Genomic DNA, 230,686 nt, shown 5'->3' with positions numbered 1-230,686 from the left:
ATGTTTCGACAATAGTTGCCACATCACTTTCGCCATCAAACAATACATAACTGAATGAACCACGGTGAGGAAGTTCTTTTAATAATTCAACTGCTTCTGAAATGTTGGCGCAGAGTTCTAGAACAAGTCTACCTACCATGTGACAGACAAATCCATCTCCAGGACGCTTTCGGTTAATAAACGTATATCCTAAAACAAGTCCTTTTTCATTCATGCCATCACTTCTTCCAGTTACACGTTGACTGACACCAATCGATGCATAACCGTGATCTACCGGTTGGTATACAACAAAACGGCCGTCATAGGTTTTAGGATGATAATCATAGTTGCGAATCATATAATCCTTACCGACAAAAATCGAACAACCTGACCGCTGTACGTTCAATCGGTAGCCACCGAATTCAAGCAATACGCGTTCCATCGGCCATTCCAAAGCATCCTGTAATCCTTCTAATTCCTCCCAAATGAACGAGCCCAATTGCTGAAATATTGATTTGGTTTCTTTCACATTAATAATAAAACGAGGTATTCGGACTTTCCACTGTCTATCTCGGTTTAGTACTAGAAAGGAGTTTTTTAATTGTTGTCCTTGCATATAACCGAATTGATAATGTGGACCTCGGAATTGGATCACTTCTGTATATATCTGCTTCATAATACACCCCAACGCTTTGAATTTTAATCGATAATGTTCATTATAATCTATATGGAATTATTGAAAAAGGAGATTATTTATATAATAATGGAAAAAAGGTTATATTAACAAATATATCCATCAAGATCTACTTCAGCTTGGGAGTGATTTTTTGCGAATTACATTTAACCCCGATATAAAATGGAAAAAATATATGATTAACTGGTCACTATATGTACTCGGTATTGTTATCGTAGGGATGATTATGTCTTTCAACTTAAGTAATACTAGATTAATTATTGCGATTATCCTATATGGATTATTAATTTTATTTGCTATCAGTCGGATGTTTTTTTATTTTAAATTACCAAGTAAAGTGTATTTAAGAGTGGAAAAGGACTACATATCCTTGTATCGTCCAAATTTAATTTCACATAAGAAAATTGAATATCGAGATGTCAACCGTATCGTTGAAAGAAAAGATCAGATCTTATTAATCATGGACAACGGAAAAGAAGAGCAAATACAAAAAGAATGGTTAACAGAAGGAGATTTGAAAAAACTGATAGCAGAATTGCAAGCTATATTTGGAGAAAAAGCATTTTTGAGTTAAGAAAAATAAATGATCAATAAATTAAAGTAAAGAAGGATTTTATGATGGAAGAAGAGTAGGTTATTTGTTCAATAAAACAAACAGTCAAGATAACAAGTGCTATCTTGACTGGTGCTGGGAAAACTACCAAATTATGAAACTATTAAAGGCGTGGAGGTAAAATATGATTTACCTATTAATGTTCCCGACTGTGATCTAGTTATGAAGGCATTATTAACTCTGGAAAGGGGCTTAATTCAATGAAAATCGATGGAATCAATCATTTTTGCATCTCTGTTTCTGATCTCGAGAGATCGATAAAGTTTTATCAAGAAGTTTTTGATGCGAAATTATTAGTAAAAGGTATCAACACTGCCTACCTAGATCTAGTAGGGCACTGGTTTGCTCTTAATCTTGAAAAAGATATTCCACGGAATGAAATTCACCGATCCTATACGCATATGGCTTTCTCTATCGAAGAGCACGAATTTGAACTTGCAGTAGAGAAATTAACGCAATTAAATGTGAATATTTTAAAAGGAAGAGAAAGAGATCTTAAAGATAAAAAATCGATTTATTTTACCGATCCCGATGGCCATAAATTTGAGTTTCATACAGGTACGTTAAAAGATCGCCTCGATTACTACAAACAAGATAAACAACACATGACCTTTTACGATTAATGCCATGCCTGCAAGATGGACGATAGTATGTCCTATTCTTCAAGGGAGTAATTTTCACCCGATAAAAAGCCTTTGTTACCTCTCGGATACAAAGTGTTAAAATGATTAAGAAGCTATTTATAACTATACATAAGAAAGGGGACTAATAATGAATTATTTCTTCTATTCTCTATACGGAGTGATTCTTGCGATCGTTTCCATTATTACTGGTGAAATCATTACTTTTATCATGTTAGGTTTTATTTTAATAGCACTTCAAAATATTCATCGTTCATTAAAAGAGTTACTTAAAGTTCAGCAAGAAAAGAGTCAATAATATTTAGAAGCGTTCATTGTAACTCATGGAGATTGTTACTTCTTTATTGATTTTTTCTTGGTATGGTGAAGGAACAGCTTTCGTAGTAGGCTGGATATGAAAACAGCTAAAACCTGTTCCTTCCCTTTTTGGATTGATTTCACCGTAGTGTATAGAAATTATTTTTTCCATAATGATTTTGCTAATAACCATGTTTTTTTGATACCATTTGGTGAGCTGTTTTCTTCATTTTTTTCTGTAGCCTCATCGGTTTCAACAGCTTTGTCTGGTTGTGGAGTAACAGTAAGTGTTTGTTTTTCTTGTGCAACTGTTGAAGGCGGTACGGTATTTGTTGATTCTTGGGAAATAGATAATTCCGGAGTCGTAGAGGTAGCCTCTCGTTTGACATCATGCTCTTGCTGTTGGTTAGGTTGTACACGATCTGGAAGTTGGGTATTCTTTTCCATTTCTTTGTTAGTTGTTACTGTATTATCTTTTTTCTCGACTTTTATTTCTCCATCTTTCCTACTAGCATCTTTCCCTTTTGCTCCATCTGTCACACTTTCAGGAGCAACTTTTGCTGTTCTCTTTTTTATAATAATATTCTTATTTAATTCGTATTTTGAATTGTGGAAAATTTTCCTGCCGTTTTCTACCCTAATCATTTTAGTACCTTCAGATTGCTGATGCGTTTTTGGATTGGTCATCATCCTATTATTAGGCGGGGGAGATAGATGACTTTTAGCCTTTGGTGCATTCAACATATTTTGAAGTTGTCGATATTCACTTCTTCGGCTTTTTATTTGTTGATTGCTGGGAGAAGCTTGTAGCTTGTTGGTGACTTGCTGGAACTCTTTTTTCTGTTCCTGTATTTTCTTTTTTACTTCCTGTAATTCTGTGTCTGTATTTCCAATTATTTGATCTATTTTTTCCAGTAATTCATTAATACGTATTTCTTTCACATCATCTTTTATACTGTGAACATCTTTTTTTAATTGTTGAATGGAGTGGTTAATTGCATGGATCTGAGCAGCCATTTTCTGTTCCTTCTGTTCATAGTGCTCTGTTTGCTTTTGATAGGTTTCTTCCATAGCCTTCATTTCTCCTTTATAGTTAGCTAATTCTTCTTTCATTGCTTCTACATCTTCCTGAGTTTCCATATATAAGATAAAATCATCTTCATTCCAAGTTTCTATGGCTTTTTTATAAACGTCGAGATCTCGCTTTAATTTTTCAACTTCTTCATAATTATAGAGCCTATATTGATACATGACGATTCACCCTTTTCACTGCACATTAATATAATATTGATGAAACACCAATTCGTGACAAATGTGCTGTTTTATTCAGATTTATAAGCTGGTACTGAAGAAACTCATGGTTGTCTTTCGATTGCGGAATCTTTTTTATCATATGATATTCACCTAACTTCCCAAATATCATGATATTTCCGCAAATTCACTAAAACATTTTTTGGTGTATTGTCATAGGCTATATGGACAGTAATCTTATTTGGAGGTGTTTGCTCGATGCAAATGGATAATCTAACAGGAGGGCAGGAGCTTCTGTGTATTAATACAGAGAAGGTATACGACTGGATCTTAAATGAAGCTACATTTGATCTAAACTTACCAGACTTAGAATTACCAATTAACCCGGTAACTGGTGACCAGCTGGAATGTGATGATATTGATTTAGATACAGTGTCATGTGTAGTTGCTCCTGCGGAAACGGATCCAATTGTTATATTGGACCGTGAAGACCAAGTATTTATCGTAGACGATGAAGAAGTAACATTACAAATTGTTAACATTCGCAAAAATTTTGACGTAACAGTTTTTGTAAACTTAGTGCCAGCACTTGGCGGAACACAGGTAGAAGTCGGTACAGCAGAATTTACACGTTGTGAACAAGTAATTCTTTGTGCGCCAGATGGAACAGACATAAATGTAACGTATACAGATTTAGATTGCTTTGTATGTACTGCTGTATGTGATGAAGGTACGACAACTGAGGCAGATGAATTAGATGTTACCTTAACTGTTCGTCTATGCCAAAGCATTCAATCTACTTTTGGTGTAACATTAGAGCTTGTAGCGGAATTCTGTCAACCACGTGATATTCTACCATTCCCACCATGCCCGGCACCTACGATTCCAGCACAATGCCCAGTGGTTTTCCCTAGTAACGCGAATAACGGCTAAATCATCAACATAGGGATAAAGAGAGGGAAAATCCTCTCTTTCTTTTTTTGTTTAAGCAGGTGAGATAACCATAACCCGATTACTCTCAAAAAGAGAGAGAAGGTTGTTGTGTTTCTTTTTTTCAACTCAAAGTGATCATGATAAATGGAAGAGGTGTGATGATGTCTAATCAACAAGAAATAGAACAAAAATTAATCGATTGGCAAGAGGAGCAATCATCTTATTTAGAACAAATAAAAGGTTTGATTCAAGATTTAAACGTATCAGAACAATTGAAAGTTATATGTTATTTTACGTTTTCCTTTCAACTGGCTCATCAAGAAGAGAAGGAGAATTATCTTATCGGTTCCTTTCATATTCAAAATGTAGGAGATAAAGCCTTAACCAACCCACATATTGGGCTGAAGATTACTTCTAACATTGACTTTCAATTTTCCGGGAAATATCTCTATCAAAACTCCAAGCAAGCACGAGTATTGGCGAATGCTTGGGAGCGAATTAATGAACCATCTGACAATAAAGAAATTTGGCTCAGACCTATACAAAAACAGACGATACAACCAGGCGAGACATTAACTTTTTCCAATTTCCAAATCAAATGGATTCCCAACACTACATACTCGGGAATGATCCAAGGTTTTACTTATGGAAATGAGCTACCTGATGGTATGAATGCATTGAATCAAATTAATGTAAAAGGTTCAGTAGCAGATCGACAACTGGAGGGCGATCTAGATGAAAAAAAATAAAAGAGACCAGCATTCATTGGATATAAATGATATGATTAGCCAATATATGAAAGATTTTATCCACCGTATCGGTGATGACGAATATAAAAATAATAATAGTTTTATCTATTTGGAAAATGAAACCTTGCACTTATTATTCATGTATTTGTTTATGACTGATAACAGTAATAGTGTAGATAGGAGTAATCTGAATTTATCAAAATTAGCAGAGACACTGGATCGGTATATAGAGAGTAATCGTCAAGGGTATGAAGAGATCATTCAGTTATTAAAAGGTCGAACCCGGAGTAGTGAAAATGACTGATAGATGGTTGTATTTACCAATAGAAGTGAAGGTGCGTGAACTGGATGCAAAACTACTCCTTTCATATTACGCGATTCACCAAGGATATCAAGTAATTATTGGTGATCTTCCAACTGTTGCAGAGACTGCAGCAAACTATCCATCCGGTATTTACTTCGCAAAAGGTGGTCCAAAGGGCTTTCGGAAGCGAATGGTCACAAATGCAGTAGAAAATGGTCAAACTGTTGTAGAGCTGGATGAAGAGGGATTATTAATCGATCCCAAACAATATATACGTGACAGAATGAGAAAAGATATTTTACAACTTGTAGAACATGAGTATTGTTGGGGAGAGTACCAAAAGCAAGTTATTAGCAACGCTTATCCTGATATGGCTTATAAGTGTCACATAGTTGGTAACCCACGCTTTGATTTATTAAAGCCTAAATTTCATTACTTATATCAGCAAGAAGTAAAAAATCTCCAAAGAGAATATGGTGAATTTATTTTAGTCAACACAAGGTTCTCTTTATATAATTCAGTTAAAGGGAAGAAGGACACGGTCTTTGTCCAACATATTAAGGAACTATATGAATCTTTTTTAGAAATGATTAAACAAACTTCAAAACATTTTCCACATGTAAATATTGTTATTCGGCCCCATCCAGCTGAGAATATTCTTTCATATCGTAAGGTGTTCCAAAACAATCCAAACGTCCATGTAGTCCATGAGGGGGGGATTATTAAGTGGTTATTGGCAGCGAAAATCATCATTCATAATGGTTGTACCTCGGGTATCGAAGCATTTCTTTTGGATAAGCCTGTGATTGTTTATCTACCTTTTGAAACAAAAGAAATAGAGCTGCCGAATCTATTAGGTTTCAGGGCAAGAACCATTGCAACAATATTTGATAAAATAGAACAGCTCCTATACCATCCAACGATTACGCCTGGTGATGATAGGTTGTATCATTATTGTAAATGGGAAAAAGAAAATTATTCTGTGGACCATATTTTAAATTTATGTAATGCTATTTCGTTACCATCACCACCTCATAGCATTTCGAACGCAATAAGCAAACAGAAAAAAAGTAGACGAAAGCAAAAGCGAAAATTTTCTTTAACTGAAGAAGAAATTACTTCTTTTTACAGAAAATTGGATGATATAGAGCAACAATCCTTTAACAAAACGATTCAACAGATTTCCCCTCATGTTTTCCATATAAGCATGATTTAAATTACTTCATACAGCAACCGCCTTTGCTTTTCTTTAAAGCAGTTTTCTTAACTTTAGAAGTGATAACAATAGGTTTATTGGAAGTTTTAAAGTGCTTGCCTGCTTTACTGGTAATTTGTTTAGCTTTCAAATGAAACAACTCCTTTATTTGCTTTTAATGATAGTATATTGTTGGTTGTTAAAAAGGTATGGACGAATGGAGTGTTTATCGAAAAACTAGGTATTTACCATTTTCATAGTTTTAAACGTCTGTAAGCCTTCTACTTCAAGCATCAAGAAACACAAAGGATAACATACGCTAACACCCTCGATAAGATTCGCTAATGATCAGTGAAGGTCCAAACCCTCCTGATCATAGTCTTACTTTATCAATACCAGTAATCTATTTTCTATTATGGGACTGAACCGAAGAATTATCACTAACGTGAATCGATCTGAGCATCTTTTGCAATTTACTGTATTCAGATTGCTTATAGTGTGTTTTTTTAGTCTTTATTGGTCCCTTTACCTGTGCTATATCTTGTTGTAATTGATGTACATCCTGTTTCAAATGATTTAATTCATTCCTCCATAGTTCTAGTTTATCGATTAATTTCGCTAATCGTAATTTCTCCACATCTCCTTTGACAGATTGCATCTCATTTTGCAATTCTGTAAGAACTTCACTTAAATTATCTATATCTAACTGATCATTATCTGTGTTCATTTTGTATCTCCTTTCGTGATAATTGCCTACCTTTTAATGTATGTGACATTCGATAATCCGTGAAATAACATTAACGTTTTGTCTATTGGCCTCATAGTCTATAGGGAGATGACGATAATGGAGGTGTATAGGGGAAATGTCAATCAACCACAAACAAAATGGGCGGGAATTACTTTGTATTAATACAGAAAAAGTGTATGACTGGGTGCTAAATGAGGCAACTTTTGACTTAAATATCGCTGGTTTAGAGTTACCGATTAATACAGTTACAGGTGCCCAATTAGAATGCGATGATATTGACTTAGATACTGTTACATGTGCTGTCACTCCATCTGCTGAAGAACCGTTTGTTATCTTAAATCGTGAAGATCAGCTATTTGCATTAGATGATGAAGAAGTCACATTGCAAATTGTCAATATTCGTAAGAATTTTGATGTCACTATATTTGCACAATTGATACCAGAGCTTGGTGGGAGTGTAATTGAAATTGGTACCGCAACCTTTTCTCGTTGTGAACAAGTGATACTTTGTGCACCAGAAGGAACTGCTATTAATCTATCATATACTGATTTGGATTGTTTTATATGTTCCGTAAGTTGTGATACAGGTACAACTACTGAAATTGATGAACTAGATGTAACATTAACGGTACGATTATGTCAAAGCATTCAATCGACATATGAGGTTACAATTGAGTTGGAAGCAGATTTTTGCCAGCCTCGTGATATATTACCAATTCCGCCTTGTCCTGCACCAACGATTCCAGTACAATGCCCGGTAGTTTTTCCTGCGATAGATCCTATCAGGAAAAAAAGTAAAAAGAAAAAATGTGTATCAAGCGCAAAGACACCTAGTGTAAAGATACCTAGTGCAAAGACACCTTTAGGAATAACAACATCCACAGAGCAACAAGTGGAAGAAGATGCAAACAATGTACAGCTGTCTAACGATATAACTAATGTAGAAGAAGTAAATGAACCAACTAATCAGGAGTCAGAACTATATGAACCAACTAATTCAGTCGAGTTACCAAATGAACCAACTAATTCAACTGATTCAGTTGATTTACCGAATGAACCAACTGAATCAACTGAACCAGTCGATATACCAGAGGAACCAACTAATCCAGTTGATGTACCAAATGAGCCAGAGGTCGAAGGAGAGGAATAATCCTCTCTTTTTTTATTCTTCATAAAGAGTTAAGGTAACGTCAGCTTCAGGCTTTGAGTAGTGTTCTTCTTAAGAAATTTATAGGCCTTGTAAATAGTATGGAGAAGCGACTGCTTTAAATGATTGGATGTGGAATGCAATTGGGTTACTTCGTATAGGCTGTGGTCGTTACAATTTCCTTACGATAACGATATATATATACAGAACTATTTTAAAAGCCTTATGAAAAAGGAAAGAGGGACAGCAGTGTTTTTTAAAGATAAAGTCATTCTAATTATTGGAGGTACCGGCACAATCGGAAAAAGTATCGTTACTGAACTTCTACATGAACAACCTAAAAAAATTATTATATTTAGTCGGGATGAATACAAACAAAGTGTAGTAAAAGAGCAATTTAACCATAATAATACACTTCAATTTGTCATTGGTGACGTCCGAGATCAAGATCGTGTAGAGGAAGTAATGAAACATGTTGATTATGTGTTCCAATTAGCAGCAATGAAAAGAGTTGATGCTTGTGAACAAAATCCTATTGAAGCCGTTCATACTAATATTATCGGGACTTACCAAGTAATGAAAGCTGCAATTGCAAATAATGTTAAAAAGGTAGTTTTTACAAGTACGGATAAGGCAATCTCCCCCACTAATGCATATGGTGCAACCAAGCTCATTGCAGAGCGGCTCATAACAGCATCAGGAGGAAACAACACTGTATTTGCGAGTGTCCGTTTTGGTAATGTAATGGGGTCAAGAGGATCGGTCATACCACTTTTTCAAGAGCAAATACGGACGCAGCAGAAAATAACGATAACTGATCCAAAGATGACGAGATTTATGATGACTGTATCACAAGCAACGAAATTGACGATTAAAGCGTTAAAAGAAGCAAAAGGTGGAGAAGTTTTTGTGTTGAAAATGCCTGTTATACGACTAGGAGATTTAGCTAATGTATTAATTAACGAAGCAACGCAACAAGTGACTACGGAATATATAGGTTTAAAAGCCGGTGAGAAAATGTATGAAGAATTAATGACTTATGAAGAATCGATCCATGCATGGGAGTTCGCCGATATGTTTGTGATTCCAACCGATACAGATATCGTTTATCCAAATGCTATAAAGGCAGAAAAAGGTACCTATAGTTCTGCAGATCAGAAAGTGCTTAGTAAGGAACATCTGTATCAGTTATTAAAAGAAGCAAATCTAATTTAAAAGGAGGGAATCATGGACACATTTCTAAAAAATTATTGGTCAATGTATCTCGATTTTCTTCACGATTTTGAAACTTTAACTTATAGAAATTTTGAGATTGTTTATTTTTGTCATTTGCCAAGTTATGTACTACCAAATACTGATTTAATGAATGAATTACACAAGGATAGTTTTTTACACCATTTCACACGGGTTGTTTCATCTTCAGAGGATATCCAAAACAAATTTTCATCATTTACAGCAAAACATACAAAAAATCATACTAAAACAACAGGTAAAATTGCTATTCATATTGATAAGTTACTTCGTTTTCCACAGCATAGTTTACAGCAATACTTTTCTCCCAGTAATACAGTACTGCTAACAAATGGTATCAAGCAAAAAAATAAACGAGGTTTAGTAAAAAAGAAAAATCGAGCAAGGCCGATTAATCAGACCGTCGCAGTTGTTAAACGAAAGAAAAGAAGTAAACTAACTAAAATTCAAAATATTCCCATTCAATATTTTGAAGATTTTAAAGTGAATATAGATACACAAATAAAACAAGTCCAACAACAAGCTAGAGAGTTGTTCATACAATATCAAGACCATTGGCTTTATAGTAGAGCTTCTTTTCAAAAATGGTTATTGCAAAATATTTCATCTGTCCTGACGTACATGGAAATCACAGAACAGTTACTAAAAAACATTGCTATATCTTGTTTTGTTATTTCGACAAGCCATAGTTATATTAGTCGAATCCTAGTGGTCATTGGTTCAAGTAAAGGAATTCCGTCTATTTGTATGCAACATGGTATTATTTCAAGTGAGCTAGGTTACATTCCAAAAATTGCCACAGTCGATGCGCTTTATGGTCAATTTGAGAAAGATTGGTATACCAGACTTGGAATAAAGGAAGAAGCTTTAGAAATTATCGGTCATCCTAGATTCGACCAAATAGATAGTCCACCTAGTGTTGATGGTGCGTCTTTCTATCAGTCCTTAGGTTTAATTAAAGGAAGAAAAACAATTATGATTGCTGTTCGGTCAAATGAAGACATTAACCAATGGCGGACCTTCATTCAAACTCTAAATAATAAGAAAAAGTTTAATATTTTAATAAAAAATTACCCAAGTAAACAACCTCATCCGCTAACTAAAGAATTCTCGAATGTATTTCCTACACGAAACTATCAGATTTATGATCTATTCCCACATGTAGATGCAGTAGTTGCTTATTCCTCTACAGTAGGTTTAGAGGCAATGCTGAGCAATAAGCCAGTTTTTATTCTTACTAAAGATTTTCCAGGAGCAACTGGCTATTATCGTGGAATAGGAGAACTTATGCAATATGACCCGCAGCAGTTAGCCGAAAAGATGGTCGCCTATTTTACACAATCTGATTATCAGCAATATGCCCATAAAAAGTGGAAACAATTTCTTCGTTATGCTTATCCAAGTAACCAAAAATCCATGGATCGTTTGCATGTACTCATCCATCGGATCGTAAGAGAAGGTTATAGAGATGGATAGGTACAGAAGTAATTATTGGTCATTATTTCTTGATTTTGTCGAGGATTTTAAAGAAATTGTTTACCGAGGTTACCCTTTATCTTACCTCGTTCATTTTCCTAGCCTTATCCGCCATCACGCCAATATTTGGAGTGAAATGTCAGAAAAAAAACTTCAAGATCAATTACATCATCATGTAACAGATCGAATACAAGTACAGAAGAGGTTCTCTGATTATTTAGCATCTTTAAATACATCATACAACAGAAAAAAAGGATATACAGCTATTTTAGAAGATTCTCTTATTCGTATTCCGTCAGAAACGTACGAAAAGTATATCGAGTTAAATAAAACGATCTTTATTAAAGCTAGTAAAAATCCACATGATCTAGATCAACACAATTGTTATTATTTGCAGGATTATCTTATCAAAAGCACGGAACCATCCAAAGCTAAAATGAAAAAGCAAATTCAAACGCTATTGAAGCAATTTCCAGCTCATCATCTTTATCAAGATTCTGCATTCCGATATATGCTAGTAAAGAAAGTTAATTTTGTCATTGATCATATTGAAATGATGCATCAATTGTTGAGCAAAACCGCAATCAGTTCCGTCATTATATCTAGTCCAAATCATTTTGGCAGAGTGATGGCATTTGTTGCGAGAAAGCATGGGGTCCCTACCATTTGTTTACAACATGGAATTATCGCGAATGAATTTGGGTATCTTCCGAAAGTGGCAACAGTTGATGCTGTATATGGTCAATTTGAGATAGATTGGTATATGCAAGCTGGCGTTTTAGAAGATGAAATCAAAATAATCGGTCATCCAAGGTTTGATCAACGTTACAAGAAATCATCTTTTACACAAGAGCAATTTAGAAAACACTTAAAGCTCGATAAACGAAAAAAAACCTTACTGCTAATTGTACGAGGAAATCGCCATCTAGAAAAGTGGAAAACCTTAATAGCGCAATTAGAAAAAGTATTAAATCTCCACATTATTTTGCGAGATTTTCCAGATGATGAACATCATCCACTACTTCTTCAGCATCAAACCATAACATCAACAGGAAAAATTCCATTATATGATGTTCTCCCACACGTAGATGCGGTTGTTTCCTATACATCAACAGTTGCCTTAGAAGCCATGCTTGTTGGGAAACCTGTATTTATATTGCATACAAAACTTCCAAGCTATACAGAATACTACAGTGAGTTAAAGTCGTTTGTCCAGAATGATCCGTTGAAATTAGCTGATGTAATCAATTTGTATTTCAAGTATCCAAGATGGCAAAAAGCAGCAGAACGTATTCGAAGGGAATTTCTTGCTTACGCATACCCGGATCAAAGCTCTTCTGGCCAACGATTACGAAATTTAATTGATGAATTATCGAAAGGAGCTATAAAGTGAAAAAAACATTAAAGGAGATTCACGAATACTGGAAAAATAACAGTTATCCTGAAAGGTATCAAATACAGCTGAAGCGAAGTATTTTTTTATTACAATATATGGAGAAATATATCCAAGCAGATCAGCGTATATTAGAAATTGGATGTAATGTTGGAAGGAACTTAAATCATTTATATGAAAATGGTTATAGAGAGTTAACAGGTATTGAAATTAGTCAGGAAGCTGTTGAAGAGCTTCATAAAGTGTATCCCACACTAGCAGAAAATGCAGATATCATTCATGCTCCTGCTGAATCTGTTTTAAAGCATATTGCAAATGATCATTTTGATTTTGTGTTTACAATGGCGGTGTTGGAGCATATTCATCCAGACAGTGAGTGGCTATTTGCTCATATTGCAAGGATAACAAAATCCTATTTAGTAACATTTGAAGCCGAAAAGGATGAACACTGGCGTATTTTTCCACGTAATTATCAGGAAATATTTGAGAACTTAGGATTTGAGCAAGTAGAAGAGACAACAGGCAAACAAGTGAAACTACCAAATTATACATTAAGAATCTTTAAGAAGAAATAGTGTGATAGATTTAATTTGGTGGGAATGAAGCAATAGAAAGGGTGGTATTGTTGAACATTCTCGTTACAGGTGGAGCAGGTTTTATCGGAAGATGGGTTGTAGCGAAATTATTAGAGGATAATCATAATGTGTGGGTGCTCGATGATTTATCAAATGGCAGAAAAGAAAATCTGATGGAGTTTGAACAACATCCACTTTTTCAAGGACTAATAAAAGGTGATATAAAAGATAAGCAGCTCTTACAGATGTTGTTTAAAAAGCAATTGGATATATGCTATCACTTAGGTGCTAGCATAAATGTACAGGACAGTATAGATTATCCAGAGACGACGTTTGCGAATGATGTCATCGGCACTTTCCATGTATTAGAAGAGTGCAGAAAGCACAGAGTGAAAATGGTTTTTATGAGTACTTGTATGGTTTATAGAGAGGCAAGTGATGACAATGGTATAAGCGAAACAAATCCGGTAAAACCAGCCTCACCTTACGCCGGCTCCAAATTAGCTGCAGAAAATATGGTGTTATCTTATTACTACGCCTATAATTTACCAGTAACGGTTATTCGTCCGTTTAACACGTATGGTCCTTATCAAAAAACAGGTGGAGAAGGAGGCGTTGTGGCAATCTTTATAAAAAATAAATTAACGGGAAAGCCATTATTAATTTATGGAGATGGAACCCAAACAAGAGATTTATTGTATGTTGAAGATTGCGCACGCTTTGTAGTGGAATCAGGGTATGCATCTGAAACAGATGGAGAAATAATTAATGCTGGTCTAGGAAGAGATGTCAGCATAAATGAATTGGCATTGATAATTACCAATGATCAACAACGTATTCAACATGTGCCACATATCCATCCTCAAAGTGAAATTTCGAGATTGCTATGTAACTTTGAAAAAGCGAAAAATTTATTAGGCTGGCAGCCGCAGTACAGTTTGGAAGAAGGAATTAAAAAAACAGAAAAATGGATTCAATCTACTAATCTTATTTAAAAGGAAGGATAGTTATGTCCGATCATACGTTAGCAATTGATGGCGGTAAACCTGTGAGAGAAAGTTATTTACCATATGGCAAGCAATGGTTGGATCAGGCTGATACAGAGGCAGTTTTTCAAATATTAACGGGTGATTTTCTAACAACTGGGCCAATGATCGAGCAATTTGAAACCAAAATTGCAAATTACGTAGGTGCAAAATATGCCGTCGCCTTTTCAAGCGGGACGGCAGCACTTCACGGGGCATGCTTTGCAGCAGGGATTCAGCAAAATGATGAGGTGATCACCACACCTCTCACTTTTGCTGCTACTGCTAATACCGTTCTATATCAAGGTGGCAATGTCATTTTTGCTGACATTTCACCTGATACCTATAACATTTCACCAAAGGAAGTCGAGGCAAAGGTGACAGATAGAACAAAAGCGATTATAACCGTAGATTTTACCGGGCAGCCAGTAGAATACGAAAAAATACAAAAGATCGCAATTAAATATTCTATACCATTTATTTCAGATGCAGCACATGCTCTTGGTGCAAGTTATCAAAAACGTAAAGTAGGAACTCTAGCAGATATGACGATGTTCAGCTTTCATCCGGTGAAGCATATCACAGCGGGTGAAGGAGGCGTGATAACAACAGATAATCCAATTTATTATCAAAAACTACGAGACTTCCGAAATCATGGTATTACGAGGGATACAAAACGATTAACTGTTTCAGATCAACCTTGGTACTATGAAATGCAGTCACTCGGATTTAATTACCGAATGACAGACTTGCAGGCTGCACTTGGATGGAGCCAGTCAGATAAGATTGATAGCTTTTTAGCAAAACGAAGAGCTATTGCGGCCAAATATAATGAAGCTTTTCGTGAGTTAGACCAGATTACATTACCTTATCAATTACCTGAGGCGAAATCTAGTTGGCATTTATATATCATCCGACTGCAATTGGATCAATTAACAACCGATAGAACAGAGATATTCCAGGCATTACAAAAGGAAAATATCGGTGTCAATGTTCACTATATACCTGTGTATTACCACCCCTATTATCAACAGTTAGGCTATGAAAAAGGCTTGTGTCCGCAAGCGGAAACTTTGTACCAGGAAATCATCACCTTACCACTTTTTCCAAAAATGACAGATGCAGATGTAGATGATGTCATTACAGCAGTTAAAAAAGTAATTTTATATTACAAGGTGTCATCATGAAGATTGTCGCGATCATACAGGCAAGAATGGGCTCGACACGATTACCAGGCAAGGTTTTACGGAAAGTACTTGAAAAACCACTGCTACAATATCAAATGGACCGAATTCGACATTCTTCTTATTTGGATGAAATCGTAGTTGCGACAACAAATGAGCGGAAAGATGATGCTATTGTTGATTTTTGCCAACAGGAGAAAATCCATTATGTCCGTGGATCTGAAAAAGATGTCTTAGGCCGTTATGTGAAAGCAGCTAAAGAGGCTCAAGCTGATGTGATTGTTCGCTTAACTGGAGATTGTCCGTTAATTGATGTTCAGACAATTGATCAAGTAATAGGAGAATTTGTTAGTAATCAGAATGCAGATTATGTCTCAAATGTGATGGAAAGAAGCTATCCAAGAGGCTATGATATCGAGGTATTTTCGAGACAAACATTAGAGCACCTAGACAGAATAGCAAGCCGTAATAGTGACCGTGAACATGTGACGACTTATATCAGAGACTATCCTCATCAATTTCATATTGTCAACGTCCGTCATCACACCAATTATAGTACCTACCGTTTAACTGTCGACACAATAGAAGATTTTCAACTTATTGAACAAATCATTCGATCCCTTGCACCGAAAAATCCTTACTTTACCTTGGACGATGTGATCAGGTTATTAGAAGAGCATCCGGACTGGGTAAATATGAATGCAAACATTGAACAAAAGGGATGGTGATGCTTCATGCGAGTAGGTTTTCGTGTAGATGCCTCCTACCAAATTGGCTCTGGTCATGTCATGCGTTGTTTGGTATTAGCTAATCAATTACAAAGAAAAGGCGCGTATATCGAGTTTTTTTGTCAAGATTCTCCAGGAAATTTACTAGATTATATTGAGGAGAAAGGATACTCCACCCGAACTTTATCCCATGCTAAAATGCTCAACCATTTACAGAAAAATTGGCAAAAGGATGCGGAGGAGACAACTGAATATCTTCATAAATGTCGTCGTTTTGATTACTTCGTTGTAGATCATTATGGATTAGATGAACGATGGGAGAGAACTATAAAGCCTTTAGTTGATAGCATGATGGTTATTGATGACCTAGCAAATCGCAACCATTACTGTGATAGTTTGCTGGATCAAAATCTGCTGCCAAATTTGGAGGGGCGTTATCAACAATTGGTTTCATCCGATACTGTTTTACTCTTGGGACCAAAATACCTTTTATTAAGAGACGAATTTGTGATAACAAAGGTGAAGGAGAAGAAGCCAAACATTGTCAAACGTATCCTTGTATCTTTTGGTGGAAGTGATCCAACTAATGAAACGTTAAAAACGTTAGAGGCAATTATACCAAATTTGAGTCCAAATTGGAGGGTTGATGTAGTTACAGGTACCTTCAATCCCTCTATTAAAGAACTTCAAAAATATGATAAGCGATTTGACAATATTCATGTATACACACAGACCAATCGCATAGCCGAACTAATGGCAGAAGCGGATATTGCGATCGGTGCAGGAGGCACGACAACTTGGGAAAGGTGTTATATGCAATTGCCAGCTATAACGATTGAGGTAGCAAGCAATCAATCCAAAATATTAGAATATCTACATGCCAAAGGTTTCGTGTATCATTTGGGCAAAAGCCAAAATGTACGACATGACGACATAAAAGAGGCATTAAGCCGATTAATAGAGACACCGCTAAAGCTGCTACAAATGAAAGAGAGGTTAGCTGCCTATAGATCCAGTGTTGTTCCTCAATCCGTCGCGCGTTTTATGTCGAAGGAGGGTGCTTGTGGTTGATTGTATCTTGAGAAAAATTGAGGAAGCAGACCTAAGCCAAATCTTATCATGGCGAAATAGTCATCATATCAAACAATACATGTATACTGATAAAGATATTACTTGGCAGGAACATGTAAATTGGTATAAGAAAGTGTCAACTGATTCAACTCATGAGGTGTTTATTTATATTCAAGCTGATAAACCGTTGGGTCTTGTACAATTTTATGATATCCAAAAACAGCATCAGCGGTGTTTTTGGGGTTTCTACATTGGAGAACAAAATGCTCCCAAGGGATCTGGGACAAAGATGGCTACTCTAGCATTAACCAATATTTTTGATCAGGGAATCCGAAAGATTTGCGCAGAAGTAATAGAAAATAACGAAGCTAGTCTCTATTTTCATCAAAAGTTGGGTTTTAAAGTAGAAGGTGCTTTTCGTCAGCACATCATAAAACAGGAAAACTATTATGATGTCTGGGCACTTGCTTTGTTTAAAGAAGACTGGAAGGGAAGGATCTAATGAAAACAGTGACAATCCAAAATCGCGAAATCAGTATAAGGCATCAACCATTTGTTATTGCGGAAATGTCAGGAAATCACAATCAATCATTAGAGCAAGCACTAAAAATAGTTGAAGCAGCGGCAAAAGCAGGGGCAGATGCACTTAAAATCCAAACATATACAGCGGATACCATGACATTACAAGTTGATAAGGAGGATTTTGTTATATCGGATCCTAATAGTCCTTGGGCAAACAAATCCTTATATCATCTATATCAGGAAGCTTATACACCTTGGGAATGGCACAAGCCTATATTCGATCGTTGTGAAGAGTTGGGTATGATCGCATTTAGTTCTCCATTTGATGAAACAGCCGTTGACTTTTTAGAAAGTTTAGATGTACCTTGCTACAAAATTGCTTCTTTTGAATGTACAGATATACCACTAATTCGAAAAGTTGCCCAAACAAAAAAACCGATGATTATTTCGACAGGTATGTGTACGGCAGCAGAAATTGAAGAAACAGTCACAACAGCGAAAGAAGCGGGTTGTACAGAAATCATCTTACTAAAATGCACGAGTACGTATCCAGCATCCCCTGAAAATAGTCACCTCAATACTATCCCGCATATGCAAGCTTTATTTCAATGTCCAATTGGCTTATCAGATCACACCTTAGGGTGCGGTGTTGCAATTGCCAGTGTAGCAATGGGCGCAACGGTAATTGAAAAGCATTTTACTCTTTCTCGCGAGGACGGGGGAGTTGATTCCCACTTTTCGCTAGAGCCGGAAGAATTTCAATTATTGGTTCAAGAGACGAAAAAAGCTTGGCAGGCAATGGGGCAAGTACATTATGGTCCAACGAAAGCTGAAAATCAATCCCAACGATATCGACGCTCTATTTATGTCACGGAAAATATCCAAAAAGGAGAAACCTTAACCCGAAACAATCTACGTGTCATTCGTCCAGGATTTGGTTTGTCACCGAAATATTATGAGGTATGTTTAGGTAAAAAAGCTAATCAGGATATTGAAAAGGGGACACCATTATCTTGGGATTTGCTATAGCATCTCTTTTATAAGGCTGTCGGTAGAAAAGAAGTAATTGGGAAGATTCTTTTCTGTTGAGACAGCCTTAAAAAGATTATTTTATACTAACATAGGAGAGAAAGTAATTGACTAGATGAAGAGGGATTATAGGAATTGTTTTCGTTTTGACCATTCATAAATGATGGCATTACATTCATGAAAATATTTGGTTGGTACTTGATGTTTAGAGCGATGAATATAGGCAACCTCTACATCTTTTAACTTTTGGCGAAAGATGTTTTGATAGGGATGTACATAATGGTCATTTGCGCCGTAGATAATTAAGAGAGGTACATGGATATGATGTAGTTGTTGCTCATTATCATAATCCAAGCCTAATTGATATTGTTGAGCTAGCATTTCTGCGTTTGTTTTGTTGACTTCTAGCTCTATTTCTCTTGCTGCTTTTTTATCGGAAAAATGATTGAACGCAAGTGCTCTCGCTAATAGTGGAATCCAGTGCTTCTTGGCAATCGAAATCCCAATTTTATATTCGGTTCGAAGAAAAAGACTTTTTGGTGCATGGTAGCCACCAATCAAAATGAGCGCTAACGTATATTCAGGGTAAGAAATAGCAAATTGTTGTGCAATAAGCCCACCATTCGAATAGCCACAAATAATTGCTTTGGAGATATTGTTCTCATCTAGAATTCTTTTGACGTCATCAACAAACTGTGAAAAGGTTGTTGTATTAGCATATTCACTACGACAATCTCCTCTGTTATCAAATGTAATAACAGTGAAGCTATGCTTGAGAAAACGTTGATAACGAAAAGTTAAATGACCCATTGCTGGCGGAGCAATGAAAATGATCGCTGTTCCGCTGCCAGCTTTTTGATAATAAATAGCAGGATTGTCTTTCGTGTAAGGCATCATACCAACTCCAGGTAAAAGTATAGGAGGGAATTCACATACGTTTCTTTCTCTTCAATTGGAGTTTTAGCAATTTTCGTTTTTTTATGCTTTTGATATTCAATTATAAAAAAACACTACTCAACAGTGAGAAACTTGAATGATTAACCAGCCATTGATTGATGGGCATCGTTATATTTGGTCTGTGTAACGCTTCTATTTTGTTCTGCTATATAATACTATTCGCTTTTAGGGTAGGGAAAGACGGTTTATTTCTGTTAACTATAGAAGATTCAGCATAACAATTTAATGAGAAAAAATGTTATAGTTAACATATGTATTTTAATGTGTGAAGGAGCGTTTAGAGTTGGCAAATGCGAAAGAAAAGGAACAAATTGCAGATATTGAAAAAGAATTAAGATATATTTCAGGTATTATTAAACAAAAAGGTCGGGAAATTTTACATAATTATCCGATCACCACCCCACAATTCATTGCCTTACAATATTTACTAGAGGATGGCGATTTAACATTAGGTGAATTATCTCGAAAAATTAATCTTGCGTTTAGTACGACTACCGATTTAGTCGATCGTATGGAAAAGAACGATATAGTAGAACGAGTGAAAGATACCAAAGATCGACGTGTTGTTCGTATTCATCTGTTAGAAAAAGGCAGAAAAATTATCCATGAAGTAATTGAAAAACGACAGAAATATTTAGGCGAAGTTTTAACGAATGTTAAAGAGAAGGATATGGAACAGTTATCAAGGCTATTACATCTCCTTCACCAAGAAATGAGACAACAAACAGAAAATGCAAAATTGTAAAGAGGCGATGATAGTGAAACAACCAATTGGAGTTATTGATTCAGGCGTTGGTGGACTTACGGTTGCAAGTGAATTAATCCGTCAGCTACCTAAAGAATCGATTATTTACTTGGGCGATACAAAAAGATGTCCATATGGCCCACGTCCAAAAGAAGAAGTGATTCAGTACACTTTGGAAATGGTCCATTTTTTATTAGAAAGAGATATTAAAATGTTAGTTATTGCATGTAACACTGCTACTGCATTTACGTTGGAACTGTTAAGAGAGGAATTGAAGATTCCCGTGGTTGGTGTGATTCAACCTGGTGCAAGGGCTGCTATCACCCATTCACGTACAGCAGGTATCGGTGTGATTGGAACGGAAGGAACAATTAGTAGTAGAGCATATGTGGATGCTTTAAAACAAATAAATTCAGATATTGAAGTTTATGATTTAGCATGTCCAAGATTCGTACCATTAGTTGAAAAAGGAATAGTCCAAGGCGAGGAAGCATATCAGGTAGTAAGAGAAACTTTACAACCTTTAAAACAGTTTTCTAATATGGATACGTTGATCTTGGGTTGTACCCATTACCCAATGATTAAAGATTTGATTCAAGAGGTAATAGGTACGACAGTGACAGTAATTTCTTCAGGAGAAGAAACGGCTAGGGAAGTTAGTACGATTTTAGAGTATCAACATAAACTATATCAAGGAGAACAGGTAGCACAACATTATTTCTATACAACAGGAGATGTTGCAGTATTTCAGCAAATTGCATCACGATGGTTAAATAATACGATTGAGGCAGTGAGTAAAATTGAATTAAATACTGTAAAAAGCTTAGGAAGAGTATAAAATACTTGTCTCATCAAGCTAATCAAACGAAGGCTTTCGCCAATTATTGGGGAAGCCTTCGTTTTAGCTTAAATTTCGCTTTTAAAAAAATTTCCCTAAACATCTTTTAGATTATTTTGATTGGTCTATTTTGATAATAAGCTCGTATACATAGTAGTACAAACCATCGTAGGAGGTATCGGTTATGAAAATCGATTTAGCCAAAAAATATGCAGGCATTGTATTGTTATGTTTACTTTTGTTAGTGGGTTGTGGTGTTTTTCAAGGAGAACAGACATTAGATCAAATAGATGCCCCACCTGAAGATGCAGAGCTAGCAGATGATCTGCAAAACATTCCTGAAGATTCAGATGACTTGGAAGGTATGCCAGATGAGGGTTCAGATGAAGAAGAGGGCACTGAGGATGAGGGGGAAACAGTTGAGGGTGAAGAAGCAGATGCTACATCCGAATCTGTCACAAGAACTTTATATCTATTAGATCAAAATGGTTTAGTAGTACCACATGAATTACAAATACCATCTCCTCAATCAAAGGAAGTAGCAAAGCAGGTGTTAGAATACTTAGTTCAGGATGGACCAGTAACATCTCTCTTACCAAGTGGTTTTCAAGCTGTATTACCTGCTGGAACCGAGATTATTGACTTGAATCTAGAAGCTGACGGAACTTTAGTAGTGAATGTTTCAGAAGAGTTCGAGTCTTATCAAGCTGAGAACGAACAGAAGATTTTAGAATCGATGACACATACATTAACACAATTTGAAAATGTTGACCGCGTCAAGCTATGGATTAATGGAGAAGAACAAGATGTTATGCCAGTAAACGGTACACCAATATCAGAGGGTTATTCTCGAGCAAATGGAATTAACATTCATCAAGCTGAAGGTATTGATTTAATGGAAAGTAAAGCTGCGACGCTTTACTTTCCAATGCAAGGTGATGAGATGGTCTACTTCGTTCCTATAACACAACATGTCCCAACGAATGAAGAGAATCCTCATCAAGCAGTTGTACAAGCTTTAATGGAGGGTCCTTCGTTTGATTTGCCATTGGAGCACTTTATTAACACAGGTTCGCAACTGGCGTCCGAGCCAGTCTTTGAGGATGGAGTTCTGTCATTAAACTTTAATGAAAATATATTATCAAACAGTGCGAAAAGTATGATCGCTGATGAGGTAATGCAATCGATCGTGCTGACGTTAACAGAACAGGAAGGCGTAGATGCGGTCCAGGTATCAGTTGAAAATCATGAAGAAGTGATTAGTGAAAGTGGACAACCATATACAGAGCCTGTATCAAGAGATATGGTTGCACCTACTGAAAGTATTTAGCTAATATGAAGTAGTAGCAACATGCTATCTAGAATGTTCGAAGTAGATAGATATTTTTTACACCCGTTTCATTCCTTTGAAACGGGTGTATATCTTTTCAGCAATTTTATTATGTATGAAAAACCCATCTACTGAGAAAATATGTTAAGATAGAACAGTATGTAAGGAGGAAATAGAATGCGTGAAACAGGGAGAGAAGTAGATCAACTCAGACCAATTGATATTAAAACTAATTTTACTAAACATGCCGAGGGATCTGTCCTTATTACGGTCGGTGACACGAAGGTTATATGTAATGCGAGTGTTGAGGACCGTGTGCCACCATTTATGCGAGGTTCTGGTAAAGGCTGGATTACTGCTGAATATGCGATGTTACCTCGCGCAACAGAGACAAGAAATATTCGTGAATCCTCAAAAGGTAAAGTGTCAGGAAGAACAATGGAAATTCAACGGTTAATCGGTCGCTCACTGCGAGCTGTTGTCGATTTAGATGCTATTGGCGAACGGACAATTTGGGTAGATTGTGATGTGATTCAGGCTGATGGCGGTACAAGAACTGCCTCGATAACAGGAGCCTTCGTTGCAGTCGTACTTGCATTAGGTAAATTATTAGAGGATGATAAAATAAAAACATTTCCAATAACAGATTACCTGGCCGCTATTTCCGTTGGTGTATTACCTGATGGTACAGAAATTTTGGATTTAGAGTACTCGGAAGATGCTCAAGCACATGTGGATATGAATGTAGTAATGACTGGTAATGGTGAGTTCGTTGAGCTACAAGGTACAGGTGAAGAAGCAACATTTACAAGCACACAATTAACCAAGATGCTCGCTCTAGCTGAAAAGGGTTTGAAAGAGATATTTACAATCCAAGGAGAAGCAATCAAACCATATACCGATAAAATAGAACAATTTTAGGAGATCTTTTTCGAAATGAAAAAAATTATCATTGCAACAAAAAATAAGGGGAAAATGAAAGACTTTAAAAGTTTATTTGAACCTTTAGGAATAGAAGTAATTTCTTTATTAGACTTGACGGAACCCATTGATAACATCCCGGAAACTGGTGTAACCTTTGAAGAAAATGCGGCAATAAAAGCCGAGGCTATTGCTGATAAGTACAAGATACCAGTGATTGCAGATGACTCAGGAATAGAGATTGATACACTAAATGGGGCTCCTGGCGTTTATTCAGCCAGATATGCAGGCGAGGATAAAGATGATAAAGCCAATTTAGAAAAAGTATTATTGGAAATGCGAGGTATTTCTGAACCTGAACGTTCAGGTCGCTTTGTATGTGTATTGGCACTTGCTCAACCAGGAAAACAAACGATTTTTACTCGTGGTGAATGTGAAGGAACAATTGGTGAGCAAGCAATTGGTAAGAATGGCTTTGGTTATGATCCGATCTTTTATCCAATAGGAAGCACCAAAACAATGGCAGAAATGACTCCAGAAGAAAAAAATCTAATTAGTCATCGCAGAAAAGCGTTAGACAAAATGAAGAAATGGGTAAAGCAGATGTAAAAGTTAAAAGGGGTGGAGGGCATGCCAAAAATCTTAATACTTAGTGATAGTCATGGTTGGACAAGCGAAGTATCTGAAATAAAAGCTAGACACCAGCGAGAAGTAGATGCGATGATCCACTGTGGTGATTCGGAACTTGAGGTGGATAGTCAAGCACTTTCAGGTTTTAGAGTAGTACAAGGTAATATGGATACAGATTTTCGTTTGCCGGAAGAAGTGGATTTCAAAGTAGGAAAATTGCATTTTTTCGTTACGCATGGGCACTTATATCAGATTAAATCAACATTGATGCCTGTTTCCTATCGTGCTGAGGAATTAGGAGCAAATGTTATTTGTTTTGGTCATTCGCACGTTGCCGGTGTCAAAAAAGTAAAGGATCAGTTATTTATTAATCCAGGAAGTATCCGCCAGCCTAGAAGTGCTCACCCAGGTTCTTATGCTATTTTGAATGCTGATGAACAATTGGAAAATATCGAAATTCGCTTCTACACAAAGGATAATCAAGAAATACCAAGTCTTTATTATCAGAGCTCATTAGCAAAATGAAGTAGAGCGGATATAACAACAAACAAAAAAGTTCTGGTCAAAAAATGATCAGAACTTTTTGATTGTAAAAATATAATAATCGAACAAGCTCTCGAGTATAAATCTTTGAAGAAGATTTGAAGAAGATACATTATTTTATAGTGTCGGAAATGATCGAATATTTATCTATTACAATAGTTCGATATATCCTTCAGTTCCATTCACCCTGATTCTTTGTCCATCCTTGATCTTCCTCGTAGCATTTTCCACTCCGACAACTGCTGGTAAACCATATTCGCGTGCAATAACGGAGCCATGGGTCATCAATCCACCAACTTCCGTGACGAGACCTTGGATGATTATAAACAATGGTGTCCAGCTAGGGTCAGTATAAGAGGTGACTAATATATCACCTTCTTCTAAATCAGCATCTTCTATGTTTAGCACGATACGAGCGCGCCCCTCTATTTTTCCAGAAGAAACTGGTAGACCAACAATGGCTTGAACTGGAATATTTTCTCGTTTGTATTCACCCACAATAATTTCGCCATCAGATGTGATAACGCGTGGGGGAGTTAGCTTTTGATATAATTTGTATTCGCTTTTTCTTTGGTTAATGACCTGGTAATCCAATTGATTTGTGGTTACAACTTCATGAAACTCTTCCAAAGTGAGATAGTAAATATCCTCTTTTTTATGAATAACGCCTGTTTGTACGAGTTGTTTGGCTACATTCAACAATGCCTGCTTATAAACGAAGTAGCGATTAATCATGACATATTTTGAAAATTCCCTAAACCCGCTGAAATTCCGGATTAAGTCTATCCTTCGTTTTGTTTCCTTTGCTTTTTGTTCACCGTCTGGCAATTGCTTCAATCGATCTAATATTTCTTTTTCTTTATTTAAAGCTTCCTTCTGACCTTGCTCAAATTTTTGCTTGCTAGCATTAGGTTCAAAGTTTTTGATATTATTTAAAATCATAGGGATCAGTGTAGTTGGTTTTTCACTCCAACGAGCTTTCGTAATATCGATTTCTCCGCTACAACGCATACCGTATTTACTGAGAAAAGCTGTTATTGCGTCTTTTGTTTGACGTCCACCATCTAACTCCATCAATATATCCAAAAAGTCATCATCTTCCACATGATGAAGATGATTAATTACTTCCGGATAAGGACGAATTACATCTGCGACATCTAACAGTGCCAATCCCATTTCTGAAGTAATATTGTTTGGGACAGATTGACAAAGCGTGTCTGCGACGTTTTTTTCACCGAGCCACTTGTTCAAGTTTTCATTGATCCATGTAGAGGCATCCATTGCAGCCGTAATCACACTCATACTTTGTGGATTAAATAATATCTCCTTTAGTTGCTGGATATCTTCCAGAATGAAATCAAACAAATCTGAACCTGATTTAGTCCGAATGTTTAGTTTTAACTCTTCAATCGATGCTTGACTACGCTTGATCAAAGTAGAAACGATTGTCGGGTTATTTTCGATTTTTTCTTGAGCCCCTGTTAACGACTTAACTTCATTGCTTTTACTTAGACTCTGTTCTTTATTATCATTAGGAGCAGGTTCTATAAAATCTCCTCGCTCGATTATGGCCATAAGTGCGTCTTTTATGAGCGGATCGGATCCACCTAGGTTATCTAATATCATTTTTCTGCTGATAGGTGAAGCTAGATTATTCGTAACATCAACAAACAATCTTCCGCCAGCTATTCGCATTGGTGCTGGAGTTGTTATTAGATAGAAAGACAGTCCCAGAGGTTTCATGGGATCGGTCATCATTTGTTGATGACCAACAGAAACAAATACGCGATTATTTTCGGTTTCATCTGCTGCAGGGATGGGATATAGAGTAGTGATTGGTCGACTTTGGACAATATAAAACGTATTATCAACTAGGCACCATTCAATATCTTGCGGGTAGTTAAAATACGCTTCAAGCTTTCTGCCGATCTTTTCAAGCTCAAAAACTTGCTCATCTGAGAGTGTGGATAGATTCTGCTGACTTAGTTTCATTTCCTTTGTCTCTGTTCCACCTTCTTGTTGTGCATACACAGCCAACTTTTTGGTGGAAATTGTTCGCTCTACAATACTGCCTTCCCGCACTTTATAATTGTCCGCAGACACTATGCCAGAAACAAGCGCTTCACCTAATCCAAAACTAGCATCGATGGAAAGTACCTTTCTGTTTGAAGTAACGGGATCAGCTGAAAATAGTATTCCGGATGCTTGAGGAAAAACCATTCGTTGAATAATGACAGACATATAAGCATTTCGATGATCTATTCCGTTTTCGATACGGTATATCACTGCACGGTCAGTAAATAGTGAGGCCCAGCACTTACTAATATGTTTTAAAATTGTATCTTTACCTTTGATGTTTAAATAGGTGTCCTGTTGACCGGCAAAGGAGGCTTTTGGTAAATCTTCCGTTGTTGCACTGGAACGAACTGCATAAGCGTGTTGATCGCCATACTTGGAGAGATAGTTAGTAACTGTCTTTACAACATCGGGAGGAATTTCTGCTTTTATAATGACTTGTCGGATCTTCCTGCTGATTTCGTTCATTTGATCTTGATCTTCTACTTCAAGCATTGCTAGGTGATGCAACAATGCTTGCAACGGTTTATTTTGTTCAATCATTCTTTGATAACTGACAGTTGTGACACAAAACCCTTCTGGTACATGTAATCCTTGAATTTTTGCTAATTCCCCTACATTCACCCCTTTTCCACCTACGAGCAAAAGCTGTGTTTTTCTAATTTCCCGAAAATCGAAAACCAACGAATCCATTCCACATCTCTCCTAACCATTAATGTATAATGATTTTACCAGCAGTAAATCGGAATAAATAGCCTGTTTTTACAATTTTTCATATGCTATAATTAAGGTAGGAAGAGTCCTAATCATTAATCGTTTATTCTCTCATAAAGCTTATCTAGAAATAAAACACCACAAACATTGAGTTTCAATGTTTGTGGTGTTTTTTGAAGACTTAAGTACGTCCCAGGAGAGATTCGAACTCCCGACCCACAGCTTAGAAGGCTGTTGCTCTATCCAGCTGAGCTACTGGGACATGGAGCGGGTGAAGGGAATCGAACCCTCGACATCAGCTTGGAAGGCTGAGGTTTTACCACTAAACTACACCCGCAAATTAGTAAAATATGTAATTATTAACTTTCTTATACAAGGCATGTTCCTGTATCTACTAGCATATTCCATGATGGAAATGCTTCAGAACAACTCGAAGTATATTCGGTGGATGTAACTGCTCGTGGCTGTGGTTTAACCACTAAACTACACCCGGATTTCTATGTATTTATTATGTATCTCGTTAACGGACAAGTACCATTATATAAACTTGGCAAGGGATTGTCAATAATAAATTTTAAATTATTTATTTAATAGTAAGAACGGATAACAGTAAACCTGAATCAATCCTTATTTGTCTTAGACCCAGAGATAATATCTTTTACTATTAAAATGATCGTAATAGTGACCATTAACACCATTAATATTAGTGTGAGATGATGGTCGAATGCTTGATAAATTCCTATCGAGAAACCAGTTAATAAAATAAATAAATAGGTTAGTTGCTGTAATTTCATCTTATAAATGGTGCTACACTAACACCAAATTCACCTCGTTTTCTTATTAATAGTATTGCTTTTTATTTGTTATAATGGAGTAAATGGCGGTGGGCTTTATTAAAGCAGTTGTTTTCGATTTAGATGGTACTTTATTGGATCGAGAGACATCTATAAATATTTTCATCGAAAAGCAATATAATAAATATTATAAATCTTTAAAGCATATAGATAAAGATCTTTATATAGCACGATTTATCGAACTGGATAACAAAGGGAAGGTCTGGAAGGATAAAGTATACCAACAGTTAAAAGAAGAGTTTCAATTAATCGATGTATCCTCGAAAGAACTGTTACATGATTATATCACCTATTTTCGATATAGTTGCATACCCTTTCCAAATCTTCATTCAATGTTAGAGAGCTTAAAAAACATGAATAGGAAGCTTGGCATGATAACGAACGGAAAGGGAGCGTTTCAACAAACTAAGATAATTGCTTTAAAAATTGAGAGTTTTTTCTCAACTATTTTAATTTCAGTTATAGAGGGAATAAGAAAGCCAAACCGAGAAATCTTTGAACGTGCAATGCAGCGATTGCAAGTTGAGCCTCATGAATGTGTATTTGTAGGTGATCACCCTCAAAATGACATTATCGCAGCTAGGAATGCAGGGATGCTGTCAATTTGGAAAAATACACTGGGCCTTACGTGTGAATGTGCAAATTTTACCATTGATGATCTAAACGAAATTCCAATTATTATAAGGAATCTTACAGCTTCTAAATGAGCTATTGCTATTAGGCATATCATTGGCAAACATACGGTCATCACGATAATCAATAATTAATCAATGATTGCTTGAGTAATATTAGAATAAACTTTATAATAGTATCTACTATCGTAAGAAAGGTAGGTGGAAAAATGGAAGAAGAGCGGGAAAATCTCATTATTTTTCCGAAATGGAAAGATAATTTGGAAGATAAAGCAAAAACAGCCATGCAAGAGAATCAATTTAGTGAAGCATATAATTATCTCCATCAATTAACAGAAAATGGTGTGCGGTCGCATGAAGTAATGACAGGGAAATTATTATGCATGATGGAACTGAATATGCTAGAGGAAGCGGAAGAATTATGTGAGGAATTAATTGCTAAGAAAGATAATGATTACGCTTCTTACGTACATATTTATGCGACATTGTTATTTCAGTCAAGTAAGTATAAGGATGTTATGTTTCTAATTGATGAGGCGTTAACCAACCGTCAAATACCTTCTCATATGGAAGAACAGTTACGACATATGTATCAATTAAGTAAAGAACTGCAGGAACAAGAAGATAAACAATCATACATAGAAGTGCAAAAGCAATTAGAGAAAGCAATAGAAGAGAAAAATGACCGGCAGCAATGGTATATGGTGAAGCGCTTACTTCAATTAGGTATACACCATGATAACCCTTTTTTTAGAGAAATGTTAAAAAATCCGGAAATTCATCCAGTCGTGAAGACAGCTTTATTGGAATATTATCAAAAAGTAAAACCTGATGAATCGGTACATATTGAAAAATTTCAATTAACTGACATAATACATATGAACGAATTGGACGATATTTTACCTGTTTCATTTATAACAGGCGTTACAAGCTATTTAGAAATGATTCAACAACAGGACCCAACAAAGTTTCAAATGATGCAATTTATTCTTGAACGTTTTGCCTATGTTTACACTCCATTTTTACCACAAAGGGAAAACTATGAACTCTTAGCTGAATCATTGTCTTACTATGTAAACAGAAGCTTTCAATACACAGATCATGAAGATCTCCATCACTCTTCTGTTATAAAAGAGCATTACGTGAAAATGATAGATGTTTCTGAGACACTTTACGGAACAATTCTAGATGTTTAAAGCCTTTGTTTGAAAATTGATTGCAAAAAAATTAATACATACGTTATTATTATTGAAAGCAAATGCAATTATGTTATAATAAGATGGTTGCAATTTGCGTTCGGTCTAGTATAGGATGGAATATCGATGAACGTCAAATATACAGATTTTTTTATGTTGGAGGGAATTTAGAATGACAGCAAAATGGGAAAAGCAAGAAGGTAATGTCGGTGTCTTAACGATAGAAGTTGATGCAGACAAATTCGATAGTGCTTTAGACCAAGCCTTTAAAAAGGTTGTAAAACAAGTACAAGTGCCTGGTTTCCGTAAAGGAAAAGTACCAAGAGGATTATTTGAAAAGCGTTTTGGTGTAGAATCATTATACCAGGATGCAGTAGATATTATTCTTCCAGGTGAATACACAAATGCAGTGGAAGAGACTGGTATCGAGCCAGTGGACCAGCCAGAAGTAGATATCGAGCAGATCGAGAAAGGAAAAAATCTTATTTTTACTGCCAAAGTTACAGTGAAGCCGGAAGTAAAACTTGGTGAATACAAAGGACTTGAAGTAGAAGAAGTAAGTACTGAAGTTACTGACGAAGATGTAGAAGAAGAAATCAAGAAGCAACAGGAACAACAAGCAGAACTTGTTGTAAAAGAAGAAGGCGAAATCGAAAACGGTGATACTGCTGTTATCGACTTTGAAGGTTTTGTAGACGGAGAAGCTTTCGAAGGTGGTCAGGCAGATAATCACTCATTAGAAATCGGCTCTGGATCTTTTATTCCTGGTTTCGAAGAACAATTAGTTGGTAAAAAAGCAGGAGAAGAAGTAGAGGTAGAAGTTACTTTCCCTGAAGAATACCATGCTGAGAATTTAGCTGGGAAAGAAGCTACTTTCAAAGTGAAAATCCATGAAGTTAAAGCAAAGGAACTTCCTGAATTAGATGATGAATTTGCTAAGGACGTGGACGAAGAAGTAGAAACTCTAGATGAATTAAAGGAAAAAACCAAGAAACGCCTTCAAGAACAAAAAGAAAACGAAGCTGACAGTGCAAAACGTGAAGAACTAATCCAACAAGCATCTGATAATGCTGAAGTAGATATTCCGGAAGTAATGGTACAATCTGAATTAGATCGTATGCTTCAGGAATTTGAGCAAAGATTACAAATGCAAGGTATGACGTTGGAAATGTACTTCCAATTCTCAGGTCAAGATGAAGATGCGTTAAAAGAGCAAATGAAAGAAGATGCAGGTAAACGCGTTAAAACAAACTTGACTCTAGAAGCAATTGCTGCTGCTGAGAATGTAGAAGTAACAGATGAAGATGTTGAAAAAGAATTAGAGTCTATGGCTTCTATGTATAATATGGAAGTAGAACAAATCAAACAGGCACTTGGTGGAAACACGGCAGCACTTCAGGAAGACTTAAAATTCAAAAAAGCAATTGATGTACTTGTAGATAATAGCAAATCAAAATAAAGTGTTGTGTGAAAGCAAGGTGCGAAAGTCCGTACCTTGTTTTCTATAACATCCAAGCCTATTCCTGCCAAATTATACTACCCCATTTTTTTTCATAAACATAAGATCAATGAAATAGAAGGATATACATTTGGAAAGACTAACATATACATAAAGAAAACTCTTCTCCAGAAAAACGCAAACTATTTGTAATCGAGATAAAAGACTGATACGCTTTTAAAACGTGCCAAAGTGTATTACTTTTTTATTTGGAAACAATTTGATATGATTGGCTAAAGACGAATAAAGTGTTAATCGTTTTTAGGAATCATAAGAGATACTTTTTGAACAAGGGGTGAATGTCATGTATAAATTTAATGAAGAAAAAGGTCAATTGAAATGTTCATTCTGTGGAAAAAGCCAAGACCAGGTTCGTAAGTTAGTTGCCGGACCAGGTGTTTATATATGTGATGAATGTATTGAACTTTGTACAGAAATTGTGGAAGAGGAGTTAGGTACAGAAGAGGAAGTAGAATATAAAGATATTCCAAAACCTCAAGAAATATGTGAAATTCTTGATGATTACGTTATAGGTCAGCAAAAGGCTAAGAAAAACCTATCTGTAGCAGTTTATAATCATTACAAGCGTATTAATTCTCCAAAGTCTAAGGATGAAGTGGAATTAGCGAAAAGTAACATTGCCATGATTGGCCCCACAGGTAGTGGTAAAACATTATTAGCCCAAACGCTCGCACGTATTTTAAATGTGCCATTTGCTATAGCGGATGCAACATCTTTAACAGAAGCAGGTTATGTAGGGGAAGATGTCGAAAATATTTTGTTAAAGCTTATCCAAGCGGCTGATTATGACGTTGAAAAAGCTGAAAAAGGTATTATCTATATTGATGAAATTGATAAAGTTGCACGTAAGTCTGAGAATCCATCCATTACACGGGATGTATCAGGAGAAGGTGTCCAGCAGGCACTACTAAAAATTCTTGAGGGCACTACAGCGAGTGTACCACCACAAGGGGGAAGAAAACATCCTCATCAAGAATTTATACAAATAGACACTACCAATATTTTATTTATTTGTGGTGGAGCATTTGATGGTATTGAACAAATTGTTAAGCGCCGTCTCGGTAAGAAAGTGATCGGTTTTGGTGCTGATGCTGACAATCAAGAGTTGGATAAGGCTACTTTGCTTTCTAAGGTACTCCCTGAAGATTTATTACGCTTTGGTTTAATTCCTGAATTTATCGGCCGTTTGCCAATTATCGGAAGTTTAGAACCGCTTGATGAAAAAGCGCTGGTTGAAATTTTGACAAAACCGAAAAACGCTTTAGTCAAGCAGTATAGTAAGCTTTTTGAAATAGATGATGTAGAGCTGGAATTTGAAGAAGGAGCATTAGAAGCGGTTGCTAAAAAAGCGATTGAGCGAAAAACAGGTGCTCGTGGCTTAAGATCGATATTAGAAGGCATTATGTTAGACGTTATGTTTGAATTACCTTCACGTGATGATATTAATAAATGTATTATCACGGAAGAAACAGTTTCAAAAGAGAATGGCCGGCCAAAGCTTGTCCATCAGGATGGAACTGTTATCGAGCTAGAATCGCCAAAAGAAAGTGCGTAATAACGAAAAATCCCTTGTTTTGTAACAAGGGATTTTGTATTGTTTCATAACCTTTGGTAAAACTAACAGCGATAAACAAATACTTTTAATTTTACAAAAAAACGAAACTTCTTTAAACTTATAACAATAGAAGAATCAAACAATGGTACTAGGTATATATAAATTATACTATAAGTATAAAAACTAGGTAGTATAAGTGAACGCAGACTTTCGCCAAAAATATGGTGATCATTCTGTATGTAACAAAAGATAGAACTAGTAGCTTTAACGGAGGTGCCATATGTCAGAAACCAAATTCATACATATTCCGCTTTTACCATTACGTGGCCTAATTGTTTTTCCAGGGATGGTCATTCACTTAGATGTTGGACGAGAAAAATCGATTCAAGCTCTAGAGAAAGCTATGATGAATGATCAAAAGATATTTCTTGCTGCTCAAAAAGAAAGCGCAGTAGATGATCCGGAAGCAAAAGATATTTATACAATTGGTACAGTTGCAAAAGTGAATCAAATGCTAAAATTACCGAATGGGACGATGAGAGTTCTAGTAGAAGGTTTGTACCGCGCTGAAATTCAGGAATTTATCAATGAAGAAAAACAATTCTTTGTTGAAATTGAAAAAGTAGAAGATGTACATAATAAATTAGCTGAAGAAGATGCGTTAATGCGGGCACTTTTAGAGCAATTTGAGCATTATACGAAAATTTCAAAGAAGATTAGTAAAGAAACATTGGCGAGCGTGACAGATATCGAAGATCCTAGCCGTTTTGCAGATCTTGTCGCTTCTCATGTTACATTAAAGATGTCAGACAAGCAGGAAGTGCTTGAAACTTTAGAGGTAACGAAAAGACTCCAAACATTACTAGAAATCATTTCCAATGAGAAAGAAGTGTTAGAGTTAGAAAGAAAAATTGGACAACGTGTTAAAAAGTCCATGGAAGAAACGCAAAAAGAGTACTATTTAAGAGAACAGATGAAGGCTATCCAAAATGAACTAGGAGATAAGGATGGCAAGACAGGTGAGCTAGCAGCATTAAGAAAGAAACTTGAGGATAAAGAGTTACCAGAACGTATAGTAGACCTGGTAGAAAAAGAATTAAACCGATTTGAAAGAGTGCCACAAAGTTCAGCCGAAAGCTCTGTTATACGAAATTACATTGATTGGGTATTATCGTTACCATGGACAGAAGAAACAGAAGATAATCTCGATATAAACCATGCGGAAAAAGTATTGGACCAGGATCACTACGGGTTGGAAAAGGTAAAAGAGCGTGTTCTTGAATATTTAGCAGTTCAACAGCTAACAAATTCATTGAAAGGCCCTATCCTATGTTTAGTTGGCCCTCCTGGTGTTGGTAAAACATCTCTAGCAAGATCAATAGCAAGATCAATTGATAGGAAATTCGTTCGGATTTCACTGGGAGGTGTACGGGATGAAGCGGAAATTCGTGGTCACCGTCGCACCTATGTCGGAGCAATGCCTGGTAGAGTAATACAAGGAATGAAAAAAGCAGAAACCATTAATCCTGTCTTTTTATTAGATGAAATAGATAAGATGTCCAATGATTTTCGAGGAGATCCTTCAGCAGCCATGTTGGAAGTATTAGATCCTGAGCAAAACAATACGTTCAGTGACCACTATTTAGAAGAAACGTATGATTTATCTAAAGTGATGTTTATTGCTACAGCTAATAATTTGGCAACAGTTCCAAGACCATTACTGGATCGGATGGAAGTAATTTCTATCGCAGGCTATACCGAGTTAGAAAAATTACACATTGCTAAAAATCACTTATTACCGAAACAGTTGAAAGAGAATGGTCTTAAAAAAGGGCACTTGCAGCTACGTGATGAAGCTTTATTGAAGCTAATACGTGTGTATACTAGAGAAGCAGGAGTGCGTGGCTTGGAACGTCAACTTGCTTCCATCTGTAGAAAGGCTGCTAAAATTATTGTTTCAGGTGAAAAGCAACGTGTTATTGTAACGGAAAAGCAATTAGAGTCGATTTTAGGTAAACCTAAATTCCGTTATGGCATGATGGAGGCAGAACATCAAATTGGTGCCGCCACTGGTTTAGCTTATACATCTGCGGGTGGTGACATACTTTCTATCGAAGTAAGTATTGCAAAAGGTAAAGGTAAGTTAACCTTAACAGGAAAATTAGGAGATGTTATGAAGGAATCAGCACAAGCAGCATTCAGTTATATTCGTTCCAGAGCAGATCAGTTAAAATTAGATCCTAATTTTCATGAAAAGTATGATATCCATATTCATGTTCCTGAAGGTGCCACACCAAAAGATGGGCCATCAGCAGGGATCACGATGGCGACTGCCCTTGTATCAGCTCTAACTGGAAGAGCTGTACGAAAAGAAGTAGGAATGACAGGAGAAATTACGTTAAGAGGTCGCGTACTACCAATTGGTGGATTAAAGGAAAAAACACTAAGTGCACATCGAGCAGGTATAACGACAATAATTATACCTGCTGATAATAAAAAAGATTTAGATGATATACCTGAAAGTGTCAGGGAAGGCTTGACATTTGTTCCTGTAGATCATTTAGATACGGTACTGGAATATGCATTAGTGGAGGAGAACGATGAAAGTTAATAAAGCAGAGATAGTTATTAGTGCGGTATCGGAAAAGCAATATCCAGGGGACAGATGGCCGGAAATTGCTTTAGCTGGCCGTTCTAATGTCGGTAAATCTTCTTTTATCAATAAATTGATAAATCGAAAGAACTTAGCTAGAACATCTTCAAAGCCAGGAAAGACACAGACATTAAACTTTTACAATATTAATGACAGATTTTATTTTGTTGATGTCCCTGGTTACGGTTATGCGAAGGTATCAAAGAAAGAGCGTGAAAAATGGGGAAAGATGATGGAAGAATATTTCTCCCTTCGTGACACATTAAGGTTAACCGTATTGATTGTTGATATTCGTCATAAACCTACAGAAGATGATGTCATGATGTATGATTTCCTGAAATATTACGAAATCCCTGTATTAGTTATTGCAACTAAACTAGATAAAATCCCTAAAAACAAAAAAGTTATTCACATAAAAAGAGTAATTGACACTCTGAATCTCGATCAAGAAGATAGTGTTATTCCGTTCTCTGCTGAGACTAGTGAAGGTAAAGAGGACGTGTGGAGTTATTTATCCAACTATATAAAATAACGTGCAAATCGGCCATTGGCATTTTACGGACGATTTGCACTTAACTATCTACTGAATAAATAGCAAACAAAAAAAACTAAAAAAAATCCTTCATCGTTAGGATGAAGGACCAAAAGCATGGAAGATCGAAAATCGTACACTTATTATTATTTGGCCGGGCATTCCTGCTCGGTTTTTGACATTGTCGTAACTTTTCGTTGCTTATGGTAGACCGTAAGAAAGGCTGCGCTGATTACCAGGATGATGCCAAACACTTGTAAAAAGTTTAAGTGATCATCAAAAATAATGACGCCTATTAATACAGCAACAATTGGCTCCATTGCTCCTAGAATGGCGGCTTTACTGGATTCGATTGTAGTCAGCCCAAAAGTATAAAGTGTATAAGCTCCTATCGTGGAAATAATCGCAATACCACCGATATTCCCCCACACATTTAGAGACTGAAAAGCATCTAACTTATTCCATAAGCCACTAGTTGGAATAATAAAAATACTTCCCACACATAACGCATATACTGTAGTAGTAAGAAAATTATAATGCCTGCTGACCTGCTTACCAATAATACTGTATAATCCACAGAAAAAAGCAGACAATAAACCTAATACAATACTAATGCTAGGGATTGGCGTATTGCCAAAAGGTATCAGTTGTATTGCTAGTGCACATCCTATTATTGTCAAAAATAAAGAAGTGATTTTCCTGCTCGTAATTACTTCATTGAAGAAATACTTAGACAACAAAGTAACAAATACTGGAGCAGTGTATAGCAACACTACAGCTATCGACAAGGATGTTTGTTTCATTACCGTAAAATAACACCAATTGAAAAAAACAATGCTACATACCCCTAATCCAATAAAGTGAGGGATATGTCTCCATTGAATCCGCAATTTCCGTGGAGCAAGAATGGCGATTAGTGACATTAATATAACTGTCGAAACAGTTAAACGGATTGCGACGATCTCCCATGCAGTAAAACCTTCATTATACAATCCATCAACAAATAAACCTGTCAGTCCCCAAAAGCTTGCTCCAATTAATGTGACGAAATAAGCAAAATAGTTCTTCATACTTTCACCTTCTTTTCTATCTTTATTTTCAAAGGCTTCTGTATTCAGAAAGCATAGCCATCATAGCACATATTATTTTTTTTTCAAGAGTAAGTAAACACCAATCCCGATTAACACAACTGGCCAGAAGCGTTCAATCCATGTCATAAGCTGATGTATCCAGCTGAACCAACCTGGTTGATTATTAGCAAATATAGCAAAAATAGAAATCACTAATAGTATGAGTCCAGGGATAAATCCTTTTTTTGTTTTCAGTGCACGAGCTAAAAAAGCAATAGCGATAATAAGTGTATACATCCCCCAATGATCAATCCAAAAGTCATAATGGTTTAAAGCATGGAAGTGAATTCCTAGACCGAGTAAAAGGGTGCCTGGAAATACATTTTTGAATTCTTTTGCTGAAAAAGCATGAATGAGAAAAGCTGCTCCAACTAAAATTAATAAGGTAGGCCATGAATAGAAATCTGTAAAAATTGGTAGTCTTAGCTCTCTAAGTAAAAAAAAGATGCCAATTCCAATTAATAAATATGCGACAAGACCATTCTTTTTCAAATAAAACACTCCTAGATTAAAATTATTATTAAGTTAGATTCATTTTCTTGATAAAATATATTGAATATGATAAAGTACTAAATGAATTCAAAACATATAACAAACAAGTTTCATTTTATCACGGTGCTAATCGTCCGTAAAATCCCTACCTCATGATTAAGTAAAGTAAAAAGCGAAATGAGGGGGAAACAGACGCTAACACCATAAAGAGTTTCGCTAATCCTTAGTGGGGAAAACACTTACCGAGGGTAGCAACACTTTATCATAAATGATTCGTAAACTGTTCAAAAAATCATCACGTTTTTGAAATAAAACCATGTTATAATGAAAGCACATTTGCGTTAGGCTTTTGCTTTTTTTGGGGGTAGATACAGTGCATATTTTAGCAGCTAGTATAAATTATAAAACAGCTCCTGTCGAAGTAAGAGAAATGCTCGCATTCCGTGAAGATACAATTATGAATGCTATGACAGAATTGAACAATAGAAAAAGCATCCTTGAAAATGTGATTATTTCCACATGTAATCGCACGGAAATCTATGCAGTAGTTGATCAACTTCATACAGGAAGATATTATATCAAACAGTTTCTGTCTGACTGGTTTCATATAGAAAAGGACCAATTTGCACCACATTTAATAATGTATGAAAAGGAAGCAGCAGTGGAACATTTATTTCGTTTAAGCTGTGGTTTAGAATCTATGGTAATGGGAGAAACACAAATATTAGGACAAGTAAAGCAAACCTTTTTAGAAGCACAAAGAAGAAAATTGACAGGAACCATTTTTAATGAACTTTTCAAACATGCAATAACGATCGGGAAAAAAAGTCAACGAGAAACAGCTATTAATGATAATGCTGTGTCTGTAAGCTATGCAGCAGTAGAGTTAGCAAAAAAAATCTTTACGGAGTTAAAAGACAAACACATTGTTATAATCGGTGCAGGAAAAATGGGTGAATTGGCTGCCAAAAACATCTATGGTTCCGGAGCAGAGCAAGTTACGGTTGTTAACCGTACCGTTGAAAAAGCGGAGCAATTAGCAAACCAATTTAATGGTATTGCTAAATCAACTGGAGAATTAGAAGAGACCTTAGTGAAAGCAGATATTGTCATTAGTTCTACTGGAGCAAATGATTACATGATTACGAAAGAACTATATCAAGATGTAGAAAAACAGCGTAAAGGTCGTCCGTTATTCCTTGTTGATATCGCCGTTCCTAGAGATTTAGATCCTGCACTTGATTCACTGGATAATGTTTTCTTATATGATATCGATGACTTGCAAAATGTAGTGGATGCTAACCTAGAGGCTAGAAAAGAAGCTGCAGAAACGATAGAATTGTGGATTGAAGAAGAAATTGTTGCCTTCAATGAATGGTTGCAAACTCTTGGAGTTGTACCAGTGATAACTGCTTTACGCGAACATGCTTTGTCCATTCAGCAAGAAACAATGAAAAGTATAGAACGCAAAATGCCAAACTTAACTGAGCGAGAACGCAAAGTATTAAATAAACATACAAAAAGCATAGTAAATCAATTGTTAAAACAACCTATCCTGCAGGCAAAAGAATTTGCTGGTCAGAAAAATGCTGATCAAGCATTAGCATTATTTATGCAAATTTTTGATATTGAAGATCGCGTAAAAGAAGAAGTGAAAAAGGCAGAAAATGATAAAGTAATTACTTTTGAAAAAAATACGGAGAATGTCATACAGAAACTAAAAAATGTGTCGACACATTAATCGGGTGGTTTTCCCTATATGTTCGAAGAAAGATTCTTACATGAGTTTATGTTGTTACTCTATGGTTTAACCGTTATTATTTATTTTATAGATTTTCTGTACCACAGCCGGAAAGCGAACAAAATCGCTTTCTGGTTGCTGGCAATGGTTTGGATTATGCAAACCATTTTTTTATTAACAGAGATTTTTCAGACACCAGGTATACCGATACAAACCTTTAATGACGGATTATATACGTACACTTGGATTATTATTACCTTTTCCCTGATCGTACACCAATTGTTCCGTCTGGAATTCTTTATGTTCTTTATTAGTGTATTCGGTTTTTTTATTTTAATTATCCATACATTGAGATCGGTGCAAATCACAGATTCTACCCAGATTCCGATGGTTTTAGATGAAATGCTTTTTGCCCATATAGTACTTGCGCTCATGTCCTATGGGTTGTTTACCATATCTTTTATCTTGGCATGTCTTTATTTTATGCAATATAAATATCTTAAAAAGAAAAAAGAGTATAAATGGTTGCGGAGGTTCCAAGACTTAGAAGGACTTGAAAAAAGAGCATTTCAATTAATTGTCCTTGGTGAACCTTTACTATTGTTGTCGATCATCTTAGGAGTAGTTTGGGCATATATGACAGGAGCGGAGTTTTACTGGGGTGACAGTAAAACGCTTGGTTCTATCATTGTGTTTATAATATACGCTAGTTATTTATACATGCGAATTCAAAAAGGTTATCAAGGTAAAGCTATTTTAAACTGGAATATTATTGCATTCATGATCTTGTTGATTAATTTTTTCCTGTTTAACAGTTTATCGAACTTTCATATGTAACATACAACAAAGGAGGTAGTGAGCGTGCGCAAAATTGTCGTAGGTTCAAGAAGAAGTAATCTAGCATTAACGCAATCTGAATGGGTTATCGAGCAGCTAAAGAAACATACAGGTGATAAATATCAATTTGAAATTAAAAAAATAGTAACCAAAGGGGATCAAATTCTCAATGTCACTCTTTCCAAAGTTGGTGGTAAAGGTCTTTTTGTGAAAGAAATTGAAAAAGCGATGTATGACAAAGAGATTGATTTTGCCGTACATAGTATGAAAGATATGCCTGCCGTAATGCCAGAGGGTTTAGTGATAGGATCTATCCCTGTTCGGGAAGATCATCGGGATGCCTTTATTTCCAAGGATCATGTTAAATTAGCTGATTTACCAGCTGGTGCAGTAGTCGGGACAAGTAGTTTGCGCCGGGGTTCACAAATTCTGGCAGTACGACCGGATTTGAAGATCCAGTGGATTCGCGGAAACATTGAAACAAGAATGAGAAAGTTAAAGGAAGAGAACTTCGATGCCATTATTCTGGCAGCTGCCGGCTTGAAAAGAATGAACTGGAACAAAGATATTGTGACTGAATTTTTAGAGCCAGAGGTTTGTGTCCCAGCTGTTGGCCAAGGTGCTTTAGCTATAGAATGTAGGGAAGATGACCGTGAATTACTGGATTTATTAACAAAAATTAATGATGAATACACAGAAAAAACAGTAAAAGCGGAACGAACTTTCTTGCACTTATTAAATGGAGGCTGTCAGGTACCTATTGGTGGCTATGCCTACCTTGATGCTGATAAAGTGGTGTTAACTGCATTAGTGGCAAGTGGCGACGGGAAGACAATTTTAAAAGAAACGGTAACAGGAAGAGACCCTTATCAAGTTGGGAAGGAAGCAGCAGAAAAACTTCAATTGCAAGGCGCGCAGGAATTGGTGGACAAAGCAATTCAGGAGAACCAAGAATGAACAAACCTTTAGCAGGTAGGAAAGTGATGGTTACGAGGGAAGTGACACAGGCGCTTCCCTTAATCCGTTTACTTGAAGGGCATGGTGCGATTTGTGAGAGTGTACCTCTTATTACATTTGAACCACTTTATAATGATAAGAATCAAAATCAATTCATGCGCCTTGCTTCCTTTGATTGGTTATTCTTTACAAGTGTTAATACGGTCCGTTATTTTCATGAATATAAAAGGACACTGAATGTTCACATAAAAAATAAAATTGCAGCAGTAGGGGAAAAAACAGCACAATTATTAAAGGAATATGGCTACACCGTTGAATTTACACCTTCCAATTATGATGGTAAAACAATGGTGACAGAGTTTTTACACAAATATGGGAATGAACAACGGATTGCACTTGTTTGCGGACAAAATGCCAGAAAGGAAATACCTTCTTTATTGAAGGAAGCAGCGGTATCTTTTGAAAAAATCGTTATTTATCGTACAATAAAAAATGAGCATTCAAAATCATTATTAAATGAAACAGTATCTGATGTTGATTCTGTTTTTTTTACCAGTCCATCAACAGTTGCTGCGTTTGAACAATTTTTGGAACCTTCCCTTATTGAACATGCTAAAAATAGATTAGTCAGTGTTGCAATAGGTAATACAACAGCTGATACATTGCGTGAACGGTCATTCCGGCACATTCTTTATCCGGATATATTTACTATTGAGAAAATGGTAGAGATTTATATAGATTACATCAGAAAAGGTGAGATATAATGGCAAAAACTCAATTTGATCGTCATCGTCGATTAAGAAATTCTAGTGTTATGCGACAATTTGTTCGAGAAACAGATTTGAAGGTGGATGATTTAGTATATCCGTTATTTGTGGTAGAAGGGAATGACATTAAGAATGAAGTCAGTTCGATGCCAGGCGTTTTCCAAGTGTCACTAGATCATCTTGATGAAGAAATTGATGAGTTATTAGAACTCGGTATCCCATCAATCCTGTTATTTGGTATCCCTAAACAGAAGGACGAGGTAGGATCAGGTGCATATGATCCAAACGGTATTGTCCAATTAGCAATTCGTCAAATTAAACAAAAAACAGACCAATTGCTTGTAATTGCTGATACTTGTTTATGTGAATATACATCCCATGGTCATTGTGGTGTCATTGAACATAATGATGTGGATAATGATAAATCACTACCACTACATGTTAAAACAGCAGTTACACAAGCAGAAGCGGGTGCTGACATCATAGCTCCATCAAACATGATGGATGGTTTTGTAGCGGAAATTCGTAACGGATTAGATGAAGCAGGCTTTACACACATTCCGATTATGTCTTATGCTGTCAAGTATGCTTCAGCATTTTATGGTCCGTTTCGGGATGCGGCAGAAAGTACACCACAATTCGGCGATCGTAAAACATACCAAATGGATCCAGCAAATCGGTTAGAGGCAATTCGGGAAGCTGCGTCTGATATGGAAGAAGGGGCTGACTTTTTAATTGTCAAACCAGCTTTATCCTATATGGATATTATTCGTGAGGTGAAAAATCAGCATCCTGTACCAGTAGTAGCTTACAATGTAAGTGGCGAATATTCTATGGTAAAAGCAGCAAGCCTCAAAGGGTGGATAGATGAACAAGCAATTGTAATCGAAAAACTGACAGCAATGAAACGAGCTGGAGCAGATATTATTATTACCTATTTTGCAAAAGATGTGGCCAAATGGCTACAAAATCATTAAGGGGGCAGGTATCATGCTAGAAAATCAAAAATCAGTAGATGCATATAAAGAATCGGTAAATTTAATGCCAGGCGGGGTGAATTCTCCGGTTAGAGCATTTAAATCGGTTGGAATGAATCCTATTTATATGGAATATGGTAAAGGATCGAAGATTTATGATATTGATGGTAATGAATACATTGACTATGTACTCAGTTGGGGTCCATTAATTTTAGGACATGCCGATGACCGTGTAGTGTCAAAGTTAAAGGAAATAACCGAAAAAGGAACAAGCTTTGGTGCTCCGACACTTCTGGAAAATGAGTTAGCTCAATTAGTGATTGATCGTGTGCCTTCGATTGAAATGGTACGCATGGTTAATTCAGGTACAGAGGCAACAATGAGTGCTTTACGCTTAGCGCGTGGTTATACCGGTAAAAATAAAATTCTGAAGTTTGAGGGGAATTATCACGGTCATGGTGACTCGTTGCTTATTAAAGCAGGTTCAGGTGTTGCTACATTAGGCTTGCCTGATAGTCCTGGAGTCCCAAAAAGTGTTGCCCAACACACGATTACTGTTCCTTATAATGACCTAGAAAGTGTTCGCTATGCTTTTGAGCAATTTGGTGATGATATAGCAGCTGTTATTGTAGAACCTGTATCCGGAAACATGGGTGTTGTTCCACCAATGCAAGACTTTTTGGCAGCGCTGCGTGATATTACCCAACAACATGACTCATTGCTTATTTTTGATGAAGTAATGACTGGTTTCCGCGTTGGCTATCATTGTGCACAAGGTCATTTTGAGGTTACACCGGATTTAACCTGTTTAGGCAAAGTAATCGGAGGTGGATTACCGGTTGGTGCTTATGGTGGTAAACGAGAAATTATGGAACGTATTGCCCCGGTAGGTGATATTTATCAAGCAGGAACACTATCTGGTAATCCACTAGCAATGACTGCTGGACTAGAAACTTTAAAGGCAATGAATCGAACTGCTTACGATGAGATTAATAAGAAAGTAGATCGTCTAGTTGAAGGCTATAGGTTAGCTGCAGATAAACATGGTATACCATTACAAATTAACCGTGCCGGATCCATGGTTGGAGTGTTTTTTGCGAATGAACCGGTTATTAATTATGAAACTGCGTCAAAATCTGATACAGAAGCATTTGCAACTTATTATCGAACAATGGCAGAAGAAGGGATTTTCCTTCCGCCTTCCCAATTTGAAGGACTATTTATGTCAACTGCTCATTCAGACGTAGATATCGAAAAAACGATTGCAGCAGCAGAGAAAGCATTTAAAAAACTATCTTAATCAAAAGCTTGCATGCCACAAAGGCATGCAAGCTTTTTTAGTATGAGTTAATAGTAGAAAACTCGCAAAGGTATTTTTCTTCTATTCAGCTCTATGTGGTGTATAGTCACACGCTCTGATAAGATAATTCGTGTCGAAAGCCAACAGTATAGAATGGATATAGATCGAAGAAAATAACCAAGCTGAATGATATCGATCAAGCATATTTCCTTGTTTAGCTTCATATAGTTTATTGAGATGCTAGTACGCCTTAGCTAAGCAAAGGAAAGGGGGAAGTGCTTTGCAAGAAGCCTTTACTTTTAATATTCAAGAAGCAATTGCTTTTGATAGGGATCAGCAAATCCAAGAAATGCTGGGAATTGGATTAGAACCAGTTATTTCAATGGAGGAAATAGGTGACACACTTTCGATTAGAGGAGTAATGGAGTTGAAAGGAGAGTATATTAAAAATGATACTCCTGATGAAAGTGTGGAACGGCACACTGAAGCAGCATATGTGGAGCGAGTAGAACCTTTGTCTGAAGAAGTAAATGAATTTTTTCATAAATTCTTAATCGATGTCTCGATACCAATGGAGAGAATTTCCTCACTAGATGATGTTTCCGTCGAAGTAAACCATTTCGATTATTCATTAGAATCTGCCAATGAAATGAAGATAGAAGCTACCCTAGCCATTCAAGGGATAGAGGAACCGGAAGTTTATACAGAAAACCAAGAAGAAAACACACTTCCATCCTTTGAAGAAAATCGTTTAGAAGAACAACAACATGAATCAGAGGATACATTTCATATTGAAGTTGAAGACGAAGAAGCCTTAACCGATTTACCAGAAGAAGATAAAGTCGTTGCTATCAACAATATTCGGAATGAACCGGAGAATGAACCGGAGGTGGAAGCAATTGACGAGGAAAGGTTAGAAGAACAAGAAGAGGTGTTGGCAAGAGAAGTAGAGGATGAAGAGGATCTCGATGATCAAGAAGATGTGATAGATGCTTTTGAAGATGTAGGAGAAGAGGAAAATCCAGAAGTAGAACAGGAAGAAAAGCTACATGTTCAGGCTAGAGATGAAGGAACAAATGATACATCATCCTATTTATTGAATATTTTTGCGGAAGAAGAGAGTGCTAGTTATACTAGGTTGAAATTATATATTGTGCAGCCTGATGATCAGATGCAAATGATTGCTGAGCGCTACCAGGTATCTCCAAGACAAATAATGAGAACAAATCGTCTCGAAGATGAAGATCTATCTGCAGGTCAATTAATATATATTCCAATAGTTTCTGAAGATTAATGTTTAATCCCTTGGTGCTAGTCAAGGGATTTTTTGATTCGATATTTAGAAAGGGGGAAACATACATGGATTGGTCAAGAATAATAGAAGCTTATCAATTACAACCTGAGGAAATTGAACAGGTGACAGAAAGAGTATTTAAAATAAAAGCAAACTCTCAACTGTATGCTTTGAAAAAATCAAGATTATACGCTGATGATTTAGGCAGATGGCAAGCGATTCAACAGTATTTACAACATAAACAGATATTTGGTTTTGTCCCAGTATATTATACTAAAAATAATCAGCCATTTGTACAAGATCAAGATCACATTTATTATTTAATGCCTTGGGTGAAACAAGATTACCTAGATCAGCCAGTTGATCAATATGCAATGGCTATTCATGCAATTGGTCGTCTCCATGCAGCAACAATGGATTATCATGAGATCGGGCCAATTAAACAAAATAAACCAACTCTCATACAACAATTTCAACAAGAATTATCAGCTTATCGTGAGCAAATGTTACAATATGTTCGTTATTTTGAGGCTAAGCGTTTTATGTCTCCTTTTGAATTACAAGTTTGCATGTATTATCGTGATCTAGAACAAACATTTAACCAACTGGAAAGGTGGCAGGAAGTATATCTGGATGTAATGGAAGAAACCGAGAAAATGAAATATACATTATGCCACGGCAATATAAGACCTTCTCATTATGTTATTACTCAAACTAACACGTATTTTTTGAATTGGGAAGATGCATTTATGACTTCTCCAACTTATGATTTAGCAAATTACTATCGATATTTATTTCAATATCATGATTGTGATATGGGAAAAATAACAGATTCATTTATGATTTATTGCCGCTACATTGATTTATCAGACTATGAAAAATCCTTGCTCGCTTTACAGTTGCTCTCACCAGCTAACTGGTTTCAAGAAATATCAAGGAGTACTCAACCATTAAGAAATAGGAATAATGTAAATAGTTCTATCAGCATTGAAAGGGAGTATCGCAAATTATTATTTAGTCTTCAACTACAAGAATTTATCTATAAAACGTTAAAGTCAGAGCAATTTGAAGAAACGTACTAAATCCATTCCAATTGAAAGGCAATAAGTATACCAATAAGAATTGCTAATAATAACACATCGAAGGTTGTTGGTATAAGAACTGTTCGTATAGCTTGAAAAATTACTATTGGAAGTGTACACCTTTCACAAATTACTATCCATTCTCGAGCCCAAGGCGGTAAACGGTAACGATAATAACGAGCCAAAAAATCACCTCATTCACGATAAGATAAATAGACGTATACTGTAGTTTATGCACTAATAATTGGAATTGTACCCCAATTTTATTCACTTTCCTCGAAAGCTAAAAAAAGGTCAACTATTTGGTTAGAGATATTATCCATTGGAGGAAAAAACTAGTACAATTTTCTTAAAAATAACTATTTTGCAGGAATATAAAGGAGAAATATCGAATATATACAAGATAATAGGTATTTTGGAATTAGCTAAAAAGTGATAGTGTTTTTGATAAGGTTGCTGCGAACATATGTTGATTTGGAAGGGAGTGAACGATTATATTTAATGCTTAATTCAAAAGAAAATCATATAGTCTCGTGTAATTGGGCCTATTTACCTTTAGTAGCAAAAATTAAGGATAATAAAGTGCGTCTGTTATCACTAGGCGTATCCCTTTTTTACTTGAAGTTTATAAGTGAGGGACGTACAGACGTTTAGTACAGTGATAATGCATGTAGTTATTAAAAAAATAAAAAATAGTTTAATAATCAACTGTAAATCTCTTGTGATCTTGCAGTAGATACGTGGAGTGACAACATAAATAATAAAATGAAATATGAGCAAAAAATAAACTATCACAAAACATGCTTATCCAGTTGTAGCTTGGACAACTTGATCAGAAAAAGGCAAACCTATTGAGAAATAGGGACGCAAAGTTCCAGGTCCGTATAATACAAATATTATCGGATGGCTGTGCTGCCTGAAATACAGTAGTGTATTTTAGGAGGGGAATACGTTTATGGCTATAAAAGTAAAAGTGGATTATGAATGGCTTTACTTAATAGCAAAAGCAAAGGAAAAAGGTTACACTTTAGTAGAAGTAAGAGAATTTCTTAATAAGAGTAAAAGCAAGTCCAACGTGCAACAAAACTGATGATAAAACCCTACTACATAGGGTTTTTTATTTTAGAGGCGTAAGTAGCAAAAACGAGAAGATGTATTTGAATGACTCTTACCTTTACGTGGGAATACTTTTTATTCAATTTACTATGAAGGTTTGATGGGGGATGATAGACGAAAAAAGGCAATTTTGATATACTGTCAGCAATTATACCGATACATACAAATCGAAAAAAAGGTGAAAACTATCGTAATTATAAATAGATATATAACTGGAAAGGAAGGATTTGATGACAGGAAATAAACCTAAGATTGTTGTACTTGGCGCAGGTTATGCAGGTATGATGACTACCAAGCGTTTAACACAACAATTTGAGCCAGAAGAAGTGGATATTACATTAGTCAATAAACACAATTATCATTATCAAACAACATGGTTACATGAAGTAGCTGCGGGTACCATTGATGTAAATCGTTCTCGGATTATGATTTCAGACGTCATTAACACCCGTCGAGTACATTTTATTCACGATACGGTTGTCAAAATTAACAAAGAGCAAAAGACTGTACAATTAGAGAACGGGGAAATAGATTATGATTATTTAGTCATTGGTTTGGGGTTTGAAAAAGCCACATTTGGTATTCCGGGTATGGACGAGCATGCTTTTTCGATTCAAAGTGTTGATACTAGCCGTATGATTCGAGATCATATTGAGTATCAGTATGCTCGTTATCGTAATGAGAAAAATCCTGACCCAAGCATGCTAACTATCGTTGTAGGTGGGGCAGGCTTTACCGGTATCGAATTTTTAGGAGAATTAGCAGAACGTGTTCCAGTATTATGTAAAAAATATGATATTCCACGTCAAGATGTAAGGATTATCGATATTGAAGCAATGCCAACCATTTTACCCAATTTTGACGAGGAATTACTGAATTATGCTAAGGAATCACTGGAACATCGTGGTATTGAATTTCAACTTAATACGATGATTAAAGAAGTAAAAGAAGATGCAGTAATTGTTGGAGATGAAGAAGAAGAAATTAAAGCTGGTACGATTGTTTGGACTGGTGGAGTACAAGCAAATCGAATTGTCGGGGAATCAGGCTTTGAATTAACAAAAGGAAAAGTGAATGTGGACGCAACATTGCGTGCTCCAGGTCATGATGAGGTGTTTATTTTAGGTGATTGTGCGTGGGTAATGAATAATGAAACTGGTAAACCTTATCCACCAACTGCACAGATTGCTATTCAAGAAGCAGATGTTTGTGCACATAATATTAAAACAATGATTTATGGTGGAACGTTGCAGGAATTCCGTTTTGAGGATAAAGGTACGGTTGCATCATTAGGTGGAAGTGATGCAATGGGAACCGTATTTGATGGTAACAAACTGTATGGGATTCAAGCGAAAGTAATGAAAAATGTGATTGACGATCGCTACCTGTTCCTATTGGGTGGACCAATGCTCGTATTAAGAAAAGGGAAATTCCGTCCATTCTAATACAGTTGTAAAGGAGGAGGATATCATATGAAAAATACATTATTATATACTTTGTTTACAGTAGTTGCGGCCATTGCTTATGTATTTGTTTCTAGAAAAATGGAAGATAAACGAGATTTTCGTTAAAGAACGAGAGCAGATACTTTTGGTTATCTGCTCTTTTTCGTCTATTTTAAAGAAAGGTGTGTAATAGCTTTCGGTTCATGGCTCAAGTAAACAAACAACCTAAGTGGGTGGATCAGGTGAAATAACCTACTAAAAGTTATCATTAACTCTTAGAAGAGGATAAAAAACCTTCACTAGGGGAAGTCTCACATTATATACGTAATTATCCACAATGAACGTAGGAGGGGGACACTATGTTTTCGATCCATCAATTAGTTTATAAAGATATCATAAATGTACCGGAATTAGTAATTGATTCAGGGAAAATTTACTGCTTGTTTGGTGAAAGTGGTAGTGGAAAAACGACATTATTAAAAATGTTTAATAATATGCTTACTCCTGATCAAGGGGAAATCAAGTATAAAGAAGATTTAATCACAAAACTGGACCCTGTTCAATTGAGAAAAGAAGTAGTAATGCTTGGTCAGGATCCTGTAGTGTTCGATGGAACGGTGAGGGATAACCTGTTAGCGGGATTGAGATTTGCAGGAAAAGAAGAAGTTGAAAATCAAGTGCTAACCAATTTATTAAAAGAGTTACATTTAGCGAAAAATTTAGATGAGAAAGTAGACAAATTATCAGGCGGTGAACAGCAAAGGCTTGCATTGGGCCGTGTTCTACTGATGAATGCCGAAGTCTATTTGATGGACGAGCCTACCTCTGCTCTTGATCATGATACAGAAACAGTGGTAATGGACTTATTTACTTATAGAGTCCGAGAAACGGGTAAAACGGTTATTATGGTCACTCATTCGAAGGAAGTTGCTGAAAAATACAGTGATGAAATGATCTATATGAAAGACATTCTGAAGAGAGAAGGTGCTCTTTCATGAATGAAATGCTAGATCTAACGATATGGCAACTCCTTTCGGCGTATATTTTTATTGTTATCTTATTAGCGATTGTCCGTTGGCGAAAAATCCCGCGGGAGAAAGAGATTGTTATTGCAACGTTAAGAATGACGATTCAACTTGTGTTAGTCGGTTATGTGCTAATGTATATTTTTGAAAATGAAAAAATGATTTATTCGATCATTGTCATTGTGATCATGGAAATATTTGCTGTCTATAATATTTATAAGCGCACAAAGCAATCATTAAGTAATGATTTAAAGAAAATTATTGCTATTTCCATGATTTCAGGGACGTTATTTTCCTTTCTCTATTTTGATTTTATTGTTGTTCAATTTTCTCCTTGGTATGATCCGCGTTACTTTATACCGATTGCCGGGATGTTAATTGGGAATTCTATGACAGGTATTACGCTAGGAGTTAGTGCATTAGTAGAAGGATTTAGCTCTCGCAAAAAAGAGGTCGAAGCAGCCCTGATGTTAGGAGCGACACCGAATAAAGCTTCACAAGGAATTGTTAATCATGCCTTTGATTCTGCTATTTTACCAACAATTAATAGTATGGTTGGCATGGGAATAGTATTTTTACCCGGAATGATGACAGGTGTTATATTATCTGGAGCAAGTCCTATGGATGCGATCAAATATCAAATTGCCATCATGCTCGGGATTACAGGAAGTGTTTCGTTATCCGTTATATTATTTTTATATTTTGGCTATAAAACTTTTTTTACTAAACGCGCGCAGTTAAAATTAGAATGAAGCTTGACTTTTTCGTTTCTTTTTCGATAAAATAGCATATAATGAATCATTAACGATGAGATGCGATGATGAGGAGGAGTACTTCACACTGTTCGTAAGAGAGGAGAACCCATGGGCTGAAAGGTTTTCTCGAAAAAAGATGAAGGAAGGTAGCCTCTGATGCAGCTTTACTGAAGATCACAAGTAGGTAAAAGCCGGTGAAACCCGTTATCTTCACCTAAGCGTATAAGTATATTACTTATAAACAAAGGTGGTACCGCGGAAACCCAATCCTTTTCGTCCTTTACAAAGGCCGAAAAGGATTTTTTTATTCAATAAATTAAACCGTAAATGGTGAGGTTGATTCAGAGATATGATTTCTACCAGTTTTGTATGTAGTATAGTATCAATACTTGCTTTCTGCAAGATACTCCGCTTTCCAGGGGCACGACCTTAGCCTCCTCAGAAAACAAAAGTCGTTTGCGGGGTCTTCGGATACGTGCTGTTCCCGTAGGATTCTCCGTATCTTGCCTACGCTAATTCAAGTGTCCTAATTATCAATAGAGGATAACCTAGGAATACATTTCCGAAAGTCTAATCTTTTAATAAGTGTAATTAATTAGAATTTATTGAGTTGCTTTAAAAAGTTGATAGTTGGTTGTACAGTTTGAGAATAGTTAATGTGTTTATATAAGGAGGAATTAAAATGTCAGAACTAAATGAAGTGAATTTACCACCAAAGTATGATCCTACTGCAGTGGAAAAAGGTCGTTACGACAAATGGGTAGAAGGAAAATACTTTGAAGCAGAACGAAATAAAGACAAGGAACCATTTACAATCGTGATCCCGCCACCAAACGTAACTGGGAAACTACACATCGGGCATGCATGGGATACAACATTGCAGGATATCATTACCAGAATTAAACGAATGCAAGGCTATGATGTTCTTTATTTACCAGGAATGGATCATGCAGGGATTGCAACGCAAGCAAAAGTAGAAGCAAAATTACGAGAAGAAGGTAAATCTCGATATGATCTAGGCAGGGAGAAGTTTCTTGAAAAAGCTTGGGATTGGAAAGAAGAATATGCCAACTTTATTCGGGAACAATGGGCAAAATTAGGGCTTGGCCTTGATTATTCTCGTGAAAGATTTACATTAGACGCCGGCTTATCAGATGCTGTAAAAGAAGTTTTTGTCACATTATATGATAAAGGGCTTATTTATCGCGGTGAATATATTATTAACTGGGATCCAGCAACAAAGACAGCACTTTCAGATATTGAAGTAATTTATAAGGATGTACAAGGTCACTTCTATCATATGAAATATCCATTAACAGATGGATCTGGTCATATTGAGATTGCAACTACTAGACCTGAAACAATGCTTGGAGATACTGCTGTAGCCGTACATCCGGAAGATGAAAGGTATAAAGACTTAATAGGTAAAAAAGTAACACTTCCGATTGTCGGCAGGGAAATTGAAATTGTAGCAGATGAATATGTTGATATGGAATTTGGTTCAGGGGCAGTGAAAATAACGCCTGCCCATGATCCAAATGATTTTGAAATTGGTAACCGCCATAACTTGGAGCGTATACTTGTAATGAACGAAGATGGTACGATGAACGAGAATGCAGGTAAATACCAAGGGATGGATCGATTTGAATGCCGGAAACAAATTGTGAAAGATCTTCAAGATCAAGGTGTGCTTTTCAAAATCGAAGATCACATGCACTCGGTAGGTCATTCTGAACGAAGTGATGCAGTTGTCGAGCCTTATTTGTCCACACAATGGTTTGTAGATATGAAGCCGTTGGCTGAAGCAGCAATTGAACTTCAACAGTCTTCTGATGATCAAAAGGTTCATTTTGTACCAGATCGTTTTGAAAAAACATATCTTAGATGGATGGAAAATATCCGTGATTGGTGTATTTCACGACAATTGTGGTGGGGACACCGTATACCTGCTTGGTATCATAAGGAAACAGGTGAAATGTATGTAGGTAAAGAGGCACCAGAAGATATCGAAAATTGGGAGCAAGACCAAGATGTATTGGATACATGGTTTTCTTCAGCATTATGGCCATTTTCTACGCTCAACTGGCCAAATAAAGAAGATGAAGATTTTAAGCATTTCTTCCCGACTAATGTTTTGGTAACTGGTTATGATATTATCTTTTTCTGGGTATCACGTATGATTTTCCAATCAATCGAATTTAATGATCAGCGTCCATTTAAAGATGTCTTGATTCATGGATTGGTTCGCGATGCAGATGGCCGAAAAATGAGTAAGTCACTAGGTAATGGTGTTGATCCAATGGAAGTAATCGAAAAGTACGGTGCAGACTCATTACGATATTTCCTTGCAACTGGATCAAGTCCTGGGCAGGATTTGCGCTTCCAATGGGAGAAAGTAGAATCCACTTGGAATTTTGTGAATAAAATATGGAACGCATCCCGTTTTGCCTTACTGAACATGGATGGAATGAAATATGAAGAAATTGATGTAACGGGTCAAAAATCTGTCGCAGATCAGTGGATTTTGACAAGATTAAATGAAACAATTGAACAAATAACCCGACATGTTGATAAATATGATTTTGGTGAGGCTGGCCGTTATTTATATAACTTTATCTGGGATGATTTCTGTGACTGGTATATTGAAATGGCAAAATTACCATTATACGGTGAAGATGAACAAGCAAAAATAACAACCCGTTCTGTATTAGCTTATGTGTTAGACAACACGATGCGTATGCTTCACCCTTTTATGCCTTTTGTAACGGAAGAAATCTGGCAGCAGCTTCCACATCAGGGCGAATCAATTGTACGTGCAGAATGGCCTACTGTAGATGAAAGTTTGTCAAATCAAGATGCTTCAGCAGTAATGAAACAACTTGTAGCAATTATTCGATCTGTACGTAATATCCGTGCAGAAGTTGATACACCGATGTCAAAAGAAATTCCTATCATCATTCAAACAAGCGATGAGGCAGTGAAGGAACAATTGGAAGTAAATAGAATTTATCTAGATCGTTTCTGTAATCCAAGTGAATTGACGATTGATACAAGTGTTACAGTACCAGATAAGGCAATGACTGCAGTTGTAACAGGCGCAGAGCTCTTCTTACCATTAGAAGGACTAATTGATGTAGATAAAGAGCTTGCACGTCTTCAAGGAGAATTGGAGAAATTAAATAAAGAAGTAGAGCGTGTTGAGAAGAAATTAGCGAATGAAGGCTTCGTTAGTAAAGCACCTGCACATGTTGTAGAAGCGGAAAAAGAAAAGCAAAAAGATTACCTCGAAAAGCGCGAAAAAGTACAAGCGAGGATTCAAGAATTACAAAAATAATGGAGAGAGGTTGTCATGGACAGCCTCTTTTTCACAACTACTTGTTCTAGGACAATGAAGTACTATTGGGCGGATTTTCTCTTTTTTACTGATATTTATAAAGTGTTATCATGCACAGCCGTAGAATACGATGCTTTTCCAAAGTAATGATGGAGCAATTATCTTTACATCAATATCTACTTCGAACAAATAAAAAGGATGTGATACGATGCTTGAATCTGTAGGAGATTTAGAACATTTTTTGGCATCAAGACGAGCGTTAGGAATAAAGCCTGGATTGGAGAGGTTAGATTATTTATTAGAAAAAGTGGATCATCCACAAAAGTCAATTCCAACGATTCATATTGCTGGTACAAACGGTAAAGGCTCTACATTGACCTTTTTAAAAGAAGTATTAATGGAATGTGGGTATACTGTAGGGACTTTTCAATCACCAGGTCTCCCTACAATATTTGACCATATCGCGATTAATGATCGATCTATTACCAGTAAGGAATTTATCAGTATCATGAATGACCTTTTACCAATTATTGAAGAGATGGATCAACGTGATTTAGCTCCTTCCGAATATGAAGTTTTAATGGTTGTTACACTTCTATTTTTAAAAAATAATATCGATATTGCTGTCATTGAAACTTGTATGGGCGGTAGGGAGGATGTAACGAATAGAGTAGAGCCGCTCGTCACCATTATTACTACTGTTGCATATGATCATACGTCATTTTTAGGCAATACTCTAGAGGCTATCGCATCACACAAAGCAGGGATTATAAAAGATAGAATTCCGATTATAGTAGGTGATTTAGGCAATCATGCATTACAGGTAGTAAAAGAAGAAGCACTGAAAAAAGAAGCGCCATTGTATCAATACGGTAAAGAATTTTGGACAGAGGAAGTAAATAGGAACACTTTTACTTGGAATAATGGATTAAAGACCTTTTCTATTGATTTGACGATGAAAGGTCGCCATCAAATGATAAACGCAGCATTAGCCGTTCAAGCATTGCAGCTGTTGAATGCTAATGGATGGAGAATAAACAAATCAGCAATGATAATGGGATTATTCCAAGCGAGGTTAGCTAACCGAATGGAAGTTGTGAAGGAAAAGCCAAAAATTATTGCAGATGGTGCACATAATCTCCAAAGTATCATGAAGTTAGTAGAAACAGTACAGGGAGAAAGGGTCTGCGGTAAAATTAAAGTATTATTCAGTGCATTTCGCGATAAGGATATAGCTAACATGATCAGAGAGTTATCGAAGCTTACGAAGGAGATAATTGTCACTACATTTGATCATCAGAGGGCATTAAATGATGAAATAATACCTAGAGAGCTCGAATATATGGAAAATACGCAACAAGCAATAGATAAATTATTAATCAACAGTAATGAAAATGACCTTATTCTGATTACAGGATCACTTCATTTTGTCGATTATGCAAAACGTTTGATTAAAAAAGAATTGAATAATGGACTTGATTAAAAATTATGTTTGTCCTATATAAACGAAACAAGTATAATAATGGTAAGAAACGGTTTGTTAATGGAAAAGCAAGGAGATTTCTAAAATGTAAAAATGTAGTAAGTTAGGAACCTCCTATTATCTCCATTTTGTTTATCATGTTCCCGCAGAACCTCACTGGTTTAGTCTTATTTTATCCCTTCGTCTGTATCCATCAAAACCCTTCTATTTACTATTAAGGTAGTTAATGATATTTTCCCTACAGGTTTTTGAGTAACCGTTAAAAACTAGGTCCCTTAGGCACTAATAAACATTTAAAAATAAATGACAGTTAGTAATCACCACCATTATTAATAAAGGAGTTACTGATAATGGATATAATCTATAGCGGAATATTCTTTATTCTCGGCTTAATATCAGGTTCATTTTACAATGTAGTCGGTCTTCGTGTTCCTCAGAAATCTTTTTTATCCTCCAATCGATCTGCATGTCCTGCCTGTAACCAAACATTAAAATGGTATGAATTAATTCCGGTTCTTTCTTTTTTTATACAGAAAGGGAAATGTCGTCATTGTCAACAATCGATATCCTATATCTATCCCACAGTTGAAATGATTACAGCAATTGGTTTCTTGCTAAGTTATTTACATCTAGGCATATCTTTAGATCTGTTGATAACGTGTAGTTTAATTAGTTTATTCTCGATCATATTCGTAACAGACCTTCGTTACTTGCTCATCCCCAATAACATTCTACTATTTTTTTTACCTATCTTTATTCTATTTCGAGCATTTCAACCTCTTGATCCGTGGTGGTCCAGTATTACTGGCGCTATAGCAGGGTATGGTATGATCGCCATTATCATCATTGTCAGCAAAGGGGGAATGGGGGCAGGAGATATGAAATTATTAGCGTTATTAGGAGTGTTGTTAGGTCTTCCTAACATACTGCTTACTTTATTTATGGCTACATTAATTGGATTATTGTCAAGTATCTTATTAGTTTTAATGAGAGGATTTAAAAGAAAACAAGAAGTTCCATTCGGCCCAGCGATTGTGTTAGGGGCAATTTTAACTTTTCTAGCCGGTGATAATCTTGTCAACATTTATATGAATATGATTTGGTTATAGTAATCATTGCATTAGTCGGCAGAAGGAATAGATTCAGTATGTGAGACTTTTCAGCAATTTGTTACATGGAAGCAAGTCAGATCATTAATCAGATTAGGCAGAAAATAATGTGGTTGATGGAGTTTAGATTTTGTTTAGACACTCGATTTGAATTTATTAACTTCCTATTTTTTCTCAGTTTTTCATGTTACCTGTCACAATTTGATGAAAGCTTTTTTAATAGAACTGACAAAAGTCGTCTTACATCTCATCATAGATATGATAGGGTGATAGAAAAGGATTGGAAACGAGGGATTACGGTGGATAATAAAAAGCAAATCTCAGTCCGGATTAATCAAAATAAATCTAATTCGCCTGAACGAAAGTCTAGTAATCAATCTACTTTGGAAGATTATATTCGAGAAAATCATCATCCCGTCATCGACGATCAGCATGTTTTTCAACGCAAGTACACACCAGATACCAACTCGCATAATAGATCGAACAAGTCATCGTTTTGGTCAAAGTATAAATCATTTCTTATTTCTGGTGCTACAGCAGTTTTAATAGGATCCTTCCTGGGGGTTATCATGCTCCATATATTTGTGGATCTAGATCCGGAAGAAGTGGCGTTCAATTCAAATTCATCCAACAACCAAGCAGTAACCGCGTCCAGTGAGCTACCAGAAGCAGAGGATGATAATAATGAAAATGTACAAGACAGCTATCAAAGTGAGACTTTTCATTTTTTTGTTACGCAGGCAGGCGTTTTTTCCAGTGAAGAAGCAGCTAACCAATTAGTTCAAGAGTTACAGGGAGAGCAAATTGAGGGAATGATATGGCCTCGTGATGAGAGTTACCATGTTTTTGTAAGCGTAAAACCTACAAATGAAGCGTCAAAGGAATTTACTGCCAGTACTTTTCCAAGTAGTTACGAAATGTATGGTGGTAAGGAATGGAACACAAACTCTGTTGAAATTGCTCTTTCTGCCGAAGAAAAGGAATGGATAGAAGTGTTGGAAACCATATTGGACCAAATGATAGAAGGTCAAATTGATGAAGCAGCTATTGATCAATGGCTAAATGAAATACCTGCCAATACATCTGAAGATTTACAAGCTATCAGCTCGGAGGTAGAATCGATCAAAACACTAGAGGATGAACAATCCATTCAAGTGACATTATTGCAAATATTAAAACAGTTTGAAAATTTAGGAGAAGAGTAAATTCTTTTTTCTATACATTGGTGGTAACAAGGTTTGTTATTTTAATTAAAAGAAAATAGAAAAACTTGTTATTTAGACCGCTGAAAAATACTAAAAAGGCTATTTGCTGATGGTGTTCCTTCTCGTTAAAATAATAGATATTTTAATAAAGGAGGAACATTACATTGGAGAGTCCAACGATCAAGATGAAAGAGGTGCCAAAAGAAGACCGACCTAGGGAACGATTATTGGAGCATGGCCCAGGACATTTATCTAACCAGGAGTTATTGGCCATTTTATTAGGTTCTGGAACTCAGAAGGAAAATGTCCATCAATTAGCCGAAAAAGTATTGCGCCATTTCGAAGGGTTAAGAATGTTGAAAGATGTTACCATTGAGGAACTAACTGAAATAAAAGGTGTAGGACAGGTCAAGGGAGTTAACATCCTTGCAGCGGTAGAATTTGGCAAAAGAATTCATCAGTTTAAGGATAAAGAAAAATATGTGATAAGAAGTCCGGAAGATGGGGCAAATTATGTGATGGAAGAAATGTGCAGCTTAAAGCAAGAACATTTTGTAGCTCTTTTTCTCAACACAAAAAATCAAGTGATTCATCGGCAAACCATCTTCGTCGGAAGTTTAAATGCCTCCATTGTTCATCCACGTGAAGTTTACCGTGAAGCGATTAAAAGATCTGCTGCTTCGATTATTTGTGCCCATAATCATCCTTCTGGCGACCCCTCCCCTTCTCAAGAGGACATCCATGTAACGAAACGATTATCAGAGAGTGGAAAGGTGATAGGTATCGAACTTTTGGATCATTTAATTATTGGTGATCACAAATTTATATCTTTAAAAGAAAAAGGGTACTTATAACACTATCTATTTTTGCGAAAGTTAAGTATAATAGAGTAAACAAGCTTTTATAGCGCCTTATACAAGATTGCTTGTATAGTGGCGCTTATTATTATGATGAAGAGAACATAATTTCTTGATTGAAAGCCGATAAAAGCATAAAATATTGAAGTGAATGTTTTGTATAATAAGGTTGAGAGGGAGAACAAGATTGGGAATATTTAAATTATCACAAGATTTAGGGATTGATTTAGGTACAGCAAACACATTAGTATTCATCAAAGGTAAAGGCATTGTTGTGCGTGAACCTTCCGTTGTAGCAATAAATAAAACAACAGGTGATATTGAAGCGGTTGGCAATGATGCTAAGAATATGATTGGTCGGACTCCAGGAAATATCCAAGTCATTCGACCAATGAAAGATGGTGTTATTGCAGATTATGATACAACTGCTGCGATGATGAAATATTATATCAAATTAGCTCAGAAAAATAGATCCAGCTTTGCGAAGAAACCTAACGTAATGGTTTGTGTGCCTTCCGGTATTACTATGGTGGAGGAGCGAGCAGTAATTGATGCCACAAAACATGCAGGTGCCAAAGAGGCGTTTCCAATAGCTGAACCGTTTGCTGCTGCTATTGGTGCAGGTTTACCTGTTTGGGAGCCTACTGGAAGTATGATAGTAGATATCGGAGGTGGCACAACAGAAGTTGCCGTCATTTCACTTGGTGGAATTGTGACAAGCAGATCCATTCGCACAGCTGGTGATGACATGGATGAAGCTATTATTCAATATGTGAAAAAAACCTATAATCTTATGATTGGTGAGCGAACTGCAGAATCATTAAAGATCGATATAGGGTCAGCTATAACTTCTTCAGATAATCAACAAATGGATATTCGTGGCCGTGATTTATTAACAGGTCTACCAAAAACCATCAGTGTAACGGAAGCAGAAATTGCTTCAGCATTAAAAGATACGGTGGATTCCATTGTTGAAGCAGTGAAAAATACGTTAGAAAGTACCCCTCCTGAACTTGCTGCAGATATTATGGACAGAGGTATTGTCCTATCCGGTGGTGGAGCACTATTGAAAGATTTAGACGAAGTGATTAGTAATGAAACAAAGATGCCTGTATTTGTTGCAGATGAACCATTAGATAGTGTAGCAATTGGAACAGGTAAATCTCTTGAATATATTGATCATTTCCAGTCACAGCCGAATGTAGGGGTGCAGCGCTTATCAGATTAAGAAGGTGTTATGATGTTTTATAAAAAAAGAAGACTGTTTATTTTAATGATTTCGTTAATCATCATTGTTGGTTTGATTGGTTTTTCGCTAAGAGACCGAACAGACCTGACAATAATGGAGGATTTTGTTCATGATAGTGTTGGGTGGGCGCAAGAAGTAATTAATATGCCGATTGCGTTCACCACCGGCGTTGCAAATAATATAAAAGAAATCCGAAATGTATATAGAGAGAATCAACAATTAAAAGCAAGCTTAGATGAGATTAGACAGTTAGAATATGAAAATCAAGAACTTACGAAAGAAATTGATGAACTAAAAGAGCTACTTGATAAATCAGAGTCTGATTTCCTTCAAAATTTCGAAGCAATTCAGGCATCTGTTATTGCTAGAAGCAAGGATCAATGGTTTAAGCAAATTACAATTAATAAAGGCACACAGCATGGTGTAGAGCCTAATATGTCAGTCATAACTGGAAAAGGAATGATCGGTAAAGTACAAACTGCCTCTCCTTTTACATCAACTGTGTTATTACTGAATGGTTTCGATCGTACTAATAGAATCTCAGTTAATGTATATGATCAAGATTCTGAAACGGATAATTCAGGATTCATTGTCGGCTATGATGAAGAAACAGAGTTATTATTGTTAGAAATGAACGAAAATAACCGAGACTTAGAAGAAGGTCAATATGTGTTTTCTTCAGGACTTGGTGGTATTTTCCCTAAAGGTCTAGAGATTGGCGAAGTGGTAGATGTAGAAGCTGATCGTTATGAACTAACAAGTATAGCACACGTACGTCCATCAGCTGACTTAGATACGCTAAACCATGTCATCGTCATTGATCGTTCAATGGCAACTGTAGAGCAAAATGAGGAGGATGAGTCATGAAACGGATGATCCCTTTTCTTATTGCTCTCATCTGCTTTATATTGGTAATACTGGAAGGAACATTAGCAAATCTTAGCCTTCCATTTGTAAAAGATGAATGGATCATTGTGTCCCATTTGCTTTTTTTGTTTTTAGTATATGTCACCCTTTTTTTTGAAAAAGATACTACATACTATGCCATTGCACTGTCAATCATATTTAGTTTTATTATTGATATTGTCTATACAGATGTAATTGGTGTGTACGTTTTTGCTTATACCGCAGTGTTATATGCAGTTAGAGTATTAATGAAACTTTTACAATCGAATTTTTTAATTGCTTCAATACTAACAATTCTAGGGGTTGTTGCTACAGACATTTTCATCTTTTTCCTTTATAATATTATTCAAGTACATGATTACAGTTGGGAACTATATTGGCGTTACCGGTTAATCCCAACAACTATATGGAATGTGATATTTGGTTTGCTCTTTTATCTTATCTTTGCAAAGAAATTAATAAAATGGTCGTACATCAAATTTGAACGACCGGATTGATAGTGGTTAGTGAATGTTTTAAGGGGTTGAATAGAAGTGGCATCAAATAAATGGATTACAATTAAGGGAACAAGAGATGGTCTAACCCTTTTTATGAATGATCAGTGTGCATGGAAAGAACTGCTAGATGAATTAGAAGAAATTCTTTCCACTAAACATATGGCAACAGATGAACCATTAATTACGGTGAATATTGAATTAGAGAACCGCTATATTACAACAGAGCAGGAACAAATTTTGAGACAAGCCATTCGTAAGCATAATAAGTTAGTGGTCGATAAAATTGCTTCAAACGTAATTTTAAAAGAAGATGCGTTAAAATGGAAAGAAGAAACAGATGTTAATTTGCATAATAAGATCATTCGTTCTGGACAAGTTCTAGAGATTAATGGCGACTTATTACTAGTAGGCGACGTGAATCCTGGGGGTAAAATTGTAGCTACTGGTAATATTTTTGTTCTAGGTAATTTAAGAGGTATTGCACATGCAGGTGTTAAAGGTAATAGAGATGCTATCATAGCAGCTGCTAATATGGCCCCTAGCCAATTACGGATAGCGGAAGTAATTAGCAGGTCACCAGATGCAGAATCGGAAGGTGTTCCTATGGAATGTGGCTTTATTGATGCAAAGGGTGAACAAATCGTCATGGATCGTATAAGTTCCATCGCAAGAACACGGCCTGACTTAAATGCTTTTGAAAGGAGAGTTTTGAATGGGTGAAGCGATTGTTATTACTTCTGGTAAAGGTGGTGTCGGTAAAACGACAACTACAGCTAATCTTGGAACTTCCTTAGCATTACTGGATAAGAAAGTATGTTTAATAGATACTGATATAGGCCTTAGAAATTTAGATGTTATTATGGGTTTGGAAAATCGTATTATTTATGATATCGTCGATGTGTTGGAAAAAAGATGTAAAATCTCTCAGGCATTGATTAAAGACAAAAGATTTGACTGTTTATATCTACTTCCCGCAGCACAAACTAGTGATAAGTCCGCACTGACTCCTGAAGGCATGGTTGAAATTATAGAAGAATTGAAGCCGGATTACGATTACATACTTATTGATTGCCCAGCAGGCATTGAGCAAGGTTATCGTAATGCTGTGGCAGGTGCAGATAAATCGATTGTGGTGACAACTCCTGAGAAATCAAGTGTAAGGGATGCGGATCGTATTATTGGTTTATTAGAACAAGAAGATATAGAGCCTCCTCATTTAGTCATTAATCGTATTCGGAATCATATGGTGAAAAATGGAGACATGCTGGATGTAGATGAGATAGTGCAAGTATTGTCAATCGATTTATTAGGTATTGTAGCTGATGATGATGATGTGATTAAAGCATCTAATCATGGTGAGCCTGTTGCCTTTCAACCAAATACTAGGGCATCTATCGCTTATCGCAATATTGCAAGAAGAATATTAGGTGAATCGGTACCATTATTATCGTTGGAAGAGAAAGTAACATTCTTAGACAAAGTAAAAAAAGCTTTTGGCATAAAAAAATAATTAATCAAAAATGAAGCTGTGACAACAGAAATTTATAATCAAACAAATCCAAACGATTTTCAAATAGACCTTGAAATCGTTTGGATTTTTCCTATTTAGTAGGAATATACTATGCACTAACTTATGTTGCTTTGTAGTAATTTTTGAGAGGCTATAGTTGCGTGACAATCGCTCCGGCTGTCCACTTTCCTTTCCACGGTTTTTCTCCTCAGCTAATTTTGATAAGTAAAAAAACTTACCACAGTGGATCTTCGGTTACAAACGTCCCGTAGGAGTGAAAGCGGCCCCCCTACGCTATGAAAGGTGTTCCTCACTATTTACTACAGCATAGTTAAGAAACTTAAAGAGAAGAATTTTTCGTTCCTTTTTTCATAATCTGATGGTTGTCCACATATATTGTACAAACGTTGGAAAAAGGAATGGATGCTGATGAAAAAAGATAATCTATCACAAATACGTCAAAATATTACGAAAAGAAAGAAGTCTCAAAAGAAAATTAACTTATCTCGTACACCAAAAGTGAAACATCACAGTTATTTAAATCAAGCTTATTTGGAAGATGAAGAACGCCATGGATATTCGCCAACTGCAGGAGGCTATCCTCATAAAAGCGATCAACCATATCTACAACCATTTCTCGTTAAAGGTATGGTTGCTGCCATTATTTTTTTTGTTACAGTATTCTCCATGGCTTCTAATCAGAAATGGCTTGAGCAACCAAGAAATTGGGTCAGCTATGCAATGACCGAAGAATTTCCTTTTGCAAGTGTAAATGCATGGTACCAAGCTAGGTTTGGTGCCCCCTTTGCAATAGAAGCCGACCTTAGTAGTCAAGAGGAGATAGAGCCGACTGCATTACCTGTCTCGGGTCAAATCAACCAGACTTTTCAAGAAAATGGTGAAGGTATATTAATCTCCTCTGCTGAAGAAACAGAGGTAATTGCTGTTGACGCAGGTACTGTTTTATTTGCCGGTAATGATCGTGGAACTGGTAAAACCGTGATTGTTCAGCACGCAGATCGCAGCAAGTCAATTTACGGTAATTTAACAAATATTGACGTTCATTCCTATCAATCAATTAGGGAAAATCAAAAAATTGGAAGTTATGAACCATCTGAAACAAATACAGCAATGTATTTTGCAATTGAAAAAAACCGTGAATATTTAGATCCAATTCGGGTGATACATGTTGATGAACAACTTTAAATTACCGCCTATTCATATTCACCCAATACTATATTTCTTTTTACTCGTTGCTATTGTTACTGGTATGTTGCTTGAATTTTTTATCATTTTTTTCATCGTTTCTATTCATGAATTGGGACATTATATTAGCGCGCGCGTTTTCAGGTGGCGAATTCGGCGCATTTTTTTGTGGGTTTTTGGTGGGGTAATGGAAACAGATGAGTATGGGACAAGGCCGATACGTGAAGAATTTCTAGTAACGATTGCTGGTCCGTTCCAACACATAGTTATCTATATGGTTATTTACCTGCTTGAAATTAGTGCCTTGTTGCCTGAATCAACCTTGCTGCTTGCCTATCAATATAACACATTTATACTGCTGGGAAATTTATTACCGATATGGCCACTTGATGGTGGAAAGCTTATCCAGTTATGTTTAGAATCGTTTTTTTCTTTTCAAACTTCTCATAAATGGACGATTATCATATCAGTAGTAACAGTTGTTTCTCTGAGTATCTATGTTTATAGTCAAGCATTGTTTTCTTTGAGTTTTGTACTACTTATGATTTTTTTAATTTGGGAAAATAGATTAGAATGGAAACGAAGGTATTTTAAATGGTGGCGGTTTTTATGGACTCGATATAGTAAGAGTGTTAATTATAGGAAACAAATAGAGATTGAAGTCCCTGCTTCCATTAGTTTATTGGAGCTGTTTCGTTTATTTAAAAGAGATACGTATCATCGTATCAAAGTATATGATCAATATGGAAGAACATATTGGTTATCAGAACGTGACTGTTTAAGAAGCTATTTTGATCAGAAAAAAATCCACTCGAGTGTGGGCCATTTACTTACTGGATAAGGATAGAAAGAGGATTAAGATGAAGAAGTTACATTTTTACACTAGATACTCGGAAAAAATTGGACTGTTATTTGATGATAAGGAATGTATGGATATATTTGTAGATCGACCATCCAAAGATGCCCATCTAGGATCGATCTATAAAGGGAAAGTACGAAATGTTGACGAAAGTATTGAAGCAGCATTTATTGATATTGGGGAACAGAAGGTAGGTTTTCTACCCAAAAATGAAGTCCCATTTATTAGTAAAAATGAAAAGCTAGCGTCTTATTTGACTGATGGGGCAAGTATTATCGTCCAAGTCATTAAAGAGTCCTATCAGGATAAAGGGCCACGACTAACTGCAAATATAACGATTAGCGGGCAACGAATCATTTATTTGCCAAATGGTGATTATATAGCAAGTTCTAAAAAACTATCTGAGACAGTAACAGAGAAATGGAAGAGGTTCCTTTCCGATCAATTAATGGATAATGAAGGAGTTATATTGCGAACAGAGATAGCAAACGCTGGAGTAGAAGAGGTACGAAGTGAACTAGATGCTAGTCGAAGACAATGGCAACAATTGCAACGAGAAGCGTCACAAAATAAATCGCCCTATTTCCTTTTTAAATATCCAATGGTTCCTGATCAAATGTTAAATCAATATCAAAAAGAATTGTTCGATGATATTACGTTTGATGAGCCTCAAGCCTTTCAAAAAATGAAGGTAACTTTTCCACATTTAGCAGATAAGATGAGAGTGAGGAAAGATGCTAATCAGATGGAAGGTAAAGATGTGAACAGATGGTTAACAGAAGCTATTCAGCCGGTGGTTCGTAAGCAGGACGGCATTACGCTTACGGTAGAACAAACAGAAACTTTAACAGTGATCGATATTGACAGTAGTCGGTTTAAAAGTCGACAGGCCAAACAGGAAACAATGTTTCGTATTAATCAAAGGTCAATAAAATATTGCGTGGAAGAACTTCGCAAACGGAATATTTCAGGGATTATACTCATTGATTTTTTGAAGATGGCTAAAAAAGAAGAAGCAGTCATTATAAAAGAAATGAAGAAGGCATTACAAAAAGATCCAATTCGAACAGAGGTTTTAGGTTTTACTCAGCTGGGGTTATTAGAAATGACGAGGAAAAGAGAAAGAACTGGACTATTAGAACATTTAACCGATAGAAGAGCAAGTAGAGAAGCAGTATTATCAGTAGAGACGATTGGATATCAACTGGAACGTGAATTGCTGGAATGGAGCCGGAATACGGAATGTTTATTGCTTGCACTTCATCCAGACCTGTATTCCTTTATTAAAGAAACGCTTCATGATAATTGGCTATCAACCGTCCATATCGAGTTGTATTATTATACAGATAAATCGGTTCCTTATTACCGGGTAATCCGTTCCGGCAGTAGGGAATTAATTGAACAGTATATGGGAGATAAGAAGGAAATAGTCATTGACAAGATGCTGTAAAATGTGATAAGATCGTTTTGTTGTTTATGTAGCACCCGTTGCTACAACCGCACAGAACAGGTTTTAAAAGCTTATGTAAGCTTACCTGTATGGCGAGTCTGAGTCATATGAGGAGGTGCAGAGAATGTACGCTATTATTGAAACTGGTGGAAAACAAGTAAAAGTCGAAGAAGGTCAATCAATTTTTATAGAAAAACTAGCAGCTGAGGCTGGTGAATCTGTAACATTTGATAAAGTACTTGCAGTAGGTGGAGACGAAGCTAAATTTGGTACTCCATATGTTGACGGAGCTTCTGTAACTGCGAAAGTAGAAAAGCAAGGACGTCAAAAGAAAATCACTGTATTTAAGTACAAGCCAAAGAAAAACTATTCACGTAAACAAGGTCACCGTCAGCCATACACAAAAGTTACTATTGAAAAAATCAATGCGTAAGGTTTGTTTGTATGATTAACGTGACAATTGAACGTGAAGAATCGTATATTAAATCATTTACACTGACTGGACATGCGGGAAGTGGTCCACATGGGCATGATTTAGTTTGTGCCGCTGTATCTGCGATCTCTTTCGGTTCTGTCAATGCAGTGTTTACGTTATGTGAGATTGATTTGGACATTGACCAGGCCGGTGATGAGGGCGGTTATCTGAAAGTCACTATTCCTCATTCATTAGATGATCAACTGTTAGATAAAGTATCATTACTATTGGAAGGTATGGTGGTCTCTCTACGAACCGTTGAGCGGGATTATGGTCAGTATATATCCATCTCTGAAAAATAAGGAGGTGCAATAACATGCTACGTCTAGATTTACAGTTTTTCGCAACGAAAAAAGGTGTAGGTAGTACGAAAAACGGTCGTGACTCTGAGTCTAAACGTTTAGGTGCTAAACGTGCAGACGGTCAATTCGTTTCAGGTGGTTCCATCCTTTATCGTCAACGCGGTACAAAAGTTTACCCAGGTGTAAACGTAGGCCGTGGTGGTGATGACACACTATATGCTAAAGCAGACGGTGTCGTTAAATTCGAACGCCTAGGACGCGATCGTAAAAAAGTTAGTGTATATCCTGCATAAGGAAATAAAAAGGCTCTAATCTTTTAAGGTTAGAGCCTTTTCTTTTGAAGTTATAACGGCAAAAATAGATAAACTTCGAACTGATTTTGGAGATTTGCTTAATTCCATTAAGACGGAGTGGAGTATACATCTGGTGCTACGGACACCTGAGGCCATGCATGTGTTAAGCGAGGTATCTTATCATAGCGGTATGCGGGATTACCCAAAATAAGATTGGAAGAGAGTCATATCCTGAACAGTTGTTGTTAGTTCGCAGTAGTTGTCTATTTGTAATGGCTTTAATAGATATAAACGACATATGGATGAATCTTCTGTATTTCTATGCTATAATTTGCTTATTGTGTGAGGGGTGAACGTGTTGAAAGAACAAGATGTAGTCGAAATGTTGAGACATTATCGTCACGATTGGCTCAATGATCTGCAATTAATTTTGGGCTATGCTCAAATGGGGAAATTAGATAAAATACAAAGTAAAATAAACGAAGTCATAGAAAGATCCAATCAGGAAAGGGGTTTGGATCGATTAAATATACCGAAAACAATGGTTTGGTTATATCAGTTGAATTGGCGTTCTGAAACATTTCAGCTTCATTTTCAGTCATTTGTTGACAACCAACCAGTGATTATTGATGATGAAGCATTACTTGCAAAAATACAAAAAATATTTCAAATATTACCTTCTTATCAGAAGGAATATGAAGAATATATAGGTACGCTTATTTTTAAAAAAGTGAATCATACTATACATATTCACTTAACATTTGATTTAAATTGGATGGAGATTGATACACTTAAAGAAAACTTAGAAGCTTTATCCTTTATTGAAAGTGTAGCAACGGAAGATCTATTACGAATAGAGTGGTATGAATAACGAAAGAAGGTGAGACAACATGTTTGTCGATCAGGTCAAAGTATATGTGAAAGCCGGTGACGGAGGTAACGGTATTGTTGCGTTCAGACGTGAGATATATGTCCCAATGGGAGGCCCTGCAGGTGGTGATGGGGGAAATGGTGGAGATGTTATCTTTGAAGTAGACGAAGGTTTAAACACGCTAATGGATTTTCGCTATAATAAGCACTTTAAAGCAAAACGCGGTGAAAATGGTATGGGGAAAGGGATGCATGGAAAAAATGCAGAACCATTAGTATTAGCAGTTCCACCAGGTACCACAGTAAGAGATGTCAATACAGGTGAAGTACTTGCCGATTTGATAGAACATAAACAACGAGCGGTCATAGCGAAAGGTGGCCGTGGTGGCAGGGGGAATATCCGATTTGCATCAGCAAGAAATCCTGCACCAGAAATTGCAGAAAACGGCGAGCCAGGTGTAGAACGTGACATCCAAATTGAATTAAAATTAATTGCAGATGTCGGTTTAGTAGGATTCCCAAGCGTTGGAAAGTCTACACTGTTATCTACTGTTAGTGCTGCAAGGCCGAAAATAGCTGATTATCATTTTACGACCTTACAACCTAATTTAGGTGTTGTCGATACAGCAGATCAACGCAGTTTTGTCTTGGCAGATTTACCAGGTTTAATCGAAGGTGCACATCAAGGTGTTGGGCTTGGTCATCAATTTTTGCGACATGTAGAACGTACACGTGTTATTTTACATGTATTGGATATGGCAGCAACAGAAGGAAGAGATCCTTACGAAGATTTTATTACCATTAATAAAGAATTGGAGCAATATGATCCAACATTACTAGAGCGACCGATGATGATCGTTGCGAACAAAATGGATGTACCTGAAGCAGAAGAACAGTTAGCCTTCTTTAAAGAACAATTAGAAGAGGACTATCCAATCTACCCGATTTCAACAGTTACCAAAGAAGGAATTCGAGATTTATTATTTGCCGTAGCGAATAAACTTGATGAAATTCCGAAAAATTATAAACCACTTGAAGATAGTGAGGACCGGGTTATTTACCGATTTACAAAGGAGGAGAAAGCCTTCTCAATCACCCGAGATCCTGATGGCGCCTTTGTTCTATATGGTCAAAAAATCGAGAAGTTATTTAAAATGACTGACTTCAATCGTGACGAATCAGTGCAACGCTTTTCAAGACAGTTGCGTGCAATGGGGGTAGATGATGCACTAAGAGAACGTGGGGCAAAAGATGGAGATACAGTCCGACTGCTTGATTATGAATTCGAGTTTATGGAATAATTGTTAATATGCGTAGTAGCAAGACCATCCGGTGACTAGAAAGATTTAAACTTATCGCCAAGTGCCTTTGGGAAAGGATTCATACTATAATCCATATAATTTTATTTTTTCCTATCGTATAAAAAGGGGAATGTGGATGTCTGCGAAAAATGAAAAATTCTATCTGGTAAGTGAAGCTTTTTTACCGGATGGGATGAAAAAAACCTTAGAAGCAAAAAAATTATTAGAAACCCATAAAGTTGATTCTATTCATGAGGCAACACGTCAGGTCGGCCTGTCTCGAAGTGTCTTTTACAAATATCGTGATGCTGTGTTTCCGTTTCAACATATGGTAAAAGAGCAGATGATCACACTGTTTTTTCATTTGGAGGATCAAACAGGTGTATTGTCCCAGTTATTATCAGTTGTCGCACAGGCCGGATGTAATATATTAACCATTCATCAGACAATACCAATTCAAGGAAAAGCCAACGTAACCTTATCTTTAAATACGAATGGAATGATAATCGAGATTGATCAGCTTTTACATCAATTAAAACAGATTGAATTTGTTAATCAGGTAGAAATATTAAGTTCAGGTGTTTCATAACATAGGGGGAGCAAGCTATATGAAGGAAACAATCGGTTATTTAGGACCAAAGGGAACTTTCACTAAAATTGCTGTAGATACCATGTTTAATGGAGAAGTTAAAAAAGCATATAACACAATCCCAGAATGTATTGATGCGGTAGTTCATAATGAAGTAACATATGCTGTTTTACCTTTGGAAAATGCAATTGAAGGTACTGTTAACATAACATTAGACTATTTAATTCAAGCGGAGGATGTCAACATTGTAAGTGAAGTGATTGTACCTATTCGTCAGCATTTGATGGTGCATCCTGATAATGTTGATAAAAGAACAGCAATAGAAGGTGTTTATTCTCATTCCCATGCTATTGCACAATGTCATAGCTTTTTACGTAAGGAATTAGCAAACGTACCTACACATTCTGTGACTTCAACTGGTGCAGCAGCAGCATTTGTCAGTGAACACCCAGAGCAAAATATTGCAGCAATTGCTAATCATCTAGCTGCAAAAGAATATGGTTTATCAATTGTAAAAAAAGATATCCATGATTTTCATAATAATCATACGCGTTTTGTAGTGTTGCATAAAAAACAAACAGAATTAACTTCTAATAAACTGGAGGAAAAAGGCTATAAAACCACAATAACAGTCACTCTACCATCTGATCAGCCTGGAGCGTTGCATCAAGTACTTTCTGCATTTGCATGGCGTAATTTGAACTTATCAAAAATTGAGTCACGTCCAATGAAAACGGGGCTCGGAAATTACTATTTCTTGATTGACATTGAGCAAAAAATGGATGACGTTCTCATTCCAAATGCTATGACTGAAATAGAATCTCTAGGTTGTAAAGTATCATTACTAGGAAGTTATCCGTATTACGTACACAGTGGAAATGGCGTAACGCTTGCGGTATAATCGCAAGCGTTTTGCTTTTATCTTAGTACTTTTTAATACTATTGTTCGACTATAAACCCTTTAACCTTTAACGCTTCATAAGCTTGATCCAGTTTCCATTCATCAGTAGCAGCAATCGTGTGATTATGGATGCCTCCTGTTAGTTCCAGTAAATATGGCGCGTTCTTCTCTTGAATTTTGTGAACAAACTGGTCAGCATCAGCTCGACTGCTTACCATCAAGGATGCTTTCAAATCACCATAAATAGGGTGCTCAATGATAACATCCTCTACTGTTACCCCGTGATCTACTATCGTGTATAATTCTTCCTTTGTTTCTTTGCCATGATGTTTACAAGCTATTACACGTCGGAATTCTGTTTTTGTATTATCTGCTCTCATATATAAATAGCCATTACTTGTAGCGATAATTGGGTGGTTGTGCGCCTTTAGCAAGGATATATCCTGAACTATTACTTGCCGACTTACATTCGCTTTCTCAGCCAGCTCCGTTCCTGTTAAAGGTGTATTACTTTCTTGTAGCCAGGTTAGGAGACTATCACGCCTGGCTTTACCAGTTAATTTTTTCTTCATAGCTTTGTCTCTCCCTTTTCAATTGGTTAAATATGATGTTCGATGCTTCCACTATTTTATTAATATCTTTTTCCGTAGTGTGATGACTAAAAGAAAACCGCACAAATCGTTTACTTTCTTCAAATTCACGAATAAACGGTTGAATGGATCTTGGAAATTCTGTGGCCCCAATACTACAAGCACTTCCAGTTGAAATAGCTATGCCATGTCGATTATATTCTAGCATGACATAGTCACCTTGTACAAAATCACTAATACAACCGATAATACTTGGACATTGGTTATCAGTGACAATTGGCTGTAAGGGAATGTCATGAGCACTTAATTTGTGAATAAAAAGGTTTCGTATGTACTGTAAGTGTTCTTGGTTGGTTGTAATATGTTTTACACATTCTGAAGCTGCTGCAGCAAATGCAGCTATCCCAGGAACATTCACTGTCCCAGGTCTTAATCCATACTCGTGATTAGTGGAAACAGGATGTGGTGTTAATGTTAAACTTTTCGAAAAATAAATTGCGCCAACTCCTTTAGGGCCAAAAACTTTATGACTCGAAATTGTGATACAGTCAATAAATGGTAGCAGATGCTGTATATCTATTTTACCAAAAGCTTGAACCATATCACTATGAAAAGGTATATGGTGCTCCTGTAATAACTCCCCAATTTCTTTTACCGGCTGGATCACGCCGGTTTCATTATTAACATGCTGAATAGATACAAGGCAAGTGTTAGGCTGGATTGACTTTTCGAGATCTGAAAGGTCGATTTGTCCATTGGAATTGACTGATAAAAAAGTTACCTCGAAATCAGCTTGATTTGCTAACTCTTTAAGATAGTAATAGAGTGAACTGTGTTCTACTTCCGTTGTAATGATATGCTTGTTTCCTTTTATGTTACTAGCTCTTAATAGGGTATCAATAGCTAACAGGTTACTTTCCGTTCCTCCACTAGTAAATACAATTTGGCTTGCTTCCGTATGTAGAAATGTTGCCATCATTTCTCTTGCACTTTCTAATATATCTTTTGCTTTCCCGCCTATATCGTGCAAGCTACTAGTATTTCCAAAATAATCGCTCGCCACATTTCGATATACGTCCAACGCTAAATTTGACATGGGAGTGGTCGCAGCATAATCACAATAAACCATCGAATCAACCTTTCTTATAAAAAGTACTTGTCATATCACTTATTATATGTAAAGATATCTGTAAAGACAAATGTAAAGTGTGGTGTTGTATTTGCAACGACAAAAAATTGTCATTATTGGATCAGGCCTTTCCGCTTATGTGTTAGCGAGTAAATTATGGCGATATGCTGAGGTCACCATTCTTACCAAGAACTCAACACAAGATAGTAACTCTATCCGTGCCCAAGGAGGAATAGCAGCTGTTATTTCTCCAAAGGATCAATGGCAATTTCATGTAGATGATACATTAAAAGCGGGCGCCTTCCATAATCACCGAATTGCCGTCGAAATATTGGTAAAGGAAGGGCAAAAAGTAGTAAGAGGTCTTCTGGGCCAAGGTTTTCCAGCTGATCGTGATCAACATGGTGCACTTATGTTAGGACGTGAAGGGGCCCATAGTGAGCGAAGAATTGTTCATGCAGGTGGTGATCAAACTGGTAAATACTTGATTAACTTTTATCAAAACTATCTAAAAGGGAAAATCACTATTAAAGAAGGGCATCTTGCCGTAGGTTGTATAGTCGAAGGAGGAGAATGTAAAGGGATCACTACTATTGATCAACAAGATCAATACCACCATTTCTCTGCAGATCATACAGTTTTGGCAACAGGAGGATTTGGTAGTCTTTATGAAAATACTTCCAACGATCCAAGTACTACTGGTGACGGGATAGCAATAGCTTATCGTGCTGGTGCTCATGTATCTGACCTTGAATTTGTTCAATTTCACCCGACAATGCTGGCAACACAGACTAGTTACAACGATTTGATTTCAGAGGCAGTTCGGGGAGAAGGCGCGATTCTCGTGGATCAGAACTACAGGGAGATTATGAAAGGTGTTCATCCATTGGAAAATCTTGCTCCTCGGGACATTATAGCTCGGGTCATGATGACCGAGTTAACAAAAGGGAATCAAATATATTTAGATATTAGTAATATCAAAAACTTTCAGACTACATTTCCTTTTATTACGTCTATATGTGAAAGGGATAACATAGATCTGAAGCAAGGAATGATTCCAGTAAAGCCAGGTGCGCACTTTTCGATGGGTGGTGTAGAAACAGACTTATTGGGAAGGACAAATATTCCTAGACTATATGCGATTGGTGAAGTAGCTTGTACACATGTACATGGAGCAAATCGACTAGCGAGTAACTCATTATTAGAGGGAATGGTTTTTGCCACAAGGTTAGCAGAATATTTAAAAGAACAATCATGCCTTACCTTTTACAAAATTCCAGAGCGACAACCATTTCCAATAGCAATACGACAGCCGGATTTAAAGCAATTACGTAAAAAAATGACAGATAATGTAGGGATTAATAGAGATGAAAAAGGATTAAAAACAATGCTGGATTGGTTAGGGGAATTTACGATTCTTTCGGAAGAGGATTTAAGTACTTATCGTTTATCACATAATCAAGTTCAGCTACAGCACCATCTACTAGTAGCCCTGCTCGTCACTAAAGCAGCGAGCAAACGAACAGAAAGTAGAGGAGCTCATTATCGAATCGACTATCCAAATGAAAGCTCCTATTGGAAAAATAAATCTATTACCTTTCAATTAACAAAACAAGGAGTAAGTGTATGAACAAACTATATGTAAAGGAACAGTTAAAGCATTTTTTTCAGGAAGATATCAGAAGCGGAGATATAACAAGTAATTATATTTTCGATCAGACATGCCCTGATGGAATAGGAGAATTTATTGCAAAACAAGAAGGTGTTTTTGCAGGTGAAGTAATCTTAGAACAAGCTTATCAGCTATTTGATAAAAAAATAAAATTGGACCTCAACATAAAAGATGGTCAACAAGTAAAGCGAGGAGATGTCATTGCAAAAGTAACGGGCCCATATGCTATTTTATTAACTTCAGAGCGGGTTATTTTAAATCTTCTTCAACGATTAAGTGGTATTGCGACTATAACTGCTCAAACAATCCGTCAATTAGATAATGATCAGATACAAGTAACCGATACACGTAAAACGACACCAGGATTACGTATGTTGGAAAAATATGCTGTTCGTTGTGGTGGTGGAGTGAATCACCGTTTTGGACTTGATGATGCGGTGATGTTAAAGGACAACCACATAGCAGCAGTAGGATCGATCACCGAAGCCGTCCATAAAATCAGAACAATGACAGGGCATATGGTAAAAATCGAAGTAGAAATCGAAAACAAACAGCAGTTACAAGAAGCGATTACTGCAGGTGTCGATGTTATTATGTTCGATAATATGTCACCGCTAGAAATAAAAGAGGTAATCGATCTAGTGCCGGATTACATCATGACAGAAGCTTCGGGGAATATCACAGTTGATAACATTCACCATTTTAAGAATACCAGTGTAAATGCGATTTCACTCGGGTTTATTACCCATTCAGCGCAAGCGTTAGATATTAGCTTTAACATTATGGGGGGAGCAAAATGAACCTAGCAACATTATTTACGGCACATCAACAATTGCCAGAAAAGTATCAGCATATGAGTAATGAAGAGATGTTGGAAAGAATAAAAAAGATTAAACAACAAATGGGCGAAGACTTATTTATTCCAGGTCATCACTATCAAAAGGATGAAGTAATCCAATTCGCTGATGCAAGTGGAGATTCATTGCAATTGGCCCAAGTTTCAGCTAAGCAAAAGGCGAAATATATTGTTTTTTGTGGTGTTCATTTTATGGCAGAAACAGCTGATATATTAACAGCTGACTATCAAAAAGTAATCTTGCCAGATATGCGTGCAGGTTGTTCAATGGCAGATATGGCAGATGATAAACAGACAGAGGAGGCATGGAGGGAATTAACGGTCCTGTTTGGGGATACTATTCTCCCTTTAACGTATGTTAATTCAACCGCAGCAATTAAAGCCTTTGTTGGACAACGTGGTGGAGCGACAGTTACCTCATCAAATGCGAAACAAATGGTACGATGGGCATTCGAACAAAAACAGCGTATACTATTTTTACCTGATCAGCATCTAGGACGAAACACTGCCGTAGAATTAGGCATCCCGTTAGAACAAATGGCAGTTTGGGACCCAGTTGCCAGAAAACTAGAATATGAGGGTGATTCAGAAGAACATCTACGTGTCATTTTATGGAAAGGACATTGTTCCGTACATGAAAATTTTACTACCAAAAATATCGAGCAAGTACGCAAAAATTATCCCAATATGCATATAATTGTTCATCCAGAATGCAAGTATGAGGTCGTGCAACAGGCAGATCTTGCCGGTTCAACGAAATATATTATCGAAACAATTGAAAAAGCACCAACAGGTAGCAAGTGGGCAATCGGTACCGAAATGAACTTAGTTAATCGCTTAATCCACAATCATCCAGATAAACAGATTATTTCACTCAATCCGTTTATGTGTCCGTGCTTAACGATGAATCGTATTGATTTACCCCATTTAACGTGGGCATTGGAAGAAGTAAGTGAAGGTAAAAATACTAATCAGATTAGTGTGTCCAACGAGATTGCCCGAGACGCAAAAAAAGCACTTAATCGAATGTTGCAAAAACGATAACTTAACAGCTGATCGGTCAGAAAAGTTAGTATTTATAATTTAGTTGATGGGTGAGCAAGCTGACTCGGGATAAATGGTTAGAACAAAACGAAATAGAGAGAATGAGGATCCGAAACAAGCTAAATCAGGCAAAATACGAAGGTTGCTGTGACCAACGCCGACACTTGATCATCCTGATCTTCGAAACTCACACGACCTGAAGATTGACTTTACCAAATGGGTTTGCAAAGTTAGCTAAAGCTGTACCTGGGGGAAGTGTAGTATATTGTTGAAACGGTGATTTTCAATGTTGATTTTCCCTTCTTCATAACTCTTTTGTCTCAACCTCTTCATTTTTAATCAACATTTTAGGCATTTTGCATATGTTGTTAAAGAAGATGGATTAGACCGAGACAAATGCCCTTCCATACTTATTATGTAGAAAGGAGAAATTGCTTTGAAAATTCATATTGTGCAAAAAGATGAAACACTTTGGAAGATTGCGCAAAAATATGGGGTTAGCCTTGATGATGTTATTGCAGCAAATCCTCAGATTTCAAATCCTGAAATGATTATGCCAGGAATGAAGATAAAAGTGCCAACAACATCCGAACAAAAACAACAGCCTGCTCCAAGCAACAAAAAACAACAAGTCCAACCCGCACCAACCGATAAAAAAGACAAACAGGAGATGATACCACCGAAACAAACGCCAAGTCAAATTTTACCTGCAATTGAAGAGGATGAAGACAAAAAATGGGAGCCTTTAAAAAAGGAAATGCCTTCCTTGCCAATTCATTTTAATAAACAACCACCAGAACCAGTACAGCCGGCACCACCTATGCCAGCTCAACCATCACAAGATATGAAATGGACGCATTTAACTAATAATTTTGAAACGCATATACACCCAACAAAAATGCCAAAAGATGACGATCATGTAGCTGGAGTGGAGGATCATAAGAAACCCGAACACAAACCGATGAAACCACATTACCATCAGCCGCAGCCATTACCAATGCCAATACAGGCACCATGTTATTCACAGGATGGTATTCCTTATGGTGGTGGCCATATGGGACATATGCCACATTCGCACCACATGCATCATTACCCGTTTTCAGAAGGTTCTCAATCACACGTGATGGGTGTGCAATCAAAGCCGACACAAAGCGACGGTCATTCTTCTCAACCACATTCAGGCTGGTATCAAGCACAAATGCCATCTATGAATGAAAATCAAGGTCAACCAATGCCGTGGGGACCAGCGCACATGCCACAGAATCAAGTGATGCCATATCATCACCAACACATGCAACAACATATGCCGATGCACCACCAACCAAATATGGCAGTTCCGATGCATGGTGAACCAATGATTCCACAACCAGGTGCACCAAATTATCCATTAATGCCGTCATATGATGTGCAAGGCATGCAACAAATGCCATATCAGCCATATGGTCAACAAGAAATGTCTTATAGTCAACCGAAAAAAAATGACTGTGGTTGCGGTGGCAGCCGATAATAAAAAGAAAGGACGATTCAATAATGGATTGGATCGTCTTTTTTATTTAAAATGAAGGAGGCACAACATAATCAGAAAATAGTATTGCATGGATGTCTGTTCTGGACTTATGATTCACTATATTTTCAATTTTTGCAAGTTATGATAAAGTAATTATGGATACGAAGACAGATTATGAGAGGGTGATAAAGCATGGCAGGACATTCTAAATGGAAAAATATCCAAAGAAGAAAAAATGCACAGGATGCTAAACGTGGTAAAATTTTTATGAAGCATGCCAAAGATATTTATCTTGCTGCGAAACAAGGTGGCGGAGATCCCGATATGAATGCGAGTTTACGTCTAGCAGTAGAAAAAGCAAAGTCTGATAACATGCCGAATGAAAACATAGATCGAGCTATTAAAAAAGCAACAGGTGACTTGGACGGAGCTAATTACGAAGAATTAACATACGAAGGATACGGACCTGGCGGGACCGCTGTAATGGTGGAAGTGTTAACCGATAATAAAAATAGGACAGCCTCTGAATTAAGACATGCATTTAGTAAAAATGGAGGTAATCTTGGTGAGAACGGCTGTGTAGCTTTCATGTTTGATCGCAAAGGATTTCTTGTAATTGATCAAAGTAAGACAGATGCAGATGAAGATACAGTAATGCTAGAGGCGATTGAAGCTGGTGCAGAAGAAATGGAAACAGTGGAAGATGCCTATGAAATTTACACGGATCCTGAGAATTTTCAAGATGTCAAAACAAACCTTGAGCAAAGTGGATTTACTTTTGAAACAGCAGAAATAACCATGATACCTCAAACACTTTCAGAAGTGGATGAAAGTGCTGGTAACAAAATGGTTAAGCTAGTTCAAATGCTTGAAGATATGGAAGATGTCCAAGAAGTGTACCATAATATGGAAGCAAGCGAAGAGATTATGGAACAAATATAATAGACAAAGACGCTGGGAAAGAAGCATTCGGTTTATGATCAAAACACGAACATCAATCTTAATGTTCGTGTTTTTGTTCTAATGAAAGAAAGTATAAAAGTAAGGTGTTTGTCTAGCTCCGAGCGATCAGAAACTAGGCAACTTCACAAATCGTCCTACGGTAAAGAAGACTTGCTGACAGGTGAAAACCAGAGGCTAAGTTGTATTTATACCTTTAGGTGACAGTCGTTTTCAAATGGATTTAATCATTAACCATGCCAACCAATCAGTTGAGAAATTATCAAGAATATTAGGGCTACGCCTATCCAAATAAAAAATAATGGTAGATAAAACTTGACCCATTTTTGCCAAGCTACTCCAGCTAGTGCTAATGTGGCCATGAAATATCCAGATGTAGGGTATAAAATATTCCCGATCCCATCACCAAGTTGATAGGATAAGACGGCAGTTTGTCTTGTAACCTCCATTAAATCTGATAAGGGTGCCAATATCGGCATGGTTACTAGCGCTTGACCACTACCTGAAGGAATAAGGAAATTAAATAATAATTGAATAACAAACATCCCAGTCGCACCTAACACGGTTGGTAAGTTTTCCACTGCTTGTCCTAAACCATAAATGACGGTATCCATTACTTGACCTTCTTCCATGATAACTGCTACTGCTCGTGCTAAACCAACTATTATAGCTCCCATCAAAACATCGTGAAACCCGTCATTGAACGCCTTTGCAATCTGGCTAGTGTTTAACCCTGCAATTAACCCTACCACTATCCCCATAATAATAAATAAACCAGCCATTTCGATCATAAACCAACCATGCCTGAGTACACCATAAACTAATAATCCGACAAATAATATAGCTACAAATCCAGCATACTTTTGCTTTCGATTCACTTTGATTTTTTTCATGTTTTTGATAGAGTTGTATTTTTTTCTTTTCTCTTGATCTTCTTTAAAAGTTAAGCTGACAACTGGATTTCTTTCAACTTTTTTTGCGTAACGCATTACCCATATGCAACCAATACTAACTAATGTGAAAAACAAAAGCAATCTTAATCCTATTCCAGAATATAAAGATATGTCTGCGATTTGTTGAGCTAGTCCTGTATTGATAGGGTTTAACACACCAGCTGTAAACCCTGCAGTGGTAGAGATCAGTGCTATTCCTACCGCAGTTATGGAATCATATCCAAGCGCAATGAGTAATGGGAGAATAACCGGCACATATACTAATGTAAGCTCTTGGGTACCAATCATACTGCAAATTAATGCAAATACAAACATCAATGTTGGAATGACTATAATCTTGTTATTCTTGAACCTTCTTGTTAATCTATCGACGGCAATATCAATGATGCCAGTTCTACGGAGGACCATAAACATACCACCGATGATAAATGTAAAGAAAACTACTTCTCCAGCATCGATAAGTCCTAAAGGAATGGCGCTGATAAAACCTACGAAGTCAATTGGATTACTTTCAAGTGTTTGGTAGGAATTCGGATCAATTGTTGTTCTTCCTTCGGGTCCATCCACTCTATCATAAATTCCTGCAGGGATAATGTAGGTTGCCAAGGCGGCGAGTGTTGCTAATATAAAAAGAATTGAGTAAATATGTGGCATTTTAAATTTGCGTTGCTTCTTAGGTTTCAGATTATACGCTGCTTGTTGTTCCATGATTCCCACCCTTTATAAAGAAATTCTATTAAGTTAGTATGTAATTTAATCAAACAATGAGTGTTAAGTTAATTAACATCATAACTGGAAAGGGAGGAGAGTGTCATTATTGCTTTTAGCTAAAAATAGTAAGTGGAATTATTGATTTTATATAACGTAATATGCTAGAGAATTAATAATGGTGGAAAAGAGTAACGGAATAGCCGTGAAAAATTAATACATGTAAAAATGATAATTAGTCGTTAAAATGCAAAAATGAAGGAGTATAACTTTCTGACCTTTTCTTATATTGTGGTTATATTTTCTAAAATTGGACACCCTAATAATAACAAAGCTCGATTGGAGGGTCATTATGGGCAAACTATGGTTATTATTAAATGGTGTCGTTGTTTTAATAGTTGGGTTCATTAGTTTTCAATCATTTTTTGAACAAGAGGGATCAGAAGAAAAAGAGCAAGAAGTAATGGTCATGTCACAAGACCCGCTAACAATTGAACTAACTTTAGAAAAACAATATATAGATGGTAATATTGAAACAGACTATGTAAAGGAAACGATAGCTTCAATGGAAGATTTTTGGTCAGAATATCAAGAATGGCAAGTAGTGGAGCAGAAAGAAGGTTTTATCCGATTCCGTAAAGAAGTCGATGATATTTCTCCATATCTGAAAGCAAACGGATATTTTGGCATCAAGAATGGTCAACTAACTATTTTTGAAGGTGTTCCCGTTCAGGAGTCTGCTGTGCAATCTTTTTATCAAATTGATACAGAAGAACTTGAAACACATTTATATGAACAATTAAAAGAGGGAATAAAAATTAATACGAAACAAGATTATTTAGAGGTATTGGAAACATTTCGGTCTTATCAAGATGTGGAAGCAGTTAATAGTTGAACGATGAGTATTCATCGTTCGACTTTTTAATTGGAATAAAAGTATGGTTCATTTCCATTCTGCTCAGCATAATATTTCTACATGGGGAATCTGTTGTACTATCTTATTATCTATTAATGGTTGGAAAGTGTGACTCACTTACTTTCATTTATTCTGCCATCTCTTACCTTGATAAACGATCTAAGATAAGCTAAGATTAAATACGAACGTATGATTGTAAATAAATATAGAAATTGGATCAAAGAGGAGTTCGTGATATGATTGCGTATATAAATGGGGAAGTAGCAGAAATAACTGAGCAAGCGATTATTTTGGAAACAAATGGGGTTGGATATGAGGTGATTTGTCCAAATCCTTATCGTTTCCAAGCACGAGAGGGAGAAAGGCAAAAGGTCTATACTTACCATTATGTAAGAGAAGATGCCCAAATTTTATACGGATTTCGAAATCAAGAAGAAAAATCATTGTTTGCTCAAATTCTAAACGTATCGGGCATTGGTCCAAAAGGAGCACTAGCTGTTCTAGCTACTACTTCTGTACGAGACTTTGTGGTGGCAATTGAACAAGAAGATGAAAAATTTTTAACAAGCTTTCCAGGTGTCGGAAAAAAAACAGCGAGACAGATGATTCTTGATCTAAAAGGAAAGCTACCTTTTGACTACCAAACAGAACATATGTCGCAAGGACACGAAAGTGTTCCTGAAAGTAATGAAGCATTACAAGAAGCTATTGAAGCATTAAAGGCACTTGGTTATTCAGAAAAAGAAATTAATCAGATAAAACCAGTACTAACAAAAGAGCACAGTGATACAGCTGATACATATATACGTAAAGGTTTAGCACTATTATCAAAATAAACACTTATCTATATTTATCGCTTAGTAGAAAAAATAAATTTTCAATGATAGCTATGATAAGTTAAGTTTTTCAATGAAGTAAGGTGAAAGGAGACCTATAATGGAAGAGCGGATCATTTCAAGTGAAATACAAGAAGAAGATGTAGTAGAAGAGCTCAGTCTCCGCCCGAAAGTCTTAAAGCAATATATCGGCCAACATAAAGCAAAAGAAAACCTCTCGATATTTATTGAGGCGGCTAAAATGCGTAATGAAGCCTTAGACCATGTCTTATTATATGGTCCACCAGGACTGGGTAAAACAACGATGGCCCAGATTATTGCGAATGAAATGGGTGTGCAATTTAAACAGACGTCTGGACCTGCTATTGAACGATCTGGGGATTTAGCAGCGATATTATCTTCATTGGAAGTAGGAGATGTCCTTTTTATTGATGAAATACATCGCTTGCCACGTGCAGTGGAGGAAATATTATATCCGGCGATGGAGGACTTTTGTTTAGATATTGTCATAGGTCAAGGACCAAGTGCTCGTTCCGTCCAATTAGACTTACCACCATTCACTTTAGTGGGGGCAACAACACGTGCAGGGCTGTTATCTGCGCCGTTACGAGACCGATTTGGAGTATTGGCTCGTTTGGAATTTTATGAGGTAGTGGACCTTTGTGCCATTGTTGAACGAACCGCTGATATATTTCAGGTAGAAATAGATAAAGTAGCTGCACTAGAAGTCGCCAGAAGGTCTCGAGGGACACCACGTATTGCCAATCGTTTATTAAAAAGAGTTCGCGATATTTCTCAGGTTAAAGGGGAAGCTAGTATATCTCTAGAGACCACACAAAAAGCACTACAAATGTTACAGGTTGACCAAGAAGGACTAGACCATATTGATCATAAATTATTGTTAGCGATGATAGATGGTTTCAAAGGTGGCCCAGTCGGATTAGATACGATCGCAGCTTCTATTGGTGAGGAATCACAAACGATTGAAGATGTGTATGAACCATATTTATTACAACAAGGCTTTATCCAGCGGACGCCAAGAGGGAGATTAGTGACACCTAAAGCATATGCACATTTGAAGCGGGAGGTGCCTGAAGCTTGACGGAGTTCGGCAAAATCTTTATTGTAATAGGGATTGTGTTTATTATCGTTGGCCTGTTATGGGGATTTATTGGGAAGTTGCCAGGAGACATTAGCTTTAAAAAAGGGAACTTTTCCTTTCATTTTCCGATTGTGACTTCGATTGTAATCAGTATTATATTAACATTAATCTTTGCTATTATTGGACGTTTCAAATAAAGTGAAATTTCCATCATGGTGGTATTTTTGGCCCTATTGATGGTTAGCGCTGTGGTAAAAAGGAGCAGAAAGATGGAAATAGAAGATTTTGATTTTGATCTACCAGAAGAATTAATTGCGCAGACTCCATTAGAGGAGCGGGCAAATTCTCGTTTGATGGTGTTAAATCGAGAGAATCGTTCGATTACCCATCATCATTTTTATGATATTTTGGGTTTTTTACAACCAGGTGATTGTTTAGTCTTGAATAATACGAAAGTGTTACCAGCTAGGCTATATGGGGTTAAGGAAGATACAGGTGCAAAAGTTGAAGTGTTATTGTTGACCCAGCTGGAAGCTGATAATTGGGAAGTGCTCGTCAAGCCCGCCAAAAAAGTAAAAGAGGGTACCCGAATAAGTTTCGGTGAAGGCAAGCTTACCGCTACATGTATAGATACGAAAGAACATGGGGGACGTGTGCTCCAATTTCAATATGATGGAATTTTTTATGAAGTATTGGATGAATTAGGAGAAATGCCACTCCCGCCATATATTAAAGAACAATTAGATGAGCGGGATCGTTACCAAACGGTATATGCAGAGGAAAAAGGTTCTGCAGCTGCACCGACTGCAGGCTTGCATTTCACAGAAGAGTTATTAGAGCAAATAAAGCAAAAAGGAGTGGAAATTGCTTTTATTACGCTCCATGTAGGCTTGGGAACATTCCGTCCGGTCAACGTCGATAAAATTGAAGAACATGAAATGCATGCCGAATTCTATCAGATGACACAGGAGACTGCGGATCAATTAAATGCAGTAAAAGCTCGTGGGGATCGGATTATCTCGGTAGGAACTACTTCCACTAGAACATTAGAAACGATAGCAAGAGATACAGGTGGGACATTTGAAGAACGCAATGGATGGACAGACATTTTTATTTATCCGCCATATGAATTTCAAGCGATCGACGGGTTAATCACCAACTTCCATTTACCCAAATCAACGTTGATTATGCTAGTTAGTGCATTAGCTGACAGGGAGTTTATTTTAGAAGCTTACAACAAAGCAGTTGCTGAACGTTACCGGTTTTTTAGCTTTGGTGACGCCATGCTAATTTTGTAAGGAAAGGAAACCAAAACCAATATGACTGCAATAAGATATGAACATATTAAAACATGTAAACAAACAGGTGCAAGACTTGGAAAAGTTCATACACCACACGGATCATTCGATACACCAACCTTTATGCCTGTTGGTACATTGGCTACTGTTAAAACAATGAGTCCTGAGGATCTAAAAGAGATGGGCGCAAATATCATTCTTTCTAACACCTATCATTTATGGTTACGACCTGGAGAAGATATTGTCAAAGAAGCAGGTGGCTTGCATCAATTTATGAATTGGGATGGTGCGATTCTTACCGATTCAGGAGGTTTTCAAGTATTCAGTTTAAGTGATTTGCGCAAAATTGAAGAGGAAGGCGTTCATTTTAGAAATCATTTAAGTGGTGAAAAACTATTTTTATCTCCTGAAAAAGCGATGCAGATTCAAAATGCACTAGGCTCAGATATAATGATGGCTTTTGATGAATGCCCTCCATATCCGGCGGAATATGACTATATGAAAAAGTCAGTAGAACGTACAAGCCGCTGGGCGGAGCGATGTCTAGAAGCGCATGAAAGAAAGGATGTCCAAGGATTGTTTGGCATTGTGCAAGGTGGTGAATATGAGGACTTACGTCGGTTAAGCGCACAAGACTTAACCTCGTTAGATTTTCCGGGTTATGCGATCGGCGGATTATCGGTAGGGGAGCCGAAAGATGTGATGAATCGTGTACTAGAATTCACGACACCACTTCTTCCTGCAGACAAGCCTCGATATCTAATGGGTGTAGGTTCACCAGATTCGTTAATTGATGGTGCCATTCGTGGTGTAGATATGTTTGATTGTGTGTTGCCGACTAGGATTGCACGTAATGGTACATGTATGACTTCTGAGGGTAGGCTGGTAGCTCGAAATGCTAAATATGCTCGTGATTTTTCACCACTAGATCCGAACTGTGACTGTCATGTATGTAAAAATTACACAAGAGCTTATATCCGACACCTTGTCAAAGCAAATGAAACTTTCGGTTTTAGACTTACTACTTATCATAATCTATATTTTCTGTTAAAATTAATGGAGCAAGTTCGTGAAGCGATTATGCAAGACCGACTTGGTGATTTTAAAGAGGAATTCTTTGAACAATATGGTTTTAACAAACCAAATGCAAAGAACTTCTAGAAAGGGGGCGAAGTGAATGGAAATGTTAGCAACTTTTGCGCCGCTTATATTGATGATTGTGATTTTCTACTTTCTATTAATTAGACCACAACAGAAAAAACAAAAGCAGGTTCGTCAAATGCAAGCGGAGTTGAAAAAAGGAGATAAAATTGTTACTATTGGTGGATTCCATGCAACAGTACATGCTTTGGATGAAGACCAAATCGTACTTCAAGCAGGAGATGGAACGAAACTTACATATGACCGTTCCGCTGTAAGAGAAGTAGTAGAACAAAGCTAGTAAACAAAAAACCATGGCATTTTTAGATGTCATGGTTTTTTTCAATAGAATAGAAACATATATTGCATCCAATTTGCTGAGAAAGAGCAATTTTTTTTATTCTTCTTCATTAGAAAAATTGACACCAATAATTGCTCCAATCATAGCAAGCAATAGATATGCTGCGTGGTTAACCAGTTCCACTATTGAAAAACTAAGATGTAGCCCAAGGAAACGATAACAAAATACCATAAAGGTAAATAATAAACTCGTAATCGCTCCGACCAGAATTCCTTTCTGCTTAGCTTTTAATCCAGCAATCAAACCCCCTGTAAACAACGCAATAAAGCTGATTAATAATGTAGCCATTTCTAGCGTTGATTCCCCTAATGAAGTGAAGCGTAATAATATAGTAAGAATAACACTGGCAAGCAGCATGACCACTAAAATCCCGATCCAACCATACAGCACACTAACAACGTTTTTCATCGATAACACCCCCATGTTTATTAAAAGTCCTCTCTAATTATGTATGCATGTCCGCAAAAAATAGAAGCTTCGGTTTTTTTGAATAGTTCTACAAGTTAAGAATATAGATGGTATTATAACTTGTCTTACTATGGTGATTAGAGAGGAGCTATTTCATGACTGTAACGATCGCAGTTGCCGTTTTTATTATTAGTTATATATTTATAATGTCTGAAAAAATAAATCGTGCGTTAGTTGCGTTAGCTGGTGGTATATTATTATTATTAACAGGAGTGTACAGTTGGGAGGATGCCATTACAGCCTACATTGACTGGCACACCGTTGCTTTGTTATTTTCCATGATGGTATTAGTCGCGATAACGAAAAAAACAGGCGTATTCAGTTACACCGCAATCTGGTTAGCGAAAATAGTGAAAGGTCAGCCTATTCCCTTATTAGTTGGAATTGGTTTTTTAACGGCTTTAGGCTCTGCATTACTTGATAATGTAACAACCGTATTATTGTTTGTACCAGTTATCCTCACATTGACAAATTTATTACATTTGCCATCCTTACCATATTTAATCACTATTATTATCACGGCAAATATCGGTGGGACAGCAACATTAATTGGTGATCCGCCAAACATTATGATTGGTCAGGCAGTCCCTCATTTGTCTTTTCTTTCTTTTTTACAGCATACCGCACCGCTTGCGTTATTATTATTCCTATTAGTTGTCATTATTTTAAGCTTTGTATTCCGGAAACAATTAAATAAAATAGATGACAAACGAATACAAGATTTAATGAAAATGAAAGAAGAGAGTTATTTAGTCAAATCCCCATTACTATATCAGTCGTTATCGATATTAACACTGACAATTATAGGTTTTTTGCTACACCCTGTTTTACATATTGATTTAACGATTATTGCCTTATGTGGAGCGATTCTATTGTTAATTATTAGTGAAAAAGAGGTGGAAGTAGAAATAGTATTTCAACAAGTAGAGTGGGTCACTTTATTTTTCTTCATTGGTCTATTTATGCTTGTTGGTGGTTTAAAAGAAGTCGGAATTATAGAAGAATTAGCTAGATCGATCATGTGGTTGACACAAGGTGATATCGGTCATACCGCGTTGTTATTATTATGGGTTTCAGGAATTTTTTCTGGAATAGTCGATAATATACCGTTTGTAGCAGCGATGATTCCGGTAATTCAAGAGTTTGAAACTTATGGAATGACAAATTTAGATCCATTATGGTGGTCGCTTGCCTTAGGCGCCTGTTTAGGTGGAAATGGGACATTAATAGGAGCTTCTGCCAATGTTGTAGTAGCAGGACTTGCTGAAGCACAGGGTAAACCAATTGCTTTTTTAAAGTATATGTTATACGGGATTCCAGTAGTCTTATTATCTTTAATCATTGCCACGATCTATATTTACTTTAGATATTTGCTGCCTATTCAATAATCGTTGTAAGTATATTGCAGGTAGTATGGGGTAAACTAGCCATATCGTTTGTAAGGGGTGTGGCTAGTTTGTCTTTAGAAGAAGTATATACGCTAATATTTCGCACATTACTATATTATTGCAGTATCATTCTTGTTTTCCGTTTAATGGGAAAGCGAGAAGTAGGTGAATTGAGTCTTTTAGATATTGTTGTTTTTATCATGATTGCCGAAATCGCTGTTCTATCGATTGAGGATCTGGAATTGTTTTTTGGATATGGCTTAATTCCGATAGCTCTTTTACTAGTTATCCAACGTTTTACAGCATGGATATCTTTAAAAAGTCCATTATTTCGAAAATGGTTTGAAGGTAAACCAGCTATTATTATTTCACAAGGGAAAATCGATGAATATGCCATGAAGAAAAATCGTTTTAATTTTGATGACTTGCTGCAACAGCTTCGGGAGAATGGTACCGAAAGTATAAAAGATGTATCCTATGCGATACTGGAACCGTCTGGTAAGCTCTCGATTATTGAAAACAATCATTTTGCAGATATTAGAAATAAGATAAATGGGCTCGTGTTACCTTTAATTGTTGATGGTAGAATACAAGAAAAAGCATTACAACAATTAGGTCAAAATAAGGAATGGTTATGTGAACAATTGGCAAACAGGGGGTATGATGACTTTACACAAATATCTTTCTGTTCGATTGACGTCAATGATGAATGGTATATTGATAAAAAGAATGAAAAATAACACGTCCCATTAAGGGATGTGTTATTTTTTTCGTAATTGCTGTAATTCGTCTTTACTTATAAATTGTAAGCTGAATAAAAAGATTAGGTAGCTGATAAATAATAACACTATGATTATAACAAAGCTGTAAATATTGGATTGCTGAAAGGAAAAAATTTGTATTAGTAATTCTCCCATCCAGAACGTTAATCCGATTAAAATGACCATTTTTAAGATCATTTTAACAGGTATATAAAATCGGATAGTTCGAAATAATGTGAGTAAATGAAATAATGTGCCTATCATCACACCAACACACATGGCTATGGCAGCACCGTAGATACCAAATTGTGGATTGGTTGCAAGGCATATTAAAATAATAAATTTTATGATGGTTGATGCAATATTATTCCACATTGCTTGCTTAGCTAAATCTAAAGCTTGTAGAGAAGCGTTCAACGGAAACTGAATATACATAAACAAATAACATGGAGCCATTATCTTCAGAAACAGGCTGGCGCTTGTTGTGCCATACATATACTGTAGGATGGCATCAGCGAAAAGAGTTAATAAAACGGTGGCAATAGCTCCCGATGCAAATGAGAGCCGAATTGCTTGATGTATTCTATAATGAATTAATTTCTTATGTTGCTTTGCTTCTGCCTCGCTTATGTTTGGAACTAGTGCAACAGCAAGAGAGTGTGTAATAAAAGTAGGCAGAAATAAAAGAGGAAGAGCATAACCTGTAAGGGCACCGTATTGCTTTGTTGCTACCGTTGCATGAAAGCCAGCTAAAGCTAGACTTTGTGCGACCAATATTGGTTCCAGAAAATTAGCTATCGAATTGACCATTCTGCTAGCTGTTGATGGTATTGCTATGGAGAACAATTGTTGTAACGTTTCTTTTCCAGTTTTAATGTATTGGTACATGTTTTTTCTTAATTTAATTCTCTTTTTTAACTGAAACATTCTCAACATAAAGAATAAAGAAGCGGCTTCACCGATAATAACAGCAATCATAGCACCTGATGCAGCGAATTCAACTCCGTATGGTACAAGCCAGCTCACAAGCACTAACACAAGAGCAATTCGGACAATTTGTTCGAGTACTTGTGCATAACTTTGAGGTTTCATGTTTTGCCGTCCTTGAAAATAACCACGTATAACAGCACCAACCGCACTAATTGGAATGATTGGGATGATCGCCATCATTGGATAGAAAACACGTTCATCTGTTAACAGATATTTAGATATATAAGGTATCAAGGAGAACATCAAAACAGATGATAGGATGCTTAGTGAGATGGTTATTGTTAATGAGATAATGAGTATTTGTTTTATTTTTGCCTGATCATTTTTGGCATCAGCTTCGGCAACTCGTTTCGCGATAGCTATAGGTAGTCCGACTTGCGATATCGTGTACATGAGAAATAGGGTGGGTAAGGCCATATTATATAATCCGATACCTTCTTCGCCCATTAATCGTGCGACAACAATTCTATTAAGAAAACCCAAAAATCTTGTAATCATTCCAGCTATGATTAAAATAATGGTCCCTTGTAGAAAATTTTGTTTGGTCACTTTGCTCGACCTACCTTCTCAAATGGAAAATTTTCGTATACAATGAAGTATATGCATGATGTGAGGACAAGCATGACTATTTTGACTAGTTTTTTGTGCAATGGAATGTATGGGGTTATAATGGACTAAAGTATCAGAAAAACGATGCCTCGCTATATGAATTTAGTGAAAGAGTTTTTCGCATAATGGATGGAGGATCAATTCATGGCAGTAAAAAAACATGTCTCGGTATGGAAGCATGAATTACACGATGTGCTTGAAAGTAAGGTCAATGAATTTCAATTACTCGATTACTCAAAAGCAACATCAGAGGATATTTGGAACTGCTTATTAGAAAAGGTGTGGAAAGGTGATCCGAAAAAATCTTTACATGAAGTGGTACAGGATATTTTTCATTTGCACCCAAACTTATTTATGACATATTTAACACAGCAATCATTTAAAGATAATAATTTTCAGGAATCACTTGATGCATTATTAGGGAACCATAAATCAGATGAGTAATCAGTTGGTTTGTGTCATCAACCGTTTTTATTGTAATATGGTAGTGTTGTGAAAACATAGGGAGGCCTTACAGATGGTGAAAAGAGGGAGACTCGTTGCATTTTTCCTAATTGTTTTAGTGTTAGGAGTAACGATTGGAACAACATATTCTGATGTAGCAAATAAAATTAAACTAGGGCTTGACTTACAGGGTGGTTTTGAGGTCTTATATGAAGTTGAGCCGTTAGATGAAGAACAAGAAGTAAATCGAAGTGTGTTAGAAGCTACTGTTGCTACGCTGGAAAGACGGGTAAACGCGATCGGTATCAGTGAACCGAGCTTTAATATAGAAGAACCAAACCGTATTCGTGTCCAGTTAGCAGGGGTGGAAGATCAGGATGAGGCCAGAGAAATGCTGGCAACTACTGCACAACTATCTTTTAGAGATGTAAATGATAACCTGTATTTAGATGGATCTGATATACAAGAAGGAAGCGCAAGACAAGATTTCCATCCTGATACAAATCAACCAATAGTTAGTGTGAAATTTAAAGATCCAGACCGATTTGGTGACACAACGAAAGAGATTATGGAAGATCCCGAGCTTTCCAATCAAGTCGTTATCTGGATGGACTATGAAGAGGGAGATACATACGAAGAAGAAATTTTAAAAGAAGATTCTAAAGTAATATCTGCACCTAGTTTTAGCTCTGTTTTACGAACAACTGATATTATGATCGAAGGTGGCAACTTTACAATAGATTCTGCACAGCAACTTGCAGATTTATTAAATGCAGGTTCTTTACCTGTCGATTTACAAGAAGAGTATTCCACATCAGTTGGGGCACAATTTGGTCAGCAAGCACTTGAAAAAACCGTATTTGCCAGTATTCTAGGGATTCTCTTAATTTTTATCTATATGATTTACTACTACCGGTTCCCTGGTGTCATAGCTGCAATTACTTTGAGTATCTATGTATATTTAGTATTGCTTGTCTTCCAATTGATGAATGGTGTGCTAACCTTGCCAGGTATAGCAGCACTTGTTCTGGGTGTGGGAATGGCAGTTGACGCTAATATTATTACCTATGAACGGATTAAAGAAGAAATTAAAGAAGGAAAATCCATTAAAGCAGCCTTTAAATCAGGTAATCAACATTCACTATCAACTATATTTGATGCCAATATTACAACGATGATTGCTGCAGCAGTATTATTTATCTTCGGTACAAGCTCTGTCAAAGGGTTTGCGACATTGTTGATGGTCAGTATTGTATTAAGCTTTATAACAGCGGTGTTTGGTTCTAGATTATTTCTCGGTTTTTGGGTACAAAGTAATATATTAAACAAACGTCCTGGCTGGTTTGGTGTAAAACAAGATCAAATTCTCGATATCAATAGTAATGAGGAAGTAACACCGACTTTCTTTGGTAAACAATTTGATTTTGTTAAACACCGTAAGAAATTCTTTAGGATTTCAATTGGTTTAGTGATAATTGGCATTGCGTGTTTGGCGTTATTCCGTTTGAATCTTGGTATTGATTTCACAGCTGGTTCACGTGTAGAAGTTCTTGCTGATCAGTCGTTAACAGCAGAAGAAATAGAAGAAGGATTTGAAGCACTTGACTTGGAAGTAAGTGCACCAATTGTGTTATCCGGAGAGGATCAAAATATTGCGGTAGCCCGTTTCTCGGAGGATCTATCTCAACAAAAAGTAGCAGAAGTGAGAAGTTACTTTGCTGATCAGTATGGAAGTGAGCCAACCGTTAATACAGTGTCGCCAGTTGTAGGTGAAGAGCTTGCCAAAAACGCGGTACTTGCGGTATTGTATGCTTCGATTGGGATCATCATCTACGTAACGATCCGATTCGAGTTTTATTCTGCTTTAACAGCAATTCTGGCGTTATTACACGATGCATTTTTTATTATCGCATTGTTTAGTATTACGAGGTTGGAATTCGATATAACCATCATTGCCGCTATTCTAACGATTGTTGGGTATTCCATCAATGATACGATTGTAACCTTTGATAGGATTCGAGAGAATTTAAAGAAAAAGAAGAAAGTCAAATCATTTGTCGAGCTTGCGAAAATTATTAATCATAGTTTAATGCAGACTCTCGCAAGAAGTATTAACACAGTATTAACGGTTATCTTTGCTGCCATGATGTTATTGATTTTCGGTGCTAGTGCTATTACCAACTTCTCTTTTGCGCTTGTTGTTGGTTTAATCGCAGGTACTTATTCATCGTTATTTATTGCAGCACAGGTTTGGTTAGTCTGGCGAGGCAAATCAATTAAGGATAAACCGATCATCTATAAAGAGAAGAAGTATAACGACGGTCCGCAAGTGTAAAGATAAAGGGACTGGGACATAATAAAAGGCAATATTTGAAAATCCGAACAATCTGACGTAGAGGTGATAGCTCAGACAGGAATGTTCGGATTTTCCTTTTCCCTTATTCTTTTAACATGGTACTAAACGGTGGAAAGACCCTTACTTTAAGTCTTTAATAACACAGGGATAAGTTTAGGCATAACAGCCGCTAACACCCTGATAAGTTTCATTGATGATCAGGAGAAGCAAAACTCCACTGATCATAGTCTTACTTTATAGTTTCTTATTTCGTAATCTTTGCAATAATATTGAGGTTCATAAACAGCGAAGTAACTCTTTTAACTTCCATTTCTAGATATTATGTATCGAGATACAACAAAGTTCGACGTTTCCTGAAAATTCCTTTATACTTAAGTTATGGTAATACATGAACGAGGAGGTAGCGATATGAAAGGACAAACGTACATTATTTTTGCTGTTGTTTTTGCCGTTATTATAGCTGTTTTTGCTGTCATCAATGTGGACGCTGTTGAAGTAAACTATCTATTTGGTACTGGTCATGCGCCCCTTATACTAGTTATATTATTTTCTGTTTTAATGGGAGCTATTATTACTGCTGCGGTCGGAGTTCTCCGTCTTATACGTCTACAAAAAGAATTAAAAGCTGCCAGAAAAGAAATAAATGCTTTAAAAGCTGGTGAAAACCTTGTCTTAGAAACTGCAGAACAAACAACTCCAACAGAAAAAACAGAAAAGAACGAAACCGTAGAATAATTCTGTTTGCTACCCTTGATACACTTTTGTATAATAAGTGAGTCAGGGGTGAATTTATGTTAGATAGTCAATCAAACTGGATTTTTACATATAACGATAAAGAGGGAATAAATACCGATAGTTTAGCAGAACTAAATATTTCTCCCGTTATGAAACAATTATTGTTGCAAAGAGGAATCGATACAGTTGAGAAAGCAAGACACTTTCTAAACCCGAGCCTTGATCAGCTTCACAGTACAAAGGACTTCTCGCAAATAGACAAGGCAGTTAATCGAGTGAAACAAGCGATTGAAGCTGGTGAAAGTATTCTTGTATATGGTGACTATGATGCTGATGGTGTGACTTCAACTACTGTAATGGTCGAAGCTCTACGCGAAAGTGGAGCAATGTGTGATTATTATATACCCAATCGCTTTACAGAAGGATACGGGCCAAATGAAGAAGCATTCCGGGAAGCGCATAGGCAAGGATTTGAGCTTATTATTACAGTAGATAATGGAATTGCTGGAATTGATGAAGTAGCGGTTGCGAATGAATTAGGCATGGACATAATTATTACAGACCACCACGAAGTACAGGAATCTTTACCGGAAGCTTACGCAATTATTCACCCGAAATGTTCTGAAAACTATCCTTTTAAGGAGTTAGCTGGAGTTGGGGTTGCATTTAAATTTGCCGAGTATTTACTCGGTTATTTTCCTGAACAATTTCTTGATTTAGTTGCAATTGGGACAATAGCTGATTTGGTTCCATTAACAGATGAAAATCGGATATTTGTACATTATGGTTTGCAAGCATTAAGCCGTTCCGAGCGAAAAGGGATCAAAGCTTTGAAACAACAATGTCAAATAGAAGGGAACGTAACGGAAGAAGACATTGGATTTAGAATAGCCCCTCGCTTGAATGCAGTTGGACGTTTGCAGGATGCAAATGTGGCTGTGGACCTTTTGTTAACAGATGATCATGAGGAAGCGGAGGAATTGGCTAGTTACGTCCAGGAATTAAATTCTGAAAGGCAAAAAATAGTTGCAGATATAACGAAAGAGGCGATAGACCTAGTCGAGGCATCCGATACGGAAAAGCGAGTGATCGTAGTAGCCAAGGAAGGATGGAATCAAGGAGTGCTAGGAATTGTAGCATCCAAACTAGTGCAAAGCTATTATCGACCAGCCATTGTCCTTACCGTTGATCCAGAAAATAACCAAGCAAAAGGGTCTGCACGTAGTATCGAAGGATTTGATATGTTTCAGCATTGTATGCAACATCGAGACTTATTTACACATTTTGGTGGGCACGCACAAGCTGCCGGAATGACACTACCAGTAGAGAATGTTGTAGAGTTAGAGGAAAAGTTAGATCGACTAGCACAAGAACAACTGACTGAAAAAGATTACAAACCGCAACTTAGTATAAGTGGCCAATTATCGGTAAGCGATATTGATATGACATTGGTAGAGACGTTAGATCAATTAGCACCATTCGGAATGGCCAATCCAAAGCCGCTTTTTCATATTGAGGCAACTCCGACGGAAATTAAACAAATTGGGGCGACCAAAAATCACCTTAAAATGAAATTTGCTGACGCTGGTATACAAATAGACAGTATCGGCTTTGGAATGGGTGAGAAGGTGCCAATGCTTGCAAAACAGACACCAATCGAAGTAGTGGGTGAATTGCAGGTAAATGAATGGAATGGTATTCGTAAGCCGCAATTGATGATCAAGGATATTGCCGTTACTAAGTGGCAGCTCTTTGATTATAGAGGCATGAAGAATTGGTATCAGCAATTGGATGGCAATCAGGAGAATCATTATTTTGTCAGTTTTCAAGGTGTTCATTACGAGCAAGTTCCAGTCTGTGAGAAAGAAGAAGTATTAAACCTTAGTCAGACTATTGATGCGTTATATTTGCTTGATTTGCCGGAAACGTTGGATGATATTCGAGAACTTGTACAAAAAGTAGATTTTAAGCGATTGATTGTTTGTTTCCAAACAATTGAAGGTGATTACTTTCGAGCTTTGCCGACCAGAGAAGAGTTTAAATGGTTGTATCAATTAATGTTAAAGCGAAAATACTTTGAATACAAAGTAGATGCTCCAAAACTAGCTAAATATAAAGGTTGGAAACTTGACAAAATAAAGTTCATGTTCCAGGTTTTTCACGAACTTCATTTTGTCACTCGCAGGGAAGGCATGATTGTGCCAGCTGAAAATCCTTCAAAAAAAGATTTAGCAGAAGCCAACGTTTACCAGACGAGAAAAAAACGAATTGAATTAGAAGAAATATTGATTTATTCATCCTATACACAACTAAAAACATGGTTATCTAAGCAAATGAATGCTGAGGTATCAGAGGAGGAAATGGTTTATGGATTATAAAAAGTATATTACAGTAGTTGAAGATTGGCCGAAAGAAGGGGTTCGCTTTAAAGATATAACCACCTTGATGGACAATGGTCCTGCTTATAAATCAGCAGTTAATGAGATTGTTGAATATGCTAAAAGTAAACAGGTAGATATTATTGTAGGTCCTGAAGCAAGAGGATTTATTGTAGGTTGTCCTGTTTCATATGCATTAGAAATCGGCTTCGCACCTGTTAGAAAAGAAGGAAAGCTACCGCGTGAAGTAATTAAAGTGGACTATGGGTTAGAATATGGAAAGAATGTATTAACGATTCATAAAGATGCGATCAAGCCGGGACAACGTGTGTTGATTACCGATGATTTATTAGCAACAGGTGGAACTATCGAGGCGACAATCAATTTGGTAGAACAATTGGGTGGAATTGTCGTAGGTTGTGCATTTTTAATTGAGTTAACCTATCTTAGTGGCCGTGACAAATTAGAGGGTTACGATGTCTTAGCGTTAATGGAATATTAAGATAGCAAAAGAGTGCTCTGAAGAGTACTCTTTTTCATAATACAAATCACTAAAAAGCGCTCCTTGTTGCAATTTAATCGAATGGACAAACAGCGAGGCAGGTAAGTTTTTTCTGTTTAATAAAAAAAGATGGTTACCAAAGTTAGTTATGTTTATTATAATAAGTAGTATATCATAATAATTATTAAGTAAATTGTCGAGAAATGAAAAGAATAAGAGGAAAATTTGCTTGATTTTTGTTATGATAGATAAAACACGTTTTATAACGTCGTTAGTCTAATAGTAAAGGTGATTAATTATATGGCAAAGGATAAAATCTTGGCGCCTGAAGATATATTTGAAGATGCTAAAAGTTATTTAAATGATGAAGATATTCGCTTTATTAAGCGTGCATATGACTATGCGGAAAAAGCACATGAAGGTCAATTCCGTAAATCAGGAGAGCCATATATCATTCATCCTGTGCAGGTAGCTGGAATCTTACTGAATTTAAAATTAGATCCCGAGACAATAGCTGGTGGCTTTTTGCACGATGTCGTCGAAGACACTTCTGCAACCGTTGAAGACTTAGAAACAGAATTTAATGAAGAAGTTGCAATGTTGGTTGACGGTGTAACGAAGCTCGGGAAAATTAAATATATGTCTAAAGAAGCTCAACAGGCTGAAAACCATCGTAAAATGTTTATTGCGATGGCAAAGGATATCCGTGTGATTTTAATTAAACTCGCAGACCGTTTACACAATATGCGAACATTAAAACATTTACCTGCTGAAAAACAACGTCGTATTTCTAATGAAACCTTAGAAATATTTGCTCCATTAGCACATCGATTAGGTATTTCCGCTATTAAATGGGAGTTGGAGGACACAGCATTACGATACCTAAATCCCCAGCAATACTATCGTATCGTCCACTTAATGAAGCAAAAGCGTGAAGAACGTGAACATTATATTGAAGAAGTAATGGATGAAGTAAAAAAACAATTGGATGATGTCAACATTGAAGCGGATTTTTCCGGTAGACCGAAACACTTATACAGTATTTATCGCAAAATGATGCTACAGAAAAAGCAATTTAATGAAATCTATGACCTGTTAGCAGTGAGAATTATCGTCTCCAGTATTAAAGACTGTTATGCTGTTCTAGGGATCATCCATACCTGCTGGAAACCAATGCCTGGTCGTTTTAAAGATTATATTGCCATGCCAAAACCTAATTTATATCAATCCTTGCATACAACAGTGATTGGACCAAAAGGTGCTCCTTTAGAAGTGCAAATCAGGACAAAGGAAATGCATGAAATAGCGGAGTACGGGATCGCTGCTCACTGGGCGTATAAAGAAGGGAAGAAAATAGACCCTTCTCAACAGTCTAATGAGGATCGTCTTGCCTGGTTCCGCGAAATATTAGAATGGCAAAACGATACAAATGATGCCGAAGAATTTATGGAATCCTTGAAGGTAGACCTATTTTCCGATATGGTCTATGTTTTTACACCTAAAGGCGATGTGATTGAATTACCAAGAGGATCTGTGCCACTTGATTTTGCTTATAAAATTCATACGGAGGTAGGTAATCATACAATTGGAGCCAAAATCAACGGAAAGATGGAGCCACTCGATTATCAATTAAAAAATGGTGATATCGTTGAAGTAATGACTTCCAAGCATTCGTATGGACCTTCTCAGGACTGGCTGAAAATGACCCAAACATCCCAAGCCAAAAATAAAATAAAACAATTTTTTAAAAAGCAACGGCGTGATGAGAATGTCAGCAATGGTCGTGAGATGGTAGAGGAAGAATTAAAGCAAGTTGGATACGAACCGAAAGATATATTAACAGAGGAAAATATTCAACTTGCTTTAGAAAAATTCAGTTTTGGAACAGAGGAAGATATGTTTGCCGCAGTAGGTTATCATGGTATTACCGCCGCTCAGATAGTCACTAGACTGACAGAAAAAATACGTGAACAACAAGAAAAAGATAAAGGTATTGAAGAAACGATTGAAGAAGTTAATGCAAGCGGGCAATCGATCAGGAAAAAATCAAAGCGCGATTCCGGTGTTAGAGTAGAAGGCGTCGATAACATGTTAATCCGTTTGTCAAAATGTTGTAATCCGGTACCTGGCGATGAAATAGTCGGTTATATTACAAAAGGTCGGGGTGTTTCTGTTCATCGTAAGGATTGTCCTAATGTGCAAAACAGTGAAGCGGAAGACCGTTTAATCTTTGTTGAATGGGAAAACACTGAATCAGAATCCAAAGCATATCATGTTGACTTGGAGATTTCGGGATATGACCGCCGTGGGTTATTAAATAATGTCTTACAGGTAATTAACGAATCAAAAACGAATATTATAGCTGTTAATGGTCGTACTGACCGTAATAAAATTGCGATTATTAATGTCACCATTTTAATTCATAATATTAATCATTTACGTCGAATTGTAGATCGGCTAAAACAAATTCAAGACGTATATACGGTGAAAAGAACGATTCAGTAAAGGTAGGAGTATGGAGGATGAAATTATTATTGCAACGGGCAAAGAAAGCTTCTGTTACAGTAAATGATGAAGTAGTTGGACGAATAGAAAATGGGTATGTAGCTTTGGTTGGTGTTTCTCATGAGGATAAAGAAGCAGACGTTGATTACCTCGTCAACAAAACGATACATTTACGTGTATTTGAAGATGAAAATAAAAAAATGAACTTGTCGCTGAAAGATATTGAGGGAAGTGTCCTTTCTATCTCGCAATTCACACTCTATGGAGATGCACGAAAAGGGAGAAGGCCAAATTTCATGCAGGCAGCTAAGCCGGAACATGCCGAAAAACTCTATGAGCTTTACAATCAAAAACTTAGAGAAGAGGGCATTCATGTGGAAACTGGCCAATTTGGTGCCGAGATGAATGTTTCCTTGACAAATAACGGGCCGGTTACGATGATTATCGAAAGTGAAAGAAAAACGAACGGAGAATAAGGCAAATAAATCGTGTTGACTGAAGTCAACACGATTTTCTTCATTTTTCGAAGATCCCTAAGCTACGGTTTGATTTAATGTGAAGTTAGCCCTGCAATTTCCACTTTCTTCAGAACTTGAATGGGAGGAACTTGTTTCCTAAAATGAACGGTCTTAGTACTAAAAAGAAACTATACTTATCTGAAGTATAGTTCTAATCCTTTTACAATTCCTCTACCCACTGCTTCAAGATGTGCTCTCGATTGTATATTTTTTTCCTCTGCTTGATTGGAAATAAAACCTAGTTCCAATAATAATGATGGACGATGGTTAATCCGTAATACTTGTAAATCCCGTTGTAGAACTCCACGATCATTCATACCTGTTTCATTAATTATTTCATTATGTACATATTCGGCTAGTTTTTCATCTCGTTCAGATAAGTAATAAGTGTCAATCCCTCGAACTTCTGGTAACTCAGGGGTACTATTATAATGAATACTGAGATACACATCTGCTTGAATAAGGTTAGCGTATGACGTTCTGCTGGTTAGTGGTACATATCGATTGTCGCTTCTGGTCAAAAAAACTACCGCTTCATGCTCTTCCAGTTTTTCACGGATTACATTTGCTGTTTGTAAGGTGTAGTGACTTTCATAACCACCAGATGCACCAATAGCACCTACATCTCTTCCTCCATGTCCCGGATCTAATATAATTTTCTTACCAGCAAGACTATTGTTAGTACGCTTGTTAACTGCTTCATTTTTTGAAGGAGGATCAATATTCTCGGCATCATTTTGAGGTGTCTCTTCCGGCTTATTAACTTCAGAAATTGCAGCTTCACTGGTGTTTTCTTGATTTCTAGCAGGTGCTGATTCTTCTATAATGGCGAAGTAGTCCTGATGGATCCACCCTTGATTCTCGCCTAAATCTATTTTAGTCCACTCACCTGATTCCTCGAGAATGGGATATCTTTCTGTTGCGTTAACTTGTGTAATAACATCATAATCAGTTCCAGGCCCACTTCTTACGTTTAAATTATCTCCTTCAATTTGGGCATCTTTTGCATAAATTAACAAAGAAACTGAAAAAATACATATAAAGCTAATGATGGTTAGGAGTAATATTTTTCTTTTCACATTGGTACAGCTCCTTTGATAGATGATCACTATTATATTACCGAAATTACATGAAAAAGTAAAAGGAGGATGGATTAAGATGCACACACATTACAAGCTCAATAGGAAAACAGCTACTAATCACCAGTTTACGAAAAATATCCACCAATTTAATGAATTGCAATCACGGAATTACCAGACAGAAATTGCAGCTCAATTTGACATTCCTCTGCATTCTACTCAAAAAATAGCGAAAAACCGTAAACAAACTTGACAAAAACAATGAGGAACGATTATGATATAAGAAATTCAAAAGATCTGAATAGATATAGCCGGTGAAGGAAAGAGTAACAGAGAAACAGTAGGAAAGAGAGAGAATTCCCGTGGCTGAAAGAATTCTTACTAATTGACTCTTGTGAAAGACATTCCGGAGGCTTTGTGCCGAAACTAGAGTAGGTATGAACGTATGCAGGCGTTAACTGTTTGAGTGGGAGTAGAAATACTTCAACTAGGGTGGCAACACGGGTAATCTCTCGTCCCTTTTTTGGGATGGGAGTTTTTTAATGCTTAAAAACAAGAATATGTAAGGGGGAGATCTAATGAAAGCACCAAGAGGTACACAGGATCTATTACCTGGTGTGACTAAAAAATGGCAATATGTTGAAGAGAAATTGAAGGAATTAAGCAAAAATTACCACTATGAAGAAATTCGCACACCAATTTTTGAACATACAGAATTATTTCAACGTGGAGTCGGTGATACAACAGATATTGTTCAAAGAGAAATGTATACATTCTTAGATAAAGGTGATCGTAGCATTACCTTAAGACCGGAAGGGACAGCATCAGTAGTTCGTTCATATGTGGAACATAAATTGTTTGGTTCACCAAATCAGCCGACAAAACTATTTTATATCGGACCAATGTTCCGCTACGAAAGACCCCAACAAGGTAGAATGCGGCAATTTGTCCAATATGGTGTAGAAGCATTAGGCAGTGCTGATCCGGCGATAGATGCTGAAGTGATTTCACTTGCAATGAATGCTTATCGGTCTTTAGGGTTACACTCATTAAAGCTTGTCATTAACAGCCTTGGAGACCAAGAAAGCAGGGAAAAACATCGCCAAGCACTGATTGATCACTTTACACCTGTAAAAGAAGAGCTGTGCAGTGACTGTCAGACTCGTTTGATACAAAACCCTTTACGTGTTTTAGATTGTAAGAAGGATCGCAATCATCCAAAAATGCAAGATGCACCATCGATTTTAGATTACTTAAATGATGAATCAAAAGCTTACTTTGAAAAGGTAAAGGCATACTTAGATGCAATGAATATAGCATATGAGGTAGACCCCAATTTAGTACGTGGTTTGGATTACTATAATCATACTGCCTTTGAAATAATGAGTGATGCAGAAGGATTCGGAGCAATTACGACATTGTCTGGTGGCGGTCGGTATAATGGACTTGTCCAAGAATTAGGAGGTCCTGAAACACCAGGTATAGGATTTGCACTTAGTATAGAACGACTTTTAATGGCATTAGAAGCAGAAGGAGTGGAACTGCCAATTGACAGCCAACTAGATTGTTATGTCGTGTCATTAGGTGAAGAAGCCAATTTAAAAGCTGCAGCAATCATTAATGAGTTACGACAAGCGGGTGTCCAGGTGGATAAAGACTATCAAGGCAAAAAATTCAAAGGCCAATTTAAAGCAGCCGACCGTTTACAAGCAAAATACGTATTGGTTCTTGGTGAAGATGAATTAGCAAATAATCAAATTTCCGTTAAAAACATGGAAACAGGTGATCAAGAAACGATTGCCTTGGATCAATTAACCACACACATGAAAGAGATTGTATAAGGGGGATAATCATGCGTACTTTAGCAGGTACTTTACGTAAAGAACACGTGAATCAAGAAGTTACACTAAAAGGTTGGGTACAAAAACGTCGTGACCTTGGCGAGATTATTTTTATTGATTTGCGTGACCGTTCAGGTGTTGTCCAAATCGTATTTAATGCAGAATACGGAAAGGAAACACATGCGATTGGCGATAGTGTTCGTAGTGAATATGTGATTGAAGTAAAAGGAAAAGTGATCGAAAGAGATGATGAAACCAAAAATGCTAAAATTGACACCGGGGATATTGAAGTTATCGTTAGTGACATCCATGTGTTAAATGAGGCTAAAACACCTCCGTTTACGCTTACAGATGAGATTGATGTATCTGAAGATATTCGATTAAAATACCGTTATTTAGATTTGCGCCGAGAGGTAATGCAAGATACATTTAAATTACGTCACCAGGCAACACAATCGATTCGTGCGTTTTTAAACAGTGAAGACTTTTTGGAAATGGAAACACCAATGCTGACAAAAAGTACTCCTGAAGGCGCCCGTGACTATTTAGTACCTAGTCGCGTACATGAAGGTTACTTTTATGCATTACCACAATCACCACAATTGTTTAAACAATTATTAATGGTTGCTGGTTTTGAAAAATATTATCAATTTGCTCGCTGTTTCCGTGACGAAGATTTACGTGCAGATCGTCAACCGGAATTTACCCAAATCGATATTGAAACATCCTTCATGTCGATGGAGGATATAATAGAGATGACGGAACGCATGATGAAAAAAGTAATGAAAGATGTCAAAGGAATCGACATTAGCCTTCCGTTCCAGCGTATACCATATGATGAGGCGATGGAACGCTTTGGTTCTGATAAACCTGATGTCCGTTTCGAGATGGAATTAGTAAACCTATCAGAGGTGGTCAAAGAATCTGGCTTTAAAGTGTTTCGTCAAGCTGTGGAAAATGGTGGAAAAGTAAGTGCTATTAATTTAAAAGGGAAAGCAGACCATTACTCACGTAAAGATCTTGACAATATGACAGATTTTGCGAAAATTTATGGTGCGAAAGGTTTAGCTTGGCTAAAAGTAGAAGAAGAAGCTTTAGTAGGACCGATTGCGAAATTCTTCTCTAGTGAAGAGCAAGCACAATTCCGTAGTATGCTTGATGCTAAGACGGGAGATATCTTGTTCTTTGTAGCCGACAAAAAACAGGTTGTGTATGACACATTAGGTGCATTACGATTGAAGCTGGCTAAAGAGCATCATTTAATTGATGAAAGCAAATTTGCCTTTTTATGGGTTACCGATTGGCCATTGTTAGAATATGATGAGGAAGAAGGGCGCTATCATGCAGCACACCATCCATTCACCATGCCATTTGAATCGGATTTTGACAAGTTGGAAACAGACCCTGGAGCCGTTCGTGCACAAGCCTATGACCTCGTTTTAAATGGATATGAACTAGGAGGAGGTTCACTTCGTATCTACCAACGTGACATGCAAAACCAAATGTTTAAAAAACTTGGATTCACGGAAGAAGAAGCGGAATCACAATTTGGTTTTTTACTAGATGCCTTAGAATACGGAGCACCACCACATGGAGGGATTGCATTTGGATTTGACCGGTTAGTGATGTTGCTTGCAGGTCGCACCAATTTACGTGATACCATCTTGTTCCCGAAAACAGCGTCAGCTTCAGATCCGATGACAGAAGCACCGAGTGCAGTCGATAGCAAACAATTAGGTGAGTTGCATTTAAAATTAAAGTAATTGTAAAGAATTGTTAAAATCCTGTAATCTAATGCGCTTGAATTCCAAATTTCGATATGCTATTATTTACTTAACAATAAAAACAAATCCTGATGTGTTCGTCAGATTATTGACGTTTTGACCGAACACCAATAACATAGGGAGCCTGGTGTTCTTATATGGGGTGCATGCCACTTTACTTACTTGATAAAACAGTGGAAGCATGAAGTATAGGACAGGGCACCCACCTGCTAGGAGCGGGGATCAAAACATCATCACTACGACGGCACAATTGGGATTGTCGATTAAATGGAAAGGCACATCATTTTTATGATGTGCCTTTTTTGATCGCTCATTTAACGTACCGATTGTAACAAAAAAATGACTAACGAAAACAAAGACAGCTTCTTTTTAGGATAGCTGCCTTCTCTTTATTATTTTGCTACTTGTTCTAAGTTTCCGTTCTTATCCATTCGGAATTTAGGGATAGGTCGTGATTCCTCTTCTTCAAACACTACCATCTTTCTAGCACGTTCGACGATTTGCATAAAAGCCTGATAATCTTCCTTCATTGTCTTTAATTCATTTTCTAACTCTTTGGCTCTTTTTTGTTCCTTTTCTATTTGGGTTTTTAATTGTTCATTTTCTTGCACTAGTTTTTGTTGACTGGCTTTTGAAGATTGTGCTAGCTTCTGTTCTTTCTTTAAATATTGTAAGTATCGAATAACTTGATCAAGATTTATACTGTAAGCTTCCTGATAGGATTCTGTTACAGTAGAAGCAGTATTCTCAGGTTGTTCGTGATGAGCATTCCAATTCAACATAGAATATACTTCTTCTTCAATTGTTCTATTTGTCTCGGTTTCTTGTTGACTAGCTTGTACACTAGGTGGTGAATAAACATTATTTTGATTTGCAAATGCTCTTTTCCTATCTTTTCGTTGTTTTTTGGCAATCTGAACAGCTTGTTCATAGTTTTGTCGTACTTCCGCATTCCATCTGAATCCACAGGCAGCAGAAGTTCGGTTAAGTTTATCGCCGACTTCATCGAAAGCTTTTAACTGTGTACTCCCTTCACGGATATGTCGTAATACTGTTTCTGCTAATAATAGGTCATCTTCATGTGACCATGCATCCTGACGTACTTTCGCCATGTATGTTCACTCCTTGTTTGATTCTGGCATTTTTTAATAGATAGTTAAGTAAAATTGAGATCTCTAGCGCCCAACCTAGTGCCCTACATTCTCGTCTTCGTAAGATAAGTCATCTTTAGTTTCTACTCCATGGTGATTCCCTTATCTCCAACCTAATCATGATCGATTAAATGCTCACCTTGTGTGCTACTTTAATCCACCTGTATTGTAAGAAGTTCAGGCAACTTGTTGTTGATCGGGCGTTTTTCGCTTATCTAATAGATTGATAATCGTACGAATAGATTAACTTATTTGCTATTTTGACCAGAAAAGGAGTGATTTAAACACTATTTTTTCATTTTTTGATATATTTGTTGTAAACTTTTTTCAAACTTACCTGTATCCTTAGGATGATAGTATTGCTTATGCTTGATTTTATCAGGCAAATATTGTTGCTTGACCCAACCGCCATCATAGGCATGCGGGTATTTATAGTCAACGCCACGACCAAGCGCTGTTGCCCCTTTATAATGTGCATCCTTTAAATGGGCAGGGATTTCTCCTGAATCACCCTTGCGAATATCCGCTAGTGCTGCATCCAATGCCGTGTATGCACTGTTAGATTTTGGAGACAAGCATAACTCAACAATGGCCACTGATAAAGGAATACGAGCTTCTGGAAAGCCGACACGTTCTGCTGTCTCAACAGCAGCTAACGTTCTTGGACCCGCTTGTGGATTCGCAAGACCGATATCTTCATAGGCGCATACCAGCATTCTTCTTGCTATACTTTCTAAGTCACCTGCTTCAATCAATCTCCCTAGATAATGTAATGCGGCATCAACATCACTTCCACGTATTGATTTTTGAAAAGCTGATAATACATCATAATGAGCGTCTCCTCCTTTATCATGGGAGAAACTCTTTTTTTGCATACATGCTTCAGCATTTGCTAAATCAATCACGATTTTTTCGTCATTACGTGGTGTGGAGTAGGCAGCTAATTCAAGTCCGTTTAACGCTGCACGTAAATCCCCATTACAGGCATTGGCAAAGTGTTCTTTCGCTTCTTGTTCGACAACAAGCGGCATCCCACCTAAACCATTTTCTTGATCAGCAATCGCTCGGTCTAATGCTTCCATTATATCTGAAGGTTCCAAGCGAAATAATTCAAAAATATGAGAGCGGCTTCTGATCGCTGGGTTAATGGAATGATAAGGATTAGCTGTTGTACAACCGATTAGTGTGATCAAATTGGACTCCACATGTGGTAAAAGAAAGTCTTGCTTTGCTTTATCGAGTCGGTGTACCTCATCTAAGATAACAACCAGCTGTCCTGACATTTTTGCCTCTTCTACAGCTATTTGCATATCCTTCTTTTTATCTATTGCGGCATTTAACAGTTTAAAGCGTATGCCTAAACTATTAGCAATTCCAATCGCCATGGACGTTTTTCCTGTACCAGGTGGTCCATATAATACCATAGAGTGAAGACGGTTTGCGTCAACCATTCTTCTGATCATTTGACCTTCCGCGACTAAATGCTGTTGTCCAATTACTTCATCTATATTTTTTGGCCTCATCCGAAAAGCAAGAGGTTGTTTCGTCATTTGTTTACATCCTTTCTATTACTTATGGAGCAAGCAACTTGACATTTTTTAGCTGCTTTCTTAATATAGGCAAGTACTGATACTAGTTTTTGCAAATACTATTATCTATGAAAAGTTTAACAGATACCTTTAGCAAGTAAACTGCTATGAATTGTTCTGCAATAAGTATATCATTCATGCTATAATAACTACTAATGACGAACTTTGTATATAGTTATTTTGAAGGGGAAAAATGAGGTGTAACCATGAAAATATCGACTAAAGGGAGATATGGACTGACAATTATGATCGAGTTGGCGAAAAATAACGGCAACGGTCCTATGTCACTAAAAAGTATTGCGAAAGAAAATAACTTATCGGAGCACTATTTAGAACAGCTAGTTGCCCCGTTGAGAAATGCGAGCTTAGTGAAGAGTATTCGTGGCGCATATGGCGGTTACGTACTTGCAAAAGAACCAAATGAGATTACCGCTGGCGACATTATCAGAATATTAGAAGGCCCGATCACGCCAGTTGAAGGAATTGAAGATGAGGAGCCAGCAAAGCAGGAACTTTGGATAAGAATTCGTGATGCGGTCAAAGATGTTCTTGATACAACCACATTAGAGGATTTGTCTACCTATGGAGAAAAAGGCGTGCAGGATCCTTACATGTTCTACATTTAAAGAAAAGAGTTGAAAGTTAATGAAAGCTATCTATTTAGATCATGCAGCGACAACACCGGTGCATCCGAAAGTTGCAGAAGCAATGACAGAAAGCTTACAAGAGAATTTTGGTAATCCTTCCAGTATTCACTCTTTTGGACGTAAAGCAAGGCAAGTTTTAGACAAAGCAAGAACAGTTGCAGCTCGTTCCATTAACGCTTCCGAGAAAGATATAGTGTTTACAAGTGGGGGAACAGAAGCGGATAATATGGCAATTACCGGTGTTGCTTATGCAAATCATTCTAATGGGAAGCATATTATCACAACAAAAATAGAGCACCATGCAACATTACACACTGTTGAGAATCTTGAAAAACAGGGCTTTGAAGCAACATATTTAGAAGTGAATGAACATGGTGTTATCGATCTTGATCAATTGAAAAATGCTTTACGTGAGGATACAATATTAGTCACTATTATGATGGTTAATAATGAAACAGGTGTCATTCAGCCTATTGCGGAAATTGGCGAACTGTTAGCAGAACACCAAGCTTATTTCCATACCGATGCTGTACAGGCTTATGGTCTTCTGCCAATTGATGTCGAACAGCTAAAAGTGGATTTATTAACTGTCTCTTCTCATAAGATAAATGGTCCAAAAGGGTTAGGATTCTTATATGTTCATCCTGATGTAACGTTACAAGCATTACAGCATGGAGGAGAACAAGAACGAAAGCGTCGACCTGGTACAGAAAATGTTGCCGCAATTGCTGGTTTTACGGAGGCAATTCAACTTGCACAAACTGAAAGGGAACAAAGATATCAGCAGTACCAAGAGTACCGTGATCGCTTTTTACAAATACTTCGTGACCAAGCTGTTGATTTTTCAATAAATGGGGAAAAAGGTGAACGAGTACCTAATATCATTAATATCAGCTTCCCGGGAACTAATGTCGAAGCCTTACTAACCAATTTTGATTTAAGTGGTGTGGCTGCATCCAGTGGAAGTGCTTGTACTGCAGGGTCTGTAGAGCCTTCACATGTTTTAAGTGCAATGTTTACGGAAAATAGCAGCTGTACTACTAATTCGATTCGTTTCAGCTTCGGACTTGCTAATAATCAGGAAAATGTAACAAAAGCAGCTGAGAAAGTTGCCACAATAGTCAAAAGACTTACCAAATAAGGTGGTGAAAACATGAAAAAAAATGAAGATACACGTGTAGTTGTCGGTATGAGTGGTGGAGTCGATTCTTCCGTAACGGCCCTTTTGTTAAAAGAACAAGGATATGATGTAGTCGGTATTTTTATGAAAAACTGGGATGATACTGACGAATTTGGTGTGTGTACCGCAACAGAGGATTTCGATGATGTTGTTCGTGTATGTAACCAATTGGATATCCCTTATTATGCTGTCAACTTTGAGAAACAATATTGGGATAAAGTATTTACTTATTTTTTAGATGAATATAAAGCAGGTAGAACACCGAATCCTGATGTAATGTGTAATAAAGAAATTAAATTCAAAGCATTTCTAGACCATGCCCTGTCCCTTGGCGCAGATTACGTGGCAACAGGACATTATGCACAAGTAAGACGTGATGGTGATCGCGTTGAAATGCTACGTGGTGTGGACGATAATAAAGATCAAACGTACTTCTTAAATCAATTATCCGAAGATGTTTTAAAAAGGGTTATGTTTCCGCTGGGAGACTTGCCCAAAACAGAGGTTCGCAAAATTGCCAAAGAAAACGGATTGGCTACTGCGAACAAAAGAGACAGTACCGGAATCTGCTTTATAGGCGAACGTAACTTCAAAGAATTTCTCAGTGAATATTTACCCGCTCAACCAGGTAAAATTATGACACTTGACGGTGAAGTAAAAGGTGAGCATGATGGCCTAATGTACTACACGATCGGGCAACGTCAAGGACTTGGTATCGGTGGGCCAGGTGGTCCATGGTTTGTAGTTGGTAAAAACTTAGAAGATAATGTGCTGTATGTTGGAGCAGATTACCATAATGATGCATTATATTCTGACGCATTAATTGCAACGGATATCAACTGGATTAATGAAGCACCTTCAGATGTCTTTCATTGTACAGCAAAATTCCGTTACCGCCAAAATGATAATGGCGTAACCGTCTATCCGAACGAAGACGGCACTGCAAAAGTAGTATTTGATAACCCGGAACGTGCGATTACACCAGGGCAAGCAGTTGTCTTTTACCAGGATGAAGTCTGCTTGGGCGGTGGTACGATCAATGAGATTATAAAAGATGATAAATATTTAGATTATGTAGGATGATTATGGAGGGGCAGCATGCTAACGTGCTGTCCCTTTTCTCTTAAAAAAAGGTTGAAGGACAAAACAAGGGTCCATCCTTCAAAAAGTGTCCATCATAAGCGAGATGAAGGACAAAACAAGGGTCCATCCTTGAAAAGTGTCCATCATAAGCGAGATGAAGGACAAAACAAGGGTCCATCCTTGAAAAGTGTCCATCATAAGCGAGATGAAGGACAAAACAAGAGTCTAACCTTGGAAAGTGTCCATCATAAGCGAGATGAAGGACAAAACAAGAGTCTAACCTTGAAAAGTGTTCATCATAAGCGAGATGAAGGACAAAACAAGTGTCCATCCTTGAAAAGTGTCCATCATAAGCGAGATGAAGGACAAAACAAGGGTCCATCACTTTCATTACCATTAAACACACTGGCAGACTGTGCTTGCACACTAATTCCTACTTAAGCTACAATAACATCAGGAGGTTTTGACATGACAGAAATCGATCAAGGGATTCAGTATATGAAAGAAGGGAAACTGGAGGAAGCAGCGCAATATTTCACGGAAGCTATTGAAAAAAATCCAGAGGATCCCGTACATTATATTAACTTTGGCAATCTACTTTTACATATGAAAGATTATCAGCGAGCGGAACGCTTTTACCTAAAAGCAACGGAGCTTGATAATCAAGCAGCGACAGCACACTATGGGTTGGGTAATGTACACTTTGAACAGGATCATTACGATTCAGCAAAGGAATATTTTCAGAAAGCAATCAGTCTTGGTTTAGAAGAAGCAGATCCATACTTTATGTTAGGAATGAGCTTTTTATATGATGAACAATTCAAACTATCACTACCATATCTTCAACGGGCAAGTGAATTAAGTCCTGAAGACGTTGATGTTCAGTTCCAATATGGGTTGGCATTAGCTCAGACAGAACAACTTGACGCTGCTAAAGCTACTTTCGAAAAAGTATTAGAACTCCAACAAGAACATAGTGATGCGCATTATAATTTAGGTGTTATTGCTTTATATGATGAAAATATTGATTTGGCTTTGAAGCATTTTAACCAGGCATTAGCTATTCAACCTGATCACCTATTAGCCGGGAATGGAAAAAAGCAAATTGAAAAAATGTTCGAAGAAAACGAGTAAAGAAAGGAGGTCTTTGTAATGGAAAATAGTCATACTGTTGAACAAAAAAGCTTTATTAAAGGGGAAATGATTCATACTATCTTCGAAAATAAAGAGGAGCATTTTTCCATTGCAAAGATCAAGATACTCGAAACCAACCAACAATTTGATGAAACAGAAGTTGTTGTGAAAGGGTACTTCAGGCGTTTAGATCCGGGTGAAACATACGAATTTTATGGACGGGTTGTCGAACACAAACGATTTGGCCGTCAGTTCCAGGTCGAAAGCTATCAACGTTTTCTCCCAGAGTCAAAAGAAGGTGTAATTGCTTATCTATCAAGTGATCTATTTTCTGGTATCGGAAAAAAAACAGCAGAACGTATTGTGGATACCTTAGGAGAATCTGCGCTATCACAGATTTTAAATGACCAATCGGTACTAGCTCAAGTAAAAGGATTAGCAAAAGATAAGCAAGAAAAGATTTATCAAATACTTCATGAAAATCAAGGGTTCGAGCATATTGTCATTGAATTATCAAAGTATGGTTTTGGTTTGAAAATGGCACAAAAAATGTATTCAGCTTTTAAAGAAGAGACTTTAGAGACATTACAGACCAATCCTTATGCGTTTGTCTTTGAGGTTGAAGGCTTTGGTTTTATACGTGCAGACCAAATGGCAAAGGAGAATAATATTCCGATAGATCATCCGACAAGACTGCAGGCAGCATGTATTTATATTTTACAGAATAGTATTCAAGATGGGCATGTTTATTTACCACTTGATCAACTACTGTATGAAATGGACCAATTATTAGATGACGAAACTAATCGAATTGATGCCGAAAAGATGACAAGTGAAATTGTCGAGTTAAATAAAGAAAAACAAATTATTGTTACTGATAAAAAAGTTTACTTACCATCACTTTATTACTCAGAAACTGGTTTTTGTGCCCAAGTTAAACGAATTGCTGACAAAAAAATAGAGCGAGCATTTACTGATGCAGAATTATTAAAAATAGTAGGTGCTATTGAGGAAGAAGAAGCATTAAGCTATGGAAGAGAACAATACCAAGCATTAGAAACAGCTTTATCGGAGAAAATTTTCATCCTAACTGGTGGACCGGGAACAGGAAAAACTACTGTTATTAAAGGAATAATTAATGCGTATGCAGAGATACATGATCTATCATTAGATCGAGATGATTATAAAGAGGACGAAGAATATCCATTCGTGCTAACTGCACCAACTGGTCGTGCAGCTAAACGGATGAAAGAGTCTACGGGAATTGACAGTGTAACGATTCACCGTCTATTAGGCTGGGATGGCCATGAAACATTTGATAAAGATGAAAATAATAAGTTAGAAGGAAAAATTCTCGTAATAGATGAGTTTTCCATGGTAGACATTTGGCTTGCTTATCAGCTATTTCGAGCAATTCCAGAAGACATGCAAGTTGTAATTGTAGGCGATGAAGATCAACTTCCTTCCGTTGGACCAGGTCAAGTACTTGCTGACCTCTTAAAAAGTAATGTTGTTTCATCTGTTTCACTTAAGGAGGTATACCGACAAAAGGAAGGATCTAAGATTATACAGCTTGCACATGAAATTAAAAATAATAAAGTCCAGCCTGACAACCTAACGAAAGCTAACGATTTTAATTTTCTTTCATGTCCAGATTATCAGGTTGTTGATATTGTGACACAAATAGTAAAAAAAGCATATGACAAAGGGGTGGATCTTCGCCAAATTCAAGTGTTGGCACCTATGTATCGTTCTAAAGCAGGTATTCATCGATTGAATGAAGAGCTGCAAGCAGTAATCAACCCACCACAACAAGGTAAGAGAGAAATGCGTTTCGGAGATACTGTTTTTCGAAAAGGGGACAAAGTGATTCAGCTTGTTAACCAACCTGAAGATGGTGTATTTAATGGTGATATAGGGGAAGTTGTCGCCATATTTGAAAAAGATGAAAATGTTGAACAAGAGGAACAAGTGGTCGTAAGTTTCGATGACAAAGAGGTTGCTTATGTGAAGGCAGACCTAATGAATCTAATGCATGCTTATTGTACCTCTATTCACAAATCACAGGGTAGTGAATTTCAAATTGTAATCATGCCAATTATCCCGGGGTATAACCGGATGCTACGAAAAAATTTAATTTACACAGGAATTACGCGTGCTAAACAATCCCTTGTTATATGTGGTGATAAGTCAGCCTTTTTGCGTGGGGTACAAACAGAAGATACCAATCAGCGATATACATCTCTTGTTACGTTTTTGCATGAATTATTTCAAGTAAAAGATATAAAAGAAATAGCCGAAGAGGAAGACGAATCTAATCTAACAGCAGATGAACGTTTGCTTGCTGTAGAAGTAGAACAAGAAGTCTTTTCTCCGTATGATTTTATGGAGTAAAATGAACTATGATTCAACGGGTAATTTTTCCATTTCTCGTAAGTTGATGAACATCGTTTATAGACTCAAAAAGAGATGGATTCCATCTCTTTTTTTTTTGCTAAAACCGTTCCTGCTTTGAAAGTAACAATGGTAGAAAGGGTAAAAAGGAAAATATATCTGTTTTTCCCATAGATATATACTCTGGATTATTTGAAGGTACTGAACTGTAACCAATTGCCCGCTTTATTTTCAGGGGACTTTGTTTGCTTAGACTATCGCAATAAAGTTGAAGAGCCTATTGTATGTCTCCTGAAATCACCAAAAGTCTTCAGCTTTACATTCTTTACCGTATTTTATAAGTAAATGCTTTGAAGATTTTCTCAATATATTATTCTTATTGATAGTATCACAATACTTGTTCGAATGCTCGTCAACAAGTCAAGCTTATTTTGTTCATCTAAAACACTTGATTACTAATCGACGACAGGTTAGACATTAAGGTAAGTAAAATGATTATAGAAGGTACTATAAATTATAAGAGATATTGATGAAATAACATTAATAATACTTCTCCTGTCCAACCAAAGGGTAGGTGCTAACGAGTTGAGGGCATCCTACCTGTTTAGCATAAGGAACTGTAGGAAATCGAGAAATTAGTCGGAGGGTTAGAAATGGAGCAATATTTAAAAGATTTTAAATTGCATAAGTTCCAAGTGAGATCATTGAAAATATAGATACTTGGTGCCTAATGAAATATAAATTTATGGAGTAATTATGGATTTGGCACATTTATGGAAGGGTATTTTAAAAGTGTCCATCCCACGGAATTTAAAGAGATTTTAGCTGAAATTAGTCAAAGGTACAAGGATGTAATAGTAAACCCATACATATGGAGTGAGGGGATAGGCTTATTGTCTCTTGGTCGCGAAAAGAAGGACACAATGATAAAACAGATAGTCTTGGCCGGACAAATAGTGTCAAGGGAAGTTTTAAATTGGTAGAGAGAAGTAGGAAGAGAATTTTAAGAAACTGATGAAATAATTACAAATACGAAATCATGAAGCCGATAGATGTTTACTGAACAGGTAGATTTTATTAAAGTATAATGGTTGCATTCTTATAAAGGATATGGAAATTAAAGCAAAAAGAAAACGCTCTCCCTGTTGTATAAGGAGAGCACTTTATAAAACAATAAACCTCTTATTCCTACATCTACTATGAAATGAAAAAGCTTATCCCAAAAACAACTATAAATCCAACTAAACCAATAATGGTTTCCATAACAGTCCAAGATTTAAGTGTATCCTTTTCAGTCATTGCTAACAATCGGTTAACAAGCCAGAAACCTGAATCATTTACATGAGATAAAACAGTTGCCCCACAAGCAATCGAAATAGCAATAAGTGCCAGCATCGGCTGAGATAAATCAACCATATCGAGAATAGGCGAGACTAATCCTGCTGCTGTAATCATTGCTACTGTAGCGGAACCTTGAGCGACACGAACAAAAGTAGCAATCAGAAACGCGAGGAGTACTAGCGGGAAACCGGAAGAAGCCATTATTTCTCCCATTGCATCGCCAACTCCACTCTGGATCAGAATTTCTTTGAAAACTCCTCCAGCTCCAGTGATTAAGATAACAATACCTGCAGGCTCAAGCGCTTTAGTAGTAAGGGAATGTATTTCCTTTTTTGTGACACCGCGACGTTTACCAAGAAAATATATAGAAAGTAGTGTTGCGATAATTAATGCAACAAATGGATGCCCAATAAACGTTACAATTTCCTTAAAAGTTCCTTCTTCTAATAAAAGACCCCCTGCTGTATTAAACAGAATCAAAGTGAGCGGAGAGACAACAAGAAAGCAAATTAAGCCAAAGCTTGGAAGAGATTTTTTCTCACCGTTCTCCATTTCTTTTCTCGTTTCTTCCTCTTTAATATGTTCAGGAACGTTAACAAAAACTTTATTTCCAATATAACGACCGAATACTGGTCCAGCTAGAATCATAGCTGGAATCCCGGCTATAACACCAAATAACATCATCCAGCCTAAGTCTACACCAAGTACGGATGCAACTGCAATTGGACCCGGTGTCGGCGGAATAAAGGCATGGGCTACTGCCAATCCTGCCAGAAGCGGAATCCCATAGTATAACAATGATTTTTTTGTACGCATTGCCAAACTATAAAGTATCGGTATGAGAATAACTATAGCAACATCTAAAAATACTGGGATAGCCACAATAAAACCTGTTAAACCTAGTGCCCATTGTGCTCGCTTTTCACCAAATTTATCAACAAGCGTAAAAGCTAGGCGCTCAGCACCGCCGGATGTGCGGAGCACCTCGCCAAACATGGCACCAAGTCCAACCACGATGGCAATAAATCCTAAAGTACCTCCCATACCTTGTTCCATTACTTCCAGTAAGTAACTCGGTTCCATTCCTGTAAAAAGACCAATAAAGATACTGGCGATTAAAAGTGCCAGGAACGCCTGCATTTTTGAGTGCATTATTAAATATAAAAGTACAGCAATTCCTATAATTGTGATTAAAATTAAAGCCGTTGATGACATATATGTTCCTCCTTCTGTCAGTTCTCTACCATTCAGCTACACTATTATCTTTGTGACGCCAAATCGGATTTTTCCAATTATGTCCTTTTTCTGCCATCTTTCGAACATGTTCTTCATTGATTTCTATTCCCAAACCAGGGCGATCAGGGATATCGACATATCCATCTTTGTACTTGAATACGCTATCATCTATTAAATAATCTAGTAAGTCAGAGCCTTGATTATAATGAATTCCTAGACTTTGCTCTTGAATAAATGCATTATGACATGTGGCATCTACTTGTAAGCAAGCTGCTAAAGCTATTGGACCTAAAGGACAATGTGGCGCTGCTGCTACATCAAACGCTTCTGCCATTGATAAGATTTTTTTGTTTTCTGTAATTCCACCAGCATGAGATAAATCCGGCTGGATAATATCCGCATACCCGTCTTTTAACAGATTTTTAAAATCCCATTTAGAATACATTCTTTCGCCAGTAGCTATTGGAATTACTGTATGATTGGCAATCTCACGCAATGCTTCATTGTTTTCTGGTAATACCGGTTCTTCGATAAACATAGGTCGAAATTGTTCCAGTTCTTTCGCTAATACCTTTGCCATTGGTTTATGAACCCGTCCATGAAAATCAATTCCTATTCCTATATAAGGACCTACAGCATCACGAATAGCTGAAACATTCGCCAGGACCCGATCAACTTTTTCATGTGTATCAATGTATTGCAGTTCATCCGTACCATTCATTTTAATTGCTGTAAAGCCTTTATCAACGACTTCCTTAGCAGCTGCTCCAACGTCAGATGGACGATCTCCTCCAATCCAAGAATATACCCTAATAGATTCTCTTGCTTTTCCGCCAAGCAGCTGGTGGATAGGCACATTTAAATATTTTCCTTTAATATCCCAAAGCGCCTGATCAATGCCTGAAATAGCACTCATTAAAATAGGGCCTCCACGATAAAATCCACCGCGGTACATCACATTCCAATGATCTTCTATCTGTAGCGGATCTTTTCCTATTAAATAGTCCATCAGTTCCATAACTGCAGCTTTCACAGTAGCAGCTTTTCCTTCAATAACAGGTTCTCCCCAGCCGGTAATGCCTTCATCGGTCTCTATTTTTAAAAATAACCATCTTGGTTGTACTTGAAATAGTTCATAATTTGTAATTTTCATCGCTTTTCCTCATCCTTTTCTTTTACATTTTCCTTGTTCAAGAAACTTTTATTTTTCAGCTACTGCCTGAATAAAATCTTTTGCTTTTTCTGTTAATTCCCGTAAATATGCTTTATTCACTTTCTCCTTAGTATTTACAAGCGAGCTTCCTATTCCAAATGCTGCGGCTCCTGCCTTTTGGAACTCAACAATATTTTTTTTATTTACTCCCCCAGTTGGCACTAATGGAATATGGTTAAGAGGTCCACGTATATCTTTTATATAAGCTGACCCTATACTTGCTGGAAACACTTTTACCAAATCTGCACCTTCTTCATAAGCTGTCAATATTTCTGTTGGTGTAAATGCACCTGGTATACTCACTTTTCCGTAGCGCTTTGTCATTTTAATTGTTTCCTTGCTTATTGTCGGTGATAAAATAAAATCTGCTCCTGCATCAATAGCTGTTTTTGCTGACTCTGGGTCGAGAACAGTTCCAGCGCCAACTTTCATTTCTTCGCCAAATGCTTCCTTCAGGTCTTTAATTCCTTCTATGGCCTGAGGAGAGTTTAATGTCACCTCTATAAGACGGACACCGCCTTCTTTTAAAGCCTTTCCAATTTGTAATAAGTCTTCTTTCTCAGCCCCGCGGATAATCGCAATAATTTTGTGCTGATAAATTGCCTCAAGTGTATGCATAAATATCCTCCTTATCGGTTTACATCATCCTGTATAGTTGATTCCATAAATGCTAGTAATTGCTTTCTTGTTGGCAACCCCTCTATATCACCATCAACCTGAGTTACTAAAGCTCCCATAGCACAGGCGCGTTGTACAGCATCTTTCCATGTTACTTTGTCTAATAAACCAGATAAAAGTCCTGCAGCAAAACCATCTCCTGCCCCAACAGGATCAACTACATATGGAACAGAATAAGCATCTACAAAACCACTTTCTTCACTATTTTCATAGTACGCTCCTTTTTCTCCCAGCTTAACCACGACTACACCAGCTCCTAGATCCCTGCAATATTGGCTGATTTCTAAAGCATCCATCGTGTCAAATAAAAAGTCGCCTTCCGCTTTTCCAGGTAGTACAATATCAGATAAGCTAATGATTCTCTTCAATAATTCTGCTCCACTGTCTTTATCAAGTAATTTCTTTCTTATATTGGGATCAAATACAACCGTTACCTTTTCCTGCTTTGCCTTATCAAGAAGTGCAAAAATCATCTTTTCACATGATGGACTCAAAGCAGGAGTAATTCCTGTTATATACAAATATTTAGTAGCTGAGACATCTACGTTTTCAATATCCTCCGGAGTCATTCTACTGGCAGCTGAGTCTTTTCTATAATAAAAAATCGAACTTGTTTGTGCATTTGTTTTTTCTTTCAAGAAAAGTCCAGTAGCTGCTTCCTTATCTTGTTTCACATAGGTTGTGTTAACTCCCTCACCACGCACAGCGTTTACAATTTTTGCGCCGAGCTCATCATCTCCTACACTGCTGATCCAGCTTGTCTGATATCCGAGCTTTGCTAAACCTATTAACGTATTTGTTTCAGCACCAGCAATTCGTACAGTAAATTCGTTTGCATACCGCAATTGTCCACTTGTCTTAGGAGAAAACAGAACCATTGTCTCTCCAATACTTAACACATCCATTTAAACACCTTCCTTATTCACATACCCCAGTTTTGCTGAAATTTCTGTTGCTGTTTGCTTTAAATGTTTCAAAATATTAGCTTTCTGTCTAAGCATCCTCTCCTTAGGACCTGCCACACTAATTGCAGCTTGAATATCACCTTTCATATCAAATACTGGAGCTGCTAAACAATAAAGACCATCTTCATTTTCCTCATTATCTATGGAATATCCTTGTTGTTTATATTCCTGGAGTCGTTTCACTAATTCTTCTTTGTCCGTAATTGTCTGTTTAGTAATCGCCTTCAATTCTGTGGTATTTAAGTAATGATTGCGTTTAGCTTCATTCATAAATGCAAGATAAGCCTTACCGAGCCCTGTACAATATAGCGGTTTTTGCCCGCCTGGGTAAGCAGAGGTTCTAATGGAACGGTTACTATTAATCTTCGCAACATAAACAAGTTCATGGTCAGCTAATACTGCCATAAATACAGTTTCTTCAACTGCCTCCATTAATTTTTTTAACGATGACTGACCTAAAGAAGATATATCCAGTGACTCCACTGCCGCATTTCCAACAGGAATGAGTTTCGGCCCTAAAATAAATAGATTCTGCTGATTAACAGACAAGTAATTTTCATTAAGCAGTGTTTTGATTAAGCCTGATGTACTGCTTTGTGGAAATTGTAGGGTTTCACTAATTTCTTTGATTGTCATTCCTTCAGTATTTACACTAAGAAGCTCAAAAATCCTTAGCACACGCTCTGCAGATTTAACTGCCATCACATCACCTCCATCACATATGTGATTTAAAATCCTATATATGATTATCGAAAAATATAACATGATTTTTGCAGAATATCAACCATAAAATTAAAGCGTTTCATTTTTTTCGTTCGAGTAAGGGAATAAAGAAATAATTTTTCGTCTCTGTTACACACCTAAGTATGGGTATTAGGTAGTGAAGAGTTATATTAAATGAAGAAGTGAATGGGCTAGCATTAGAATGATAAGTAAAGGCGTAGATATAAAAGATGGTTAAGGAGGTAAAATAGTGAAAAGTAATGTTTCTTTGTGGTTGGGGTAATTTAGCAATGTTAGTAAGTTCGAAAAATAGTAGAAAAAAATAATCATTACTACTTGGAGTTATGAGCTGATTAAAAAACGATAAGAAAACTCATATCTTGAGTGGTTTTACATTTTTCGAAGCTGTTTCGATCACTTCCAACAAGATGATAAACGTGCTTTTCATCCAACTGCTGATTTTCACGGATTTCTTTAGCATTCCTATGTATAATTCCCTCCAAATAGGAAAGGCTGAAAAATAAAAATGTAAAAGTGAGGGAATGTAAGTGATTTGTCCGAATTGTCGCAGCAAGAATATCGGAATTATCGGTCCCGAGCAATATTATTGCTGGGATTGCTTTATTGAATTATCTGTCCAGAATAATATGCTGCATCTGCATGAAGTAGAAATGGACGGATCGTTAAGCTCATTAGATGATTTATTTTCTGATGAGGAAAGACGTGTAGAAAGGTAATGAAGTCCAATCAATCAAGAATTCGTATCGTTCTTCAATTGATTATTCTTTGTCTGGCAGTTTTGTTTCTATACTTAATGTATATATTATTTCCTTTTTATAAGCATGTGCTAATCGTTCTTTTACAGATACTAGCGCCTTTTTTAGTTGCCGGTTTAATCGCTTATTTATTACATCCAGTCGTTGAAAAAATCCATCGTTTGCACATTCCACGACCGTTGGCTATTATTTTTATATATCTCCTTTTTTTTGGAGTATCTGGTTATGGTATTTATATATCCTTCCCACTGTGGATGAAGCAAATTCAGGAAATGCAGCAAAATATTCCACAATACGTAGAATCATATCGTTCCTTTATTTATGGCATTTATGATCAAACCTCATTTCTGCCTGAGGGATTTCACGATAATTTAGATGAATTCTTTGAAAATATTGAAACAACACTAGGTGAACAAATAACCAATCTACTTAGGAATATCCCGATGTTGTTCGATATTTTTGTTATGCTAGCGGTTATACCCATTTTAGCCTTTTATTTTTTGAAGGACTATCAACAATTACAGAGAAGTATTTTGAAAATAGTACCACTAAAATATCAACCTTTTACGAAGAGACTTGCGCATGATATGGAAGAAAGCTTGGGAAAGTACATTCGTGGTCAAATATTAGTCTGTTTTTTCGTTGGGTTAATCAGTTATTGCTTGTTTCGAATAATTGGAATGAATTATGCAGTCGTATTAGCAACCATTATTGGTTTCACTAATTTCATTCCATACTTCGGACCAATCATAGGAGCAATTCCTGCGCTTTTGATTGCCTTTACGATGTCAACCAAAATGGTCTTCTATGTACTTCTAGTAGTTTTAGCTGTTCAAATAACAGAAGGCAATTTACTATCACCGTTTATAGTAGGCAAAAGTATACACATTCATCCTGTTTATCTAATCTTGGTATTATTTATTGCGGCAAACACAGCTGGCATTATTGGGATGATTTTAGCAGTGCCCTTACTTGCAGTAGCCAGAGTTGCCGTCCCATTGATTATTAGACAGGTAAAAGCAATTGACAGATAATCAAATGTTATCTATAATATGCTAACGAAGTGAAATAAATGAAAACGAAGAAAAACCTTAGTACTGGATTACCGTTTTAAGAGAGGAATTTCCGTGGCTGAAAGAAATTCTAAATGCTCTGATTCAGGAAGCTAGTTTGGAGTGCAGCTAATTCCTGCCGGTTCCATCTCCGTTACAGATGTCAAAGTGACAGTCACTTAGACTGTAATTAGGGTGGTACCGCGGATATAACTCTCGTCCCTGCTATGATAGGCAGAGATGGGAGTTTTTTATATTTTGAGAGAAACCAAATTAAACGGAGGCGAATAATGATGAATAATTTAACATCTGCTCAAGTACGGCAAATGTTTTTGGACTTTTTTAAAGAAAAAGGTCATGCAGTGGAACCAAGTGCATCCTTAGTACCGAAAGATGATCCAACATTATTATGGATCAATAGTGGTGTTGCCACTTTAAAAAAATACTTTGATGGTCGAGTTGTTCCAGAGAATCCGCGGATTACGAATGCACAAAAATCAATTCGTACGAATGACATCACCAATGTAGGTTATACGGCAAGACATCATACTTTTTTTGAAATGTTAGGCAACTTCTCCATTGGCAATTATTTCAAAGAAGAAGCAATTGACTATGCTTGGGAATTTCTAACCAGTGACAAATGGATCGGGTTTGACCCGGAGAAATTATCTGTTACGGTACACCCGGAAGATGAGGAAGCATATGTGCTTTGGCGTGATAAAATTGGTCTTTCGGAAGACCGCATTATTCGACTAGAAGAGAATTTCTGGGATATTGGGGAAGGACCAAGCGGGCCAAATACCGAAATATTCTATGACCGTGGCGAAGCTTATGGTAATGATGCAAATGATCCAGAATTGTATCCTGGCGGTGAAAATGAACGCTACTTAGAGATCTGGAATCTGGTGTTTTCGCAGTTTAACCATAATCCTGACGATACGTACACACCGTTGCCAAAGAAAAACATTGATACAGGGATGGGACTTGAACGTCTTGTTAGCGTGATTCAAGGTACACAAACAAATTTTGAAACAGATTTATTCTTACCTATTATTCAAGCAACTGAAGAGCTTGCTAATACTACCTATAATACGAATGAAGATGCTGATGTGGCATTTAAGGTTATTGCCGATCATATCCGAACGGTCACGTTTGCGGTGAGTGATGGTGCTTTACCTTCGAATGAGGGACGTGGCTACGTATTACGCCGACTCTTACGGCGAGCGGTTAGATATGCAAAACAAATCGGAATTGAGAAGCCATTTATGTACCAGCTTGTTCCTGTAGTCGGTACGATTATGGAAGCTTTCTATCCGGAAGTAAAAAATAAAACAGACTTTATTCAGAATGTGATAAAAACGGAAGAAGACCGTTTTCATGAAACATTACAGGATGGCTTACAAATTTTCCACCAAATTATTGCTCAAGAAAAAGCAAAAGGAAATAAAGTATTTCCGGGTGAGGAAGTATTCCGTCTTTATGATACGTACGGATTTCCTAAAGAGCTAACAGAGGAATATGCAGGTGAAGCTGGATTTGCGATTGATGAGGATGGTTTCGAACAAGAAATGACGAAGCAGCGTGACAGAGCACGTAATGCACGTCAAAAAGTCGATTCGATGCAAATCCAAGATGGTGAATTAAATCAAATTACTTCCGAAAGTTCATTTGTAGGATATGATTCTTTACAAGCAGAAACAACAGTCCTTGAAATAGTAGCTAATAAAAAGCGTGTGGAGGCTGTTACAGCAGGAAATGAAGCATATGTCATTTTAGCAGAAACTCCTTTTTATGCAGAGAGTGGAGGACAGATTGCTGATAAGGGGATTCTTTCCTTTGATGGTGGCTATGCAGAGGTACAAGATGTTCAGAAAGCTCCAAATGGACAAAACCTTCATCGTATTTTAATTAAGGAAGGATCTTTAACAAAAGAGCAATCTGTTCATGCACAGGTAGACCAGACAGCACGCCAGTATATTATTAAAAATCATACGGCAACACACTTGTTGCATCAGGCGTTAAAGGATGTTTTAGGTGATCACGTCAATCAAGCTGGTTCACTAGTTGCAAGTGATCGTTTACGCTTTGATTTCTCTCATTTCGGCGCAGTAACTGAACAAGAAATGACAGAGATTGAACAAAAAGTAAACGAAAAAATCTGGGCCTCGCTTCCTGTTTCTATTAGTAATAAAGGCATTCAGGAAGCTAAAGCAATGGGGGCCATGGCTTTATTTGGTGAAAAGTATGGGGATATCGTACGAGTTGTTGAAATTGGGGATTACAGTATCGAATTGTGTGGGGGCTGCCATGTTCAAAATTCTGCTGAAATCGGCTTATTTAAAATCGTCTCAGAATCAGGCATCGGCGCCGGCACACGAAGAATCGAAGCTGTGACAGCCAAAAGTGCCTATCAATTTGTGAATGGTAAGCATCAATTGTTACAAACAGCGGCTAATCAATTGAAAACAAAAGAAGACCAAGTACCTGAACGTTTAGAAATGTTGTTTAAGGATATGAAGGAACAACAGCGTCAAATCGAATCATTACGTGCAAAACTTTCGCAATTAGAGGCGTCATCGATCTTAGACGATGTCGAAGAGATAAATGGCATCAATGTATTAGCTAAAAAAGTAGATGTATCCGATATGAATCAATTACGTCAAATGGTAGATGAAATGAAACAAAAGTTAGAATCAGGTATTATTTTGCTTGCGGCAGTCAATAATGACAAGGTACAGTTAGCATCAGGAGTTACCAAAGATTTAGTAGCCAAAGGATACCATGCTGGAAATTTAATTAAAGAAACTGCCAAGATTTGTGGTGGTGGCGGTGGTGGCCGTCCAGATATGGCACAAGCAGGTGGGAAAGATGCAACGAAATTAGCAGATGCACTTGCCTATGTGAAAAAATATGCGCAAGAGGTTCAATAATTTTGGTAATTTTTATTAATAAAAGGTATAATAGATAGATACAATCCGTTGTAATTATATTTGGGGGTGCTTCCATGGATGGAATGGACAAGACAATGAAATTTGATTTTTCTGAAGAGCCCGTTGAGCAGAATGTAGAGGAAGTGTTGCTTTTAGTGCATAATGCGCTCGAGGAAAAAGGATATCATCCGATCAATCAAATTGTTGGATATTTATTATCAGGTGACCCGGCTTATATTCCACGACATAAGGATGCACGAAATTTGATAAGGAGAATTGAGCGCGATGAAATCATTGAAGAATTAGTGAAGTATTATATCAGCGCCAATAATAAGAAATGACAAAAGTATTAGGACTTGATGTAGGAACAAAAACGATCGGAGTAGCGGTCAGTGATGCACTTGGCTGGACTGCACAAGGATTAACAACGATTCATTGGCAGGAACCAGATTACGATTCAGTAAAAGATACGTTTAAACAACTGATCGATGAACATACTATAGAAAAAGTCGTTATTGGCTTACCCAAAAATATGGATGGTTCAATCGGCTTTAGAGGTGAAGCCTCTCAAGACTTTGCAAAGTTTATCGAAGATGCATTTTCGTTAGATGTGATTCTTTGGGATGAGCGACTCACAACGATGGCTGCCGAGAAAGTGCTATTAGAGGCAGATATGAGCCGCTCTAAAAGGAAGAAAGTGATTGACAAGATGGCAGCTGTCATGATTTTGCAAGGTTATTTGAATAGTCAACCATAAAGGAGGATTACTAATGGCATTAGAAGAAAAAGAACGAATTATCATTCCGGATGATAATGGTGAAGAGCACTTGTTTGAAGTACTGTTTACATTTGACGTCGACCAAACAGAACAATCATACGTGGCAGTAGTACCAGCGGAACAAAAAGAAGATGAAGAAGTAGAAGTGTTCGCATTCCGTTATGAGGAAAAGGAGAATGACGATGACCTTGCGTTATTCCATATTGAATCAGACGACGAATGGGATATGGTGGAAGAAGTACTCAATACAGTAGCAGAGAATGACGATCTAGCTGAATAAAATAAAACAAGACCAGGTTACTGCACCTCGAATGTTAGAGTGAAAAATCTAACTTTCGGGGTGTTTTCGATGGGGAAGTATAGTGGAAAATTAGTATGTTTTATGTATGTTAGTTGAACGTTCTCAATGCCGAAATTCCTAGCTGTTTATTCATAAAATAGTATGTAACAGTTTTTTACGATTTCGTAACACACTTTTTGTTATGTTTCCCTTTTGCGAAATTTGTAGTATAATATACCGGGTGAAAGGGGAGACCTAAATGAGTAATGAAAACGAAGAGAAGAACAAAAATCAAAAAAAGAAACTTACATATAAAGAAATCTCACAAGAGCGTGCAAAAGAAGCAAGTATTGCCCGGAAAATTATCTTCTTTGTACTCATTATATTAACAGGGATAATCATATTAGGAGGCTACAGTGCCTATAAATTCGTAGAAAAAGGCGTATCACCTGTGGATCCGAATAATGAAGAAACCATTGACATCACCATACCCTTAGGTTCTTCAAGTTCAGATATAGCTGCTATTTTGGAAGATGAAGGTATTATTGCAAATAGTTTAATTTATCGCTTTTATGTTAAATTTAATAATGCTTCCGACTTTCAGGCTGGGGAATATAGTTTATCCCCTTCGATGACGTTAGCGGAAATTACTTCAGAACTGGAAACTGGTTCACTTCAGCAAGAGCCTCAACTACGAGTCACGATACCTGAAGGAAGAAATATCGAACAAATAGCATCAATCTATGAAGAACATGCTGCTATTGATAGCGAAGAATTTTTAGAAAAAATGGTAGATCGTCCGTATATAGAAGAATTGATCAATGAATATCCCGATATCTTAACGGAAGAGATTTTAGCAGAAGATATTATCTATCCATTAGAAGGCTATTTATTCCCAGCAACATATGAGTTTTATACGGATAATCCTACTATTGAAGAGATCATTACACAAATGTTAAATAAAACAAATACTGTTTTAAGTCCCTATAATGACCAGATACAGGCATTAGATTTCTCGATACATGAAGTGATTACATTTGCCTCTTTAGTAGAGGAAGAAGCACCTACAGAAGAGGACAGAAGAGAAATTGCAGGTGTGTTTTATAATCGAATCGATGAGGGAATGAGATTACAAACTGATCCAACAGTCATTTATGCTCATGGTGAGCATATCTCAAGATTAACGTATGATCATTATGAAATAGATTCACCATATAATACGTATCAAGTGGACGGATTACCAATTGGTCCTATTGCTAATTTTGGAGAAAGTTCATTAACTGCTGTATTAGAACCTGGCGAAAACAATTATTTATATTTTTTAGCTGATTCAGATGGCAACGTACATTATTCAACAACTTATGAAGAACATCAAAACTTTGAAGATCAATATATTCATAATCAATAGTAAAAGCAGGGGCAGTTACCCTGCTTTTGCCCTGTTAAGAAGGGAATGACAATAATGCACGATACAGATATTATCGAATATCTGAATAGAATAACGTCAAAACAAGTCGATTGGATTCAACAATTAGAGAGAGAAGCGGAAGAAAATGAAGTTCCTATTATGGACAAACAAGGTATTTCCTTATTACAACAATTAATACGTCTTCATAAGCCGACTAAAATACTTGAAATTGGAACTGCCATCGGTTACTCTGCTTTAAGAATGTTAGAAGCACAACCTGATGCTGAAATAGTATCGGTAGAAAGAAATAAGGAAATGTATGACCGAGCAATGTTAAATATTAAAGCGCAAAATAAGCAGGAACAAATTGATGTCATTTTTGGAGATGCTACAGAGGTAGAAGAAGAAGTGATAGCAAAAGGACCATATCAAATGATTTTTATAGATGCAGCAAAAGGACAATATCGTCGCTTTTTTGAAAAATATCAGCAATCACTTACTAATAATGGTGTCATCGTAACAGATAACGTTCTATTTAGAGGATTGGTCGTAAACCCCGATGAAGCGCCAAAAAGATTACAAAACCTTGCGAAAAAGATCGATCAATATAATCAATGGTTATTGCAACATCCGTCATATGATACTACTATTTTACCTCTTGGTGACGGTGTCGCAATAAGTATCAAAAAGTAAAAGTAGAGGTGCACAACAACATGAGTAAGAAGAAACCAGTAATTATAGGAGTGGCAGGTGGATCTGGATCCGGTAAGACATCCGTTACAAAAGCTATTCAAAATCGATTTAAAGATCAATCTGTTCTTGTTATTGAACAAGATTATTATTATAAAGATCAATCGGATGTTCCAATGGAAGAAAGGCTACAAACAAACTATGATCATCCGTTAGCATTTGATAATGATCTGTTAATTGAACACATTAAACAGTTATTAAAGCTTCAACCAGTAGAAAAACCAGTATATGATTATACGATGCATACAAGATCTGATAATGTCATCCCAATTGAACCAAAAGATGTTATTATTATTGAGGGAATTTTAATCTTGGATGATCCAAGGTTAATGGAATTAATGGATATTAAAGTTTTTGTTGATACAGATCCAGATTTGCGTATTATTCGCCGCCTATTACGGGATATTAATGAACGAGGACGTTCGATCGACTCTGTTATCAACCAATATATTCAAACAGTCCGCCCAGCTCATTTGCAATTTATCGAGCCTACTAAAAGATATGCGGATGTTATCATTCCAGAAGGTGGGCAAAATGTTGTAGCAATTGATTTATTAGCGACTAAAATTGAAAAAATATTGGAACTTGAATAATTTTACTTGCATGGATTATTTAGGTAATCCATGCATTTGCTAAAATACTACAAATAAAACTATTGAAAAATTTAAAAAAATTTGAGATAGTAGTGGTTAGTAAATAAAGCATTTACATAATGATATATGCTATGAAGGCTATTTTTGATCGAATATCAACCAAATGTAAATGGTATTTGCTTAGGCATTCATAGCAGTAGATAGAAGGAGTGTAGGATTATGGCTGAAGAAAAAGAGTTTTACATGACAGAAGAAGGCTTAAAAAAACTTGAAGAAGAATTGGAATATTTAAAGACAGAAAGAAGACAAGAGGTTGTGGAACGTATTAAAATCGCTAGAGATTTTGGTGATTTGTCCGAGAATTCGGAATACGATGCTGCTAAAGATGAACAAGCTTTTGTTGAATCCCGAATTGTACAAGTTGAGAATATGATTCGAAATGCCGTCATTATTAAAAATGAAGATGAAAACCCTGACGTGGTATCTTTAGGCAGAACTATTACATTTCAAGAACTGCCAGACGGGGAAGAGGAAAGCTATACAATTGTTGGAAGTGCAGAAGCAGATCCATTTGAAGGAAAAATTTCTAATGATTCACCAATAGCAAAAAGCCTACTAGGTCGTTCAATCGGAGAAGAAGTGGTAGTTCCGACACCAGCCGGTGATATGAATGTTAAAATTATTAGTGTTCAGTAAGCTGTAGGAAAAAATGGATGTCTTAAAATGAGACATCCATTTTTGTTGAAAAGAAAGATCTCTAAGCTAAATAATTTTCATTTTGTAGACATTAATAATGGTTTTAATTCTCTTTCAATGAAATATTCTTTATTCTTTTCGAGTATAAATTGAAAGACAAGCTCTTCAGATACAGAATTAAATTGTAGCGTAGTGTCATCGAGAAAATGAATAAATAAGACCTGATTTTCCTTATCATAGCTAATCGATTCAAAGGTTGTTAGTTCCCATAGATTACGATCAAACGTAGTCGTTCTCAACATAGCACACGCTCCTTACATTTTCTTTCAATATAATATATTCCATATATATGGACAAACTCCTGCAAGTATGACAAAAAAAGAAAAAAATCGATCGAATTTCCTAAAATTAGGGCTTGTCATGGTGAAGGGTTCTTATTTTTAGTATAATGACGAATAGGAGGGTGGAATAATGGCAGATGATTTTGGAAGAATTACAAGAAAAAACAGATATGAGAAGAAAAGAACAAATACGAAGGCTATAACATGGTTAAGTATTTTTGGTGGAGTTTTAGTAGTGATCATTATTGCTCTATTTGTTTTTGGAGGAGATGATCAGGAAACTCCAGAAGCAACTGACGAAGAAGAACAAAACAATATAGATGAATTTGCATTGGGTGAACAACCACAAAACCCTTCATTACAGGAAGAAGATGCTGAACAGGAAGAACTTGAAGTAAGAGAAATCGAAACAGAGGAAGATGAAGATCAGGAAAGTAACGAGAGTGTTCAAGTTAATGAAGTAGAATCAGATGATGAAAATGTCCGGTCAGCATATGAAGGTAACTGGCAACCGATTGGTACAGAGCAAGAAGAGCCTCATACTACAACTTTTGAAAAAGACTCCGTTGATTGGCAGGAAATGATGCAGGCGGTCGAAGTGGCTACAGAGATTCCGACTGACGAACAAATTACATGGTGGGTAGGTCGTGCTGGAGAGCAAAGTGTAGAAGTAACGGTTTCCCATCAGTCTAACCAGGATGATACGTATAGAGTGACCTTAAATTGGGTGGAAGAACAAGGCTGGCAGCCTGTGCTAGTAGAAGAACTAATCGAAAATGAACATCAATAGTAAAGAAACAAAGCAAATAGGAGGAGTACACATGATAGGTATTATCGGCGCAATGGATGAAGAAGTAGAGCTGTTGAAAGAAAGAATGAAAATTACCGAAAAGGAAAAAGTTGCTGATAGTGATTTTTTTGTTGGGGAATTAGAAGGTAAGGAAGTAGTTTTATTAAAGTCTGGAATCGGAAAAGTTAATGCAGCGATTGCGACTACGATTCTTTTCGAAAGATATCAACCAGACTTTGTCATTAACACTGGCTCTGCTGGTGGTTTTCATCAAGATTTAGAAGTAGGGGATATTGTCGTATCAACAGAGGTCGTCCACAATGATGTGGATGTAACTGCATTTGATTATGACTATGGCCAAGTTCCTGGACTACCGCCGACTTTTCAAGCAAATCCAATCTTAATTGAAAAAGCAATGCTCGCTGCTAAAAAATTAGAGGGAATAGAAGCCATGAAAGGTTTGATTAGTACAGGAGACTCATTTATGCAAGATGAAGCAAAAGTAAAATTTGTACGAGAGAAATTTCCACAGATGATAGCTGCTGAAATGGAAGCTGCTTCCATTGCCCAGGTCTGCTACCAGTATGCAAGGCCATTTGTCATTATTCGTGCGCTATCTGATATTGCAGGTAAGGATTCTTCTGTTTCTTTTGATGCATTCTTGAAAAAAGCAGCAACCAATGCTGCCAACTTAATTATAGATGTAGTAAAAAATACGAATAACTAAGATAAAACTGCTGTCCAATATGGTGGTGACACCACAAAGTTTTTTAAATTATATAGCAGATTTGGCTGGTTTGAGTTCGGTATTGTATGGGACTCAAACCAGCCAATTTTACTTTTATTCGTTTAGACAGCTATTTTAGTTCATTACGATAATACTCATGAAAGACTTTCATTAAAGCTCTTTTCTCGATTCTTGAGACATAACTACGCGAAATATTTAATTTTTTGGCAATTTCTCGTTGTGTTAATTGATCGGTCTTCCCTAAACCAAAACGGTCAATTATTACTTCTTTCTCCCGTTGATCCAACACACGTAAGTATTTTTGAATCTTTTTTAATTCCATATGCAATTGAATTGCCTCTGTAATATCTTCATTCTCCGCTTCTAAAATATCAATTAGACTGATCTCATTACCTTCTTTGTCCTGACCAATCGGATCTTGTAACGACACATCCTTTTTTGTTTTCTTCATAGCTCGTAGATGCATTAATATTTCGTTTTCTATACATCTTGCAGCATATGTGGCTAATTTAGTTCCTTTCCCACTGGAATAGCTCTCTATGCCTTTTATAAGGCCAATGGTGCCAATCGAAATTAAGTCTTCAGAATCTTCGCCGGTATTCTCAAATTTTTTTACGATGTGTGCTACTAATCGTAAGTTGTGTTCAATTAGTTTATTACGTGCATATTCATCGCCTTCTTGCATTTTCTTAATCATTTCGGCTTCTTCATCTGCTGGGAGTGGTTGTGGAAAAGTGTTATTTTTTACATAGGCAACGAAGAATAAAGCTTCTTTAATCATCGCTAAAATGCCTAATAATATTGACAATATGACACCTCCTAGACAGTAGGTATTCGCCCATATTTCATCCTATGCCGAACGTTTGTCCATTGTGTCATATGTCCAAGTTATATTTTCATTAGCTAAACTTACTTTGCTTGATGCAGATAGATGTTATCAGTGGAAATTTCAACCTTCCTCACTACATTGAATGATTAATATTTTGCCTTATCGATCTGGTGCCTCATCTATCCTTTTTAACAATAAAAAAGCTTTGTGACCTGTTAAAGATCACAAAGCACAACTAATTTTCTTTGTTTTTTAAAGCTTCAGCATATGAATCTCTTGTATTGCCATCATGTGCCCATGGTTTTACACCAGTTGCATGGGCAGATCGGCCAATCATATGAGCAGAAACAGGGGCAGTAATCAGGATAAAAATAATCCCTAAAATTAATTTACCACTTACGATTCCATGCTCCACATATAAAAAGATAAATGCCCCAAGCATAATACCGGAAATTCCTAACGTTGCTGCTTTAGTAGAAGCGTGTAAGCGAGTGTACACATCCGGGAAGCGAATCACACCGATAGAGGCCGATAATACAAAAAATGTTCCAATTACAAGAAACAAAATGACAATAATTTGCATGATGAATTCAATCGTTGTCCCTGTCAATGATAACACCCTTTTCTAAATATTTTGCTAACGCAATGGTTCCGATGAATAATAAGATACCAATTAATAAAATAACATCGTTTAAACGAGTAGTGACAAGCATAATAGCAACTAGACCAGCCATACCCATCAAGTTAATTCCTATCGCGTCAAGTGCTACAGCTCTGTCTGGGTTTGTAGGTCCCTTGACAACCCGATATAAAAGTAAGGAAATTGATATGGTGATGACAATCATACAGATAACAGTAATCATTTCGATGAGTTCATTCATCTTGTCACCTCCATAATTGCTTTTTCAAATGTCGTTTTAATTGCTTCAATTGCTGTTTCATTATCATCAATATCCATTGCATGAATATAGATAGTATCATTATTCTCTGAAACAGCTACTGAAAGCGTACCAGGCGTGAGCGAGATTAAAGAAGTTAACATCGTAATTTCCCAGTTACTTTTTAAATCAGTAGGTAAAGCAAAAATACCAGGTTTATAATCTTTTTTTGGCTTATATACCCATCTTACAATGTCAATATTAGAAATTAATAATTCTTTTATAAAAAGGAACACGAGTTTAATCATATTCCAGAAGCGTCCCAAATAAAACGCATCTGGAATAAATCTTCTTAACATGAATAACAGCAATGCCCCGATTATATACCCGCTCAGGAATGATACAAATGTATATGTCTCACCCAAAAACATCCACATGATCGCGATAATTAAGTTTAAGATTATTTGAAGAGGCATAATGATTTACTCCTTTAAAATAGATTCAATATAATTTTCCGGATTCATTAAATAGTCTCCGATTCCTTCTATGCTTGGATAGAACCATTCTGCACCAACCCCAAGCAAAACAGAGAAAAAGAGAAGAAATGCAATCGGAGCAATAAATCCTCTTGCTGCTTTTCTATTAGGGGTAATCGATTCATCTTTCTCTCCCCAAAAACCACGAATGAAAATGCGCATAACGGACAGTAAAATAAGTAAACTAGAACCTAGCCCGATAATAGCCACGATAATCTTGTCAGCTTCCATGGTACCTTGTAATATGACAAGTTTACCAATAAAGCCACTAAATGGTGGAATTCCGGCCAGTACAAAGGCTGAGATAAAGAACATCCATCCAAGAAGTGGGTAATGGTGGATCAATCCGCGTATCTTTCGTAAGTCACTGGTTCCAGCAAGGTAAGCAATGGCACCAACAAGTAAAAATAGAGCTGCTTTAATGATCATATCGTTTATTAAGTAGTATACTGTACCACTAAAGCCGGTGCTATTATAAACCCCTATACCCAATAGCATAAACCCGACAGCAGGGATTATATTATAGGCGACGATCAGTTTGATATTATTGGTAGATAAAGCTCCAATAGATCCGAATATCAATGTGAAAGCCGCAATCCAGATAAAGAATTCATGTGTTATATCCCGTTCATGTATAAAGATTAACGAAAAAACTCGTAATAACGAATAAATTCCTACCTTTGTTAGTAGGGCACCAAATAATGCCGATACTACCGGATTAGGTGCGATATATGGTCTTGGTAACCAGTAATAAAGCGGGAATAAAGCGGCCTTTGTACCAAAGACAAAGAATAGCAGGATTCCAATCGTAGTTAGAATACCTGTCTGTTCAACTTCTCCAACACGTTCGGCTATTTGTGCCATATTGACTGTTCCAACAACAGAGTATAAGAAGGCAATTGTTGTGACGAACAGCATCGAAGAAAATAGATTAATTAACACATATTTCAGTGATTCTCGTAATTGGACTTTTTCTCCGCCTAATACAATCATTCCGTATGAAGCCATTAATAGTACTTCAAAGAATACAAACAGGTTGAATAAGTCACCTGTAATAAATGCACCTGATACACCTGAAATAAGTAAAAAGTAAAAGGTGTAGAAATAAAATTCTTCTTGCTTTTGACTAAGTGATTTTGGTGCATAGAAAATACATGCAAGTGCAACAATATTGGTTGTTAATACTAAGGTTATGGATAACATATCTGCTACTAAAACAATTCCAAATGGTGCCATCCAATCCCCTGATTCTAATACTACAGATCCATTTTGATGTACATAATATAAAATGTACGCAACAACACCCGTATTGATCACTGTCAGTACTTGTGCATAGATACGAACTATTTTTAATTTTTTATGAAATAGTGCGGCAAGTACACCAGCGATCAACGGTAAAACTATTGGTAATGCTGCTAAGTTACTAATCATTTTCGTTACCCCTTAATTTTTCCATATTATCTGTTCCGTTTTCTTTAGATGCTCTATATGCAAGTACTAATAAAAGACTTGTTACACCAAAGCTGATAACTATTGAGGTCAGAATTAGTGCTTGTGGTAATGGATCTGCATATTGCTCGATATCATATTCTAAAATAGGGGGTGCCCCTAATTTTAATCCACCCATTGTTAAGATAAATAAGTGGGCACCATGTGAAATCAGTGCTGTTCCAATAACTATTCGTAGCATTTGTTTTTGTAACAAGTTATAAACACCTGTTGTAAACAATACGCCTGCAAGAATCGACATTATTATTTCCATTATTCTGCCTCCTTCTTGTTGCGTAATTTAATCAAACCATATATAGCAAACGCAGCAATACCTAATACGACAATTTCAAATAAGGTATCAATACCACGCATATCAACTAATATAACGTTGACGACGTTCGTTCCGCCCCCGAGTTCATAAGATGTTTCTAGGAAATAATCTGAAATCTTATCAAATAGTTTTGTACTGTGAGCGGAAATCGCTACTACGGTCATTAAAGCCCCAAATGCAACCGAGATAACAATATTAATTAATCTCTGGGAAGCATTTTCAGTACGCTCACGTAAATTCGGTAAGTGATAGAAACATAACAGGAATAAGGCCACTGTAATGGTTTCTACAACTAATTGTGTTAAAGCAAGGTCAGGAGCACGATATATTACGAATAACAATGCCAATCCATAACCGACAACACCAAGTATTAAAATCGCGGCAATTTTGTTTCGGGTAAAGATGGTACAAATTGCTGCAACTGCCATTGCTAAAGCAATTAAGATTTCATGGACCGTAATTTCCGCAACTTCAGAATTGTCGAAAGCAAAACCATCTGTCATCCATAACACACCAAAACTGCATACGAATATTGCCACAAGAATCAATGCCATATATAAACGAAGTGAGCCGGTCATATACATATTGGTAATTTTAGCAGATGCTTTTTCAGACTGGTCTACTAAAAAGTCATAGACTTTATTGAAACTTAGCTTGCCAGGGAATAAGCTATAAATGCCACTCCACGATTTTCTAGTAAAAGCAAGGACCGCACCAACACCTACTACGATTAAGGACATGAATAGTGGTGGTATCCAGCCATGCCAGAAATGAATATGTTTTTCTTCCATTGGCTGTCCATAAATTGCTTCAGCAGTATGATGAATCAAAGAACTATTCACAAGATTAGGGAATAGACCAATAATGATAACCCCTAATATTAAAATAATTGGAGAAAGAAGCATGCCAAAGGGTGCTTCATGTGGCTTCATCTTAAGCTGATCCAATTTCTTCTCACCCATAAAGGTACCGAAGACAAGGTACATGGAGTATACAAAAGTGAAAATACTACCAAACACAGCTAAATATGGAATAGCTTGCGCTAATGTATTGGCGAAAGCAATCGATGATTCATTTAATTGTAGTGTTGAATCAAAAAACATTTCTTTACTGTAAAAACCGTTTAAGAATGGTAACGGAAAACCTGCCATAGAAAATGTTCCAAAAAACGCTAATGTTGCCGAAATAGGCATTAAGGTAGCTAATCCGCCTAAACGACGAATGTCACGAGTACCTGTTTCATGATCAACGATACCTGCAATCATAAACAAACTACCCTTAAATGTAGCGTGGTTTAGAATATGGAATACAGCAGCGAAGATTGCGATACTTGTGCCAAAACCAAGCATAGACATGATCATTCCTAATTGACTGATTGTTGAAAATGCTAATATTCCTTTCAAATCAGTTTGACGCACTGCCATATAAGAACCCCAAACAAGTGTCAGTATCCCAATTCCACTGACAAATAGGAAAAACCAATCACTGCCTGAAAAGATCGGTGTAAATCTGGCAACAAGGAAAATACCTGCCTTTACCATTGTGGCTGAGTGCAAATATGCACTTACCGGAGTAGGTGCTTCCATTGCATCTGGTAACCAAATATGAAAAGGGAATTGAGCAGATTTTGTAAAGGCACCTAATAAAATTAGTGCCAAAATCAGTCCAAAGTATTCACTCGAAAGAATGACATCAGCTTGACTAATCATTGTTTGGATACTTGTCGTTTCGGTAATAATGGATAACAGGATAAAACCACCAAGCATACTTAGGCCACCGAATACGGTAATAAGCATTGATTTAAGAGCACCGTATCTGGACCTTTCTCTATAATTCCAATAACCGATTAATAGGAATGATGAAATGGAGGTAAGTTCCCAAAACGAATAAAGAACAAATACGTTATCTGAAAGAACAACACCAAACATGGCAGTCATAAATATCAGTAGATAAACGTAAAATTGATCCAACCTTTCAGAGGTGTGTAGATAAAAGATGGAATATAGTGTAACCAATGTACCAATTCCACTAATTAATAACACAAATAACAAACTTAACCCATCCAGATAAAAATCCAATCCAATATCTAGAGATGGAATCCAATTGTAAGATTGTGTTATTGGTGTAAAATCATTCCCTACATGTGGGATGAAATAAATAAATACAGCTAGTGGAGCCAGTAGCACAAAATAGCCAGTATGTATTTTTTCCTTCCACCTGGTAAAGAATGGGATGAAAATCGCCAGTAGAACTGGCAAAAACACTGCAAATAACATCTAATGATGATCCCCCTTATGTAAATTTATAATCATGTATTTGTAATTTTGACGGTATCCTATTATATTCTAATCTAAAAATATCAAAGATTACAAGAGAGGAGTACTTTCTCTTTGTTGATATATCATGGATTTGACGAGAAATTTCCTATTTATATTATGCATAAAAAATTTTTTCTTATGATTTATTTTTGAAAATAAAAAAACACTCAGACGTGTTGTTCGTCTAAGCGTGAATCCATTGCTATTTAATTAGGATACTCGAGATAGTCCATTAAGGAACGTCGTCTCATCTCTTCTTCCATTAACTGTAAAAATTCGTAGCTGAGTCTTAGTTCTGTGGCTTTTTTGTAGGATTCAATCAACAATTCATCCGATAAGTTTTCCAAGGCTTGTCCCTCCATTAGATAGGATGTCTCCTACATGTTATAGTTAATGTAGCATGAAAAGTGAAAACGGACAACTGTTAACTTATCTACAATCGATTGTTTATAACTTGTGTATAAAACAAAGAAAAGTTGATTCAAACTTGATAGAACAAGTGTGGATCGTGTGAACAAAGTTATCCACAACCTAAACTTTTGTAGTAATTTGTCGAACGATTTTATGAATCAGGTAAAAAATACCTATGAATTTAAGACATTTTGTCACAATGTATGATATAATTTCTATTTTCTATGAGATATCTTTGAACAAAATAAAAAAATTGTTTATGATAGGAAAAGATATGTATATTATTGAAGAAATGGTAGAGGTGGACATAATTGCTGAAAAAATTTTTGCCAAATGAACATGTAAAACGTGTGCTGGATATAACCCCTGCGAAACTGCGTGAAATGGGGATTAAAGGTGTTATCACTGATTTAGATAATACACTAGTAGCTTGGGATGTTAAAGATGCTACACCAGAAGTAATTAAATGGTTTAAGGAAATGAAAGAAAATGATATAAAAGTAACGATTATTTCAAATAATGATGAAGAACGGGTTAGTGTTTTTTCAGAGCCATTAGAAGCACCGTTTGTATACAGTGCAAAAAAACCGCTTGTCCGTGCATTTAACCGAGCGGCCATACAAATGGGCTTGAGTAAAGAAGAAATCGTTGTAATTGGTGATCAGCTGCTTACGGATGTTCTTGGCGGTAATTTTGCAGGATTTCATACGATACTAGTAGTGCCAATAGTAGAGACAGACGGAAAAATAACAAGATTTAACCGGATGATTGAACGACGTATTTTAAACTGGATGCGGAGAAAAGGTATGATCACTTGGGAGGAAAAGTAATGGAGAAGATTTTTTGCGAAGGTTGTGGAGCGGAAATCCAAACCGAAGATAAAACTAAATCAGGTTATGTTCCAAAGAGTGCATTGGAAAATGAACATATTATTTGTAAACGATGCTTTCGTTTAAAGCATTATAATGAAGTACATGACGTTGAGTACACGGATGATGATTATTTAAGAATGATTAATCAAATAAGTGATACTAATAGTTTAGTCGTAAAAGTAGTGGATATTTTTGATTTTAACGGTAGCTTTATAACAGGTTTGCAACGATTGACAGGTAATAACCCGATCGTTTTGATTGGAAATAAGGTAGACCTTTTACCGAAATCGACCAATAAAAATAAGCTGATTCGATGGATGAAAAAAACAGCTAGCGACTATGGCCTGAAAATACAGGAAGTATTTTTAGTTTCTGCTGCAAAAGGACAAGGCTTTGACGAGGTAGAAGAAGAGATCGAGAGCAGGAGAAATGGAAAAGATGTCTATGTGGTAGGTTGTACCAACGTTGGTAAATCAACGTTTATTAACCAATTAATTAATCGATCTAGTGGGGTTAAAGATGCAATCACTACCTCGTATTTTCCAGGGACTACATTAGGCTTTATTCAAATTCCATTGGACCAACATTCATCCTTGTATGATACGCCAGGTGTTGTTAATAGAACACAACTTGTCCATTACGTTACAGACAATGACTTAAAAATAATTACACCGAAAAAGGAAATCAAGCCCAAAATATATCAGCTTCAGGATCAGCAGACGCTCTTTTTTGGAGGATTTGCTCGATTTGATTTCGAAAAAGGATTGAAACAATCATTTGTTTGCTATTTTTCTAATCAATTAATGATTCATCGTACCAAGTTAGCGTATGCAGATGATTTTTATCAAAAACATGTTGGTGATTTATTACAGCCACCAAGTCCGGAAACGCTCGAACAGCTTCCGCCATTATCAAAGCAAACAATAAAAATCCCAAAAGAAAAAACAGATATCGTCATTCCTGGTCTTGGCTGGATTACCGTACCAGAGGGTGGGATTACCGTTACGATACATGTCCCTAAAGGAGTGCAAATTTCGATACGAGCTGCTTTAATTTAAGATGGAGGGGAAAAATTATGGGGTATCACTTAGGATTGATCGGTCATCCAATCAGTCATTCACTTTCACCATGGATTCATCAGCAATTTTTGGATTTGGCAGAGCTTGATGGGGAATATAAATTATATGAAGGAGACCGAGAAGCACTGCCAAAAGTATTGAGGCATTTAAAAGAAAGTGAAATCGATGGCTTTAATGTAACTGTTCCATATAAACAGGTAATGGTTGATTATATGGATGAAGTGGATGATGATGCAGCGACTCTTCATGCTGTTAATACGGTTGTTAATATTAATGGAAAGTGGAAAGGCTATAGTACAGATGGAGAAGGATATGTGCGTTCATTGAAGGAGCGATATCCTAATCTTTTAAACCGTAACACATCTGTGTTATTATTAGGTGCTGGTGGAGCTGCAAGAGGTATTTGCCGGGCTTTAAGCGGACAAGGAATAGACACTATTGATATCGCCAATCGTTCCATAGAAAAAGCTGAAGAGCTTTTGTCTGTAAGACTAGGTGAAGTAAAATCAACTGTATTAACCTATCAGCAAGCTGAGGAACAACTGGCTAAATATGACGTTATTGTCCAAACAACTTCGGTCGGAATGAAACCGAACGCTGGTGATCAAATAATCCGATTGGATAATATTCGTCAAGATACAGTTGTAAGTGATATTGTCTATCAGCCGATTATGACGAAGTTGTTACGAGATGCAAGTGAGCGTGGAGCGAGTATTCACCATGGACACGCCATGTTATTGTATCAAGCACAATTAGCATTTGAAATATGGACAGGAAAAAAACTTGATGTCGCACATTTAGTGAATAAATTGGAAAATAAACTAAGAGGTGAATAATTTGAAATTAACTGGAAAGCAGAAGCGCTTTTTACGCGCTGAAGCACACCATCTGAACTCAATATTTCAAGTAGGAAAAGATGGTGTCAATGACAACATGATTAAACAAATAAGTGAAGCATTGGAAAAGCGTGAATTGATCAAGGTTTCTGTATTACAAAATTGTATCGAAGATAAAGACGATGTAGCGGAAGCAATCGCTGAGGGAACTGGCGCTTTTATCGTACAAATTATCGGAAATACAATTGTGTTATATAAAGAATCAGAAGAGCATAAAAACATTACCTTACCATAAAGTAGGTGGAAAGTTTGAAACGAGTCGGGTTGTTTGGTGGCACGTTTGATCCACCACATTACGGTCATTTATTAATGGCGGAGCAGGCATACCAGCAATTGTCGCTTGACGAGGTTTGGTTCATTCCTTCCTATATGCCGCCCCATAAAGCAGAAGCCAAAACAACTGCAAGAGATCGTGTTGAAATGACGAAAGCTGCTATTCATGGACACCCTGCTTTTCATGTCAATACGATGGAAGTGGAACGAGAAGGGAAATCCTATACATTAAATACGATTCAAACATTGAAAGAGCAATATCCTAATGATCAATTTTATTTTATTATTGGTGGGGACATGGTCGATTATTTGCCAAAATGGTATCGAATTGAAGAATTGCTGCAATTAATTACCTTTGTAGGTGTTGATCGTCCAGGTTCTTCACAGAAAACACCATATCCTGTAGAAAAAATCGAAATGCCTTTGGTCGATATTTCATCAACTATGATTCGAATGCGGGTTAGTAAAGGCCAATCTATCCGCTATTTAACGACACCAGAAGTTATTGCAATCATTAATAAATACAAGTTATATTCATAAAATGTAATAATCCTTTTTCTTAAAAAAGGGAGAGTGAAAGAACATGGAACGTAAAGAAGCACTTAAGATAGTAGAGAAACAGCTTACGAAAACTAGGTACGAGCACACTGTACGGGTAATGGAAACAGCGTTAAAATTAGCCGAACATTATCGATTGAACGAACAAAAAGTAGCGCTTGCGGCTATTTTTCATGACTATGCGAAGTACCGACACCCTGAAGAAATGAAACGATGGATTATAGAAGAGAAATTGCCACACGATTTATTAGATTATCACGAGGAACTATGGCATGGTCCAGTCGGTTCGAGAATGATTGAACGTGAAGTAGGTATTCACGATTCGGAAATACAAAGTGCGATTTTTTGGCATACTACAGGTAAAAGGAATATGACACTTATGGAAAAAGTGATTTTTATTGCAGACTATATTGAACCGGGGCGTGATTTTCCAGGAATGGAGGAAATTAGATCAGTCGTCTTTGATGACATCGACCGGGCTTGCTGGATGGCAGCACGAAATACCATTAGCTATTTAATGAGTAAAAATCAACCGATTTATCCAGATACATTTCAATTATATAATGAAAAATTAGGGAGGAACATGAATGGAAAGTAAACAATTAATTGATCTAGTAGCGAAAGCGTGTGATGACAAACGAGCGGAGGATATTGTCTTATTAGACATGAAAAATGTTTCGTTAATTGCTGATTATTTTCTAATATGCGAAGGGACTAATGAACGCCAAGTCCAAGCAATCGCACGTGAAGTGAAAGACATTGCTGATGAACAAAATATCGAAGTGAAGCGAATGGAAGGATTCGATCAAGCAAGATGGGTATTAGTCGATCTTGGAGATATAGTCTGTCACATTTTTCATCGTGATGAACGAGGGTATTACAATTTAGAAAAACTTTGGGGAGATGCTCCTCAGCTAGAAGTGAAATTATAAAGATGGTTTATTCGAAATTAGCATATATTTATGATGTATTAATGGATGATGCCCCATATGAGGAATGGCAATTTTTTGTTGAACATTTTTGCGAAAAACGTTCCAAGATGCTCGATCTTGGCTGTGGGACTGGCAGGCTAAGCAATCAATTTGCTAAAGCAGGGTTTTCCGTAACTGGAGTTGACTTGTCTGAAGATATGCTTGCTTTTGCTCAAGCCAACACAACTGGTGTTCAGTTTATTCAACAGGATATTCGCGAATTACAAGGATTGACCGGATTTGATATAGTTGTCAGTCTCTGTGATGTAATCAACTATATTAATTCTAAGGCTGACTTAGAAAAGGTATTTATCAATGTGAGGGAAAGCCTTGTAAAGGATGGACTATTTATATTCGATGTCCATAGTATAAAGCATTTTCAGGAAAATATGGTCGGACAAACATTCGCAGAAATTTATGATGATATTTCATACATCTGGTTTTGTGAACAAGGGGGAGAAATAGGAAGTGTTGAGCACGATCTTACTTTTTTTCTCTTGAACGAAGAAACCGGTGAATATGAGCGTTTTGATGAACAACATAGCCAGCGGACTTTCTCTGTAGAAACATACAAGGAGCTCCTCGAAAAAGCAGGATTTGAATCTATTACGATTTATGGTGATTTTTCTCTTGAAAAGTCAAATAAACCTGAAGAGAACCAACGAAACTTTTTCGTTTGTAGAAAGGGATAGGCCATTTATGGCTTATCTTTTTATATGGAAGAGAGATGTGGTACAACGTAGAAGGATCGTCCAATAAAGGCAGTCTAAATTGCAAAATATCGGTAACTCACGTCAAAGGAATAATTGCTAAGTGATGTATTCTTTGTGTATTAAATAATTTTTCTGTACTAATTCTTTTGTGTGCCTATAGTTCATTTATTTGACGTTGACGGCGCTTATTCGTTATTTTATTAATATGCATGAAAGTATCATGCCCATTATCTTTTAAGGAGGAAAAAGAAAATGGCAAAACGTGTACTGATGGTAGTTACCAATCACACAACCATTACAGATGATCATAAAACAGGGCTATGGCTGGAAGAATTTGCTGTTCCATACTTAGTATTTAAGGAAAAAGGCTACGATGTTACAGTAACAAGTATTCAAGGTGGTGAAGTAGCGTTAGATCCAAACAGTATGGAAGATAAGCCAGAATGGAAAGAAGCAGAAGCGGAGTTAAAGTCAACGATAAAATTAACCAAGGAACATGCCGATGCTTATGATGCCATATTTTTACCAGGTGGTCACGGAACGATGTTCGACTTTCCAGATAATGAAACATTGCAATATGTATTACAACAATTTGCTGAGGATGGACGAGTTATCGCTTCTGTATGCCATGGTCCGGCTGGAATTGTCAATGTAACATATGAAGATGGCACACCATTAGTGAAAGGGAAAAAGGTTACCGCATTTACGGATAGTGAAGAAATGGAAATGCAATTAGATCAGCATATGCCATTCTTATTAGAAAGTAAAATCCGTGAAAAAGGAGCAGATTTCCAACACGCTGACAATTGGACAGACTTCTCCGTTAGAGATGGTAATCTTGTAACGGGTCAAAATCCACAATCAAGTCGCAGTACTGCTGAAAAAGTAATAGAAGCATTAGAAGCATAAACGATAGAAGGAGGGACAAGCTTTAAAAGTTTGTCCCTCTTTCTTCTATGAACTGTAAAGTTTATCTCAAACAATCCGTTATGGATTTAAGACAATTTTAATACAATTATCTTTTTTCTGATTAAAAATCTCGTATCCATAGGCAGCATCATCTAACGGCAACTCGTGGGTGATCATCGTTGTTGGGTCAATTATACCATCCAGAATTTGCTGATATATAGGCTCCATGAAAGATCTTGCATGAGCTTGTCCCGTTTTTATTTGAATATTTCTGGAGAAAAAAGCACCCAGTGGGAAAAGATTATAATTACCTCCATAAACTCCAGTAATTTGGTAAGTTCCGCATTTCTTCACTGCTTTTGTTGCAATTTGAATAGGGCCAAGCGTACCACCTTGTAGCTTTAATTTTTGTTCGACAAATTCAAGGGGAGATTTTTTACCATCCATACCGACACAATCAATCACCACATCGGCGCCACCTTTGGTCACTTCTTTTAATGTTTCTCCCATATCATCGTACTCTGTGAAATTATACACCTCCGTATGATGGTGTTTTTTTGCATGCTCTAATCTGTAAGGGATGTAATCAACCGCAATGACACGCTCTGCTCCATTTAGCCAAGCAAACTGCTGTGTCATTAATCCAACTGGTCCGCAGCCAAGGACAATAACAGTATCACCAGGTTTGACTCCGGCATTTTCAACACTCCAACGAGCGGTTGGTAATACGTCTGATAAAAATAAAAGGGATGAATCGTCTAATTCACAATTTTCTGGGATAAGGAAGGGGGTGAAATTACCATATGGGACTCGTAAATATTCTGCTTGGCCTCCAGGATAATTTCCAAACTTTTCAGAGTAACCGAGATACCCACCGGAATCATAGTGAGGATTAGCATTATCACATTGGCTTTCATGATGTGATTCACAATAAGGACATCTTCCACATGCAACGGTAAAAGGTATCACAACACGATCTCCTTTTTTAACTTTGGTTACATCTGGACCTACTTCTTCAACAATCCCCATTGGTTCGTGACCAATCTGATAACCGATAGGAAGGGGGAAATTTCCTTGATATAAATGTAGATCGGAACCGCAAATCGCGGTCGATGTTATTCTGATAATGACATCCTCTGAATCCTGGATACTGGGAAAAGAAACATCTTTCACGGCAACAGAGTATTTTCCTTGATAGGTAACTGCCTTCATTCACATTTCACCTCAGACTTTTGTTATGAGTTTATTTTAGCATTCCAAAATGGAGTGAAGTTATGCACAGCTTGAAGAATTGTGCTAACCGCTTTTATCGAAGAAAAAAATGATCTCTGTATTAAGCAGAGATCATTTATAAAAACAAGTGGTTTTTGTACTTACATGGACTGTGTGTTTTTATTACTATTATTGATTTCATTCATTTTGAAGAAGTAATAGCCAGATTTAATCATCGCAACCTCACCTAAAGCAAACTCAGTACCAGGGATTAATTGAAATTAACATGTAAAATTCGTAAACAATTCAGGATAACACCAATTTATTTGGAATGGATTATTTAAAGTGACTAATTTCATGGTAAAATAGTCTTATTCGTGTTTTAAAGAAGGAAGTGTAGTATGAGTAAATTGAGTAATTGTCTTGATATGCTTCAGATTTTAATGGCAAGACCAAAAGTGAAAATTAGTGAATTGGCAAATGAACTGGAAGTAAAACCAAGAATGATTCGTGTTTACCGTGATGAATTGGAGAAAGCGGGGATTTATATTGAAAGTGTGCGAGGAGTAAATGGTGGCTATTCGCTTGACAGGCGATCTGTACTTCCAATTAGAAATTTCAGTTCTGCTGAAGTGCAAAAGCTGCAAATTGCGATCCAATCTTACTTATCTAAACAGCCTGACAATGATAGTACTCTAGCAAATGCATTAGAAAAAATAAAAGCAGCCCAACGAGATCAATCATTGAGCAGCAAACATTTTTACTTTGCTCATGATTATTTAATTAATACAGAGATAGGAAATGAGTCAGAACATTATAAAAAATTGTATCAGGCGTTTAATTATCGTCATAAAGTAATGATTACATATGCTGCGGCGTCAACGAATACTGTCACAAAACGAACTATTCATCCATATGCCTTTGTCGTTTATGAAGAAAATATTTATTGTGTAGCTTTCTGTGAGCAAAAAAATGCAATGCGTACTTTTAAAATTATCCGTATTCATCATGTGCATTTACTGGAGCAAACCTACTATCTGCCAGATGACTTTGACATAAGAAAACAATTCCCTTACTTAGGATTTATTCATGAACCTAAGGAAGTGGAAGTAATTATTGAAACACCTTTCGCCAATCAGGTAAAGGAATCGATCTACAGTGCTGACCAAGTAATTGAGGAACTACCAGATAATGCGATTCGCTTTAAAGCCACATTAAATGGAGAACTATCCATAAAAAAATGGATTTTAGGAATGGGAACAAAAGCAAAAGTAATTGCTCCGTATTGTTTGAAAATGGAAATTCAATCGGAAATTGAGAAAATGTTACAATACTATCAAGAAAGTTAAAAATTATATTTTTAGTCGCCCCTTTCACGATAAGAGAGAGGGCTTTTTTTTGAGAAGTCATAAATGAATTATATAACTGACATTGATAATGCCACTTTATCCTATAAGATTAGTTTGTATTAAACAATAACATTGAAAAAGAAGGTGAATAACATTGTTCGAGAAGATCATTTTTTCGCGCTCATCTGGTGATGGTGGTTGTCCAGAATTTGATGTGTTCGTACATAATAAGGGGGAAGCTAAATGGTTCGGGAGTAGATATGTCCATCATTATGGGGAGAAAGTGTTTTATATTGATCAACGACGCCTGCAACAATTAGATGAAAAGTTGCAATTATTTAACTTTCGTCATTTCACCTATCCGACTGCTGCGATTTCTACTCCGGGTCAGTCATCTTGTACAATATGGGTAAAATTTGAAGACGGCTTTGTTAAAGAGGTAGAACATTATCTTGGAGATGGGGCGAGACAAGGAACAAAAGATGCACAAGACTTTCAAGAACTTGAGCAGTTTGAGAAGGAGATAGAGGAAATATTGGGACTAAGAAAATTTATCTCTTTAACTAAACGGTCATAAGTTTCGCTAGTTTCTAATTATATTTTTTGATTATTGAAAGTCTTCCTTACTTTAGTGAGGTAGGCTTTTCTTATTTTACTGCTGTAATATCACGCTCGTTATAAGGACTTAAATATTCACGTGTAACCAGAAAATTTTACTAGCTTGTATCCTAATAAACTTTATTGTCTAATGTAGTATTATTAGCCTGTATTTATATTGTGTGAATGGGAAAAATTCTTGTTTATAAGCAAAAAGAGTCTATTATAAAGGTATCCATTTATTATATAATAATAAAGGCGGTGTCTAGATTGTTACTTTTCAATATAGACACCAACTCGTATACAATTCCCCTCAACAGCCAGTTAAAATTACCCAAGAGTTTCTTAGAGTAGGAGAAGAAGGCAGGTACTTAGAAATGAAACGATTTCCAAAAGGTATCCAATTTTGTTATCAATGGCGAAGTTATCAAAAAAATGTTCTCGACAATTTAGACTATCATTTAAAAAATAAACACCTTCATCTTGTAGCGCCACCTGGTTCAGGAAAAACTGTGCTTGGATTGGAAGTAATGAGAAGACTTAATAAAGCAACCTTAATTGTCGCACCTACATTAGCAATAAGAAATCAATGGGCAGACCGTTTCACCTCATTGTTCCTGCAGCAGACAGATCGTCCCGATTGGCTTTCCACTGATATTAGAAAGCCTGCTTTTATGACAATTACTACGTACCAAGGATTATATTCCTTATTACAGCAAGATGCCGATAATAATGACCCAGAAGAAATAGATGATGTCGTAGAGGAACAATTTTCTATACGGGATACAGAGAAACAAAAAGCTATTGATACACTTTATGGGCAAAATTTCCAAACGGTTATTTTAGATGAAGCACATCATTTACGAACCAGTTGGTGGAAAACGGCTATCTATTTTCGGGATCAATTAAAAGATCCTGCTGTAGTGGCATTGACTGCAACACCACCCTATGATGTTGGTCAGGCAGAGTGGCAAAAATATATTGAATTATGTGGACCGATAGATGAAGAAATTGAAATTGCTTCATTGGTTAAAGAAGGAGATCTTTGTCCCCATCAAGATTATATCTGGATGTCTCAGCTTACGAAGAAGGAAAAAGAACCAATTGATATTTTTCACAACGAGGCAGAGGAAGTAAGGATCTCCTTATTGCAAAATGTTTCTTTTCAGAAATTAATAGAGTCACATCCGTGGATAGAAGCGGATAATCTAATGGAAGAAAAACTAGCAAACTATCGTTATTTCATTAGTATGATTGTTTATCTAAAGGAGGTAGGTAGTGAGAAATGGTTTCTACCTTTTAAAGTGATAGGAGAAAAAGCGAACAGCTTACCTGCGTTTGATTTGGAGTGGGCTGAAGAGCTGTTAACTCATTTATTATACCGAGATAAATACGTAATGCCCAAAGAAACTCCCTTGCTTGAAATTAGAAAACAATTATCAGGAATACGTGCTATCGAGCGGAGAAGAGTGAAATTAAATGCTACAGTAGCGATGGAGCGGCAACTGTTACAAAGCACATCAAAGTTAGACAGTATTGTAGAGATCGTTCAATTTGAAAGAAATACCCAAAAGGATGCTTTACGTTTAGTAGTATTAGCGGACTACATTTATAAAGATGATTTACCACAAAGCAAAGGTTCGCTAAAACCAATTACTCGTTTGGGTGTCATTCCTATTTTTGAAAAGCTACGTCGAGAAAACATCAAGAATTGTCGTCTAGGTGTATTAACAGGATCTGTTGTTATTGTGCCAAAGGAAGCGGTAGAATTATTACATGAAAATAACCTTTCCTTTGTCGTAGAAGAGCTAGTAGCAGATGATCGGTACGTACAAATACATTGGAAAGGAAAATCAAGTCAGGAAATGGTTAAAGTAATCACTTTCATTTTCTCCAAAGGGTTGATCAATGTGTTGATCGGTACTACTGCTCTGTTAGGGGAAGGTTGGGATGCTCCAAGTGTTAATACGCTTATTCTCGCATCTTATGTTGGCAGCTTTATGCTCACCAATCAAATGAGAGGTAGGGCGATTCGCTCAGAACCAGGGAATAAACAAAAAGTGGCTAATATCTGGCATTTAGTTTGCGTTGACAATAGAGCATATGACGGCGGTTATGATTTTCAGTCATTGAAGAGGCGGTTCCGATCTTTAAATGGGGTGGATGCCGAGCTGGCAGTTATCCAGTCAGGAATAGAAAGGTTAAGAATAGCTGCTCCGCCTTTATCTACTCATACGATTATGGAGAATAATATCATGATGAAAGAAAGAGCAACAAATCGCTTAAGTCTCTTTAACAGATGGAAGGAAGCAGTACAAAAAGGAGAAAAGAAAAGAGAAGAAGTTATAGTCGATCAAGAAGCATTACCAAAACCATTTGTTTTTCGAAATACATTAAAATCGCTGCTAGTGGTAGTACTCACTATATTAATAAGTATGTTACAGGCTATAGGAGAAGAGGGATATCGGACATGGAATGAATTGCTCAATTCGTTAATGATTGTGTTAATGATCGGAATAATCATTGCTACACCATGGTGGTGGAAAGCATTACGTATCTTTTTGTTCAATGGGACGATAGAGTCCCGAATGAATCGTGTCCTGGAAGTAATATATATGACTCTTTATGAAATAGGTGAAGTAAAAACTCCAATAAGTCAAAATAAGATTATCAGTGAGAAAAAGGAGGATGGAAGTGTACATTGTTATCTGGAACAAGGTAGTACGTATGAGCAGAAGCTTGTTCTTTCATCGATTCAAGAACTCGTTGATCCAATAGAGAATCCGAGGTATATTTTACACAGGAAATCCGGCAAGAAGTTTTGGGTGCGTCATGATTATCATGCGGTTCCACAAGAAATTGGACGCAAAAAAGAATATGTCGAAATTTTCTTTAGAAAATGGAATAAAAAAATTGGAAAAGCTGAAATGATATATACACGAACACCAAAGGGAAGAAAAACATTACTTAAAGCAAGAATCCGGGCAATGTCCTCCAAGTTTATACCTATATCTAAACGCCAAAGCGTATGGAAATAAATAATTCCTATTTATTCAATATTCCTCCGCAGTTTGTAACATTAACTGAAATATTGAATATGGTAGCAATATAAACTTCCTAGGAGGGATACCCATGTATTATCAGCCAGAGCAAACTAATCCATATCACGGAAATCTGTATGGTCAGACAATGGAAGATCGACACATGAATGATAGTCAACATAAAAAACGAATGCATGAAATGTGTAAAGAATATCATTTGTATTTTATGCAGTTCCAAACAACGGATGGTGGTATGCTTGAGGGTATAATAGAGGATATAGATGAAGACGGTATAATATTGCTTATACCAAGTGGAGATATGGAAAGAGTGGACGAAACACAACGCCAATTTGGTTTTGGATATGGTTACGGTTATCCTAGAAGGTTCCGTCGCTTTAGACGCCAAAGGCTTCCTTTTATCTTAATACGAAATTTGCTTTTTCCTTTTTATTATTTCTATTAAATCTGTATATTTGGAAAAAATCTCAAATGCCTCTATTAAAGTTAATAAGAGGCATTTTTTATACTTATTAACTAGTAATTACCCGATTTTTTTCTAATAAGGAATCCTCTAACATTTCTTTTTGTAATCTTGAAGGTTGATGGATTGGTTTAGAGTTTAGTATTTTCCAAAACCAGCCCCAACAATAATCAAAAGGATAAACAAAACGACGATTAGCGCAAAACCGCCTCCATATCCTCCGTATCCATAACTAGACATACATATCCTCCTTTTTGAAGTGGAAATTAGTTTTTCTTTCGTTATATTGTATGCACCTTGTAGTTTAACGAATGGGTGAATAAAGCTGTATTTGAGCACAATTTTGAAAAGTGATGAGAAGGAATAGAAAACTAACTATGTTTCTTATTTTTATTTCCTAATAAAATGGAAAAAATGATCAAGAACAATGCACTAATCAGATAGAAAAAGCTTACCGACGGCACGAATTCAATGAATAATCCACCGATCGATGGACCAACCAAACTACCGAAACTGAAAAATACGCCGCATAACAGGTTACCTGTTGGCAATAATTCTTTTGGTGTAAGATCAGTCATATAAGTGATTCCTAGAGAAAAGATAGACCCAACAAACATACCTGCCAAAAATAAACAGGCAAATAACCCATAGAAGGATTGCTCTAAAAATCCGGCTGCAGAAAAACAGAGGAAGCCTAATAAAAGTACAGTTGGTAAAACCTGTTTTCGGCCGAACTTGTCACTTAAAATTCCGAGTGGCAATTGAAAAATAATCGCCCCAATTGCAAATGCGAATAAAAAAGCAGATACATTTTCAACTTCAATCCCGATTCGAAGCGCATAGACAGGAAAATTTCCATTCAGGGAAGTTTCTAAAAAGCCATAGGTAAATGGTGGTAAGAAAGCAACCCAGGCATATTTCCATGCTTGTTTGAATCGATTTAATGTATTTTTGAACGAGCTTATCCTCATATTCTGTTCGGGTAATTCGTTTCTAAGCCCAAATAAAAATAACCAACCAATCAGGCTTAGTCCAGAAGCAAGCATGAACGGCAAGCTCTCGTTAATGTTAATAAGTGGTACCATTAATGGCCCGATGGCAAAGCCAATCCCAAAGAATAGCCCATATACCGCAATATTTCTACCTCGTTTATGTTCTGGTGAGAATGCAGTTATCCAAGTTTGGGCACCGAAATTGAGTGCATGATCACCAATTCCAATCAATAAGCGTAATAAAAACCAAAACCAAAATGACTGCCACAATGGAAACAGCGCCAGAGAAACCAATACAAGTAGACCACCTGTTATTAATAAGGGCTTATAACCGAATTTTCTTAACGGCTGTTCCATAAAAGGTGATACTAACAGAACACCTATATATAATCCTGTCGCATTTAACCCATTTAGAAATGAAGACACACCACTGCCTTCAAAAATTACTGCAATTAATGGTAATAGCATTCCTTGGCTAAAACCAGAAACAGCAACAATACTAACTAAAATCCAGAACCTAAATCGATTTTTCTCCATGTTATCCCTTCACTTTCTAAAGCTAAAAATTACTTGCAAAAATCTTCATTAAATAATTCATGATTACTTCTCTGTTTACATTCAATACCTGTGCTCATCAAGTCATTTATGTTCTCTCATTATATTATAGAACTTTGTTGAGCTAGTGAATATTGGATTGTAATTGGATTTTTCCCAACATTTGCTATTATATACAATTTGCTAGATTTAACAAACTATATGACTACTATTTTTTCAAGATCCAAAACTGGAATTGCATTTACAGCTGTTGTATCATGTAGATATTGTATTTTACATAAGAAAGTAAGAGGCGATAAAATGAAGGAAATCGGATTGGTATTAGAAGGTGGAGGAAGCAGAGGAGTCTACACAGGAGGAGTGCTCCAGTATTTAATGGAGCAAAACATTTATATACCTTATGTAATCGGGGTTTCAGCAGGGGCATGTAATGGCTCGTCCTATATCTCACGCCAGATAGATCGTAACAAAACAGTCAATATAGATTATGTCAGTCACCCTGATTATCTTTCCTTACGTAATTGGATTAAAAAGCGGGAATTATTTGGAATGGATTTTCTGTTTGATACATTACCGAATGATCTTGTGCCATTTGATTATCAAGTATTTAATGAAGCCACCGAGGAATTTGTTGTTGGTGTAACAGATTGTACAACTGGAGAACCCTTGTTTTATCCTAAATCATCCTATGCTAATGATATGCTCACTCTTCTTCGTGCATCAAGCTCTTTACCAATGGTAGCACCTGTTGTGGAATTTGATAATCTGTCTTTGATGGATGGCGGGATTTCTGCACCAATTCCGATCAAACAATCAATGAAGGATGGTAACAGGAAAAATGTTGTCATTTTAACGAGGAACAGAGGTTACTATAAAAAGCCGCAGTCGTTCAATTGGTACATAAAAAGAAAATATCGAGAATATCCAGGTCTACTTAAAGCCTTGGAGAAAAGACATATTGAATATAACGATACGTTGAACTATTTGTATGAGGAAGAGAAGAAAGGCAATGTTTTCCTGATTTCTCCAACAGAAAAACTAACGGTAGGTAGAATAGAAAAGAACAAGAATAAATTAATGGATCTTTATCAAAAAGGCTATGAAGATGTTAAAAAGCTTGAAAAAGATTTGCAAGAATTTTTAGCATAGTTAATGCTTCCGTAAAAAGTGGAATACGACACACTTAGTTCGAAATGGTATTTCTTTTCTATAAGATAAATTGTTCAAATTAGCTTAAAAATGGAATGTTGGGATAAGCATGTATGTTCTTGTTATTTTGGGTATGTTATAATGAAAGTGGATAATGTTCTTTTAGGGAAGGTCGGCTAATCTCCTTCGAAAGGGGGTGATGCCTCTGGGTATGTATGAAAGTTTGATGGTTTTGTTTAGTTTTGGAACTTTCATCATAGCATTACTCGCCTTGATTGTATCAATGATCAATCGAAAATAGACCTCCCTATTTGCCCTGACAAGTGACTAGGTGAGGTCTGTCTTTTTCAGATGGCCGATCCCTTTTCCTGGGGGAACCGCTTATCGGAAGCCCACAGTTACCGCTGTGGGTTTTTATGATAGTATATGAATTTTCTACACTAATTATAGCAGTACTTTACAAAATTGTCACTAATACTACAATGAGCAATAAGCCTTTTTTTATACTTTCAAAATGAGACAACAAAATGACCATCCAATAAATTTGAGAATTAGACTGGAAATATGCACTTCTTTAAAAATCACCTAAAATTATGAGCGAACATTGCTTTCCTCATCATGTTATTTATTCAATGGATTCTTGGTAATCACCGCAAGCTCCATTCTTTTCAATGAGTTACAATAATCCTCGTGAATATCTTCATTTATTTTTGACGGTTCTTTTCGTAAATAATGAATGACCCTCCAATTGGAATACCAATCGCCTATTTCTGCAGGCTCCTGTTCTACATTATGCCAAGCATTATCTAATGTAGGACTGTATAAGTGCTTTGCTCCATTTATAAGCTTACCTTTCTTCAAACTCTCTTGCAACGGTTCACCAGGACCATACTCATTGATGTCATTAAAAATATCTGGCCAGTAGTCTTTACGGGATCCTGTATGAGCTTGGCTCAGTGCCATATCATAAATTGCAGGGAAATACTGTTCATCAAATAACAATTGATATAACCGCTTTCCTAATAAAATTCGCTCTTTTAGAGAAGCGAATTGATGTACCGTTTGTCCAATCAATTGAACTTCCTTTCCATTTGAAAAAGGAAAAAGGATCTGATTTAACTGAAATAACTCCTGCACTTTTAACTCTAATGATTCCATTAACGTAGCCCGATAATCTTTGTTCTGCATTACTCTGTCTTCAATATAGTTTTGTTCATTAATAATTAGTGCCACAGATAGCAGGTATTCATTTCTATTCTGATAATAGTGGTCCCACAATACCTTCATAAAATGAGATACACCGAAGTGTGGCAGTAAATAGAAAAGGTTTTTATCTTTTTTGATACTTTCTTCATACAATAGTAGTTGAGGAAATGCATCATGAAAAATCAACCAATTACTTCTTTCTAAAAATGTAAAAAAATACGCTTGTTGCTCATTGGACAACAGCGGTGATAACAGACTCCCTTTCAAATCGGTCATACTCCAACCAGCATTACGTGATACCATATGTGCTAAAAACGCCCATTCTATATTAGGATTTCGTTTGAAAAAATTTAAATAAGCTGCAGTTCTGGTTACATTATTACGATTATTTTTTCGGGTTTTTTCTTTTATAGCTTGTACAAGCTTGCTTTCCTCGTCCGTAAGTTTGTTTAAAGAAGTATTGGAATTTTGTTGTTGCTGTAATGCTTTTTTTACTGATTTAAGCTCAGGTGGTATCCTTTTCAATTGCACAAATATTCGTAATCCCTCCAATCTTATTTTTAGGTTATGTATACCTACTATTATGTTTACTAACTGACAATAGATTTATACAAATATAATGTCATAAGCTGGATACCGAGCAACGATACTGGTTGTCTGTGCCACGCTCAAAAGCACTTCTTCTTTAAAAGAAGAAGTGCTTTTTTAAAAAATACCGGAGATTGCCACGTGCTGTAAATTTTATGGATCCTTAAAACCAAAAAAAGCGACATATACATTCCGATGATTCCCTCTACGCCAAAGATTGTTAATTGAAAAGCTTCTATACTATAAAAAATCAGAATTGGTGGCAGCATACTTCATACCAAAATAAATATAGAAATACTTTTATAAAGAGTATGCATTATATCACTTGCTCCTTTTCATAGTGGCTTTCATTCAATATATCATAACTTAATAAGCTAACGTAAAAAAGTTGAAAAATTATAAATGTGGAGAAAAAAACAGATGTTATCACTATTAAAGAGATTAATAGAGAAATTTAGAAACAAAGCTAACTTTTTTAACTCGCATTTTTACGTAGCGACTGCTGCAGACAGCAAACAAGACTAAAGTCTTTCAATTAAGAAGCTAGATGATACACCACGTAGACGAATGAAATAGAAAAAGCTAGTTGTCAAGTATTAATTTAATATAACCAGCATATGCTATAATAAGACATTTTTGGAAAAATAGTCATTTAAGATTCGTGTAAACGTTGTAAATAGTATCTTCTTTATCAAGAAAGGGTGTGAATAAAGTTGGAGAAAGAAACATTGGTTATTTCGGTTCTGGTAGGAGCTCTCCTGTTATTCATATTATTCGTTTACATCCAAAGTTGGCGTAGTTTTCGCAATAAAGAGGATAATCGATTTAATGAAAATTTATATCAGTATAGAAAAACACTTTATTTTCTGTTCGTCTTGTCACTCATTGCATTCTGGATAATTGATTTCATTTCTATTGATGATTGGAAAAGACTAGTAATATTAGCTGGCATCGCTGTATTTATTGATATATTTGTATTTTCTACACCCACCATAAAAAGTATTTGGAAGACGGAGTTTCAATCCTATGATCCTTTGAAAACGTATATACAAGAAAATAGTTATATAGAAGAGAAACAACAAAATAAGTTAAATTACTTCTCCCAATTGTTGCAAATCGCTCCATTAATCAAATCCGATATTGACAAGAAACAGCTTCCTTTCCCAGATGCTCTTGAATTATTTCTCAGTTATTATGCAGATACTTTTGGTTTACGTATTCATCTTTACGAAGTGAAGGCAAAAGATAATGAAATAGAGTACGAGCCTATTGATATTTTTATAAAAATTATTCAGACAATTAAACAAACACATACATTAGATTGGGAAAGTATGCCGGATAACTTAACGGTTAACGATGAGAGGGATATAGAAGAGATTATTATTGAGACATTATGGAATGGAAATATTGTGGCATTGGATCGTGAAGAAAAGCATGGAAAAGGGATGGCTCACATATGTCCTGTATTTGCCGGTGAAAACCATACGTTTGTGTTATTTATCGAGGAGGTTTATCAAAGGGTTTACGAAATTGACGCTTTATTTATCACTAACCTTGCTTGTCTTTTCTGTTTTCTGGAAGATTAAAATTTAGTGAAAAATTAAATAAAAAAGTAATAAATTAAGAATTATCTCCGTAAAATGATGAAGAGTATTTTAAAATCGAGGTATTTTAAAAAGTAATGAAAAGAAGTGGTGGAGGAGGAGTTCTGTGGTTAAGACAGTTTTGGAGTCAAAGGCAAATATAAATGAAAGGGAGGAACTTAATACTGATAATCCGAATATACTAAATCAAGAAACAACTCCCTTAAGTGACATTCTGCGTCGTAAGAAATCGCCAATAACACAGATAGCGGAGCCATCTAAGACACGTTATACGAAAGATTTGGAGAAGCTAAGGCAAAAAGCATTAAAAATGTTATAGTTTATCAGCGACCCTTTTCTTTCTACCTAAGTGTGATAAGGGAGATGGGTTGTATTTTTTTGTCCTACCATAAGTAGTAATTTTTAATGGTGGTAGTAGAAGGAAACGGGGCCATCGAAATCCTTTGCGATAAGCCACGTTTTTTAAAAAAATACAATCCTAATTAGTATGGAGATTGATGAGGGAGAGATGGTATTCATGGCTAAAACAAAAAACGAAGGCACCGATCTCATCAAACAAATAAAGTCCCCTAAAATTACGCAATGGAAAGGAAAGACAAGAGAAGAGAAACGTCATCAGGCTATGTTAAAGAAGGTTAAGAAGTGGCAAAAGAATGACAGCTCTTATTTATAGTTTTTTTACAGTGAGTTTTAGGATTGTGTGCATTCGGTAAGAAGTATAAGTAAACATTACAATTATTGAAACGCTTGGACAATGTTTTCTCTAGATATCCAAGCGTTTGTCTTTTTTAGCGGGAAAAGTAAGTCACTATTCCATTCGACGACGAAACATTCGTTCAAGAACAACTAACCAAATAAGAGTAATCATAAAACCTGTCAAAAGGTTCCACCAATTAGTGCTGCTGCCAGATTCTAAAAATAATTTTACTGGCCAGTAGACAGGAAATAGCATCATAATATTGACAACAGGGTGATTGATTAGGTAATCGAGTAGTGGTGCAAAAAGCATGAGATTAACTACTTTAGTAAGTGCTAGTCCCTCGACTTTATTAGAAGCAAAACTCGTCAATAACATTGTTATAATAGGTGACTGTAATGCTAGTAAGACAGCTATCGGGAGAAAGGTCATAAAATGCCAGACAACCATTCCTTGTATGACTATAAATGCAAACGATATTAAGAAGGTAACCGTTACAGGAGCTAGTATTCTTGCTAAAAGATAACCTGCTTTTGTTATTGGTGTTACAGCATAAAAAAGCAGAACACCTTCGTCACGTTCATCTAAAATGATAAAACCATAGAGCATCCCAATCATTAAAGGAGCCATTACTAATCCTAAGCCAACAATAATTTGAGTATGTGATTGTAATGAAACATTCGAATAGGATAGAAGGATATTATATAATTCGGGTAAACCAATACGAATCATGGTTGCCAACAGCAGTACCCCTAGTAAAGAAAACAATAATAAAGGCTCACGTCGCATATTTTTAATATCAGTTAATGATAAAACTAACATTCTTTTGATCAAATTCCTCTCCCCCATTACGAAAAGCATTTAGTTCGTAAAAAGCGTTGAAATGAACGATAGGTCAATGCATAAGTACAGCTGATCCAAGGCACAAAGACGAAAATGGAATAAACATAATCTTGTACAGTTGGATTACCAAATGCTCCTTCTAATAAAATAAGTACAGCCTGAGTAGGAAGTAAGAAAAACAGTATGGAATCATTTAGGTTAAAAAAATGAAGTAAAGGTAAGTACAAAATTATCACAAATAAAGGTGATGTATACAAAAACATGTTAACAGAATCCACTCTAGCTGCCAGTAAAACTCCAATTAATGTAAAAAGAATGGAAGATAACAAAACAGCTAATAAGAATGGGAGGTAATGAATATCAAATTGATGTATAATAATAAAAATGAAGGAACTTGACACTATAGCCAGTAATGTTAACGATAAGATTTTACTAATTAAATAGTGATGAATACGTATCGGTGTAACAAACAGTGTATTAAAAATCGATTGATCCTTTTCGAGCAAAACTAATCCACCAACAAAGAAAAAACCTAATACAGACGGATCAGTAAAAATGATTAAAATGGATATTTTCTCGAGATAGGAGGTGGGCACTAATAATAACAAGCTGATATATACAATGCTAACTAGTGCATAAGCGAGATAAAATCCATGACGAAACTGAAAACGAACGTCAAATAAAAAGAGTTTATAATGCTTCATAATAATGTCCTTCCAGTCACCTTCATAAAAATATCCTCCAATGTTGCTTCTTGTGTATGTATGGTTAGAATTTCACAATGTGATAAAATATGCTGAAAATTCTGGTTCTCATGTAGTTTTTTCAATGAAAATAACTTTTGATTGATACCTGTTGGAGAAAGATATTCTATCTTTAATGCTTTATCTCCATAAGCAACTTTTAATTGTTTCGGTTGATCTATTAATGCAATTTTGCCGTCCACCATAAATGCTACACGATCACAAATCTTATCAGCAGTATCCATATTATGAGTAGTGATAATTACTGTTTTTCCTTTTTCTTTTTCTGCTAAAATAAGTTCCCTTAAATTTCTGGCATTGGCTGGGTCTAACCCTGATGTAGGTTCATCTAAGAATAAAATATCAGGATTGTTTAACAATACTCGACAAAAATTCAGACGCATTTTCATTCCTTTAGAATAATGACTGAATCTTACATGCGCAGCGTCAGCTAATCCAACTTCATCTAAAAGTTTCATCGGATTTTGTGTCTTACTTTTATATAATTTACTGAAAAAAGCTAAATTTTCTAAACCAGTGAATTTTTGATAAAAATTTGGGAATTCAAATCCAACCCCGATCTGTTCATAATAATCAGGTCCTATTTGATTTATTTCTTGGCTATTTATTTGGACATTACCTTGATACTCCTTTAATATACCAATTAAGATTTTTTGCGTTGTACTTTTTCCTGCACCTGATGGTCCTAAAAAGCCAAATATTTCCCCCTTCGCAATTTCAAAAGAAATATCTCTAATCGTGTTTTCTTTTTCCCTTGGGTAACGATAGCTTAAATTGCTGACTTTAATCACTCGTGTCCACCTCCTGTACCAGTCCTGTAGCCAAGCATTCAGCAAGTAAGTCTACCGCTTCTGGATACACTTGCTCACCAATCTCTTTCTTATGAAGAATAATCATATAAAAACCTCTTACTGCAGCAGTAATTGACTGTGAGGATCGATTTATCATGCAATTATTTTCTTGCCACTTAGTAATTAATGGCGATAATATCCATTCATCTTGGTTAACATGCTGTTGCAGTCTTTCTGGAGGGAGTTTTCTAACGAGATGATCCATCTCTTCGCCTTGAAAAATTCTTTTTATGAAAGGATTCTTATCTATTAATTCCATGCCATAAAGTAACATCTCTTTGAAGGATTGTCGTGTAACTTTTTCATTATTTATTTTATTTATGATTTTCTGTTTGATATAGGCTTCTTCCATTTCCAAAATATCAAAAAAGAGAACTTCTTTAGAATCAAAAAACTGATAAAAAGAACCTTGTGCAATACCAACTGCAGAAGTTAGTTGAGCAATGCTCGTTTTTTTTACACCAAATGCTGAAAACAGCTGTTTGCCCACTTCGATTAATTGTTGTTGAATCATTGCCTTTTCATCTTTCGTAAAACCCCTTACCATTTTACTACCACCTTTTGAATATATGAATATTTTGTATTTTTATTCATTATAACTAATATATTCTTTCATGTAAATATGATTATTCTATGTACGGTATTGTTACGAGAGCATATCGAGGATATTACCAATTTTTACAAAAAGTTTACTAGTAGTTTACTTCTTATTCATATCCTGTATGTATAGTGAAAGAGTGACCGAATTAAAGGAGGAATGACGAAATATGAAAAGAAAATGGACAAGCGAGTTGTCACTTCTTGTTATTTTATGTTTAGTTTTTTCAAATGTTTTTACATATGTTCCAGTTGCATATGCTAAAACTGATGAAGAACAAGAAGTTATAGTTGATGATGGAGAAATAGGATCACGTTCAATAGTGGAAGAACAATCCATTATCAAAAGTGATAATTTAGGAGAGGAGAAATCCGAGGAAGCTTCATCATCAAAAGAGGCGCAAATACATAAGGAAGAAATAGAAGAGAAAGAAGAGTCAGGAAAAGAAGATAAGCAAGCTAATGAAACACAAGCTACCAACAATAAAGAAGTAACGTCTGAAGAAAAGAAAGAAGCTTCGCAAGAGAAGCGGGCAGGTTCTGAAGAAGATGCAACATCTACCATCAAGGAAATGGAAGCGCAACCTACTATAGATTATCAAAGCCTTCCACCTCTTTTACTAACAGAAATTATGCCAAGTAATGATGGAGAAGACGACTTTGAATATTTTGAAGTTTATAATAATAGCGATCAAACTATTTTATTAGATTATTATACTATTGCATTACGCTACAAGGATGACAGTAGTGATGATGAAGCTTTTGAATTTCCTGAAGTATCCATATCTTCAGGTGAAACATTAGTGTTCTGGCGCAATCCAAAGCAATTGAGTGTAAAAGATTTTAATGGCCACTACTCGACAGACTTAACAGAAGAACAAATTGTTTCTTATCAGGGAACAGAATTTAATAACCGTGGAAATCATGAACTGGTAATAAAAGATGCACATGAAGAGATTGTAACTAGCAGCTATGAGGAAGAAGATATTGCTTCTGGTAAAGCTTTAACCTATCAGTTTCCAACTCAAGGAACTGAAATGGTACCTCTTTATGCAGTCGCTGACCCTACACCAGGGACTTTGGATAAAGATCAAATACCGGAAGAAAAAGTAAGCTCCGAAAAACTGGAGAAGTCAATAATTGAACATACACCAGTAATGGAAGCGCAAGAAGGTAAGTCAATAACAATTGAAGCCAAATTACCAAGTGAAGAGGGTAAAGTGAAAGGAGTATTACACTATCTTTCAGCAGAAGGATCGTTTAAACAAGTTAACATGAGCTTGGTTGAGGATAATGTGTATGAAGCTGTTATTAGCAGTGAAGACGTCATTACTAGTGAACTAGAATATTATATTTCAGCTACTAATCCACATCAGCGCGCAAGGTATCCTGAGGATAACAGGGAAATGGTTACTGTTGATATAAAAACAGTTGATGATTCTGATGAGGATTTTCAGCGATACCCTCACTTATTAATTACGGAAATATCGCCAAATACAGAAGGTGGAGGAACAGACTATTTCGAATATTTTGAAATATATAATAACACCAATCAGACTCTATACTTAAATCAATATGCACATATTTATTATTACACAGATTCCGGACGTGAACGACAATTTCGAGTTCCAGCAGTAGAAATTGAATCAAAGGAAACACTTGTTTTTTGGTACAATAATGGAAATCATTCATTGGAGGATTTCAATGCTCATTTTTCTACTAACCTTTCAAGTGAGCAAGTGATAGAAGTAACGGATCCTAATTTTCCAGGTTTTGCAAATGGAGGGAATCGTGCGTTGCTCTTAAGAGACACTTCCAATGAGGAAGTAGTATATGCAGAGTATGACGGAGCAGATAATGATAATACTGGTGCAGTTATTCAGTATAAATACCCATATGAAGGGACAAAAATGACAAAGTTAGAAACGTTGGCAGATCCTACACCAGGGACAATTAAATCTGAACAGGTTCCTGCAGAAGTAGTGATGATCGAAAAAAGGGAAGAAGACACCACTGCTCCAGTAATTAAGCATGAAGCTATTTCGTCAGTAGATGCTTTTTCACCGGTAACGATTGAAGCAGAAGTGACAGATGATCAGGCAGTTCCTGATGTTACACTTTTTGTAAAAAATCAAGATTCAGCATATCGAAGTTTGTCTATGGTGCCTGATTTAAGTAAACCAGATACTTATAAAGTAGAAATACCCGGCATCCATGTGGAATCAGATATAACGTATTATATTGAAGCTACTGACGGTGTTAATAAAACAAAAACAGAGCAATTCACCATTTCTGTATCCAAAAATGAAGTGGATACCCAATCATTACCCCCATTACTAGTGACGGAAGTCGTACCAGATTCTACAAATGTAGGCTCTGCGGATGGATATGAATTTATCGAGATTTATAACAATTCGGACCAAGACATCCCTTTTGAGCATTATAAAATACAATACCGTTATGGAAATGATCCTGCCAGTGATGTCATTTGGCCTTCTATCCCCGATGATGTTGTGATTCCTGCAGGTGAAACATTAGTATTCTGGATTATAAATGGGCAAAATAATCATAAGACTGTAGCAGATTTTAACGCTAATTATGGCTCTGATTTAATAGAAAATAAAAACATAGTCAGAATTGAATCAGCTGGAATGGCTAATGGTAGTATGCGGGGGCTAATTGTCGCTTCTAATATAGGACGTGAATATTCGATTGCCTATTACAATGATTTAGATACTTCTAATGATACTGCTCCTGATAAAGGAATAATTTATAAATATCCAACAGATGGAACAAATGTCATGCAAAAGATAAGTGCTGGTATCCTTGATGCTACACCTGGTGTAGTGGAAGATTATCAGGTACCAAGAGAGCCTGTTAAAATAAAACCAGATCATAGTGATCCAGTAATTGAAGATGTTACAAATATTGATGTAATCAACCAGACAAGTGACCTAAATGTCACAGCAGAAGCTTTTGACCAGGAGGAGTTAAAAACTGTTGCAATATATTACCGTACCAATAATATGGAGGAATATCGGAAATCGCTAATTGAAGAGCAGGAAGAGAAAGGAGTATTTACTTACCGTATTTTTGCTCCAGAGTTGATTGGCCAAGAGGAAATACAGTATTATTTTGAAGCTTCTGATGGCGTAAATACCTCAACAACAAACGTCCAGACTGTAAAAATTGAAAGTAATTTAGATACCAGCCCGTTACGCTTAAATATTGATGAAGGTCAAATTTTGAATGGAACATCTGTGTTAAGAGGAACGTCCAATGTTGATCAACCAGTTGATTTGAAAATGCGTATAGATGGGAACCAAGTACCATTAAGCTATCAAGCATTAGAACACGAGGCTTATTTTGCATTCGAAGTGAGTGGAATTAATACTTATTTTCAAAATGGTGTAACCATTGGAGATGAGGTCATTCATATTTTCGATGATTGGATGGCTCAATGGGAGACGATCACCGTGCCAATAGATCCTGACTATTTAGAAGTTGGTGAAAATACGATTACAATTCGAGCAGGAAATAAAGCAAGTCCTTGGGAAGGGGATCCTGGTGAAAACCGTGATGATTTTAACTTGCGAAATGTACGCTTAGTTTTGGCGGATGGTACAATTTTGACGGATCCCAATCATTCTGACCCTAATAATGTATTAGATATGGGGGATGATGGTACTTACCGGATTGCAGAGGACTTTACCTTTACCATTTCAAAAGATCATGCGCGTGCGATGGCTTATGTATGGGATACTACTGAAGCATTAGATGGCGAACATATAATAGAATTAACCGATTCAGATCAGACAATACAAAAAGTGGTCCGTGTTGACAATACAGCCCCTAGTATTGTAGCAACAGTTGAAGAAAATCAATCGTATAAAGGTGCTTTTACAATTGACGCGAGGATTAATGATGATGTTGCAGGGGTTGATAGTTATCATGCGGAGCTGGACGGAGAAAAAATAGTTTTTCCTTATGAAACGTCTTCAGGTGAACTATCGAGTGGAGAACATTTATTAATCATCACAGCTATAGATAAAGTAGGGAACCAAAGAAGTGAAGAAATAAGCTTTTATACCGTTGATGAAAATCCATCCGTTTCTGATAACCTAACCAACGTAAAAGACGGTGATCCTACATTAAGGCTTCGTGTAGAGGACCCTATGGGAGATAAACTAAAAGTTGGGTTCTACCAAGGCTTTCAATATAAACCATCTGATACAGAATCTGTAGTATCATACCAAGGTGGATCACCTGTAGAGCCACCACACACGAATGACGTTGGGGAGTCAGTACAATTGGATGAGCAGGAATTATCGCTAGTGTCTGAAAAGGACGGGAAGTATTTAGTGACAGACGCTACCAAGGAATTTCCCTATCATCGCTTTGACGTCACTTTAGATGATACGGTAAATGAAGATGATATAGTGGAACTAGAATGGAATGGTAACTCCTTAGAAGGTAGAAAAGTAACGATGTATGCTTGGAATTTTGAGACATCCAAGTGGGATATTATTGATTATCGAATTGCAGGTGAAGATGATTTTTCACTTAAAGGTAATGTAGACGTTGCTACCTACAGTAAAGCCCATAACATCCAGGTTTTAATCCAAGATGAAATACCAGTAAATCGAGACGAGTATGACTATACGTTTGTCTGGATGTCAGATACACAATACTATTCTGAAAGCTATCCACATATTTTCGAGCGCCAAACAGATTGGATTGTAGAGCAGCAAGAGGAAATGAAAATTGAGTATGTTTTCCACAGTGGTGATTTGGTAGATGAGGCAGATCAGGAGTATCAATGGCTGCATGCAGATGAATACATGAGAAAGCTTGATGACGCTGAAGTACCTTATGGTGTTCTAGCAGGAAATCACGACGTATTACAAAAAACAGAAGACTATACTGAATACTATAAATATTTTGGAGAGGACCGTTTCGCTGACAAGCCTTATTATGGTGGATCATATTTGAATAACCGTGGTCATTATGATTTGATCTCAATAGAAGGTAACGACTATATAATGCTATATTTAGGGTGGGGTATCGATGATGAAGGTATCGCATGGATGAATGAAGTATTAAGTCAACATCCAGATAGAACAGCAATCCTAACGTTCCATGAGTATCTTCAGGCAACAGGTACACGTCATCCACTTGGTGAAAAGCTATACGAGGAAGTAGTTATTCCCAATGAAAATGTTGTGGCAGTTTTAGCAGGCCATTATCATGAAGCACAAACATTAGTTGATGAAATTGATGACGATGGTGACGGGAACCCTGACAGGAAAGTATATCAGATGCTAGCAAACTATCAGGCTGGTCCCGAAGGCGGACAAGGTTATTTGCGGCTGTTACATTTTGATACGGATAATAATCGAATATTTGTAAATACTTATTCACCATACTTGGATGATTATCATTACTATGATACAGATGAATATCCAGGTAAAGATGAATTTATCATTGAACTCGATCTAACAGCAAAACAAAAACGTGTCGCAACAGATAGTTTTGCCGTTAATGTTTATACCAATAATGCAATTGGTACGGTAGAGGATTTAGCAAGTGGAGATATTGCTGAAGTTACATGGAAGGGGCTTACTGAAGGAGAGCAATATTTTTGGTATGCTATCGTTTCTGATAATTATACAGGTCAGACTCGTTCCCCAATCTGGTCTCTAGTAAAAGGAAAGGATAAGACATCAGAAAAAGAGCTTGGAAATGAAGATGAAAATCGTGATGAGCAGTCTGAAAATGAACGAGAATCACAAACTGATACAGAGCATGATTCGACGCATAGACCAGACTCAAATGGAGGAAATAGTGAACAGGGTTCAAAACAAGTATCAAAAAGTGATGAAGATCAAATAGCAGAAGGATCAGAAAAAAATCGAAACCAAGACGATACATTCCATAACAAGACGATTCATTTACCAAATACCGCTACTAACATGTATCAGTATTTAGCATTAAGTATCATCTTACTTCTGACTGGTGCCATCATATATTACAGAGCACACAGATCACGAAAACAAAATAAATTAATTTAACCAGAAAAAAGAGGAGATTGGGACATAACCTATTTTCTTAACATCAAATACGAACGATGCAATAAATATTATTGCGCAATATAGGGGATGCTTTTCACTAACTTACGTCTTATGATATCGAGTGGAAGGCATCCGCTCTGGCTGATCATTTCGCTTTTACCCATAGGGCATAAGTCAACATCTGTTCAAGCAAGCTTTCACAGTGTTTCCTATACCGAAGGGCATGCTCTTCAGCTAACTTTTGCAAAGAAGATCACTTTACAAAAGTGGATCTTTAGATCATGCTAATCCCTCAGAAGTCGAAACGATCGGCCTGCGCTATTTGAATAATCGTTTGGATTTTTGTGATTATACAGTTCTTTTGTTCCAGCCTCTTCTCTATCTGAGTAACAAGGAAAAAACAGAGTTATCTATTTTGATGTGCTAGAAACTAATTGACACTTACTAACGAATAGTATGTAGAAGCTATCATAGTTCTTTCTTGATAAACGATAAGCAAGATTTCAAGCATTCCTCCTATCCTATACACATCCTAAAGTTTTCCAAAAATAGGGTTGAATTTTCCAGGGAGATGTTGTATGATTGCTTTATGGTAAAAACTGCATATTTTCTTATCCAGAGAGGCGGAGGGATTTGGCCTAATGATGTCTCAGCAACCAGTCATGTATGACACGGTGCTAATTCCAATAGATAAGAGGATTGACTTTAGCTTATAATAAAGGCCTTCTTCTTATAGAAGGTCTTTTTTTACTGGGTAAGATATGCTAACCAAATTCATTTTTACTAGAGGAGAGGTAATATGACAACAAAAACAGTAACAGCTCCATTTCGAGCGGATCATGTGGGTAGCTTATTACGCCCAGAGAATTTATTGAAGGCGAGAAAAGATTTTAAGGAAGGTGTTATCACAAAAGAGCAATTACGTGAAGTGGAAAATAAAGAAATTGCTCACATCATCGATAAGCAGATTGAAGTAGGATTAGAGCTTGTTTCAGATGGAGAATTTCGACGTCGTTTCTGGCACACAGATTTCTTAGAACATTTGAACGGAATAGAAGGATATGTACCAGAAGTGGGATATATATTTAATGGAAATGAAGAGACGGAACGATACAATATTCGCAATACTGGTAAGATTTCATTTAATCTTGATCATCCATTTATCAAAGACTTTAAAGAATTTAACGCGCTAGTAGATGGACGTGCTGTGGCAAAGCAAACCATACCAAGTCCTAATCAGCTATTCAATAAGGGTATCCGTGATGTTAGCATTTATCCAGATATTGAGGATTATGCCAGCGATGTCATACAGGCATATCGAGATGCCATTCAAGCATTTTATGATGCTGGTGTACGTTATTTACAGTTTGATGATGTCTATATAGCAGGATTGTCTTCACCAGATATTCCATTTAATGATGGAGAATTTTCACGAGAATTCTTAATTGATCTTGCTTTACGAGTAGTAAATGGCGTATTAGAAAATAAACCGAGTGATCTTATTGTTACTACTCACCTATGTCGGGGAAATTATCGTTCGAATTGGGCTTTTGAAGGCAGCTATGATTTGATTGCCCCTACTTTGTTTGCGAAAGAAAAGGTAGATGGTTTCTTTTTAGAATATGATGATGAAAGATCAGGAGGGTTTAAGCCGCTAGAACACATTCCAGATGGGGGTGCAAAAGTGGTGCTAGGCTTAATAACTTCCAAAAATGGTGAATTAGAAAACAAAGATCAAATTAAGGCAAGGGTTGAGGAAGCATCGAAATATGTGCCACTCGAACAACTTTGCTTAAGTCCTCAATGTGGCTTTGCATCCACTCATCATGGAAACAACCTAACAGAACAAGACCAATGGAACAAACTTCAGTATGTTGTACAAATTACGAAAGAAATATGGGGTTGATCCTCCTAAACTTCTTTAGTTCCTAGTTTTATTAAGTAAAGATGATCGAAGAGGGAACCTTTATAGCATTTATTGCTGTAAAGGTTTTTCTGTCGTTTGGCAATAGGCTTAGATTTTGTTCGAGATGAGGTAGCAGAAAATCAACTAAGACGCTCAAAAGTTATTCATATCATTAAATGGACAGCCTTTTTGCTTTATTCTTGTTGGTACAGTGTGAATGGTAAATTTCCTCGGGTCTAATGTATCCGTTACTTCATCCCAAAACAATGGAGTTGCAACAGTTGCTTCGTCAGTCGCCCTTGTTGAATAAGGTGCAATAATTGTCTTACCTGGTGCGTGCTGTACATAGTCAATGTAAAGACGGTTGCCTCGTTTTTTCTTTAAACGTTCAATCGTAAAATGCTCTGGATCGGATTCAACTAACACATTAGCGGTTGCTTCCATTAAAGTTCTTGTCTGATTATACGTCATGTTGACCACTGGTATATGAATTTGTAAGCCCGTTCTTCCCGAAGTTTTGACAAAAGGTGTGAAGCCTTGATTTTCCATCATTTTTTTAATTAATTTTGCAGCTCTTACAGCATACGGGAACTGATCTAACGATGGCGGATCAAGATCGAAAACAATTTCTATAGGGTTTGTTTCTTTTATCGTGTTAAATGGAACATGAAATTCCAATCCACCATGATTACCAAACCACATTAAACTATGCAGATTCTGGCAAAGTATATCTGCTTCTCCATCATTACCTGCGATTGTTTGAATATAGGAAGGTGCATAGTCAGGTAAGTGTTTTTGATAAAAAGAGTGCTCGTGAATACCATCAGGATAGCGAATGACTGTTAGTCTTCGATCCTTTAACCCCCGTAATATAAAAGGTGCGATCCATCTTAAGTAACAGAGGAAATCCAATTTCGTGACATTTGGGAATAACTCTTTTTCTAAACGAGATAAACTAACCTCTTTTGGGAATTGTGCTAACCCCTCTTTAACCGTCTTTTGGTTACAATCTGTCGGATCAATATCAAATCGAAATTGGTGAAAAACTGGTTCGCGCAATTCCCCAGCTTCAGCATCGAGACAATTAATATCCATGCATATGGAAGGCTCTACTTTCCACGTTGTCTGATTTACTTTTTGACCATAGCGCTTAATAAAGGTTGTTAACGTATCTTTTTCTTGGCGTTCTAGTCCATTTTTGCATTTTCCAAGAATTTCAAGTGTTTCGTCCTGATAATAACTCAACTTGAAATAATCATTTTCGGTATTCCAGTTTGTAACTATTCCTGGAATGGTGCGGAAATTTTTAATTTTAAGCCATGTTTTACTTCGTTTTCCCTCTATATAAGGAGCTTTTCTATTTTTGACAACGATGCCTTCTGCTTGATGTAAATCAACTATTCCTAAGATGGTTTCCAAGTTTTCAAACGTAACTGCCTTTTGAATTCTTCCCATCCAATTGTCCGAAAGCGAAGATAATAACTGATCCCGTTCTAAGTAGTTTTTTTTTCGCAAATCTTGACCGCTTAGTTCCAGTATATCAAAGGCAATAAATGTTGCCGGCCGCTTTTTACTGTATCTATTGATATTTGTTTTTAATCTTGACCGCTTTTGCAGTTGACTAAAATCTGTTCGATAGTTACTGACCGTAATAACCAATTCACCATCAAGAAATAGTGGTAAATACTTTTTAAATCTGAAGGTGTGTGCTTGACACCATGAAATGATTTCAGGAAATGTTGAACTGATATTGTGGCTATTGCGACTCCATAATTGGGCCTCATCTTTTGTCCAATACAATCCACAACGATAGCCATCGTATTTTACTTGGTAAAGCCATTGATCTCCAATTGGTGCTTCATCTACAAGTGTTGGCAGCATCGGTTTCCACATAAGATAAACTCCTTTTACAATCACTAATCAGTAATATTTTTGACAAACTGTTGTATGATTATGTCCTAAAAAAGAAAAACTATTTAAAAAGAGGTGATAACATGCATACCATGTGGAAAGGAACTATCAGTTTTGGTCTAGTTAATATCCCTGTCAAACTTCATTCAGCAACAGAGAATAAAGACATAAAGCTTAGAAATTTGCATAAAGAGTGCCAATCTCCTGTTAAATATGAAAAAGTTTGTCCTGTTTGTGAAAAGGAAGTCGAGCAAGATGACATTGTAAAAGGGTTTGAATATACGAAGAATAAATTTGTTATTTTGGAAGATGAGGATTTAGAAGCACTTAAAGAAGAAAATGAGGATAAAGCTGTCGATATTGTTGATTTTGTTAAATTAGAAGAAATTGATCCGATTTATTTTGACCGCAGTTACTATTTATCTCCAAACGAAGGTGGAGCAAAAGCATATGGTTTATTGCGTAAAGCACTAGAAGAAACCGGAAAAATAGGATTAGCAAAAATAACAATTCGTTCAAAGGAACATCTCGCAGTTGTTCGTATTTACGAGAATACCTTGGTAATGGAGACCATCTATTATCCTGATGAAGTCAGGGATTTTCAGGAAGTACCTAATATACCCGAGGAAACGAATATTGTGGAAAAAGAACTGGAAACGGCAAAATTATTAATTGAACAGTTATCGACAACATTTGAGCCGGAAAAGTATCATGATGAGTATCGCACAGCATTATTGGAACTTATTGAACAGAAGAAAAAAGGCGAAGAGGTATCTACGGCTAAAGAACCCGCAAAAAAAGACAATGTTACAGATTTAATGGAAGCACTCGAGAAATCACTGAACAAAACAAAGAAGGGAAAAAAGAAAACAACTACGAAAGGCAAGAAAACAACGAAGAAATCTACTTCTCAAAAGGCAAAAGCAAACTAATGCACCCGGGCTTAACTAAAGAGCCCGGTTTATTTGTTTTGATAAGTATTAATACGTGCTATTATAGTACGTAGTTCGCAGAAAAAAGGAGAAACTGTTTATGAGTATCAAACGAATGATAATAATAGAAGTAATTTACTCGCTTATTTTAGGCATTGTCTTCTCATTCGTATTTAATAATTTTTTACTAGGAATGCTTGGAGGATTTGCTGTAGGAGCATTAATGATCCTAATTATGACTGTCATTATAAAGAAGAACAATAGCCAAGAAAATAATACCAATCAAAATAACACATAAATTTACTGGCAAAAAAGAAAACTATCTTCGATAATTAAGGAGGAGGATAGTAATATGGATGCACAACGCGCACAAGAAATTTTGGATTCACCTGATATGCGAAATGTAACATATAATGGAGATCAAGTATATATTGAACATGTCGATCAAGGTACAGGACATGTCACCGTTCATCCGATTGAAAATCCAGAACAAAAGCTAATGGTAACAGTGGAACAATTACATGAGCAATAAGCAGAAGCTGCATTCCTGTTCTAAATTTATGGAATGCAGCTTTATTAAATAAAAAATAACATTATTTATAAATATTTTGCAGGAATTAGCCGATTAATATCGAATAGTATATATTATATGATCAACTTACTAGTGACATTGTATATCTATATTATTACTAAGTTATTTCGAATTCAAAGGTTATTCGCTCGGGGGATGTGTAATGCAATGGTTTGAACCTTATCCACTATATATTATCGTTACGGCTTTTTTTATATTATTTTTATCGTTTAACCTTCTAAAAAAGCCAGTCAATCTTGTTCGAGTATTTTTATCCATCAGTTTAATTCTTTCCAGTTTATTAATGATTTTATCTGCTTTAGAGCTATACATCGATGATTTTAATGCAATGTTATGGTTAAGAAATATCCAGCAAATTGCATTATTTTTATGTCCGGTTTTCCTTTTTGGTTTTGCTAGAGAAATAACCGATCCAAATGCTAAAAAGAATATTACATATGTATGTTGTATAGGAGTCCCTGCATTAATGGGGATAATCCTGATATTAACTAATCATATCCATCATTGGATGCGGTCCAGCGTGACAACTCATACAATATGGGGGTTTACTGAAATTACGATTTCTCCAACGGCATTGGGTGTTATATTGCTCTCCTATATAACTCTTGTAACTATAATTACGGCCTTTACTTTTTTATGGTATATGTATGAACTGCCTTCACATCTAAGAATTAATTATTTTTTAGCTTTTGTTGCGATTCTACTTCCGTTAATTATTGCTTGTATTTTAACTCTGTGGCCTGTAAATATTCCTGGGCAAGTTGCTTTATCCTTTTCGCTAATGAGTGTTTTGTTAGTTTTTAACTTCAAACGTTTTGATTTTAATTTAATGTGGCCAGTTTCTCGTAACAAAATTTTGGAATCATTAAATGAAGGAATTGTTCTATTCGATCCAATGTATAACCTTTTAGAAATAAATGAGGCGGGAATTCAGTTAGTAAGAAGGTGGATGCCTAATGTGGATTCAGATCTAATTCTTGGTAAAAAAGTAGATCAAGTATTTGCTAATAAAAGAATTCAGTCTGGTATATACCAAAATTCATCCACCTCTTTTGAAACAAAGGTGGAATTAGGCGAAGTAGATATGTACTTGCAAGTTAACATTATTCCCATTGAACGCTTCGGACACAATGTTGTCATGGTTGTACTACGTGATATAACAGAGAAGAAATTAATTGAGAAACGATTATATACGTTAGCTCATTATGATTCATTAACTAATATATGTAACAGACATTCTTTTATTGAAAAGTTCAATTCGGTGATGGAAAATAAAGAATTACCTATATCCTTCTTATTAATGGACATTGATCATTTTAAACAATTTAATGATCAATATGGGCATATAGTTGGTGATGAAGTATTGAAAGAATTTGCTGCGATATTAACTGAATTTTTTTCGCCGTTAAAACATACGATTGTTGGAAGGATTGGAGGCGAAGAGTTTGGCGTTTTATTACGTAAGGATGCTGTAGAGGCTGAGGAACTGGCTAACTACTTTCAGCAAAAACTTACGAATCACGCTATTTTTGTTGATGGCAATCAACAAGAAAAAATTACTGTAAGTATCGGATTGACTACTACTGTTGAGCCAGTTAGTTTTGAGATAATGTATAAGGAAGCAGATAAAGCATTATACCAAGCAAAAAGAGCAGGAAGGGACCGTGTGCAAATGACTAATGCTTAAAGGGGGATATAAGATGGCTGATATTAGTCAACTGATGGAATGGACATTTTATGAAGAAGTGAAAGTACCGGCTGATATAAATGAGCTTTTAATTGAAGGAGAAGTAGCTCATACTGCGTATAAAACTGTACGTGACGTTGCGGTGATAACAAATAAGCGATTTATTATTGCAGATCGACAAGGGATTACAGGTAAGAAGGTGGAAATATATACAATACCTTTTAAATCAATAGATATGTATTCTTCAGAAAATGGCGGTAAGTTTGATTTAAACGCAGAGCTTGAATTGTGGACTAGATCAGGAAATTTCAAATTAAACCTTAATAAAAAAGTGGATATCCGAAAGTTAGACAAAATTATTGCAGAGTATGTCTTATAGTCATGCAAACTACTTTTTACGACATGAAGGGTGAATAAGAAAGTCGTAATTTGCGGTTTCCCGGGCAATATTTTGGGCACTGAGTAAAATGCAGTGCCCGAAAATTTACTAATTACTTAATTTATTTGCAATCATTTCTTTATCTTCGCTAAATTTATGATGTGTATGGTATATCAAATCTTCAAATAAACCGTTCATATTTCTTTCTAATGAAGCAATACCTACGCCTGTGACTCCACCTTTTACGCATACTTTTTCTATTAATTCATTTAAAGTAAAGTGATTCTCTGATAATAACTTCCCAAACCCAATAAACATTTTTTCCATTAATTGAGTTGCTTGTTCCGTTGTAATTTCTGTTTGATTGACAGCATCTTGAATATATCTCTCTGCTAAAAATGCAAAAAAAGCAGGACCACAAGATACGATGTCTGACGTTATTCTCATAATATTCTCCTCAATTTCTACTGGTTCCGAAAATTGTCTGCATCTTTTCATAAATAATTCTTTCCTAAATGAATCTACTCTATCACCGAAAGTTAATAGGGTTACACCAGCAAGAGCGTAGTTCGTAATACTTGGAACCATCCGTGCTACTTGACAATCAATAATGGACTCAATCTCTTCCACTGACATCACACTTGTTATCGATACTAATAGTTGTTTTTCGTCCAATATTGGTTTGATTTCTCTTAACACATCAATCATGTCTACTGGTTTAACGCATAAAAAAATTGTATCAACTTTTTCAATTAATGCAAATATATTTTCCTCTACATGAATCTGTGGATACTTTTGCTGGATGGCATATGCTTTTTCTATTGTTCGATTATTAATATAAAGGCTTTCCTGATCAATGACGTTAGATTCAAGAAAGGCCGTTACTAAAACTGCACCCATATTACCCGTTCCTATTAATCCCCATTTCATTTCATCTCGCCTCCTGGATAGTTTCTAACAATATCCTATGAACAACTTTACTATTCTATGATAAAGGAATGATAAACATGTCTTGGATAACGAAAAATTGGTATATTATTTTAATCATCGCTGCAATTTTGGTTTGGTTAGTTATTGATCCTTCAGTAGAGGCAGACAACCAGGTAGTTATAGAGCATCCAAAAGAAAACGTGGAGACCTTGCTGAAAAAAGAAGAATCAGTATTAATAGAATATAAAATCGATATTAAAGGTGAAGTAAAAAGTCCAGGGGTGTATAAGGTTAGGGAGGATGACCGAGTGGAGGATGCGATTCAATTAGCTGGAGGTTTTACCGATAATGCAAGTAGACATACGATAAACCTAGCGGAGCGGGTATATGACGAAATGGTTATCTATATACCGACAATAGATGAGGAAGGAGAGGAGATGCAGCAAGAACAAGCAATAGAAAATGAGGATCAAAAGGTTAAAGTAAACATAGCATCGATGGAGGAGATTCAGACAATACCAGGTATTGGGGAAGTAAAGGCGACTGCTATTATTGAGTACAGAGAGACTTACGGCAGGTTCGAGAAACTGGAAGATTTAACCAAAGTATCAGGAATTGGCCAAAAAACAGTTGAGCAAATGGAGGAATATGTACGAATACCATGATTTTATTGACGCTTTCCAATAGGATCGTTACACTTTTATATATGTGAGATAAAAAGAAAGGGGTATGAACAATGGAAAGGATTTCCTGGCATCAGTATTTTATGGCACAAAGTCATTTGTTAGCTTTAAGAAGTACCTGTCAACGTTTAATGGTAGGGGCGACAATTGTTAGAGATAAGCGTATTATAGCAGGAGGATATAATGGAAGTGTCTCTGGTAGTGTACATTGTATCGATGAAGGTTGTTATGTGATTGATGGTCATTGTGTTCGCACGGTTCATGCAGAAATGAATGCCATTTTACAATGCGCTAAATTTGGTGCTTCGACAGAAAATGCAGAGATTTATGTGACACATTTTCCATGTTTAAATTGTTGTAAAGCAATTATTCAAAGTGGAATAAAAACGGTATACTATGCGGAGGATTACAAAAATCATCCATACGCTGTAGAATTGTTTGAAGAAGCTGGTGTGCATGTTGAAAAAGTCGAATTAGATCAGCATTACATAACGTTAAAACCATAACCTTTTGTAGAAAGTGAGGGGGGTGATGACTGCTTGTATCAACGATTACATTGGTTTGTTTTATTATATATAATTAGTTTTGTGATGAAAGATGCTAGTGTTAAATGGTTTGTTATGACATTAGTTGTCTTAACTTTCTATTTCGTTTACTTTCATCGATTTCCTAAACTGCTCATTACCTTCCTTATTATTTTTGGACTTTTTTCTCATTATCAGATTCCAATTTTAAACCCAAAAGCTATTACAGAAAGCACGAGTTCCTCTATTCAAGGTAACATTCATTCTTCAGTTGAACATAAAAGTCAATTTCTTCGTTTTACACTTCAATCACAAGATCATCAGCTAATTCAAGTGTATTATTTTTTACATAAAAACGATGATCCACATAAGTATTCCTCTTTTCGAATGGGAGCTTCCTGTACGTTATATGGGAATTCTCAACAAATTCCTATGGCACGTAATCCTGGCCAATTTAATTATCAGCATTTTCTGGCATCTCAAGGAATTGAAAAACAATTTGTAATCGAATCGCTTGATCAAAGCAATTGTGATGGACAATCATCTTGGCAAAAGATTTATGATTTACGTGTACAAATTTTAGAGTATATCGAAAATAATGTCAGTACTTTTACATATGCCTGGTTTGCTGCACTTCTATTTGGAGATCGGGATCATCTCGAAGAAGATATTATAACTCTATTTCAAAATTGGAATTTAACCCATTTACTCGCGATTTCCGGTTTACATGTAGGATTGATTTTGGCAATTGTTTATTTTATATTATTATTTGTGTGTCGTATAACTATCGAGAAGGCACAGACTATTATATTATGTTTATTAGTTTTTTATCCCGTGATGGCAGGTGGAGCACCATCGGTTTGGCGAGCTAGTCTGTTAGCAATTGTTGTAATCATCCTATCTAAGTTACCCATTCGTCTTAGCATAACCGACATGTTAAGTATTGTTTTTTTATTAATGGTAATGATGGACAGGTTCGTCATCTATTCTACTGCATTCCAATTTAGCTTTTTGGTAACTTTTGCAATAATGTTGTCAAGAAAAATAATAGATGGAGATAGTGGCTATATATGGTCAGTGCTAAAGATATCACTTATCAGTATGCTTATTATATTACCAATACAACTTCATCTTTTTGATCATTTTCAACCATTATCAGTTTTTCTAAATGTGTTAGTCATTCCTTATTTCACAGTAGTGGTCCTACCATTGTTGTTTCTTATACTTCTTTCGTCATTAATTCCAACTTTATTAGCCATTGTCGATTATATGTTTGTACAGCTTCATACGATAGCACTTCATGTTTTAACAATCGTTGACAGCCTAATGCCGTCTTCATGGTTAATCGGCGACTTTCCTATTTATTATTATTTCCCTTTTTATGTTTTATTATGGTTATTTCTTATTTATTTTGAAAAGAAACAATTGAAAAAAGCTGTTCAATTCGGTTCGTTATTAGTATTATTGCTGATATTTATTAGTATGAGGCCTTACTTTGATCCACATGGTTATATAACCGTACTTGATATTGGACAGGGAGATGCGATTGTTCTCGAATTGCCTTACAGAAAGGGAGTTTTTATGATTGATGCAGGTGGGAAAATGGAAGCAGACTATTCCAATCCCTCTACTCAAGTCTTTGATCAAATCATCGACCCATTTTTGCAATCAAAAGGAATAAGTAAAATAGATGCTGTCATATTGTCTCATGCTGATCATGATCACATTGGCAGTGTACCGCATATTTTAGCGGATTATCAGGTGAATTATCTGATCACGAGTCCCTATTTTGATACTCAAATGATCGAACATTATAAGAATATAGCTAGTGAAACTCATTTTTTTACAGTTAAAGCCGGAGATAGCTTCGAGTTAAGTCAACAAATTTTTGAAGTGTACTATCCTAATACAAAGCAAACAGATAAAAACCAGAATTCACTAGTTATTAGCAGTACATTTGGTAAGAATACTTGGCTATTCACAGGAGATCTTGGAGAAGAGGGGGAAGCAGAAATAATGAATACCTATCCTAATCTATATACTGATGTGCTGAAAGTAGCACATCATGGTAGTAATACTTCAAGTTCGGAGTCATTTTTGCAGGGAATAGATCCCAAAATAGCCTTGATATCAGTTGGGGAACATAACCATTACGGCCATCCTCATAATGAAGTTTTGAATAACTTGGAGAAGCATCGAATAAGAGTAATGAGAACAGATCACCAGGGTGCACTTATTTATAAATTCACAGAAGAAAGTGGAACCATTTTCCCTTATTTACCATATAATACAGTAGAATAAAAAAGTGCAAAGTAACAGCGTGTAAATTTAGTGAATACGTATACGCATGCGATTAACGACACCTAAAAGTAGTGGCTTTCCAAGTATCTTAATTTCACATAATTTGCATTAGATAGCAATGTAGCCCAATTTCTTTTCTATAGGTTAGACATCTTCCATACTGCTTCTTTCAATAAAAAACGAGACTATATCAATAGCCTCGTTACAATTATGAACCAATAGCATCAAAAATAACACCGATAAAGAAAATAATCATAAAGAATAAAAACGAGAATACAAAACCAAATCCAGCATCAAAAATATCGTGGCGTTTCGATTGAACATCCTTTTCAAATTCATTCATTGTTTATTACCTCCTTAAAATATCAAATCGAAGTAACATTTATTACTCCTGTTTTTAAATTTAATTTTTTCATCCATATCTCAGGATTCCCTTACTTAGCAAGAGTTAACACCTATATATTTTGGGGTATCAGGTCAATCTATATATAAGAAAATATCGCAACTTGGTTAGATTCCTAGGGCTAATGAAGTTGCGTTGATATAGATTGCAGAGGGAAGGATGAAATGCCTCCCTCTTTTCCATTAATATGTATCAATAGGTATTTTACATTCTGCGTTCTTTTCAATAGTTAAATCTTATTATACAATAATACATACTCAGTTTTTTTTCAACTTTTAAACGATAAACATATAAATTTTTTGATAAATGACAAAGGACACATTTCTTCAATGGAGAAATAACTGCTTAATTAGTAAGGATTTGCAAGAGTTTATAATACATATTTGGAGATGAGTAAATGAGTTATCTAACTTGTATAGAAGAAATAAAAAAGGAAAAATTCGCTCCTGTTTATTATTTTCATGGAACAGAAACATATATGATCGAAGCGTTAAAGCAGGCGCTAATTTCGAATGGTTTGGACAAGGACGAACAAGATACGAATTTGTCTATTTATGATTTAGAGGAAACGCCTATTCAGGACGTGGTAACTGATGCAGAAACATTTCCTTTTCTTGGGGAAAGAAAGATTATTATTGCAACAAATGCAGATTTTTTAAAAGCAAAACCAGCAAAATCGGAAATTGAGCACAAACCTGAAGTATTAATTGAGTATCTGCAAAACCCTGCTCCATATTCTGTATTAGTAATAATTGCTCCATATGAAAAAGTGGATGAACGTAAAAAAATAGTAAAACAACTTAAAAAAGTGGCAAAATCAGTTGGATGTGAGCCATTGAAAGAGTGGAATATTCAAGAAGTAATTGGCACCATTGCACAGGAATATGGTGTCAGTATATCTGAAGAGGTAATGACATACTTTATAAATGAAATTGGTACGAATCTAATGATCATCCATTCAGAAATGGAAAAACTTGCATTATATGTAGGGGAAGGAAATGAAATTAGGTTAGAGGATGCAGAATTATTGCTATCTAGCCAAGAGAACAGTTCAGCATTAAAGCTAATGGATGCTATTATGGCAAATGACTTGGCAAAAGCAATAGATATTACAAAGGATTTGGAAAAAATGAACGAGGATCCGATTGCTTTAATTGCATTAGTAGCATCACAATTCAGGACATTGTTACATGTGAAATTATTAAAGCAAAAAGGCTATACGCAACAGCAAATGGCTAGCCAATTAAAGATACACCCGTATGTTGCAAAATTGTCTATACAACGCCAAAGTAAATTCCAAGTGAAGGAACTGAAGGAAGCAATCGATTTATTGACAAAAACGGATGCCCAAATAAAATCCGGCAAAATGGACAAGTCCCTCGCATTTGAATTGTTACTATATCGATTAATTTCCAAACGGAAGATTGTATCTTAGTTGAAGGTATCTAATTGGAAGAAACCCAATTTATGTACACGTTACTTGACCGTTTATGGATAGTGTACACATTTATTTATTCTTATTTAGTAATAAAAAACCACAACAGCTTTTGTCTGTTGTGGTTTTTTATTATGCACTTAGTCCGTTTACTTTTTGTGCTAAGCGAGATTTTTGACGGTTACCTTTATTTTGGTGGATAAGCCCTTTTTGTACGGCTTTGTCAATTTTTTTCACTGCGGTTACAAGTGCAGCCTTTGCATTTTCAACATCATTGTTTGCTACTAATGCTTCCACTTTCTTAATATGTGAACGCATTTCTGCTTTTACGGTTTGATTTTGTTGACGGTGATCTTCATTCACACGAACACGTTTAATTGCTGATTTAATATTAGCCAATGTCTTCACCTCCATCTTGCTTCATACCTAAAGTTAGGTCAAATGACATTTTACCAAAGCTTTAAAGAGTTTTCAATAAAAATTGTTGTTTCTCCAGAAATATACATGGTGTATCTTTTTGAACTACTCGGTAAAACTATTAAAAAAGTATGAGGAGGATATGATTGTGAAAGATCACTCATTTGAAGTAAGAACAGATTTAGCAGTGGAAGCAAAAGATATGTATGTCGAAAAAGAAGAAAATAAAAAGCAGAAAATAGAAGGGGTAACAATAAGTGAGAACCAAATAGGAAATATCGAAGTAACGAATGTAGAAGTTGATGAGCAAGGTGCAAAAAATATTGGGAAAAGTCCTGGATCTTATCATACGATTTATTCAAATGCAATTAAAAAACAAGATACCAAATCACAGAAGGAAACAGCACAAGTAGTAACTAAACAACTACTTACATTAATGAATAAAAACCAGGTGGCTAAAGATGCTCCGGGTTTAATTGTAGGTTTAGGTAATAGAAATGTAACACCAGATGCTTTAGGCCCTATGACGATTGATAAAGTGCTCGTTACCAATCACTTATTTGTTCATGAACCTCAATATGTACAGGAAGGTTATCGCAAAATAGCGACCATTAATCCGGGCGTAATGGGCGTTACAGGTATTGAAACAAGCGATATTATTAAAGGTGTGATTGAAAAATATCAACCAGGTTTTGTCATTGCCATTGATGCACTTGCTTCTCGTTCCATTGACAGAGTAAATGCAACTATTCAGTTATCAGATTCTGGCATACACCCAGGGTCTGGCGTTGGTAATAAACGAAAAGAATTAAGTAAAGAGACTTTAGGTGTACCAGTATTCGCTATTGGTGTACCTACTGTAGTAGATGCGGTTACTATTACAAGTGATGCCATTGACTATGTGCTAAAACATATCGGTAAAGAGTGGAAAGAGAAGGATAAACCTTCTAAATCTTTAACACCAGCAGGATTAAACTTCGGTGACCGTTCTCTTTCGGAAGAGGATTTACCACCAATTGAAAAGAGAGAGAAGATATTTGGCATGATTGGTGCATTAGACGATCAAGAAAAGCGGGCTTTGATGCAAGAGGTATTGACACCGCTTGGTCACAACTTAATGGTAACACCTAAAGAAGTGGATGGCTATATAAAAGATATGGCTCATTTATTGGCAGAAGCGATTAACGCAGCAATGCATGAAAACGTTGATATTAGAAATTTTGCTCAGTATACAAGATAAAAAAAGGTTCTACTTTCTATCGAATCATCATAGGATCTACTAGAGATGATAGAGGAGATAGAAAGGAGAACACTATGCGCCGTCCTTACCGTTCAAAAAAGCGAGTGTTATTGTTATCAAAACATAAATTATTTGTCATTATATCAGGGTTTGTTACCGCATTTTTCGCGATGTTTATTTTAGTAGGTGTCTTAACAAGCATTGATCCCAATTATCGTGTTGCTTCTAATACAGTAAAAAAATGGACAAACAATGTAACGGAAGTCCATTTCTTATCTTTGATGATGATGGAAAACCGTATTTTTAAAGAAGCACTTCCGGACGAGAGGACACCTATAGATATGTGGAAGGTAGTTTTTGAATTAGGTACGAATGTCAGAATGCATGATGTTAGAAGCTTATTGGGGAGAGAACTTCCTGGGTTTGAGATGTATGATCGGCAAATTTTAATTGCAGGTGAAGGAACAGATTATACAAACCTTACAGTAGAGTCAACCCCACCACTTGATATTGTGTTGGAAGAGAGAGAAGCGACAACACCAGAAGAGAGAGAGGAGGGTAAACAGTCTCCTGAAGAGCAAGAAAAAACGACAGGGGACAAAAATGTTGTCTTTATATATAACACACATAACCGTGAATCATTCTTACCATATTTACCTGATACAGACGATCCTAATGATGCTTTTCATCCTGAAGTAAATATAACAAATGTCAGTGAACAGCTTGCGAAAGACTTAGAGCGTCATGGTATTGGAGCAGAAGTAGATGATACAGATATTGGTACCATCTTAAATGAAAGAGGTTGGAATTACTCGTCAGATTCTTACACAGCTTCTAAAGAAGTGGTCGAAGCGGCATTAACTGATAACAAAGATGTTAATTTTGTGTTTGATTTACATCGCGACAGTATCCGAAAAGATGCAACAACTATTGAGATTGATGGTAAATCTTATGCCAAGATTATGTTTGTCATTGGTGGAGACAATCCGGAGCATGAAAAAAATTATGCATTAGCAAAGGAACTACATGATTTATTAGATGAGAATTATTTAGGATTGAGTCGCGGAGTGGAAATGTATGGTGGTGCTGGAAGAAACGGAGTTTATAATCAAGATATCTCAGAAAATGCCTTAACGATAGAAGTTGGGGGAGTGGATAACACAATGGAAGAATTGTATAACACCACAGAAGTTTTTGCAGAGATCTTTAGTGAGTATTATTGGGATGCAGAAAGTGTCTCTGGAACTAATGAGGGGGAAGAATAAGGTGAAATACTTTTTTTATCTATTGATGTTAAGTTTGGTTTTTTCGTTAGGTATGTACATTGGTATTGACCGTAGTGAAGTAGCCGCCGATCATTCAATGGAAAATTTGGCTAAGGAATCAACGGAAACAAATGAGGTTGACGTAGTGGATAGAGATAAAATTGTAGAAGAAGTAGAAGCAGAAATAATCGTAAGTGAAATAGAGCCTACTTTTTTGCATTCTATCGCGAGTGAGGGTGAAAAAATCGTCAAAGTCATTTTTGATCGGATTGTAGATGTCACGTATGCAGTAGTTGATGGTATTTTTTAAAGAATAAGAAAGAATTGAGAAGTTCCTCACGCATATTTCTGTTGAACATCCACATGTTCACTGCTATAATCAATGCTAGGATTGTGGTCGAATATAGGAGTTGAAGGACATTGGCGAATAGTAGAAATCAAAGCAAAGTGCGTAATTTTTCAATCATTGCACATATTGATCATGGAAAATCAACGCTTGCTGATCGAATTTTGGAAAAAACGAAAGCATTAACGTCACGTGAAATGAAAGAGCAGTTTTTAGATGCAATGGATTTAGAACGTGAACGTGGTATAACTATCAAATTAAATGCAGTTCAATTAAAATATGATCGTGGTGGAGGAGACGAATACCTTTTTCACTTAATTGATACACCAGGACACGTCGACTTTACATACGAAGTTTCACGAAGCCTTGCGGCGTGTGAAGGTGCCATTTTAGTTGTTGACGCGGCACAAGGGATTGAAGCACAAACATTAGCAAATGTCTATTTGGCATTAGATAATGATCTCGAAATTATACCAGTTATTAATAAAATTGATTTGCCAAGTGCAGATCCAGAGCGGGTGAAACAAGAGATAACAGATGTAATTGGTATTGATGGCGATGAAGCTATATTAGCAAGTGCAAAGTCAGGAATTGGTATTGATGAAATATTAGAACAAATTGTTGAAAAAATTCCTGCACCTGAAGGTGACCCTGATGAGCCTTTAAAAGCACTTATTTTTGATTCATTATATGACCCATATCGTGGAGTTGTTGCTTACATTTGTGTCAAAGAAGGAACCGTAAAAGTTGGCGATAAAATCAAAATGATGGCAACCGGGAAAGAATTTGAAGTGAACGAAGTAGGTGTCTTTAACCCGAAGCCAGTACAACAAAATGAATTAACTGTCGGCGATGTAGGGTATTTAACTGCATCCATTAAGAATGTTGGCGATACACGTGTTGGTGATACGATTACCTTAGCAAAAAATCCAGCGCCTAAGCCATTACCCGGTTACCGTAAATTAAATCCAATGGTATTCTGTGGACTTTATCCAGTGGACGCAGACAAATATAATGATTTGCGTGAAGCCCTTGAACGTCTAGAATTGAATGACTCTTCTTTACAATATGAAGCGGAGACTTCTCAAGCATTAGGTTTTGGTTTTCGCTGTGGTTTCCTTGGATTGTTACATATGGAAATTATCCAAGAACGTATTGAACGTGAGTTTGGCATTGATTTAATTACAACAGCACCGAGTGTTATTTATAAAGTTGTGAAGACAGACGGGGAAGAAGTTAACATTGATAACCCATCATTTATGCCAGATAATCAATCTATTCAAGAGGTGCAGGAGCCTTACGTTCAAGCAACAATTATGGTGCCAAATGATTTCGTAGGACCTGTAATGGAAATTTGTCAGAAAAAACGTGGAGATTTTCTGGATATGCAATATTTGGATGATAATCGAGTAAATGTTATTTACGAAATTCCATTATCAGAAATTGTCTATGATTTCTTTGATCAATTAAAGTCTCAGACTAAAGGTTATGCGTCTTTTGATTATGAAATGATTGGCTATAAAGCATCGAATCTTGTGAAAATGGATATATTACTTAATGGTGACACGATAGACGCGTTGTCGTTTATTGTTCACCGTGATTTCGCTTTTGAGCGTGGAAAACAAATTGCGGAGAAATTAAAGACACTGATTCCTAGACAACAGTTTGAGGTTCCTATTCAAGCCGCAATTGGTAACAAGATTGTCGCAAGATCTAATATTAAAGCGATGCGTAAAAATGTTTTAAGTAAATGTTACGGTGGGGATATCTCTCGTAAACGTAAGCTTTTAGAAAAACAAAAAGAAGGTAAGAAACGCATGAAAATGGTTGGTTCTGTCGAAGTACCTCAAGAAGCCTTTATGGCTGTTTTGAAAATGGATGAGGATTAAATCAATTAGATACGAAAACGGTGGATTTATGGCTCATATCAAACATGTTCTCGATGAAGGAGAGCATGTTTTTTTATGTAGCCAACCCTTTGAGAATAATTTTTTCATGTAGTATAAAATATACTAATACGAAATTAACTTTAGAACATTATTTAAAAGTGCGTAATAACATTAAAAAAAGATTGTATAAAGGCAGAGCCTTGTTCTGATAGTTAGGCTAAAAAAACAATGTCATAACAATAAATTTATTATTGACTAAGATGATTCATTTGATCTATAATTAGGTCGAAAGAGGTGTTTAATCGTTATGGAACTTTTTTATAAAATCAGGATAAAATACCTAAGAATGCTTTTGAATAGTTGTATTGATCCAAAAGAGGAAAAAAAGTTGACTGCTAAGATTATTCATTATTTATCCAAAACAACATAAGAATAAATCAGCTTAAAGATAAAAGCTGATGAGTGAGTTATAATTTTCGGATGATCAGTATAGAGCTGGATCTTAAAGCCTCACACTAAAACCTGACACAATATCGCGAATGATAGGATTTTTATTAGTTTAAGCATTTTTTGTTTTCTTCTACATGGAACAAACTGTTGATTTTTCTTTTTATTTTCTAGAAGATAATAAGTAGTTGATTGATAATTATTTATAGATATAATAAAATACAAATATTATTGAATTCTACCTAAGAAGACTTTTAGATATATTCTGTACTAGAAGTAACGATGGATAGAAGTGTGATAAACCCTTGTCAGATGGCAAGGGTTTTTACCGTAGGAGGAAGGAGGAAAAAGTGATGGTATCATCCGTATATATTCACATCCCTTTTTGTGAAAAAATTTGCCATTATTGTGATTTTACTAAGTTTTTTTATGAAGAAAAGATGGCAGATGATTATCTACTTGCATTAGAGAATGAAATAAAAACGAATATACAAAAACCAAAGAAGAAAATGAAAACCATTTTTGTCGGTGGAGGAACTCCCACTGCATTAAATAACAGGCAATTGACGAAATTAGTGAAGATGATTGATTTCTTTTTTGATGTAGATAGTGCAGAAGAATATACATTTGAAGCAAATCCTGGTGATTTAACACTGGAAAAAATTCGTATTTTAAAAGATCATGGTGTCAATCGAATTTCAATGGGGGTCCAAGTATTTGATGATGAAATGTTAGAGCAACTAGGTAGACTGCACCGGGTGAAAGATGTCTATCAAAATGTAAATGATTTAGTGAAGGTGGGAATTGACAATATTAGTATCGACTTAATGTACAGCCTGCCAAATCAGTCGATCGAGCATTTTGAAAACAATTTGAATGAGGCTTTACAATTTAACTTGCCACATTATTCCGCCTATTCATTACAGATCGAGCCTAAAACGATTTTTTATCAGCGTTATAAGAAAGGAACACTGACGAAGCCACCGGAAGAGATTGAAGCTGATATGTATGAATTACTGCGCACAAAAATGAAAGAAAAAGGTATTCAGCAGTATGAAATTAGTAATTTTGCTAAACCTGGTTTTAAAAGCAAGCATAATTTAACCTATTGGAACAATGATTATTATTATGGGTTTGGTGCCGGTTCTCATGGATATTTGCCAGGGCAACGGATTATAAATATTCGTCCATTTCCAACATATGTAGAAGCGGCAAAGACAACAGGGAAACCTGTGCTACACATAGAAAAAATTGGTCGCAAAGAACAAATTGAAGAAGAAATGTTTCTCGGACTAAGAAAGAGTGAAGGGGTATCGATTTCCCTTTTTGAAGAAAAATACCAAGTGACAATAGAAGAGTTGTACGAGGAAGAATTAGTCAACCTAGAGAATAGAGGTTGGATTGAACGTGATTCTTATTCCATAAAACTGACGGAGGAAGGAAAACCTTTTGGTAATGAAGTATTTCAATCCTTCTTGTTGGAGAAGGATTTATAAGATTTTGAGCAATTAGTTTAATTACCACTAACCCCAAAATTAATCAATGTTTCCTAATTGACATTTAGGGTGGGATTTGATAATTTATTAGTAGATTTAGCACTCGATGTTTCAGAGTGCTAACAGAGGTGATCATCGATGCTTACAGAAAGACAGATACAAGTTTTGCAGGTTATAATTGATGAATTCATCCATACGGCACAACCGATTGGATCGCGAGCTATTGCAAAAAAAGAGGATATAACTTATAGTCCTGCTACGATTCGGAATGAAATGGCAGACTTGGAAGAGATGGGCTTTATTGAGAAAACCCATACTTCCTCAGGACGTGTTCCTTCTGAGAAAGGATACCGTTTTTATGTTGATCATTTAATGTCACCATTTCGATTATCGCAGCAAGATATGAATATTATTCAAAAGGCTTTTGAAAGGAAAATGATCGAATTTGAAAAGGTAGTACAGAAATCAGCACGAATTTTATCTGATTTAACTAACTATACTTCGATTATCCTAGGGCCTGAAGTGTTTGAAACCACTTTAAAGCAAATTCAAATTATCAGTTTGTCTAAGCATACGGCAGTTGCAATACTTGTAACAAGTACGGGACATGTCGAACATCGATATTTTAATGTGCCGAAGACAATGCAAACTTCAGATTTAGAAAAACTGGTGAATATTTTAAATGATCGCTTAGTTGGTGTACCGATTATTCATCTTCAACAGAAGATGTATGGAGAAGTTGCACAACTTTTACAGCGTTATAGTTCGGATTTTGAAACGACATATGCTTATTTAAAAGAAGCTTTGTTAGAAAAACAACCTGTAAAGCTTTATATGGATGGAAAAACAAATATTATGTTGCAACCAGAGTTTAATGATATTCAGAAGATTCAATCTCTTTATTCCATAATGGAGAAGGAAGAGGAAATTGCGAACCTGCTTAGAACTTCTGGTAAAGGTATTAAAGTATCGATTGGACAGGAAAATCAGTTGGATGAGATGCAGGATTGTAGCTTGATTACCGCTACTTACTCATTAGGTGATGAACAACTTGGAACGATTGCTTTACTTGGACCAACAAGAATGGAGTATTCAAGAGTTGTATCGATATTGAATGTGTTATCAAAACAATTAACCCAAAAATTTAATTCGTGGTATTAATAAAAGAATGAAATCCGAAGTACCGTACTTTATTTTGGTGAGAGCATATAGCATGAATAGAACTGTCCACGCAAGCGCCAATAGCTAGGCGACTTCCTTATGTGTGCTTAGATAGCCATCTTTGATAGACAAACTCATCTGAAACTAGGTGGAAGGATTCTAAGCAGGCGCTTTGCGTTTTTATTTATTGTATGTAAAAAAATTTGATTATTTCGTCAAAGTATGTTTAGCTATACAATGGTTTTATTTAGGAGGTGACAGGAATGGAAGAAAAAGATGTACAACAAAAAGAACAAGAAGATGTAAAAGAAGAAGTAGTAGAAGATGCTGAACAGGAGCTTGTCACAGAAGAGGCTTCCAGTGAAACGGAGGAAGAGGTTGAAGTTATAAGCAAAGAGGAATTTGAAAAGCTTCAACAAGAAAAAAATGAATTACAAGATCACCTTCTTCGTGTGCAAGCAGAATACGATAACTTCAGAAAACGTACGAAAAAAGAAAAAGAAGCAGACCTGAAATATAAATCACAATCGGTAGTAACAGAGCTTTTACCGGTTTTAGATAATTTTGAACGAGCGCTTCAAGTGAAAATTGAAGATAAAGCTGCCAAAGGCGTTGTAGAAGGTCTGGAAATGGTCTACCGACAATTAAAGACAGTCCTGGAGAATGAGGGTGTTACGGAGATAGAAACAGACGGTCAAACATTTGACCCGAATATTCATCAGGCAGTTATGCAAGTGGAAGAAGAAGGTTACGAATCAAACCAGATTGTGGAAACATTGCAAAAAGGATATCAGTTAAAAGATCGAGTAATTAGACCAGCAATGGTAAAAGTAAATCAGTAATTACATATGTTGTGAAGGAGGATTTTGAAAATGGGAAAAATTATTGGTATTGACTTAGGTACAACTAACTCATGTGTGGCAGTAATGGAAGGTGGCGAATCAAAGGTAATTCCAAATCCTGAAGGTAACCGTACAACACCTTCTGTTGTTTCATTTAAAAATGGAGAACGTCAAATTGGTGAGGTAGCAAAACGTCAAGCTATTACAAACCCAAATACTATCCAATCCATTAAACGTCACATGGGTACAGATTATAAGGTGGAAATCGAAGGCAAAGAATATACGCCACAAGAAATTTCTGCGATTATATTACAGCATTTAAAATCTTACGCAGAAGATTATCTAGGAGATACTGTAGATAAAGCAGTTATTACTGTTCCTGCTTATTTCAATGATGCAGAGCGTCAAGCGACAAAAGATGCTGGTAAAATTGCGGGACTTGAAGTGGAGCGTATTATTAATGAGCCTACTGCAGCAGCGCTTGCTTATGGTATAGATAAAGCAGAAGAAGATCAAACAGTGCTTGTATATGACCTTGGCGGTGGTACATTTGACGTATCCATCCTAGATATTGGTGACGGGACGTTTGAAGTAGTGTCTACAGCAGGTGATAACCGTCTTGGTGGAGACGACTTTGACCAAGTGTTAATTGACTATATGGTTGAAGAATTTAAGAAAGAAAACGGAATTGACCTAGCACAGGATAAAATGGCACTACAACGTTTGAAAGATGCTGCGGAAAAAGCCAAGAAAGACCTTTCTGGTGTAGCACAGACACAAGTATCGCTTCCATTCATTACAGCAGGGGATGCTGGTCCATTACACTTAGAAATGAATATTACGCGTGCTAAATTTGATGAACTTTCTGCTGATCTAGTTGAAAGAACAATGGGACCAACTCGTCAAGCATTAAAAGATGCTGACCTTTCTGCAAGTGAAATTGATAAAGTATTGCTTGTCGGTGGTTCTACACGTATTCCAGCAGTACAAGAAGCAATTAAAAAAGAAATTGGAAAAGAGCCTTCTAAGGGTGTTAACCCAGATGAAGTGGTTGCACTTGGTGCAGCAATCCAAGGTGGAGTATTACAAGGCGATGTCAAAGACGTTGTATTATTAGACGTTACTCCGTTATCATTAGGTATCGAAACAATGGGTGGTGTAACGACAAAACTTATCGAGCGTAATACGACTATTCCTACAAGTGCGCAACAAGTGTTCTCAACTGCAGCTGATAATCAAACTGCTGTTGATATTCACGTACTACAAGGTGAACGTGAAATGGCACAAGATAACAAAACACTTGGTCGTTTCCAATTAACAGATATTCCACCTGCACCTCGTGGAGTACCTCAGATCGAAGTATCCTTTGATATTGATGCGAATGGTATTGTAAATGTACGAGCAAAAGATTTAGGTACAAATAAAGAGCAATCCATTACGATTAAATCTTCTTCGGGTCTTTCTGATGAAGAGGTAGAAAAAATGGTACAGGAAGCAGAAGAAAATGCTGAAGCAGATAAGAAACGCCGAGAAGAAGTAGAGCTTCGTAACCAAGCAGATCAATTGGTTTTCCAAACGGATAAAACATTGAAAGATCTAGGCGACAATGTTTCTGAGGAAGAAAAACAAAAAGCAGAAGCAGCAAAAGATGAATTGAAAAAAGCATTAGAAGATAATGATTTAGAGCAGATCAAAGCGAAAAAAGAAACATTAGAGCAAGAGGTTCAAGCTCTTTCTATGAAGCTTTATGAACAAGCACAACAACAAGCTCAGGCGAGTGGCGATGCTGCAGGTGCAGAAGGACAGCAAGCAGCAAACGATGACGTAGTAGATGCAGACTATGAAGAAGTAGACGATGAAGATAAAAAATAAACATTAATGCTTTATGAAAGTTTGGAAAGTCAAAGTCAGTAACACATGACTTTGGCTTTTTCCATGAGATAACCAATTTTAAGTTGAAGCATCGGGCAAGTATAACGTATTAATGTTTGCCTATCTTAATCAATCAATGTTATGATAATGTTTATGCAATTAACGAGCGGGAGTGTGATCAGTCAGTGAGTAAACGAGATTATTATGAAGTACTTGGTGTATCCAAAGATGCTTCTAAAGAAGAAATAAAAAAAGCATACCGTAAACTTGCAAGAAAATATCACCCAGATGTTAATAAAGAAGAAGGTACGGAGCAAAAATTTAAAGAGGTTAAAGAAGCTTACGAAGTGTTAGGTGACGATCAAAAAAGAGCACAATATGACCAGTTTGGTCATGCTGGCCCTCAAAGTCAAGGTGGATTTGGTGGCTTCGGAGGTGGAGAAGATTTTGGTGGGTTTGGTGATATCTTTGATATGTTCTTCGGTGGTGGTCGAAGAAGAGATCCAAATGCCCCTCGCCAAGGAAACGATCTACAATATTCCATGACATTAGATTTTGAAGATGCTATTTTTGGTAAAGAAACAGATATTCACATTCCGAAAGAGGAAGAATGTTCAACATGTCACGGATCTGGTGCAAAACCAGGTACAAAACCAGAAACATGTAGTCATTGTAATGGTAGTGGTCAGTTAAATGTTGAGCAAAACACACCATTTGGCAGAGTCGTCAATCGAAGAGTATGTCACCATTGTCAAGGTAGCGGTAAAATGATTAAAGATAAATGTACGACTTGCGGTGGTCAAGGAAAAGTGAAGACCCGTAAGAAGATTCATATTAACATACCTGCAGGAATTGATGATGGCCAGCAAATTCGTGTTGCAGGACAAGGTGAACCTGGTATTAATGGTGGGCCAGCCGGAGATTTATATGTTATTATTCAAGTCAAAGAGCATGAATTCTATCAGCGTGAAGGCGATCATATATACTGTGAGATGCCGATTACTTTTGCACAAGCAGCGCTTGGTGATGAAATTGAAGTACCAACTTTACACGGTAAGGTAAAACTTAAGGTTCCATCTGGCACACAAACTGGAAAAACATTTCGTTTGAAAGGGAAAGGTGCTCCTAATGTAAGAGGATACGGCCATGGTGATCAACATATCAAAATCCGTGTGATTACACCGACTAACCTAACTGAGCGACAGAAGGAATTATTAAGAGAATTCAATGAAATTAGTGGTAACCAGCCGACCGACGAACATGAAAATTCTTTTTTTCAGCGAGTAAAGCGAGCGTTCAAAGGAGAATAAGTAATACGTCTATGAAAATTTTAATAAAGTGAGTTGATCTGCGTGAAGTGGACAGAGCTGTGTATCTATACGACAAACGAAGCAATTGAGCCTATTTCGAACATTATTCATGAAGCAGGTGCCAGTGGTGTCGTAATTGAAGATCGACAGGATTTAGAAAAGGATTGGGAAAGCATTTACGGAGAAATCTATGATCTGAATCCTGACGATTATCCAGAAGAAGGAGTCCGTTTGAAGGCATATCTCCCTGTTAATAGTTTCTTAGGTGAAACGGTCTCTGAGATTAAGCAAGCAATTAATAATTTACTTTTATATGATATTGATATAGGTTTGAATAAGATCACACTGAGCGAAGTAAATGAAGAGGATTGGGCAACTGCTTGGAAAAAATACTATAAACCTGCTAAAATTTCAGAGCGTGTGACGATAACACCAACCTGGGAAGATTACCAGCCTGTCTCTACAGATGAACTCATTATAGAGTTAGATCCAGGTATGGCATTTGGCACAGGTACACATCCTACTACAGTTTTAAGTATACAAGCACTTGAAAGATACATTGAAAAAGGTGACACTGTACTTGATGTTGGCTGTGGCTCGGGTGTCTTAAGTGTTGCTTCCATACTATTAGGTGCAGAACGTGTTTTTGCCTATGATTTAGATGAAGTTGCGATTCAAAGTACCAAATTGAACGTAAAAGTAAATAAAGTGGATAACTACGTAAAAGTGAAGCAGAATAATTTATTAGAGAATGTAGAGGAAGAAGCTGATATTATTGTAGCGAATATATTGGCAGAGATAATTTTACGCTTTGAAAAAGATGCTTTCACAAGGTTAAAACCGGGTGGATTATTTATTACTTCTGGAATTATTCAAAAGAAAAAGCTGGACGTTAAAGAAGGATTAGAAAATGCAGGATTTGAAATAATAGAAATTAACCAGATGGAAGACTGGATTTCGATTATAGCCCAAAAACCTAAAGAAAGTAGGTAACGGGATGCAACGATATTTTATAGAAAAAGCTAATTGGCTTGATGATAGAATACAAGTTACTGGTGATGATTTTCACCATATTGTCCATGTAATGCGTATGACCGAAGAAAATCGATTTATTGCTAATCGTCATGATGGACAGTCAGCGATAGCTCGTATTAAAATCATTCAAGATGATAGGTTGGAAGCTATAGTGGAGGAGTGGCTTCAAGAACAATCGGAGTCGCCCATTGACATTACGATTGCACAAGGGTTGCCAAAAGGAGATAAATGGGAGCTGATCCTTCAAAAAGGAACGGAACTCGGAGCTTCTCATTTTATCCCTTTTCAGGCTGCTCGCTCTGTTGTAAAATGGGATCAAAAAAAATTGAAAAAAAAGTTGCCTAGATGGCAAAAAATTGTGAAAGAGGCAAGTGAACAGTCGCACCGCACAAAAATACCAGAGGTTTATTCGGTTACCACCATAAAAGAATTAGTCCATAATAGTAAATGCTATGATTGGAAATTTTTTGCTTACGAAGAAACTACACGTAATGACCAATCATTGAGATTACATAACTATTTTTCACCAATTGAGAATAGCCAATCGGTATTGATCTGTATCGGTCCAGAAGGCGGATTTAGTGAGAATGAAGCAGTAGAATTAAAGAATGCAGGCTTTCAAGCGATTCGACTCGGACCAAGAATATTACGTACAGAAACTGCACCTTTATACGTGCTTTCTAGCTTATCTTACTACTTTGAAGAAATGAGGTGATGAAATGCCAACAGTGGCTTTTCATACATTAGGCTGTAAAGTAAACCATTATGAAACAGAAGGAATTTGGCAAAAATTCAAAAACGAAGGTTACGAGCGTGTGGATTTTGACCATCATGCTGACGTTTATGTAATTAATACATGTACGGTTACAAATACTGGTGATAAAAAAAGTCGACAGGTTATTCGTCGTGCAATTCGCAGTAATCCGGAGGCTGTTGTATGTGTAACTGGTTGTTATGCTCAAACATCCCCTGGAGAAATAATGGAGATTCCAGGAGTTGATATTGTTGTCGGTACACAAGACCGTGGTAAAATGATTCAATATATTGAAGAACATCAAGAGCACCGTCAACCAATTAATGGTGTTTCTAATATTATGAAAAACCGTGTATTTGAAGAAATGGATGTTCCGCAATTTTCCGATCGTACACGTGCATCTTTAAAAATTCAGGAAGGCTGTAATAACTTTTGTACATTTTGTATTATCCCTTGGTCCCGAGGGTTACTACGCTCAAGAGAGCCAGAAAATGTTTTGAAACAAGCTCAACAATTAGTAGATGCAGGCTATAAAGAAATTGTCTTAACTGGTATTCATACAGCAGGATATGGCGAAGACATGAAAGATTATAACTTTGCACAGCTATTACGGGACCTTGAGTCAAAAGTGGATGGTCTGAAACGTATTCGTATCTCCTCCATTGAAGCTAGTCAAATTACTGATGAAGTGATTGAAGTATTGGATGCTTCGGAGAAAGTTGTACCACATCTACATATTCCGCTACAATCTGGTTCGGATACTGTTTTGGAGAGGATGCGTCGGAAGTATACGACTGAATTTTATAAAAACCGTGTGGCGAAAATTCAAAATGCTTTACCGCATTTGGCGATAACGTCTGATGTCATTGTCGGATTTCCAGGGGAAACGGAAGAAGAGTTTCAAGAAACGAAAAACTTTGTCAAAGAAATAGGATATTCTGAATTACACGTTTTCCCATTCTCTCGAAGAACTGGAACTCCGGCAGCACGTATGGATAACCAAGTAGAGGAAGAAGTGAAACATCGACGTGTGCAAGAATTAATTGACCAATCTAATGAACAAGCACTAGCATATGCTAAAGCTTATGAAGATGAAGTAGTGGAAGTTATTCCTGAAGAAACTTTTGATGACAACCAACCAAATTTACTTGTTGGGTATTCTGATAATTATTTGAAGGTGAAATTTGAAGGAACGAAAGATATGATCGGAGAAATCGTTCGGGTCAAAATCACTAAGGCAGGCTATCCATACAACGAAGGTCAATTTGTCCGAATCATGGACGACACCGCATTATCAATTTAAGATGAAAACCATAGCAGAAATTCTGTTATGGTTTTTCTTCATAAACCTCGACTATTTTTGCAATCTGAACAAAGTTAAAAGAATGCTATTTTAAAGTGGAATTTCATTGGTTAAAAGTTTGTATATATAGATAATCATAGTGAATTTTGACTTTGGATATTTAATAAATAACGAAAGCTGTGCAAGCTGAATGGTTGGTATCGTAACTTGTTTTTTCTAGTTAAAACGGTTGACCATTATTCACTGGTATATTATAATTGCAAAGAGACATATGTATATGCATATGTTGGATTAATTTTGTTGTTATGCTTCGGAGGGAGGGAAATTAGCATGTCTAACACAACTCGCGTTCGTAAAAACGAGTCACTTGAAGATGCTCTTCGTCGCTTTAAACGTAGTGTATCAAAATCTGGTACATTATCTGAATACCGTAAGCGTGAATTTTATGAGAAACCTAGTGTTCGCCGTAAGAAAAAATCGGAGGCTGCTAGAAAGCGTAAATTTTAAAGAGGGTGTAATGAAATAATGGCAATCGTTGAACTTTTGAACCAGGATATGAAACAGGCGATGAAGAACAAAGATAAAGTTAAATTAGGTGTAATTCGAATGGTCAAAGCATCGATGCAAAATGAAGCCATTAAATTACAGAAAAATGCATTGTCTGAAGAAGAAGAATTAACGGTTTTAGCTAGAGAGTTAAAACAAAGAAAAGATTCCCTCCACGAATTTAAAGAAGCTGGACGCGAAGATCTTGTAAGCAAATTAGAAGATGAAATTAAAATAATACAAGCTTATATGCCTGAACAACTGTCTGATGAAGAATTAGAGAAAATCGTTGTTCAGACGATCGAAGAAGTTCAAGCTCAATCAAAAAAAGATATGGGAAAAGTAATGAGTGCGCTTATGCCTAAAGTAAAAGGTAAAGCGGAAGGATCTAGAGTGAATCAATTGGTTCAAAAGAATTTATCATAAACGAACATAATGAATTCATTCACAATAAGGCCCTTGGCTTAGTCAATAAGCCAGGGGCCATTTTAATAAGTATAGAAAATTTAAAACGGGATAGTCTAACTTCGAACACCAGCAAGGTGTAGGGGATATCCGCTTTCAACGATTTGCACAAAGTAGCATATACTGCTACTTATATAGTGCTTGCTTGATAAAATAGTAGTAAGCCAATCATTGCATTAAGCAAGTGTAGATAAATTATCATAGCGAAATACTTTTCCATGCTTATATAAGTATGATAAACTGAAGGCGTTGACATAATATTTTGTTTTATGAATGAAACTTTTTATACATAATAATCGTATATGTTTGTATATGTCTAAGTACTTGTGAAGGGAGGTCGGGATTTGAAAAAGTACGTAGCGTTATTGTTGCTTTCCATTTCAATTGTAGTAGCAATAATTTCTCTTACCACTGATTTCCAGACTCAGGTTTTTGCTGAAGAGAACGGCGAAGGTAAATTGGTATACATTATTCCAATAGAGAACGAGGTAGAACGGGGTTTAGAAGCCTTTATAAGAAGGACAACAACCGAGGCAACCGAGGCTAATGCAGATCACATTATTTTTGAAATCAATACTCCAGGCGGTAGAGTGGATGCTGCTGAGTACATTGGCGAAATATTACAGGATCTTGAGATTGAGACCACTTCTTTTATTACAGTCAGAGCACTTTCTGCAGGGTCTTATATTGCTCTCAATACTGATAATATTTACATGAAGCCCCAAACAAGTATGGGAGCAAGTGGTGTGATTAATGCTGATGGTACTGCTGCAGATCAAAAGGCACAATCTGCATGGATTGCAAGCATGAGAGGAGCAGCTAGCTCTAAAGGCCGAGATCCTTTATATGCGGAAGCAATGGCTAACGCAGAGCTTGATTTACCAGAATATGGTGCACCAGAAGGTGAATTCTTAACATTAGATGCCAATTATGCAGTGGAAGTTGACTATGCTCAAGGAATTGTAAGTCATCGCACAGAGCTTCTAAATGAATTGTCGTTATCAAATGCAGAAATTGTTGAAAACGAACCAACTGCTGCAGAAGGATTAGCAAGATTTTTGACTAATCCTGTGGTAGTACCAATATTATTATCGTTAGCGAGTATTGGTTTAATTGTTGAATTATATTCACCTGGTTTTGGTATTCCAGGTTCAATCGGAATAGCTTCATTAGTGTTATATTTTTATGGGCATATCGTTGCTGGTTTAGCAGGCTATGAAGCCATTATACTACTGATACTTGGTATTGTTCTAATTGTTATTGAAATATTTGCCCCCGGAGGTATTCTCGGCTTCATTGGGATTGGTGCGATAGTGGGGGCATTATTTATGTCATCGAATGATCCTGGTCATATGGCCATGAGTATAGCTATCGCACTAATTGCAAGCATTATTGTAGCAGTTGTTTTGTTCAAAACAATTGGTTTAGAAAAAGGAGTCTTTCGCCATGTCATTTTACAAGATTCTACAGCCACTGAACAAGGTTATGTTTCTTCTGTTAATCGTTCAGAATTAGTTGGGAAAGAGGGAATAGCTGTTACGCCACTTAGACCATCAGGAGCAGCTGAATTTGAAGGTGAAAGACTAGATGTAGTGTCAGAGGGTGCATTTATTGACGTGGGCAGCCCAATAAAAATTATAAAAGTTGAAGGATCACGTCATGTAGTGAGAAAATTATAAATACAAAATAATTAGGAGGATGTAGTATGTCATCAGAATTAGAATTCATTTTGCCAATAATCTTTATTGGTCTCATTGTAATTGCGGTTGCAATTCTCTTTACTTTTATCCCAGTAATGCTATGGATTAGTGCTCTTGCAGCAGGTGTAAAAGTAAGTATCTTTACATTAGTTGGGATGCGTTTAAGAAGGGTTGTACCTTCACGTGTTATTAACCCGTTAATTAAAGCTCATAAAGCAGGATTGGATGTTACTACTAATCAGTTAGAGAGTCATTTTTTAGCTGGTGGTAATGTAGATCGCGTTGTAAATGCGTTAATTGCTGCGCAACGAGCAAATATTGAGCTAAGCTTTGAACGCTGTGCTGCGATTGATTTAGCTGGCCGTGATGTACTTGAAGCAGTACAGATGAGTGTTAATCCAAAAGTAATTGAAACTCCTTTTATTGCGGGTATTTCAATGGATGGTATTGAAGTGAAGGCGAAAGCCCGTATTACAGTAAGAGCCAATATTGATCGCCTTGTTGGTGGTGCTGGTGAAGATACTGTAATTGCCCGTGTTGGGGAAGGAGTCGTAAGTACAATTGGTAGTGCCAAAAACCATAAAGAAGTTTTAGAGAATCCTGACTCTATTTCTCATAACGTATTAAATCGTGGACTAGATGCGGGTACTGCATTTGAAATTCTATCGATTGATATTGCCGACGTAGATATCGGTAAAAACATTGGAGCAATATTACAAACAGATCAGGCAGAAGCAGACAAAAACATTGCACAAGCGAAAGCAGAAGAACGTCGAGCAATGGCCGTTGCACAAGAGCAAGAAATGGTTGCGAAAGTTCAAGAGATGCGCGCGAAAGTGGTCGAAGCAGAAGCAGAAGTACCACAAGCCCTTGCCGAGGCATTACGTTCTGGAAACATGGGTGTGATGGATTATATGAATTATAAGAATATTGATGCTGATACAGATATGCGTGATTCTATTGGGAAATTAACAGAAACAGACAATGATGATGAGGATGACTTTAACAAGTAACAATCCTCATAGGGACTTTTAAGTATATCAAGGAAAAGTGTCTGACATCTCAGAACTACTAGCGGATATTTATTATACACGCGAATTAATTCCTTGAATAGTTCCTGAAAGGAAGATGTAAATTGAATGATTTGCTAAGTTTTATTGTTCCGATACTAGCCATTTTGTTTTGGGTTTTCGGTCTATCCAAGTCTAAAGAACAGCAGCAAGACCAACAAAGGCCATCCAGTCCGCCAAGAGTGGATCAACAAACAACTAGTCATACTCAACAACAAAAAAACGATACTGCCCGGCCTGAGCCTGATTACCAAAGCATCGAATCAACTATAGAATCTGCAGGACAGACATTTGCTCAACAGAAAGAAAAGCAAATGGAAAAGTTGAAGGAAAAAATTCAACAGGCTGAGAATATACGGGATAAAACGCGAGATCAAGAGCTTGGTATACATGATGCCATAAAAGATGGGCCAAAGCCAAAATTACAGCGTAAAAGTAATGCGAAAGAACTTTCATTATCTGTTGAAAAAAACTTAACGTCAAAAGGAATCGCACAAGGAATATTCATGTCGGAAGTGCTTGGACCACCACGCGCTTATCAAAAAAGAAAATACTATCGGAATTACCGATAACCTTAAGTCGAATGGGAAAACCCATTCGACTTTTTTCTTTTCTCTCGGTTTTCCATCGATATATGAAAAATTAGTTTTCGGTGGAGCTTATATTATTCCGATTCTGATAGGTAAGGTAAAAATGGAATGGAATACTTATTTTGGCCTGATATTTTCCTTATGATCTTCTACTTGCTAAGTTTCCGTATAACTGTTCTTAATTTTGTATATTTTCATAGAATGGAGTTGAGGGGAGGCATATGTTCAGTGAAAAAGATAAAAGAAAAATTTATGACTGCTATTACACGTACCTTTGATCTGCCTTCTGAAATAACGATGGAATTGCCGCGTATTACCATGATAGGATCGATTCACGCGTACATAGAAAATCATCAAGGTCTCGTCATCTTTTCTTCTACCGAATTACTTTTAAAAGTTCACCAAGGACATGTACGAATAAAGGGAGACGGTTTTGTACTAAAAACGATGATAGACAAAGACATTTTATTAGAAGGAAATATAAAAGATATTACTTTTGAAAAATCGTAAAGTTTAGATTCGGAGGGAAGATTTATGTTTGTCAAGCGTAATAATTGGTTATCAGGCTATATTATTTTAGAAATAAAAGGGCAATACCCTGAACGCTTTTTTGATTTATGTACAAGATATGATATTCCGATTTGGGATATCAGAAAAAAGAGTGAAACAATAGCAACAGGAAAAATAAAATTAGCTGATTTGCCTAAACTAAGAGTAGTAAAAAGAAAGACCATTTATAAAGTGTATTTTAAAGGGAGAGCTGGATTTCCTTTTTTACTACGTAATTTGACTCATCAAAAGCCTTTACTGATTGGCTTCTTTATTTCCATCGCTGTCATTTTCTTTTTATCTAACATTGTTTGGCGAATTGATGTTAATGGTTTAGATGAAGAAATAGAAATAAAAGTCCTCCAGCAATTGGAAGAATACGGTTTAGAAGAGGGAAGCTTTCAATGGAATGTTGCATCACCTGCTACGATTCAGAAACAGTTATTAGCTGACATACCGGAATTGTTGTGGGTTGGTGTCAAAAAAAATGGATCTGCTTTCCACTTGGAAGGTGTGGAAAAGACAATAGTCGAGAAAGAAGACGACGACAAGCCTGGACACCTCGTTGCGACGAAAGAAGGGGTAATTGAAGATTTGTTCGTCACAAGAGGACAACCTTTGGTAGGAACGAATGATGTAGTTTATGAGGGAGATATTTTGGTGTCTGGCTACCTTAATCAATCAGAAGAAAATGGAGAAGAAGAGGATGTAGATACGGGAAAACCTGTGGCAGCTGATGGAGAAGTCATTGCAAAGGTATGGTATAAAAGTGAAATTACCGTTCCATTGGACAACCAGTATCAGGTATTGAATGGACATAATGAGCAAAAACATTATTTACATGCTTCCCAATTTTTAATTCCTATATGGAACTTTAAGAATCCCGAATATGAACATTATCAAGTTGATGTTGAGGAAAAAAACTTCTATTTTTTGAAGTGGAAAATTCCGCTTAGTTACGTGAGGCAGACTATTTATGAAGCTGAGGTAGTAGAGGAAGATATTACGTTAGAACAAGCGAAGGAAATTGCGATAGAACAAGGTAAAAGAGAATTAATGCGAGAAATTCCACACGATGCAAAAATAACGGAAGAAAAAGTTTTGCACGAAAGGGAAGAGAGTGGTAAAGTAAAATTAACCTTGTATTATACTGTACTAGAAAATATTGCAAAGAAACAACCAATTACTCAAGGAGATTGATTATGTCAGAAGATCTAAAGATGATTGATTTACAATTAGAAAATCCAAATGAAGCATTAACACTTTTCGGTACAGAAGATCGTCATTTAAAGCAATTAGAAGAACAATTGCAAGTTTCCATTACTTCTCGTGGCGAACAAATTAGTGTTTCAGGTAGTAATACCGATGTAACGATTATTCAAGAAGTATTAAATGGACTATTGACGATCATCAGAAAAGGAATAACTATCACTGAGCGGGATATTATTTACGCAGTAGACCTTGCGAAAAAAGGTAAAATAGATCAATTGGAAACGCTATTCGAAGATGAGATCACGAAGAATGCAAAAGGCAAATCGATCCGTGTAAAAACTTTAGGCCAGCGGAACTATTTGCAGAACATGAAGCAGAATGATCTTGTCTTTGGTATAGGGCCCGCAGGTACTGGTAAAACATATCTTGCTGTGGTGATGGCTGTGCATGCACTAAAAAATGGGAAAGTAAAACGAATAATTTTAACAAGGCCAGCAGTAGAAGCAGGAGAAAGCTTAGGTTTTCTACCTGGAGATTTAAAAGAAAAAGTCGATCCGTATTTACGACCTTTATATGATGCTTTACACGATGTTCTTGGTATGGAGCATACGATGCGGCTAATTGAGAGAGGAACTATTGAAATAGCTCCACTTGCTTATATGCGAGGAAGGACCTTAGACGATGCTTTTGTTATTTTAGATGAAGCGCAAAATACGACAAATGCACAAATGAAGATGTTTTTAACGCGTTTAGGCTTTGGTTCTAAAATGATCATTACTGGTGATGTTACGCAAATTGACTTACCTAATGGAGTGCAATCAGGTTTAACTGAGGCCAAAGAAAAGTTAGCAAATATGAAAGGGATCGGCATCGTTTATTTATCACAATCAGATGTCGTCCGACACCCAATTGTTCAAAAAATTATCGAAGCATATGAAAAGTAAATAAACTGCTTAGATTATACAAAATGGAGTTGTCTCAAAAGTGCTTATATGCAAGGACTTATGGACAACTCTTTTCTGGGACAACCGATTGTCAGATATCAGCCCAGAGAATAGGGGGAGCAAAATGAAAAAGTTTAAGCTAATAAAACAAAAGTTCATTTCTTTTTTTCAGCATAATCTTATTCAATTAGTGACAGCTTGCATTGTCATCGTAAGCATCTTTTTTGTTGTGAGCTTCCAGAACGTTCACACTGAAACCTATGATATCGAAAAATTCTCTGTGGCCAATGAAACAATACGTTCCCCTATTACGATAGAGAATACGAAAGAGACAGAGAGAAGAATTAGAGAGGTTGTTCAATCTGTAGAGGACCATTTTGAAATATCTGAAGAAGTAACAGAAGAGCAAATTACATATATCAACGAAGTGTTTGAAGCAATTGACAAAATCGAAACCGGAAATATTGAATTAGATTCAGAAGAAGAAAAACTAACTTCTATTTCTGATAAAGTTGCTTATCTTGAAAATTTAGTTCATGATGAATTACTGACAGAAGTTGAAACAGATACGTTTCAAGCGCTATTTCAAGCTTCAGCAGAAGAGAGAGTATTAGCCAAGGAACTGATTACTACAGCTATTTATGATGCTTATTATAATGGTATTAAAGTAGAAGAAGTAGATCAAGCTATTGAGGGAGCGCAGCAAAGACTTACGTATTCTACTTTGGATAATGCTTTCGTTGAATCATTGAAATCACTGATTGTGTTTAGCATACAGCCTAATTCTTTTTTTTCAGCTGATCTAACAAATGAAGCACAACAGCAGGCAAGAAATAGTGTTGAACCTGTTATGATAAGAGCAGGTGAAGTAATTGTTGAAGAAGGCCAATTGATCACCAATGAAATATATGAAGAGTTAGAGATTACCGGGCTTTTAAATGAAGAACGAAATCTATACCCGACGATTGGTTTGGTACTTTTAGTGTTATTAATGGGCTTATTTTTATGTTTTGAATTACGTCATCACATGAAACACGCTGGATTAGATATTCGTAAATTGATTGCTATTAGTGTGTTAAGTATATTTCTAGTGCTTATGTTGAAGGTTGTCAGTTTTTATACAACTTCCATTAATCCATTATATTTAGCTGCTCCGGTAGCAACGGTATCTATGTTACTAAAAATTTTAGTCAACGAACGAATCGCTATTGTTATGTCATTGTTTTATGCTGTGATTGGCAGTGTCATCTTTAATGCTGATATTCCAGGATTGTTAAATATGGAAGCAGGAATATTTATCATGTTTTCCCAATTGGCTAGTATTTTCTTTTTATCTGTCATTAAAGATAGAGGGTCGATCATTAAGAGTGGTTTAGCTACATCTATTATAAACATTATAACAATCTGTTTATTTTTATTCTTATCATTTGAAAAATATTCATGGTTAGATTATTTGTCTTTCAGTGGCTATGGTTTTCTTTCTGCTATTATTGCTACTATATTAACATTGGGCATGTTACCGTTGTTTGAAACGGGTCTAGGTATATTGTCTGATACGAAACTTTTAGCTTTATCGAGTCCTAATCACCCATTATTACGAAAATTGCTAATTGAAGCTCCGGGAACTTATCACCATAGCATTATGGTAGCTAATTTAAGTGAAGTTTCTTGTGAAGTGATTGGGGCAAATGGACTTTTAGCAAGAGTGGCTGCTTACTATCATGACCTTGGTAAAACGGTCAGGCCGCATTATTTTATCGAAAACCAGATGGGGATGAAAAATCCTCATGATTATCTTGATCCTTATCAGAGTGCTGAAATCATTTTACAGCATCCTATTGATAGTGCGAAGTTATTGAAAAAAGAAAAACTTCCACACGAGATTATTGACATCGCTTTGCAACATCACGGTACCACTTTATTAAAATTTTTCTATTATAAAGCGAAAGAGCGTAATGACCAGGTAAAGGAAGATGACTTTCGTTATGATGGGCCAAAGCCAAAAACCAAAGAAGCAGCAGTAGTATCGATTTGCGATTCGATAGAAGCAGCAGTCCGTTCGTTAGCGAATCCTAATCAGGAGGAAATTGAAAAAATTGTTTCAGCTATTTTTGAAGATCGGTTATTAGACGGTCAGCTAAATGATAGTTCGTTAACATTTAATGAATTGGAACAAATGAAATTAGTGATTTGTGAGACACTAAAAGGTATCTACCATTCCCGTATCCAGTATCCGAAGGAAAACAACATGAAGGAGGCGAGATAGAAATGGAAATAGATTTTTATGATGAAACGAAAAAGGTATCACAGGAACACATTCAATTAATTAGCCAACTGCTTTCATATGCTGCAAAACAGGAAAATATTGAAGAAAATGCAGAGCTATCGATATCCTTTGTGGATAATAATGAGATTCAGCATTTGAATAACCAATATCGTGGACTTGATCAACCTACTGATGTCCTATCATTTGCTCTTGAAGAAGCAGCAGATGACGAAATGGATATTGCAGGAGCAGATATTCCGTTGGCACTAGGAGACATCATTATTTCTGTCGACAAGACTAATGAACAAGCGGCTGAATACAACCATTCGTTCTCTAGGGAACTAGGATTCTTAGCTCTACACGGTTTTTTACATTTACTTGGATATGATCATATGAGTGAGGAAGATGAGAAAAAAATGTTTTCAAGACAAGAGGAGATCTTAAATGGCTTCGGACTATCGCGGGAAAAGTAAATTTCATTTCGGGTTGCGGTACGCACTGAACGGTTTTAAAGTGGCCATCTTGACAGAACGAAATATTACCATTCATATCATTGCAGCAATTATCGTTTTCATTTCAGGTATTCTTTTTTCTATTTCAATGATAGAATGGGCGATTTTAACTTTGACAGTTGGAGCAGTTATCAGCATGGAAATGATGAATACTGCTTTAGAAAGAGCTTTAGACCATTTGGAGCCAGGGCATCACCCTCAGGTAGGGATCGCCAAGGACATTGCAGCTGGAGCAGTATTCATCACGGCAATAGTGGCAATAATCATCGCAATTCTGATTTTTTTGCCAAAGATTTTGTCTTAAGCGTAAAAGGAGCACAGATCGTAAAACTTTACCACTAGTTTTGTCGAAAGTATGAAATCTTAGAGAAGTTATAGTATTATTATGTTATAAATAAGCAACATGATGTTAAGCGGAGGAAAAGTTATGCATAACCATTTCAAATCAGGATTTGTAGCCATTATTGGTAGACCAAATGTAGGAAAATCGACCTTTATGAATCGTGTTATTGGTCAAAAAATTGCCATTATGAGTGACAAAGCACAAACAACCAGAAATAAAATTCAAGGTGTATACACTGATGAGTATAAACAAATTGTATTTATTGACACACCTGGAATCCATAAACCTAAGCATAAATTAGGTGATTTCATGGTGAAAATAGCGGAAAATACCTTAAACGAAGTTGATTCGATTATGTTTATGATTAATGCAGATGAAGGCTACGGAATGGGTGATCAGTATATAATCGACCGATTAGAGGCGATCAAAAAACCGGTTTTTTTAGTCATCAATAAAATTGATCTTGTTCATCCAGATCAGTTGTTACCTCTTATAGAGCAATATAAGGACAAGTATCCATTTAAAGAAATTGTCCCTATTTCAGCTCTGGAAGGAAATAATGTCAATCATTTAATGGAAGTATTCACAGAACATCTTCCGGAAGGACCTCAATACTATCCTGAAGATCAAATAACCGACCATCCAGAGCGATTTATCATCGGTGAACTGATTCGCGAGAAGGTATTACAATTAACGAGAGAAGAAGTGCCACATTCGGTTGCAGTAGTAATTGAACAAATTGATCATCGAGGTGAAGGCGAAAAAATACTAGTACAGGCAACCATTGTAGTTGAGAGAAAATCACAAAAGGGCATTATTATCGGCAAACAAGGTCAAATGTTAAAAGAGATTGGAAAAAGGGCAAGACAAGATATTGAACGGCTATTAGGCTCGAAAGTGTATTTGGAATTATGGGTCAAAGTTCAGGAAAATTGGCGAAACAAAGCCCATCAACTACATGAATTTGGATTCAAGCAAGATGAGTATTAGAGTGAATGGAGTACTCAGGCATTTGTAAATGTTGTAATGTTGGTTAGTTTGATACATGGTAAATTTTTTTACTAATTGAAATAAAATTAATGGAAATTCTAATATTGAACACAATGAAAGATTACCATAAGGAAAGGTGAGGTTTGTTGTGATCGATGTACCATGGAAAATATTTAGTCAAACAGGCAATATTGAAGCTTATTTATGGATGAAACAAGTTGAGTCAGATGATTATCAAGAACAAGAAGAAGATGTAGACGATTCATTATTAGAGGATACACATTTCTAAGACTGAAAGGGATAGGTGAAGCTTGTGTTTGAAAAAGTTGAAGGCTTCATTTTGAAAACACAGGATTATGGGGAAACACATAAAATTGTGACGTTATTAACACCAACATTGGGAAAAGTTGGTGCAATTGCTAGAGGGGCAAAGAAAACAAAAAGTAGAATGGCTGCTATTACGCAGCCATTTATTCATGGTTCGTATTTGATACAGCCTGGCTCTAGTCTTGCTACTATTCAACAAGGCGAAGTAATTAACTCCTTTCGTAAAATAAGAGAAGATATTTTTAAAACAGCTTATACAAGCTATCTAGCAGAATTAACAGATAAGCTGATTGATCCTAAGAAATATAATCCTTCTATCTATCAGCAGTTATTGCATACGGTACAGCGAATAAATGATGGAGAGGATGCGGAGGTCCTCGCAATGATTTATGAATGGAAAATGTATAAAGAAGCGGGATTTGCTCCAGTAGTAACAAAATGTGTTTCTTGCGGAAATACACATGATTTAAAAGCATTTTCTATTTCAAATGGTGGCTTGTTGTGTAGAAATTGCTTGACACTAGATGAGAATGCCATCTCCATTCCTGAAAAAGTAGCCAAGCTTATGGCATTATTTACTTGGGTTGAAGTAGCGCAAATCGGGAGTATTTCAGTGAAACCAGAGAATAAAAGAATGCTCCAACAAATTATGGATCAATATTATGAAGCCCATGGTGGATATTATCTGAAGTCAAAAAGGTTTTTAACACAAATGAACCAGTTAAATGATCATTTATAATTGACAAGTCGCGTAATGTTTCGTATGATGTAAAAATAAAATGAATAATGGATTGCAAAGAAGGAGAGTAGTACTGATTTATTGTCTTTCAAGCGAGTTCAGGGTGGTGAAAGCTGAACAAGTTCAAGGTCAGGAAGGCGTTCTGGAGCAATTTTTAGGAAAGTGGTCATCTTTTAAACAGATGACAAGTAGGGTGGAACCGCGGGCAAACCCGTCCCTATGCCTTATCAAAGTGATAAAGCATAGGGACGGGTTTTTCGATTTCTCTTTTAGCCCTTAAAAAACGAAAAACAGCGAAGTGATTTTTCGATTTGATTCTTTTTTTCGTCCTGATTTTATTGAGCAGTAGTCATATGCTCCGGCAGAATACTCCGCTTTCAGCGGGCATGGCCTAGCCTCAGCCTCCTCGAAAAGCAAAAATCGCTTTTCTGCGGGGTCTTCAGCTCGTGCTGTCCCCACAGGAGTCTGCCTATTTTGGCTTCGCTAGTTATAATTTTCGAATGACTTTTCAGAGTGTTTTTCTTGTAAAGTTAGCTGAAGTCGAACCGATGGAACGCTCATGTATAAAACAGGATGGAAGAATGTTTCACACGGACAATTGCCATTATTTCGTAATAGATCTCTATTGCAAATTCGTTTTTATAGGAAATGAAAAAATTCTTTACATAGGAGGATGAAGTATTGATGAATATTCAAGAAATGATCTTAACACTACAGAAGCATTGGTCAGATCAAAATTGTATTTTAATGCAAGCATATGACGTTGAAAAAGGGGCGGGAACGATGTCACCGATGACCCTTTTACGCAGTCTTGGACCGGAACCATGGAATGTTGCGTATGTGGAGCCATCACGCCGTCCAGCAGATGGCCGCTATGGGCAAAATCCAAACAGACTATATCAGCACCACCAATTCCAGGTGATTATGAAGCCATCGCCTGACAATATTCAAGAACTCTACTTGGAGTCATTAAGAAAATTAGGAATTGATCCGGCATATCATGATATTCGCTTTGTTGAAGATAACTGGGAAAATCCAACGTTAGGTGCAGCAGGCCTTGGTTGGGAAGTTTGGTTAGATGGCATGGAAATTACACAATTCACTTATTTCCAGCAAATCGGTGGTTTAGAAGCAAAACCGGTAGCTGTTGAAATCACATACGGTATAGAACGTTTGGCTTCCTATATTCAGGATAAAGAAAATGTATTTGAGTTAGAATGGACAGAAGGTGTAACTGTAGGAGATATTTTCTACCAGCCGGAGTATGAGCATTCTAAGTATACATTCGAGGAATCTAATACTGACATGCTTTTCACGCTATTTTCAACGTATGAAGAAGAAGCAAAGCGTGCGATGGAAAAGGATTTAGTCTTTCCAGCATATGATTACGTGCTTAAGTGCTCACACACTTTTAATTTATTAGATGCAAAAGGGGTAATTTCCGTAACGGAGCGAACGGGATACATTGGAAGAGTTCGTAATTTGGCTAGAGAAATCGCTAAACTGTATGTAGCGGAAAGAGAAAGACTTGGATTCCCCATGTTGAAAGGAGAAGAGGTTCACCATGAAAACAACTAATGTTTTGTTTGAAGTTGGATTAGAAGAAATGCCAGCTCGTTTTATGAATGCTACTGAAAAGCAATTAAAAAATAAGACGATATCATGGTTAAAAGAAATTCGCTTAGCATATCACAATCTGACAACATATATAACACCAAGACGATTTGCGGTTTTAATTGAAGGACTTGATTACAAACAAGTTGATCAAGAAGAGGAAGCTAAAGGTCCTGCTTTAAAAATTGCTCAAGATAGTGAAGGTAATTGGACGAAAGCTGCGATCGGTTTCTCTAAAGGTCAAGGAAAGTCTGTAGAGGATCTTTATGTAAAAGAGATGAACGGCACGAAGTATGTGTTTGTAAATAAATTTATAGAAGGTAAAACCCAAGAAGAGTTGTTGCCAGCATTTAAAGATATTGTTCTTAGTCTAAACTTCCCTAAAAATATGCGTTGGGCAAATCAAAATTTACGCTATATTCGTCCAATTAAATGGCTTGTGGCATTACAAGATGAGAAAGTAATTCCTTTTGAGATAGCTGGGGTTCACACAAGTAATCTAAGCTATGGTCATCGTTTTTTAGGTGGAAAGATAGAAATTAGTAACCCATCTCTCTATTCAAAAGTTTTAAGTGATCAATATGTTATTGCAGATAGTGTAAAACGCCAGGAAATGATTGTAGACGGTATTAAAAAACTCGAGAAAGAAAAAGGTTGGAAAATACCAATGGATGATGATTTACTAACTGAAGTAACCCACTTAGTGGAGTACCCAACAGTTTTCTTCGGGCAATTTAGTGAAGAGTTTTTGCATATACCGAAGGAAGTACTTATTACTTCTATGAAAGAACATCAACGTTATTTCCCTGTCCAAAATGAAAAGCATGAACTGCTGCCTTACTTTATTGGTGTACGCAATGGAACAAGTGATCATATTGAAACAGTAGCAAGAGGTAATGAGAAAGTATTACGAGCACGATTACAAGATGCACAGTTTTTCTATGAAGAGGATCAAAAACAATCGATTGATAGTAATTTACAACTTTTAGATCGAATGGTTTTCCAGGAAAAGCTCGGAACAATTGCAGATAAGGTAAAACGAATAATAGAAATTAGTAGTCTGATCGCTGATGATTTGAATTTGTCTGACAAGGAGAAATCTCAGATTGAAAGAGCTGCAAAGATTAGTAAATTTGATCTTGTTACCAACATGGTTAAAGAATTTACTGAACTTCAAGGAATAATGGGCAGAAAATATGCAACTATTTTTGGTGAAGATGATGTCATAGCGCAGGCCATTGAAGAGCATTATATGCCTAGAAACGCTAATGATGAATTACCTGCTAGTTCTGTTGGCTCTATTGTGAGTATAGCAGATAAGCTGGATACAATTGTTGGTTGTTTTGCGGTTGGCTTAATACCAAGCGGATCACAAGACCCTTATGCACTAAGAAGACAAGCTCTTGGTATACTTCAGATCATTCAACACCATAACTTGGATTTAAGTTTGAACCAATTAATAGAAAAAGTATTCGCATTATTTGATGCAAGAAATATTTCGACAATGGAAAAATCTCAAGTATTAGTTCAATTAGAATCATTTTTTAAACAACGTGCTGCATATATTATGAAAGAAGCTGACATCGAAGCTGATATTATTGATGCAATTCTGGTCAGTAAATTATCAGATTTCGCCTTTTTATTAGAAAAAGCAAAATTGTTGAAAACAAAACGAATAGATTCTCAATTTAAAGATAAACAAGAAGCATTTGTTCGTGTGATGAATTTAGCAATGAAAGCTGATGGGGATCATGATGTGCAACCTAGCATATTTGAAAAGAGTGAAGAAAACAAGCTATATGATACGTATCTAGAAATAAGAGATCCCTATAGAAAAGCAATTGAGGAGAAAGATGCTAACGAAGCACTTGACCAATTAACATCATTAGTAGAGCCCATTCATCAATTCTTTGATCATACAATGGTAATGGATGAAGATAAAAATATACGAAATAATCGTCTGGCGCTATTAAAAGTAATTGCCGATGAAATTAACCAATTTGCAGATTTAACCAAAGTCCAATGGAAGCAAACACAGGTTCATGCGGACTGAGGAGGACATGGCGTTCATGGAAAAAGCAATTATTTATATTGTTTCTGATTCAGTCGGTGAAACAGCAGAATTTGTCACGAAGGCAGCACTTAGTCAATTTATGAATGAAAATGACTATGATTTATATCGTATTCCCTATGTGGAAAATATTGAAGTTTTGCGTGGGGCAGTTTACCACGCAAAACAACTAGGTGCTATGATTGGGTTCACTTTAGTTAATCCAATGTTTAGAGAGTTTTTAATTCAAGAAGCCTCGAATAAAGGGGTTGAATGTGTTGATATAATGGGGCCAATGTTGCAGGCAATGGAACGAAAATTCCAAAAGCAACCTAAGCAAGAACCCGGCCTCATTCATAGACTAGATGAAGACTATTTTAGAAAGGTAGAAGCAATAGAATTTGCAGTACGCTATGATGATGGTAGAGATCCAAGAGGAGTAGAACAAGCAGATATTGTATTAATCGGAGTATCCCGAACATCTAAAACCCCATTATCACAATATTTGGCACATAAGCAACTGAAGGTTGCCAATGTACCTATTGTCCCAGAAGTTGAACCTCCATCTTCATTATTCCATATTCCATCTCATAAGTGTATTGGATTAAGAATTAGTCCTGAGAAATTAAATGGTATTAGAAAAGAACGGTTAAAGAGTCTTGGGCTAGACGACCAAGCTGCTTATGCGGATGTAAATCGAATTGAAGCAGAATTAGCATATTTTGACAAGATCATTCATCAACTTGATTGTCCAGTTATTGATGTGTCGAACAAAGCTGTCGAAGAAACTGCCAATCTTATTTTAAATATGATCAATCAACCCTATTGGGACTTACACGATAATAAGGCTAGTGAATAAATAAGCAAAGATATTGGAAAATAAGATGAACATATATTATAATTATATTTTGTCAAAATGTTTATATTATTAATAAAATGTCCATTACTTACTAATATAATAAACTTTTGCCATTTGTTTCCTGCTTTAAACAAATGACAACATTTTTTTAAAAAAACTATGAAATAAGCAGGAATTTGCAGTTTTGTGTAGAATTATGTATCTATACAGATCTTTTGTTATTCGACATTTTATGAAGATCGCCTAAGTCTTGAATCTTGTTTATAGGATTTAGATTAGAGGTATTAGGTTATTAAGAGCTGTCAATCAGCAAATTTTAACTTATACCAATGATGAGAAAATTGTCGAAGTGTTAATTTGAATAGTAGTGAGAAATGGTGATGAAATATGGCCAATCAAGTGTCAGATGAAACAATTGAATCTCTTCGTCAAGCGAATGATGTAGTTGATATCGTAGGAGAATATGTACATTTAAAAAAACAAGGCCGAAATTATTTTGGACTTTGCCCATTTCACTCAGAAAATACACCTTCATTTTCCGTCAATCAAGAAAAACAAATTTATCATTGTTTTGGATGTGGTAAAGGTGGTAACGTTATTACCTTTATCATGGAAATGGAAGGTTACTCTTTTCAACAAGCTATTCGTCATTTAGCTGAAAAAGCTGGTCATTCTATTCCGGAACTAAAAGACTCTCGAATGGAAAGGGCTAATTCTGGGGAACAGACAATGTTAGATGCATACCAGTGGTTAGTTAAACTATACCATCATTTATTACGACATTCAAAGGATGGTAAAAAGGCATTAGAATATCTTTATAATAGAGGTTTTTCTGATGAAGCAATTGATCAATTTCAAATTGGCTATTCCCCAACATCAAAAGATTTTATTCCACAATTTTTGGAAAAGAAAGGTTTCCATAAACAAGTAATGGCTAATGCTGGATTATTAACGGCTGGAAATGATGGAAACTATTATGACCGATTCCAAGCAAGAGTTATTTTTCCAATCCGTAATCATTTAGGTAAAACAGTCGGGTTCGTAGGAAGAACTATTACTGATCAGGAACCTAAATACTTAAATAGTCCAGAATCATCGTTGTTTAAGAAAAGTCAACTACTTTACAATTTTGATTTGGCTAGGAGTGAAATTCGGAAACAAGGAGAAGTAATACTTTTTGAAGGGTCTGCAGATGTTATATCCGCTTATCAAGCTGGTGTCAAGAATGGCGTAGCATCACTAGGAACCTCTTTAACAGAATCACATGCCAATCTTTTAAGAAGGTATGTCGATACGGTCCTGCTTTGTTATGATGGAGATGATGCAGGACAAAATGCTACTTATAAAGCCATTCAGTTATTTAAGAAAGTTGGCTGCAATATCAAAGTAGCACCATTACCTTATAAGTATGATCCTGATCAATATATCCAAGAGTTTGGAAGGGAGAAATTCCGAGAACAAGTTATTAATGCTGCAGATTCCGAGATCGTCTTCTTAATGAAGTATTTAAAAAGGAATTTTAATTTAAAACTTGAAGGAGATCGACTGCAATATGTAGAAAAAGTAATAGGGGAAATTGCACAATTAGAAAGTTCTATTGAAAGAGACCACTATATTCGAGAATTAGCAGAAGAATTTACTATTTCATATGATGCTTTATCACAAGAGTTAAAGTCTCGAATGCAAAATATCAAAAAAAATGATGATAACCGCGGGAGGTTTGGAAATACTAATGGTGGAAATCAAGAGAAATATCGATCAAAATCGTTACATGTTTTACCACCAGCATATCAAAATGCCGAACGTCGCTTAATTGCATTTATGTTACAAAATGCTCACATTGCTGAAAAAGTACAAGAAACAATTGGCTCGAAGTTTAATGTAGAACAACACCAAATTATTGTAACCCATTTGTACGGATATTACGAAGAAGGGAATCAACCTGATCCCAGTCATTTTTTAACATATTTAGATGATGCAAATCTTCAACAGACAGTTGTTGAACTATCGATGATGGATTATTCTTGGGAAATGTCAGAAAAGGAGCTACAAGATTATATTCATCTCATTCAATCAGAACAAACAGATAATGAAAAAATAAAACAACTTAAGCAGAAAATGAAACAGTTAGAGAAAACAGACCCTAAGGAAGCTGCTAAAATAGCAATGGAGATTATAAAGATAAAACAACAATCGAAAAATGGAAGTTAGTTTTGGAAGGAGGGGCACTCATGGCAGAAAACAAGCCATCACGTTCAAAAGAAGCTGAATTAACAGTTGATCAGGCAAAAGACCAATTGTTGGAATTAGGTAAAAAACGTGGTGTATTAGCATATGAGGAAGTAGCAGAAAGATTAGCAAATTTTGAATTAGAATCCGATCAAATGGATGAGTTCTATGAGTACTTGAATGAACAGGGGGTAGAGGTAATAGGAGAATCAGATGATGATCCTACTATGCAACAACTCTCAAAGGAAGAAGAATTTGATCTAAATGATTTGAGTGTACCATTAGGAATTAAAATCAACGATCCAGTCCGTATGTATTTAAAAGAAATAGGTAGAGTAGATTTATTATCAGCTTCGGAAGAAATCGAACTTGCCAAAAAAATCGAAGAAGGTGACGAATACGCTAAAAAAAGATTAGCTGAAGCAAACCTTCGTCTTGTTGTAAGTATTGCGAAGCGTTATGTCGGCCGCGGTATGCTATTTTTAGACCTTATTCAAGAAGGAAATATGGGGCTTATTAAAGCAGTTGAAAAATTCGATTTCAGAAAAGGTTTTAAATTCAGTACCTATGCAACATGGTGGATTCGACAAGCAATCACAAGAGCTATTGCAGACCAGGCAAGAACAATCAGAATTCCTGTTCATATGGTAGAAACCATAAATAAATTGATTCGTGTTCAAAGGCAATTGTTACAAGATTTGGGTAGAGAACCAACCCCGGAAGAAATAGCTAAAGATATGGATTTAACACCTGATAAAGTAAGGGAAATATTAAAGATTGCTCAAGAACCTGTTTCATTAGAAACACCAATTGGCGAAGAAGATGACTCACACCTTGGTGACTTTATCGAAGATCAAGAAGCTACATCACCATCAGATCACGCAGCATATGAATTATTAAAGGAACAATTAGAAGATGTTTTAGATACACTAACAGATCGTGAAGAAAATGTATTACGCTTGCGTTTTGGTTTGGATGATGGCAGAACAAGGACTTTAGAAGAAGTTGGTAAGGTATTTGGCGTAACAAGGGAAAGAATTCGTCAGATTGAGGCGAAAGCATTACGGAAATTACGTCATCCTAGTCGTAGTAAACGATTAAAAGATTTCTTGGAATAAAGCTCTAAGTGTACCTAATGAACTATCTTCCTTTCTGTGAAGATAGTTCATTTAAATTTATTCGGACCTATCAATGTTTCACACAATTATCCGATATAATGATTAGAGCAAATCAGACTTGGAGATGGTATTTAATGGAAGAAGGTCGTAAAAGAACGATAATTAATGAAATTAAGTACTGGAAGACGCATCAATTATTACCAACTCAATATTGTGATTTTTTATTAGCTCTTTACACAGAAGGTGAGGGGACTACAGCAGAGAATGTTATCGAAAATAAACGGTCTCCATATTATTTATTATTTTATTTTGTAGATACATTAGTTATATTACTGCCTTTTATAATTTTCCAGCTTACCAGTAGTTTTCTTATACAAACGGTTGGTATCGTTATCAATCTATTTATTGCATTCAGTATGATAAAGCTTTTTTCTAAGTATAAGGAATTACAGACCTCTTATGCAGTGATGATATTTTTCGTTGTATTTTTATTTTCGACAATGTTAGGGTTGAGTCATTATATCAGTATTAGTTGGATAACCTATTCGTGGATTTTTATAAATAGTATTTCTTGGATCATATTTGGTAAGCTTAAAAAGCAATTTTTCTTACAAGTTGCTGGCGTTTTTATTTTAATCATTCTCATTATTATGATGGGTTTTTACTATTTTTAGACATTTTCATGAATTTTAATGAGTATTACTTTTCTAATTGTCTAATTTGAAGTAAAATAAAGATGGTTTTCCATATACATATTTGTTAAATTTGTTGGGCAGTGCAACCCAACTTGACGTCTAATTGAAGGAGGAAAAAACAATGAAAAAAAATCCAATTATTCCCTTTGCACTAATTGCTGTTCTTGGGATTTTAGCAATGATTATTTTATCAGTTGTAGGTCTAAATGAACAAGAAAGAATTGCAACTGGTGGAGAAGAAGGAGAAACGACAGAAGCAGATCCAGAAGCATTAATTCAAAGTTGTATTGGATGTCATGGCGGTGACCTGGAAGGTGGAAGTGGTCCAGCTCTTAATGATGTTCACGAGAGATTGGATGTAGCTGAAATTGAGGATATCATTATCAACGGTACAGATGGTGGTATGCCAGGTGGTTTAGTAAGTAATGAAGAAGCCGCAGTATTAGCTGAATGGCTATCAGAAGGACAAGAATAAAAAGTGGTAAAAGCTTTCTGTTTTAACAGAGAGCTTTTTTCTCTTTTAGTTTGTATGAAGGGACATAAATGAATGATGCTATCAAAACGACTCGAAAAAATTGCTGAATACTTACAAGAGCCGATCCAATTCGCTGATATTGGTTCGGATCACGCATATTTGCCGTGCTATGTTTGTTTGCAAAACGAACATGCGACTGCAATTGCTGGAGAAGTAAACCAGGGTCCTCTTGAAAGGGCAAAAAACACGGTGAAAGAATATGGTTTGAATAAACGAATAGAAGTAAGAAAAGGCAATGGATTGGATGTTATTGAACAAGGTGAAGTCAACCAAATAACGATTGCTGGAATGGGAGGGAAACTTATCCAAACGATTCTGGAAGAAGGTAAGCTTAAATTATCTGGTGTTTCACGATTAATTTTACAGCCGAATATTGATGCACCAATAGTTCGAAAATGGCTGACAGATCATCAGTATGAAATTATGGCGGAAGAAATTGTTTCAGAGGATGGTTATATTTATGAAATTATTGTCAGTGATCGTCAAATTACGCCCACTTTTCTTTCAGAAAAAGAATTGTTATTTGGTCCATTTCTTCTCAAAGAAAAAAATGACGTTTTTATAAAGAAATGGACTAGTGAAAAAGAGAAACGAATATGGTTAATTAAACAAATGCAACAAGCAGCCAATATACCAGTAGCGAAAATCAAGAAGCTCGAAACAGAAATAAAGTCGATCGAGGAGGTATTAAATAATGACAACTGTTAAAGATGTAATGCGATTACTGGAAAAATGGGTTCCTGTTCATTATGCAGAGTCCTGGGATAATGTCGGATTACAAATTGGATCAAAAGAGCAAAAAGTAAAGAAAATGATGATTACACTTGACGTAATAGATGCGGTTGTTGAGGAAGCGATTGAAAAGAAAGTAGATTTTATTATTGCGCACCATCCATTATTATTTAACGGTTTAAAAAGAATAGATTTTCAAGATCCAAAAGGACAAGTTGTAAAAAAATTAATCGAGCACAATATTTCTGTTTATGCTGCTCACACCAACTTGGATGTAGTTAAAGGCGGTGTGAATGATATGTTGGCAGAGAGATTGGAACTGTCAAATACAAAGGTTTTAGTTCCAACTGTAGAGGAGCAATTACTAAAATTTATTGTCTATGTTCCACAAACGCACCTGAGTGACCTTGTGGAAGCAATAGGAAATGCTGGAGCAGGACATATTGGTAATTACAGTCATTGTACGTTTCGTTCTGCGGGAACAGGAGCTTTCAAGCCATTGGAGGGCACACAGCCTTATCTTGGTACTCAAGGAGAAATAGAAGAAGTAAATGAGTATAAATTAGAAACAATCATTAAAAAATCACAATTGTCTGTTGTCCTGCAGGCAGCAAAAAAGGCACATCCATATGAAGAAATGGCATATGATTTAGTACCACTTTCCAATAAAGGGGAAAAAGCGGGCTTAGGGCGTATCGGAAAACTTTCTAAGCCAATGAAATTGTCTGAGTATGTGGAGATAGTAAAAAGTAATTTGAATATTCCAGCTTTACGCTATGTTGGTAATCAGAATCAAGTGATCCAAAAAGTTGCTGTATTAGGAGGAAGTGGGAAAGGTTTCATTAATGCTGCTCGAAAAGCTGGAGCAGATCTTTATATTACAGGAGATTTAACTTTCCATGAAGCTCAAGACGCAGAAGAAGCTGGCCTTTGCCTGCTTGACCCGGGCCATCATGTAGAGGAGGTTATGAAAGAGGGAGTAAAAGATTATTTCTTAACTAATCTTCACCAATTACCAGACAAAATAGAAGTTGAAGTCTCGACTTTATCAACCGATCCATTTCGTTATCAATAAAGCGAAATGATAGGACTGTTGATTAAATCATCGTATTAGTGGTTTTAAAAGAAAAAAAGAAGCAGGCACCAAATTGGTGCTTGCTTCTTATTTTTTAGCTTTTACTTTTGGTAAAATTTTATCTTGCTGTACTTTTGATGTTCGATCCCATGTTTCCGGGTTATTTGGGTCATATTGCTCGATGAATTTAATTACTTCTTTTGCGATTGGAGTTGGTGTGGAAGCACCAGCAGTCACGGCAACTGTTGATACACCTTCTAACCATTCATATTGTATTTCAGAAACATCAGCAATTCGATAAGCTTGAGTACCCGCCTTTTCAATAGAAACTTGTGCTAAACGATTAGAATTGTTACTACGTGGATCACCAACCACTAATGTTAAGTCAGCATCCTTTGCTTTTTCTGCTACAGCTTCCTGACGAACTTGCGTAGCCATGCAAATCTCTTGTTCCATTTCAGTTTGCGGGTATTTTTCCTTTACTTTTAACATAACATCATGAACATCCCATTGACTCATTGTTGTTTGGTTAGTCACCAATATTTTTTCTGCATTTAAATGAAGGTTTTCTACATCCTCCTGATTTTGAATTAAATGCACATGATCTGGTGCAACACCTACTGCACCCTCTGGCTCTGGATGTCCTTTTTTCCCTATATACACAATCTCATAATTTTCTTTTACTTTTTCGCGAATCAAATCGTGTGTTCTTGTAACGTCTGGACAGGTTGCATCAAGTACTGTTAAGCCTTTTTCTTCAGCACGTTTTTTCACTTCTGGTGATACACCATGAGCAGTGAAAATAACTGTTCCATCATCGATATCTTCTAAAAGCTCTGCTCGATTTTTTCCGTCTAATGTATAGACACCTTGTTCTTTAAAGGCATTGTTTACATGCGAATTATGAACAATCATACCAAGTATATAAATAGGGCGAGGTAGATTGGGATCCTTCACTGCGTTTTGAGCAATAACCATTGCATCGACAACTCCATAGCAATATCCTCTGGGAGCAATCTTAATTACTTTCATTATGGTTCCCCCTCTGTACTTTCTACTAGAGATCAAGTAAAATGTTTAATAACGGACTTGAATTTGTCCAATACTTACATTATAAAGGTATTTAATACAATTGACAAAGATATTTAGTTAGTTAGAAGGAGAATAACATGGAAAAGCATTTATTTAGACAATATGCATTGGATGATTGGATGAATGAAGTAATTGGGCAATTGGGATTTTATGAACCCACTCCTATTCAAGCAAAAGTCATTCCAGAAGCTTTAAAAGGTAGAGATATTATTGGACAATCAGAAACAGGTTCAGGTAAAACACATGCCTTTTTGATTCCGTTATTGAATAAAATCGATACGAATCAATCTGAAACACAAGTTGTTTTAACAGCACCAACAAGAGAACTGGCTATTCAAATATATGAAGAAGTTAAAAAGATCATGCAGTTTTCTGGTAATCAAGATAACTGGCGTGCAAAGCTTATTATCGGTGGAACAGATAAAAAACGAATGGTAGAAAAAATGAAACAAGCACCACATATCGTTGTTGGGACACCTGGACGTATTCTAGATCTAATTCAGGATGGTGTATTGGATATATACTCAGCAAAGTCTTTTGTCATGGACGAAACAGATTTAATGCTTGAATTAGGTCTTATTGAAGAAATAGACCGAATTCTTACACATGCAGATCCTGATATACAAGTAATGGTGTTTTCAGCAACTATTCCTGAAAAGTTACAACCATTTCTTAAAAAATATCTGCACGGACCAATCTATGTGAAAATTGACGATCGTTTAGCGCCTGAAAAACTGGAACATCGGCTCATTGATCTTAAGCACCGAGAGCAGGCTGATGTAATCTTTGAGATTTCTAAGTTGATCCAACCATATTTAGCGATTATTTTTACAAATGGTAAGGAAAATGCTAATCAGTTAGCGGAAAATTTACAGGCTAAAGGATTAGCAGTCGGGCTAATTCATGGGGGATTAAATCAACGTGAAAGAAAAAGAGTATTGAAAGAAATTCAACAGCTAAAATATCAATATATCGTTGCAACAGACTTAGCTGCACGCGGTATCGATATTAAAGGGGTAAGTCATGTAATCAATGCGGAATTACCAAAAGAAGAGGCGTTTTATTTACATCGTGTAGGAAGAACGGCTCGTGCTGGAATGGAAGGAACAGCGATCAGCCTTTATCAGGAAGAAGATATCCCACTTATTAAGAAGTTGGAGAAAAAAGGGTTAACTTTTACATTCCATGATATTGTAAAAGGGGAGTGGCGAGAAGCAAAAGCATGGAATATAAGGCAAAAGCGAGAAAAAGGGGAAAATGAGATCGAGAAAAGAGCTTGGCAGCAAGTAAGAAAACCGAAAAAGGTAAAGCCTGGGTACAAGAAAAAAATGAAGAAACAACAACAACATGTTAAAAAGAAAATAAAAAGAAATCAAACGAATAAATAGAAAAGGTGAGAGGATTTTATGTTAAAAATAGGTTCACATGTTTCAATGAGTGGAAAGAAAATGCTTTTAGGATCTAGTGAGGAAGCAGTGTCGTACGGTTCTACAGCACTAATGATTTATACAGGAGCTCCCCAAAATACGCGACGAAAACCAATCGAAGAGTTAAATATTGAAGCTGGCCGTCAACATATGGAGGAAAACGGTATTTTAGACATAGTGGTTCATGCTCCTTATATTATTAATATCGGTAATGCTACGAAGAAGGAAACGTTTGAACTAGGAGTAAATTTTTTAAAGAGTGAAATAGATCGAACAGAAGCATTAGGTGCTAAGCAAATCGTCCTTCACCCTGGTGCCCATGTAGGTGAAGGGGTTGACACAGGTATTGCGAAAATCATTGAAGGCTTAAATGAAGTACTTGATCCAAATCAGGATGTACAAATAGCTTTAGAGACGATGGCTGGAAAAGGATCGGAAATTGGTCGTAATTTTGATGAATTAGCAAGAATCATCGATGGTGTTACACATAATGAGAAGCTATCGATTTGTTTCGATACTTGTCACGTTCATGATGCAGGATATCCGATTGTAGACGATTTTGATGGTGTGTTAAATGAATTTGACAAGATTATTGGGATCGATCGCTTAAAAGTAGTTCATATTAATGATAGTAAAAATGTGCAAGGTGCAGGAAAAGACCGTCATGAAAATATCGGATTTGGTCATATCGGGTTTGAGACGATTCACCAAATTGTCCATCATGACCAATTAACAGAATTACCTAAGATTTTAGAAACTCCATATGTTGGAGAAGATAAGAAAAATAAAAAACCACCATATAAGTTTGAAATAGAAATGCTGAAAAACGGTTCATTCATTCCAGATTTAAAAGAACAAATTGTGAATCAATAATTATTTTCATACATGCTGCACCCTGTCAAGTGGACAATGAAAAGCAAAAGATATAGGCAATGGCCTGATACCGATATTCTAATGGTGTCAGGCTATTTAATTTCTCTTGGTAACGTTCTTCGTTATATGATTGAGAGGCTATAGTTGCGTAACAATCGTTCGGCTGTCCACTTTCCTTTCCTCGGGTTTTTGCCCCGCGGAAAGCGAAACGATCAGCCAGAGCCGATGCTTTGCACTCGATATCATAAACCATAAGTTAGTGAAAGATATTCCGTAATTATACGGATTGCATCGTTTAATTGATGTTAAGAAAATAAGTTATGTTCCAATTTCTTTTTATGTTAAATAAAACAACTCCGATGGAAAGCTTAGTGTTCTAATCATACTATATCATTTGAAATAACTTTCAAGTCCATATTCTTTAATTAGTTTATTGAATAGTTGTTGGCATGCTTTCGCAGTTTTAATGTCTGTGATTTGGGCAAGTTTTCTCAGCATCTGAGCACGGTCTTCAGCATTTGTTGGATCATAACGGTTACGTTGTAAATGGCTAGATATTAACCTTGCTTGGTGTTCATTAACCGTGATGTTGTACTTGTTAGCGTATTCAATGATTTCATTTGCACTGATTTTTTTCAATTTGCTTATGATAATGCGTTTTGAGATTCCGTTCATTTAAAAAACTCCTTTTTTGTTATCTTTTTTTATTTTATGCAAGAATGTTTATTTTTTGTGAATAAGGGTAAAAAAAGTAGGATGTTTATTATTTGCACTAATCGACAATTTTCGCTAATATAGAGCGCTGTAGAAAAAACACCAAGTCGATTAATGCTTTTACAGCTAAGGAGTGAAGGAGTACATGATAAAAAGAATGCAATCAATTAGCATTGTATTGGCTTTTGTGCTTGTAGGTTGGAGCTATTATCAAATAAAATCATATAAATCAGAAATACAAGCACTACAGTATGATAATGTTGAATTGGAGCAAGAGATAAACAATATGGAATCTCAAGCACGTTATATCTTAAATCGGACGCATCAAGAAGAATGGGAGTTAAATCATGAAACATGGCCAAAGTATTTTGATATGGCAGAAATCATGGTTGAAGAAAGTAATGGACAATTTTTAAGACCGTGGGCGATTTATTTAGTAAAAGAGGCCAAAAGTTACGGAATTGATCCATTTATTGTTTATGAACTTTTGAAAGTAGAAACAGGTAACAGTTTTGACCCCGAGTTAGTTGGTCCAGAAACAAAATATGGCCATGCTTATGGGATGGCACAGTTTATGAAAAATACAGCACCATGGATTGCTGATATGGCGGATATGCCATATGAAGGTGAACTTTTATTTGATCCGTACTATTCCATCAAATTATCTTTAGTTTATCTCGATTATTTATACAATGAATATGATAATTGGGATGAAACCTTAACAGCTTATCATCGTGGTATGGCAGGTTTAGAACAGTATAAATTAAAAAATGGTCATGCCAATAGTGAATATGCAATGAGAATCCAAACGAATGCTAAAAAGTATCAAGAATTTGTTGCATATGCTCCCTAAACAGAAAGTATTATTTACCAAGTAAGACCGAAAAGAATTAAGGCATACTATAAATGTACCTCTAAAAGAAAGGGAGGGTATAGTATGCCAGAACATCAAGATGAACGACGTGTTGAGAATGCTCCAAATATCGATAATGGACGTATCGATGAAGAACCTCAATCTAAACAATTTGTTGCAACTGATGAGATGTATTCAGTAGATGAGGCATATAAAAGGGAAGAAGAAACATCTGCTGAGTTATCAGCTAATGAGTTTAATCGTCCAATCGACTCTGAAGAGCAAGAAACAGAAATGCAATCAGATGTCAATACTGCTTGGGGTTGGGCAGGTTTAGTATTAGCTTTAGCTTCCTTTTTTGTTTGGCCGTTGATGTTGGCAATTGGTGGTATCGTCTTAGGAATTGTTTCCAGACAGCAAGGCGCCGCCACGCTCGGTAATGCGGCTATCGTAACAGCGATTATTTCGATATTAATATCGCTGATATTCATACCATTATAGAACAATCCTAGTAATAAAATGTAAAACCTGAACCAGAAGTGTTGGAAACGAAATAGATGATGAGATCATCCAAAGCAACACAACTAAAATAAAAAGGCAAGCCTATATTATAGGCTTGCCTTTTCACTTTAGATGGAGAGATAATCAACATCGTTGGCGTAGAATTTACAAACACAGCCTTATTACGAAGAGTTTAATTTACTAAACTTCCTGTGTTTCTTCTTTTTGTTTTTGTATATATTCTTCTGCAATTTTATCGACTTCTATTTTTAGTTCCTCGACCATTGTTTCTTCGGGAACTTTTCGGATGATTTCACCATGACGGAATAATAAACCTTCACCACGGGCACCAGCTATACCGATATCCGCTTCTCTAGCTTCCCCTGGACCATTAACTGCACAACCAAGTACTGCAACTTTAATTGGAGCTTTAATGGTTGAGATATATTCTTCCACTTCATTTGCTATCTTAATCAAATCAATTTCAATTCGACCACAAGTTGGACAGGATATTAATGTTGCAGCGTTGGAAGCTAAACCAAATGTTTTTAATAATTCCTTTGCTACTTTTACTTCTTCTACAGGATCAGCACTTAATGAAATACGCATGGTACTACCTATTCCCTTACTTAGGATCGCACCCATACCTGCAGCACTTTTGATACTACCTGCAAAAAGAGTTCCTGATTCTGTGATACCTAAGTGTAAAGGATATGGTATTACTTCAGCCGCTTTTTCATAAGCTTCAATTGCTAATTTAACATCTGAAGCCTTTAACGATACGACAATATCATGAAAGTCGAGATCTTCTAAAATCTTAATATGGTGAAGTGCACTTTCTACCATACCATCAGCTGTCGGATAACCATATTTTTCCAAAATGTGTCTTTCAAGAGAGCCGGCGTTTACACCAATTCGAATGGGAATACCTTTCTCTTTTGCAGCATTTACTACTGCTTCCACTTTATCCCTTTTCCCAATATTACCAGGATTAATACGAATTTTATCAGCGCCACCTTCGATTGCTTTAAGCGCAAGTTTATAATTAAAGTGAATATCAACTACAAGTGGAATATTGATTCTTTTTTTGATTTCTGGAATTGCATTAGCCGCACGTTCATCTGGGCAGGCAACACGAACGATTTGACAACCTGCTTCTTCAAGCCGTTCAATTTCCTTAACGGTTGCTTCGACATCATGTGTTTTGGTAGTTGTCATCGATTGGATAACTACTTCATCTTTACCTCCAACCATAACATTCCCAATTTTTACAGGTCGTGTATCTTTTCGATGTATTAAAGCCATAAATAAAATCGCTCCTTTAATTCTTTTTCCAAAAAAATCATAAATAGTAATGGTCGTCAATCACTATTATAATTCTTATATAATTTAGTGGCAGAATTCATTACCATTGTCCATTATAAAGGTTAAAATAAGAAAAGAGAAGTATCAAACCTTATTCTTAAAGAAAAAATAATAATTTGAAACTAATGATTACTTCCATACGTATGGTATGATAGAGAGAAGAAAGTAGAACGAATTGAGGTGACATTAAATGTTTACGATAACAGCTGATTGGATGAGTTTTGTAATTGTTGCACTAGCAACACTTTTTCTTATAGGAGAATTACTTGTAAATGCAAAAGGAATATTTAGTATTTTAGGTATAGGTTTTATCACTATTTATTTTGCTTCCTTTTTAGATCCAGGTATGTTTTTCATTATGATTATTATTTATTTCTTTGGATTAATGTTAATGATAATCGACGGAAAGGTCTTAAACGATGGGACCTTAGCAGTGATTGGACTTGTATGTATGATTGTTTCTGTTGGATTTGCCGCACCTAACTGGGTTGCAGGTCTTTACGCTGTAATAGGTGTATTCATAGGTGGAATGAGTTCATTCGGCTTTCTAAAAGTATTCAAAAAGCGTCAAATGTGGACGAAGATCACATTGTTTGATCAACTGACAGAAGAGGCTGGGTATTCAAGTCTTAATCAATCATACAAGGAGTTAATCGGTAGAACTGGAGTAACGACAACGGATATGAGACCAATTGGAACCGTCTTGATTGATAACAAGGAATATAGTGCAATAACAGAAGGGAAATGGATTACGAAGGATACAGACGTTGAAGTAGTGGATGTAGATGGAACGAGAATTCTCGTAAAAGATAAGAAAAAAATTGCTGGAGAGCCTGCTCAATAATAGCAGGCTTTTTCTATTTCTCGAGACTATATTGAAAACCCGTACTAAATAGATAATTTTCTTTCACCTTCATAATTTCCGTTATTTTGAAAAATTTATTAAAAAAAATTGTCAAAAAGGCTAACATAATGTCTAAGTATTGTTATAATAAAATTGTTTGTTAAGGTTTTGTAAATTTTTAAGAAATTACTTTACAAACCCTCAATAAATCATTAATAATGAACAGGTGCAAAAAAGAATTTGTCTAATTTTGTCGTAAATAATGAATAATAGAAAAAAACTGTTAAGAGGGCAATACTTTTTGCACATTGGTCATACTAAAGAAAGATTAAGTTTTGTGGGAAGGGATGAACACTGTTGGATGTAAATGTACAAGCTATGATTTTTGAGTTTATCGGTGGATTGGGGATATTTCTTCTAGGTATCAAGTATATGGGAGAAGGACTTCAAAAAACTGCCGGAGACCGTTTGCAGGAAATATTGGACAAGACAACGAGTAATCCATTTATGGGTGTACTAGCAGGTATTTTTGTAACCATTTTATTGCAAACAAGTACAGGAACAACAGTACTAACGGTTGGCTTAGTAAATGCAGGATTCATGACATTAAGACAGTCTATCGGCGTTATTATGGGAGCAAATATTGGAACAACGATGACTGCCTTCATTATTGGAATCGACATCCAAGAATATGCTTTACCAATCCTTGCAGTTGGTGCACTTATGTTATTTTTCTTAAAAAATAATAAATTATCTAATATTGGTTTAACAATCTTTGGATTTGGTTCTTTATTCTTTGGACTTGATTTAATGGGATCTGGTCTAAAACCATTAAGAGATGTCCAAATGTTTCATGACTTAACAGTAAGTATGTCTGAAACGCCAATTCTCGGTGTTATAATTGGTACAGTGTTCACGATGCTTGTACAAAGTTCAAGTGCAACTATTGGAATATTACAAAGTCTTATGACTGAAGGTGCAATTGAGCTTAGAGCAGCATTACCTGTCTTATTCGGGGATAATCTTGGTACGACGATAACAGCGGTCATCGCATCAATCGGTGCAACAATTGCAGCGCGTCGTGCAGCATTAACACATGTTATCTTTAACTTGATAGGTACGATTATTATAGTTAGTATACTGCCACTATACACGATGTTTATCAGTAATATTCAGGGATGGTTAGATTTAAATCCAGCTATGACCATTGCTTTTGCACACGGGATATTCAACTTAAGTAATACAGTAATTCAATTTCCTTTTATAGGGTTATTGGCATTACTAGTAACAAAGCTTATTCCAGGTGAAGACACAACTGTAAAATATAAACCACAGCACTTAGATCCGATTTTTATTGAACAATCACCGTCTGTGGCATTAGATCAAGCGAAGTTAGAAGTAATTCACATGGGGAAATATGCAATCAAAGGTCTTGAAGAGACAAGTATGTTTTTAAACAGTAACAGTCAGAAGAATGCAGAGATGGCTCAACAAATAGAAGGAGCATTGAATAATTTAGATCGTGAAATTACTTCTTATTTAGTTGAATTATCGGGAACTAATTTTTCCGAGGGAGAGCGTAATAACCATTCAGCATTAATTAATTCCGTACGTGATATAGAACGAATTGGAGATCATTTTGAAAATATTATTGAATTGGTTAATTACAAAATCTCTAATAAAGTAGATATTACAGAGCAAGGTATGATTGATTTAAATGAAATGTTTGATTTAACCATTAGTACAGTAAAAGAGGCAATATTAGCACTAGAAAACATGGATAGAGAAGCGGCCTTAAATGTTGTACAAAAAGAAAATGAAATAGATAGAATGGAAAGAAAATATCGTAAAAAACATATTATCCGTTTAAATGAAGGAGCATGTACCGGAGCTGCTGGTATTGTATTTGCTGATATCATTAGTAACCTTGAACGAATTGGAGATCATGCTGTAAATATAGCGGATGAAGTATTAGAGGAAAGACAAAAGCACTAATGATTAAAGGTGGAAGTAGTCTTCACGGCTGCTTCCTCAATATTTTGATTAAAGTTAAAAAAAATATTAGAAAAAAACAAAAAAACTATTGACGAATCTATCCTGCTATGATAAATTATTAAATGTCGCTTCAATGATTACATAATTTCATTCCACAGTAGCTCAGTGGTAGAGCTATCGGCTGTTAACCGATCGGTCGTAGGTTCGAATCCTACCTGTGGAGCCATTTGGCGGTGTAGCTCAGCTGGCTAGAGCGTACGGTTCATACCCGTGAGGTCGGGGGTTCGATTCCCTCCGCCGCTATAAATAAATAAATAATGGCGATCGTGGTGAAGTGGTTAACACATCGGATTGTGGTTCCGACATGCGTGGGTTCGATCCCCACCGGTCGCCCCTTATAATGTATAAAGTGGACCCTTAGCTCAGTTGGTTAGAGCTATCGGCTCATAACCGATCGGTCGCAGGTTCGAATCCTGCAGGGTCCACCATATTAATTGCGGAGGAGTACCCAAGTCCGGCTGAAGGGAGCGGTCTTGAAAACCGCCAGGGGCTTCACGGCCCGCGGGGGTTCGAATCCCTCCTCCTCCGCCATACATAATCGTTCATAGAAAAAACAACATATCGTTTGGCTCGGTAGCTCAGTCGGTAGAGCAACGGACTGAAAATCCGTGTGTCGGCGGTTCGATTCCGTCCCGAGCCACCATTTCAACAAGCTGATAGGAAGCTTGTTTTTTTGTTTTTGGATAAATGGTTTTCTTAAATGCTAAATATTTGCAATTTATTTTTATATTTTGATACTATTTGTGGTGGAGAGGTTATTATAATAAATAAATAGGAGGAATGAAACATGGCAAACTTTACATTACCAGATTTACCTTATGCTTATGATGCGTTAGAGCCTCATATTGATAAGGAGACAATGAACATTCATCACACCAAACATCACAATACTTATGTAACCAAATTAAATGACGCACTGGAAGGTCATGATGACTTAGCAAACAAATCAATCGAAGAGATCTTGGCAAATCTTGATGCAGTTCCTGAAAGTATCCGTACTGCTGTAAGAAACAATGGTGGCGGACATGCTAACCACAGCTTGTTTTGGACATTGCTTTCACCTAACGGTGGTGGGGAGCCAACAGGCGAATTAGCAGATGCAATTAATTCCACTTTTGGAAGCTTTGACAAGTTTAAAGAAGAATTTGCTGCTGCAGGTGCAGGTCGATTTGGTTCAGGTTGGGCATGGCTAGTAGTAAACAATGGTAACCTAGAAATCACTAGCACTCCTAACCAGGATACTCCTATTTCTGAAGGTAAAACACCAATTTTAGGGTTAGACGTATGGGAACATGCGTATTATCTTAAATATCAAAATAAACGCCCTGACTACATTGCTGCTTTTTGGAATGTAGTGGAT

At 36.3% G+C, this 230,686-nt stretch carries 223 protein-coding genes, 8 tRNA genes, 1 other RNA gene, 1 pseudogene, 2 riboswitches and 5 other annotated features (2 of these 240 only partly in view); of the genes and pseudogenes, 182 read left to right on the top strand and 51 right to left on the bottom strand.

The window, feature by feature from the left end; translation table 11 throughout:
* A protein-coding gene (locus tag ACTNEP_RS06430) for a C45 family autoproteolytic acyltransferase/hydolase (protein ID WP_441160929.1) crosses the window boundary here: on the bottom strand, window positions 1–655 show its 5' portion. Its footprint begins 410 nt before the window's first position; 655 of the gene's 1,065 nt are visible here — the first part of the coding sequence; it begins with the start codon at window positions 653–655; the stop codon falls past the left edge of the window.
* A gap of 151 nt (window positions 656–806) precedes the next feature.
* Here ACTNEP_RS06430 and ACTNEP_RS06425 point away from each other — a divergent pair, with 151 nt between their 5' ends.
* From ACTNEP_RS06425 to ACTNEP_RS06415, 3 genes are all read left to right on the top strand, one after another.
* Complete coding sequence (locus ACTNEP_RS06425) at window positions 807–1,247, top strand: hypothetical protein (RefSeq protein WP_441160928.1); 441 nt, start codon at window positions 807–809, stop codon at window positions 1,245–1,247.
* A gap of 239 nt (window positions 1,248–1,486) precedes the next feature.
* Window positions 1,487–1,909, top strand: coding sequence for a metallothiol transferase FosB (gene fosB, locus ACTNEP_RS06420; protein WP_441160927.1), 423 nt, complete (start codon window positions 1,487–1,489; stop codon window positions 1,907–1,909).
* A 148-nt stretch (window positions 1,910–2,057) separates the two neighbouring features.
* On the top strand, window positions 2,058–2,225 hold the full coding sequence (locus ACTNEP_RS06415) for a hypothetical protein (protein WP_441160926.1): 168 nt from the start codon (window positions 2,058–2,060) through the stop codon (window positions 2,223–2,225).
* Window positions 2,226–2,383: 158 nt separating this feature from the next.
* Here the strand turns inward: ACTNEP_RS06415 and ACTNEP_RS06410 are convergent, their stop codons facing one another.
* Window positions 2,384–3,475, bottom strand: coding sequence for a hypothetical protein (locus tag ACTNEP_RS06410; RefSeq protein WP_441160925.1), 1,092 nt, complete (start codon window positions 3,473–3,475; stop codon window positions 2,384–2,386).
* Between the two features lie 258 nt (window positions 3,476–3,733).
* On the opposite strand from ACTNEP_RS06410, the gene ACTNEP_RS06405 reads away from it, so the two are divergent.
* The 4 genes from ACTNEP_RS06405 (at window position 3,734) to ACTNEP_RS06390 (ending at window position 6,677) form a co-directional block, all read left to right on the top strand.
* Window positions 3,734–4,408 carry a hypothetical protein gene (locus ACTNEP_RS06405; RefSeq protein WP_441160923.1) on the top strand — a complete coding sequence of 225 codons (675 nt, stop codon included), beginning with the start codon at window positions 3,734–3,736 and terminating at the stop codon, window positions 4,406–4,408.
* A gap of 161 nt (window positions 4,409–4,569) precedes the next feature.
* Window positions 4,570–5,157 carry a hypothetical protein gene (locus ACTNEP_RS06400; protein WP_441160922.1) on the top strand — a complete coding sequence of 196 codons (588 nt, stop codon included), beginning with the start codon at window positions 4,570–4,572 and terminating at the stop codon, window positions 5,155–5,157.
* Window positions 5,144–5,461 carry a hypothetical protein gene (locus tag ACTNEP_RS06395; RefSeq protein ID WP_441160921.1) on the top strand — a complete coding sequence of 106 codons (318 nt, stop codon included), beginning with the start codon at window positions 5,144–5,146 and terminating at the stop codon, window positions 5,459–5,461. Before ACTNEP_RS06400 ends, ACTNEP_RS06395 begins: the two co-directional genes overlap by 14 nt.
* Window positions 5,454–6,677, top strand: coding sequence for a surface carbohydrate biosynthesis protein (locus tag ACTNEP_RS06390; protein ID WP_441160920.1), 1,224 nt, complete (start codon window positions 5,454–5,456; stop codon window positions 6,675–6,677). Before ACTNEP_RS06395 ends, ACTNEP_RS06390 begins: the two co-directional genes overlap by 8 nt.
* Window position 6,678: 1 nt before the next feature.
* On the opposite strand, the gene ACTNEP_RS06385 is transcribed toward ACTNEP_RS06390, so the two are convergent.
* Together ACTNEP_RS06385 and ACTNEP_RS06380 are read right to left on the bottom strand one after the other, a co-directional pair.
* Complete coding sequence (locus tag ACTNEP_RS06385) at window positions 6,679–6,807, bottom strand: hypothetical protein (RefSeq protein ID WP_441160919.1); 129 nt, start codon at window positions 6,805–6,807, stop codon at window positions 6,679–6,681.
* Between the two features lie 252 nt (window positions 6,808–7,059).
* The gene (locus ACTNEP_RS06380) at window positions 7,060–7,383 is read right to left on the bottom strand and encodes a hypothetical protein (protein WP_441160918.1); all 324 of its coding nucleotides are present in this window, start codon (window positions 7,381–7,383) and stop codon (window positions 7,060–7,062) included.
* 136 nt (window positions 7,384–7,519) lie between these two features.
* On the opposite strand from ACTNEP_RS06380, the gene ACTNEP_RS06375 reads away from it, so the two are divergent.
* The 11 genes from ACTNEP_RS06375 (at window position 7,520) to pseI (ending at window position 18,805) form a co-directional block, all read left to right on the top strand.
* Window positions 7,520–8,554, top strand: a complete 1,035-nt coding sequence (locus ACTNEP_RS06375) for a hypothetical protein (RefSeq protein ID WP_441160917.1) — start codon at window positions 7,520–7,522, stop codon at window positions 8,552–8,554.
* Between the two features lie 246 nt (window positions 8,555–8,800).
* Window positions 8,801–9,766 (top strand): SDR family NAD(P)-dependent oxidoreductase, encoded by a 966-nt coding sequence (locus ACTNEP_RS06370; protein WP_441160916.1) that lies wholly within the window; start codon window positions 8,801–8,803, stop codon window positions 9,764–9,766.
* Between the two features lie 12 nt (window positions 9,767–9,778).
* Window positions 9,779–11,278 carry a CDP-glycerol glycerophosphotransferase family protein gene (locus ACTNEP_RS06365; protein WP_441160915.1) on the top strand — a complete coding sequence of 500 codons (1,500 nt, stop codon included), beginning with the start codon at window positions 9,779–9,781 and terminating at the stop codon, window positions 11,276–11,278.
* The gene (locus tag ACTNEP_RS06360) at window positions 11,271–12,671 is read left to right on the top strand and encodes a hypothetical protein (RefSeq protein ID WP_441160914.1); all 1,401 of its coding nucleotides are present in this window, start codon (window positions 11,271–11,273) and stop codon (window positions 12,669–12,671) included. The genes ACTNEP_RS06365 and ACTNEP_RS06360 overlap by 8 nt, the downstream gene beginning before the upstream one ends.
* The gene (locus ACTNEP_RS06355; RefSeq protein ID WP_441160913.1) at window positions 12,668–13,246 is read left to right on the top strand and encodes a class I SAM-dependent methyltransferase; all 579 of its coding nucleotides are present in this window, start codon (window positions 12,668–12,670) and stop codon (window positions 13,244–13,246) included. Before ACTNEP_RS06360 ends, ACTNEP_RS06355 begins: the two co-directional genes overlap by 4 nt.
* 50 nt (window positions 13,247–13,296) lie before the next feature.
* Window positions 13,297–14,241 carry a dTDP-glucose 4,6-dehydratase gene (locus tag ACTNEP_RS06350; protein WP_441160912.1) on the top strand — a complete coding sequence of 315 codons (945 nt, stop codon included), beginning with the start codon at window positions 13,297–13,299 and terminating at the stop codon, window positions 14,239–14,241.
* A 14-nt stretch (window positions 14,242–14,255) separates the two neighbouring features.
* Window positions 14,256–15,458, top strand: a complete 1,203-nt coding sequence (gene pseC, locus ACTNEP_RS06345) for a UDP-4-amino-4,6-dideoxy-N-acetyl-beta-L-altrosamine transaminase (RefSeq protein ID WP_441160911.1) — start codon at window positions 14,256–14,258, stop codon at window positions 15,456–15,458.
* Window positions 15,455–16,183, top strand: coding sequence for a cytidylyltransferase domain-containing protein (locus ACTNEP_RS06340; RefSeq protein WP_441160910.1), 729 nt, complete (start codon window positions 15,455–15,457; stop codon window positions 16,181–16,183). The genes pseC and ACTNEP_RS06340 overlap by 4 nt, the downstream gene beginning before the upstream one ends.
* 6 nt (window positions 16,184–16,189) lie before the next feature.
* A complete protein-coding gene (pseG, locus tag ACTNEP_RS06335) occupies window positions 16,190–17,254 on the top strand; it encodes a UDP-2,4-diacetamido-2,4,6-trideoxy-beta-L-altropyranose hydrolase (protein ID WP_441160909.1) in 1,065 nt (354 codons plus the stop codon).
* The gene (gene pseH, locus ACTNEP_RS06330; protein ID WP_441160908.1) at window positions 17,247–17,756 is read left to right on the top strand and encodes a UDP-4-amino-4,6-dideoxy-N-acetyl-beta-L-altrosamine N-acetyltransferase; all 510 of its coding nucleotides are present in this window, start codon (window positions 17,247–17,249) and stop codon (window positions 17,754–17,756) included. Before pseG ends, pseH begins: the two co-directional genes overlap by 8 nt.
* Window positions 17,756–18,805, top strand: a complete 1,050-nt coding sequence (gene pseI, locus ACTNEP_RS06325; protein ID WP_441160907.1) for a pseudaminic acid synthase — start codon at window positions 17,756–17,758, stop codon at window positions 18,803–18,805. The genes pseH and pseI overlap by 1 nt, the downstream gene beginning before the upstream one ends.
* A gap of 126 nt (window positions 18,806–18,931) precedes the next feature.
* Here the strand turns inward: pseI and ACTNEP_RS06320 are convergent, their stop codons facing one another.
* Window positions 18,932–19,699 (bottom strand): alpha/beta fold hydrolase, encoded by a 768-nt coding sequence (locus ACTNEP_RS06320; protein ID WP_441160906.1) that lies wholly within the window; start codon window positions 19,697–19,699, stop codon window positions 18,932–18,934.
* Between the two features lie 346 nt (window positions 19,700–20,045).
* Here ACTNEP_RS06320 and ACTNEP_RS06315 point away from each other — a divergent pair, with 346 nt between their 5' ends.
* The 6 genes from ACTNEP_RS06315 to ACTNEP_RS06290 all read left to right on the top strand — a co-directional run bounded on the left by ACTNEP_RS06315 (window position 20,046) and on the right by ACTNEP_RS06290 (window position 24,751).
* A complete protein-coding gene (locus ACTNEP_RS06315) occupies window positions 20,046–20,507 on the top strand; it encodes a MarR family winged helix-turn-helix transcriptional regulator (protein ID WP_441160905.1) in 462 nt (153 codons plus the stop codon).
* Between the two features lie 13 nt (window positions 20,508–20,520).
* Window positions 20,521–21,345 (top strand): glutamate racemase, encoded by an 825-nt coding sequence (gene racE, locus ACTNEP_RS06310; protein ID WP_441160904.1) that lies wholly within the window; start codon window positions 20,521–20,523, stop codon window positions 21,343–21,345.
* Between the two features lie 184 nt (window positions 21,346–21,529).
* Window positions 21,530–22,675: a GerMN domain-containing protein gene (locus ACTNEP_RS06305; protein ID WP_441160903.1), complete on the top strand. Its 1,146-nt coding sequence runs from the start codon at window positions 21,530–21,532 to the stop codon at window positions 22,673–22,675.
* 177 nt (window positions 22,676–22,852) lie between these two features.
* Complete coding sequence (gene rph, locus ACTNEP_RS06300) at window positions 22,853–23,596, top strand: ribonuclease PH (protein ID WP_441160901.1); 744 nt, start codon at window positions 22,853–22,855, stop codon at window positions 23,594–23,596.
* Between the two features lie 15 nt (window positions 23,597–23,611).
* Complete coding sequence (locus ACTNEP_RS06295) at window positions 23,612–24,205, top strand: XTP/dITP diphosphatase (RefSeq protein WP_441160900.1); 594 nt, start codon at window positions 23,612–23,614, stop codon at window positions 24,203–24,205.
* Between the two features lie 21 nt (window positions 24,206–24,226).
* Complete coding sequence (locus tag ACTNEP_RS06290) at window positions 24,227–24,751, top strand: metallophosphoesterase family protein (RefSeq protein WP_441160899.1); 525 nt, start codon at window positions 24,227–24,229, stop codon at window positions 24,749–24,751.
* A gap of 168 nt (window positions 24,752–24,919) precedes the next feature.
* On the opposite strand, the gene ppsA is transcribed toward ACTNEP_RS06290, so the two are convergent.
* From ppsA to ACTNEP_RS06270, 4 genes are all read right to left on the bottom strand, one after another.
* On the bottom strand, window positions 24,920–27,538 hold the full coding sequence (gene ppsA / locus ACTNEP_RS06285; RefSeq protein ID WP_441160898.1) for a phosphoenolpyruvate synthase: 2,619 nt from the start codon (window positions 27,536–27,538) through the stop codon (window positions 24,920–24,922).
* 209 nt (window positions 27,539–27,747) lie between these two features.
* A tRNA-Arg gene (locus tag ACTNEP_RS06280) sits at window positions 27,748–27,821 on the bottom strand.
* Between the two features lies 1 nt (window position 27,822).
* Window positions 27,823–27,896 (bottom strand) — tRNA-Gly (locus ACTNEP_RS06275).
* 283 nt (window positions 27,897–28,179) lie between these two features.
* Window positions 28,180–28,353: a hypothetical protein gene (locus ACTNEP_RS06270; RefSeq protein ID WP_441160897.1), complete on the bottom strand. Its 174-nt coding sequence runs from the start codon at window positions 28,351–28,353 to the stop codon at window positions 28,180–28,182.
* An 89-nt stretch (window positions 28,354–28,442) separates the two neighbouring features.
* On the opposite strand from ACTNEP_RS06270, the gene ACTNEP_RS06265 reads away from it, so the two are divergent.
* The 6 genes from ACTNEP_RS06265 to yihA all read left to right on the top strand — a co-directional run bounded on the left by ACTNEP_RS06265 (window position 28,443) and on the right by yihA (window position 36,500).
* Window positions 28,443–29,120, top strand: a complete 678-nt coding sequence (locus ACTNEP_RS06265) for an HAD family hydrolase (RefSeq protein ID WP_441160896.1) — start codon at window positions 28,443–28,445, stop codon at window positions 29,118–29,120.
* 134 nt (window positions 29,121–29,254) lie between these two features.
* Window positions 29,255–30,241, top strand: coding sequence for a hypothetical protein (locus ACTNEP_RS06260; protein ID WP_441160895.1), 987 nt, complete (start codon window positions 29,255–29,257; stop codon window positions 30,239–30,241).
* A 172-nt stretch (window positions 30,242–30,413) separates the two neighbouring features.
* Window positions 30,414–31,700, top strand: a complete 1,287-nt coding sequence (gene tig, locus ACTNEP_RS06255; RefSeq protein ID WP_441160894.1) for a trigger factor — start codon at window positions 30,414–30,416, stop codon at window positions 31,698–31,700.
* Window positions 31,701–32,043: 343 nt separating this feature from the next.
* Window positions 32,044–33,315: an ATP-dependent protease ATP-binding subunit ClpX gene (gene clpX, locus ACTNEP_RS06250; protein WP_441160893.1), complete on the top strand. Its 1,272-nt coding sequence runs from the start codon at window positions 32,044–32,046 to the stop codon at window positions 33,313–33,315.
* Window positions 33,316–33,595: 280 nt separating this feature from the next.
* Window positions 33,596–35,926: an endopeptidase La gene (lon, locus tag ACTNEP_RS06245; protein ID WP_441160891.1), complete on the top strand. Its 2,331-nt coding sequence runs from the start codon at window positions 33,596–33,598 to the stop codon at window positions 35,924–35,926.
* On the top strand, window positions 35,916–36,500 hold the full coding sequence (gene yihA / locus ACTNEP_RS06240; protein WP_441160890.1) for a ribosome biogenesis GTP-binding protein YihA/YsxC: 585 nt from the start codon (window positions 35,916–35,918) through the stop codon (window positions 36,498–36,500). The genes lon and yihA overlap by 11 nt, the downstream gene beginning before the upstream one ends.
* 146 nt (window positions 36,501–36,646) lie before the next feature.
* Here the strand turns inward: yihA and ACTNEP_RS06235 are convergent, their stop codons facing one another.
* Together ACTNEP_RS06235 and ACTNEP_RS06230 are read right to left on the bottom strand one after the other, a co-directional pair.
* Window positions 36,647–37,570 carry a DMT family transporter gene (locus ACTNEP_RS06235; protein ID WP_441160889.1) on the bottom strand — a complete coding sequence of 308 codons (924 nt, stop codon included), beginning with the start codon at window positions 37,568–37,570 and terminating at the stop codon, window positions 36,647–36,649.
* Between the two features lie 72 nt (window positions 37,571–37,642).
* On the bottom strand, window positions 37,643–38,131 hold the full coding sequence (locus ACTNEP_RS06230; protein WP_441160888.1) for a LiaI-LiaF-like domain-containing protein: 489 nt from the start codon (window positions 38,129–38,131) through the stop codon (window positions 37,643–37,645).
* Window positions 38,132–38,495: 364 nt separating this feature from the next.
* Here ACTNEP_RS06230 and hemA point away from each other — a divergent pair, with 364 nt between their 5' ends.
* The 8 genes from hemA to ACTNEP_RS06190 all read left to right on the top strand — a co-directional run bounded on the left by hemA (window position 38,496) and on the right by ACTNEP_RS06190 (window position 47,077).
* On the top strand, window positions 38,496–39,863 hold the full coding sequence (gene hemA / locus ACTNEP_RS06225; RefSeq protein WP_441160887.1) for a glutamyl-tRNA reductase: 1,368 nt from the start codon (window positions 38,496–38,498) through the stop codon (window positions 39,861–39,863).
* Window positions 39,864–39,881: 18 nt separating this feature from the next.
* Window positions 39,882–40,700, top strand: coding sequence for a cytochrome C assembly family protein (locus ACTNEP_RS06220; RefSeq protein ID WP_441160886.1), 819 nt, complete (start codon window positions 39,882–39,884; stop codon window positions 40,698–40,700).
* Between the two features lie 24 nt (window positions 40,701–40,724).
* Window positions 40,725–41,657: a hydroxymethylbilane synthase gene (hemC, locus tag ACTNEP_RS06215; protein ID WP_441160885.1), complete on the top strand. Its 933-nt coding sequence runs from the start codon at window positions 40,725–40,727 to the stop codon at window positions 41,655–41,657.
* Window positions 41,654–42,421 carry a uroporphyrinogen-III synthase gene (locus ACTNEP_RS06210; protein WP_441160883.1) on the top strand — a complete coding sequence of 256 codons (768 nt, stop codon included), beginning with the start codon at window positions 41,654–41,656 and terminating at the stop codon, window positions 42,419–42,421. Before hemC ends, ACTNEP_RS06210 begins: the two co-directional genes overlap by 4 nt.
* Window positions 42,421–43,401: a porphobilinogen synthase gene (gene hemB / locus ACTNEP_RS06205; protein WP_441160882.1), complete on the top strand. Its 981-nt coding sequence runs from the start codon at window positions 42,421–42,423 to the stop codon at window positions 43,399–43,401. The genes ACTNEP_RS06210 and hemB overlap by 1 nt, the downstream gene beginning before the upstream one ends.
* Window positions 43,402–43,414: 13 nt before the next feature.
* Window positions 43,415–44,701 (top strand): glutamate-1-semialdehyde 2,1-aminomutase, encoded by a 1,287-nt coding sequence (gene hemL / locus ACTNEP_RS06200; protein ID WP_441160881.1) that lies wholly within the window; start codon window positions 43,415–43,417, stop codon window positions 44,699–44,701.
* Window positions 44,702–44,981: 280 nt separating this feature from the next.
* Window positions 44,982–45,995: a stage VI sporulation protein D gene (gene spoVID / locus ACTNEP_RS06195; RefSeq protein ID WP_441160880.1), complete on the top strand. Its 1,014-nt coding sequence runs from the start codon at window positions 44,982–44,984 to the stop codon at window positions 45,993–45,995.
* 65 nt (window positions 45,996–46,060) lie between these two features.
* On the top strand, window positions 46,061–47,077 hold the full coding sequence (locus ACTNEP_RS06190; RefSeq protein ID WP_441160878.1) for a phosphotransferase: 1,017 nt from the start codon (window positions 46,061–46,063) through the stop codon (window positions 47,075–47,077).
* Here ACTNEP_RS06190 and ACTNEP_RS06185 read toward each other — a convergent pair.
* The gene (locus ACTNEP_RS06185) at window positions 47,074–47,262 is read right to left on the bottom strand and encodes a hypothetical protein (protein ID WP_441160877.1); all 189 of its coding nucleotides are present in this window, start codon (window positions 47,260–47,262) and stop codon (window positions 47,074–47,076) included. The genes ACTNEP_RS06190 and ACTNEP_RS06185 overlap by 4 nt on opposite strands.
* Window positions 47,263–47,908: 646 nt before the next feature.
* Window positions 47,909–47,997, top strand: a riboswitch (cyclic di-GMP riboswitch).
* A gap of 35 nt (window positions 47,998–48,032) precedes the next feature.
* Between ACTNEP_RS06185 and ACTNEP_RS06180 the strand changes: the two genes are divergently transcribed.
* The 24 genes from ACTNEP_RS06180 to pheA all read left to right on the top strand — a co-directional run bounded on the left by ACTNEP_RS06180 (window position 48,033) and on the right by pheA (window position 71,814).
* A complete protein-coding gene (locus tag ACTNEP_RS06180; protein ID WP_441160875.1) occupies window positions 48,033–48,167 on the top strand; it encodes an anti-repressor SinI family protein in 135 nt (44 codons plus the stop codon).
* 256 nt (window positions 48,168–48,423) lie between these two features.
* On the top strand, window positions 48,424–49,638 hold the full coding sequence (locus ACTNEP_RS06175; protein ID WP_441160874.1) for an NAD(P)/FAD-dependent oxidoreductase: 1,215 nt from the start codon (window positions 48,424–48,426) through the stop codon (window positions 49,636–49,638).
* Window positions 49,639–49,997: 359 nt separating this feature from the next.
* Window positions 49,998–50,636, top strand: coding sequence for an ABC transporter ATP-binding protein (locus tag ACTNEP_RS06170; RefSeq protein ID WP_441160873.1), 639 nt, complete (start codon window positions 49,998–50,000; stop codon window positions 50,634–50,636).
* Window positions 50,633–51,415 (top strand): ABC transporter permease, encoded by a 783-nt coding sequence (locus ACTNEP_RS06165; protein WP_441160872.1) that lies wholly within the window; start codon window positions 50,633–50,635, stop codon window positions 51,413–51,415. Before ACTNEP_RS06170 ends, ACTNEP_RS06165 begins: the two co-directional genes overlap by 4 nt.
* A 56-nt stretch (window positions 51,416–51,471) precedes the next feature.
* Window positions 51,472–51,702 (top strand) — a binding site (T-box leader).
* A 398-nt stretch (window positions 51,703–52,100) separates the two neighbouring features.
* Window positions 52,101–54,752, top strand: a complete 2,652-nt coding sequence (locus ACTNEP_RS06160; protein WP_441160871.1) for a valine--tRNA ligase — start codon at window positions 52,101–52,103, stop codon at window positions 54,750–54,752.
* 208 nt (window positions 54,753–54,960) lie between these two features.
* Entirely contained in the window at window positions 54,961–56,235 is a 1,275-nt protein-coding gene (locus ACTNEP_RS06155; RefSeq protein ID WP_441160870.1) for a bifunctional folylpolyglutamate synthase/dihydrofolate synthase, read from the top strand.
* A 350-nt stretch (window positions 56,236–56,585) separates the two neighbouring features.
* The gene (locus ACTNEP_RS06150) at window positions 56,586–57,344 is read left to right on the top strand and encodes a prepilin peptidase (protein ID WP_441160869.1); all 759 of its coding nucleotides are present in this window, start codon (window positions 56,586–56,588) and stop codon (window positions 57,342–57,344) included.
* Window positions 57,345–57,643: 299 nt separating this feature from the next.
* Window positions 57,644–58,549, top strand: coding sequence for a hypothetical protein (locus ACTNEP_RS06145; protein ID WP_441160868.1), 906 nt, complete (start codon window positions 57,644–57,646; stop codon window positions 58,547–58,549).
* A 185-nt stretch (window positions 58,550–58,734) separates the two neighbouring features.
* Entirely contained in the window at window positions 58,735–59,403 is a 669-nt protein-coding gene (gene radC, locus ACTNEP_RS06140) for a RadC family protein (RefSeq protein WP_441161108.1), read from the top strand.
* 190 nt (window positions 59,404–59,593) lie between these two features.
* Window positions 59,594–60,634, top strand: a complete 1,041-nt coding sequence (locus tag ACTNEP_RS06135; protein WP_441160867.1) for a rod shape-determining protein — start codon at window positions 59,594–59,596, stop codon at window positions 60,632–60,634.
* 12 nt (window positions 60,635–60,646) lie between these two features.
* A complete protein-coding gene (gene mreC / locus ACTNEP_RS06130; protein ID WP_441160866.1) occupies window positions 60,647–61,522 on the top strand; it encodes a rod shape-determining protein MreC in 876 nt (291 codons plus the stop codon).
* Window positions 61,519–62,058: a rod shape-determining protein MreD gene (mreD, locus tag ACTNEP_RS06125; protein ID WP_441160865.1), complete on the top strand. Its 540-nt coding sequence runs from the start codon at window positions 61,519–61,521 to the stop codon at window positions 62,056–62,058. The genes mreC and mreD overlap by 4 nt, the downstream gene beginning before the upstream one ends.
* Before the next feature lie 36 nt (window positions 62,059–62,094).
* Window positions 62,095–62,778: a septum site-determining protein MinC gene (minC, locus tag ACTNEP_RS06120; protein WP_441160864.1), complete on the top strand. Its 684-nt coding sequence runs from the start codon at window positions 62,095–62,097 to the stop codon at window positions 62,776–62,778.
* On the top strand, window positions 62,771–63,568 hold the full coding sequence (minD, locus tag ACTNEP_RS06115; RefSeq protein WP_441160863.1) for a septum site-determining protein MinD: 798 nt from the start codon (window positions 62,771–62,773) through the stop codon (window positions 63,566–63,568). Before minC ends, minD begins: the two co-directional genes overlap by 8 nt.
* Window positions 63,569–63,997: 429 nt before the next feature.
* Window positions 63,998–64,774 (top strand): peptidoglycan DD-metalloendopeptidase family protein, encoded by a 777-nt coding sequence (locus ACTNEP_RS06110; protein ID WP_441160862.1) that lies wholly within the window; start codon window positions 63,998–64,000, stop codon window positions 64,772–64,774.
* Complete coding sequence (locus tag ACTNEP_RS06105; protein ID WP_441160861.1) at window positions 64,761–65,615, top strand: site-2 protease family protein; 855 nt, start codon at window positions 64,761–64,763, stop codon at window positions 65,613–65,615. The genes ACTNEP_RS06110 and ACTNEP_RS06105 overlap by 14 nt, the downstream gene beginning before the upstream one ends.
* Window positions 65,616–65,634: 19 nt before the next feature.
* Window positions 65,635–67,083 carry a ribonuclease E/G gene (locus ACTNEP_RS06100; protein WP_441160860.1) on the top strand — a complete coding sequence of 483 codons (1,449 nt, stop codon included), beginning with the start codon at window positions 65,635–65,637 and terminating at the stop codon, window positions 67,081–67,083.
* Between the two features lie 35 nt (window positions 67,084–67,118).
* Window positions 67,119–67,193, top strand: a sequence feature (ribosomal protein L21 leader region).
* Window positions 67,194–67,207: 14 nt separating this feature from the next.
* A complete protein-coding gene (gene rplU / locus ACTNEP_RS06095; protein WP_441160859.1) occupies window positions 67,208–67,516 on the top strand; it encodes a 50S ribosomal protein L21 in 309 nt (102 codons plus the stop codon).
* Between the two features lie 11 nt (window positions 67,517–67,527).
* A complete protein-coding gene (locus ACTNEP_RS06090) occupies window positions 67,528–67,860 on the top strand; it encodes a ribosomal-processing cysteine protease Prp (RefSeq protein WP_441160858.1) in 333 nt (110 codons plus the stop codon).
* A gap of 14 nt (window positions 67,861–67,874) precedes the next feature.
* On the top strand, window positions 67,875–68,153 hold the full coding sequence (rpmA, locus tag ACTNEP_RS06085) for a 50S ribosomal protein L27 (RefSeq protein ID WP_441160856.1): 279 nt from the start codon (window positions 67,875–67,877) through the stop codon (window positions 68,151–68,153).
* A 358-nt stretch (window positions 68,154–68,511) separates the two neighbouring features.
* Window positions 68,512–69,024 (top strand): Spo0B domain-containing protein, encoded by a 513-nt coding sequence (locus ACTNEP_RS06080; RefSeq protein ID WP_441160855.1) that lies wholly within the window; start codon window positions 68,512–68,514, stop codon window positions 69,022–69,024.
* A gap of 19 nt (window positions 69,025–69,043) precedes the next feature.
* Window positions 69,044–70,324: a GTPase ObgE gene (gene obgE, locus ACTNEP_RS06075; RefSeq protein ID WP_441160854.1), complete on the top strand. Its 1,281-nt coding sequence runs from the start codon at window positions 69,044–69,046 to the stop codon at window positions 70,322–70,324.
* 136 nt (window positions 70,325–70,460) lie between these two features.
* Window positions 70,461–70,913, top strand: a complete 453-nt coding sequence (locus ACTNEP_RS06070; protein ID WP_441160853.1) for an ACT domain-containing protein — start codon at window positions 70,461–70,463, stop codon at window positions 70,911–70,913.
* 19 nt (window positions 70,914–70,932) lie between these two features.
* Complete coding sequence (gene pheA, locus ACTNEP_RS06065; protein WP_441160852.1) at window positions 70,933–71,814, top strand: prephenate dehydratase; 882 nt, start codon at window positions 70,933–70,935, stop codon at window positions 71,812–71,814.
* A 38-nt stretch (window positions 71,815–71,852) separates the two neighbouring features.
* Here the strand turns inward: pheA and ACTNEP_RS06060 are convergent, their stop codons facing one another.
* Window positions 71,853–72,386, bottom strand: a complete 534-nt coding sequence (locus ACTNEP_RS06060) for a transcription repressor NadR (protein WP_441160851.1) — start codon at window positions 72,384–72,386, stop codon at window positions 71,853–71,855.
* Window positions 72,364–73,533, bottom strand: a complete 1,170-nt coding sequence (locus ACTNEP_RS06055; protein ID WP_441160850.1) for an IscS subfamily cysteine desulfurase — start codon at window positions 73,531–73,533, stop codon at window positions 72,364–72,366. The genes ACTNEP_RS06060 and ACTNEP_RS06055 overlap by 23 nt, the downstream gene beginning before the upstream one ends.
* A gap of 91 nt (window positions 73,534–73,624) precedes the next feature.
* Here ACTNEP_RS06055 and nadB point away from each other — a divergent pair, with 91 nt between their 5' ends.
* From nadB to ACTNEP_RS06030, 5 genes are all read left to right on the top strand, one after another.
* Complete coding sequence (gene nadB, locus ACTNEP_RS06050; protein WP_441160849.1) at window positions 73,625–75,163, top strand: L-aspartate oxidase; 1,539 nt, start codon at window positions 73,625–73,627, stop codon at window positions 75,161–75,163.
* A complete protein-coding gene (gene nadC, locus ACTNEP_RS06045) occupies window positions 75,160–76,005 on the top strand; it encodes a carboxylating nicotinate-nucleotide diphosphorylase (RefSeq protein WP_441160848.1) in 846 nt (281 codons plus the stop codon). The genes nadB and nadC overlap by 4 nt, the downstream gene beginning before the upstream one ends.
* On the top strand, window positions 76,002–77,105 hold the full coding sequence (gene nadA, locus ACTNEP_RS06040) for a quinolinate synthase NadA (RefSeq protein ID WP_441160846.1): 1,104 nt from the start codon (window positions 76,002–76,004) through the stop codon (window positions 77,103–77,105). Before nadC ends, nadA begins: the two co-directional genes overlap by 4 nt.
* A gap of 436 nt (window positions 77,106–77,541) precedes the next feature.
* Window positions 77,542–78,612: a SafA/ExsA family spore coat assembly protein gene (gene safA, locus ACTNEP_RS06035; RefSeq protein ID WP_441160845.1), complete on the top strand. Its 1,071-nt coding sequence runs from the start codon at window positions 77,542–77,544 to the stop codon at window positions 78,610–78,612.
* 192 nt (window positions 78,613–78,804) lie between these two features.
* The gene (locus ACTNEP_RS06030; RefSeq protein WP_441160844.1) at window positions 78,805–79,554 is read left to right on the top strand and encodes a YebC/PmpR family DNA-binding transcriptional regulator; all 750 of its coding nucleotides are present in this window, start codon (window positions 78,805–78,807) and stop codon (window positions 79,552–79,554) included.
* Window positions 79,555–79,802: 248 nt separating this feature from the next.
* On the opposite strand, the gene ACTNEP_RS06025 is transcribed toward ACTNEP_RS06030, so the two are convergent.
* Window positions 79,803–81,233, bottom strand: a complete 1,431-nt coding sequence (locus ACTNEP_RS06025) for a YfcC family protein (protein WP_441160842.1) — start codon at window positions 81,231–81,233, stop codon at window positions 79,803–79,805.
* A 352-nt stretch (window positions 81,234–81,585) separates the two neighbouring features.
* On the opposite strand from ACTNEP_RS06025, the gene ACTNEP_RS06020 reads away from it, so the two are divergent.
* From ACTNEP_RS06020 to yajC, 7 genes are all read left to right on the top strand, one after another.
* Window positions 81,586–82,128: a BofC C-terminal domain-containing protein gene (locus ACTNEP_RS06020; protein WP_441160841.1), complete on the top strand. Its 543-nt coding sequence runs from the start codon at window positions 81,586–81,588 to the stop codon at window positions 82,126–82,128.
* Between the two features lie 257 nt (window positions 82,129–82,385).
* Window positions 82,386–82,985 carry a Holliday junction branch migration protein RuvA gene (gene ruvA / locus ACTNEP_RS06015; protein WP_441160840.1) on the top strand — a complete coding sequence of 200 codons (600 nt, stop codon included), beginning with the start codon at window positions 82,386–82,388 and terminating at the stop codon, window positions 82,983–82,985.
* Window positions 82,986–83,085: 100 nt separating this feature from the next.
* Window positions 83,086–84,087, top strand: a complete 1,002-nt coding sequence (ruvB, locus tag ACTNEP_RS06010; protein ID WP_441160839.1) for a Holliday junction branch migration DNA helicase RuvB — start codon at window positions 83,086–83,088, stop codon at window positions 84,085–84,087.
* Window positions 84,084–84,284 carry a DUF2905 family protein gene (locus ACTNEP_RS06005; protein ID WP_441160838.1) on the top strand — a complete coding sequence of 67 codons (201 nt, stop codon included), beginning with the start codon at window positions 84,084–84,086 and terminating at the stop codon, window positions 84,282–84,284. The genes ruvB and ACTNEP_RS06005 overlap by 4 nt, the downstream gene beginning before the upstream one ends.
* Before the next feature lie 72 nt (window positions 84,285–84,356).
* The gene (queA, locus tag ACTNEP_RS06000) at window positions 84,357–85,385 is read left to right on the top strand and encodes a tRNA preQ1(34) S-adenosylmethionine ribosyltransferase-isomerase QueA (RefSeq protein WP_441160837.1); all 1,029 of its coding nucleotides are present in this window, start codon (window positions 84,357–84,359) and stop codon (window positions 85,383–85,385) included.
* Window positions 85,386–85,406: 21 nt separating this feature from the next.
* The gene (gene tgt, locus ACTNEP_RS05995) at window positions 85,407–86,546 is read left to right on the top strand and encodes a tRNA guanosine(34) transglycosylase Tgt (protein ID WP_441160836.1); all 1,140 of its coding nucleotides are present in this window, start codon (window positions 85,407–85,409) and stop codon (window positions 86,544–86,546) included.
* A 16-nt stretch (window positions 86,547–86,562) separates the two neighbouring features.
* A complete protein-coding gene (yajC, locus tag ACTNEP_RS05990) occupies window positions 86,563–86,826 on the top strand; it encodes a preprotein translocase subunit YajC (protein ID WP_441160835.1) in 264 nt (87 codons plus the stop codon).
* A gap of 96 nt (window positions 86,827–86,922) precedes the next feature.
* Here yajC and ACTNEP_RS05985 read toward each other — a convergent pair whose 3' ends face one another.
* Window positions 86,923–87,294, bottom strand: coding sequence for a TIGR04086 family membrane protein (locus ACTNEP_RS05985; RefSeq protein WP_441160834.1), 372 nt, complete (start codon window positions 87,292–87,294; stop codon window positions 86,923–86,925).
* 155 nt (window positions 87,295–87,449) lie between these two features.
* Here ACTNEP_RS05985 and ACTNEP_RS05980 point away from each other — a divergent pair, with 155 nt between their 5' ends.
* Entirely contained in the window at window positions 87,450–88,742 is a 1,293-nt protein-coding gene (locus ACTNEP_RS05980) for an ArsB/NhaD family transporter (protein ID WP_441160833.1), read from the top strand.
* A gap of 68 nt (window positions 88,743–88,810) precedes the next feature.
* Window positions 88,811–89,482 (top strand): DUF421 domain-containing protein, encoded by a 672-nt coding sequence (locus ACTNEP_RS05975; protein ID WP_441160831.1) that lies wholly within the window; start codon window positions 88,811–88,813, stop codon window positions 89,480–89,482.
* A gap of 21 nt (window positions 89,483–89,503) precedes the next feature.
* On the opposite strand, the gene spoVB is transcribed toward ACTNEP_RS05975, so the two are convergent.
* Window positions 89,504–91,042, bottom strand: a complete 1,539-nt coding sequence (gene spoVB / locus ACTNEP_RS05970) for a stage V sporulation protein B (RefSeq protein ID WP_441160830.1) — start codon at window positions 91,040–91,042, stop codon at window positions 89,504–89,506.
* A gap of 204 nt (window positions 91,043–91,246) precedes the next feature.
* On the opposite strand from spoVB, the gene ACTNEP_RS05965 reads away from it, so the two are divergent.
* From ACTNEP_RS05965 to dtd, 7 genes are all read left to right on the top strand, one after another.
* Window positions 91,247–91,546 (top strand): post-transcriptional regulator, encoded by a 300-nt coding sequence (locus tag ACTNEP_RS05965; protein WP_441160829.1) that lies wholly within the window; start codon window positions 91,247–91,249, stop codon window positions 91,544–91,546.
* A 73-nt stretch (window positions 91,547–91,619) separates the two neighbouring features.
* Window positions 91,620–93,881 carry a protein translocase subunit SecDF gene (secDF, locus tag ACTNEP_RS05960; RefSeq protein WP_441160827.1) on the top strand — a complete coding sequence of 754 codons (2,262 nt, stop codon included), beginning with the start codon at window positions 91,620–91,622 and terminating at the stop codon, window positions 93,879–93,881.
* A 429-nt stretch (window positions 93,882–94,310) separates the two neighbouring features.
* On the top strand, window positions 94,311–94,637 hold the full coding sequence (locus ACTNEP_RS05955) for a LapA family protein (RefSeq protein ID WP_441160826.1): 327 nt from the start codon (window positions 94,311–94,313) through the stop codon (window positions 94,635–94,637).
* Between the two features lie 56 nt (window positions 94,638–94,693).
* Entirely contained in the window at window positions 94,694–97,015 is a 2,322-nt protein-coding gene (recJ, locus tag ACTNEP_RS05950) for a single-stranded-DNA-specific exonuclease RecJ (RefSeq protein ID WP_441160825.1), read from the top strand.
* Window positions 97,005–97,517 (top strand): adenine phosphoribosyltransferase, encoded by a 513-nt coding sequence (locus tag ACTNEP_RS05945; RefSeq protein ID WP_441160824.1) that lies wholly within the window; start codon window positions 97,005–97,007, stop codon window positions 97,515–97,517. The genes recJ and ACTNEP_RS05945 overlap by 11 nt, the downstream gene beginning before the upstream one ends.
* Window positions 97,518–97,817: 300 nt before the next feature.
* On the top strand, window positions 97,818–100,022 hold the full coding sequence (locus ACTNEP_RS05940) for a RelA/SpoT family protein (RefSeq protein ID WP_441160823.1): 2,205 nt from the start codon (window positions 97,818–97,820) through the stop codon (window positions 100,020–100,022).
* A 17-nt stretch (window positions 100,023–100,039) separates the two neighbouring features.
* Complete coding sequence (gene dtd, locus ACTNEP_RS05935) at window positions 100,040–100,498, top strand: D-aminoacyl-tRNA deacylase (RefSeq protein WP_441160822.1); 459 nt, start codon at window positions 100,040–100,042, stop codon at window positions 100,496–100,498.
* Window positions 100,499–100,674: 176 nt separating this feature from the next.
* On the opposite strand, the gene ACTNEP_RS05930 is transcribed toward dtd, so the two are convergent.
* Window positions 100,675–101,619 (bottom strand): N-acetylmuramoyl-L-alanine amidase, encoded by a 945-nt coding sequence (locus tag ACTNEP_RS05930; protein ID WP_441160821.1) that lies wholly within the window; start codon window positions 101,617–101,619, stop codon window positions 100,675–100,677.
* 79 nt (window positions 101,620–101,698) lie between these two features.
* Between ACTNEP_RS05930 and ACTNEP_RS05925 the strand changes: the two genes are divergently transcribed.
* The 4 genes from ACTNEP_RS05925 (at window position 101,699) to ssrS (ending at window position 105,505) form a co-directional block, all read left to right on the top strand.
* A complete protein-coding gene (locus ACTNEP_RS05925) occupies window positions 101,699–101,872 on the top strand; it encodes a hypothetical protein (RefSeq protein WP_441160820.1) in 174 nt (57 codons plus the stop codon).
* A gap of 52 nt (window positions 101,873–101,924) precedes the next feature.
* Window positions 101,925–102,142: a binding site (T-box leader), on the top strand.
* A gap of 55 nt (window positions 102,143–102,197) precedes the next feature.
* On the top strand, window positions 102,198–103,460 hold the full coding sequence (gene hisS, locus ACTNEP_RS05920; RefSeq protein ID WP_441160819.1) for a histidine--tRNA ligase: 1,263 nt from the start codon (window positions 102,198–102,200) through the stop codon (window positions 103,458–103,460).
* A gap of 11 nt (window positions 103,461–103,471) precedes the next feature.
* Entirely contained in the window at window positions 103,472–105,223 is a 1,752-nt protein-coding gene (aspS, locus tag ACTNEP_RS05915; RefSeq protein ID WP_441160817.1) for an aspartate--tRNA ligase, read from the top strand.
* Window positions 105,224–105,306: 83 nt separating this feature from the next.
* Window positions 105,307–105,505: non-coding RNA, 6S RNA (gene ssrS, locus ACTNEP_RS05910), on the top strand.
* Window positions 105,506–105,636: 131 nt separating this feature from the next.
* On the opposite strand, the gene ACTNEP_RS05905 is transcribed toward ssrS, so the two are convergent.
* Both ACTNEP_RS05905 and ACTNEP_RS05900 read right to left on the bottom strand, forming a co-directional pair.
* On the bottom strand, window positions 105,637–106,356 hold the full coding sequence (locus tag ACTNEP_RS05905) for an RsfA family transcriptional regulator (RefSeq protein ID WP_441160815.1): 720 nt from the start codon (window positions 106,354–106,356) through the stop codon (window positions 105,637–105,639).
* Between the two features lie 326 nt (window positions 106,357–106,682).
* Window positions 106,683–107,945, bottom strand: coding sequence for a replication-associated recombination protein A (locus ACTNEP_RS05900; protein ID WP_441160814.1), 1,263 nt, complete (start codon window positions 107,943–107,945; stop codon window positions 106,683–106,685).
* Window positions 107,946–108,190: 245 nt separating this feature from the next.
* Between ACTNEP_RS05900 and cymR the strand changes: the two genes are divergently transcribed.
* Genes cymR through recD2 form a run of 6 tightly spaced genes read left to right on the top strand, consistent with a single transcriptional unit; the run spans window position 108,191 to window position 114,422 of the window.
* Window positions 108,191–108,610, top strand: coding sequence for a cysteine metabolism transcriptional regulator CymR (cymR, locus tag ACTNEP_RS05895; RefSeq protein ID WP_441160813.1), 420 nt, complete (start codon window positions 108,191–108,193; stop codon window positions 108,608–108,610).
* A 19-nt stretch (window positions 108,611–108,629) separates the two neighbouring features.
* Window positions 108,630–109,772, top strand: coding sequence for a cysteine desulfurase family protein (locus ACTNEP_RS05890; protein ID WP_441160811.1), 1,143 nt, complete (start codon window positions 108,630–108,632; stop codon window positions 109,770–109,772).
* A gap of 12 nt (window positions 109,773–109,784) precedes the next feature.
* Entirely contained in the window at window positions 109,785–110,894 is a 1,110-nt protein-coding gene (mnmA, locus tag ACTNEP_RS05885; protein ID WP_441160810.1) for a tRNA 2-thiouridine(34) synthase MnmA, read from the top strand.
* Between the two features lie 15 nt (window positions 110,895–110,909).
* Complete coding sequence (locus ACTNEP_RS05880; RefSeq protein WP_441160809.1) at window positions 110,910–111,335, top strand: hypothetical protein; 426 nt, start codon at window positions 110,910–110,912, stop codon at window positions 111,333–111,335.
* Window positions 111,336–111,362: 27 nt separating this feature from the next.
* Window positions 111,363–112,028 (top strand): tetratricopeptide repeat protein, encoded by a 666-nt coding sequence (locus tag ACTNEP_RS05875; RefSeq protein ID WP_441160808.1) that lies wholly within the window; start codon window positions 111,363–111,365, stop codon window positions 112,026–112,028.
* Between the two features lie 18 nt (window positions 112,029–112,046).
* The gene (gene recD2 / locus ACTNEP_RS05870) at window positions 112,047–114,422 is read left to right on the top strand and encodes an SF1B family DNA helicase RecD2 (protein WP_441160807.1); all 2,376 of its coding nucleotides are present in this window, start codon (window positions 112,047–112,049) and stop codon (window positions 114,420–114,422) included.
* Window positions 114,423–115,619: 1,197 nt separating this feature from the next.
* Here the strand turns inward: recD2 and ACTNEP_RS05865 are convergent.
* Genes ACTNEP_RS05865 through ACTNEP_RS05845 form a run of 5 tightly spaced genes read right to left on the bottom strand, consistent with a single transcriptional unit; the run spans window position 115,620 to window position 120,557 of the window.
* A complete protein-coding gene (locus ACTNEP_RS05865; protein WP_441160806.1) occupies window positions 115,620–116,978 on the bottom strand; it encodes a GntP family permease in 1,359 nt (452 codons plus the stop codon).
* Between the two features lie 25 nt (window positions 116,979–117,003).
* Window positions 117,004–118,152, bottom strand: coding sequence for a galactonate dehydratase (gene dgoD, locus ACTNEP_RS05860; protein ID WP_441160805.1), 1,149 nt, complete (start codon window positions 118,150–118,152; stop codon window positions 117,004–117,006).
* A 48-nt stretch (window positions 118,153–118,200) separates the two neighbouring features.
* Window positions 118,201–118,830, bottom strand: coding sequence for a bifunctional 4-hydroxy-2-oxoglutarate aldolase/2-dehydro-3-deoxy-phosphogluconate aldolase (locus ACTNEP_RS05855; protein ID WP_441160803.1), 630 nt, complete (start codon window positions 118,828–118,830; stop codon window positions 118,201–118,203).
* 11 nt (window positions 118,831–118,841) lie between these two features.
* Window positions 118,842–119,795 (bottom strand): sugar kinase, encoded by a 954-nt coding sequence (locus tag ACTNEP_RS05850; RefSeq protein WP_441160802.1) that lies wholly within the window; start codon window positions 119,793–119,795, stop codon window positions 118,842–118,844.
* On the bottom strand, window positions 119,796–120,557 hold the full coding sequence (locus ACTNEP_RS05845; protein WP_441160800.1) for an IclR family transcriptional regulator: 762 nt from the start codon (window positions 120,555–120,557) through the stop codon (window positions 119,796–119,798). It abuts the gene before it with no gap.
* 569 nt (window positions 120,558–121,126) lie between these two features.
* On the opposite strand from ACTNEP_RS05845, the gene ACTNEP_RS05840 reads away from it, so the two are divergent.
* From ACTNEP_RS05840 to greA, 10 genes are all read left to right on the top strand, one after another.
* Window positions 121,127–121,315: a hypothetical protein gene (locus tag ACTNEP_RS05840; RefSeq protein ID WP_441160799.1), complete on the top strand. Its 189-nt coding sequence runs from the start codon at window positions 121,127–121,129 to the stop codon at window positions 121,313–121,315.
* A complete protein-coding gene (locus ACTNEP_RS05835) occupies window positions 121,315–122,388 on the top strand; it encodes an AI-2E family transporter (RefSeq protein ID WP_441160797.1) in 1,074 nt (357 codons plus the stop codon). Before ACTNEP_RS05840 ends, ACTNEP_RS05835 begins: the two co-directional genes overlap by 1 nt.
* Window positions 122,389–122,426: 38 nt before the next feature.
* Window positions 122,427–122,633, top strand: a binding site (T-box leader).
* A gap of 66 nt (window positions 122,634–122,699) precedes the next feature.
* Window positions 122,700–125,336, top strand: a complete 2,637-nt coding sequence (gene alaS / locus ACTNEP_RS05830; protein ID WP_441161107.1) for an alanine--tRNA ligase — start codon at window positions 122,700–122,702, stop codon at window positions 125,334–125,336.
* A gap of 74 nt (window positions 125,337–125,410) precedes the next feature.
* Entirely contained in the window at window positions 125,411–125,677 is a 267-nt protein-coding gene (locus tag ACTNEP_RS05825) for an IreB family regulatory phosphoprotein (RefSeq protein ID WP_441160795.1), read from the top strand.
* Window positions 125,674–126,093: a Holliday junction resolvase RuvX gene (ruvX, locus tag ACTNEP_RS05820; RefSeq protein WP_441160793.1), complete on the top strand. Its 420-nt coding sequence runs from the start codon at window positions 125,674–125,676 to the stop codon at window positions 126,091–126,093. Before ACTNEP_RS05825 ends, ruvX begins: the two co-directional genes overlap by 4 nt.
* A 13-nt stretch (window positions 126,094–126,106) precedes the next feature.
* Window positions 126,107–126,394, top strand: a complete 288-nt coding sequence (locus tag ACTNEP_RS05815) for a DUF1292 domain-containing protein (RefSeq protein WP_441160792.1) — start codon at window positions 126,107–126,109, stop codon at window positions 126,392–126,394.
* 259 nt (window positions 126,395–126,653) lie between these two features.
* Window positions 126,654–127,802, top strand: a complete 1,149-nt coding sequence (mltG, locus tag ACTNEP_RS05810; protein WP_441160791.1) for an endolytic transglycosylase MltG — start codon at window positions 126,654–126,656, stop codon at window positions 127,800–127,802.
* 54 nt (window positions 127,803–127,856) lie between these two features.
* Window positions 127,857–128,495 carry an O-methyltransferase gene (locus ACTNEP_RS05805; protein ID WP_441160790.1) on the top strand — a complete coding sequence of 213 codons (639 nt, stop codon included), beginning with the start codon at window positions 127,857–127,859 and terminating at the stop codon, window positions 128,493–128,495.
* 20 nt (window positions 128,496–128,515) lie between these two features.
* Window positions 128,516–129,145, top strand: a complete 630-nt coding sequence (udk, locus tag ACTNEP_RS05800; protein WP_441160788.1) for a uridine kinase — start codon at window positions 128,516–128,518, stop codon at window positions 129,143–129,145.
* A 219-nt stretch (window positions 129,146–129,364) separates the two neighbouring features.
* Window positions 129,365–129,841: a transcription elongation factor GreA gene (gene greA, locus ACTNEP_RS05795; protein ID WP_441160787.1), complete on the top strand. Its 477-nt coding sequence runs from the start codon at window positions 129,365–129,367 to the stop codon at window positions 129,839–129,841.
* A gap of 77 nt (window positions 129,842–129,918) precedes the next feature.
* On the opposite strand, the gene ACTNEP_RS05790 is transcribed toward greA, so the two are convergent.
* The gene (locus ACTNEP_RS05790) at window positions 129,919–130,143 is read right to left on the bottom strand and encodes a KTSC domain-containing protein (protein ID WP_441160786.1); all 225 of its coding nucleotides are present in this window, start codon (window positions 130,141–130,143) and stop codon (window positions 129,919–129,921) included.
* Window positions 130,144–130,312: 169 nt separating this feature from the next.
* On the opposite strand from ACTNEP_RS05790, the gene ACTNEP_RS05785 reads away from it, so the two are divergent.
* Complete coding sequence (locus tag ACTNEP_RS05785) at window positions 130,313–130,972, top strand: YrrS family protein (RefSeq protein ID WP_441160785.1); 660 nt, start codon at window positions 130,313–130,315, stop codon at window positions 130,970–130,972.
* A 31-nt stretch (window positions 130,973–131,003) separates the two neighbouring features.
* Window positions 131,004–131,699 carry a 5'-methylthioadenosine/S-adenosylhomocysteine nucleosidase gene (gene mtnN / locus ACTNEP_RS05780; protein WP_441160784.1) on the top strand — a complete coding sequence of 232 codons (696 nt, stop codon included), beginning with the start codon at window positions 131,004–131,006 and terminating at the stop codon, window positions 131,697–131,699.
* Window positions 131,700–131,742: 43 nt separating this feature from the next.
* On the opposite strand, the gene ACTNEP_RS05775 is transcribed toward mtnN, so the two are convergent.
* The 9 genes from ACTNEP_RS05775 to ACTNEP_RS05735 form a co-directional block, all read right to left on the bottom strand.
* The gene (locus ACTNEP_RS05775) at window positions 131,743–131,829 is read right to left on the bottom strand and encodes an IS3 family transposase (RefSeq protein WP_441161106.1); all 87 of its coding nucleotides are present in this window, start codon (window positions 131,827–131,829) and stop codon (window positions 131,743–131,745) included.
* Window positions 131,830–132,528 (bottom strand): RNA polymerase sporulation sigma factor SigK, encoded by a 699-nt coding sequence (gene sigK, locus ACTNEP_RS05770; RefSeq protein ID WP_441160783.1) that lies wholly within the window; start codon window positions 132,526–132,528, stop codon window positions 131,830–131,832.
* Between the two features lie 256 nt (window positions 132,529–132,784).
* Window positions 132,785–133,159 carry a monovalent cation/H(+) antiporter subunit G gene (gene mnhG / locus ACTNEP_RS05765; protein WP_441160782.1) on the bottom strand — a complete coding sequence of 125 codons (375 nt, stop codon included), beginning with the start codon at window positions 133,157–133,159 and terminating at the stop codon, window positions 132,785–132,787.
* A complete protein-coding gene (locus ACTNEP_RS05760) occupies window positions 133,140–133,430 on the bottom strand; it encodes a Na(+)/H(+) antiporter subunit F1 (RefSeq protein WP_441160781.1) in 291 nt (96 codons plus the stop codon). The genes mnhG and ACTNEP_RS05760 overlap by 20 nt, the downstream gene beginning before the upstream one ends.
* Window positions 133,427–133,903 (bottom strand): Na+/H+ antiporter subunit E, encoded by a 477-nt coding sequence (locus ACTNEP_RS05755; RefSeq protein WP_441160780.1) that lies wholly within the window; start codon window positions 133,901–133,903, stop codon window positions 133,427–133,429. Before ACTNEP_RS05755 ends, ACTNEP_RS05760 begins: the two co-directional genes overlap by 4 nt.
* A 6-nt stretch (window positions 133,904–133,909) precedes the next feature.
* Window positions 133,910–135,391 carry a Na+/H+ antiporter subunit D gene (locus tag ACTNEP_RS05750; RefSeq protein WP_441161105.1) on the bottom strand — a complete coding sequence of 494 codons (1,482 nt, stop codon included), beginning with the start codon at window positions 135,389–135,391 and terminating at the stop codon, window positions 133,910–133,912.
* Window positions 135,387–135,725 carry a Na(+)/H(+) antiporter subunit C gene (locus tag ACTNEP_RS05745; RefSeq protein WP_441160778.1) on the bottom strand — a complete coding sequence of 113 codons (339 nt, stop codon included), beginning with the start codon at window positions 135,723–135,725 and terminating at the stop codon, window positions 135,387–135,389. The genes ACTNEP_RS05750 and ACTNEP_RS05745 overlap by 5 nt, the downstream gene beginning before the upstream one ends.
* Window positions 135,725–138,061 carry a Na+/H+ antiporter subunit A gene (locus tag ACTNEP_RS05740; RefSeq protein WP_441160777.1) on the bottom strand — a complete coding sequence of 779 codons (2,337 nt, stop codon included), beginning with the start codon at window positions 138,059–138,061 and terminating at the stop codon, window positions 135,725–135,727. Before ACTNEP_RS05740 ends, ACTNEP_RS05745 begins: the two co-directional genes overlap by 1 nt.
* 248 nt (window positions 138,062–138,309) lie before the next feature.
* On the bottom strand, window positions 138,310–138,450 hold the full coding sequence (locus tag ACTNEP_RS05735; protein WP_441160776.1) for a sporulation histidine kinase inhibitor Sda: 141 nt from the start codon (window positions 138,448–138,450) through the stop codon (window positions 138,310–138,312).
* A gap of 375 nt (window positions 138,451–138,825) precedes the next feature.
* Here ACTNEP_RS05735 and ACTNEP_RS05730 point away from each other — a divergent pair, with 375 nt between their 5' ends.
* The 9 genes from ACTNEP_RS05730 to ACTNEP_RS05690 all read left to right on the top strand — a co-directional run bounded on the left by ACTNEP_RS05730 (window position 138,826) and on the right by ACTNEP_RS05690 (window position 144,785).
* Entirely contained in the window at window positions 138,826–139,344 is a 519-nt protein-coding gene (locus ACTNEP_RS05730; protein WP_441160775.1) for a YqeG family HAD IIIA-type phosphatase, read from the top strand.
* Window positions 139,344–140,444: a ribosome biogenesis GTPase YqeH gene (gene yqeH / locus ACTNEP_RS05725; protein ID WP_441160773.1), complete on the top strand. Its 1,101-nt coding sequence runs from the start codon at window positions 139,344–139,346 to the stop codon at window positions 140,442–140,444. Before ACTNEP_RS05730 ends, yqeH begins: the two co-directional genes overlap by 1 nt.
* 17 nt (window positions 140,445–140,461) lie before the next feature.
* On the top strand, window positions 140,462–141,301 hold the full coding sequence (gene aroE / locus ACTNEP_RS05720; protein WP_441160772.1) for a shikimate dehydrogenase: 840 nt from the start codon (window positions 140,462–140,464) through the stop codon (window positions 141,299–141,301).
* 1 nt (window position 141,302) lies between these two features.
* The gene (gene yhbY, locus ACTNEP_RS05715; RefSeq protein WP_441160771.1) at window positions 141,303–141,596 is read left to right on the top strand and encodes a ribosome assembly RNA-binding protein YhbY; all 294 of its coding nucleotides are present in this window, start codon (window positions 141,303–141,305) and stop codon (window positions 141,594–141,596) included.
* A gap of 14 nt (window positions 141,597–141,610) precedes the next feature.
* Complete coding sequence (locus ACTNEP_RS05710; RefSeq protein WP_441160770.1) at window positions 141,611–142,174, top strand: nicotinate-nucleotide adenylyltransferase; 564 nt, start codon at window positions 141,611–141,613, stop codon at window positions 142,172–142,174.
* 43 nt (window positions 142,175–142,217) lie between these two features.
* The gene (gene yqeK, locus ACTNEP_RS05705; protein ID WP_441160768.1) at window positions 142,218–142,790 is read left to right on the top strand and encodes a bis(5'-nucleosyl)-tetraphosphatase (symmetrical) YqeK; all 573 of its coding nucleotides are present in this window, start codon (window positions 142,218–142,220) and stop codon (window positions 142,788–142,790) included.
* On the top strand, window positions 142,780–143,124 hold the full coding sequence (gene rsfS, locus ACTNEP_RS05700) for a ribosome silencing factor (protein ID WP_441160767.1): 345 nt from the start codon (window positions 142,780–142,782) through the stop codon (window positions 143,122–143,124). The genes yqeK and rsfS overlap by 11 nt, the downstream gene beginning before the upstream one ends.
* 2 nt (window positions 143,125–143,126) lie before the next feature.
* Window positions 143,127–143,855: a class I SAM-dependent DNA methyltransferase gene (locus ACTNEP_RS05695; RefSeq protein ID WP_441160766.1), complete on the top strand. Its 729-nt coding sequence runs from the start codon at window positions 143,127–143,129 to the stop codon at window positions 143,853–143,855.
* Between the two features lie 273 nt (window positions 143,856–144,128).
* On the top strand, window positions 144,129–144,785 hold the full coding sequence (locus ACTNEP_RS05690; protein ID WP_441160765.1) for a type 1 glutamine amidotransferase domain-containing protein: 657 nt from the start codon (window positions 144,129–144,131) through the stop codon (window positions 144,783–144,785).
* Between the two features lie 78 nt (window positions 144,786–144,863).
* On the opposite strand, the gene ACTNEP_RS05685 is transcribed toward ACTNEP_RS05690, so the two are convergent.
* The gene (locus tag ACTNEP_RS05685; RefSeq protein WP_441160764.1) at window positions 144,864–145,997 is read right to left on the bottom strand and encodes a zinc-dependent alcohol dehydrogenase; all 1,134 of its coding nucleotides are present in this window, start codon (window positions 145,995–145,997) and stop codon (window positions 144,864–144,866) included.
* A gap of 401 nt (window positions 145,998–146,398) precedes the next feature.
* Between ACTNEP_RS05685 and ACTNEP_RS05680 the strand changes: the two genes are divergently transcribed.
* The 4 genes from ACTNEP_RS05680 (at window position 146,399) to ACTNEP_RS05665 (ending at window position 151,447) form a co-directional block, all read left to right on the top strand.
* Window positions 146,399–147,346 (top strand): helix-turn-helix transcriptional regulator, encoded by a 948-nt coding sequence (locus ACTNEP_RS05680; RefSeq protein WP_441160763.1) that lies wholly within the window; start codon window positions 146,399–146,401, stop codon window positions 147,344–147,346.
* 154 nt (window positions 147,347–147,500) lie between these two features.
* Entirely contained in the window at window positions 147,501–147,923 is a 423-nt protein-coding gene (locus ACTNEP_RS05675) for a DUF6438 domain-containing protein (RefSeq protein ID WP_441160761.1), read from the top strand.
* A 397-nt stretch (window positions 147,924–148,320) separates the two neighbouring features.
* Complete coding sequence (locus ACTNEP_RS05670; RefSeq protein WP_441160759.1) at window positions 148,321–150,981, top strand: DEAD/DEAH box helicase family protein; 2,661 nt, start codon at window positions 148,321–148,323, stop codon at window positions 150,979–150,981.
* A gap of 94 nt (window positions 150,982–151,075) precedes the next feature.
* Complete coding sequence (locus tag ACTNEP_RS05665) at window positions 151,076–151,447, top strand: hypothetical protein (protein ID WP_441160758.1); 372 nt, start codon at window positions 151,076–151,078, stop codon at window positions 151,445–151,447.
* Window positions 151,448–151,603: 156 nt separating this feature from the next.
* Here ACTNEP_RS05665 and ACTNEP_RS05660 read toward each other — a convergent pair whose 3' ends face one another.
* Complete coding sequence (locus ACTNEP_RS05660) at window positions 151,604–151,705, bottom strand: YjcZ family sporulation protein (protein WP_441160756.1); 102 nt, start codon at window positions 151,703–151,705, stop codon at window positions 151,604–151,606.
* A gap of 131 nt (window positions 151,706–151,836) precedes the next feature.
* Window positions 151,837–152,994, bottom strand: a complete 1,158-nt coding sequence (locus ACTNEP_RS05655; RefSeq protein WP_441160755.1) for an MFS transporter — start codon at window positions 152,992–152,994, stop codon at window positions 151,837–151,839.
* Window positions 152,995–153,312: 318 nt separating this feature from the next.
* Between ACTNEP_RS05655 and ACTNEP_RS05650 the strand changes: the two genes are divergently transcribed.
* Window positions 153,313–154,161, top strand: coding sequence for a patatin-like phospholipase family protein (locus tag ACTNEP_RS05650; protein ID WP_441160754.1), 849 nt, complete (start codon window positions 153,313–153,315; stop codon window positions 154,159–154,161).
* 199 nt (window positions 154,162–154,360) lie between these two features.
* Complete coding sequence (locus ACTNEP_RS05645) at window positions 154,361–154,462, top strand: putative holin-like toxin (RefSeq protein ID WP_441160753.1); 102 nt, start codon at window positions 154,361–154,363, stop codon at window positions 154,460–154,462.
* Between the two features lie 320 nt (window positions 154,463–154,782).
* On the opposite strand, the gene ACTNEP_RS05640 is transcribed toward ACTNEP_RS05645, so the two are convergent.
* Window positions 154,783–155,898, bottom strand: a complete 1,116-nt coding sequence (locus tag ACTNEP_RS05640) for a DUF2515 family protein (protein WP_441160752.1) — start codon at window positions 155,896–155,898, stop codon at window positions 154,783–154,785.
* Between the two features lie 770 nt (window positions 155,899–156,668).
* Here ACTNEP_RS05640 and ACTNEP_RS05635 point away from each other — a divergent pair.
* The 3 genes from ACTNEP_RS05635 (at window position 156,669) to ACTNEP_RS05625 (ending at window position 158,232) form a co-directional block, all read left to right on the top strand.
* Window positions 156,669–157,541 (top strand): type II toxin-antitoxin system SpoIISA family toxin, encoded by an 873-nt coding sequence (locus tag ACTNEP_RS05635; protein ID WP_441160751.1) that lies wholly within the window; start codon window positions 156,669–156,671, stop codon window positions 157,539–157,541.
* Between the two features lie 124 nt (window positions 157,542–157,665).
* Window positions 157,666–157,878 carry a hypothetical protein gene (locus tag ACTNEP_RS05630; RefSeq protein WP_441160750.1) on the top strand — a complete coding sequence of 71 codons (213 nt, stop codon included), beginning with the start codon at window positions 157,666–157,668 and terminating at the stop codon, window positions 157,876–157,878.
* Window positions 157,879–158,076: 198 nt separating this feature from the next.
* Window positions 158,077–158,232, top strand: a complete 156-nt coding sequence (locus ACTNEP_RS05625; RefSeq protein ID WP_441160749.1) for a hypothetical protein — start codon at window positions 158,077–158,079, stop codon at window positions 158,230–158,232.
* A gap of 135 nt (window positions 158,233–158,367) precedes the next feature.
* Here the strand turns inward: ACTNEP_RS05625 and ACTNEP_RS05620 are convergent, their stop codons facing one another.
* From ACTNEP_RS05620 to ACTNEP_RS05605, 4 genes are read right to left on the bottom strand one after another with little or no spacing between them, the layout of a single operon-like run.
* Window positions 158,368–159,090 (bottom strand): ABC transporter permease, encoded by a 723-nt coding sequence (locus tag ACTNEP_RS05620; RefSeq protein WP_441160748.1) that lies wholly within the window; start codon window positions 159,088–159,090, stop codon window positions 158,368–158,370.
* 14 nt (window positions 159,091–159,104) lie between these two features.
* Window positions 159,105–159,803 (bottom strand): fluoroquinolone export ABC transporter permease subunit, encoded by a 699-nt coding sequence (locus ACTNEP_RS05615; protein ID WP_441160747.1) that lies wholly within the window; start codon window positions 159,801–159,803, stop codon window positions 159,105–159,107.
* Window positions 159,800–160,654: an ABC transporter ATP-binding protein gene (locus ACTNEP_RS05610; RefSeq protein ID WP_441160746.1), complete on the bottom strand. Its 855-nt coding sequence runs from the start codon at window positions 160,652–160,654 to the stop codon at window positions 159,800–159,802. Before ACTNEP_RS05610 ends, ACTNEP_RS05615 begins: the two co-directional genes overlap by 4 nt.
* Entirely contained in the window at window positions 160,647–161,261 is a 615-nt protein-coding gene (locus ACTNEP_RS05605) for a TetR/AcrR family transcriptional regulator (protein WP_441160745.1), read from the bottom strand. The genes ACTNEP_RS05610 and ACTNEP_RS05605 overlap by 8 nt, the downstream gene beginning before the upstream one ends.
* A gap of 220 nt (window positions 161,262–161,481) precedes the next feature.
* Here ACTNEP_RS05605 and ACTNEP_RS05600 point away from each other — a divergent pair, with 220 nt between their 5' ends.
* The gene (locus ACTNEP_RS05600; protein WP_441160744.1) at window positions 161,482–167,382 is read left to right on the top strand and encodes a lamin tail domain-containing protein; all 5,901 of its coding nucleotides are present in this window, start codon (window positions 161,482–161,484) and stop codon (window positions 167,380–167,382) included.
* Between the two features lie 608 nt (window positions 167,383–167,990).
* Window positions 167,991–168,079, top strand: a riboswitch (SAM riboswitch).
* Between the two features lie 102 nt (window positions 168,080–168,181).
* The gene (locus tag ACTNEP_RS05595) at window positions 168,182–169,288 is read left to right on the top strand and encodes a 5-methyltetrahydropteroyltriglutamate--homocysteine S-methyltransferase (protein WP_441160743.1); all 1,107 of its coding nucleotides are present in this window, start codon (window positions 168,182–168,184) and stop codon (window positions 169,286–169,288) included.
* Window positions 169,289–169,441: 153 nt separating this feature from the next.
* On the opposite strand, the gene ligD is transcribed toward ACTNEP_RS05595, so the two are convergent.
* Complete coding sequence (gene ligD / locus ACTNEP_RS05590) at window positions 169,442–171,181, bottom strand: DNA ligase D (protein WP_441160742.1); 1,740 nt, start codon at window positions 171,179–171,181, stop codon at window positions 169,442–169,444.
* Window positions 171,182–171,282: 101 nt separating this feature from the next.
* Here ligD and ku point away from each other — a divergent pair, with 101 nt between their 5' ends.
* The 5 genes from ku to ACTNEP_RS05565 all read left to right on the top strand — a co-directional run bounded on the left by ku (window position 171,283) and on the right by ACTNEP_RS05565 (window position 174,789).
* The gene (gene ku, locus ACTNEP_RS05585) at window positions 171,283–172,131 is read left to right on the top strand and encodes a non-homologous end joining protein Ku (RefSeq protein ID WP_441160740.1); all 849 of its coding nucleotides are present in this window, start codon (window positions 171,283–171,285) and stop codon (window positions 172,129–172,131) included.
* A gap of 100 nt (window positions 172,132–172,231) precedes the next feature.
* Entirely contained in the window at window positions 172,232–172,429 is a 198-nt protein-coding gene (locus ACTNEP_RS05580) for a hypothetical protein (RefSeq protein WP_441160738.1), read from the top strand.
* A gap of 54 nt (window positions 172,430–172,483) precedes the next feature.
* Window positions 172,484–172,663, top strand: a complete 180-nt coding sequence (locus tag ACTNEP_RS05575; RefSeq protein ID WP_441160736.1) for an H-type small acid-soluble spore protein — start codon at window positions 172,484–172,486, stop codon at window positions 172,661–172,663.
* A gap of 202 nt (window positions 172,664–172,865) precedes the next feature.
* Complete coding sequence (locus ACTNEP_RS05570) at window positions 172,866–174,410, top strand: diguanylate cyclase domain-containing protein (protein ID WP_441160735.1); 1,545 nt, start codon at window positions 172,866–172,868, stop codon at window positions 174,408–174,410.
* A gap of 13 nt (window positions 174,411–174,423) precedes the next feature.
* Window positions 174,424–174,789, top strand: coding sequence for a PH domain-containing protein (locus ACTNEP_RS05565; RefSeq protein ID WP_441160733.1), 366 nt, complete (start codon window positions 174,424–174,426; stop codon window positions 174,787–174,789).
* Between the two features lie 108 nt (window positions 174,790–174,897).
* Here the strand turns inward: ACTNEP_RS05565 and comER are convergent, their stop codons facing one another.
* Window positions 174,898–175,719, bottom strand: a complete 822-nt coding sequence (gene comER, locus ACTNEP_RS05560) for a late competence protein ComER (RefSeq protein WP_441160732.1) — start codon at window positions 175,717–175,719, stop codon at window positions 174,898–174,900.
* A 77-nt stretch (window positions 175,720–175,796) separates the two neighbouring features.
* Between comER and ACTNEP_RS05555 the strand changes: the two genes are divergently transcribed.
* The 3 genes and pseudogenes from ACTNEP_RS05555 (at window position 175,797) to ACTNEP_RS05545 (ending at window position 179,227) form a co-directional block, all read left to right on the top strand.
* On the top strand, window positions 175,797–176,384 hold the full coding sequence (locus ACTNEP_RS05555) for a helix-hairpin-helix domain-containing protein (RefSeq protein ID WP_441160731.1): 588 nt from the start codon (window positions 175,797–175,799) through the stop codon (window positions 176,382–176,384).
* Between the two features lie 71 nt (window positions 176,385–176,455).
* A pseudogene (locus tag ACTNEP_RS05550) lies at window positions 176,456–176,902 on the top strand (ComE operon protein 2); the annotation flags it as partial.
* A gap of 39 nt (window positions 176,903–176,941) precedes the next feature.
* Entirely contained in the window at window positions 176,942–179,227 is a 2,286-nt protein-coding gene (locus ACTNEP_RS05545; protein ID WP_441160729.1) for a DNA internalization-related competence protein ComEC/Rec2, read from the top strand.
* A gap of 208 nt (window positions 179,228–179,435) precedes the next feature.
* On the opposite strand, the gene ACTNEP_RS05540 is transcribed toward ACTNEP_RS05545, so the two are convergent.
* The gene (locus ACTNEP_RS05540) at window positions 179,436–179,570 is read right to left on the bottom strand and encodes a YqzM family protein (RefSeq protein WP_073201643.1); all 135 of its coding nucleotides are present in this window, start codon (window positions 179,568–179,570) and stop codon (window positions 179,436–179,438) included.
* Window positions 179,571–180,027: 457 nt separating this feature from the next.
* Here ACTNEP_RS05540 and holA point away from each other — a divergent pair, with 457 nt between their 5' ends.
* The gene (gene holA, locus ACTNEP_RS05535) at window positions 180,028–181,065 is read left to right on the top strand and encodes a DNA polymerase III subunit delta (RefSeq protein ID WP_441160727.1); all 1,038 of its coding nucleotides are present in this window, start codon (window positions 180,028–180,030) and stop codon (window positions 181,063–181,065) included.
* Window positions 181,066–181,197: 132 nt separating this feature from the next.
* Here the strand turns inward: holA and rpsT are convergent, their stop codons facing one another.
* Window positions 181,198–181,464, bottom strand: a complete 267-nt coding sequence (rpsT, locus tag ACTNEP_RS05530; RefSeq protein ID WP_441160726.1) for a 30S ribosomal protein S20 — start codon at window positions 181,462–181,464, stop codon at window positions 181,198–181,200.
* 160 nt (window positions 181,465–181,624) lie between these two features.
* Here rpsT and gpr point away from each other — a divergent pair, with 160 nt between their 5' ends.
* From gpr to ACTNEP_RS05355, 35 genes are all read left to right on the top strand, one after another.
* Window positions 181,625–182,722, top strand: coding sequence for a GPR endopeptidase (gene gpr / locus ACTNEP_RS05525; RefSeq protein ID WP_441160724.1), 1,098 nt, complete (start codon window positions 181,625–181,627; stop codon window positions 182,720–182,722).
* 74 nt (window positions 182,723–182,796) lie between these two features.
* Window positions 182,797–183,987 carry a stage II sporulation protein P gene (gene spoIIP / locus ACTNEP_RS05520; RefSeq protein WP_441160723.1) on the top strand — a complete coding sequence of 397 codons (1,191 nt, stop codon included), beginning with the start codon at window positions 182,797–182,799 and terminating at the stop codon, window positions 183,985–183,987.
* Window position 183,988: 1 nt separating this feature from the next.
* A complete protein-coding gene (locus ACTNEP_RS05515) occupies window positions 183,989–184,297 on the top strand; it encodes a hypothetical protein (RefSeq protein WP_441160721.1) in 309 nt (102 codons plus the stop codon).
* A gap of 110 nt (window positions 184,298–184,407) precedes the next feature.
* On the top strand, window positions 184,408–186,222 hold the full coding sequence (gene lepA / locus ACTNEP_RS05510; RefSeq protein ID WP_441160720.1) for a translation elongation factor 4: 1,815 nt from the start codon (window positions 184,408–184,410) through the stop codon (window positions 186,220–186,222).
* An 800-nt stretch (window positions 186,223–187,022) separates the two neighbouring features.
* Complete coding sequence (hemW, locus tag ACTNEP_RS05505) at window positions 187,023–188,165, top strand: radical SAM family heme chaperone HemW (protein ID WP_441160719.1); 1,143 nt, start codon at window positions 187,023–187,025, stop codon at window positions 188,163–188,165.
* Window positions 188,166–188,303: 138 nt separating this feature from the next.
* On the top strand, window positions 188,304–189,326 hold the full coding sequence (hrcA, locus tag ACTNEP_RS05500) for a heat-inducible transcriptional repressor HrcA (RefSeq protein WP_441160718.1): 1,023 nt from the start codon (window positions 188,304–188,306) through the stop codon (window positions 189,324–189,326).
* Between the two features lie 263 nt (window positions 189,327–189,589).
* A complete protein-coding gene (grpE, locus tag ACTNEP_RS05495; protein ID WP_441160716.1) occupies window positions 189,590–190,168 on the top strand; it encodes a nucleotide exchange factor GrpE in 579 nt (192 codons plus the stop codon).
* 30 nt (window positions 190,169–190,198) lie between these two features.
* The gene (dnaK, locus tag ACTNEP_RS05490; RefSeq protein WP_441160715.1) at window positions 190,199–192,040 is read left to right on the top strand and encodes a molecular chaperone DnaK; all 1,842 of its coding nucleotides are present in this window, start codon (window positions 190,199–190,201) and stop codon (window positions 192,038–192,040) included.
* Between the two features lie 185 nt (window positions 192,041–192,225).
* Window positions 192,226–193,350 carry a molecular chaperone DnaJ gene (gene dnaJ / locus ACTNEP_RS05485; RefSeq protein ID WP_441160714.1) on the top strand — a complete coding sequence of 375 codons (1,125 nt, stop codon included), beginning with the start codon at window positions 192,226–192,228 and terminating at the stop codon, window positions 193,348–193,350.
* A 42-nt stretch (window positions 193,351–193,392) separates the two neighbouring features.
* The gene (prmA, locus tag ACTNEP_RS05480) at window positions 193,393–194,343 is read left to right on the top strand and encodes a 50S ribosomal protein L11 methyltransferase (protein ID WP_441160713.1); all 951 of its coding nucleotides are present in this window, start codon (window positions 193,393–193,395) and stop codon (window positions 194,341–194,343) included.
* 4 nt (window positions 194,344–194,347) lie between these two features.
* Window positions 194,348–195,100, top strand: a complete 753-nt coding sequence (locus ACTNEP_RS05475; RefSeq protein ID WP_441160712.1) for a 16S rRNA (uracil(1498)-N(3))-methyltransferase — start codon at window positions 194,348–194,350, stop codon at window positions 195,098–195,100.
* Window positions 195,101–195,104: 4 nt separating this feature from the next.
* Window positions 195,105–196,442, top strand: a complete 1,338-nt coding sequence (gene mtaB / locus ACTNEP_RS05470; protein WP_441160711.1) for a tRNA (N(6)-L-threonylcarbamoyladenosine(37)-C(2))-methylthiotransferase MtaB — start codon at window positions 195,105–195,107, stop codon at window positions 196,440–196,442.
* A gap of 330 nt (window positions 196,443–196,772) precedes the next feature.
* The gene (gene rpsU, locus ACTNEP_RS05465; protein ID WP_018931586.1) at window positions 196,773–196,949 is read left to right on the top strand and encodes a 30S ribosomal protein S21; all 177 of its coding nucleotides are present in this window, start codon (window positions 196,773–196,775) and stop codon (window positions 196,947–196,949) included.
* 18 nt (window positions 196,950–196,967) lie between these two features.
* The gene (locus ACTNEP_RS05460; protein ID WP_441160710.1) at window positions 196,968–197,414 is read left to right on the top strand and encodes a GatB/YqeY domain-containing protein; all 447 of its coding nucleotides are present in this window, start codon (window positions 196,968–196,970) and stop codon (window positions 197,412–197,414) included.
* 383 nt (window positions 197,415–197,797) lie between these two features.
* Window positions 197,798–199,132, top strand: coding sequence for an NfeD family protein (locus ACTNEP_RS05455; protein ID WP_441160709.1), 1,335 nt, complete (start codon window positions 197,798–197,800; stop codon window positions 199,130–199,132).
* Between the two features lie 26 nt (window positions 199,133–199,158).
* Complete coding sequence (gene floA / locus ACTNEP_RS05450; RefSeq protein ID WP_441160708.1) at window positions 199,159–200,166, top strand: flotillin-like protein FloA; 1,008 nt, start codon at window positions 199,159–199,161, stop codon at window positions 200,164–200,166.
* Between the two features lie 122 nt (window positions 200,167–200,288).
* On the top strand, window positions 200,289–200,795 hold the full coding sequence (locus ACTNEP_RS05445) for a hypothetical protein (protein ID WP_441160707.1): 507 nt from the start codon (window positions 200,289–200,291) through the stop codon (window positions 200,793–200,795).
* Window positions 200,796–201,041: 246 nt separating this feature from the next.
* The gene (gene yqfC, locus ACTNEP_RS05440; protein WP_441160705.1) at window positions 201,042–201,323 is read left to right on the top strand and encodes a sporulation protein YqfC; all 282 of its coding nucleotides are present in this window, start codon (window positions 201,042–201,044) and stop codon (window positions 201,321–201,323) included.
* 24 nt (window positions 201,324–201,347) lie between these two features.
* Window positions 201,348–202,562 carry a sporulation protein YqfD gene (gene yqfD, locus ACTNEP_RS05435; RefSeq protein ID WP_441160704.1) on the top strand — a complete coding sequence of 405 codons (1,215 nt, stop codon included), beginning with the start codon at window positions 201,348–201,350 and terminating at the stop codon, window positions 202,560–202,562.
* Between the two features lie 2 nt (window positions 202,563–202,564).
* Window positions 202,565–203,518 (top strand): PhoH family protein, encoded by a 954-nt coding sequence (locus tag ACTNEP_RS05430; RefSeq protein WP_441160703.1) that lies wholly within the window; start codon window positions 202,565–202,567, stop codon window positions 203,516–203,518.
* Window positions 203,519–203,642: 124 nt separating this feature from the next.
* Complete coding sequence (locus ACTNEP_RS05425; RefSeq protein WP_441160702.1) at window positions 203,643–205,784, top strand: HD family phosphohydrolase; 2,142 nt, start codon at window positions 203,643–203,645, stop codon at window positions 205,782–205,784.
* A gap of 2 nt (window positions 205,785–205,786) precedes the next feature.
* Window positions 205,787–206,257, top strand: a complete 471-nt coding sequence (gene ybeY / locus ACTNEP_RS05420) for an rRNA maturation RNase YbeY (RefSeq protein ID WP_441160701.1) — start codon at window positions 205,787–205,789, stop codon at window positions 206,255–206,257.
* Window positions 206,229–206,600: a diacylglycerol kinase gene (locus ACTNEP_RS05415; protein WP_441160700.1), complete on the top strand. Its 372-nt coding sequence runs from the start codon at window positions 206,229–206,231 to the stop codon at window positions 206,598–206,600. The genes ybeY and ACTNEP_RS05415 overlap by 29 nt, the downstream gene beginning before the upstream one ends.
* Before the next feature lie 123 nt (window positions 206,601–206,723).
* Window positions 206,724–207,629: a GTPase Era gene (gene era / locus ACTNEP_RS05410; RefSeq protein ID WP_441160699.1), complete on the top strand. Its 906-nt coding sequence runs from the start codon at window positions 206,724–206,726 to the stop codon at window positions 207,627–207,629.
* A gap of 148 nt (window positions 207,630–207,777) precedes the next feature.
* A complete protein-coding gene (locus ACTNEP_RS05405) occupies window positions 207,778–207,918 on the top strand; it encodes a YqzL family protein (RefSeq protein WP_441160698.1) in 141 nt (46 codons plus the stop codon).
* Between the two features lie 24 nt (window positions 207,919–207,942).
* Entirely contained in the window at window positions 207,943–208,695 is a 753-nt protein-coding gene (gene recO / locus ACTNEP_RS05400) for a DNA repair protein RecO (RefSeq protein ID WP_441160697.1), read from the top strand.
* A gap of 48 nt (window positions 208,696–208,743) precedes the next feature.
* Window positions 208,744–208,917 (top strand) — a binding site (T-box leader).
* Window positions 208,918–209,379: 462 nt separating this feature from the next.
* Window positions 209,380–210,273: a glycine--tRNA ligase subunit alpha gene (glyQ, locus tag ACTNEP_RS05395; protein ID WP_441161103.1), complete on the top strand. Its 894-nt coding sequence runs from the start codon at window positions 209,380–209,382 to the stop codon at window positions 210,271–210,273.
* Complete coding sequence (gene glyS, locus ACTNEP_RS05390; protein WP_441160696.1) at window positions 210,260–212,362, top strand: glycine--tRNA ligase subunit beta; 2,103 nt, start codon at window positions 210,260–210,262, stop codon at window positions 212,360–212,362. Before glyQ ends, glyS begins: the two co-directional genes overlap by 14 nt.
* Before the next feature lie 16 nt (window positions 212,363–212,378).
* Window positions 212,379–213,218 (top strand): pyruvate, water dikinase regulatory protein, encoded by an 840-nt coding sequence (locus tag ACTNEP_RS05385; protein WP_441160695.1) that lies wholly within the window; start codon window positions 212,379–212,381, stop codon window positions 213,216–213,218.
* Window positions 213,219–213,605: 387 nt separating this feature from the next.
* Window positions 213,606–215,429 (top strand): DNA primase, encoded by a 1,824-nt coding sequence (gene dnaG, locus ACTNEP_RS05380; protein ID WP_441160694.1) that lies wholly within the window; start codon window positions 213,606–213,608, stop codon window positions 215,427–215,429.
* Window positions 215,430–215,449: 20 nt separating this feature from the next.
* Window positions 215,450–216,565, top strand: a complete 1,116-nt coding sequence (rpoD, locus tag ACTNEP_RS05375; protein ID WP_441160693.1) for an RNA polymerase sigma factor RpoD — start codon at window positions 215,450–215,452, stop codon at window positions 216,563–216,565.
* A 134-nt stretch (window positions 216,566–216,699) separates the two neighbouring features.
* Complete coding sequence (locus ACTNEP_RS05370) at window positions 216,700–217,239, top strand: hypothetical protein (protein WP_441160692.1); 540 nt, start codon at window positions 216,700–216,702, stop codon at window positions 217,237–217,239.
* A 142-nt stretch (window positions 217,240–217,381) separates the two neighbouring features.
* Window positions 217,382–217,735: a cytochrome c550 gene (cccA, locus tag ACTNEP_RS05365; protein ID WP_441160691.1), complete on the top strand. Its 354-nt coding sequence runs from the start codon at window positions 217,382–217,384 to the stop codon at window positions 217,733–217,735.
* A gap of 75 nt (window positions 217,736–217,810) precedes the next feature.
* Window positions 217,811–218,503, top strand: a complete 693-nt coding sequence (locus tag ACTNEP_RS05360) for a tRNA (adenine(22)-N(1))-methyltransferase (RefSeq protein WP_441161102.1) — start codon at window positions 217,811–217,813, stop codon at window positions 218,501–218,503.
* A complete protein-coding gene (locus ACTNEP_RS05355) occupies window positions 218,490–219,602 on the top strand; it encodes a Nif3-like dinuclear metal center hexameric protein (protein ID WP_441160690.1) in 1,113 nt (370 codons plus the stop codon). Before ACTNEP_RS05360 ends, ACTNEP_RS05355 begins: the two co-directional genes overlap by 14 nt.
* Window positions 219,603–219,689: 87 nt before the next feature.
* Here the strand turns inward: ACTNEP_RS05355 and ACTNEP_RS05350 are convergent, their stop codons facing one another.
* Window positions 219,690–220,634 (bottom strand): 4-hydroxy-3-methylbut-2-enyl diphosphate reductase, encoded by a 945-nt coding sequence (locus ACTNEP_RS05350; RefSeq protein ID WP_441160689.1) that lies wholly within the window; start codon window positions 220,632–220,634, stop codon window positions 219,690–219,692.
* A 137-nt stretch (window positions 220,635–220,771) separates the two neighbouring features.
* Between ACTNEP_RS05350 and ACTNEP_RS05345 the strand changes: the two genes are divergently transcribed.
* Both ACTNEP_RS05345 and ACTNEP_RS05340 read left to right on the top strand, forming a co-directional pair.
* Window positions 220,772–222,082 carry a DEAD/DEAH box helicase gene (locus ACTNEP_RS05345; RefSeq protein ID WP_441160688.1) on the top strand — a complete coding sequence of 437 codons (1,311 nt, stop codon included), beginning with the start codon at window positions 220,772–220,774 and terminating at the stop codon, window positions 222,080–222,082.
* A gap of 18 nt (window positions 222,083–222,100) precedes the next feature.
* Complete coding sequence (locus ACTNEP_RS05340; protein WP_441160686.1) at window positions 222,101–222,994, top strand: deoxyribonuclease IV; 894 nt, start codon at window positions 222,101–222,103, stop codon at window positions 222,992–222,994.
* A 25-nt stretch (window positions 222,995–223,019) separates the two neighbouring features.
* On the opposite strand, the gene ACTNEP_RS05335 is transcribed toward ACTNEP_RS05340, so the two are convergent.
* Window positions 223,020–223,247: an IS3 family transposase gene (locus ACTNEP_RS05335; protein WP_441160685.1), complete on the bottom strand. Its 228-nt coding sequence runs from the start codon at window positions 223,245–223,247 to the stop codon at window positions 223,020–223,022.
* A 137-nt stretch (window positions 223,248–223,384) separates the two neighbouring features.
* Window positions 223,385–223,669 (bottom strand): DUF2624 family protein, encoded by a 285-nt coding sequence (locus ACTNEP_RS05330; RefSeq protein WP_441160684.1) that lies wholly within the window; start codon window positions 223,667–223,669, stop codon window positions 223,385–223,387.
* Between the two features lie 184 nt (window positions 223,670–223,853).
* Between ACTNEP_RS05330 and ACTNEP_RS05325 the strand changes: the two genes are divergently transcribed.
* Both ACTNEP_RS05325 and ACTNEP_RS05320 read left to right on the top strand, forming a co-directional pair.
* Complete coding sequence (locus tag ACTNEP_RS05325; RefSeq protein ID WP_441160683.1) at window positions 223,854–224,561, top strand: lytic transglycosylase domain-containing protein; 708 nt, start codon at window positions 223,854–223,856, stop codon at window positions 224,559–224,561.
* Window positions 224,562–224,645: 84 nt separating this feature from the next.
* The gene (locus ACTNEP_RS05320; RefSeq protein ID WP_441160682.1) at window positions 224,646–225,062 is read left to right on the top strand and encodes a DUF4190 domain-containing protein; all 417 of its coding nucleotides are present in this window, start codon (window positions 224,646–224,648) and stop codon (window positions 225,060–225,062) included.
* Between the two features lie 201 nt (window positions 225,063–225,263).
* Here ACTNEP_RS05320 and ispG read toward each other — a convergent pair whose 3' ends face one another.
* Entirely contained in the window at window positions 225,264–226,367 is a 1,104-nt protein-coding gene (gene ispG, locus ACTNEP_RS05315) for a flavodoxin-dependent (E)-4-hydroxy-3-methylbut-2-enyl-diphosphate synthase (protein WP_441160681.1), read from the bottom strand.
* A gap of 250 nt (window positions 226,368–226,617) precedes the next feature.
* Here ispG and ACTNEP_RS05310 point away from each other — a divergent pair, with 250 nt between their 5' ends.
* The 9 genes from ACTNEP_RS05310 to sodA all read left to right on the top strand — a co-directional run.
* The gene (locus ACTNEP_RS05310) at window positions 226,618–227,271 is read left to right on the top strand and encodes an NfeD family protein (protein ID WP_441160680.1); all 654 of its coding nucleotides are present in this window, start codon (window positions 226,618–226,620) and stop codon (window positions 227,269–227,271) included.
* Window positions 227,272–227,628: 357 nt separating this feature from the next.
* Window positions 227,629–229,266, top strand: coding sequence for a Na/Pi cotransporter family protein (locus tag ACTNEP_RS05305; RefSeq protein WP_441160679.1), 1,638 nt, complete (start codon window positions 227,629–227,631; stop codon window positions 229,264–229,266).
* 151 nt (window positions 229,267–229,417) lie between these two features.
* Window positions 229,418–229,492, top strand: a tRNA-Asn gene (locus tag ACTNEP_RS05300).
* Between the two features lie 3 nt (window positions 229,493–229,495).
* Window positions 229,496–229,569, top strand: a tRNA-Met gene (locus ACTNEP_RS05295).
* Window positions 229,570–229,586: 17 nt separating this feature from the next.
* Window positions 229,587–229,659: transfer RNA gene (locus ACTNEP_RS05290), tRNA-His, on the top strand.
* Window positions 229,660–229,677: 18 nt separating this feature from the next.
* Window positions 229,678–229,754, top strand: a tRNA-Ile gene (locus ACTNEP_RS05285).
* A 10-nt stretch (window positions 229,755–229,764) separates the two neighbouring features.
* Window positions 229,765–229,857: transfer RNA gene (locus ACTNEP_RS05280), tRNA-Ser, on the top strand.
* A gap of 36 nt (window positions 229,858–229,893) precedes the next feature.
* Window positions 229,894–229,969, top strand: a tRNA-Phe gene (locus tag ACTNEP_RS05275).
* A 144-nt stretch (window positions 229,970–230,113) separates the two neighbouring features.
* Window positions 230,114–230,686, top strand: partial view of a superoxide dismutase SodA gene (gene sodA / locus ACTNEP_RS05270; protein ID WP_441160677.1) — the 5' portion only. Its footprint extends 39 nt past the window's final position; the window shows 573 of its 612 coding nt (coding positions 1–573); its start codon is at window positions 230,114–230,116; its stop codon lies beyond the right edge, outside the window.

Source organism: Gracilibacillus sp. HCP3S3_G5_2 (genome assembly GCF_052063305.1).
Lineage (GTDB): Bacteria > Bacillota > Bacilli > Bacillales > Amphibacillaceae > Gracilibacillus.
This window is presented reverse-complemented; position numbering and strand designations above follow the sequence as displayed.

Coding starts and splice junctions, on each gene's coding strand:
- ACTNEP_RS05900 (WP_441160814.1), bottom strand. CDS start 107,945: ATGACGAAACAACCTCTTGCTTTTCGGATGAGGCCAAAAAATATAGAT.
- holA (WP_441160727.1), top strand. CDS start 180,028: ATGAGTTATCTAACTTGTATAGAAGAAATAAAAAAGGAAAAATTCGCT.
- yajC (WP_441160835.1), top strand. CDS start 86,563: ATGGAAATGTTAGCAACTTTTGCGCCGCTTATATTGATGATTGTGATT.
- ACTNEP_RS05625 (WP_441160749.1), top strand. CDS start 158,077: ATGGCTAAAACAAAAAACGAAGGCACCGATCTCATCAAACAAATAAAG.
- ACTNEP_RS06105 (WP_441160861.1), top strand. CDS start 64,761: ATGAACAACTTTAAATTACCGCCTATTCATATTCACCCAATACTATAT.
- ACTNEP_RS06390 (WP_441160920.1), top strand. CDS start 5,454: ATGACTGATAGATGGTTGTATTTACCAATAGAAGTGAAGGTGCGTGAA.
- ACTNEP_RS05425 (WP_441160702.1), top strand. CDS start 203,643: ATGAAAAAGTTTAAGCTAATAAAACAAAAGTTCATTTCTTTTTTTCAG.
- mtnN (WP_441160784.1), top strand. CDS start 131,004: ATGATAGGTATTATCGGCGCAATGGATGAAGAAGTAGAGCTGTTGAAA.
- ACTNEP_RS05760 (WP_441160781.1), bottom strand. CDS start 133,430: ATGAATGAACTCATCGAAATGATTACTGTTATCTGTATGATTGTCATC.
- ACTNEP_RS06340 (WP_441160910.1), top strand. CDS start 15,455: ATGAAGATTGTCGCGATCATACAGGCAAGAATGGGCTCGACACGATTA.
- ACTNEP_RS05350 (WP_441160689.1), bottom strand. CDS start 220,634: ATGAAAGTAATTAAGATTGCTCCCAGAGGATATTGCTATGGAGTTGTC.
- ACTNEP_RS05695 (WP_441160766.1), top strand. CDS start 143,127: ATGGTTTATTCGAAATTAGCATATATTTATGATGTATTAATGGATGAT.
- radC (WP_441161108.1), top strand. CDS start 58,735: ATGAAAGAGGTGCCAAAAGAAGACCGACCTAGGGAACGATTATTGGAG.
- ACTNEP_RS05355 (WP_441160690.1), top strand. CDS start 218,490: ATGACAACTGTTAAAGATGTAATGCGATTACTGGAAAAATGGGTTCCT.
- fosB (WP_441160927.1), top strand. CDS start 1,487: ATGAAAATCGATGGAATCAATCATTTTTGCATCTCTGTTTCTGATCTC.
- ACTNEP_RS05865 (WP_441160806.1), bottom strand. CDS start 116,978: ATGTCATCAACGGCTTTAATTTTAATCACAATTATAGGAATTGCTGTA.
- spoIIP (WP_441160723.1), top strand. CDS start 182,797: ATGCGCCGTCCTTACCGTTCAAAAAAGCGAGTGTTATTGTTATCAAAA.
- ACTNEP_RS06260 (WP_441160895.1), top strand. CDS start 29,255: ATGGAAGAAGAGCGGGAAAATCTCATTATTTTTCCGAAATGGAAAGAT.
- ACTNEP_RS06210 (WP_441160883.1), top strand. CDS start 41,654: ATGAACAAACCTTTAGCAGGTAGGAAAGTGATGGTTACGAGGGAAGTG.
- rplU (WP_441160859.1), top strand. CDS start 67,208: ATGTACGCTATTATTGAAACTGGTGGAAAACAAGTAAAAGTCGAAGAA.
- ACTNEP_RS05745 (WP_441160778.1), bottom strand. CDS start 135,725: ATGGAAATAATAATGTCGATTCTTGCAGGCGTATTGTTTACAACAGGT.
- hemB (WP_441160882.1), top strand. CDS start 42,421: ATGGCAAAAACTCAATTTGATCGTCATCGTCGATTAAGAAATTCTAGT.
- ACTNEP_RS05890 (WP_441160811.1), top strand. CDS start 108,630: ATGAAAGCTATCTATTTAGATCATGCAGCGACAACACCGGTGCATCCG.
- nadC (WP_441160848.1), top strand. CDS start 75,160: ATGAACAAACTATATGTAAAGGAACAGTTAAAGCATTTTTTTCAGGAA.
- ACTNEP_RS05875 (WP_441160808.1), top strand. CDS start 111,363: ATGACAGAAATCGATCAAGGGATTCAGTATATGAAAGAAGGGAAACTG.
- ACTNEP_RS05815 (WP_441160792.1), top strand. CDS start 126,107: ATGGCATTAGAAGAAAAAGAACGAATTATCATTCCGGATGATAATGGT.
- ACTNEP_RS05580 (WP_441160738.1), top strand. CDS start 172,232: ATGAGTATCAAACGAATGATAATAATAGAAGTAATTTACTCGCTTATT.
- alaS (WP_441161107.1), top strand. CDS start 122,700: ATGAATAATTTAACATCTGCTCAAGTACGGCAAATGTTTTTGGACTTT.
- ACTNEP_RS06220 (WP_441160886.1), top strand. CDS start 39,882: ATGTTCGAAGAAAGATTCTTACATGAGTTTATGTTGTTACTCTATGGT.
- ACTNEP_RS05475 (WP_441160712.1), top strand. CDS start 194,348: ATGCAACGATATTTTATAGAAAAAGCTAATTGGCTTGATGATAGAATA.
- ACTNEP_RS06155 (WP_441160870.1), top strand. CDS start 54,961: ATGCTTGAATCTGTAGGAGATTTAGAACATTTTTTGGCATCAAGACGA.
- comER (WP_441160732.1), bottom strand. CDS start 175,719: ATGAAATGGGGATTAATAGGAACGGGTAATATGGGTGCAGTTTTAGTA.
- ACTNEP_RS06060 (WP_441160851.1), bottom strand. CDS start 72,386: ATGAAGAAAAAATTAACTGGTAAAGCCAGGCGTGATAGTCTCCTAACC.
- ACTNEP_RS06415 (WP_441160926.1), top strand. CDS start 2,058: ATGAATTATTTCTTCTATTCTCTATACGGAGTGATTCTTGCGATCGTT.
- mltG (WP_441160791.1), top strand. CDS start 126,654: ATGAGTAATGAAAACGAAGAGAAGAACAAAAATCAAAAAAAGAAACTT.
- ACTNEP_RS05565 (WP_441160733.1), top strand. CDS start 174,424: ATGGCTGATATTAGTCAACTGATGGAATGGACATTTTATGAAGAAGTG.
- ACTNEP_RS06190 (WP_441160878.1), top strand. CDS start 46,061: ATGGATTGGTCAAGAATAATAGAAGCTTATCAATTACAACCTGAGGAA.
- ACTNEP_RS06180 (WP_441160875.1), top strand. CDS start 48,033: ATGGCTATAAAAGTAAAAGTGGATTATGAATGGCTTTACTTAATAGCA.
- ACTNEP_RS05460 (WP_441160710.1), top strand. CDS start 196,968: ATGGCAATCGTTGAACTTTTGAACCAGGATATGAAACAGGCGATGAAG.
- ACTNEP_RS05785 (WP_441160785.1), top strand. CDS start 130,313: ATGGCAGATGATTTTGGAAGAATTACAAGAAAAAACAGATATGAGAAG.
- ACTNEP_RS05540 (WP_073201643.1), bottom strand. CDS start 179,570: ATGAATGAATTTGAAAAGGATGTTCAATCGAAACGCCACGATATTTTT.
- mtaB (WP_441160711.1), top strand. CDS start 195,105: ATGCCAACAGTGGCTTTTCATACATTAGGCTGTAAAGTAAACCATTAT.
- ACTNEP_RS06175 (WP_441160874.1), top strand. CDS start 48,424: ATGACAGGAAATAAACCTAAGATTGTTGTACTTGGCGCAGGTTATGCA.
- ACTNEP_RS06380 (WP_441160918.1), bottom strand. CDS start 7,383: ATGAACACAGATAATGATCAGTTAGATATAGATAATTTAAGTGAAGTT.
- ACTNEP_RS05430 (WP_441160703.1), top strand. CDS start 202,565: ATGTCAGAAGATCTAAAGATGATTGATTTACAATTAGAAAATCCAAAT.
- ppsA (WP_441160898.1), bottom strand. CDS start 27,538: ATGGATTCGTTGGTTTTCGATTTTCGGGAAATTAGAAAAACACAGCTT.
- ACTNEP_RS05600 (WP_441160744.1), top strand. CDS start 161,482: ATGAAAAGAAAATGGACAAGCGAGTTGTCACTTCTTGTTATTTTATGT.
- ligD (WP_441160742.1), bottom strand. CDS start 171,181: ATGTGGAAACCGATGCTGCCAACACTTGTAGATGAAGCACCAATTGGA.
- ispG (WP_441160681.1), bottom strand. CDS start 226,367: ATGGCTTTAATACATCGAAAAGATACACGACCTGTAAAAATTGGGAAT.
- ACTNEP_RS05855 (WP_441160803.1), bottom strand. CDS start 118,830: ATGCATACACTTGAGGCAATTTATCAGCACAAAATTATTGCGATTATC.
- rph (WP_441160901.1), top strand. CDS start 22,853: ATGCGTGAAACAGGGAGAGAAGTAGATCAACTCAGACCAATTGATATT.
- aroE (WP_441160772.1), top strand. CDS start 140,462: ATGGGGTATCACTTAGGATTGATCGGTCATCCAATCAGTCATTCACTT.
- ACTNEP_RS05370 (WP_441160692.1), top strand. CDS start 216,700: ATGGAAGAAGGTCGTAAAAGAACGATAATTAATGAAATTAAGTACTGG.
- secDF (WP_441160827.1), top strand. CDS start 91,620: ATGGTGAAAAGAGGGAGACTCGTTGCATTTTTCCTAATTGTTTTAGTG.
- glyS (WP_441160696.1), top strand. CDS start 210,260: ATGAAAACAACTAATGTTTTGTTTGAAGTTGGATTAGAAGAAATGCCA.
- ACTNEP_RS06090 (WP_441160858.1), top strand. CDS start 67,528: ATGATTAACGTGACAATTGAACGTGAAGAATCGTATATTAAATCATTT.
- recJ (WP_441160825.1), top strand. CDS start 94,694: ATGTTAGATAGTCAATCAAACTGGATTTTTACATATAACGATAAAGAG.
- era (WP_441160699.1), top strand. CDS start 206,724: ATGCATAACCATTTCAAATCAGGATTTGTAGCCATTATTGGTAGACCA.
- ACTNEP_RS05680 (WP_441160763.1), top strand. CDS start 146,399: ATGAGTAAATTGAGTAATTGTCTTGATATGCTTCAGATTTTAATGGCA.
- ACTNEP_RS05740 (WP_441160777.1), bottom strand. CDS start 138,061: ATGTTATTTGCAGTGTTTTTGCCAGTTCTACTGGCGATTTTCATCCCA.
- ACTNEP_RS05325 (WP_441160683.1), top strand. CDS start 223,854: ATGATAAAAAGAATGCAATCAATTAGCATTGTATTGGCTTTTGTGCTT.
- ACTNEP_RS05985 (WP_441160834.1), bottom strand. CDS start 87,294: ATGAAAAACGTTGTTAGTGTGCTGTATGGTTGGATCGGGATTTTAGTG.
- ACTNEP_RS05335 (WP_441160685.1), bottom strand. CDS start 223,247: ATGGTTTATGATATCGAGTGCAAAGCATCGGCTCTGGCTGATCGTTTC.
- ACTNEP_RS05595 (WP_441160743.1), top strand. CDS start 168,182: ATGACAACAAAAACAGTAACAGCTCCATTTCGAGCGGATCATGTGGGT.
- clpX (WP_441160893.1), top strand. CDS start 32,044: ATGTATAAATTTAATGAAGAAAAAGGTCAATTGAAATGTTCATTCTGT.
- ruvX (WP_441160793.1), top strand. CDS start 125,674: ATGACAAAAGTATTAGGACTTGATGTAGGAACAAAAACGATCGGAGTA.
- nadA (WP_441160846.1), top strand. CDS start 76,002: ATGAACCTAGCAACATTATTTACGGCACATCAACAATTGCCAGAAAAG.
- pheA (WP_441160852.1), top strand. CDS start 70,933: ATGAAGGAAACAATCGGTTATTTAGGACCAAAGGGAACTTTCACTAAA.
- ku (WP_441160740.1), top strand. CDS start 171,283: ATGCATACCATGTGGAAAGGAACTATCAGTTTTGGTCTAGTTAATATC.
- ACTNEP_RS05940 (WP_441160823.1), top strand. CDS start 97,818: ATGGCAAAGGATAAAATCTTGGCGCCTGAAGATATATTTGAAGATGCT.
- ACTNEP_RS06170 (WP_441160873.1), top strand. CDS start 49,998: ATGTTTTCGATCCATCAATTAGTTTATAAAGATATCATAAATGTACCG.
- ACTNEP_RS06295 (WP_441160900.1), top strand. CDS start 23,612: ATGAAAAAAATTATCATTGCAACAAAAAATAAGGGGAAAATGAAAGAC.
- cccA (WP_441160691.1), top strand. CDS start 217,382: ATGAAAAAAAATCCAATTATTCCCTTTGCACTAATTGCTGTTCTTGGG.
- hrcA (WP_441160718.1), top strand. CDS start 188,304: ATGCTTACAGAAAGACAGATACAAGTTTTGCAGGTTATAATTGATGAA.
- mreC (WP_441160866.1), top strand. CDS start 60,647: ATGTTTTATAAAAAAAGAAGACTGTTTATTTTAATGATTTCGTTAATC.
- ruvA (WP_441160840.1), top strand. CDS start 82,386: ATGATTGCGTATATAAATGGGGAAGTAGCAGAAATAACTGAGCAAGCG.
- ACTNEP_RS05345 (WP_441160688.1), top strand. CDS start 220,772: ATGGAAAAGCATTTATTTAGACAATATGCATTGGATGATTGGATGAAT.
- tig (WP_441160894.1), top strand. CDS start 30,414: ATGACAGCAAAATGGGAAAAGCAAGAAGGTAATGTCGGTGTCTTAACG.
- ACTNEP_RS06110 (WP_441160862.1), top strand. CDS start 63,998: ATGAAAAAAGATAATCTATCACAAATACGTCAAAATATTACGAAAAGA.
- hisS (WP_441160819.1), top strand. CDS start 102,198: ATGAAAGCACCAAGAGGTACACAGGATCTATTACCTGGTGTGACTAAA.
- ACTNEP_RS05340 (WP_441160686.1), top strand. CDS start 222,101: ATGTTAAAAATAGGTTCACATGTTTCAATGAGTGGAAAGAAAATGCTT.
- ACTNEP_RS06375 (WP_441160917.1), top strand. CDS start 7,520: ATGTCAATCAACCACAAACAAAATGGGCGGGAATTACTTTGTATTAAT.
- ACTNEP_RS05845 (WP_441160800.1), bottom strand. CDS start 120,557: ATGGCAGTTAAATCTGCAGAGCGTGTGCTAAGGATTTTTGAGCTTCTT.
- ACTNEP_RS05555 (WP_441160731.1), top strand. CDS start 175,797: ATGTCTTGGATAACGAAAAATTGGTATATTATTTTAATCATCGCTGCA.
- rpsU (WP_018931586.1), top strand. CDS start 196,773: ATGTCTAACACAACTCGCGTTCGTAAAAACGAGTCACTTGAAGATGCT.
- ACTNEP_RS06290 (WP_441160899.1), top strand. CDS start 24,227: ATGCCAAAAATCTTAATACTTAGTGATAGTCATGGTTGGACAAGCGAA.
- pseI (WP_441160907.1), top strand. CDS start 17,756: ATGAAAACAGTGACAATCCAAAATCGCGAAATCAGTATAAGGCATCAA.
- pseG (WP_441160909.1), top strand. CDS start 16,190: ATGCGAGTAGGTTTTCGTGTAGATGCCTCCTACCAAATTGGCTCTGGT.
- ACTNEP_RS05955 (WP_441160826.1), top strand. CDS start 94,311: ATGAAAGGACAAACGTACATTATTTTTGCTGTTGTTTTTGCCGTTATT.
- ACTNEP_RS05665 (WP_441160758.1), top strand. CDS start 151,076: ATGTATTATCAGCCAGAGCAAACTAATCCATATCACGGAAATCTGTAT.
- lon (WP_441160891.1), top strand. CDS start 33,596: ATGTCAGAAACCAAATTCATACATATTCCGCTTTTACCATTACGTGGC.
- ACTNEP_RS06235 (WP_441160889.1), bottom strand. CDS start 37,570: ATGAAGAACTATTTTGCTTATTTCGTCACATTAATTGGAGCAAGCTTT.
- ACTNEP_RS06160 (WP_441160871.1), top strand. CDS start 52,101: ATGTCAGAACTAAATGAAGTGAATTTACCACCAAAGTATGATCCTACT.
- ACTNEP_RS05605 (WP_441160745.1), bottom strand. CDS start 161,261: ATGGTAAGGGGTTTTACGAAAGATGAAAAGGCAATGATTCAACAACAA.
- ACTNEP_RS06400 (WP_441160922.1), top strand. CDS start 4,570: ATGTCTAATCAACAAGAAATAGAACAAAAATTAATCGATTGGCAAGAG.
- mnmA (WP_441160810.1), top strand. CDS start 109,785: ATGAAAAAAAATGAAGATACACGTGTAGTTGTCGGTATGAGTGGTGGA.
- ACTNEP_RS05385 (WP_441160695.1), top strand. CDS start 212,379: ATGGAAAAAGCAATTATTTATATTGTTTCTGATTCAGTCGGTGAAACA.
- ACTNEP_RS05850 (WP_441160802.1), bottom strand. CDS start 119,795: ATGGATGTGTTAAGTATTGGAGAGACAATGGTTCTGTTTTCTCCTAAG.
- gpr (WP_441160724.1), top strand. CDS start 181,625: ATGATTGTGAAAGATCACTCATTTGAAGTAAGAACAGATTTAGCAGTG.
- ACTNEP_RS05925 (WP_441160820.1), top strand. CDS start 101,699: ATGCACACACATTACAAGCTCAATAGGAAAACAGCTACTAATCACCAG.
- ACTNEP_RS05945 (WP_441160824.1), top strand. CDS start 97,005: ATGGATTATAAAAAGTATATTACAGTAGTTGAAGATTGGCCGAAAGAA.
- ACTNEP_RS06270 (WP_441160897.1), bottom strand. CDS start 28,353: ATGAAATTACAGCAACTAACCTATTTATTTATTTTATTAACTGGTTTC.
- obgE (WP_441160854.1), top strand. CDS start 69,044: ATGTTTGTCGATCAGGTCAAAGTATATGTGAAAGCCGGTGACGGAGGT.
- ACTNEP_RS05415 (WP_441160700.1), top strand. CDS start 206,229: ATGGCTTCGGACTATCGCGGGAAAAGTAAATTTCATTTCGGGTTGCGG.
- ruvB (WP_441160839.1), top strand. CDS start 83,086: ATGGAAGAGCGGATCATTTCAAGTGAAATACAAGAAGAAGATGTAGTA.
- ACTNEP_RS06395 (WP_441160921.1), top strand. CDS start 5,144: ATGAAAAAAAATAAAAGAGACCAGCATTCATTGGATATAAATGATATG.
- grpE (WP_441160716.1), top strand. CDS start 189,590: ATGGAAGAAAAAGATGTACAACAAAAAGAACAAGAAGATGTAAAAGAA.
- floA (WP_441160708.1), top strand. CDS start 199,159: ATGTCATCAGAATTAGAATTCATTTTGCCAATAATCTTTATTGGTCTC.
- ACTNEP_RS05690 (WP_441160765.1), top strand. CDS start 144,129: ATGGCAAAACGTGTACTGATGGTAGTTACCAATCACACAACCATTACA.
- ACTNEP_RS05645 (WP_441160753.1), top strand. CDS start 154,361: ATGCCTCTGGGTATGTATGAAAGTTTGATGGTTTTGTTTAGTTTTGGA.
- ACTNEP_RS05805 (WP_441160790.1), top strand. CDS start 127,857: ATGCACGATACAGATATTATCGAATATCTGAATAGAATAACGTCAAAA.
- ACTNEP_RS06365 (WP_441160915.1), top strand. CDS start 9,779: ATGGACACATTTCTAAAAAATTATTGGTCAATGTATCTCGATTTTCTT.
- ACTNEP_RS05615 (WP_441160747.1), bottom strand. CDS start 159,803: ATGAAGCATTATAAACTCTTTTTATTTGACGTTCGTTTTCAGTTTCGT.
- ACTNEP_RS06150 (WP_441160869.1), top strand. CDS start 56,586: ATGGATATAATCTATAGCGGAATATTCTTTATTCTCGGCTTAATATCA.
- pseC (WP_441160911.1), top strand. CDS start 14,256: ATGTCCGATCATACGTTAGCAATTGATGGCGGTAAACCTGTGAGAGAA.
- ACTNEP_RS05650 (WP_441160754.1), top strand. CDS start 153,313: ATGAAGGAAATCGGATTGGTATTAGAAGGTGGAGGAAGCAGAGGAGTC.
- dtd (WP_441160822.1), top strand. CDS start 100,040: ATGAAATTATTATTGCAACGGGCAAAGAAAGCTTCTGTTACAGTAAAT.
- ACTNEP_RS05655 (WP_441160755.1), bottom strand. CDS start 152,994: ATGGAGAAAAATCGATTTAGGTTCTGGATTTTAGTTAGTATTGTTGCT.
- ACTNEP_RS05965 (WP_441160829.1), top strand. CDS start 91,247: ATGGCAGTAAAAAAACATGTCTCGGTATGGAAGCATGAATTACACGAT.
- yqfD (WP_441160704.1), top strand. CDS start 201,348: ATGTTTGTCAAGCGTAATAATTGGTTATCAGGCTATATTATTTTAGAA.
- ACTNEP_RS05835 (WP_441160797.1), top strand. CDS start 121,315: ATGAAGTCCAATCAATCAAGAATTCGTATCGTTCTTCAATTGATTATT.
- glyQ (WP_441161103.1), top strand. CDS start 209,380: ATGAATATTCAAGAAATGATCTTAACACTACAGAAGCATTGGTCAGAT.
- ACTNEP_RS05575 (WP_441160736.1), top strand. CDS start 172,484: ATGGATGCACAACGCGCACAAGAAATTTTGGATTCACCTGATATGCGA.
- ACTNEP_RS05905 (WP_441160815.1), bottom strand. CDS start 106,356: ATGGCGAAAGTACGTCAGGATGCATGGTCACATGAAGATGACCTATTA.
- aspS (WP_441160817.1), top strand. CDS start 103,472: ATGCGTACTTTAGCAGGTACTTTACGTAAAGAACACGTGAATCAAGAA.
- ACTNEP_RS05570 (WP_441160735.1), top strand. CDS start 172,866: ATGCAATGGTTTGAACCTTATCCACTATATATTATCGTTACGGCTTTT.
- ACTNEP_RS05790 (WP_441160786.1), bottom strand. CDS start 130,143: ATGTTGAGAACGACTACGTTTGATCGTAATCTATGGGAACTAACAACC.
- yihA (WP_441160890.1), top strand. CDS start 35,916: ATGAAAGTTAATAAAGCAGAGATAGTTATTAGTGCGGTATCGGAAAAG.
- dnaK (WP_441160715.1), top strand. CDS start 190,199: ATGGGAAAAATTATTGGTATTGACTTAGGTACAACTAACTCATGTGTG.
- yqeK (WP_441160768.1), top strand. CDS start 142,218: ATGGAACGTAAAGAAGCACTTAAGATAGTAGAGAAACAGCTTACGAAA.
- ACTNEP_RS06320 (WP_441160906.1), bottom strand. CDS start 19,699: ATGCCTTACACGAAAGACAATCCTGCTATTTATTATCAAAAAGCTGGC.
- ACTNEP_RS05755 (WP_441160780.1), bottom strand. CDS start 133,903: ATGCCTCTTCAAATAATCTTAAACTTAATTATCGCGATCATGTGGATG.
- ACTNEP_RS05670 (WP_441160759.1), top strand. CDS start 148,321: ATGAAACGATTTCCAAAAGGTATCCAATTTTGTTATCAATGGCGAAGT.
- ACTNEP_RS05880 (WP_441160809.1), top strand. CDS start 110,910: ATGCTAACGTGCTGTCCCTTTTCTCTTAAAAAAAGGTTGAAGGACAAA.
- hemL (WP_441160881.1), top strand. CDS start 43,415: ATGCTAGAAAATCAAAAATCAGTAGATGCATATAAAGAATCGGTAAAT.
- udk (WP_441160788.1), top strand. CDS start 128,516: ATGAGTAAGAAGAAACCAGTAATTATAGGAGTGGCAGGTGGATCTGGA.
- mreD (WP_441160865.1), top strand. CDS start 61,519: ATGAAACGGATGATCCCTTTTCTTATTGCTCTCATCTGCTTTATATTG.
- ACTNEP_RS06100 (WP_441160860.1), top strand. CDS start 65,635: ATGAAGAAGTTACATTTTTACACTAGATACTCGGAAAAAATTGGACTG.
- ACTNEP_RS06360 (WP_441160914.1), top strand. CDS start 11,271: ATGGATAGGTACAGAAGTAATTATTGGTCATTATTTCTTGATTTTGTC.
- ACTNEP_RS05660 (WP_441160756.1), bottom strand. CDS start 151,705: ATGTCTAGTTATGGATACGGAGGATATGGAGGCGGTTTTGCGCTAATC.
- recD2 (WP_441160807.1), top strand. CDS start 112,047: ATGGAAAATAGTCATACTGTTGAACAAAAAAGCTTTATTAAAGGGGAA.
- ACTNEP_RS06055 (WP_441160850.1), bottom strand. CDS start 73,533: ATGGTTTATTGTGATTATGCTGCGACCACTCCCATGTCAAATTTAGCG.
- ACTNEP_RS05330 (WP_441160684.1), bottom strand. CDS start 223,669: ATGAACGGAATCTCAAAACGCATTATCATAAGCAAATTGAAAAAAATC.
- ACTNEP_RS06020 (WP_441160841.1), top strand. CDS start 81,586: ATGGGCAAACTATGGTTATTATTAAATGGTGTCGTTGTTTTAATAGTT.
- ACTNEP_RS05825 (WP_441160795.1), top strand. CDS start 125,411: ATGGATGGAATGGACAAGACAATGAAATTTGATTTTTCTGAAGAGCCC.
- ACTNEP_RS06165 (WP_441160872.1), top strand. CDS start 50,633: ATGAATGAAATGCTAGATCTAACGATATGGCAACTCCTTTCGGCGTAT.
- ybeY (WP_441160701.1), top strand. CDS start 205,787: ATGGAAATAGATTTTTATGATGAAACGAAAAAGGTATCACAGGAACAC.
- ACTNEP_RS06410 (WP_441160925.1), bottom strand. CDS start 3,475: ATGTATCAATATAGGCTCTATAATTATGAAGAAGTTGAAAAATTAAAG.
- ACTNEP_RS05980 (WP_441160833.1), top strand. CDS start 87,450: ATGACTGTAACGATCGCAGTTGCCGTTTTTATTATTAGTTATATATTT.
- ACTNEP_RS06305 (WP_441160903.1), top strand. CDS start 21,530: ATGAAAATCGATTTAGCCAAAAAATATGCAGGCATTGTATTGTTATGT.
- ACTNEP_RS06405 (WP_441160923.1), top strand. CDS start 3,734: ATGCAAATGGATAATCTAACAGGAGGGCAGGAGCTTCTGTGTATTAAT.
- yqeH (WP_441160773.1), top strand. CDS start 139,344: ATGGAGAAGATTTTTTGCGAAGGTTGTGGAGCGGAAATCCAAACCGAA.
- ACTNEP_RS05320 (WP_441160682.1), top strand. CDS start 224,646: ATGCCAGAACATCAAGATGAACGACGTGTTGAGAATGCTCCAAATATC.
- ACTNEP_RS05685 (WP_441160764.1), bottom strand. CDS start 145,997: ATGAAGGCAGTTACCTATCAAGGAAAATACTCTGTTGCCGTGAAAGAT.
- ACTNEP_RS05310 (WP_441160680.1), top strand. CDS start 226,618: ATGTTTACGATAACAGCTGATTGGATGAGTTTTGTAATTGTTGCACTA.
- hemW (WP_441160719.1), top strand. CDS start 187,023: ATGGTATCATCCGTATATATTCACATCCCTTTTTGTGAAAAAATTTGC.
- rpoD (WP_441160693.1), top strand. CDS start 215,450: ATGGCAGAAAACAAGCCATCACGTTCAAAAGAAGCTGAATTAACAGTT.
- dgoD (WP_441160805.1), bottom strand. CDS start 118,152: ATGAAAATTACAAATTATGAACTATTTCAAGTACAACCAAGATGGTTA.
- rpmA (WP_441160856.1), top strand. CDS start 67,875: ATGCTACGTCTAGATTTACAGTTTTTCGCAACGAAAAAAGGTGTAGGT.
- dnaG (WP_441160694.1), top strand. CDS start 213,606: ATGGCCAATCAAGTGTCAGATGAAACAATTGAATCTCTTCGTCAAGCG.
- ACTNEP_RS06070 (WP_441160853.1), top strand. CDS start 70,461: ATGTCTGCGAAAAATGAAAAATTCTATCTGGTAAGTGAAGCTTTTTTA.
- greA (WP_441160787.1), top strand. CDS start 129,365: ATGGCTGAAGAAAAAGAGTTTTACATGACAGAAGAAGGCTTAAAAAAA.
- rsfS (WP_441160767.1), top strand. CDS start 142,780: ATGGAAAGTAAACAATTAATTGATCTAGTAGCGAAAGCGTGTGATGAC.
- ACTNEP_RS06025 (WP_441160842.1), bottom strand. CDS start 81,233: ATGGAACAACAAGCAGCGTATAATCTGAAACCTAAGAAGCAACGCAAA.
- minD (WP_441160863.1), top strand. CDS start 62,771: ATGGGTGAAGCGATTGTTATTACTTCTGGTAAAGGTGGTGTCGGTAAA.
- ACTNEP_RS05360 (WP_441161102.1), top strand. CDS start 217,811: ATGCTATCAAAACGACTCGAAAAAATTGCTGAATACTTACAAGAGCCG.
- tgt (WP_441160836.1), top strand. CDS start 85,407: ATGACTGCAATAAGATATGAACATATTAAAACATGTAAACAAACAGGT.
- cymR (WP_441160813.1), top strand. CDS start 108,191: ATGAAAATATCGACTAAAGGGAGATATGGACTGACAATTATGATCGAG.
- ACTNEP_RS06030 (WP_441160844.1), top strand. CDS start 78,805: ATGGCAGGACATTCTAAATGGAAAAATATCCAAAGAAGAAAAAATGCA.
- queA (WP_441160837.1), top strand. CDS start 84,357: ATGGAAATAGAAGATTTTGATTTTGATCTACCAGAAGAATTAATTGCG.